This is a genomic window from Actinosynnema sp. NPDC049800, from assembly GCF_040656635.1.
Classification (GTDB): Bacteria; Actinomycetota; Actinomycetes; order Mycobacteriales; family Pseudonocardiaceae; genus Actinosynnema.
The window spans coordinates 283,195-513,880 of the sequence record NZ_JBFAMT010000001.1 but is presented as its reverse complement, the minus strand read 5'-3'; the positions used below and the strand labels follow the sequence as shown (position 1 = coordinate 513,880).

Here is a 230,686-nt window from a genome sequence, read left to right as displayed (position 1 = left end):
ACCGCGATGATGCACAACCCGTCGATGTACAAGATCTTCCGGCCGGACCTGGAGGAGCCCACCCCGGAGGAGGGCGTGCAGGGCTTCTTCGCGTTCCACGCCATGCCGATCCCGTTCGTGGAGCCGGAGGACGTCTCGCACGCGGTGCTGTACCTGGCCTCGGACGAGTCGCGCTACACCACCGGCACGCACCTGAAGATCGACGCCGGCGCCCTGGTCAAGCAAGGCAAGTGAAGTAAGTCCCGAGCCCGGTGGCGGATGGCCGTGAAGCCATCCGCCACCGGGTTTCGGCGCCTTGTCGGAATGCGATTCGCAGGGCGTGCTCCCGAGGTGCTCTCGAATTTGCGGAATGATGTCCGGTGAATTGCCGGGCTGATGGGCGATGAATTTTCGGCACCACCCCTACCCGGCTGATCCGTGCATTGTTCGGGGTGGTCGACGCGGTGTGTCACTGCTTCAGGGGTTCCATTCCCGATCAGGGTGTCGGCCGCGCGGGCGGCCGACTTGGCGTCGTCGATGCCCAGGGCCCGAAGGTCGAGGGCCGTTTGTTCCGTCCTCTTTGGACTGTGTGCGCGAACCCGGGCGGCTCGGCGTGGTCGATCTTCGAGGGCCGCGGCCGGCCGGCTTTGACACGAACCTGTCCGGTGCTCCGTGTTGACGCTGTGCGAAGGCCGGTCCTAGCCTCGGTGTGAGAGCGTTCTCACACCCTGTCGGCCACCCACTCCCGTTGGGGAGGTCCTGTGCTGAACACCGTGGTTCACGCATCCCTGCTCCTGTCCTTTGTGGTCTTGGCACCCGCATCGCCCGCCACCCCACCGGATCCGGTCACCGCGCCACCGCCGGCGACCGCCGCCTGCGACAGCTACTGCGACGACCGCGACCCCGCCCTGCCGCCCAGCGCGCACCGGTCGCCGTCCCGGCCGTCCGCCGGTTCCCGGTCGATCGCCCTCGGACCGGTCTGCAACCTCCACTGCGACGGCCGCGACCCCGCCCTCTCGGCGGGGGAGCGCGTCGCCCAGTCCGTGCCCGTCGGCACCCGCCGGGTCGCGCTGCACTTCGACAGCAGCGAGACCATGGGCTGGGCGGTGATCTCCGGTGGCGGCCAGGGCGACGCGGTCTGGCTCGACCGCTCCTACGACGCGGGGGTCACCTGGCAGCCCAAGCTCGGCTCGACCACGACACCGGCCGGCTACGGCGGCTGGCGCACGTCCATGCACAACGTGGACGACTGGGCGAACCTCGGCGTCGGGCTGCTGCGGGCCTGCGGCCAGCCGGCCGGGTCGTCGTCGATCGCCTGCACGAGCTGGTACCGCACGACGTGGAACGCCGGGAACCGCGGCACCGCGGCGGCCACCGCCCTGATGCAGCGCTACAACCTGAGCACCGGCCTGTTCGACACCACCGGCTGGTGGAACGCCGCCAACGCGCTCAACGCGATCATCGACAACGCGCGGGTCAGCGGCATGGGCAGCTACCGCTACGCCATCGCGCGGACCTACGACCTCAACCGGAACGCCTGGGCGGGCAACTTCATCAACGAGTACAACGACGACGTCGCGTGGTGGGGCCTGGCGTGGATCGCCGCCTACGACCTGACCGGCGACCGCCGCTACCTCGACACCGCCCGCGCCGGCGCCGACCACGTCCACCGGTACTGGGACCAGACCTGCGGCGGAGGCATCTGGTGGACGTCCAGTCGGACCTACAAGAACGCCATCGCCAACTCGCTGTACGTCCAGCTCAACGCCGCGCTGCACAACCGGTTGCCCGGTGAGACGACCTACGTGCAGCGCGCCCGGGACGGCTGGAGGTGGTTCGAGAACAGCGGGATGATCAACGGTTCGAACCTGGTCAACGACGGGCTCGTCACGTCGACGTGCCGCAACAACGGCCAGACCCCGTGGAGCTACAACCAGGGCGTGCCGCCGGCCGCGTTGACCGAGCTGCACCGCGCCACCGGCGACCAGGCGTACCTCGCCAGGGCACGCGCGCTGGCCGACGCCTCGACGACCAGCACCGCGCTCAACCCCGGCGGGATCGTGTTCGACAACGGCGGCGGCGGTGACGTCCCGTCGTTCAAGGGCGCCTTCGTGCGCGGGCTCGGTCAGCTGAACCGGGCGTTGCCGGACCGCCCGTACACCGCCTACCTCAAGAGGCAGGCGGACACCGCCCACGCGCGCGACCGGTCCAGCAGCGACTCCTACGACCAGCCGTGGGCCGGGCCGTTCCAGCGCAGCGACGCGGCACGCCAGCACAGCGCGGTGGACCTGATGAACGCCGCGAGCTGACCGTTCCCGCTCCCGCGGACCCGCCGGGAGGCGCGCCACCACGCGCCTGCCGGCGGCGTCCTGCGCCGTGCGCCAGGCCGGGGTCCGGGATCACCTGAGACGGCCTGGGCGTGCGCCGGGCGAAGGTAGCAACCCGCAGCACCGAACCGACGATCGGCCTGCGGCTGAATGCCGGTACTTTCGCCATCCTTCGACGTACTTTCGTAATTCTTGAACAGTCTTTCGTTGACTCTGTACAAAAGTCGCCTTACCGTCGCCTGGCCCGATGTGACCTGCCTAACACGCCGGCTCCCAGGGCTCCCTGCCCGAACCCCCTTGCCGAGTCGAGTCCCCTGCTCACCGGCTTAGTTCAAGGGAGAACCGCCGATGTCGTTCCCCGCCCGTCGCATCCGGTGGCTGCGCGCCGCCGGTTCCCTCACCTCGATCGCCCTCGTCACGGCCGCGTCCCTGTCGGTCTCCTCGCCCGCGCACGCCGCCGCGCCTCCACCCCAAGAGCCCGGGGTGACGCTCAGGGTCTTCGACCTGCAAACCGAGCTCGCCCGGCTGTGCACCCTCAAGACCGGCCAGACGCCGAACGTCGACAAGCTGATGCCGTCGGTCAACTGGACCACCACCGGGGACTTCGGCCTCGCCGACCGCTTCCTGACCGAGGTGACCGGCAACGTCTCCGTCACCACCGCGGGCACCTACGGCTTCCGCCTCACCAGCGACGACGGCTCCCGGCTGCGGATCGACAACGCGGTGGTGGTCGACCACGACGGGCTGCACGGCAGCGAGTCGAAGAGCGGCTCGGTCCAGCTCGGGGTCGGCTACCACTCCCTGCGCGTCGACCACTTCGACAACGGGGGCGGCCAGCAGCTCACCCTGGAGTGGCAGCCGCCGGGCGCGACCGGGTTCAGCGTCGTGCCGAACTCCGCGCTCAGCACCGACGCGGGCGTGGTCCGGGTGACCGCGCCGGGCCGCAAGGAGTGCGAGGGCAGCGGCGACGCACCGGGCGACGGCCTGCCGCTGACCGGCGTGCACCCCGCCTACTCCCTGACCAACCTGCGCCCGAGCGGGTTCGAGCCGCAGGTCAGCGGCATGGACTGGCTGCCGGACGGCCGGCTGGCCATCGCCACCTGGGGCGGCTCGAACACCAAGCTGGGCGAGGTGCACCTGATCAGCGGTGTCACCGGCACCACCGACCCGACGAAGGTGCGCACGCAGCGGATCGCCTCCGGGCTCCAGGAACCGATGGGGCTTAAGTACGTCGACGGCAAGCTGTACGTGTCGGAGAAGGCCGGGCTCACCGAGCTTAACGACACCAACGGCGACGGGGTCACCGACAACTACCGCCGCGTCGCGACCTGGCCGTTCGGCGGCAACTTCCACGAGTTCGCGTTCGGGATGCTGTACCGGGACGGCGCGTTCTACCTGAACCTGTCGGTCGCGATCAACTACGGCGGCGCCACGACCGACCCCCAGCCCGCGGCCAACCGCGGCACCACGATCAAGGTGGACAAGGCCACCGGCGCCATCTCCTACCTCGCCGGCGGCCTGCGCACGCCGCACGGCATCGGGTGGGGCCCCGACGGCGACGTCTTCGTCACCGACAACCAGGGCGGCTGGCTGCCGTCGTCGAAGCTGGTGCACGTCAAGCAGGACCGGTTCTTCAACCACTACACCAACCCGGTCGGCCCGTTCGACAACCGCGCGATCACCGCGCCGGTGCTGTGGCTGCCGCAGAACGAGATCGCGAACTCGCCGAGCAACCCGGTGCAGCTGACCACGGGACCGTTCGCCGGGCAGCTGGTCTTCGGCGACGTGACCTACGGCGGCCTGCAACGCGGCTTCCTGGAGAAGGTCGGCGGCGAGTACCAGGGCGCGGTGTTCCGCATGACGCAAGGGCTCGAATCCGGCGTGAACCGGATCAGCCTCGGCCCCGACGGCGCGATCTACACCGGCGGCATCGGCGCGGGCGGCAACTGGGGCCAGGCGGGCAAGCTGAACTTCGGCCTGCAGAAGCTGACGCCCAACGGCGCGGAGGCGTTCGACGTCGTGGCCATGCGGGCGGTCCAGGGCGGCTTCGAGCTGGAGTACACCCAACCGCTGTCCGCCCAGACGGTGCAGGACCTCGCGACCAAGTACAAGGCGACGCAGTGGCGCTACCTGCCGACGTCGACCTACGGCGGACCGAAGATCGGCCAGCAGGCGTTGACCGTGCAGTCGGCGACGCCCTCCGCGGACCGCAAGAAGGTCACCGTCATGCTCTCCGGCCTGCAGCACGGGCACGTGGTGCACCTGCGCTCGCCCCGACCGTTCTCCTCCGAGTCCGGCAAAGCGTTGTGGAGCACGGAAGCCTGGTACACCCTCAACGTCAAGCCGGGCACCACCGCCCGCACCGGGCCGGTCAAGGGCCTCGCCGCGAAGTGCGCGGACATCAGCAACGCGGGCACGGCCGACGGCACGAAGGTCCAGCTGTGGACGTGCAACGGCACGGTCGCGCAGCAGTGGACGGTGGGCCTTGACGGGACCCTCCGCGCGCTCGGCAAGTGCCTGGACGTGCAGCAGGGCGGCTCGGCGAACGGGACCGTCACCCAGCTCTGGACGTGCAACGGGACGGGCGCGCAGCAGTGGGTCGCGCAGCCCGACGGCTCGTTGCGCAACCCGAGGTCGGGGCGCTGCCTCGACGTGGCGGGCAACAACTCCGCCGATGGCACCGCGCTGCACATCTGGGACTGCCTCGACGTCGGCAACCAGAAGTGGGTCCTCCCCTGATCGCGGGATCCGCGGGTTCGCCGGTCGCCCCGCCGGCCGGCGAACCACCCCTCGTCGCACGTCCAGGCAGTGAAGTCCAGGAGGACGACGTCACCATGACCAGATCCCCGCGAACCCGCACCGGCCTCGCGGCCGCCGGCCTGCTCCTGGTGGCCGCTGCGGTCCAGACCGCCTTACCGACGAACGCCGTCGCCCAAGCGCCCGCGCTGCTCGACCACTCGGCGCCCCGACAGGCGCTCGCGCCCTCGTTCCAGCAGGTCACGCTCGCCAAGGGCGCGGCCGAGATGGGCGAGCCCATCTCGATGACCGTGCTGCCCGACCGGTCGGTCCTGCACACCTCCAGGGACGGCACGGTCCGGCTCACCGACGCCGCCGGCAGCACCAAGGTGGCCGGGAAGCTCACCGTCTACTCCCACGACGAGGAGGGCCTGCAGGGCATCGCCGCCGACCCGAACTTCGCCACCAACCGCCACCTGTTCCTCTACTACGCGCCACCGCTGTCGACACCGGCCGGCGACGCGCCCTCCGACGGGACCGACTTCTCCGCCTGGAACGGGGTCAACCGGCTGTCCCGCTTCGTGCTCAACGCCGACGGCACGCTGAACACCGGCAGCGAGAAGGTGATCCTCGACGTGCCCGCCAGCCGCGGCACGTGCTGCCACGTCGGCGGCGACCTCGACTTCGACGCCGCGGGCAACCTCTACCTGAGCACCGGCGACGACACCAACCCGTTCGCCTCCGACGGCTACAGCCCGCTCGACGAGCGCGCCAACCGCAACCCGGCCTTCGACGCCCAGCGCAGCGCGGGCAACACCAACGACCTGCGCGGCAAGCTGCTGCGGATCAAGGTCAACGCCGACGGCGGCTACACCGTGCCGGCGGGCAACATGTTCGCACCCGGCACTGCGGGCACCCGCCCCGAGATCTACGCCATGGGCTTCCGCAACCCGTTCCGGTTCAACGTGGACAAGGCGACCGGGGTCGTCTACCTCGGCGACTACGGACCGGACGCGGGGTCGACGTCGGCCACCCGCGGCCCGGCGGGCCAGGTCGAGTTCAACCGCATCACCGGCCCCGGCTTCTACGGCTGGCCGTACTGCACCGGCTCGAACACCACCGAGGAGACCTACAACGACCACAACTTCGCCACCGGCGCCTCCGGGGCCAAGTACAACTGCGCGGGCGGGCCGACGAACAACTCGCCCCGCAACACCGGCCTGACGACGCTGCCCGCGGCGAAAGCGGCCTGGATCTCCTACGACGGCTGCTCCGTGCCCGAGCTCGGCTGCGGCAGCGAGTCGCCCATGGGCGGCCCGGTCTACCGCTACAACCCGAACCTCGACTCCGCGGTGAAGTTCCCGCAGTCCTACGACGGGCACTTCTTCGGCGCCGAGTTCGGCCGCCGCTGGATCAAGGACATCGCGGTCAACGCCAACGGCACGCCGGGCGCGATCACCGCCTTCCCGTGGTCCGGCACGCAGGTGATGGACTCGGCGTTCGGCCCGGACGGCGCGCTGTACGTGCTGGACTACGGCACGGGCTGGTTCGCCGGCGACGCGAACTCCGCGCTGTACCGCATCGAGCACGTGACCGGCGGCCTCGCGCCGATCGCCAAGGCCGCCGCGGACAAGACCTCCGGCCAGGCGCCCCTGACCGTGACCTTCTCGTCCGCGGGCTCGTCCGACCCCGACGGCGACGCCATCACCTTCGCGTGGAAGTTCGGCGACGGCGGTACGTCGACGGCGGCCAACCCGCAGCACACCTACTCGGCCAACGGCGCCTACACCGCCACGCTCACCGTCACCGACAGCACCGGTCGGACGGCCACGGCGAGCGTGCAGGTGACCGTCGGCAACACGGCTCCGACCGTCACCCTGCACCTGCCGCAGCACGGCCAGCTGTTCGACTTCGGCGACGCGGTGCCGTTCCGGATCACCGTGACCGACCCCGAGGACGGCGCGGTCGACTGCACCAAGGTCAAGATCAGCTACATCCTCGGGCACGACTCGCACGGCCACAAGCTGACCGAGGCCACCGGGTGCTCGGGCACCGTCCAGACACCCCAGGACGGCGAGCACGACCCCAACGCCAACATCTTCGGCGTCTGGGACGCGGAGTACACCGACCGCGGCGGCGTCACCACCCACACCCAGCACGTCACCCAGCCGAAGAACCGGCAGGCCGAGCACCACGGTTCGGCCAACGGCGTCGCGGTCTACGACAAGGGCGCCGCGCACGGCGGCAAGGCGGTCGGCGACATCCACAACGGCGACTGGATCGCCTTCCAGCCCTACGTGCTGACCGACGCGACGACGATGACCGCGCGGGTGGCCTCGGCCGGTGCGGGCGGCACCATCGAGGTGCGGGCCGGGTCCGCGACCGGCGCGCTGCTCGGCTCCGCCACCGTGCCGGTGACCGGTGGCTGGGAGACGTTCACCGACGTCAGCGCGGGGCTGACCAACCGGCCCGCCGGCACCACCACCCTCTACCTGGTGTTCAAGGGTGGCGCGGGCGCGTTGTTCGACGTCGACGACTTCACCTTCGCCACCGGTCCCCGCACCGGCCGGATCACCGGCATCGGCGGCAAGTGCGTCGACGTGAGCGGCGCGGCCACCGCCGACGGCACGAAGATCCAGCTGTGGACGTGCAACGGCACCAACGCGCAGCAGTGGACCGCGGCCGTCGACCGGTCGCTGCGCGCGCTGGGCAAGTGCCTCGACGTGCGGTCCGGCGGCACGGCGAACGGCACGCCCACCCAGCTGTGGACGTGCAACGGCAGCGGCGCCCAGCAGTGGGTCGCGCGCGCCGACGGCGCCCTGGTGAACCCGCAGTCCGGGCGCTGCCTGGACGCGTCGGGCAACAGCTCCGCCGACGGCACCGCGCTGCACCTCTGGGACTGCAACGGCGCCGCCAACCAGAAGTGGATCGGGCCCTGACCACGACGACCGCTCGACCGAGGAGCAACTGATGTCCCGACTGCGATCCGTGCTGTCGACGATCACCGCGACGGCGGTGGTGATCCTCGCCGCGGCCCCCGTCCCGGCGACCGCGGCCGATCCCCCCTACAAGGTGCTGGTCTTCTCCAAGACCGCGGGCTTCCGGCACTCGTCCATCCCGAACGGCATCCAGGCGATCCGCGACCTCGGTGCGGCGAACAACTTCACCGTGGACGCCACCGAGGACGCCGGCGCCTTCACCGGCGCGAACCTGACCCAGTACAAGACCGTGATCTTCCTGTCCACGACCGGTGACGTGCTCAACACCACCCAGCAGGGCGCGTTCGAGTCCTACGTGCGCTCCGGCGGCGGCTTCGTCGGCGTGCACGCCGCGTCCGACACCGAGTACGACTGGCCGTTCTACGGCGGCGTGGTGGGCGGGTACTTCCACTCGCACCCCGCGATCCAGCAGGCGACGGTGCGGGTCGAGGACCGCGCCCACGCCTCGACCTCCCACCTCGGTCAGGACTGGGTCCGGACCGACGAGTGGTACAACTTCCGGTCCAACCCGCGGGCGAACGTGCACGTGCTCGCGCGCCTGGACGAGGGCACCTACTCCGGCGGCAACATGGGCGACCACCCGATCGCCTGGTGCCAGACCTACCAGGGCGGACGGTCCTGGTACACCGCCGGCGGGCACACCGAGCAGTCGTTCGCCGAGCCCGGGTTCCGCGCGCACCTGCTCGGCGGCATCCGCTACGCGGCCGGCATGACCGACGCCGACTGCCGGGCCGAGACCGGCTACACGTCGCTGTTCAACGGCTCCGACACCGGCGGGTGGAGCCAGGCCGGCCCGGGCAGCTTCGCCGTCGCCGACGCCACCCTCACCTCGCGTGGCGGGATGGGGTTGCTGTGGTACTCGGCCAAGGAGTTCCGGTCGTACTCGTTGAAGCTGGACTGGAAGCTCGCCGGCGACGACAACTCCGGCGTGTTCATCGGGTTCCCGGCGAGCAGCGACCCGTGGTCGGCGGTGAACAACGGCTACGAGATCCAGATCGACCCCACCGACGCGGTCGACCGGACCACCGGCGCGGTGTACGGCTTCAAGTCCGCCGACATCGCCGCCCGGGACGGCGCGCTCAACCCGCCCGGCGAGTGGAACACCTACGAGCTGCTCGTCGAAGGGGAGCGGCTGCAGCTGTTCCTCAACGGCGTGAAGATCAACGACTTCACCAACACCGATCCGGCGCGCAGCCTGCAACAGGGGCACTTCGGCCTGCAGAACCACGGCGACGGTGACGACGCGTCGTTCCGCAACATCCGGGTCAAGGAGCTGTCGGGCACGCGCACCGGTCGGATCACCGGCCTCGGTGGCAAGTGCGTCGACGTCAGCAACGCGGGTACCGCGGACGGCACGAAGATCCAGCTGTGGACGTGCAACGGCACGAGCGCGCAGCAGTGGACCCTGCCGGGCGACGGCACCATCCGGGCGCTGGGCAAGTGCCTCGACGTTCGGTCCGGCGGTACCGCGAACGGCACGCTCACCCAGCTGTGGACGTGCAACGGCACCGGTGCGCAGCAGTGGGCCGCGCAGTCCGGTGGCGCGCTGCGCAACCCGCAGTCCGGCCGTTGCCTGGACGCGTCGGGCAACAGCTCCGCCGACGGCACCGCGCTGCACCTCTGGGACTGCAACGGCGCCGCCAACCAGCGGTGGACCTTGCCCTGACCGGTCAACCCGCACCAACCGGACCGACCGCGTGCCCGACCGGACGTGCCCCGACTGACCGGAACCGGACCGACCGGCGTGCCCCGCCGCGCGTGCTGCCGCGGGACACCCGGTCGGTCCGGTCGATGCCGTGGCCAGCCGACCGAGGGCGGTGGACTCGTCGGCGACCCGTTCGACGTCACGGTGGCGATCGGGCAGAATGCACGTGACGCCAGGGCCTCAGGCCCGACCCGCCGGACCTCCGACCCAAGATCACCCGAAGGCGTGACGGCCTCCGGGTATGAATGGAAAGCCGGATAGCGTTGCCGGAAATGATAGGGAGGCGCGGCGGCCCCGGTCACATCACACTCCGGTAGCCACGGGCGGTCGCCCACCCAACCGGTGTACGTGACCATGGCGCCACCCGCTAGATCAGCGTGCCGTGCTCTTGGCCAGCGGGCTCCGGGCTGCGGGCTACCGACCGCTGGCGGTGCCTGCGGCAGCGGCTGGCGGGCTGCCGACGCCCGGTGGTTGGCGGGCAGGCTACCGAGCGGCGGTGGCCGGCGGGCTGGTGGGTTACCGACCCGCGGTGGCCGCTGGCCGGCGGTGGGTGGTCGGCGGTGGGTGGTCGGCGGCCGGTGGGCTACCGGCCCGCGGTGCCAGCGGCCAGCGGGCTGCCGAGCGGCGGTGGCCGGCAGGCCGGCGGCTGGCGGGCCGGCGGCTGGCGGGCTACCGAGTGGGGGTGGCCGGTGGTCGTTGGCGGCGGCCGGCGGGCTGCAGCCGTGCCGACCCGGTCGCACGAGCCGCGGTGGCCGGCGGGCCGGCGGCTGGTGGGCTACGGGCCGGCGGCCGGCTCCAGCTGGGCGAGGGCTGCGGCCACGGTGGCTCCCTGGGGCGACCCCAGTGCGCGGTACAGGTCCAGGGCGGCGGTCCACCAGCGTCGGGCTTCGGCGAAGTCGCCGGCCGACGCGGCGAGCACGCCGAGTTCCTGCAGCGCCCGTGCCTCCTCGTGCTTGCTGCCGCACGCCCTCGCGTAGCGGACGGCTTGGTGGAACGCGACCTCCGCCAGGACGTGGTCGCCCGCACGGTGCCGGATGCGGCCGAGCCGGCCGAACCCCTCGGCCGCGTCCAGGTCCAAGCCGAGCCCGATCGCGACGGCGATGGCCTCCTCGGCGTGCGCGACCGCGTCGGCGAACCGACCCAGCTCCATCTCCACGAGGGCCATGCTGCGCAACGTGATCCCGACGTTGCGGTGCGCGCCGCTGTCGCGGTACCAGCCGAGCGCGAGCTCCTGGTTGCGCAACGCCGCCGCGAACTCGCCACGCCTGCGGAGGACGGCCGCCTCGTTGGCGAGCGCGTTGCTCCTCCCGTGCCCGTCGCCGAGTTCCTCGAACAGCTCCCGCGCCCGTCGGTAGTGCTCGGCCGCTCCCTCCAGCTCGTTCAGCTCGACGAGCACCATGCCGAGGTTGTTGCGGGTGCGCGCCTCGGCGAGCGGGTCACCCGCGCGGACGCACGCCGACAGCGCCTGCTCGTGGGTGCTCAACCACCCGTCGAGCGCCTTGGTCAGGAAGTAGTAGTCCCGCAACGTGTAAGCGAGCTGCCAGCGCCGTACGTCGAGCGAGGGGTCGTCGAGCGCGCACATCGCTTCGAGGTTCCGACGCTCGAGGTCCAGCCACCGCAGTGCGGCGTCGCGCCCCTGGAGGTCGAGCATGGCCACCGCCCGTCCACCGAGGGGGAACCGCAGCCGGTGCGGCATGATGATCCGCCCGGCGCGGTCGGCCATGTGCAGGTAGTGGTCGACCAACCGCTCGACCGCGGCTCGTCGGTCCTCAGCGGTGTCGACCCGGTCGCACGTCTCCCGCGCGTACAGCCGCAGCAGGTCGTGCAGCCCGAAGCGACCGGACCCCAGGTCGAGCACGAGGTGCCGCCGCGCCAACGACCTCAGCAGCGTGGCGGCGGTGACGTGCGGGACGTCGAGCAGCGCGGCCACGGCGTGCGCGCCGAACTCCGCGCCGGGGTGCAACCCGAGTAGCCGGAAGGCCGTGGCCTCGCCGGCCGGCAGCGCCCGGACGGACCAGGAGAACACGGTCCGCACCGCGGAACGGGCGTCGTCGTCCTGGGTGTCGAGCACGTCGAGCCGCGCGTGCTCGTCGGCGAGGTCGGCCACGACACCGTCGAGCTCGGCGGACGGGGAGCGCGCGATCCGCTCGGACACGATGCGCAGCGCCAACGGCAACCCGGCGCACAACCGCACCACCCTGCCCGCGGCGGGGTGACGGGCCCGATCGCCGATCTCCGCGCGCAGGAGCGCCAGGCCGACGTCCTCGGCCAGCGGCTCGACCCGCAGCGCGGTGGCTGCGTGCTCGACCACGAGGCCGCTGAGCCGGTGGCGGCTGATCACGACGACCAGCCCACCGGCGGGACCCGGCAGCAGCGGCCGGACCTGGTCCGCGGATAACGCGTTGTCCAGCACCACGAGCGCCCGACGCCCGCTCATCAACGTCCGGAAATGCGCGGCGCGTTCCTCGACGGTGGTCAGCGCTTCCGGCCGAGCGTACCCGAGCGCTCGCAGGAAGCCCGCCAACGCGTCCTGCGCGCGCAGCGGCTCACCTCCCCCGAAACCGCGCAGGTCGACGTGGAGCTGCCCGTCGGGGAACTCGTCGACCACGCGGTTCGCCCAGCGCAGCACGAGCGCCGTCTTGCCGACACCGGCCATGCCGGACACGACGACGACCCCGCTGGACGGCAGCGCGTCCAGCCGGGCCAGCAGGTCCTCACGGCCGGTCAGCCTGCCGCCACCGGCGGGGAGCTGGCGGGGCACGGCCTTGGTGGCGGGTCCCGCCGTGATGTGCACGTCGCCGTGGATGGCACCGGCCTGCACCGCGACCGCCGCATCACCGGTCAGGCTGTTGTGCACGTCGCTTCGAGGGGTCATGACCTCGATTGTCGACTCGTCCGGCCGCGCGCACGAGCTCAGAACGCGGTCTCGACCGCGCCGCTGAGGTCACCTGCCTCCAGCCAGTCGCTCCCGCTGAGGTCCACCGCGCACCCGACGTCCGACAGGCGCTGGGCCAGGAGCTTGCGCGGTGCGGGGTCGTTGGTCAACCGCACCACGAAATGCCCGTCGAGGTCCGTGAACCGCCGCACCTTGCCGAGCTCGACCAGGATCGTGCGCTCCGGGACCAACATCATCGCCATGCCGGTCTCGTAGATGACGTTCGGGCGGGCCTGCCCCGCCGGCCGCGTCGCCGGGTCGTGCTCGTCGTCGGCGTGCTCGGCCTTGAGCCGCACGACGTCGTCCGGCGTGGCGAGCACGATCACGGCACGGCCCTTGCCCAGGACGGCGTGCAGGACGTCGCCGATCTTCGGGGAGCCCTGCCGGACCTCGGCCAGCACCTGGGACCACTCCAACGGCTGCAGGCCGATCGCCCGCAGGAAGTCGAACAACGCACGGCGCGCCCTCTTGTCGCGCCCGTGGATCACGAAGACCGTGCGATCCCGGTCCGGCTCGGGCGCCGACCCGTCGCGGTGAACGGACGGAGCCGGGGCGGCGAGCCTGGCCCGTGCCTCCAGCAGCAGCTGCTTCTGGGTCTTGATGGGACCTCTGAACCGGTCGGCGTACGGGTGCTGCCAGTAACCGAGCAGGCCTTGGTGCTCGCTCGGCCGCTTCTGCCTGCCACCGAAGAACTTCGGCCGGGGCTTCACGGGCTCGTGGAGGAAGTGCTTGATGCGGTACTGCAGCGTGCGGACGCTGCCCTCGTACTCGAAGCGGAACTTCTCCCGGAGGTCGGCGGGGAGCAGCAACAGGCACCTGGTGAACCACTCGTCGTAGTCGTCGCCCAGCTGCCTGGCCGCGCGCGCTCCCGCGGCGACGTCGTCGACCTGCACCTGCTGGGCCAGTCGGTCGAGCACGGCGACCTGGTCGATGAGCTCGTCCAACGTCATGACTGGAGGACCGCGATCAACCGGTCGACGGTGGGCGACCGCCAGTACTCCGCCCGTTGGTTGATCCGGATGCTCCCCGGCAGGTCGTTCTCGTCGAAGTCCTGGTCGATCACCAGGACCTGGACGGCCCGGTCGACCGGCTTCTTGACCTGGTGGTGCGCGAAGATCGCCGTCTCCAGCTTGGCCCAGCTCGACTTCGAGTACGACGGGCTGGCGAAGATGAGGATCCGCCTGCTGTGCTTCACGCCGTACTCGACCGTGCTCAGCGTGGTGTCGCCCGGCCACATGTCCTTGTCGTCGTACCAGCAGTTCAGCCCGACCGCCTCCAAGCGTCGCAGGACGTCGAGCACGACGGGCTTGTCCGCGCTGGAGTGGCACAGGAACACGTCGTACCGGTAGCCGTCCTCGGACCGCTGCCCGACGCGGGACAGCACCTTGAACAGGGCGTCGTGCTGGCGGCCGGTCAGCTCGTCGATGCCCTTGGCGTCGATGCGCAGCATCTTCGGCGACGTGAGGTTGGTGTAGGTGGGCGGCGGGACCTTCAGGTCGGGCAGGTCGATCCAGATGATCGGGAACTTCCGCCCGTCCAGCTCGCCGTGGGCCTCGGTGCGCAGCGTGCCGGCGACGAGGATGCACAGGCCCTTGGACTGCTCGTGCGGAGCGATGTCGTCGAGCGAGATCCGGAACGGGGTCAGCGGCACCAGTTCGCAGTACCGGCGCAGCGGCTGGAGCGGGTCGTCCGGGGAATCCGGCCCGACGGTGAGGGGGCCACTCGGTTTGCCCTTCGGGCCCGCCAGGTACGGGACGTTGTCGCTGACGTGCTCGAGGATGCGCTCGCTGATGTAGGCGTTGAACTGGGTCGCGGCGGCCTTGCCCACGGCGTCGTTCCCGAGCAGCTTCGACTGGACGTCGTTGTTGTTGAACGACAGCAGCGCCACGTCCGTCAACGCCACCAGGTCGGCGGTGCGGCGGCGGCCCAGCGCGAAGGCGAAGTCGCCGACGATCTCACCCACGCCGTAGGGGTACATCGGCGCGGCGTCGCCGTGGTAGCCCGTGCCCTCGGAGTTGTACACGCCGACTTGTCCGCGCAGGATGACGAACAGGGAATCACCCGGCTCGTCGAAGCGGCAGATGAACTCGCCCTCGGTCCGCTCCACGAGCTGGCCCAGCCGCAGCATGCTCGCCAGCTCGTCTTCCTTGAAGCGGTTCAACAACGGGTTCGACTTGAGCTCGTTGCTGTTCTGGTCGCGGTACTGGAGATTCAGCGCCGCTCTCTTGAGTTCGCTGGTGGCGATCGTGGACGTCGAGTTCACCTGCCAGATCCGCTTGGTGTGGTACAGCGCGTCCCAGTGCTTGCGGAAATCGTCGGCCGGCACCGACGGCTTCTTCAGCTTGTCCGAGTCGCTCAGGCTTTCCACCGGCCACTCCGGCACGGTTTCGTCCAAGGAGAGCAGGTACAGCAGCCGGGTCGGGAAATTGCGCGCGGGAAAGGGCAGCGGTTCGTGGAAGGTCACGGCCGGATCGGTTTCCGACGATCGCATCCCGCGCCGGAACTCCTCGGAGGCGACGACGTCGTCGGCCACCACGTGCCCCAGCAGCCACCCCGCGTAGTTGATCGGGCCGCCGACGAGTTGGACCCGCCCGTCGGCGCCGACGACGTCGCAGACCTCGCCGACGTGGCAGGTGATGCGCAGCGGCACGCGCTCGGCCCTCGCCCACGAGGTCAACTCGGCGAGCAGGTCGACCGCGGGCTGCTGCCAGCCGGGTTGCCGGAAGACCACGTGCCCGCCGTCGCCCCCGGACGACCAGACGACCTCGCCCGGGCCGCACGAATCGATCGTCGCCGCCACGATCCGGTTGATCTTCTCGATGCGGCGGACCTGATCGCGTTCATTCGCCTCCGAATGACCGCGGATGTCGCACGACACGATCGCAACCGGGTAGAAGTCCGTCTCGCGGGACGACTGCACAGGACGCCTCCATGGTGCCCGTCGACCACATCGTCCGCAATAATGCGGAAACGTTGCGCCCGGTGCCACTTGAACCGGTTCGCGATCATATCGCGGACGTCGGGCGAACACTTCGGAAGGCTTGCGGGGCGCCGCGGCGGTGAGGCGTCCGGCGCAGTCGATCCGGCGGTCGGACCGGTCCGGGATCAGTCCTGGATCAGCCCCAGGTCGTTGAACACCTGCCGGCCCCACGACAGCGCCGTCGGCAGGTCGTCCCACTGCCGGTCCTCTTCGGTGAGGTACGGGAACACGTACGGGTCGGTGATCTCGGCGGGCAGGTCGTCGGCCAGGCAGGTGTACGGGGGACGCCCGTAGTTGTCCGCGTACACCGCCTCGGCGACCTCCTTCGGCTGCGCGTCCCAGACGCCGAACCACAGCCGCCGCAGCATCCCCGGGTGGGCCATCGCGAAGATCAGCCTGCCCACGTCGAACGGCTCGCCGGCCGAGATCACCCGCGCCACGCCGCAGTAGCGCTGGGGCTGCCGCGGTGAGTGCAGTATCCCGGCGTCCCCGGACCAGATCTCCACGCTGTGGCCGGCGTCGATGATCGCGGCGCACAACGTGGCCAGCGCCAGGCCGCGGTTGATGATCACGTCGTGCGCGATCCGGTGCGAGTACCCGGACGGGACGAGGAACGTGATCACCTTGCCCCGCCGGGAGACCTGGCGGGGCACCGCGTCGACCATGCACTCCGGCACACCGGCCAGGTACGCGCCGACGTCCACCTCGCTGCCGGTCACGTCCCAGGTCGGCTCCAGCACGGTGACGGCGTGGGAGAGGCCGGCGCTCTCGCGCAGCTCGCTGATCGTCACGTCGGCCTCCTCCAGCGCCAGCGGCCAGCCGTCGACGGCCAGCTGGACCGCCTCCTCCCAGGAGGAGCCGTGCCACCCGGTGTCGGCTCTCCGGCTGGTCCCGTGGGCGATGGACGGCGGAGCCGTGGCGGCGTCGAGGAACTCGCGCCAGGACAGCAGCGGGGGCAGCGTTGTCCGCAGCACGGGTCAGTCCAGCCCGAGCGCTTTGCGGTGCGCGTCGGAGAGGCCGCGCACGACCCGCCACTGCATCACCTGCTCCACGGTGGCGCCCGCCTCCAGCAGCTTGGCGCCGTCGATGCTGGTCCGCGGCGAGAAGAGCACCGGCAGCTTCTTGTCCTCCGCCAGCTTGCGCAGGTCCCGGACCTCGTCGAGGAGCTCGTGCACCGCCTCGGGGTGCGATGGCGCGTGCCGCAGCGCGATCCGCTCCTCCAACCCCTCGTCGATCGGCACGTCGATCACCACGAAGCGGTCCAGCGTGGCGGCGTCCAGCGTCTGCCGGCCGACGTACTGCCGGTCGCCTCCCGTGCCGTAGGTGTTCCCGGTGGCCACCAACCGGAAGTTCTCGTGCGCGTCGACCATGCGGTCCGCGAACGCGCACGTCCCCAGCGCGAGCGCCTGGTTCAGCTCGGCGAGCAGCCCGGGGTGGCCGTGGTCCAGCTCGTCCAGCAGCATCACGCCGCCGTGCTCGAACGCCCGGCGGAACGGGGTGTCGCGGTACTGGCCGTGGGCGTCGTAGTAGCCGAACACCTTGCTCATCGGGGTGGTCGGGCCCAGCGACAGCGCCTGGAACTCCAGGCCCAACGCCCCCGCGGCGTGCTTGGCCAGCATGGACTTCCCGGTGCCCGCCGGGCCGACCAGCAGCACGTGGCAGCGCGCGTGCAGGGCCACCAGCAACTCCGGCAGCACGGTGTGCGTGTCCGCGCCCAGCTCCACCTCCCCGCCCTGCGGCAGCACCACCGTGACCACGTTCGGCGCGTACTGCGCGAACGTCTTCTCCGCCTCCTCGCGGACCGCGCCGCGGACCGAGTCCAGCGCGGCCGCGGACACCTGGCCGACCACGTCCGGCAGGGCCTCGCGGGTCGCCTCGCGCGCCAGCTCGGTCGCCGCGACCGCGGCCTTGCCGGCCAGCTCGTCGTGCAGCAGCCGCAGGTCCGGAGTCGCTCCGGCCACCGCGTCGCGGGCGAGCCCCGGCAGCACCTCCGCCGCCGCGCGCCGCACGGCCTCGGCCAGCGAGCCGCGGACCTTGTCCGCCTCGTCCCGCACCGCACCGGGCGCCGCCTCCTCGACCGCCGCGCGCACCACCTCGACCATCGCGGCGGACCCGGCGCGCACCAGCTCGTCACGCACCTCGTCGCGGTCCGGGGTGGCCTTGGCGACCGCGGCGCGGGCCAGTTCGGAGATCACCTCGTCGGACTGCCGCGCGAGGCCGCCGGCCACCGCGTCGCGCACCTGGTCGGTGGCCTGGCGCACCACGTCCGCGAGCACGTCCCCGGCCTCGCCGCGCACGATGTCGGTCGCTGCCGAGGCCACGGCGGCGACCAGTTCCTCGCGCAGCTTCTCCGCGTCCGGCGTCGCCTCCCGCACCGCGGCCCTGGCCAGCTCCGGCAGCAGGTCGTCCGCGGCGCGGGTGACCAGCTCGGGCAGGTCGGCCTCCAGCTCCTTGCGCGCCGCCCCCTCGACCGCGGCCCGCAGCTCGGCCGGGTCCGGGGTGACCGCGGCGACCGCGTGCTCGGCCAGGCCGGGCAGCGCCGCCTGGGCGTGCTGGCGGATGGTCTCCGGCAGGCGGGCCTGGATCTCGCTCTGCACCATCCACAGCAGATTGCTCTGCGTGAACACCGCACGCGCCACCGCCTCGGAGATCTGGGCGATCTCCGCCTTCGTGCTGGTCCGCACGCTTCCTCCCCGTTCCACGCGTTCTCGCCCCGAGTATGGGATCGGTTCGGGGGCTCACCCGGAGAGCGGCACGTTGCTGCCACGCACGGCGGGCGGACGGGTTCGACGCCGTCCCCAGTCGGTCGGGCCGACCGGGTCGCGGACCGCTGCGGCCGACCAGTCATGATTCGCGGGCGGCCGGTCCGGCACGACAGCCGCCGACGACCCGTGCCCGACGCCGTTCGCACCGGAGTGGAGTCCGATGGAGAAGTCCCGCCGCACCCGGGCGAGCCGGCTCGCGGTCGTCGCGACCGGGGTGCAGACGGCCCTGCTGCTGCTCGGTCCGCATGGTGAGATGAGCAGGTTCGACCAGGCCGCGCTGGGCGTGCTGATCGTGCTGGGCCTGCCGGTCAACGTCGCCGCGCTCGTGCCGATGGTGCGCCGGGTGCGGCGCGGGGCCGACGCGGGCACGGCCGTGCTGGTCTTCTGCGCGGTGTTCCTGCTGTGGCACGGCTTCGCGCTGGGCGTGGTGGCGGGCTGGTGGGCGTCCGGGTTCGTGGGGGCGGTCCGCCTCGGGGCCGGCGTCCCGATCTCCCTCGCCTACCAGGTGGTGATGTGCGTGGCCTTCGCCGCGGTCCTCGCCCTGGGCGCGCCGAGGCGCGCTCACGTGGAGTCCTGAGCCGGCCGACCCGACCGGCTCCGAGTGACGTGTCGCGCGTCACATCCGCAGGTGTCACGTCCGGTGGCGCCGGTCTGTCCTATGGCCGTTCAACGCCCTGGGGAACCGGTGGCACGGTCAGGAGGACAGGGGCAGGTCATGGAACTCGACCACCACGTCGTCGTGCTCGGCGCCGGGTACACCGGCATGTTCGCCGCCATCCGGCTGGCCCACCGCACCCGCCGGCGCGGTGTCCGGATCACGCTGGTCAACCCGTCGGCCCGGTTCACCGAGCGGCTGCGGATGCACCAGCTCGCGGCCGGGCAGGAGTTGGCCCACCTGCGCATCGCCGACCTGGTCGCCGGCACCGGCATCGTGTTCGTGCGGGGCAGGGCCACCGCCATCGACCCCGACGGCCGGACCGTCACGCTCGACGACGGCGCCCGGCTGGACTACGACACCCTGGTCTACGCGCCGGGCAGCGCCACCGACACCAGCCGGGTCCCGGGCGCGGACGTCCACGCCTTCACGCTCGACAGCCCCCAGGTCGCCGTCCGCTTCCACGACCGGCTGAACGAGCTCGCCGCCGGCGACACCGTCACCGTCTGCGGCGGCGGCCTGACCGGTGTGGAGGCGGCGACCGAGGTCGCCGAAGCCCGACCCGACCTGAACGTCACGCTGATCAGCGCGACCGAGCCCGGCGCGATGATGGGCGACCGGGCCCGCGCCCACCTCGACCGGTCGCTGCGACGCCTCGGCGTCACGGTCGTGGTCGGCGCACGGGTCACGCGGGTGCAGGCCGACGCCGTCGAACTGGAGACCGGCGAGCGGGTAGCCTCGGCCGCCTGCCTGTGGACGACGGGCGTGGCGGTGTCGCCGCTGGCCCGTGAGTCGGGCATCGCGGTGGACGACCGGGGTCTGGTCGTGGTCGACGCGACGCTGCGGTCGGTGTCGCACCCCGACGTCCACGCCATCGGCGACGCCGCCGCCGTCCGGCTCGGCTGGGGGAGCGTCCACGGCACGTGCCAGAGCGGCCTGCCCACCGCCCAGCACACCGCCGACACCATCGCCCGGCTGCTGCGCGGCAAGCAGGCCCGGCCGTTCCGGTTCGGCTACTTCCACCAGCCGGTCAGCCTCGGCCGCCGTGACGCGGTCATCCAGTTCACCCGCGCCGACGACACCCCGCGCCGGGCCTACCTCAAGGGCCGCGCCGCCGTGCTCTACAAGGAGTTCGTCAGCGGCAGCCCGGTCAAGATGTACCGGTTGGGCAAGCGCGTGAACGTCAGCACCATCGTCTCGAAGGGCGGCCGCGCCACCCGCGAGCCGGCCGCCGCGCGTTGAGAGCATGGCGGCCATGACCGATCGGGACCCGTACCTCGAACACCGGCGGCTGCTGTTCACCACCGCCTACCAAATGCTGGGCAGCGTCGCGGACGCCGAGGACGTCCTCCAGGACGCCTGGCTCACCTGGCACGCCGCCGACCGCTCGGACGTCCGGCACCCGAAGGCGTACCTGGTGCGCACGGTCACCAACCTGTCGTTGAACCGGCTCACCTCCGCCCGGGCCACCCGGGAGACCTACGTCGGCCCGTGGCTGCCCGAGCCGCTGCTGACCTCGCCCGACGCCGCCACGGAGACCGAAATGGCCGACACCGTCTCCACCGCGATGATGGTGGTGCTGGAAACCCTCAACCCCGTCGAACGCGCGGTGTTCCTGCTCCGCGAGGTCTTCGGCTACTCCCACGCGGAGATCGCCGACGCGCTGGACCGCCCGGAGCCCACCGTCCGCCAGATCGCGCACCGCGCCCGCGAGCACGTGCAGGCCCGCCGTCCCCGCTTCGACACCGACCCGGAGCGGCGCGCGGAGATCACGTCCCGGTTCATCGCGGCGTGCGCGGGCGGCGACCTCACCGCGGTGATGGAACTGCTGGCCCCCAGCGTGACCGCGTGGTCCGACGGCGGTGGCAAGATCACCGCGGCCCTGCGGCCCCTGCACGGTCCGGACCACGTCGCCCGCTGGTTCCTCGGCGTCCTGGCCAAACCCACCTCGGCGGGCGTCGTCCTCGAACCGGCCTCCATCAACGGCGAGCTGGGCGTGCTGGTCACCATCGGGACGACCCCCATCGGCGCCCTGACCTTCGACCTGGCCGACGGGCTCGTGCAGAACCTGCGCCTGCAGATCAACCCGGACAAGCTCACCGGCCTGCGGTAGCCGTGAGGGTCGCGTTCCTCGCCGGTGTGCTTGGCGCAAAAGCGATCGGCCGCCACCGGCACGTCGCGTAGGCTGCCCTCCGGGTCGGGGGACCTTTCTAGTGGAGATTCCGTGTTCCGATCCGTGCGCGGCCTCGGTGTCGCGTTCTCCGTGCTGGTCGCGTCGACCGCCTTGCTGGACCTGGTCCTGGCCGGGTGGGTGTGGCGCGTGCACGGTGTGCTGCAGGACTACGTCGACGGCCGCATCGGCGAGGCCGAGCTGGAGCGCACGCTCGCCGTGACCGACTTGCTCGACCTGGGCGCCGCCGCCGCGTACCTCGCCGCGGGCGTGGTGTTCGTGGTGTGGACGTGGAACGTCCGCTCCAACGCGGACCTGGTCGCGCCGGACGCGCACCACCTCGCCAAGCGTTGGGCCATCTGGGGCTGGCTGCCGATCATCAACTTCTGGTTCCCGCGCCGAGTCGTCGTGGACGTCTGGCAGGTCAGCCTGCCGCGGCACGAGCTCGGCCGGGGCCGCGCCGAGGTCAACTGGTGGTGGGGCCTGTTCATCGCCTACCAGGTGTTCGACCGGATCGCGGACCGGTCGCTGGCCCGCAGCACGACCGTGGACGGGTTCGCCAACGGCGGTGCGGTGCTCGTGGTGGTGGCCGTGCTGTCGGTGGCCGCCGCGGCGCTCGCGGTGAACGTCGTGCGGCGGATCAGCGCGTGGCAGTCCGTGCCCGGCTTCGTCACACCGCCGGAGGTCGTCTCGCCGTCGTCCGCCGGGTTGACCCCGGTCGACGTGCCCGAGCCGCCCGCGCCGCCGACCGCGCCGCCCGCCGACGACCCGCGGTGGCAGCGTCCGGAGTAGACACCCGGCTCAGCCGACTCCCTTGACGGCCACGGCACTCCCGGTGGGTGCCGTGGCCGTCCTCGTGGGAATCCCGGCTTTTGGCGGAGGACATGCAGAAGTAGGTGGACGGACCGTCCTTAGGCGACGAGTTTCACCTCGACATGCTCATATGACGGCGCTCACTTCGGCGCGCGCCCATGACGTCAGGGCGACCGTGCCGCTTCACCGCGTGGTCAGTGGTCGCGGTGGACGATCGCGTGCGCGAGGTCGGTCAGTTCCGCCGCCGCGCGCGGCGTGGGCTTGATCGAGTCGAGCCGGCGCAACGCCTGGTCGAGGAGCAGCTCCGCCTGGCGCTCGCTCCAGGCGCGACCGCCGGCCGCTTCGACCAGGTGCGCCGCGCGGGCCGGGTCGGCGGCGACCAGCCGCCCGTCGCCCTCGTACATCACGGCGAGCTCCCGGCCCGCCGGCGTGCCGGAGGTCAGGGCGGCGACGACCGGCAGGGACTTCTTGCGGGCGCGCAGGTCGCCGTGCACCGGCTTGCCGGTCACGGACTCGTCGCCCCAGATCCCCAGCAGGTCGTCGACGTGCTGGAACGCCACCCCCAGGCGCAGGCCGAAGTCGCGCAGGCCCGCGACTTCGGCGGGCCCGGCCCCCGCGAACGTGGCGCCGAGGGCGCAGGCGCACGCCAGGAGGCCGCCGGTCTTGCGCTCCGCCATGGCCACGCAGTCGGCCACGCCGACGTCGTGCCGCGCCTCGAACGCGAGATCGGCTTGTTCGCCGTCGACCAGGCCGAGCACGGCGGCGTTGAGCAGGCGCACGCCCGTCAGCGCGGCCGGGTGCCCGCCCGCGACGAGCACGTCGAAGGCGAGCGCCAGCAACGCGTCACCGGCCAGGACGGCGTCCGGCACGCCGAACACGCGCCACGCCGTCGGACGGTGCCGCCGGGTCGGGTCTTCGTCGAGCACGTCGTCGTGCAGCAGCGTGAAGTTGTGCACCAGCTCCACCGCGGCGGCGGCCGGCACGGCGGTGATCGCCTCGCCCCCGACCGCCTCGGCCGCCAGCTGGGCCAGCACCGGGCGGATCGCCTTGCCGCCGTCCGTGTCGGTCGGGTCGCCGTGCTCGTCCCACCACCCCAGGTGGTAGCCGGCGACGCGGCGCGCCGCGGCGGGCAACCCGTCGACGGCGGCGCGCAGGGCCGGCTGCACCAGGTCGCGGCTCCACGCCACGACTTCGCGCACGGGTCGGGCACCGGCGATGGCTTCGGGCGGCACGACGCACCTCCTGGTCGGTCGGGTCGGCGGAGCCGCCGGGACGCGATCGCGCCCGCGGCTCAGGCCAGCTGGCGGTCGACCACGTCCGGCGAGAGGACGTGCTGCACCACCATCGCCGCCGCGCCGAGCACGCCGGCGTCGTCACCCGCCTGCGACGGCACGATGCGCAGGTTCCCGGTGGCCAGCGGCAGGGAACGCCGGTAGATCGCCTCGCGCACGCCGGCCAGCAGCATCTCGCCGGCGAGCGCGACGGTGCCGCCGACGACGATCAGCGACGGGTTGAACATGCTCACGCAGGCGGCGAGGACCTCGCCGATGTCGCGGCCCGCCTGCCGCACGGCCTGACCGGCTTCGAGGTTGCCCGCGCGGACCAGCGCGACGACGTCCGCGCTCGTGTGCGCCTCGACGCCCTTGGCGCGCAACGCCGCCGCGATGGCGGACCCGCTGGCGACCGCCTCCAGGCAGCCGGTGTTGCCGCAGCGGCACGGCACGTCGCCGGCGTGCGGCGCGAGGATGTGGCCGAGGTCGCCCGCCGAGCCCACCGCGCCGCGGTGCAGCTTGCCGTTGCTGATGAAACCGGCGCCTATCCCGGTGGCCACCTTGATCACGATGAGGTGCTCGGCCTCCGGGAAGCACTTCGTGTGCTCGCCGAGGGCCATCAGGTTCACCTCGTTGTCGACCAGGACCGGGACCCCGAGTTCCGCGCCGATGTGGCTCGGCACGTCGTAGCCGTCCCAGCCGGGCATGATCGGCGGGTTGTTCGGCCGGCCGGTGGAGTGCTCGACGGGACCGGGCAGGCCGATGCCGACCCCCGCCACGCGCGTCGACTCGAGGTCGGTCTCCTCCAGCAGCGACCGCCAGGCCGCCACGAGCCTGGGCAGGACCACTTCCGGGCCCTCGGCGATGTCCTGCTCGAACCGGTGCACCGCGAGCGGCGAAGCGGTCAGGTCCGTCACCGCGATGGTCGCGTGGGTGGCGCCCACCTCGGCGGCGAGCACGACCCGCGCGCGGGCGTTGAACACGAACCGGCCGGCCGGGCGCCCGCCGGTCGACGCCTCACTGCCACCGTCGCTGACCAGGCCCGCGTCCAGCAGCGCGTCCAACCTGGCTCGCACGGTCGACCTGGCCAGGCCGGTCACCGTGGTGAGTTCGGACCGGGTGCGGGGCACGCCGTCGCGGAGCAGGCGCAGCAGCTCTCCCGGAGACGCGGCGCCGACGGTGGAAACGTCTTCTTTCACCCTTCAATTGAAGCAGAGGTTGCAGTCATACGGCGTCAGCCGTCGAAACATGTCCTACTTTTGGTTGACATCCGCCATTACCGATCTTACGGTTCGCCACATGACTGTGACCCACCTAACTCAGCCGGCCGCCGGCGGTCGTGCCGAGCCACGGACACCGCGGGTCGCCGTGGTGGGCGCCGGGTTCATGGGCCGCGTGCACGCGGAAGCGGCCCGACGGGCGGGGGCCGCCGTGGTCGCCGCGGTGGCGAGCACTCCGGACGGCGCGGACCACGCCGCGAAGGCGGTCGGCGCCGAGCGCGGCTACCCCGAGCTGGCCTCGCTGCTCGCCGAAGCGGGCGCCGACGTGGTGCACGTGTGCACGCCCAACGCCCGGCACGCGGAGGCGGTGGAGGCGGCGCTCGCCGCGGGTGCGCACGTCATCTGCGAGAAGCCGCTGGCGGTCGGCGTCGCCCAAGCCGCCGTCCTGGCCGACGCGGCGGTGGCCGCGGGCCGGGTGGCGACGGTGCCGTTCGTGTACCGGTTCCACCCGATGGTGCGCGAGCTGCGGGCCAGGCTGGCGACCGGTCAGGCGGGCGTGGTGTCCACCGTCAGCGGCGGCTACCTGCAGGACTGGCTGTCCCGGCCGAGCGACGACGACTGGCGGGTCGACCCGGCGGTCGGCGGCCCGTCCCGGGCGTTCGCCGACATCGGCTCGCACTGGTGCGACCTGGTCGAGTTCGTCACCGGCGACCGGATCCGGCGGCTGTCCGCGCAGACGGCGACCGTCCAGGCGCGACCGCGGCCGTCCGCCACGCCGACCGAGGACGTCGCGGTCGTCCAGTTCGCCACCGAGTCCGGTGTCCTCGGCACGCTGGTGGTCTCGCAGGTCGCGGCCGGCCGGAAGAACCGGCTGCACCTGGAGGTCTCGGGCACCGAGTCCAGCTTCGCGTTCGACCAGGAGGACCCGGAGCGGCTGTGGGTCGGCAAGCGCGACGGCAACCAGGTGCTCCTGCGCGACCCGGGGACGTTGTCGCCCTCGGCGGCCCGCTACGCGCGGCTGCCCGCCGGCCACGCGCAGGGCTACCAGGACTGCTTCGACGCCTTCGTCGCCGACACCTACCGCGCCGTGCTCGGCGAGGACCGGCCGGACGGCTTGCCGACCTTCGCCGACGGCCTGCGGGCGGTCCGGATCACCGACGCGGTCCTGACATCTGCCGCGTCGTCCGGGGCTTGGACGGAGGTGGCCCGATGACCGCAGAGGGCGATGTCGTCGTCCGCCTCACGGGGATCACCAAGAGCTTCCTGGGGGTGCCCGTGCTGCGCGGCGTCGACCTGGAACTGCGCGCGGGCGAGGTGCACGCGCTCATGGGCGAGAACGGGGCCGGCAAGTCGACCCTCCTCAAGGTCCTCGCGGGCGTGCACCGGCCGGACGCGGGCCAGGTGGAGGTCAACGGCGAGCCGGTCGCGTTCGCCACTCCCCGGGACGCCCAGCGGGCGGGCATCGCGATCATCCACCAGGAGTTCAACCTCTTGGAGCACCGCACCGTCGCGGAGAACGTCTACCTCGGCCGCGAGCCCGTCCGCCGGGGTCAGGTGGACCGCCGCAAGATGGAGGCGGACACCAAGGGGCTGCTGGACTGGCTCGGCGAGGACGGGGTCGACCCGGCCGAGACCGTCAACCGGCTGTCGGTCGCGCAGAAGCAGGTCGTCGAGATCGTGAAGGCGCTGTCCACCGACGCCAGGGTGCTGGCGATGGACGAGCCGACCGCCGCGTTGGCCGACCACGAGGTGGAGCTGCTGTACGGCCTGGTCGACCGGTTGCGCACCAGGGGCATCGCGATCCTCTACGTCTCGCACCGCATGCGCGAGGTGTTCGACCTGAGCAAGCGGATCACCGTGCTCAAGGACGGCGCGTTCGTCACCTCCGCCCTCACCGCCGAGCTGACCTCCGACCAGCTCGTGCGCCACATGGTCGGGCGGTCCCTCGACGCGCTCTACCCCGACCGCGCGACCCCGGACGACCTCGGCGACGTGCGGCTGGCGCTGCGCGGCGCGGGCAACGACCGGGTCCGCGGCGTGACGTTCGAGCTGCGGGCGGGCGAGATCGTGGGCATCGCCGGGCTCCAGGGCTCCGGGCGGTCCGCGATCGCGCGGGCGATCTGGGGCGTCGAGCCGTTCACCACCGGCACGCTCGAGGTCGACGGCGTCGTGCGGCGGATCACCGACCCGCGTGCCGCCGTGCGGCTGGGCATCGGCTACGTCACCGAGGACCGCAAGGGGGAGGGGCTGGCGCTGCGCCAGTCCATCCGGGACAACGCGCTGCTCGTCCGCCGGGCGGCGCTGGCGGGCGGCGCGGGGCGGCGCAAGTCCGACCTCGCCGAGCTGCTGAAGTCGGTCGCGGTCGTGGGACGGGGCGAGCACCAGGAGGTGCGCTACCTGTCCGGCGGCAACCAGCAGAAGGTCGTGCTGGCCAAGTGGCTCGCGGTCGGACCGCGCGTGCTCGTCGTGGACGAGCCCACGCGCGGCGTCGACGTCGGCGCGAAGCAGGCGGTGCACCGGCTGCTGCGCGACCTCGCCCGCAGCGGGGTCGCGATCCTGATGATCTCCTCCGAACTGCCCGAGCTGATCGGCATGAGCGATCGGGTGCTGGTCGTCCACGAGGGCGCGATCGCGGGCGAGCTGCCCGCGGGCGCCGGTGAGGAAGCCGTCATGGGCCTCGCCACGGGGCACGGTATGGGAGAAGTGGCGTGAGCGTCGTGCAGGAGAAGGTCAAGCTCGCGGGCGCCGCCCGCCGTGGCGGGGTCCGGCGGTTCGGCTTCACGCCGACCGTCACCGTCTACCTGGCCCTGGTCGTGCTGCTCGTGGTCGGCAGCATCCTCGTCGGCCTGAACGGCGGCGTGCTGCTCGACCAGGGCGGCATCCTCAACATCCTGACCCGCAGCACCGTGCTGGGGCTGGTCGCGGTCGGTCAGACCATCGTGATCATCACCGGTTCGCTCGACCTGTCCGTGGCCTACCTGGTCGGGCTGTGCTCGCTCGTGGCGGCGGAGACGATGGCGGGCAGCGACGGGATGATGGTGCCCGGCGTGCTGCTGGCGCTCGGCGTCGCCGCGGTCGTCGGCCTGGTCAACGGCCTGGTCGTCACGGTCCTCAAGGTCAACGCGTTCATCGCGACCCTCGGCGTGGCGCTCATCCTGCGCGGCTACCTGGAGGAGAACTACACCGGGCCGGCGGGCAGCGTGCCGCGCGCGTTCCAGCACCTCGGGTTCGACCGCATCGGCCCGGTCCCGGTCGGCGTGCTGCTCATGCTGCTCGTCGCCGCGGCGGCGTGGTGGTACCTCAAGCGCACCCGCGCCGGCTACCACACCTACGCGGTCGGCGGCGACGTGGACGTCGCCCGGCTGTCCGGTGTGCGCACCGGCCGCACGATCGTCATCGCCCACGTGCTGTGCGCGGTCGCGGCCGGTCTCGCCGGGGTGTTCCTGGCCAGCCGGCTCGGGTCCGGCGCGCCGTACGTCGGCACGGACGCCGGGTACGACCTGGAGTCCATCGCGGCCGTCGTGCTCGGCGGCGCGGCCCTCGCGGGCGGTCGCGGCGGCGTCGTCGGCACGATCGGCGGCGTCCTCATCCTGGCCACCCTCGACACCGTCTTCGACGACCTCGCGGTCGACCCGTTCTTCAAGGACGTGGTGCGCGGCATCGTCCTCATCGTCGCGGTGGCGCTCTACGCGCGCCGCAAGCTCTCCAGGAGGTCCGCGTGAGCGCGCCGACCACGTGGCGTCCCCGGCTGGCGGACGGCACCGCGCCCGTGCTGGTGGTGCTCGCCGTGCTGCTGGTGGCGCTGGCCTTCACCGGCCCCGCCTACGCGGAACCGGCCGGGTACCTGGCGCTGCTCAAGCGCGCCGCGCCGCTGGTGCTCCTGGCCATCGGCCAGTACTTCGTCATCGTCTCCGGCGGGTTCGACCTGTCGGTGGGCTCGCTGGTCACCGCCGAGGTGGTGATCGCGGCCCGGCTGATCGACGGCCAGGAGTCGGCGACCGGCTGGGTGATCGTGCTGCTGCTCGGCTTCGGCCTGCTGGTCGGCCTGGTCAACGGGCTGGTCACGACCAAGCTGCTGGTGCCGTCGTTCATCGTGACCCTGGGCATGCTGCTCATCCTCGACGGCGCGGTGTTCCTGTGGACCGGGGGCGCACCCCGCGGCGCGCTGTCACCGTCGTTCCGCGTGTTCGGCCGCGGTGGCGTCGACCTGCCGGTGCTCGGCCACCTGCCGTGGTCGGTGGTGATCCTGCTGGCCGTCCTGGTCGCCGCCGTGCTGTTCATGCGCAGCGGCACCGGCCGCACGCTGGTCGCGGTGGGGGACAACGAGAACGCGGTGCGGCTGGCCGGCGGTCGGGTCGATCACCTGAAGGTGCTGGCGTTCGGGCTGTCCGGTCTGCTCGCGGCGCTGGCCGCGATCCTGCTCGGCGGGTTCGCGGGCGTGTCGGCGCAGGTCGGCGAGGGGCTGGAGTTCCGCGCCATCACCGCCGTCGTGCTCGGCGGCGTCCTGCTCGGCGGCGGGCGGGGTTCCGTCGTCGCCGCGGCCGCCGGCGCGCTCACCCTCGAAGCCCTCTTCTCGCTGCTCAACCTGCTCGGCGTCTCCGGCGCGCTGGAGTCCGCCGTGCAGGGCGTGATCATCATCGCCGCCGTCGCCTACGCCGCCCTCGGCCTCACCCCGCGGCTCCGGTTCCGCCACCGCGCGGGCACGCCCGAGCCCGCCCGCCGCTAGTCACCGCCGCACAAGGAGATCCGATGAACAGGAAGTGGTCCGTCGTGGCCGTCGCGGGCCTGCTGGCCATGGCCGGCTGCAGCAGCGACCTGCCCGTCGACACCGGGACGTCCGGCACGACGGGTGCGACGAAGGACGCCGGCGCGAAGTCGGAGTTCTTCGACCAGGCGCGGTACGAGAGCCAGCTCAAGTTCCGGTCGACCACCCCCGAAGGGCCGGCCGAGAAGCCCTGGGAGCAGATGATCTCGCCCGCGATGGTCGACACGGCGAAGCTCGCCAAGCCGGGTGGCGACTACCACCTGTGCTTCTCCAACGCCTCGGTCGACAACCCGTGGCGGCAGGTCGGGTTCAAGACCATGAAGGAGGAGGTGAAGCTGCACCCGGAGATCACCAAGTTCACCGTGCTCGACGCGGAGGCCAAGGACGACAAGCAGATCAGCGACATCCAGTCGTTCGCCTCGCAGGGGTGCAGCGCGCTCATCGTGTCGCCGAACACGACCGCCACGTTGACGCCGGCCATCGAGGCGGCGTGCAAGACGAACGTCCCGGTGATCGTGTTCGACCGCGGCGTCAACACCGCCTGCCCGGTGACGTTCATCCACCCGATCGGCGGGTTCGCGTTCGGGGCGGACGGCGCGGAGTTCCTGAAGGAGAAGGTGAAGGCGGGCGGCAAGGTGCTGGCCCTGCGCATCCTGCCCGGCGTCGACGTGCTGGAGCAGCGGTGGGCCGCGGCGAACGAGATCTTCTCCGGCAGCGACCTGAAGATCGTCGGCGTCGAGTTCACCGACGGTGACGCGGCCAAGACCAAGACCATCGTCAACGACTACATCCAGCGCGAGGGCCAGATCGACGGCGTGTGGATGGACGCGGGCGCCACCGCCGTGGCCGCGGTCGAGGCGTTCCAGGACGCGGGCGTGCAGATCCCGGCGTTCGTCGGCGAGGACCAGCAGGACTTCCTGCGGATGTGGGCCGACGAGAAGATGACCGCCGTCGCGCCGACCTACCCGACCTACCAGTGGCGCACCCCGGTCATCGCCGCGCTGAAGATCCTCAACGGTCAGCAGGTGCCCAAGGAGTGGGTGCTGCCGCAGCCGAAGGTCACCCAGGACACGCTCCAGAGCTTCCTCAAGCAGGACATGCCGCCGCTGCACTACGCGATGTGCGGGTGCGAGTCGATGCCCGGCTACCCCGCGCCCTGGAAGTGACCACCCGACCCGGCCCGGACGGAGGAGCAGTGCACGCGATCGGTGTGAGCACGTGGGTCTGGACGTCGCCGCTGCGCGACGCGGCACTCGCCGAGCTGGCCGCGCGGGTGGCCGGCTGGGGGTTCGACGTGCTCGAACTGCCGGTGGAGGAGCTCGGCGACTGGGACCCGGCGCGCGCCGCGCGGGTGCTGGCCGACCACGGCCTCGCCGCGACCGTGTGCCTGGTGATGCCGCCGGGCCGGGAACTGGTGGCGGCCGAGCCCGCCACCGTCACGGCCACCCAGGACTACCTGCGGCGGGTCGTGGACGTCGCGGCGCAGGTCGGCTCGCCCGTCATCGCGGGCCCGGCCTACGCGTCGGTCGGCCGCACGTGGCGGATGTCGGCGGGGGAGCGGCGCGACCGGATCGCCGAGCTGCGCGACAACCTCGCGCCGGTGGTGGAGCACGCCCGGTCGGCGGGCGTGCGGGTCGCCGTCGAACCGCTCAACCGCTACGAGACCAGCCTGCTCAACACGATCGGGCAGACCTTGGAAGCGCTGGACGGGCTGCCGGTCGACGGGTGCGGCGTGGCGGTCGACGTCTACCACCAGAACATCGAGGAGAAGCACGTCGGCGCCGCGATCCGGTCGGCCGCCGGTCGGATCGCGCACGTCCAGGTGTGCGGGAACGACCGCGGCACGCCGGGCGAGGACCACCTCGACTGGCCCGACGTCGTCGCCGCGCTCGCCGAGGCCGGCTACTCCGGGCCGCTGTGCATCGAGTCGTTCACCGGCGAGAACGCGAGCATCGCGACCGCCGCGTCCATCTGGCGCCCGCTCGCCGCGAGCCAGGACGCGCTCGCCATTGACGGGCTGGCGTTCCTCAGGGAGGTGATCGGCACCAGCTGACCGGCGTCACCACCACTCACCGGCGCCGGCACGCCGGGCGGAACAGAAAGCGTGTGGAGGATCGTGAGAACCCCTGTGTCCCGCTTGCGCACCGTCTTCGCTCTCCTGCTGACCTTCCTCGTCGTGGCCGGTTTGCTGCCGGCGACCGCCGCGGCGCACCCCGGCCACGACGCGCCGGCCGAGTTCCGAGCCCTGCTGTTCACCAAGACCGCCGCGGGCGCCTACCGCCACGACTCGATCCCGGCCGGTGTGGCGATGGTCGAGAAGCTCGCCGCGGACCACCACTTCGAGGTGGTGCACAGCGAGGACGCCACCCAGTTCACCGACGCGAACCTGGCCGGCTTCGACGTCGTCATCATGCTCCAGAACGGCGGCATGGTCTGGGACACCGACGCCCAGCGCGCGGCCGTGAGGACGTTCGTCAACAACGGCGGCGGCATCGTCGCCATCCACAACGCGACGGACATGAACATCGAGTCGTCGTTCCCGTGGTGGGACGACTTCGTCAACGGCGGCGCGCACATGACCGCGCACTCCGCCAACGGCCTCACCGCCACCTCCTACCAGGTCGACGAGGTGCACGAGTCGACCAGGCACCTGCCGGACCGCTGGCAGAAGGCCGAGGAGTGGTACAACTTCAAGCCCAGCATGCGCGGCAAGGTGCACCCGCTGGTCGAGGTGGACGAGAAGACCTACGACCCGGGCTCCGAGGCCATGGGCCACGACCACCCGATCAGCTGGTGCCGTGACGCCGAGGGCGGCCGGGTCTGGGCGACCGGCATGGGCCACAACGCCGCCGACTACACCGAGCCGACCTTCGTCGCGCACGTGCTCGGCGGCATCCGCACCGCCGCCGGCGTCGTGCCCGCGGACTGCGGCGCCACGGTGGACGCCAACTTCGAGAAGGTGACGCTGGACGACGCCACCCACGCGCCGACCACGCTGGACATCGCGCCGGACGGCCGCGTGTTCTACACCGAGCTGCTCGGCCAGATCCGCGTGCACGACCCCGCCTCCGACGCCACCTCCACGGCGTTGACGCTGCCGGTCTACAGCGGCGGCGAGGACGGCCTGGTGTCGTTGGCCCTGGCGCCGGACTTCGCCACCAGCAACCACCTGTACGTGTACTACTCGCCGGCGGGCACGGCCGAGGTCAACCGGGTCTCGCGGTTCACCGCCGAGCGCAACGTGATCCGGCCGGACAGCGAGAAGGTCCTGCTGGAGATCCCGGCGTCGCGCCGCGAGGAGCCCGGCCACACCGGCGGGTACCTGGAGTTCGGGCCGAACGGGAACCTGTACATCGGCGTCGGCGACGACATCAACCCCTTCCAGTCCAGCGGGTACGCCCCGGTGGACGAGCGGCCCGGCCGCGACCTGTTCGACGCGCAGAAGACCTCGGCGAACACGAACGACCTGCGCGGCAAGATCCTGCGCGTGCACCCGGAGCCGGACGGCACCTACACCGTCCCGCCGGGCAACATGTTCGCGCCGGGCACGGCCAAGACGCGGCCCGAGATCTACGCCATGGGCTTCCGCAACCCGTTCCGCTTCAACGTCGCCTCCGACGGCACGGTGTTCATGGCCGACTACGGCCCGGACGCGGGCGGGGACAACCCGTCGCGCGGCCCCGGCGGGCTGGTCGAGTGGAACGTCATCAAGGAACCCGGCAACTACGGCTGGCCGTACTGCGTCGGCGACAACACCCCGTTCAACGACTTCGACTTCGCCACCAACACGTCCAAGGCGAAGTTCGACTGCGCCAACCCGGTGAACGACTCGCCGAACAACACCGGCCTGACCGCGCTGCCCGCGGCCAAGGCCGCCGACGTCTGGTACGGCAACGGCGCCGAGGGCGACGAGTTCCCCGAGATGGGCACCGGCGGCGAGGCCCCGATGGCCGGGCCGCGCTACGAGTTCGACCCCAACCTGGCCTCGGACGTCAAGTTCCCCGAGTACTACGACGGCAAGCCGTTCTTCTACGACTGGGCGCGCAACAAGTTCTGGACGTTCTCCCAGGACGACCAGGGCGGCCTACTCAAGATCAACGAGTGGTTCAAGAGCGCCGCGCCGTTGGCGCCTATGGACATGAAGTTCGGTCCGGACGGCGCGATGTACGTCGTGGAGTGGGGCGGTGGCTACGGCCGCGACAACCCGGACTCCGGCGTCTACCGGATCGACTACACGCAGGGCAACCGGCGGCCGACCGCGAAGGCGACGGCGACGCCGTCCTCGGGCCGAGCCCCGCTGCCCGTGAAGTTCTCCGCCACGCAGTCCTCCGACCCCGAGGGCGCCGCGCTGACCTACGCGTGGACCTTCGGCGACGGCGGCACGTCCACCGAGGCCGAGCCCACCCACACCTACACCGCCGACGGCGTCTACAACGCGCAGCTCACCGTGACCGACCCGTCGGGCAAGAGCGGCGTGACCAACGTCCAGGTGACGGTCGGCAACACCGCACCGTCGGTGACCATGACGTCCCCGGTCGACGGCGGGTTCTTCGACTTCGGCGACAAGGTCGCGTTCGACCTCGACATCACCGACCCGGAGGACGGCCAACCGGACTGCGCCAAGGCGGTCCTCCAGCCCGCCCTCGGCCACGAGGCGCACGCGCACCCGATCGACCAGATCAACGCGTGCGAGGGCGAGTTCACCACGCTGGTGGACGACGGCCACGCCGACGCGGACATCTTCTACTCCGTGGACGCGTCCTACACCGACCGCGGCGCGGGCGCGCTGCCGCCGCTGGTCGGCCGCGACCTCGCGGTGATCCAGCCCAAGCACAAGCAGGCCGAGTTCCACCAGGAGTCCTCGGGCGTCCTGGTCTCCGCCGACCCGGCCGCCGAGTCGGGCAAGCGGGTCGGGGACCTCGGTGACGGCGACTGGATCGCGTTCGACCCGGTGAACCTGCACCGCATCGACCGCGTCACCGCACGCGTGGCGTCCGCGAGCGCCGGCGGGTCGATCGAACTGCGCCGGGGTTCGCCCACCGGCGACCTCCTCGCCACCATCGCGGTGCCCGAGACGGGCGGCACCGGCCGGTACGCGACCGCACCCGACGTGGCGGTCACCGACCCGGGCGGCACGATGAAGCTGGTCGCGGTGTTCCGCGGCCCGGCCAACCAGTTCACGCTCGACTCGTTCACGTTCATCGGCAAGGGCGTGTCGGTCAACGCCGCGCCGCACGTGGTCGTCACGGCGGACCCGGCGACCGGCGCCGCGCCGTTCACCACCGAGCTCACCGCGACGGCGACCGACGCGGAGAACGACGCGCCGTTCACCTACGCGTGGGACCTCGGCGACGGCACGTCGGCGTCGGGCGCCGTGGTGCGGCACACCTACGCCGACGACGGCACGTACCACGCGTCCGTGACGGTCACCGACGCGGCCGGGCGGACCAAGAAGGTGTCCACGCCGGTGGTGGTGCGCGACCCGCCGATGCCGCCCATCACCTGCGCCACGCCGGACCCGGCCGTCGCGCCGAGCGACGAGTTCGACGGCGACCGGCTCGACGGGTGCCGCTGGAACGCCGTCGTGCGACCGGACCTGGAGTCCATGCGGATGGGTGACGGTGTGCTGAGCATCGACACGCTGCCCGGCGACATCAACGGCGGCAACAACGACGACCCGCGCAACTTCGTCCTCCAGAACGCGCCCACGGGCGACTGGACGGTGGAGACGAGGTTGGCCGCGCCCGTGGTCGAGCAGTGGCAGCTCGCCGGCTTCATGGTGTACGCCAACGACGACGACTACGTGAAGTTCGACGTCGTCGCGCGCAACGCGCCGGGCCAGGCCGTGACGCTGGGCGCGGAGCTCGTCTCCGAGAACAACGGCTCGTTCGGCGACGGCGGCAACCGCGGCCTCGCCATCGGCACGCCGGAGAGCGGGTGGTGGCACCTGCGGCTGAAGAAGGTGGGCAACACCTACAGCGGCGAGATCAGCGACGGCGGCACCACCTGGACGTCCATGGGCGCCCCGGTGACCAACGACGTGCCGAACGCGAAGTTCGGCCTGATGGCGATCGGCCCGTCGCAGACCATGGGCCCGGTGACGGTCGACTTCGACTGGTTCCGGGTGTCCGGTGTGGACACCACCGCGCCGGAGGTCACGGCGACCGTCGACCCGGCCGCGCCGAACGGCGGGGACGGCTGGTGGACCAGCGCGCCGACCGTGGCGGTCACCGCGGTGGACGCCGGTTCCGGCGTGGCCGGCGTCGAGTACCGGATCGACGGCGGCGACTGGAAGCCCTACACCGCGCCGTTCCCGGTGACCGGTGACGGCGCCCACGCGGTGCAGTACCGGGCGACCGACGTGCGGGGCAACCGGTCCGAACCCGGTTCGGTGGCGGTCAAGGTCGACGCGAGCGCGCCGACCGTGAAGCTCACCGGGCTGCACGACGGCGTGAGCTACGGCCACGCCGAGGACAAGGTGGTCACCTGGCAGGGCGAGGACGCCACGTCCGGGGTCGGCACGGTCACCGCCACGCTCGACGGCCGCCCGGTGACGTCCGGCACGACCGTCTCCATGCACGCGCTCGCGCTCGGCGCGCACACCTTGGCGCTGACCGCGACCGACAAGGCGGGCAACGAGCGGGACGTGGTGGTGACGTTCACCGTCACGACCTCGTTGCCCGACCTGCAGGCCATGGTCGACCGGTTCGCGGCGGAGCGGCGCATCACGTCGTCCGTCGCGCGCGGGCTGGACCGCGACCTGGACGAGGCGCGGCGGCTGCTGTTCGACGGCAAGCCCGCCAAGGCGATCGAGAAGCTGGAGGGCTTCCGCGACGCGGTGTCCCGCAAGGTGACCGATCGCGCCGTGCGCGACCTGCTCGTCGCCGACGCCGACGTGGTGATCGCGGCGCTGCGGGGGCAGGCGGGCGGTAGCTGATGGGCAATGGCCGGAGCCACCGTGCTCCGGCCACCAGCGCGTGGGGCGGTTGCCGGACCGCACCCACCCGACCGGTGCCGGGACGTCCGCGTCCCGGCACCGTTCGGTGACCGGATGTTGAGTGAGCGGGCGAAGGAGGGTGGCCAATGACGGACGAACCCACCGGGCTGTGGCTGATCGGGGCACGCGGATCGGTCGCGACGACGGCGATGAGCGGGCTGCTGGCGCTGCGCGCCGGCCTGGCGCCGCCGACCGGCTGCGTGACCGGACGACCAGAGCTGGCCGGTGTCCCCATGCCGGGCTGGCACGACCTGGTCGTCGGCGGGCACGACGTCGTCGACACACCCCTGGTCAAGCGCGCCGAGCAGCTGGTGGACAGCGGCGTGCTGCCGCACCGCCTGCTCGGCGCGATCGCGGACGGCCTGCACGCGGCCGACGCCGAGGTCCGGCCCGGCTACCACCCGGTGACGCACCGGGGCAGCCAGGCGGAGGCGGCCCGCCGGCTGGCCGCCGACATCACCGACTTCCGCGAGCGGCGCGGTCTCGCGCGGGTCGTGGTGGTGAACGTGTCCTCGACCGAACCGCCCGTGCCCGCCGCGCCCGAGCACGGCGACCTGGCGTTGTTGGAGGAAGCGCTGGCCGACCCGGCGCGCGCGGTGCTGCCGCCCAGTTCGGTGGCGGCGTACGCGGCGTTGCGCGCGGGTTGCCCGTTCGTGGACTTCACCCCGTCCACCGGGATCGCGCTGCCCGCGCTGGACGAGCTGGCCCACCGCGAACGGCTGCCGTACGCGGGGCGCGACGGCAAGACGGGGGAGACGTTGCTGCGCACGGTGCTCGCGCCGATGTTCACCGCGCGGGCGTTGCGGGTGCGGTCGTGGGCGGGCACGAACCTGCTCGGCGGCGGCGACGGCGCGACGCTGGAGGACCCGGCGCACGCCGACAGCAAGCTGGAGTCGAAGGGACGCGGGCTGGCGGCGTTGCTGGGTGAGGACGTCACCGCGCCGCTGCACATCGACAACGTGCCCGACCTGGGCGAGCAGAAGACGGCGTGGGACCACGTGTCGTTCGAGGGGTTCCTCGGCGTGCGGATGTCGCTGCAGCTGACCTGGACGGGGCTCGACTCCTCGCTGGCCGCGCCGCTCGTGCTGGACCTGACCCGGCTGGTGGCGGCGGCGCACGCGGCCGGCGAGGTGGGTGCGCTGGGCGCGCTCGGGTTCTTCTTCAAGGACCCGCTGGGCAGCGACGAGCACCGGTTCGCCGAGCAGACCCGTGAGCTGTACCGGTGGGCGGGTGAGCTGGCGTGAGGGCGTACGCGGAGCTGGTCCGCGCGCCGGCCGCGCTGACCGTGCTCGGTGACACCCTGGCGGGCGCGGCGGCGGCCGGTGTGCCGTTGCGGGGCAGGCGCTTGCTGCTGCCGCTGTCGTCGGTGGCGCTGTACTGGTCCGGGATGGCGCTCAACGACTGGGCCGACCGCGAGCTCGACGCCGTGGAACGCCCGGAGCGGCCCATCCCGTCCGGCCGCGTCAGCCCTCGTGCCGCATTGACCTTCGCGGTGGCCCTCAGCGCGACCGGGCTCGGCCTCGCCGCGCTGGCCGGTGGGCGTGACTCGGTGGCGGTCGCGGTGCCGTTGGCGGTGGCGGTGTGGTCCTACGACACGGTGCTGAAGGACACCGCGGCGGGACCGCTGGCGATGGCCGCGTGCCGAGGTCTGGACGTGGCGCTCGGCGCGGGCCGGGAACGGGCGGCGAGCGCCCTGCCGGCGGCCGCCGTCCTGGCCGGGCACACGCTCGGCGTGACGGCGCTGTCGCGCGGCGAGGTGCGGGGCGCGTCCGCCGGTGCGGCGAAGGCGGTGCTCGGCGGCACGGTGGCGACGGCGGTCGCGGCGATCGCCCGGCCGGGGCGGACGTGGCGGCACCGGCTCGGCGCCCTCGCCGGCGCGGCCACGTACGCGGTCACGGTGGGCCGTGCGCAGTTGGCGGCGGTGCGCGACCCCGGTGCGAGCACCGTCCGGTCGGCCACGAAGAACGGCATCCACGGCATGGTGCCGCTGCAGTGCGCCCTCGTGGCGCGCAGCGGGTCGCCGGCCGTCGCCGCCGGTCTCGCCCTGGTGCTGCCGCTGGCCCGCAAGCTGGGTCGGAAGGTGGGGCCGACATGACCTACCACCTGGGCTACGGCACCAACGGGTTCGCCAACCACCGGCTGGACGACGCGCTCGCGGTGATCGCCGACCTCGGCTACACCGGGGTGGCGCTCACGCTCGACCACCACCACCTCGACCCGTTCGCACCCGACCTCGCGCAGCAGGTCAAGAAGGTGGCCGCGCGGCTGGACCGGCTCGGTCTCGGTGTCGTGGTGGAGACCGGCGCGCGGTTCCTGCTCGATCGGCGGCGCAAGCACCACCCGACGCTGGTGAGCGACGAGCAGGAGGTCCGGGTGGACTTCCTGCTGCGCGCGGTGGAGATCGCGGCCGACCTCGGGGCCGACTGCGTGTCGTTCTGGTCCGGCATCGTGCCACCGGACGTGGACGACGAGGAGGCGTGGCGGCGGATGAGGTCGGGCGTCTCGGCGGTGCTCGACGGCGCGGCCCGGCACGGCGTGCCGCTCGCGCTGGAACCCGAACCCGGGATGCTGGTCGAACGGCTCGACCAGGCGCTGCGGCTGCGCGCCGACCTCGGTTCGCCCGCCCTGCTCGGGATCACCCTCGACGTGGGGCACTGCGTCGCGGTCGAACCCGAGGACGCCGCCGCGTGCGTCCGGCGCGCGGGCGACCTGCTGCTCAACGTGCAGCTGGACGACATGCTGCCGGGCGTGCACGAGCACCTGGAGTTCGGGGAGGGCGACCTGGACCTGGCCGCCACCCTCGCCGCGCTGGACGAGATCGGTTACACCGGGCTGGCCGGTGTCGAGCTGCCCCGCCACAGCCACGCCGCGCCGGACGTGGCGCGCCGCGCGATGAGCGCGCTGCGCGAGGCGTCGTCCGGGCTGGGGGCGGTGGCTGGGAGTGCGCTGCGCGAGGCGTCGGCCGGGAGGTCGATGGCCGGGAGCGGGCTACACGAGGCGTCGCCTGGACCTGGGGCGGCGGCCGGGAGTGCGCTGCGCGAGGCGTCGGCCGGTCCGGAGCACCCGTGGCTGGCCGAGGCCGAGCGCGCGGTGCGGGCCGATCCCACGGCGATCCGGTCGATCTTCCCCGCGGTCGGCCGGGCCGTCGGCAGGCAGGCGTTGCGCGGCGAGGCCGACCCGCTCGGCGTCGTGCACGGGACCGTCGACGACGCGGCCCGCACCCGACTGCTGACCGCGCTCGCGTCGGCGACCGGCCCGCAGGAGCTGGCGGCCGAGCTGCTCTCGCTCTACCGCTTCGGTGACGACGCGGAGCGCCGTGGCGTGCTGCGCGGGCTCGCCGCCGTCGGGGACGAGGCGCCCGCGGCCGGTGTCGAGCTCGTCAAGGACGCGTTGCGCACCAACGACACCAGGCTCGTCGCCGCGGCGCTCGGTCCGTTCGCCGCCGATCACCTCGACGCGCACTCGTGGCGGCACGGCGTGCTCAAGTGCCTGTTCCTGGACATACCCCTCGCCGCCGTGGCCGGGTTGGACCGGCGCGCGGACGCCGAGCTGCGGCGGATGGTCGCCGCGTTCGCCGACGAACGCCGGGCCGCGGGCCGCACCGTGCCCGGCGACGCGCTCGAACTGCTGAGGAGCCAGACCTGATGCGCATCTTCGACCCGCACATCCACATGACCTCACGGACGACGGACGACTACGAGGCGATGCACGCCGCCGGCGTGCGGGCGGTGGTCGAGCCCGCGTTCTGGCTGGGTCAGCCGCGCACGAACGTCGGCTCGTTCACCGACTACTTCGACGCCCTGATCGGCTGGGAGAGGTTCCGGGCGGCGCAGTTCGGCATCCGGCACCACTGCGCCATCGCGCTGAACCCCAAGGAAGCCAACGATCCCCGCTGCACCCCCGTGCTCGACGTGCTGCCGCGCTACCTCGCCAAGGACGGCGTGGTCGCGGTCGGCGAGATCGGCTACGACTCGATGACCCCGGAGGAGGACGAGGCGTTCGCCCGGCAGCTGGAACTGGCCCGGCAGCACGACCTGCCCGCGCTGGTGCACACACCCCACCGGGACAAGGCCGCCGGCACGGCGCGCACCCTCGACCTCGTCCGGGAATCGGGCCTGCCCCCGGAACGGGTGCTCGTGGACCACCTGAACGAGATGACCGTGCGCGCGGTGGCCGACTCCGGGTGCTGGATGGGCTTCTCGATCTACCCGGACACGAAGATGGACGAGACCAGGATGGTGGCGCTGCTGGTCGAGCACGGCACGGACCGGGTGCTGGTGAACTCCGCCGCCGACTGGGGCCGGTCCGACCCGCTCAAGACGCACAAGACCGGGTTGGCGATGCTGGCGGCCGGGTTCGACGAGTCCGACGTGGACAAGGTGCTGTGGCGCAACCCGGTCGAGTTCTACGGCCAGAGCGGGCGGCTGGCGCTCGACGAGCCGGACGAGCCGGCCGCGTCGCCGACGTTCGCGGGCAACTCGATCCTGCGGGGTGGCTCGTGATCCCGGCGTACTGCACCAACGTCCACCCGGCCGAGGACCTGGCCGGCGTCGTCGCCCAGCTGGACCGCTACGCCGTCCCGGTGCGCGAAGCGCTCGGCGCCGACGCCCTCGCGCTGGGGCTGTGGCTGGCCGAACCGGTCGCGCGCGGCCTCGCGGAGGACGGCGCGGCCCGCCGGCGCCTGGCGGCGGACCTGCGGGCCAGGGGACTGGAGGTGAGCACCCTCAACGCGTTCCCGTACGGCGGGTTCCACCACGAGGTCGTCAAGCACTCCGTCTACCACCCGACGTGGACCGACCCGCGACGCGCCTCGTACACCCTCGCGTGCGCGACCGTGCTCGCGGACCTGCTGCCCGATTCCGCCTCCTACGGCAGCATCTCCACGTTGCCGCTGGCCTGGCGCGAGCCGTGGACCGGCGACGACGACGTGCGCGCCCAGGCCGCGCTCGACACCGTCGCGCGTGGCCTGCGCGCCGAGGCGGCCCGGCACGGCAGGCCGATCAGGCTGGCCGTCGAACCGGAGCCGGGCTGCGTGCTCGACACCGTCGCCGACGCCGTCGCGTGGCTGGCCGACCGCGTCGACCACGACCACGTCGGGATCTGCCTGGACACCTGCCACCTGGCCGTGTCCTTCGCCGACCCGGCCGAAGCGGTCAAGGCCATCCGCGGGACGGGCCTGTCGGTGGTCAAGGTGCAGGCGTCGGCGGCGCTGGAGGTCGCCGAGCCCGGCACGGAGGAGGGCAGGCGGGCCATCGCGGCGTTCGTCGAGCCGCGCTACCTGCACCAGGTCCGGGAGAACGCGCCCACCGGCGTGCTCGCGGCCGACGACCTGCCCGAGGCGCTGACCGACCTGCCCGCCGCGCACCCGTGGCGGGTGCACTTCCACGTGCCCCTGCACGACCAACCGACCGCACCGCTCACCTCCACCACGGACGTGCTGCTGACGGCGGTGGAGGCGGTCCGGTCGACCGCGGACACCATGCCGCACGTCGAGGTCGAGACCTACACGTGGACCGTCCTGCCCGGCGCGGGCGACGACCTGGCCGCCGGTATCGCCGCCGAACTGCGCTGGGCGGCGGACCACCTCGGAGACGGAGGCGCCCCATGAAACCGCTGGTGGTCATCGACGTCGTCGGCCTGACGCCGGCGTTGCTGCCGCACATGCCCAACCTCGCCCGGCTCGGCCGGCGTGGCTGGCAGGCCGAGCTGGGCACCGTGCTGCCCGCTGTGACGTGCAGCGCCCAGTCGACGCTGCTGACCGGGCTCACCCCGGCCCAGCACGGCATCGTCGGCAACGGCTGGTACTTCCGCGACCTCGGCGAGGTCCACCTGTGGCGCCAGCACAACCGGCTCGTCCAGGGCGAGAAGCTCTGGGAGACCGCCCGCCGCGCCCATCCCGGCTACACCGCCGCGAACGTCTGCTGGTGGTACGCCATGGGCGCGTCGACCGACGTCACCATCACCCCGCGGCCGATCTACCACGCCGACGGCCGCAAGTCGCCCGACGCCTACGTCCGCCCGCCGGCGCTGCACGACGAGCTGGTCGGCGAGCTGGGCGAGTTCCCGCTGTTCCAGTACTGGGGACCGACCGCGACCTTGAAGTCCAGCGAGTGGATCGTCGGCGCGGCCCGCCGCGTGCTGGCGTCGCGGCGCCCGGACCTGCTGCTCGTCTACGTGCCCCACCTGGACTACGACCTCCAGCGGTTCGGACCCGAGGGCCCCGAGGCCGCGCGTGCGGCGGCCGAGGTGGACGCCGCGCTCGCACCGCTGCTCGCCGACGCCGAGGCAGCCGGCGCGACCGTCGTGGCGCTGTCGGAGTACGGCCTCACGGCCGCGCGCCGGCCCGTCGACGTCAACCGGGCGTTGCGCCGGGCCGGGCTGCTGGAGGTCTACACCCAGGCCGGCATGGAGCTGCTGGACCCGTGGGCGTCACGGGCGTTCGCGGTGGCCGACCACCAGATCGCCCACGTCTACGTCGCCGACCCGGCCGACGTGCCCCGCGCCCGAGCCGTGCTGGCGGAGCTGCCCGGCGTGGACACCGTGCTCGACCGCGCGGCGCAGGCCGGCGTCCACCTCGACCACGAGCGGTCGGGCGAGCTGGTCGCGGTGGCCGAGCCGGACGCCTGGTTCACCTACTACTACTGGACCGACGACGACCGCGCGCCGGACTTCGCGCGTGGCGTGGAGATCCACCGCAAACCGGGCTACGACCCGGCCGAGCTGTTCTTCGACCCGCACGACCCGCTCGTCAAGGCCAAGGCCGGGCTCAACCTCGCGCGCAAGAAGCTCGGCCTGCGCTACGCGATGAACGTGGTGCCGCTCGACCCGTCGTGCGTGCGGGGCACGCACGGCAGGCTCCCCGACCGCGCCGAGGACGGCCCGGTGCTGCTGTGCTCCGACCCCGCCGCGCCGGACTCGGTCGAGCGGAACGGCCGGATCGCCGCCACCGACGTCCGGGACCTCCTGCTCGACCTGCAAGGCCTGTCCGCACCCGTGAGGGGAACCGACCGCTGAACCGACCGGCGGGCTCGCCCGCGCGGCGAGCCCGCCGGCGTCCACTCGCGGGGCAGCTCCGTCCGGAGCCGACCCGCGACGGGGGATCACTTGCCGCGCGGGTAGGTCTTCTGCACCTCGCCCTTCAGGTTCGCCTGGAGGAACGCGCCGCCGTACTCGTCGATCAGGTACACCTTGATCGACGGCGTCTCGTCGATGATGTCGCTGTCGACGATCAGGTACCGCAGGGTCGGCTGCGGGACGCCGAGCTCCTTGTTCGCCTGCTCGAACAGCGCGGGCACGGCGTCCCAGTTCACCTGGTTCAGGTCGATCACCGGCCGGTCGGCGTCCACCCCGTCCGCGCCCTTCCTGGTCGCCTTGCCGCCCCGGTACTCGAAGTCGTCGAAGCCGTTCGCGACCGCCGCGGTCGGTGCGACGGCCGTGGCGTGGTCCGGCCACAGCGTCAGCTCGGACACCATCGTGCCGCCCATCACCCCGCCGAGGGCGGCGACCGCTTCCCGCGCGCCGGCCGGCGTGAGCAGGTCGACCTTCGCCGCGGTGCCCGCGGTGGTCGGCTGGTCGCCGGGCAGGCCGACATCCCGCTGTGTGGCCGCGGTCGTCGTCGTGCCCGTGGGGGATTTCGCCGAGTTGTCCGCGTCCCGGAGGTGGTTCACCAGCACCACGGTCGCGACGACCAGCGCCACCCCGACCAGGGAGAGCACCACGGCGCCCGTCCGCTTGCGGGCCTTGGGCAGCGGGGTGGGGTAGGACTGCGGGTAGCCGTGGGGCTGGGGCCCGCTGACGGGCATCGGCGTCGGCGTCGGCGTCGGCCAGTGGGGGTACTGGGCCTGGGGACCGCTCGGCGGCCCCGGGACGGCGAACCCCACCGGCGTCGGGGGGCCCAGCGGCGGAGGCGAGTCGCGCTCGGCCGCGGCGAACATCTGGTCCAGCACCTCGCCGGTCGGCCGTTCGGCCGGGTCGTTGCGCAGGGCCGCGTTGAGCGCGGGTGCGAGGGCGCCCGCCCGGCGCGGCGGCGGCACCGGCTCGGTCATCACGGCGGCGAGGGTCGCCATCGTGGACGCGCGGCGCATCGGGTGGTAGCCCTCGACGGCCACGTACAGCAGCATCGCGAGCGACCAGAAGTCCGACGCGGTGTGCGTCTCGTCGCCGCGCAGCCGCTCCGGCGCGATGTACTCCGGCGACCCGATCACGTCGCCGGTCGCGGTGAGCTGGGTCGAGCCCTGGAGGGCGGCGATGCCGAAGTCGGTGAGCACGGCGCTGCCGTCCGTCCGCAGCAGCACGTTGCCCGGCTTGACGTCGCGGTGCATCACGCCCGCGGAGTGGGCCGAGCGCAGCGCCGCGAGCACGTCCCGCCCGATCCTCGCCGCGTCGCTCGGGCTGAGCACGCCGTCGCTCAGGCGCGCGTCGAGCGACGTGCCGCGGACCAGCTCCATGACGATCCACGGGTACGGCGAGTCGGCCGACTCGATGATCTGGTAGATCGACACGACGTTCGGGTGCTGCAAACGGGCGAGCGCGCGGGACTCGCGCAGCACGCGCTCCCGCAGCTGGGCGGCCGTCGCGGGATCGCTGTCGACCTGGTCGGCGTCGGCCGGGCGGACCTCCTTGATGGCCACCTCGCGGTGCAGCCCCAGGTCGAGGGCGCGCCAGACCGTGCCCATCCCACCGCTGCCCAGCCTCTCCAGCAGCTCGAACCGGCCGTCGAGGATCCGCCCGGTGTGCTCTCGCTCAGACACCGCGTCACGCTAGCAACCGGCGACCGGAGGACGGAGAACCGGCACTCCCGAGTTCAGAGGTCGGACAGGTCGAGGACGAACCGGTAGCGGACGTCGTTGCGGCCCAGGCGGTCGAGGGCCTCCGCGACGCGGGCCGACGGGAGCGGTTCGACGTCGGCGGCGATGTCGTTGGCGGCGCAGAAGTCGAGCATGGCCGCGGTCGCCGGACGGCCCCCGCTGCCGGCGGAGCCGAGCTTCTTGCGGCCGATGAGCAGGTCGAGCGCCTGGACGGTGACGGGCCCGAGGTGGCCGACCTGGCTGAGCGTGCCGTCCAGGGCGAGAAGTCCCAGGTACGGGCCGAGGTCGTGGGGCACGGGAATGGTGTCGATCAAGACGTCGAACCGGTCGCGGGCCGCGGCCATCCGGTCGGGGTCGGTGGAGACGACGAGGTCGTGCGCGCCGAGCCGGGCCGCCTCGGCCGCGCGGTCCGCCGACCGGCTGACGACCGCGACCTCGGCGCCGAGCGCCACCGCGAACTTGACCGCGAGGTGGCCCAGCCCGCCCAATCCGCTCACCGCGACGCGGGCGCCCGGTCCGACACCGAGGGCCCGCAGCGGTTCCCACACGGTGATCCCGGCGCACATCAGTGGCGCCGCCGCGGCCGGGTCCAGTCCGGCGGGCAGCGGGTAGGCGAACCGGTCGCGCAGGACGTACTCGCGGGAGAAGCCGCCCAGCGTGGTGGACCCGTCGTGGCGGTCGACGCCGCCGTAGGTCAGGGTCGGGAACTCGCGGCAGAAGTTCTCCTGGCCCGCCGCGCACATGGCGCACGCTCCGCAGGAGTCGACGATGTTGCCCACGGCGACGGGGTCGCCGACGCGGAAGCGGGTCACGTCCGGACCGGTCTCGGTCACCACGCCGGTGAACTCGTGGCCCGGCACGAGCGCCGGCACGTCCCCGTCGCGGTGCGCGCGGACGGCGTGCAGGTCGGTGTGGCAGACGCCGCAGTAGTCCACGCGCACCGCCACGTCGTCGCGGCGGAGGTCCCGCCGGGGGATCGTGACCCGGCGCAACGTGCCCGTCGAGCCGTGCGCCTGCCAGCCGGTGGTGCTCCTCATGACGCTCCTTTAAACAGACTGTTCGGTCTGTTTCACGGTAGGCAGGCATCGGGCGAAAAGCAAACCAACTGGTCTGTCTGTAGAGTTCGGCCATGTCCGACCAGCAGCTGACCGCCCGCGGCGCGGCCACGCGGCAGCGCATCCTCGACGTCGCCACCCGCGAGTTCGCCGAACACGGCATCGCCGGCGCCCGCATCGAGCGGATCATCGCCGCGGCACGCACCAACAAGGCCCAGCTCTACGCCTACTTCGGCAGCAAGGAAGGGCTGTTCGACGCGATCTTCTCCGGTTCGCTGGAGCGGATCGTCAACGTCGTGCCCATCGACGCCGCCGACCTGGCGGACTGGGCCGTGCGGCTCTACGACGAGTACCTGCGGCGGCCCGACCTCATCCGGCTCGCCACGTGGGCCCGCCTGGAACGCCGGCCCACCGGCCACCTCGTCGACGACGCCGACCGCCTCGACGACGGCAAGCTCCGGGCCATCGCCGAGGCGCAGGAGGCGGGGCTGGTCCGGGCCGGCGACCCGTTCGACCTGATGGCCCTGGTCATCGCCCTGTCGATGGCCTGGTCGCCGGTCAGCAACGTCTACGCGGCCACCGCCGACGAACCGGCCGCCACCCACGACCGCCGCCGGGCCCTGCTGCGCGACAGCGTCCGCCGCGCGGTCTCGCCCGGCTGACCGGTCACGTGACCGCTCGTCAGGCCCGGCGAGGCGCGCGTTCGAACTCGGTCCCTTCCAGGGCGACCGCCGTGCCGGCCCCGGTATCGCGAGTGCGCGGGGCCGGCACGGTGGCGTGGCGGTTCCTACTTCAGCGCGTACGCCCTGGTGATCGTCTGGCGCTGGCCGTTGCCGTCGGGATCGGTGATGCTCGACCGCAGCGACACGAACCGCGCACCCGCCGGGTGGTCGACGGTCGCCTTCCAGCCACCGTGATCACGCCACACCGCCGCCGGCCGCCACGTCGCGCCGTCGTCGTAGGACACCTCGACGACCGGTGTCGAGACCGTGCCGATCGCGCTGCTCCCGTTGCGCTGGACGTACACCGGGATGGTGAACCGCTTCCCGGCCGGCGCCGCGTTGTGGTGGTCGAGGTTCGGCGCGAACCTCACCCCCACCAGCGGTAGCGCGACCGCCTCCGCGCCGCTGTGCTCGGACGTGAACGTCCACTCCGCGCTGATCGCGGTGGACAACCGGTCCGACGGCCGGGTCGTGGTGGTGCGCAGGGTGTAGGACGCCCGCTCCGGCACGGCGTCGAACCAGCCCATGCCGTCGTACGGGTGCTCGGCGATCACCCGGCCGTCACGCAGGAGCGTCGTCGTGCCGGCCACGTCGAAGCTGAAGTTCATCCGGCCCCGGCCCTGGTCGGTGGCCGTCGGCACGGCGAAGCTGAAGCGGTCGCCGATCCGGGCGGCGAAGTCGGCCGGGCCGTGCAGCCCTCGTGGCAGCGACGGCCCGAACACGCCGACGTTCCAGCGCTCCGCGGTCGTGCGGTCGAGCGGGAAGCTCCTCGGCTCGACCTGGTACGTGCCCGACACCGCTTGACCCGACTCGTCGATCTCGGTGAAGTCGCCGTCCCACGGCACGTCCGGCGTGTAGTACTCGGTCAGCGCGCCGGGCAGCGGCAGGGGGAGGAACGACTCCCGCAGACCGGTCCGGCCGGACGTGGCGACCGCGTGCTCCGAACGCACCTTCGCGAACTGCCGGTCCCGGTAGCGCCATCGCAGCGTCTCCGGCACGGTGCCCTTCTCCGCGTGCCGGACGTGGTAGAGCGACGAGCCCGTGAACGACTCGCCGTCACGCTCGGCCAGGCGCTGCTCCACGGTGAACGTGAACGCGTCGCTCCTGGTGGTGGCCGGCTTCACCGCGCCCATCTCACGGCCGCCGACGCGCATCAGGTACTGCGTCGCCTTGATGCCGCCCCACGCGGTCTCGCGCTGGAACACCACCTTGCCGTTGCCGGGCTTCGCCTTCGGGTTGTCCAGGTCGAAGCCGACCGGCTCGGCCTCGCGCGCGTCGAGGACGAGCTCGACGTCCCGGGTCAGATCCAGCGCCGGCTCGACGAACTCGGCGGTGCGGAAGTCGCGCAGCTCCGGGATCGGCAACGCGATCGTGGCGTCGAAGTAGTACTCGCCCTTCGGCAGCCGCATCCTGGCGGTGCCGGACGAGTCGTACAGCGGGAACTCCCGCGGGCGGTCGACGTCGATGAGCCGCGCCGTGTGGAAGTCGGTCGGCGCGCCGTCGAACCCGACGAACTTCACGGTCACGTCGTAGCTCTCCGGTTCGCGGTTCACCGAGATCGGCGTGCGCACCGACCGCCCGTTGCCGGTGGCGATGACCAGTCCACTGTGGACCTTCTCCTCCGAGCCGTCCCTGGTGTCGGTGGTGACGGTCGCGCCGGCCCGACCGCCGGCCGGCACGGTCAGCCGAGCGGGTTCGACCGCGAACGGCGCTCCGGTGGTCGTGAGGTCGAGCGTGACCGGCTCGGCGCCGGTGTTGGTGTAGGTCAGGGTCGTCCTGACCGGCTGGTCGTCGTCGTGCGGCCACTGGGCGATGCCGTTGGTGATGCTCGCCGGCGTCGCGGACACCGCGGCCGTGGTGGCGGCGGCGACGTCGACCCGGCCCGCGCCCTGCTCCGCGACGGTCGACGTGTCGTTCGGCCTGGCGCTGCCGACGAGCCCGGCCTTGAGCTGCTCCGCTCGCCAGTCGGGGTGCCGGCCCGCGAGGACGGCGGCGGCGCCCGCGACGTGCGGCGTGGCCATCGACGTGCCGGACAGGGCGACGTAGCCGTCACCGGCGGGGACGCCGATGCGGCCGTTCTTGGCCTTGGCCGCGACGATGCCCACACCGGGGGCGGTGATCTCGGGTTTGACCGCGCCGTCCCGCAGTCGGGGACCGCGACCGGAGAAGTCGGCGAGCCGGTCGTCCCGGTCGACCGCGCCCACGGTCAGCGCGGCGTCGGCCGCGCCGGGGCTGCCGATCGTCCCGGCGGCGGGGCCGTCGTTGCCGGCGGCGACCACGAACAGCACGCCCGTCTCGGCCGAGATCCGGTCGAGCGCCCGGGACATCGGGTCGGTGCCGTCGCTCGGCGAGCTGCTGCCCAGGCTCAGGTTCACCACGTCGGCGCCGCTGCTCGCGGCCCACTCCATGCCCGCGATGATCCAGGACTCCAGGCCGCTGCCGTAGTCGTCGAGGACCTTCCCGTTGAGCAGATTGGCGTCCGGCGCCACGCCCCGGTGCCTCGCGCCGTTGCCGGTGATGGTCGAGGCGACGTGCGTGCCGTGGCCCTGCCGGTCGTCGGCGGTGTCGCTGTCGGTGAAGTTCCGCTCGCCCACGACCGCGTCCGACAGGTCCGGGTGGGTGGCGTCGATCCCGGTGTCGAGCACGGCGACCGTCGTGCCCTGCCCGGTGTGGCCGGCGGCCCACGCGTCCGGCGCGCCGATCTGCGGCGCCGAGTGCTCGACGCTCGCGCGGACCGGCCCGTCGAGCCAGACCCGCTCGGCCTGGCGCGCGGTGGCCCAGTAGGCGGGCGACCGCTCGACCGAGACGGCGGCGGCGCCCATGGCCGGCAGCTCGCGGCTGACCCGGGCGCCCGCCGCGCGCGGGGTGGCGCCCGGGTAGTCCACGATCAGCGGCAGCCGGTCGCGGGAGGCGTCGTCGTAGCCGGTGCGGGCCAGCTCGGTGACGTCGAACAACCGCGGGTCGAGCGTCCCGCGCGCCAGCGCGAGCGCGGCGTCCTCGGGGATCACGTGGATGTCGCCTTGCACGTCCGTGCGGAGGTGGAAGGTGAGGTGCTCGCGGCCCTCGGCGGGACGCACCTTCGCCCCGTCCGGGCCGCCGAGCGCGACCTCGTCACCGGTCAGCAGCGTCACGGTCGGCCCCACCGGCGTGAACGCGCCAGGCGCCGCGACCGCACCCGGCGCGTTCACGGTGGCCGGCGCCACCACACCGGCGGCGACCGCCGCGGCGAGCAGAGCCCGTCTGTAGATCATCAGCCCTCCAGCTTGGACCCGACGACACGTCGCCGGTCGACACTTCCGGTCCATGCCCAAACGCGGCAGACCCCCGTTCCGCTGCACGCCGGCCGGAACCGGTTCGGCGGCGAGTCGCCCATCGCATCCGGGATGCCGGCCGGCACGCCGAGGTCGTCGACGGGCACCACCGCCCTCGACCCCGCCGCGTGACGGCTGCGCGCCTCGGTCCCTCGTGCTGTGGCTGCGCGCCGACGCCGCAGCGTGACGGCCGGTGGGCCGAACCGTTCGCCGGGGCGGCCGGTGATATTCCCGGCGGAGGCGGCCACCCGGTTGCTACAGTTCGCCGGCCGGCCGCGGGACTTCGGTGCGACTTCCGGAACCCGCCTCTGAAGCGATGATTCGCTGCTCGTGCCCCCATTCCCCGGCCGGCCCCGACACCACTCCCGGAGCAGACGCATGGACGCCCTCACCGCCGACGACATGATGATGTTCATCAACGCGGCGACGACGTCCACGTCCCAACGCGAGTTCCACGGCGGCGCCGACGACCAGCGGCTGTCGCTGGACTTCCTGCACGACTACGTGATCGGCAACTACCGCGACCTGTACGCGGCGGCCCTCGCGCTGGACATCAACGACCACAACGCCGCGCTGATCGTCCGCAAGCTGCTGGAGACCACCGGCGACGCCACCGCCGGCCAGCGGCGGGTCGAGGGCGGGCTGATCGCCCGACGGCTGCGCACCCTGCCGCCCCAGCGCGTGTACGACCTGTTCCGCGCGTTGCGCCGGGCACGGGTGAACAACCGGCGCACCCGCGCGATCATCCGCGAGTGGGTCGCGGCCCGCCCGGACCCGACGTTCGACGCTGTCAAGTACCGCACCGCCCTGAAGGGCGCGCTGCGGCACGCGCACGTCGCGCCGGACGGCGAACTGGGCCCGTTCCTGTTCACGTCCGGCCACCACCCCCGGTACCGCACCCCGCTGCTGGAGACGTGGCGGCGCGCGCACTACGAGCAGGCGTCGGTGTACGAGCTGCCGTACACGGTGGCCGAGGGCTTCGCCGCGAAGCACGGGATCGACCGGGCGACGTTCCTCAAGCGCATCGAGCCCCGGATGACCAGGCTCGAACGGTTCCGGTTGCAGGAGTCCGCACGGCGGGACAAGGCCGCCGTGGCGGTCGACCTCGCGTCGATGCCGCTGACCCGCCTGGCCTCCTACGTCCTGTCCCTGCCGGTGCCCGTGCGGGTCGAACGGCGGGGCGAGCTGACCGGGGCGCTGCGCGCGGCGGCGGTCCGGGCCGCCGGGCCGGCCGCGGGCGGGTGGGGTCGGGTCGCGGCCGTGCTGGACGACAGCTTCTCCGCGTCCGGCTCCACGCAGAAGCGCCGCCGGCCGTTGGCGGTCGCGCTGGCGTGCCACTACCTGCTGGCGGAGTTGGCGGCGGAGTACGTCCCGTTGTGGACGTCGGGGCGCGCCGACGCCCTGCTGGCCCGCCCGCACGGCATGACGCCGCTGGGCGAGCGGGTGCTCGACGCGCTGGAGCACGCGCCGGACCGGCTGCTGATCGTGTCCGACGGCTGGGACAACGCGCCGTACGGGCTCGCGTCGGAGGTGTTGCGGGTGTGGCGGGCGAAGCTCGACCCGGAGCGCCGGGTGGTCGCGGTGCACCTCAACCCCGTGTACGACGCGGGCGACTTCGACGTGAAGCGGCTCTCCCGGTCGGTGCCGACCGTCGGCCTGCGCGATGCGGAGGACGTGCCCGCCCTGGTCGAGTTCGCCCGGTTCACCGAGGGCCGGACCGGGTTCGCCGACCTGCGGGCGCACTTCGACGCCCGGGTGGCCAAGTTCCTGCAGGAGGGGTGACGTGCAGCTCGACCTGACGGGGCTGACCACGCGTGCGGCTCAGGTGTGGGGCGGCGTCCGGCTCGTGCCGTTGACGCGGGACGAGCCGATCACCGGCCTGCGGCTGCACGACCGCGTCTACGGGGACGACCCGGCGATCGTCGAAGTGGGCCCGCGCACGCACTACGCGTCCTACATCCCGCACGGTTTCGTGGCGACGTGGACCGACGACGACACCCCGGTCGCGACGTACGGCACGCAGCTGAAGCGGGGCGCCGCCGCCACGGGGCCGCCGCCGCACGGGATGCGGCTGCGCATCCACCGCCGGATGGCACGCCGGGTCGAGCGCAACCGCTTGCGGTTCCTGCCCCTGCACGTGGCCGTCGAGGGGTACCTGGCGCTGCACTTCGGCGGCCCGGAGGTGGTGTGGGAGGAGTGGTCGCAGCGCGCGATCCGCCGCGGCCTCTCGCCGCGCGTGGAGGAGGCCTACTCGGGCGCCGAGGTCGAGGGCCTGGCGGACGCGCTGAAGCACTTCGAGATCCACCCGGGCCAGTGCGGCGTGCTGGTGTACGTGGCCGACGCGCTGGCGGCGGCGTTCGTCGTCCCGCACCCGGACGACTACCGGGCGCTGCACGCCACCCTCGTGCAGGACATGTACGGCGAGCTGATCCACTACTACGCGACCCTGGCCACGCCCGCGCCCCGGTTCGACGTGCGGCTGCCGGACGACGTGGCGTCGTTGGCCGACCTGCGCGCGGCGGCGGCCCGGGAGCAGGCCGAGTGGGCCCGCTTCCACGACCTGACGATGGCCGCCGGGCTGCTGGGCGAGAGCTACGCGACGAACCGCGTGTACCGGATGGGCGACTACACGCTGTCCCGCTTCCTGCCGACCTTCCGCCTCAAGGAGGAAAACCACATCGGCGAGCTGATCACCGCTCGCGACGGTCGGACGGCGTACCTGAAGACCTTCCGCCTCTCGGAGGCCCAGATCCGCCGCGGCCACCTGCTGACCACCCTGGCGGCCCACGACTGGCACCTCCCGACCGCCGCGAACGCGCTGCGCGTCACCGAGCCGCAGTTGGGCCTGCGCCTGCAGGCGGCCGGGTTCGGCGCGCTGCTCCGCGAGGACGTCCTGGCCCGCTACCGCGCGGGCTGACCGCCGGGGTCAGCGCCAGCCCAGCGCCGGGGCGACGTGGGTGAGGACGTCGTCGAGCAGGTGGGTGTTGTAGTCGACGCCGAGCTGGTTGGGCACGGTCAGCAGCAGCGTGTCCGCCTCGGCGATGGCCTCGTCCCCGACCAGCTGCTCGACGAGGGCGTCGGGTTCGGCGGCGTACGTGCGACCGAAGACCGCCCGGGTGTCGGCGTCGAGGTAGCCGATCTTGTCGGTGCTGCCGCCGTCGTCGCCGAAGTAGGCGCGGTCGAGGTCGGTGGTGATCGCGAAGATGCTGCGCGAGACCGAGACGCGCGGCTCGCGCGACCACCCGGCCTCCGACCAGGCCTTGCGGAACGCCCGGATCTGCTCGGCCTGCTGGACGTGGAACGGCGCGCCGCCCTCGTCGTTCTTCAGGGTCGAGCTCATCAGGTTCATGCCCTGCTCCGCCGCCCAGACCGCGGTGCCGTTGGAGCCCGCGCCCCACCAGATCCGCTCGCGCAGGCCCGGCGAGTGCGGTTCGACGCGCAGCAGGCCCGGCGGGTTGGGGAACATCGGGCGCGGGTTGGGCTGGGCGAAGCCGTCGCCCTCCAGCACGGTCAGCAGCACCTCGGCGTGCTTGCGGGCCATGTCGGCCTCCGTGTCGCCCTCGGCGGGGCGGTAGCCGAAGTAGCGCCACCCGTCGATCACCTGCTCCGGCGATCCCCGGGAGATGCCGAGCTGGAGCCTGCCGCCGGCGAGGAGGTCCGCCGACCCGGCGTCCTCGGCCATGTACATCGGGTTCTCGTAGCGCATGTCGATCACGCCGGTGCCGATCTCGATGCGCTCGGTCCTGGCGCCGATCGCGGCCAGCAGCGGGAACGGCGAGGCGAGCTGCCGGGCGAAGTGGTGCACCCGGAAGTAGGCGCCGTCCACGCCGAGCTCCTCCGCGGCCACGGCGAGGTCGACGGCCTGCAGGAGCGCGTCCGACGCCGACCTGGTGCGCGAGTGCGGCCCGTCGGACCAGTGCCCGAAGGACAGGAATCCGATTTTCTTCACGCCCCGTGGAACGCCTCGGCGAGCTGATTGATTCCTCAACTACTCGTGGCGACCGACCCGGCACGAAGTGCGGCAACCGCCGTGGCGCGGGTCTCAAGCAGGTTGGGCGGTGGCCAGGTCGGGCGCGAGGAAGTCGAGGACGTAACAGCCGAGCGAGCCGTCTTCGGCGCGGCCGAGCCACACCGGGTTCGCGCCGTCGCTCCAGCCCTTCACGATGATCAGGTCGGTGCCCTCGGCGGACAGGGTGCGGTACGGGCCGTCGCCGCTCATGGCCGTCTCGATCTCGGCCTCCTGGTACGCCGCCACGCCGGTGTGGTCCACCAGCGCGAGGGTGGCCGTGTCGACCGGGTTGCCGAAGAACTCGCCGTCGCCCAGCGCCAGTTCGTGGTCACCTTCGAGCAGGGCCAGGTGCCACGAGGTGACGGGCGCGTCCGTGATCGTCACCCGGCACGCGGCGGTCGTGGTCGTGCCCGTGCCGTCCTCCACCACCTGGAACACGTCCACCGGGTACTCGCCGGGCGGCGCCGTCGTGGCCAGCGGGGTGGAGCCGTCGTCGAGCCAGGCGGGGTCCGCGACGACCACCCTGCCGCTGGGCAACCTGATCGTGCCGACCGGGAGCCGCCGGACGGTCAGGGCACGGCCGTCCTCCGTGCGGAACCGCGCGCCCTCGGTGACGGTCTCGGCGATGTGGCGCGGTCGCAGCGGTCGCGGTGGGCGCCACGGGAAGTGGGTGGGCACGACCGCGGGCCCGGGGCGGGCGGTCGCGGGGCCGGTCATCCCGGCGAGGCCCGGCCAGCCGTCGACCGCGGGCACGGCGACGTCCTCCGGCGGCGGCGCCGACTCCGGCCAGTTCGACCCGTCCGACCAGTCGCGCGAGGTCTGCAGCGTGCTGCCGTCCGACTGCACGGCGGTGATCCCGATGGTTTTGATCGCCGCGGTCGCGTCACGGCGGACCCGGGCCCGGAACGTCGGCTGGTCGCCGTCGAACTCCGGCGCGTGCGACCCGGCGTAGTTCCAGGTGCGGACCTCGAACAGCCGCAACCGCCCGTCCGGCCAGCGCCGGTACGCGACGCCCCGGTACCTGCGGCCGTCGGCGTCGACGTGCCACAGCTCGGCGTGGTGCTCCGCCCAGCACACCTCCACCACCGCCCGCGCCGTCCCGTCGACGAGCAGGACCACGGCGTACTGGCCGCCCGAGGCGTCCTGGGCGCGTGCGACCGACTCGGACATCGGCGACACCGGGGCACGCGCGCCGGCGTCCCACCCCGCGCAGTACACGACCTCCACCGGCCGGTCCGTCGGCGCGGGCACCTCCGCCACCGGCAGGTCGTCCAGGTCGGGCCCGACGCCCAGCGGTCGGTCGCCCGGCTCGCGGACGTTCGCCAGCGCCAGGAACCCGCCCGCCGTCATGACCACGAGGCCGCCGGCCAGGAGCACCGTTCGTCGGGAGAGGCGCGTGCCCGTCCCGTCCCCTTGCGTCGGCGGGTTCACGGATCGCGACCTTACTGGACGGCCCCGGTAACGATGACCCAGCCGGCGCCGATGCGGATGCGCGCATTTCGTGGACGTCCCGTGTCCATTCCGCGCCCGTGCCGGCGGCGGTGCCCCGCAATGCCGAAGTTCGTTGCCCAGCGCCGGCTCGGCTGCTTGTCCTGCGCGGGACACGGGGATTCCTGCTGTCGCTCCACTTTGACCTGGGGGATGGTTTGCGGACTTTCCGTGGCGCTGGAGCCTGCGCCGCCGCGCTGCTCGTCGCGACGACACTGGTGGCCGGTGCGCCCGCCGCCGCGGCCGCGGAGCCGCCCGCCGCGCCGTACACGGCCTTCACGACGCACTTCGAGGGCTTCGGCTACATCGACGGGAGCTTCTCCTACGAGGCGTCCCGCAGCACGATCCGGGCCTTCCAGCAGAACGCCAACGGCTACGCGTTGACGATGATGGCGTCCACCACCGGCCACCACCACAGCTTCGACCTGTCGCCGCCGAACGGGACGCGGTTCGAGGCGGGCCGGTCGTACCCGGCGAAGACCGGCTTCTACACGTCCGACTCGATCACGGTGTTCAACGTCGGCGGCGACGGGCAGGGGTGCGAGGGAGCGGCGGCGACCTCCGGCACGGTCAACGTGCACGAGGCCGCCTACGACGAGGCCACGGGCCGGTTCACCGCGTTCGCGGCCGACTACCTGATGCACTGCGACGGCACGACCCGCACCGCCAGGGGCGAGATCCGGTTCCAGTCCGGCGTCGGCTACCGGGCCACGGACAGCCCGGACTACCGCTCGCAGTTCGGGCGGCAGCCCTGGGGTGAGCAGGGCACGTCGACGCAGGTGCCGGTCGAGGTGAACGGCACCGTGCCCACGACCTTCGGCGCGGCGTCGCTGACGGGCCCGAACCCCACCGCCTTCCGGATCACGGCGAACACCTGCTCGGGGAACACCCTCTCCCACGGTCGGACGTGCGCGTTGACCATCACGCCGACGGCCACCGCGGTCGGCGCGCAGACGGCGTCGCTGACCCTCCTGGAGGACTCCGTCGCGGGCAAGGTCAGGCGCCTGCTGTCGTTGGAGGGCTTCGACGCGCGCGGCGACCGGGGCACGTTCTACCCGCTCACGCCCTACCGCGTGCTGGACACCCGCTCCGGCCAGGGCGCGCCGCGCGCCACGGTCGACTCGGGCCAGACGGTGCGCCTGCAGCTGACCGGCCAGGGCGGGGTGCCGGTCGAGGCGTCGACCGTCGTGCTGAACGTGACCGTCACCGAGCCCTCCGGCCCGGGCTACGTCTCCCTGTACCCGACGGGTGTCACCCGTCCGACCGCCTCCTCGCTGAACTACGGGTCCGACAGCACCGTGACGAACTTCGCGGTCGTGACCGCCATCCCGTGCTCCGACTGCGGCAGTGGCACGGGTGCGCCGTCGATCGGGGTGTACACCAGCCAGGACAGCCACGTCATCGTGGACATCGTCGGCTTCTACGACGACAGCTCGCTGGAGGGCGGGCTGCGCTTCGAGCCCGTCGTGCCCAACCGGATCGCCGACACCCGCGCGGGTCAGGGCCGGCCGTCCGCGCTCGGCCCGGCCACCACCGCGACCGTCGTCGCGCCGGAGCCGCTCACGGGTCCGGACGTCTGGGCGTTGGCCACCAACGTCACCGCCGTCCAGCCGACCGCGCCCACGTTCCTGACGGTGTGGCCGGCGGGCTACAGCGGCGTCGGCCGTCCCAACACGTCCAACCTCAACCCGTCCGCCGGTGCGATCGTGCCCAACGCCGTGCAGACGATGATCGGCCCCCAGTGCGGGTTCCACGTCTACAACAACCAGGGCTCGAGCCACGTCCTGGTCGACGTCGTGGGCACCTTCTACCACGACCCGCCGCCGTCGACCGCTTCCGCTTCCACCCGCGGGCACGTCGCCCAGGGGCAGGTGGCGGCCCCGAAGGCGGAACCCCTGAACGGGCCCCAGCGCGCGTAGGCAAGGCACCTCCGCCGGAAGCCGACTGTCCGGTGTGGATAATCACGTCCACATCGGACAGTCGGCTCTCGGCGGTGTGCGCGGCACCTGGCGTGAAGGCCCGCGCTGTCCCGCCGGCGGGATCCGGGGCCCGGATCAGGCCACGGCGACCGTGATCGCGGCGGTGTGCACGGTCCCGCCGTGGGCGAACTCCAGGAACAGCCGGTACTCGCCGCGGTCGGCGAACGTGGCCTGGAACGTCAGCTCGCCGTCGACCAGCGGCACGCCCAGGGGCTGGACCGGGTGCAGGTGGGTGGCCGACAGCAGCATCGTGTGGAAGCCGGTCATGTGCCCGTAGGAGCCCAGGTGGGGTTCGAGCGCGCGGACGAGCGAGCCGTCGGGTGCGCGGATGGCGAAGCGCAGCTCCTGCGGCCGCATCGGGGCGGGTCGGGCCGGCTCGTCCACCCGCGTCACGGTGAACCCGGTCGCGGTCACCGCTTCCGCGGCGGGCGCGGGCACCGGGACCAGGGTGGTGTCACCCGGCACGCTGAACGGGACGCCGAGCACCACCGGGTGCCGGGGGTCTTGGGTGTCGAGCGGGACGAACTCGGCGAACATGCGGTATGCGCCGCCGTCGTCCAGCCGGACGTCGACGTGCCACGTGTCGCCGACCAGGGTCGGGTGCACGTGCTGGAAGACGTGCATGTCGTCGCGGATCACGAAGAAGTGCAGCTGCTTGGTCTGGTTGTCCAGGAAGCGCGTGCGCGGCAGCCCGTCCGGGCCGAGGATCCGGAACGCGACCGGCACGGCCGGGCCGCGCGTCGACGGCACGGTGACCCGCTCGAACCGGTAGCCGCTCTCGGCTTCCGACAGGCCGTCGCTGTGCGCGGCGGGCACCAGGTCGGCCGCCCGTTGGTGCGTCGAGTGCGCGGGGCTTGCCGGGGTCCGGAACAGCGCCAGCGCGCCGGCCAGCACGATCGCGACGGCCAGGACGGCGAACACCCAGTCGGTGAGGCGCAGGTTGCGCATCATCACTCCTCACGTCCGGCAGGACGGCGGCCCCGTGCGCGGCGGGTGGCCGCGCACGGGGAAGGGCACGTCAGAGCTGGAGGCGCCGGGCGTCGAGCGGGCCGACGCCGTCCTCCGCCGTCACCTGACGACGCCGAGGTTGGGCTTGACCACGACCAAGCCCTGCTCGATGCCGTTGACCAGGACGATGCCGCTGGCGAAGTAGGGGTAGTTGCTCCACGCCCCGTTGAACCGCGCCGCGTCGCCGGCCGGGTAGATGTCGAAGTAGCCGACCTCGGTCAGCCGGGCCGAGGCGACCTGGCTGACGTCCAGGATGCGCAGACCCGCCTGGTAGTTGGCCTGGTAGGAGTACCGGCCCTTGACGTACTGGTTGTGGTCGATCGCGGTGGCCGGCGAGCTGTAGGTGCCCGTGTGCACGGGCGAGGAGAGCTTCGCCAGGTCCCAGATGTAGGTCTTGGTGCGCTTGTCGGTGCTGCGGGACTCGTCCAGCTCGTCGTCCAGCAAGAAGTACCGCTGGTCCTCGGTCAGCCAGCCCTGGTGCGAGTACTGCGCGCCGGAGTAGGCGGTGCGGGCGAGCTGCACCGGCGAGGACTTGGTGGTCACGTCGACGATGGTCAGCGTGTCCTCGTTGGAGTTGAAGCAGATCTCCCGGCCGCGGTGGGCCTGGTCCGGGCCGCGGTAGACGACGCACTGGGTGTCGTGGGTGTAGCCGTCCTGCGACACGCACCCGGCCTGGGTCGGCGACTTCGGCGTCCGGATGTCGACGATGTGCGGCCCGCCGCGGCACGTGTTGGAACCGATCGCGTAGGCGTAGCCGGTCTCCTCGTTGATGGCGATGTTGTGCGCCGGGCCGAAGCCCCTGTACAGCGCGTCCGCGGTGAACGTCTGCGGCGTGGTGACGGTCCGGAGCCTGGTCAGGTCGAAGACCTGCATCCCGTGGCCGCTGATGGCGTCGGCCACGATGAACGCGTGGTCGCGGTACACCTTCATGTCGCGCCAACTGCTGCTGCCGCCGTTGGACGGCAGGTTGCCCAGGTACCGGGGCGAGGTGGGCGTGCTCACGTCGACGAACGCGGTGCCGTTGGTGCGGCCGACGATCGCGTACTCCTTGCCGGAGGACGGGTCGGTCCAGCCCCAGATGTCGTTGCCGTTGCCGCCACCGATGGAGGCGAGCGGCAGCACGCTGAGCAGGTCCACGTTCTTGCAGGGGTAGATGTCGGCCTTGCCGTTCGCGCACGGCACGCCGGCCGCGGTGCCGACGACGGCGTGCCGGTCGGCAGGCAGGTGGTCGGTGAGGAAGGCGCGGACCGCCGCCTGTCCTTCAGGGGTGTCGGGGTCGTGCGCGGAAGCCGCCGTCATGGACAACGCGACCATGGACGTGATCAGCACCGCCAGACCCGTCATGCGCAGGATCTTCATCGGAGTAGCACTCCTCCCGGAAATCCCGGACCGCTGGCACGCGGCCGGGAGCAGGGTTTTCCGATCACCTCCGACGTTAGGAGGTTCGGCGCACCGGGAAAACCTCCGATCGTCTGTACTCCGGCACGGCGTCAGCGCGTCGTCTGACGACGTTCTGCCCGGCCGCACGCGGGTTTCGCGGCCGTGCCCGGTGTGACGCTCGTCTTAGCCGTGCGAAGTGCGAATGCTTGCCGAGCACGGGGTTCCGCACAGACACTTCACCTGCTTCAGCGCCCCTGCTGCTTGCTTCGACAAGGGCGGCGACCCCCTGATCGGGTGGGAGGAGGTCGTCGCGGTCACGGCGACCAAGTACCGGTGCGGTAAGCACGACCAGACCTCGGGTTCGTCCCGCAGGGCGGGCCGAACGCCGGTGAGGCGTTCGCGGAACTGGGCAAACTGATCTTCGACCCGACCGGGTGCGTGGGGTCCGGCGCCAGCGCCGGCGGTTGCGCCATCGGGCTCGCCGGCATCCTGCCCGTGGGCAAGATCCTCAAGGGCGTCAAGATCGCCGGCGAGGCCCTGCAGTCGGCGGTGAAGGCGTGCCACAGCTTCGTCGGCGAGACGTCGGTGCTGATGGCGGACGGCTCCACCAAGCCGATCTCCGAGGTGCGGATCGGCGACCGGGTGAAGGCCACGGACCCGGAAACGGGCGAAACCACCGAGCGCGAGGTCACCGCGACGTTCGCGCACGGCGACGAGGGCAACGCCCTGGTCAAGCTGACCGTCACCGCGCAGGACGGCTCACAGGGCACCGTGGAGGGCACGTCCTGGCACCCGGTGTGGCTTGTCGAGGAACAGACGTTCGTCAACCTGGGCGACCTGAAGCCCTGCCAACACCTGACCGCCGCCGACGGCTCCTCACCGATCATCACCGCCGTTGAGGTCCACGCCTGCCAGGAAAACCGTCTACGACCTCACCGTCGCACCGTCCACACGTACTATGTACTCGCAGGTCAGACGCCGATGCTTGTCAACAATATGGGACGCTCGTCTGACGACGACATAGTGACGGTTGGCCGCTGGAGGTCACCGGGAGAGCACCGGGCGATGGTGGATACGGGAATGGTTCAACGCGGCGGCGGGTTCACCTACATCGTACAACCGGCGAGTAGGGGCGCATACATTTCCGCATGGCCGGGCTCGGTGTACGTCGAATTCGACGTACGGAGGTCATCGCTTATTTCGGGTGGTCGGCCGGGCGACTTCAAGATGGCGGATTCCGACACAATGTATGGTCGGTTGGCGGCGAAGAAGGGCAACCCGGTGCCGCAATTGCCGGAGGCGAAGAAAATCAAGCTCGGAGGATGGGGATGTCTTTAGGAAGCGGGCTGGGTGGAGGGCGCCCGGACATGGATTTCCTTGGAAGCTCCCAAACTTGAGAGCTTGCCGGCCACTTCGAATGTCGAAGTATCCCGTGACGGGCACGACCCCATATCCGTCAGCTGGATCCTGGACGGTGGTGGTTTCATGGCGCAGGTGGTGCTCTGGGAGAGTGGTGAGTTCGAGTCGGACCTTGCCGATGTGGAGACCGGTCAAGTGCAGGTGAGGAGTGGTCGGATAACCTCCACGGGCGAGCTCGAATCCCTGCTCGGTTCTGCTCGCGATTGGGTCGTGCGCAGTTCCTGAACGGCACCGCTGCGCCTTGGCAAGCCTGTCTGCCGAGGTAGCCGCGTGGTTTCGGTCGGCACTCGATCAAGCGGAGGGGTGCGAGCCGGGGGGTGAAGGTGACGCCGAAGGTGAACGGGAATGAGATTCACTACGTGATGAATCGCCTGACCGGTCAAATCGGTGACTTCAAGTTCAAGGGTTGACGGATGCGAGTCGTTTGCACCTTCGATAAAGGATCGGACCTTGCGCGGTCACGGTTCGATGCAGGTTACTCCCCGGCGACGGAGTTTCACCTCACGGTCGGTGTGGAGTACGATGTGCACGCCATGGTGTTGTGGGAGTCCGGCCTGGTCATCTTGGTCGTCGACGACACGGATCTGCCCCGATGGCAACCGATCGAGTTGTTTACAATCGTCGACCGACGAGTCTCGGCTCAATGGGAGTTTGGCCTCGGAGACCCCGCAGACATGGTCAAGGCACTCTGGGGGCATCCGAGTCTCATTGGAGATCCGGACCACCATGATTCGCTTTCCGGGTTGGTTCCAGGCGCGCTGGAAGTATTTCGATCGGAGACTGGTCGACGAATGGACGATTGATCTTGGGGTGGCGGACCGACGGGGGTTGTGTGCCTTATCTTCACCGGGCCTCTGATCGAGTACGAGCCGTACATCGTCTTCCAGCCCCGAGGTGGTCGATGAACGAACAAGCGACGAGCGCCGCGATCCTGGCGATCGCCGGCAACTTCGCGGTGGTGTAGGTGCCGAGCAGGAACTTCCCCGCGGTGGCGGTTCAGGGGGACTCGTTGAAGGTCCTGCAGGACACGCTGAAGGAGTTGGCCGAGAACCTGGATTCCGGTGACCTCGACGACGCCCGGTTCGCCTTGGACGAGGTCGCAAACATCATCTCGGAGATGGTCTCGACGTACGAGGACGCTTCACGCGACGTCGGGTTCACGCTTCCCTATCGCGTGTAGGGACGGGGTGGGGTCGGTCGAAACGATCGGTCCCGCCCCGCGTCCGCAACCGCGGACTGGACTGAGGCGTGGTCGGACGGCCGGACGGTCAGGTCTGTCGGTGGCGCTGGGAACCTGGCCGAGGTGATCGCGCATTTTCGCGCTTTCGTCGAGGCCGGACTGTTGCGTTCGAGACGGTGTTCGCCCGAAGGAGGGGAAGGATTGCTGTGATTAGGAGCTCAAGTGATCCCGGTGATGTGCCCGAACGTGGTCCGCGCCAGGCTATTCGGATGACCGTCGAAGAGTTCGAGGTGGTGTACCAGGTCACCAAGGATCTCCATAGCGTGCCCGAAGAGCGTCTGGTCCGGATCGGGTTGGGGTTGGACGATGCTCTCCGGCTGCGGCAGGCGGCCCGGTCGATCAGAGTGCGCCTGGATGAAGCTCCAGCGGTCTGCATATGGTTGGGGGAGGGCGTTTCGCCGGAGGTAGCGGCCAAAACGGTCACGGTCACCGAAGGTGCAACGTCGGTGCGGGAGATTCAGGGGATGGTGCCTGCTTCTCTGGCGGGGAGGTGGCACGCCCTTGTCGAGGCGGTTATCGCCTCACTGGGGCCCCGGGAGCTCTACCTTCGTACGGGTTACGACGAAAAAGAAGTCCGGGAAGCTGCTCAACGACTTGTGATCGACCCGTAGGGCGTCGCGGGGCCGGCCTTCCTGGTGGTCGATGAGCAGTGGTTGGCGACCTCGCTGCTCTCGGTGGTCGTGTGAACCTCGTTGAAGGGATTGTGTTGGAAATTCGGATTGAGGAAGTGCTCGACGCGGAATCCGGCTGGGTCCGCTTCCGGTCCGGTGGCACGTCCGCGAGGGGGTGTTGGGTCGAACCTGGAGAGGTTCCGGTCGGGCGGGATCTGCACGTCGAGTTGGAAGTCCCCGAGGAGGGGATCATCTCGGTCCGTCCGGTCTCGGGTCCGGTGCGGCACGCGGTGGCGGAGGACGGTGATGTGGTGGTCATCGTCGGGTGCGTTGAGAGAGTCGATGTGGACGGTGTCATCTCAGCTCGAGTAGGTGATGACATCGTCCTGCTCGAAGGGGTCGGGCCGCTCGCCGGCGCTGTGGAGGGCACGTATGTCGAGTTGAGGGTTCGGGAACTGAAGCTTTATCCGGTTAACCTGTAGGAGGCGGTGCCGGGGTGCCGGCGGTGATCGTTGGAGGTGCGGTGCAGGTCGGGGAGTACGTCGTAGAGATCACGAAGCTGCTCGAGGAGTCGCCTGTCAGTACGCCTTCGGTCATCGTCGACGTGCGCGATTTCCTGAAGGTCGGCGAGTACGGCCTGGCGTTCCACGTGATGTGCTCGTGGATTTACGAGGACGAACTGCCGATCAGCGCGGAATTCCATCGGAGGCTGGTTCGGCTGTCGGAAGAACTGGACTCCCGTGATCTTGTCTTGAACATGGCCGAGCTCATTTCCCACTAGTGTGGGTGCATAACTGCGACCGGAAGCTGCGAGGGCTCGTATGGCTGAAGGGCTGAGCAAGGAGCTGATCATCAGCCCTCGCGGCGAGCGTTTGCGCGAGGAGTTGGCCGACGCGGCCGGTTGGAGCTCGTATGCGGCGGAACTGCGCCAGGTGCTCGGGGTGGTGGTCGAGCGGAGCGGCGCCGACGTGCTGGAGGTCGGCGAGTTGCTGGTGGCTGAACCGCTTCCCGTCGAGTACCTCGGCCTTCGCAACGGTGCGAAGGTCGAGACCTCGCCAGCGGTTCACCTGGTCGAGGAAATGGTTGCCGGGTGCGGGCCGTATTGTCAGCTCGTTGCCCCGGGGCGGCTTCAGATCGAGTCGGGGTGGGATGGGGCCGTCCACCTCTACACGACACGAGCGGTAGCCGCGGATCTGGCCGGGCTGCACGGCCAGGCCGCGGTTCTCCAGTGGCGCGACGCGGCTCCTGAGCCCGTGGAGATCTCGAAGCCCGTCGACGCGGTCGCGGATGAGGGTTTCTGGGCGTCAGTGGCGGAGGCCGGTGATCGCTTCACCTTGTTGTGCGAACGTTGGGCGTACGGCGCTTACGGGTGCAGGTGGTTCCGCGTGACTCGGGAGAACGCGGCCGAACTGGCCCGCCTCGTACGACCACGTTCTCTGGTCTGCGTGGCAGTCGAGCCGGAGTTGCAACCCAGGCCCGAAATCCTGGAGGACGACTTCACCGCCTTCACGGCTCCGCTACCGGCCGGCGAGTTGACCTACCGAGCCTATCCCGGTGGGGCCGATACGCTCTCCGAGGTCACGGGCGAGGGTTTCTCGCTCATGGTGGCGGGCCGGGTGATGGGGGACTGGTGCGCCGTGGTCCCGGACTCGGACGGCGTGAACAGGGCGCGGTGGGAGAGCCCGGCGGGACCGTAGTCCGACAGCGGAGCCGCTGAACTGAAGCCCCGCCAGGTGTGTTGTGCGCCTGTGGGCCAGGCTTCAGGTTGCCGCCTTGGCGTAGCGGCGGGCCAGGTGGGCGAAGGCGTCCTTCAGCTCGGGCGGCCCCACGACCTCGATGTCGGCGTCGAACCGGCCGATGGCGGCGGCCAGGGCGGGCCACGACCACGAGCCCAGGGTGACGCGGCAGCGGTTCGGGGTGAGGTCTTCGACCACGCCGTCGTGGACGAACGGTGACACCTCGGTGGCGGGCAGGTCGAGGATCACCTCGCCGTGGCACGGCCAGCCGCCCGAGCCGTCGGAGCCCGAGAACCTGGTGGCGACGAACGCGGCCACGTTCTCGGCGGGCAGGTCACGCGGGGCGAAGCGGGGGCCGGTGGGGGTGCGCGGGGTGATCCGGTCGGCGCGGAACGTGCGCCAGTCGTCGCGGTCGAGGTCCCAGGCGACCAGGTACCAGCGGCCGCCACGCGTGACGAGGTGGTGCGGCTCGACGCGGCGTGGTGGAGGTGCGGTGAGGTCGGGGGCGGTGCCGGGTGGGGTGGCGTAGTCGAAGCGCAGCACCTCGCGGGCGTGGATGGCGCCGCTGATCGCCATCAGCACGTCGCTGTCGACCTGCGGCGCCGCGACCCGCTCCACCGCCGTGACCTGGAGGGTGTCGATGCGGTGGCGCAGCCGTGCGGGCATGACCTGCCGGACGGTGTTCAGCGCCCGTGCCGCCGCCTCCTCGATGCCGACGCCTGTGGTCGTGGCGATCCGCAGTGCCACCGACAGCGCGACGGCCTGCTCGTCGTCGAACAGCAACGGCGGCAGCTGCGAGCCGACGCCGAGCCGGTAACCACCGTCCGGACCCTTGGCGGTCACGATGGGGTAGCCGAGCTCGCGCAGCCGGTCGACGTCCCGCCGCACGGTGCGCGGGCTGACCCGCAACCGCTCCGCCAACAGCGCCCCCGGCCAGTCCCGACGCGCCTGCAACAGCGACAGCAGCGACAGCAGTCGGGCTGAGGTCTTCGGCATGCCTGCCATTCTGCCCGACAGTAGAGGACACAACCTGGCCTCTACCCCTGCGACTGTTGCCCCACATCCGGCTTCAAGTCGAAATGAGGAACGACCTTGTCCGTCACCACCACCGCCCACCTGAACTTCCGCGGTGACGCCCGCGCCGCCCTGGAGTTCTACCGATCCGTCTTCGGCGGCCAACTCGCCGTCGTCACCTACAAGGACGCCGGCAACGTCCAGGACGAGGCCGAGGCCGACCACGTGATGTGGGGCCAGGTGCTCGGCGAGAACGGCTTCCACGTGATGGCCTACGACGTGCCCTCGCGGCTGGCCTACGAGCAGGGCGAGAACTCGTTCTTCGTCTCCGTGCGCGGCGAGTCCGTCGAAGAGGTCACCGGTTACTGGGACCAGCTCTCCGACGGGTCGACCGTCGTGATCCCGATGGGCCCGGCGGGCTGGGCTCCCGCCTACGGCATGCTGCGGGACCGCTTCGGCGTCGTCTGGGTCGTCGACGTCGTCACCGAGCACAACGCGTAACCCGAACACGGGGTGGGCACGCGACCGCCCACCCCGTGACCGAACCCGACAGGACACCACCACGATGACGGTGCTGGAGACCAAGGCGCTCAACCGCGCGACGCTCGCCCGGCAACTGCTGCTGGCCCGCGCCGACCTACCGGTGTCCGACGCCGTGGCGCACCTGTGCGGCATGCAGGCGCAGGAACCGCAGGAGCCCTTCGTCGGCCTGTGGTCACGGCTGCGCGCCTTCGACCCGACCGCGCTCGACGACCTGGTGACCGGACGCCGCGTGGTCCGGACCCACCTCATGCGCCGCACCGTCCACCTCGTCACCGCCGACGACGCGCTGGCGTGGCGCGCCCGGCACGGCCCCATGCTGCGCCAACGGGTGCTCGGGGTCTACCGCCGCGAGTTCGAGGGCGTGGACCTGGCAGAACTCACCACCGCGGCACGGGCCGCGCTGGCCGACGGCGAGCCGCGCACGATGCCCGAACTCGGCCGGACGCTCGCCGCACGGTGGCCGGCTGTCGGACCGCGGGCGCTGGGCGAGATGGGGATCGCCGCCCTCCTCCCGACGGTCCAGCTGCCACCGCGCGGCTTGTGGCGCAGGAAGGCCGGTGCACGCACGGTTCTGCTCGAATCGTGGCTGGGACGCGACGTCGACCCACCCGCACCGGACGGCTCCGACCCGGTGGGGGAGGCGTTGGCGCTGCGCTACCTGGCCGCGTTCGGGCCCGCCACGGTGGCCGACCTGCGCGCCTGGTCCGGCCTCTCCGGGCTCCCGCGCGCGGTGGCCGCGATCCGCGAGAGGCTGATCGCCTTCCGCGACGAGCACGGCCGCGAACTGCTGGACCTGCCGGACGCCCCGCGCCCCGACCCCGACACCCCCGCCCCGGTGCGGTTCCTGCCCGCGTTCGACAACGCGATCCTCGGCTACCACGACCGCCGCCGGATCATCGACGACGTCCACCGCGGCTTGTCGGTCACCGGCGCGCGCGTCGTCCTGGTCGACGGTCGGGTCGCCGCCACGTGGACGGTCGAGGCGGGCACGGTGGCCGTGACCCCGCTGCGCCACCTCTCGCCGGCCGAGCACGACGCCGTCACCGAGGAAGGACGGGAACTGGCGTCATTCCTCTCCGACGACGACGGCGGCAAGGGCAACGGCGACTGCCGAATCGGCCGCTGACGCGGGGGCGCGTCGTCACCGGATCCTGCCCTTCGGCTTGAACACCGACAGCGCGGTCGCCACGAGCAGCACGACGACGGCGGCGGCCGCGTCGACCGTGACCTGCCACCGCATCCCGGCCAGGTCGTCGGTGAGCGCGACCGCCTCGGCCAGGTGACCGATCGGCCGCATGTGCACCAGGAGCGCCGCGGTGGCCAGCACGTTGATGAGCAGCTTCGCCACCACCCAGTAGTGCCGGAACAGGCCCCACGGCGTGCCCCACGCCTGGATCAGGCCGGTGACCAGCGAGGCGAAGCTCAGCGGGACGATGACCGCCCAGCCGATCGGCTCCAGGACGACGTACGCGGCACGGGCGAGCCGGTCATCGGCGGTGGTCATCCCGGTGGTGGCGAGCACGAGGAAGCACGCGACGGCCCCGAGCCAGCCCACCGACGACGTGACGTGCGCGGTGAGCGCCGACTTCCGCAGGGTCGGGTTCACGGCGTGTGGCCGCCGAAGCCGTTGCCCGTCAGGTGCACGACCACGAGCGCCAGCACGAGGGCGATGACGACCACCCCCGAGATCCGCACCCACAGCGGTGCGGCCACGTCGTCCTCGCCGGGTGACTCGGTCATGTCTCCTCCGAAGTGCCGTCCGGGCTTTTGCGAGACACTATGTCCGGCAAACGACGATCTGTCCACAGGTCGGTATGCTCCCGGCGTGCCCAGGCTGTGGAGCGAGACGATCGACACGCACCGCCGCGAGGTGCACGCCGCGATCCTGGACGCGACGGCGGCGCTGGTGGCCGAGCACGGGCTGCTGGGCGTGACCATGTCGCGCATCGCCGAGCACGCCGGCATCGGGCGCGCGACGCTCTACAAGTACTTCTCGGACGTGAAAGCGATCCTGGGCGCCTGGCACGAGCGGCAGATCGCCGCGCACCTCGGTCGGCTCACTAGTGCCCGGGACGGTGCGCCGAGCGCTGACGAGCGGCTCGAAGCGGTGTTGGAGGCGTTCGCCCGGATCTCCCACGAGGCACGCCCGCACGACGACCCGGAGCTCGTGTCGTTCCTGCACCAGGACGAGCACGTCCTGCGGGCCCAACGGCACTTGCACGAACTGGTCGCGGAGCTGGTGGCCGAGGGCGCGCGTGCGGGCCGGATCCGGGACGACGTGTCGCCGGACGAGCTCGCCGACTACTGCCTGCACGCCCTCACGGCCGCGAGCCGCCTGCCGTCCGAGGACGCGGTCCGCCGGCTGGTCGTGGTCACGCTCTCCGGCCTGCGGCCCGCTCCTCGGACGACGTCGACCACGTCACCGGACGAGTAGGCGAACACGAGCGCCACAGTGATCGACCGGGCACCTCGCGATGTCGGGTTCGCGATCAGTCCTCCTCCATCAGCATCACGATCCAGTCGCCGTGCGCTCCTTCCGGCACGACGCTGATCTCGACCGGCTGTCCCAGGACGAGGCCGGCCCCGTCGTGACCGGCGCCGCCGGTGACACCGCTGAACCCGTACCCGTAGTTGCTGGCATCGGCGATGGTGTCGTCGCCGACCAGCACGCGGAGGCGGCCGGGTGAGCCGTTCCACAGGTGCATCGAGGACAGGCCGCGCCACGGGACGACGACTTTCTGCGGCTCGTTCGGGTCGGCCGGGTCGGCACGCAGGACGATGTCGGCGTCGTCGCGCACGAGCTGGTCCACCCGCACCGGCTTCTCCGGCGGTGGCGGCAGCGGGTACTCGGTGACCGGCACGTGCTGCCCGACGGCCAGGCGGACCGCGACCCCGTCCGGGGCCTGGCCCACCGCGGGTGTCGTCGTCCCGCCCGGCAGCTCCGACATGTGCCCGAGCACGGTCATCCGCACGACGGACTCCCGCCCCGTGCTCAGGTTCCTCGCTACTTCCTCGTCATCGATCGAGGTCGCACCGTCCTGGCACACGGTCTGCTCCACCTCCTTCCCGTCGATCGTGAGCGACACGCTCAGGGCGGCCTCCTCTTCCCCGTTGGCGTGCTTGTCACCGATGGCGCAACTGAAGATCAGCGTGATCTCGTCGGGAGCGACGGTGGGCGTGAACCTGATCACGACCGGCTCGGGTGTGCGGCTCCAGGACTGCGCGAGGACGCGCGAGGTCAACAGGTACTCGGGGAACGGCTCCGGGCCCGCGGGTCGGAAGTCGGGCATCGACGGCCTCGCCACCAGCGCTCCGCCCACCAGGGCCAGCACGGCGCACGTGACCGCGACGAACGCCCGACGTCGCCGTGCCTTGCGGACCCTGGTGCGCAAGGGTGTAGACGGGGTCGACCCGGACCATGCCGGCGACCATCGACGTCGAGCCCGCCATGGCCGCGGGAGTACCGTCCGGGGTCTCCCGGAACGTGTAGCGCTTCTCGGCGTACCGCGAGGCCGCCCAGGTGTCGGCGTCCATCGAGGGTGCCTCGCCGACGGCGGCGACGAACTCGCTGCACCAGCGGATGACCTGCGCACGATCGGCCGCGCCCGCGACGCGCCCCCGGCCCGCCGGGACCGGCTCCGGCGGGGTGAGCGTGCCCAGGCGGTAGAGGCGGACCGGTTGGCCGGGTGCCGGCGCCGCGCCCGCGTGCCGCCGCCACGCCTCGGCGAAAGCGGCGGCGGTATCGTCCACCGCGGTGACGCCGGTGAGGGGGAGACCGAGGCCCGCGAGGTGGGCGGCGAGGCCGTCGGCCTGCTCGGGGGAGAGGACGGTGAGGCTCAGGCGGTGGGTCGGCCGGCGGTAGAAGACGGCGCGGACCTCGCCACCGTGCTCCAGCCGGCCGAGCACGGTGCCGTCCGCCCCGCCGGCGCGCAGCTTCTCGGTCACCGTCAACGACGTGGTGTGCAGGGCGGGGCGCGAGCGGAGGAAGTCCCCGGCCCGGCCGAGGAAGTCGTCGACGTCCTCGGTGAGGTGCCAGCAGTCCGAGCGCATGCTTCTGATCCCCGATGTGCCCGGCGAGCACCGGAACGGGTCGCCCCGGGTCAGAACAACGTCGACCCCTGGCACGGCGAGGTCGTCTGCGGGATGTGCTTGTCCTTGTCGGCCACGCCCTTGAGGTGCTTGTCGAACTCGACCGCCCAGTGGTCGTTGATGAACTCGGTGATCGTCCGGTTCAACTCCTCGCACAGGCGGGGCCGGTCGTTCGGGATGCCGACGCCGTAGCTCTCCTGGCCGATCACGACGGTGCTCACGTCCTGCCACGGAGCCTGGGAGTCCTGCTTCCGGTCCTCGGCGAACGCCTGGAGGATCGACACGTCGGTCGACACCGCGCGCCCGCTGTCCCGGTTCTCCAGGAACTGCCGCATGCACGCCACCAGCGACCGCTCCGAAGTGGGCCGCCAACCCAGCTCGGTCAGCCGGGCGTTGCCGGTGGTGCCGCTGGAGGTGCAGACCTCGCCGGGCGGGATCTCCTCCAGGTTGGAGACCTTCTGCCAGGTGAAGAAACCTTGCTGGTCGTAGTAGTAGGGCCCGGCGAAGTCGATCTGCTTCTCACGCTCGGGCGTGATGGAGAAGTTGGCGATCACCAGGTGGACCGGCCCGCCCGGGAAGTCGTCGGTCAGCGCGCGGATCCGGTCGTCGCGCTCGGTCAGCTCGACGTACTCGATCCGCTCGACCGCCCGGTACCGCTTGGCGATGAACTCCGTGAGCGCCACGTCGAACCCCTCGCGGGAACCGTCGGCCCGCACGTTGTTCCAGCCGGGGTAGCTCTCCTTCAGCACGCCCACCCGCAGCACCCCGGCCAGGTAGTCGTGCGGGTCCTCCTCGCGGCTGAACCAGTAGACGAGGCTCACCACCAGCAGCGCGGCGGAGGTGAACGCGAGCGCGATCTTCAGCCGCCGCATCCTGGTCCGGCTGTCCGGGTCGTGCCTGGTGTCACGGGCGCCGTAGGTCATCATCAGCGGCACCAGCACGGCCGCGACGTTGATCGGGATCACCACGATCGCCGCCACGTCGCCGCCCCACTGCGGGTTCGCCAGCAGCCACACGGTCAGCGACATCGTGGCCAGGGTGATCGGCAGGATCCAGTACAGCTGCCCCCGCAGCGAGAACGGGGCTAAGTGGGCCGTGCGCCCGCGGTCGTCGTCTTCACTCATGTCAGGCACCCCTCGCGTTCATCACCGCGCCACCCCTGTGCTCACCCCATGTTGTCAAATCGCCGCGACGGGTGAGAGCGGTCGACCGGACCGTGACGTGACGACCGCTCCGCGTAGGGCGGGTCCGTGTCAGCGGCGGTGTCAGGGTCGTGTCAGACGTGTGACAGGCGGCCTGCCGATAGTTGCCGACATGAGTTCAGCGATCGAAGTTTCAGGACTGCGGAAGTCGTACGGGGACCACGTCGTCCTCGACGGCGTCGATTTCGACGTCCGGGCCGGGACGATCTTCTCCCTGCTCGGTCCCAACGGTGCGGGCAAGACGACGACCGTGAACCTGCTGACCACGTTGGCGAAGGCCGACGGCGGGACGGCGCGGGTGGCCGGCCACGACCTCGCGACCGAGGCCAAGGCGGTCCGCGCGGCCATCGGCGTCACCGGCCAGTTCGCGGCCGTGGACGAGGTGCTGACCGGGTACGAGAACCTGGAGCTGGTGGTCGACCTGAAGCGCGGGGGCGCGGACCGGCGGGTCGTCGAGGACCTGCTGGAGCGGTTCGACCTGGTCGAGTCGGCGCGCAAGCCCGCCTCGACCTACTCCGGCGGCATGCGCCGCAAGCTCGACCTGGCGATGACGCTCGTCGGCGACCCCCGGATCATCTTCCTGGACGAGCCGACGACGGGCCTGGACCCGCGCAGCCGCCGCACGATGTGGTCGATCATCCGCGACCTGGTGGCCGACGGCGTGACCATCTTCCTCACCACCCAGTACCTCGAGGAAGCCGATCAGCTCGCCGACCGGGTCGCCGTGCTCGACCAGGGCCGCCTGGTCGCCCAGGGCACTCCCGACGAGCTCAAGCGCCGCCTCCCCGGCACGCACGTCCGGCTCCGGTTCGCCACCGCCGCCGACCTCGACGCGGGCGCCCGGCTCTTCACCGGCGCCACGCGGGACGACGAGGCGCTGGCCCTGCGCGTGCCGAGCGACGCGGGGACCCGGTCCCTGCGGGCGCTGCTCGACCGGCTCGACGAGAACTCGCTCAGCGCCGAGGAGCTCTCCGTCCACACCCCTGACCTCGACGACGTTTTCCTCGCCCTGACGGGCCACACCGCGGAGGCCGCCAAGTGAGCGCCAAGTCCCCTTCCACCGTCATGCTGCGCCGCAACTTCAAGCACATCGCCCGGAACCCGACCTCGGCGTTCAACGCGATCCTGATGCCCGTCGTGATGATGTTGATGTTCGTCTACGTGTTCGGGGACGCCTTCGACGTCGGTGTCGACTACATCGACTACGCGACACCGGGCCTGATGCTGCTGGCCGTCTGCTACGGGCTCGGCGCCACCGCCACGGCGGTGAACTCGGACATGACCAAGGGCATCATCAACCGGTTCAAGGTCATGGACGTCCCCCGCGGCGCGGTGCTGACCGGTCACGTCGTCGCCGGCGTGCTCACCAACCTGGTCGCCATCGCGGCGCTCGTCGGGGTCGCCTTCCTGCTCGGTTTCGACCCCGCGGCGGGGTTCGCCCACTGGCTGGGCGTGGTCGGCATCGTCGTGCTGCTCGCGTTCGCGGCCGGCTGGTTCACCGTCGCCCTCGGCCTGGCGGCGAAGTCGCCGGAGACGGCGGGGCTCGCCGCCGTGCCGCTGATCATGCTGCCGTTCTTCAGCAGCGCGATCGTGCCCGCCGAGATGATGGGTCCGGGCATCCGGCAGTTCGCGCAGTACCAGCCCTTCACGCCGATCATCGAAGCCCTGCGGGGGTTCGTCAACGGATCGCCGGCCACCGGCGACGTGATCGCCGCCCTCGCCTGGTGCGCCGGGATCGCCCTGGTCGGGTACCTGTGGGCGTCCTCCACGTTCAAGAAGCGGGCATGACCCGGGCCGAACGCCTCGCCCACCACCGGACCGAGCACGAGAACCAGAGGAGAACCGCCATGCCTTCCTTCACCACCCCCGGACCCATCGCCGCCACCGTCGTCGTCGCCGGCGCCCGGGTGCGGGTCACCGCGAGCGACCGGACCGACACCGTGGTGCTGGTCGAACCCGTCGACCGGGCGAGCAGGTCGGACGTCGAGGTGGCGGACAAGACCAAGGTCGACTTCGCCGGCGGCCGGCTCTCGGTCAAGACGACCGTCTCCGGGCGCGCGAGCGGCTCGGTCGCCATCACGATCGACCTGCCCACCGGCTCCGACCTGGTCACGTACCTGGCGAATTCGAGCGTCCGCGCGGACGGCTCGTTCGGCGAGTGCGAGCTGCACACGGCGTCGAGCCGGGTCGAGCTGGACCGCGTGGACGCGCTGCGGGCGAACATCGCGGCGGGCGCGATCACGATCGGCCACGTCGCCGGGCGCGTCGACATCGACGGCAGCGTGGTCGCGGCGCGGATCGAGGAGGTCGTGGGCGTGGTCAGACTGTCCAGTTCGGGCGGTCAGACGTGGATCGGGCACGCCGCGTCCGACGTGGACCTGAGCAGCGGCAGCGGCGGGTTCGACGTCGACCGCGCCGACGGCGGCGTCACCGCCAAGACCGGCAGCGGCGTCATCCGGATCGGCCGGCTGACCCGCGGTCAGGCGGAGCTGTCGAACCGCTCGGGCGACATCGAGGTCGGCATCGGCGAGGGCACCGCGGCCCGGGTGGACGCCGAGAGCAAGCGCGGGTCGGTGCGCAACTCCGTTGCGCCGCGGGAAGACCTGGGCGCGTTCGACGACAAGGTCACCGTCCGCGCCCGCACGCGGCACGGCGACATCATCGTCCAGCGTGCGGCGGGCTGACCCCCGACGCGATCGCCGCCGGCGTCGCGTCCGTCGGGTAGCCGCTGGTGACGGCCACGCTCACGAGTCGAGCGCGGCCGTCACCAGCTCGGACCAGCTCGTCTCCGCGCCCTCCCGAGCCACTTCGGCGAACCGCTCGTCGCCGAGGTGGCTCCGCGCGCCCTGCTCGATCCGGTCCGCGTCCGGGTGGGCCCGGTCCGGGAGCCCGCGCACGGCGGCGCTCGCCGCGAGCAGCCGGGCGGCCTGCTCGGGCCGTCCCCGGCGCAGGGCCAGGTCCGCGACCCCGACGAGCACCAGCGCGACCATGGTCGGGTGGCCGGCCTCGGACACCGCCTGGCAGGCCGCCGCGCGGTGTTCGCGCGACTCGTCCAGGTCATCGGCGAGGTAGCCGAGCAGGTCGTGGGTGATCGCGCGGATGTACGGCCGTTCCGCGTTGTCGCCCAACGAGGTCGTCGCGATGTCGAGCTGCCGGCGTGCCTCCTCGACGTCACCGGTCCACCGCGCGAGCTCCGCCTTCGCGAGCGCCAGCTCGGCCAGCGCGTCCGGCCAGGTGACCCGGGCCGCGGACCGCGCGGCCTCGGCGATGGCGGCCTCGCTGGAGTCCTTGTCCCCCATCAGCCAGTACAGCTGGGCCTGTCGCGACCGCATCCGGATGACGTCCTCGGTCGCGCCGATCTCGGTGACGACGGCGGCGGCCTGTTCGTAGTGCTCGCACGCGGCGGCGAACTCGCCCCGGGTGGCGATGCGGTCCGCCAGCGAGGTCAGGGCGAACGAGATCCCGAACCGCTCGCCGAGGGACCGGAACTCAGTGAGAGCCGTTTCGAGGTACGCGTCCGCCTCCCGCCCGCCGTGGCCGAGGATGACCCGCATCTTGCCCAGGTGCAGCCGCGCCAGCGCGCGCACCCACGGGTCCTCGTTGTCCAGCAACGGTTCCCACGCGGGCAGGAACCCGCCCGGCGTCCGCAACATCCGTTCCAGCGGGACGACCAGCGCCAGGATCGGGTTGCCCCGCTCCAGCCGCCCGCTCACCTCGTACGCCTTGTGGATCCACTCGGCGGCCTGGTGCTCGTCGCCGAGACCGGAGTTCAGGAACATCGTCATGAGGCTGTACACCATGGCCCGGACGTCGTCGGGCACCTCGCCGGGCGTGCCGGTGGCCGCGAGGATCAGCTCCATGCCCTCGGACTTGTGCCCGGCGAGCCACCAGTACCAGCCGGCGCCCGCCGCGAGCCGCATCGCACCGCGCGCGTCGCCGGCCGCGAGCGCGCCACGCATCGCGGCGCCGATGTTGTCGTGCTCGGCCTTGAGCACGGCCAGCCACGTCAGCTGGTCGGCACGCCGGAGCTGCGGTTCCGCGGTCTCGGCGAGCTCGGTGAAGTACGCGAGGTGCGCTCGGCGCGCCAGGTCCGCTTCCCCCGCCTCCGCGAGGCGTTGGGCGGCGTACTCCTTGATCGTGCCGAGCATCCGGTAGCGCGGCGTGCCGTCGCCCGCGGCGACCAGCAACGACTTCTCGGCCAGCGTGGTGAGCAGTTCGAGCACCTCGTCCGGCTCGACCGCGTCGTCGACGCAGACGCGCTCGGCCGCCTCCAGGCTCGCGCCGCCCGAGAACACCGAGAGCCTGCGCAGCACGATCCGCTCCGCGTCGGTGAGCAGCTCCCAGCTCCAGTCGACCATCGCGCGCAACGTCCGGTGCCGCGGCAACGCGGTGCGGCTGCCGCCGGTCAGCAGGCGGAACCGGTCGTCGAGCCGGTTGGCGAACTGGTCCAGCGACATCGTGCGCAACCGGGCCGCGGCCAGCTCGATCGCCAGCGGCATGCCGTCCAGCGCCCGGCAGACGCGCGCCATCGTCGCCGACGCACCTGCGTCGGCCGCGAGGTCCTTGCGCACCGCGCCCGCCCGGTCGCGCAGCAGCCGGACGGCCGGTGAAGCCTCGATCTCGTCCGGGCCGGCGCCCTCCTCGGGCAGGCCGAGGGGCTCGACCAGCCACAACGCCTCGCCGGTGATGCCGAGCGGTTCCCGGCTCGTGGCCAGGATGCGCAGCCGCCGGCACTCGCCGAGCACCCGGTGGGCGAACGCCGCCGCCGCCTCGATCACGTGCTCGCAGTTGTCCAGGACCAGCAGCGCCTCCCGGTCGCGCAGCGCGGCGACGAGCCGGTCCGTCGGCTCCGCGTTCGAGGTGTCGCCGAGCAGGGCGTCCCGGAGGCCGAGCCCGGCGAGCGCCGCCTGGGCCACGTCGCCGTCGGCGCCGATCGCCGCGAGCTCCACCAGCCAGGCGCCGTCCGGCAGGTCGTCGAGCAGCGTGCGCGCGGTCTCCGCGGCCAGCCGCGTCTTGCCCGAGCCGCCCGGCCCGATCAGGGTGGTGAGCCGCTGGTCGGCGACGAACCCGCGGACCACGGCGACGTCGTCGTCCTTGCCGACGAAGCTGGTCAGCTCGGCGCGCAGGTTGGTCTTCCGGTTCTCCTCCTCGCGCCGGCCCACCTCGCCGCGCAGCAGCGCGACGTGCAGCGCGGACAGCTCCGGCGAGGGGTCGACGCCGAGCGCGTCGGCCAGGGCCTCGCGCGTGCGCTCGTAGACCAGCAGGGCCTCGGTTTCGCGGCCGGCCGCGACGAGCGCGCGCATCAGCGCGACGGCGAACCGTTCCCGCATCGGGTGCGCGGCGGCCACGTCGGTCAGCTCCGGGACGAGGTCCGCGCCGTGGCCGAGGTCGACCTCCGCGGCGAACCGGTCCTCCATGGCCGTCAGGCGCAGCCCTTCGAGCCGGGTGACGGCCGCGTCGAACGCCTCGCTGTCGGGCAGCCCGACGTCCTGCATGGCCGCGCCGCGCCACAGCGCGAGGGCCTCGCGCAGCAGCCGCACCCGCTGGGGGCCGTCCTCGTTGCGGGCGCGCGTGACGAGGCGCTCGAACCGGACGGCGTCCACGGCGTCGGGCGCCACGACCAACCGGTAGCCGTTCGGCTGCCCCTCCACCGACCCGTCCGGCAGCGCCTTGCGCAGCCGGGAAACCAGGCGCTGCAACGCGTTCGCCGCGTCGGAAGGCGGGTTCTCGCCCCAGATCCAGTCGACGAGCGCGGACTTCGGGACCACGTGACCCGGTTCGAGCGCGAGGGCGACCACCAACCCGCGCAACCGCGCGCCCGGCACGTCGGCCAAGACGCCGTCGTCCGTGCGAACCTCGAATGGCCCCAGCGTCCCGATCTGCACGCGGCCGATTGTGTCACGGAGCGTCGGCAGGCCTCTGACGAGCACGAACCCGCCCGATCAGCAGAAGCCCGCGTCCACCGCGCCGCCGCACGAGGACCGGCCGTCGCCGACCGGGCCGGGCGCGCCACCGCTCGTGACGCGCCCCGGCCCGCCGCGCTACTTCAGCCGCACGGGCAAGGAGCGGTGACCGTTGGAGATGAACGACTGGCCCGGCTCCAGCTCGTGCGGCGCCACCGCCAGCTCCATCCCCGGGAACCTGGCGAACAGGGCCGGCAGGGCGATCTCCGCCTCCATCCGCGCCAGGGGAGAGCCCAGGCAGTAGTGGACGCCGTGGCCGAACGCCAGGTGGGTCTTGTCGGCCCTGGTGACGTCGAACCGGTCGGCGGTCTCGCCGTGCACCGATCTGTCCCGGCCCGCCGCCGCGTAGGCCGCCAGGATCGCCTCGCCCTGGCGGATGACGACACCGTCACCGAGCTCGATGTCCTCCACGGCGTACCGCAGGGGCAGGTTCGCGATCGGCGCCTGCCAGCGCAGGGTCTCCTCGATCACGTCCGCCCAGCCGCTCGTGCCCGCGCGGACCGCGGCCAGCTGCTCCGGGTGGGTCAGCAGGGCGGTGATCGCCTGGTCGAGCAGGTTCACGGTGGTCTCGTAGCCCGCCGAGATCACCAGGATCAGGGTGTCGACGAGCTCGGCTTCCTCCAGCTTCGAGCCGTCGTCCTCGCGCACCGCGATCAGGCCGCTGGCCAGGTCGTCACCGGGGTTCTCCCGCTTCGCCGCGACCAGCTCGTGCATGATCCCGTACAGCTGCACGGCGTTCGCCTGCGCCGCCGCGGCGGTGATCGTGGTGTCGAAGACGCCGTCGACCACCGTCCGCAGCTCCGACCGCGCCTCGGCGGGCACGCCGAACAGCTGGCAGATGACCTCGATCGGGATCGGGTAGGCGTACCGCTCCCGCAGGTCGACCGGCTGCTCCGCCGCGTCGAGCTCGTCCAGCAGCCGGTCGGTGATCCGCTCGATCCACGGCCGCATCGCCGCCACGCGCCGCGCCGTGAACGCCTTGGACACCAGCGAGCGCAGGCGACGGTGCTCGCCCCCGTACGCGGTGAACATGTTCTGCACCGAGACCCACAGGTGCAGCGGCCAGTCCTCGGAGATCTCACCGGTGCCGAACGCGGGCCAGTGCTGCCGGGCGTCCTTCGAGACGCGGGGGTCGCCGAGCAGGTCGCGCAGGGTCTGCTGGCTGGTCACCGACCACGCAGGAACCTGGCCAGGGAGCTCCACCAGGGTCGCCGGCCCTCGCGCGGCGATGGCTGCGGACTCGGCGTGGAGGTCACGGCCGGTGGGGTCGAGGACGATGGGTTCGGCTGCACGTTCCAACGGGGCTCTCCAGGTGACTCGTCGGGCTGGACGGGCACGGCTACCGGGGTGAAACGCACGGGGAGCGCGCTGAGCGCGCGGTGGAACGGGCCCGGCCGCCAGACCAGCTCGTCGACGGGGACCGCCAGGCGCATGTCGGGCAGGGCGTCGAGGATCTTCTCCATCGCCACCGACGCGATCAGCCGGGCCGGTTGCTGCGCCGGGCAGGCGTGCACGCCCGCGCTCCAGGCGAGGTGCGCCCGGTTGCCCGAGCGCTGCTGGCCGACCAGCGCGGGGTCGTTGTTGGCCGCCGCGAAGCTGATCACCACCGGCTCGGCGGCGGGCAGCCGGACACCGGCGAAGTCGGTGTCCTCCAGCGGGTAGCTCGCCGAGTAGTTCGCCATCGGCGGGTCGGTCCACAGCACCTCGTCGAGCGCCTCCTCGACCGGCAGGCTGCCGCCGGAGAGGTCGCCCGCGAACCGGTCGTCGGCCAGCAGCAGCCGGATGCCGTTGGCGATCAGGTTCTGCTCGGGCTCGGTGCCCGCGCCCATGAGCAGGACGAGCTGGTGGATCAGCTCCTCGTCGGTCAGCCGGGCCGGGTGGGCCATCATCCACGAGGGCATGTCGTGGCCGGGCCGCTGCCGCTTGAGCGCGACCAGCTCCACCATGCACTGCGTCAGCTCGGCGTTGGCCTGCTCCGGGTCGACCATGTCGAAGATGGAGCTCATGGCCTTGAGCAGCCGGTCACCGAGCTCCGGCGGGCAGCCGTAGAGGTGGTTGAACATCATCAGCGGCAGCAGCTTCGCGTACTCGCCGCGCAGGTCGGCCTCGCCCTTGCCGGCGAACCTCGCGATCAGCAGGTCCGCGGTCTGCTCGACCTGGCCGCGCAGCGCGTTCGGGTCGACCCGGCTCAGGCTGTCGGTGACCGCGGCGCGCAGCCGCGCGTGCTGGGCGCCGTCGGTGAACAGGGCGTTCGGGCGGTACATCATCATCGGCAGCACGGGGGAGTCCGGCGGCATCTTCGCCTGCCAGCGGCGGGGGTCGCGCGGGAACGCGCTGGGGTTGCGCAGGACGTCCAGGGCCGCGGCGTAACCGACGACGAGGTGGGCGGGCACACCGGGCGCCAGCTCGACGGGCGCGACCGGCCCGTGCTCGCGCAGGGCCCGGTAGGTGGCGGCCGGGTCGGCGGCGAAGTCGGGGCCGTGCAGGGGCGTCCGGCCGTGGTGTGCGGGACATGCCTGCCCGGGGGCGGCTTGCGAGGTCACGCGTTCTCCTGGTTGCGGGTTAACAGGTACTCGACGAGGGAGACGAGCGCCTGCGTGGACGAGGTGGCGTCGCGGGCGTCGCAGAACATCAGCGGTGTCCCGGGCAGCAGGTCCAAGGCGTCCCGGAGCTCCTCGCCGGGGAACGCGGGCGCGCCGTCGAAGGCGTTGACGGCCACCGCGTACGGGATGCCGAGCTCCTCCAGCAGGCTCATCACCTCGAACGACTGCTCCAGGCGGCGGGTGTCGGTGAGCACGAGCGCACCGAGCGCGCCGTGGGCGATGTCCTTCCAGATCCGGGTGAACCGCTGCTGGCCCGGCGCGCCGAACAGGTAGAGCACCAGCTCGTCGGTGAGCGTCAGCCGGCCGAAGTCCAGCGCGACCGTGGTGGTGTTCTTCTCGTCCACCCCGGCGAGGTCGTCGACCAGGGCGCCGGCCTGCGTCATCGTCTCCTCGGTGCGCAGCGGGCGGATCTCCGAGAGGGTGCCCACGAAGGTGGTCTTCCCGACCGCGAACGGGCCGACGACCAGCAGTTTCACCGCCGTGCGCACGGTGTCGCGCAGGTAGACGCCGTCAGAGGCGAGCGCGGAGGCCATCGAGCACCTCCTTCAGCAGCTCCATGTTCGGGCGGGCGGCGTGCGAGACCGCGGCGTGCGTCGCGATGTGCCCGCTGTCGACCAGGTCGGACAGCAGCACCTTGGTCACGCTCATCGGCAGCGAGAGGTGGGCGGCGATCTCGGCGACCGACAGCGCGCCGCCGCGGCAGAGCTCCATCAGCCGCTTCTTCTCCGGCGACAGCCCGGAGACCTGCTCGCGGGTGGCGATCACGACCGTGACCGCGTCGAAGGTGTTGCGGCTGGCGTGCGCCCGTCCGCCGGTCACGACGTACGGCCGCACCAGCCCTCGCAGGCGCTTCTCGCCGCTCACGCCGGGCTGCCCGCGTCCTGCCGCGGCGGGCTGGTGAGTTCCTTGCCCAGCCGCTGCACGAGCTCCTGGATCCGGAACGAGACCGCCTCCATGTCCACCCGCTCGGTCGCCGACACGGCCAGGTACGCGCCCGGACCGGCGGCGGCCAGGAAGACGTAGCCGCCGACGAACTCGCTGACCGTCTGCTGCCACTGCTCGCTGGTCTGCCCGCAGAACTCGGCGGTGGCGCGGGCCAGCGCCTGCAGCGCCGACATCGCGGCGGCGTGCCGCTCCGCGTCGTCCCGGTCGATGCCGGCGGAGTGCGCCATCAGCAGCCCGTCGGCCGAGAGCAGGACGGCGTGCCGCGTCTCCGGCATCTTCAGGGCGTCGTCGAGCATCCAACCCAATGCGTTGTTCATCCCTGGGTGTTCCCTTCAGCGACAGGCGGCGGCGTGGTGGCCCGGCCCGAGTCGGTGCCGCGTTTCCAGGCGGCCAGCCCGGTCGCGATCCGCTGCTCGGCCGGCGCCGGGACGACCGGCGTCGATGACGGCGCGCCCTGCTCGGCGGTCTGCGTCCGCCGACGTCGGGGCAGGCCACCGGGGGTGCGCTCGGGCTCGGCGCGGTCGACGGGCGGGACGGGTCGCCGCTCGGGCGGCAGCGCCACGGCGTTGTCGGGCATGGTCGGCTTGCTGACCCGGGTGAGCAGCTCGGTCGGCAGGAACACGACCGCGCGCACACCGCCGTACGGGGAGCGCGTGTCCACCGAGACGCGGAAGCCGTAGCGCTTGGCCAGCACGCCGACGACCGCGAAGCCGACCTGCGGCGGGTCGCCGAGCCGGTTGACGTCGTTGCCGCCGTCGCCGGCCAGCAGCCGGGCCGCGCGCTGCAGCTCCTCGACGGTCATGCCGACGCCGCCGTCGTCGATCATCACGGCCATGCCGTTGTGCGCCTGCTGGAAGTTGACCTCGACGCTGGTGTTGGGCGGCGAGTGCCGGGCGGCGTTGTCGAGCAGCTCGGCCACGGCCAGCACGACCGGCTCGACCGCGCGGCTGACCACCGCGACGTCGGACTCGGCGGGCACGTTGATCCGGAGGTAGTCGCGGATCCGGGAGGTGGCGCCGCGCGCCACGTCGGTCAACGAGGACGCCGACCGCTGCTGCCCGGGCCAGGAGCCGCAGAGCACGGCGGTGGCCTGCGCCCGGCGGTTGAGCTGGGAGTTCATGTGGTCGATCCGCATCAGGCCGGCCAGCACGTCCGGGTCGTCGTGCCGGTCCTGCATCGCGGAGATCGCGACCTGCTGCTCGTTGGACAGGCTCTGCACCGCGCGCATCATGGACTTGAGCGTGGCGCGGGCCGACTGCTCGCCACGGGCGCTCGCCTGCCGGACCGAGTCGGTGAACAGGGCGAACACCGGCTCGTGCGCCTCGGCCACCCGCGGGTGCCTCGGGCCGGGCACCTCGACGGGCCGGTGGTTCAGCGACTCCGCCAGGGCGGGCAGCCGGGCGTCGACCAGGTGTCGCTCCTCCTCGGCCCGGATCCGCTCCCGGGCCTCCGCCTCCTCGGCCCGCAGGCGTAACGCCCGGGTCGTCCGCTGTTGGCGTACCAGCAGGAACACGACGATCAGCACGATGGCGAGCAGGAACCAGAACGCCACCGCGAGTGTTTGTTGGTCCATCAATTCCTCTGGTGCGGGCGAGCTGCCGGATACCAGTGCGTCAGCAGGGTCTGGAATCTTTATCACGGGACTTCATCGGACGCCAAGTGGTTGCCGCGGTATCCCTCCGATGGGAGCAACTGGTGCGGAATACCGATAGCATATGTCCACTGTGGACAGTTAATGAGGTCGGCTATCGGGCGAGGCGCGCGGGCCGCCTACCATTGCCCGGTGACCGAGGTCGCGATCTTGATCGGACTTCAGGCGGCGGGGAAGACGACTTTCTACCGCACCGTCCTGGCGGGCACGCACGCGCACGTCAGCAAGGACGCGTTCCCTAATGCGCGGCGACGCCAGGCGAGGCAGTTGCGGCTGATCGGCGAGGCGCTCGACGCCGGGCTCGACGTCGCGGTCGACAACACCAATCCGTCGGCCGAGGAATGGGCGCCGCTCATCGCGGCCGGTCGGGCGCGCGGCGCGCGGATCGTCGGATACTGGTTCCCGCCGGATCTCACCGCGTCGATGGCCCGCAACGCCGCCAGGGACGACAAAACCAGGGTGCCCGACGTGGGGCTTTATGCGACCGTAAAGCGCCTGCGGCGGCCGCGGCGCGCCGACGGGTTCGACGAGTTGTCGATCGTGCGGTTCGACGGCTGCGGCGGGTTCGACGTTCAACCCCTGGAGGAGTGACGATGCGGTGGGCCGACCTCGAATCCGGGCAGCGCGCCAGGGAGTGGTTCCACGGGTTGACGGCGCCGGCCGGGATGTGGGTGGTCGTGCGGGTCGACGGGCGCGGGTTCTCCCGGTTCACCGAGGAGCGGTTCGACAAGCCGTTCGACGCGCGCTTCTCCCGGCTCATGGTGGAGACCGCGCAGGCGCTGCTGACCGAGTTCGGCGCGCGCTACGCCTACACCGAGAGCGACGAGATCTCGATCGTGCTCGACCCGCGCCACGACATGTTCGGGCGCGGTGTGGAGAAGGTCGTGTCGATCTCCGCCGGGGTGGCCTCGGCCGCGTTCACCCACGCCGCCGGCGAGCCCGCGCACTTCGACAGCCGGATCTGGCTCGGCGCGGGCGTGGGTGACGTGGTCGACTACGTGTCCTGGCGGCAGGCCGACGCCACCCGCTGCGCGCTCAACGGCTGGTGCTACTGGACCCTGCGCAAGGCCGGCGCGTCCCGCCGGGAGGCCACCCGGCGCCTGGAAGGGACGACCACCTCGGCGAAGAACGAGCTGCTGTACCAGCACGGGATCAACTTCGACGACCTGCCCGCCTGGCAACGCCGCGGCATCGGCCTGTGGTGGGAGGACCACACCCGCTCCGGCCGCGATCCGGTGCGCGGGGTCGAGGTCACCACCACCCGCCGCCGCGTCCACATCGAACACGAGCTGCCGATGAAGGACTCCTACCGCGCCCTCGTCACCCGGCTGATCGCCGGATCGCCCGAGGCCGCCCCTCAGGACGGCGCTCGCGAGGCCGTCGCCTCTCAGGACAGTGCTCGCGAGGTCGCCCCGCAGGAGGGCGCTCGCCAGGACGACGTCCCTCAGGACGGCGCTCCGTAGCGGGTCGCGATCGCGACGGCGCGGTCGTGCAGGGTAATGCGCAGCCACTGCGGCGCCAGGGCTTCCGCGTTCGTGGCGAGCCGCCACAGCGCCCACTCGGCGTGCCAGGCGTCCTGGAAGGTCACCTCCATCCGCAGCCGGCCGTCCGCGTCGACGTCCTCGGCGAGGACGGCCAGCGCGGTGCCCACCAGCTCCTCCCGCCGCGCCGGGTTCAGCAGCACCAGCACGGTCACCTGGTCGCCGCCCGCCCGGAACCGCGTGCCGCGCTCCTGCCAGGCCCGGTCGAGGTCGACCCGGTCCGGTCGCTGCGCGGGTTCGGCGAGCTCCTCGGCGGCCTCGATCCGGGACAGCCGGTAGGTGCGGTCCTCGCCGGACCTCGTGGCCAGCAGGTAACCCTGCTCGCGGACCGTGACCAGGCCGATCGGGTCGACCGTCCGCCACTTCGCCTCCTGGTCCACGGCCGCGTAGCGGATGCGCAGCTTGTGCCCGGCGAACACCGCGCGCCGGACCTCGGCGACCACCGCGTCCGGCACCTCCTCGGCGACCACCCGGCGTGACAGCAGGTCGGTCCCCGGGTCGATGAGCAGTCGCTCGGCCGCGCCGGCCGCGGTGGCCCGGTAGCTCTCGGGCAGCGCGTCGACGACCTTGCGCATGGCCGAGGCGAGCGCGGCGCCGAGGCCGAACGCCTGCGCGCCGCGCCGCGACCCGGCGACCAGCAGGGCGAGCGCCTCGTCGTGGTTGAGCCCGGTGAGCTCGGTCTGGAAACCGGGCAGCAGCGTGAAACCGCCGTGCCGGCCGCGTTCGGCGTAGACCGGGACGCCGGCCGCCGACAGCGCCTCGATGTCCCGCAGCACGGTCCGGGTGGACACCTCCAGCTCACGGGCCAGCGCCGTCGCGGACAGCCGACCGTGCCGGCGCAGCAGCAGCACCAGCGAGACCAACCGGTCGGCGCGCATAAGAGAACTTTACCGGAATACATGACACAGGTTGTCGTGTATTGGTTGGAGGCTTAGCCGCATGACAAGCAAGAACGCGGCCGCCGAGCCGAACGACCTGGGCAAGTACTTCATCGAGCGGGGCAACGCGGGCGACGTCGACGGACTGGTGGCGCTGTACGAGCCGGACGCCGTGCTGGCGTTCCCGCCGGGGAACCTCGCGACCGGGCACGCGGAGATCCGCAAGGTGTACGAGCAGTTCGTCGCCGCCGCGCCCGTGCTCGCGCCGGGGCGGCAGCACGAGGCGCTGGTCAGCGGTGACCTTGCGCTCACGATGTCCACGCTGACCAGCGGTGAGATGACCGTCGAGGTCGCCCGTCGCCAGCCGGACGGGTCCTGGTTGTGGGTCCTGGACCAGCCGATGGTGATGCCGTAGCGGGAGCGGCGGTGGGCCGGCGCGGCCGAGCCCACCGCCGTGCGACGGCCTCCGGACCCGCAACTATGGTGGGCCCATGGTGTCGGTCAAGCAGTTCCAGGTCACCTTCGACTGCGCGGAGCCCGAGCGCGTGGCCCGCTTCTGGTGCGAGGTGCTGGGGTACGTCGTGCCGCCGGCGCCCGAGGGTTTCGCCACCTGGGCCGATTACGACCGCTCGCTTCCTCCCGAGAGCCAGGGCGCGGCGTTCGCCTGCGTCGACCCCACGGGTGTCGGCCCGCGGCTGTTCTTCCAGCGCGTTCCCGAGGGCAAGGTCGTGAAGAACCGGGTGCACCTCTGCGTGCGGGCCGGTACCGGGCTCGTCGGTGCGGAGCGCCTCGCCACGCTCGAGGCCGAGTGCGCCCGGCTGACCGGACTCGGCGCGGCGCACGTGCGGACGATGCTCGCCGACGGTGTCGAGGAGTCGTGCATCGTGATGCAGGACATCGAGGGCAACGAGTTCTGCCTCGACTGAGGGCCGCGAACGCGGCGGGAGCGGACGGCCCGCGTCGAACGGGGTGGCCACGTCCGGGGACCGCTCGACAACGACTCGCTGACGTGACCACGCACCCGTGGCGCCGGGAGTAGTTCTCCGGCACTAGCGGAGTCGCTACCCGCGCCTTATGTGCCGCCGTTGCCCGGTTCCTAACGTCGATGTCGTGTTCATCCGTTGGTTCCTGGGCATCTCGGTCGCACTGCTGGTCACCGCCACGCCCGCGGCGGCGCACGTGGTCGGCGCCGACTCCGACGTCCGGTTGGCGCAGACGATCGGTGGCGTCGAGCTCACGGTCGTGATCAGGCGGACGCCGCGGGTGCCGGGTCCGCTGCACGTCGACCTCGTCGCGCACCACCCGGTCCGCGACCTCGCGATCGACATCGCGGTGGGGGACAGCGCGGGCGAGGTCCTGCTGCGACCCGATCGCGCCGGCACTTACCCGGTCGTGCTGGACGTCCGGGAGACCGGGGCGCACGAACTCCGGTTGACCGCGGCCGCCGAGTCGTCGGCCCTGCCGTTCCTCGTCCGGGTGCCGAAGCCCGCCACCTGGGAACTGGTGGTGTACGGCGGTTTCGGGGCCACCGGATTGTCGCTGACCGCGGCACTGGTCGCGGGCGCCAGGTCCCGGCGGACGGCGGCGCTCGCGCTCGGCGGGGTCGGCGTGGTGGCGGCGGTCGTCGCGGCGACGGTCGGGGTCATGTCGCCGGGACTCGGCGCGGAGCAGCGGGACGCGGGACGTCCCAACGCGCAGGCGTTCCTGTCCACCACGCCGGCCCGACCGGCCGTGGGCGAGGAGTTCACCCTGCGGTTCGACCTGGTCGACGGTTCGACCGGACTGCCGGTGGACGACCTCGCGGTGCACCACGACGCCCTCGCGCACCTGGTCGTCACCAGCAGGGACGGCGGCTTCTTCCGCCACCTCCACCCGCTGCGGACGGCTCCGGGGCGGGTCGAGGTCCGGTTGGCCGCCGACCGGCCCGGCGGGTACCTCGCGCACACCGAGTTCGAGCGCACGGACGCGGGCGGCCAGTTGGTCTCCGGCACGTTCGGGGTCGGCGCGGACGGGACCGGCGCGGGCGGGATCGGCGCGGGCGGGATCGGCGCGGACGAGGTCGGCACGGACGAGGTCGGCACGGTCGGGGTCGGAGCGGAGGAGATCGGCGCGGTCGCGGCGGACGAGCCGCCCGGACCGGCCACGTGGACGTTCCCGCCCGGCCGTCCCGCCACCATCGAGGTCGACACCGGCAGCACCGGCCTGCAGTCGTGGCTGGGCATGGCGGGACACCTGATCGTCCGCGACGAGGCGGGCGGCTTCCTGGGCCACGTGCACGAGCGGGGCTCCACGTCGACCTCCTCGGACGGCACGGTGGCCGGGCACGGCCCGCTGCTGCGCTTCACGGTGAGCTTCCCCCGCCCGGGCCGGTACTTCGCGTGGCTCCAGTACGCCGAGGACTTCCGGGTCGTGACGGTCCCGTACGTGGTCGAGGTCGGTGACACGCGATGAGGCGGCCGGTCCTCCTCGTGGCCGCCGTGGCCGTGGCCGTCGTCGCGGTCGCCGCGTTGGCCTTCACGTCCTCGCCCGACGCGGCCCCGGTCCGGCTCGGCCACGACGACGTGACCGTGCTGCTGGACCGGGCGGGCACCGGAACCGTTGCAGCGCAAGTGGAAGTCCCCGCGGACGTGGCCTCGGTGTCGCTCTACGCGACGATGCCCCGGATGGGGCACATGACCCCGGAAGTCGTCGCGGAACGAGAACGGCCTGGCCTCTTCCGGGCCACCGGCGAGCTCTTCGCCATGACCGGCCCGTGGGTGCTGACCGTGCGGGCCGACGACGAGATCGTGACCTTCGACATCACCGTGGGATGAGGAGTCGTGGTGCTACCGAAGCGACAGGTGATCGGCTCTTGGCTGTTGCTGACCGGGTTCTGCTCGTTGTGGCTCGGGGTGGGGTGGGACGGGCAGTGGCACGTCGACGTCGGCCCGGACACCTTCTTCACCGCGCCGCACCTGATGTTCTACTTCGGCTCCGCGCTGATCGGCCTGACCAGCCTCGCGGTGGTGCTGCCGAGCCGCGGGGCGACGGCGGGACCGGGCGTGCCGGTGCTGGGCTTCCGCGCGCCGGCGGCGTTCCTGGTCGCCGGGCTCGGCGCGGCGGGGCACCTGCTGTACGGGGCGACCGACCTGTGGTGGCACACCGTCTACGGGTTCGACCTGCTGGACAGCACGCCGTCGCACCTGAGCCTGCAACTGGCGATGCAGGTGCAGGCGGTCGCGGTGGTCATGGCCTTCGCCGCGTTGCGCGACACGAGGTCCGGTCGGTGGGGCCTGGCGGCGGCCGGCGCGTTCGGCGTCGCGGCCGGCTCGATCATGCTCGACGGCGACGCGTTCGGCGTCAGCCTGACCGTGCTCGGCGGCAGCGCGGTGGCCGCGTGGACCTTGTGCGCCGTCGCGGGGATCACCCGCAGCGGGTGGTGGGTGGCGGCGCTCGGGCTGCTGTTCGTGGCCGTGCACGCGGCGACGTTCTTCTTCCCGCCGTTCGCCACCCGGTGGTACTCCGAGAGCATCGGTCAGCCGCTGCGGGACAACGCGCTGGGCGTGCCGCTGCTCGCCCTGGCGATGCCGCTGGTGTTCCCGCTCACGGCGGTGGTCGGCGCGGCCGCGGTGGCGTTCGCCCGCCGTCGTGGCATCGCGCCGAACGTCGCGATGGCGGTGCTGGGCGCGGTGATCGGGCTGACCGTGGTGATCTCCCAGCTCCTCCTCGACGAGGTCGGCACGAACCCGCTGCTCGCGGCGCTGCTCGTCACGGCGCTCGGCGCGGTCGCCGGCAGGTTCGGCTGGCAGTCGGCCGCGCTGATGCGCCGGCTCGCTCCGAGGGAGGCGTGATGGGGTTCCGATCCCTGCTCGGTGCGGCGGCCGCCGCGGTGGTGCTGGTGGCCGCGCCCGGTGCGACCGCGGGGGCGTCGACGCTCACCCTCGTGCACAGCGAGCAGGTCTCGCTGGGCGCCGGCACGCTGACCGCCTCGTTCACGGACTGGCCGGTGCGCGCCGGGCGGTCGCTAGACTTCACGTTCGAGCCCGCCGGGGGGATCGAGGGGCGCTCCGGCACCCTGCGGGCGATCACGCCGTCCGGGGAACCGACGGCCCTGGGCATCGTGGGCCTCGACGGTGAGGCCGACATGACGCTGCAGCGGCACCCGCTGGCACGGCACGCGTGGGGTCTGGACGTCGTCGCACTACCCGAGGAGGGCTGGTGGCGCTTCGAGTTCACCGTGCACGGACCGGACGGGACCTCGACCGCGACGCTGCCGGTCGCGGCGGGGCCGAAGCCGGGGCCGCCGGCGGCGCTGAGCTGGGCGGTCGGCATGACCCCGTGGGCGGTGGCGCTGGTGTTCCTGGCGCGGCGGTGGCTGAAGGTCCGGCGGTCGGCCGTGCAGGCCTGGAACGACTGAGCGACGGCCTGCTGGTCCTGCTGCCGTTGATGGTGGCGTGGTTGCTGGTCCTGGACGGTCCGGACGAGGGATCGGTGTGGACCGTCCTGGGCGTGGCCTCGGCGCAGTCCGTGGCATTGGCGTGGCGCCGCCGGTTCCCGCTGACCGTGCTGCTGGTCGTGATGGGCCTGGAGGGCGTGCTCGTCGCCGTCGACGCGGAGATCTTCGTCGCGTTCCTGGTGGCGGCGTCGGCGCTCGGCACGTGGGGCAGGCCGGTGCAGCAACGCGTCGGGCTCGCGATCGCCCTGACGACGTTGGCGGTCGGGATGGTCCTCAGCATCAGCGGCGGCGCGCCGGCGGGGTTCGCCGTGATCGGGATCGCGTCGGTGGCGGTGATGTACGTCGGTTTCCTGCTGAGCGGGTGGCTCGGCGGCCGGCAGCGGACGCGGATCCGCGAGCTGGAGGCCGAGCGCGCCGAGATCGAGTGGCGCGCGGCGGCACGCGAACGCGCCCTGCTGGCAAGGGAGTTGCACGACATCCTGAACCACGCGGTCACGGCGATGGTGCTCGACGCGACCGCGGCGGCGGAGACCGGAACGCCCGAGGAGTCGCGGGAGACCCTGCACCGCATCGCGCGGACCGGGCGCAACTCCCTCGGGGAGCTGCGCCGGCTGCTCGGCATCCTGCGCCGGAGCCTGTCCGACGCCGATCACGACCCGCTGGCCGTGCCGCCCGGCCTCGACCGGCTCGACGAGCTGGTCGACGGCATGCCCGGCAGCGGTCCGCGGGTCGCGGTGGTCCGCGAGGGCAACCCGGGCCCGCTGGACGCCAGCATCGAGCACGCCGCCTACCGGGTGGTCCAGGAGGCCCTGACCAACGTGATCAAGCACGCCGGGCCGGTCGCCACGACCGTGTCCCTGACCTACGCGTCCGACCACCTGTCGGTCGTGGTGTCGAACGGGAGGCCGGCGGTGACCCGACGTGCCGGGACGGGACTGGGGCTGATCGGCATGCGGGAACGCGTCGAGCTGGTCGGCGGCACGTTGACCGCCGGTCCGGGCGTGGACGGCGGGTTCGAGGTGCGGGCGCGCTTCCCGGCTCGGAGCGCGACGTGCTCCGCGTAGTCGTCTGCGATGACGAGCAGCTGCTCCGCGAGGCGTTGACCAAGCTCATCGACGCGGTGCCCGACCTGGAGGTGGTCGGTGTCGCGGCGGACGGCAGCCAGGCGGTGTCGGCGGTCGACCGGCACGCGCCCGACGTCGTGCTGATGGACATCCGGATGCCGGTCCTCGACGGGATCGAGGCGACCCGCCGGATCGCGGGCCGGACCAAGGTCCTCATCCTCACGACCTACGACCTGGACAGCTACGTCTACGCGGCGCTCCAGGCCGGCGCCAGCGGCTTCCTGCTCAAGGACGCGCCCAGCGAACGCCTGCGCGACGGGATCCGCGTCGTCGCCTCCGGGCAGGCGGTGCTGGCTCCCGAGGCCACCGCCCGGATGATCTCGGCGTTCCGGCCCGCCATGCCGACCGCCGAGGACCGGGCGCTGCTCCAGGCCGTTCGAGGGCTGTCACCCCGGGAACGGCAGGTGTGCGAGCTGATCGCGGAGGGCCTGGCCAACGACGACATCGCGCGGCGCCTGGCCATCAGCCGCTACACGGTGAAGGTGCACGTCTCCAACGTCCTCGGCAAGCTCGGCGTGCCCGACCGGGTCCACGTCGTGCTGGCCTGGTCCCGGTTGCGGGGCCACGTCTGAACCCGGTGGCCGGCCGGGGGGAGGTTCGGGCACGCTGGCGTCATGGGGATCAAGCGCGCAGGTGTCGTGGTCGGGGTGGTGGCGGCGCTCGTCGCCGGGTCGGTGTCCGGTGCTCGCGCGAGCGCGGACTCGCCGGTGCGGGAGGCGTTGGCGCAGGTGGTGGCGGCGGGCGTGCCCGGTTCGTACGCGGCCGTCGTGGACGGCGCGGTGGCCTGGCGCGGTTCGGCCGGCGTCGGCGACCTGCGCACGGGGCGGGCGCCCGACCCGCGCGGCCGGTTCCGGGTCGCGAGCGTGACCAAGTCGTTCGTGGCCACGGTGGTGCTGCAGCTCGTCGGCGAGGGGCGGCTCGGGCTGGACGACCCGATCGCCGACCACCTGCCCGGCCTGCTGCCGTACCCCGAGCCGATCACCGTCCGCCAGCTGCTCGGGCACACCAGCGGCGTGCCGCGCGACATCGCGCACTGGCAGACGATCGAAGAGGTGGACACGAAGCGGTGGGAGAGCTTCGAGCCGACCGAGCTGGTGCGGCTCGCGACCGACGGCGTGCCGCTGCTGTTCGCGCCCGGCACCGGCTTCTCCTACTCCAACACCGGCTACACGGTGCTCGGTCTGCTGGTCGAGCGGATCACGGGCCGTTCGCTGGCCGGTGAGCTGGAGCGGCGCGTCTTCCGGCCGCTGGGCCTGCGGGACACGTCGTTCCCGAGCTACCAGCCCTTCCTGCCGTTCCCGGCGGCGCACGGCTACGAGCAGATCTACGGCGAGCAGGCGCCGTTGACCGACGTGACGACCTACGTGTGGTCGCGGCTGTGGGCGTCCGGGAACGTGGTCAGCTCCGCGGACGACCTGAACCGGTTCTTCGGCGCGCTGCTGGGCGGGCGCCTGCTGCCGGCCGACCTGCTGGCGCAGATGCGCGACGCGCGGCCGGGCGCGCTCGAACCGTTCGGGTACGGCCTCGGCCTGATGCACCTGTCCAGCCCGTGCGGCGGGGAGGACTGGTGGGGCCACGGCGGTGACGTGCCCGGCTACAACACGTGGAGCCTGCACACGGCCGACCTGGGCCGCCAGGCGTCGGTCGGGATGAACCAGGACATCACCGCCCCGGTCGCGGCGCGGCAGAACGTGCTGCTGACCGTGGCGACGGCGCTGTGCGACGAGGTGCCGGTGACCGTGGCGGCGGGCACGGAGCTCCCGTACCTGGGTCCGGCGTTGCCGTAGCGGCGGCGTCCGTGGGCGGCACGAACGGCTGAAGGTCCGGGTCGGCGATTGCCGCTGCCGGTGGGCCGGCCGAAGAATGCGGCATGGATCGCGCTCAGTCCTGGGTCGCCCGACTGGAGACGGCCGCCTTGCTGGTCACGATCGGGTCGGTGCTGCTCGCGGCGTTCAGCCTGTTCGCCTGGGTCAGGTACGACGTGCACGTGCTGCCCGCGGTGCTCAGGGGCGTGGACTTCGCGACCGTCGCGTTCAGCGTGTTCATGTCCGTCTCGGTGCTCGCGCCGTGGGTGGTGGTGAGCTGGACGACCCCGCGCTTCGCCGAACGCCCGGACGCCGGCCGCACCCGGCTGGTGTGGCCGGCGCTCGGCGCCCTGGCGGTCGTCGTCCTCGCCTTCCCGCTGTACGTCGGCGTCGGTGTGGTGGTCTTGTGGACCGTCTACGTCGTGGGCCGGGTGGCCGGGGCCGTGCTGCCGCTGCCCTCGCCCGTCCGCCAGGCGTGCCGCCGCCTCTACCGCGGTTCGGGTGCGGCGGTGGTGGTGCTGGCGGTGCTGGCCGCGCCGAACTACGGCACCCCGTCGTGGGTGCCGCTGGAGCGGGTCGAAACCCGGGACGGGCGGCACGTGGGCTGGGTGCTCGAATCCGGTGATCACGACCTGTCCCTGTTGGAGGAGGGCAGCCGGAACGCGGTGGTGCTGCGACAGGACGTCATCACCAAGCGGACGTTCTGCGACAAGGGCGGAGACGGCCGCACACGGCCGGCCGACGCGCTGTCCCTCCTCGGTTGGCAGCTGGTCGACGACGTGCCCGACATCCGGCACGGACGGCCCGACTGCTACGCGGGAACGGCGTCGGCCACGCCCGTCTCGCCATCGGTCGCTCCCGCCTCACGCGGTCTGCCGGTCGGCGGGCTCGTGCTCCCGGCGGGGCGCTGACGCGCCGGTGGGGCCGGACTCACACCCGACCCCACCGGCACACCCGGTCCCGCCGGCGCGCACCCCAGTCGCGCCGGTGCAACGGGACCCGCCCGTGCGCCTCAGTTCCCCCGGTGCGGCCCGGCGCCGCTGACACCCTGGCCCCACCCGCATCCCCGGGCTGTGCCCGCGTACCCGTGCCCCCGCCCGGCGGCGCGCACACTCCGCCCGCCCGAGGGCGGCCCGCCCCACCGAGCGCGGAGTCGTTTGCTAGACCCGGTCCCGCTTCCACTCCTGCGCCTGCCAGGCCGGGTCGAGCGGGGTGTGCGCGATGTGGTTGGTGTAGTTGGACAACGTCTTCATCCCGACGCCGAGGATCACGTCCAGCACCTGACGCCGGGTGTGGCCCGCGGCCAGGAACTCCTCGACGTCCTGGTCGCCCACCCAACCCCGGTCGGTGACGATCCGCTCCGTGAGCCTGCGGACGGCCTCCAAGGCGTTGTCCGACACCGGCTTGCCGGCGCGCAGGGCCTGCACGGTCCCCTCGTCCACACCGGACTTGAGCGCGATCGTGGAGTGCGCGGCCACGCAGTACTCGCAGCCGTTCAGGACGCTGGTGGTGATCCACACGACGTGCTTCGCCGGCCCGGACAGCGAGGACTTGCCGAACTGCTCGGCCAGGGCGTTGTAGCCGGCCAGCAGCTCCGGCGACTCCGCCATCACGCCGTTGAGCGTGCTGACGAAACCCAGGCGGCGCTTGCCCGCCTCCAGGTGGGCGCGGGCTTCCTCGGGCGCGGTGGTCTCGTCGTGAACGGTGAACTGCACCATGTCAGCGGATCTCCTCGGATCGGTTCGCCAGTGAGTCGAGCACGGCCGTGACGGTGTCGCCCAGCGCTTCCGGGGTCGCGCCCGCGCGCGAGCGCACGTTCACCCCGTAGGCCAGCAGCGCGAGGACGTCGGCCGACGTTTCGGGCACCACGCCGGGCCGCAGCGCGCCGGCGGCCCGCGCGCGTTCCAGCGCCGCGCACATCGCCGCCCGCAACCGGTCGTGGTGTTCGTGCAGGACCGCCTGGACGTCCGGGTCGTCGTGCTCCGCGCCGGCGTGCGCGTTGGTGACCATGCAGCCCCACCGGGCGTGCTCGCCGGCGCAGCGGGCCCCGATCAGCCCGCGGAAGAAGTCCGCGATCGCCGGCAGCCCCCGCTCGTCCTCGGCGAGCCGCTGGAAGACCGGCCCCGAACGGCGCTCGGCGTAGCGGCGCAACGCGGCGACGTAGAGCTCCCGCTTGCCGCCGAACGTCGCGTACAGGCTGGACCGGTTGACGCCGGTCGCCGACACGATGTCCTGCACGCCGGTCGTCGAGACGCCCCGTCGCCAGAAGAGCTCCTCCGCCGAGTCGAGCACCGCCTCGGGGTCGAAGTGCTTCACGTCCGGCATGTCCGCCTCGCCATCTTGGAATGATCGTTCCAAGTTAACCCGCGCCGGACCCGGCCGCAACGGCTCGCTTCGGCATCACGACGACGTCCGGCCCTTGTGGCGCTGGTAGTAGCGGGCGACGCGGGCGCGGTTGCCGCAACGCGCCGGCGAGCACCAGCGCCGACGCGGGTGCGCGGGCAGGAAGACCATCACGCAGTCGTCGGCCTCGCACTTCCTGAGGGTGCCGATCGCCGGGTCGGTGAGCAGGTCGGCGGCGGCCTCGGCCAGGCGGGCGGCCAGTCGGACGCCGAGCCGGCCCGCGCGCCGGGGTGTCGCGGTGACGGCGGCGCCGTCCCAGTCCAGTTCGCGCACGGCCGGCGCCGCGCGTGCCGCCTCGGTCAGGCCGCGCAGGGCGGCCTTCGGCGGCCGGTTCCCGTGCCGCAGCGCGTGGACGGCGGCATCGACGTGCTCCCGCACCGCGCGCACCGCGGCCAGGTCGGCCGCCGTGGGCGTGGCGCCACCCGCTTCCGCCTGGAGCGCGGGTTCCAGGGCCAGCCACGCGGCCAGCCGCTCGGGGGTGTCGAGCAGGTCGGCGCGACCGTCCTCGGTCGCCGGGCGGGTGTTGACGAGGTCGATGGCCAGGTGCTCGCCGGTGAGCGGGCCGGTGTCACTCATGGTGCTAATGCTATCAAGCCCGCTTGACCCATTAGGTCACTCCCGGCTATACCTAACGCATCATCACGCCAAGGAGGCATGTGACATGCTCGCTCGGGTCGCCCACCGCCACGTCGACGTGGACGGGGTCGAGGTCTTCTACCGGGAGTCGCTGCCGGACCGCGCCGACGCGCCGGTCCTCCTGCTGCTGCACGGTTTCCCGTCCGCTTCGCACCAGTTCCGCCGGCTCATCGACGCGCTCGGCACGCGTTACCGGCTCATCGCGCCCGACTACCCCGGCTTCGGCCACACCCGAGCGCCCGACGGGTTCACCTACTCGTTCGACCGGCTCGCCGAGGTCGTCGAGGGCTTCGTCGACCGCCTGGGACTGACCCGCTTCGCGCTGTACCTGTTCGACTTCGGCGCGCCGGTCGGCTTCCGGCTCGCGCTGCGCCACCCGGACCGGATCGCCGGGCTGGTCGTGCAGAACGGCAACGCCTACGCCGAGGGGTTGTCGGGGCCGGCGCGCGACTTCATCGCCGTCACGCCGGACTCGCCCGACGACGAGCGGACGATCATGGACCTGCTCACGCTCGACGCGACCCGCGGCCAGTACGAGGGCGGCACGGCCGATCCCGCCCTGGTCGCGCCGGAGGGGTGGCTGCTCGACCAGTTGTTCCTGGACCAGCCCGGCCGCAAGCAGGCGCAGCTCGCGCTGGCCTACGACTACCACCGCAACGTCGCGGCCTACCCGGACTGGCAGGCGTGGCTGCGCGAGCGCCGCCCGCCGACGCTGATCGTGTGGGGCGTGAACGACCCGTTCTTCACCGAGGCGGGCGCGCGGGCGTACCTGCGCGACGTGCCGGACGCCGCGCTCCACCTGCTCGACACGGGCCACTTCGCCTTGGAGGACCGGCTGCCCGAGATCGCCCCGCTGATCACCGACTTCCTCGATCGCACGATGGTGTGAAACCCGCCGGATTCTTCCGGCTCGGGTGTCGAGACGGGGGCTGCCCGTTCGTCGCTCGGGTATGACGAACACCATGACCGAGCCGACCACGACCCACAACCTCGACCGCTACGGGCACGCGGAGCTGCCGTGGAGCCGTCCGCGCGACGTCCTGGCCGCCGACACGCCGACGGCCGACCTCACGTTCTTCGTCGCCACCGTGCGGCCCGACGGACGGCCGCACACCGCGGGTGTCGGAGCCATCTGGGTGGACGACGCCCTGTACTTCGTCAGCGGACCGGGCACGCGCAAGTCGCGCAACCTGGCCGTGAACCCGGCGTGCAGCATCTCCGTGCGGCTGCGCGGCATCGACCTCGTGATGGAGGGCGAGGCACACCGCGTCACCGACACCGGAGTGCTGGAACGGATCGCGGCCGTCTACCGCGAGGGCGGCTGGCCGGCCACCGCGGAGGGCGACGCGTTCACCGCTCCGTACAACGCGCCGAGCGCCGGCCCCGCGCCCTGGCACCTGTACCGCCTCACCCTGCACAGCGCCGTCGGCGTGGCCGTCGTGGAACCGCACGGCGCCACCCGCTGGACCTTCGCGCACTGAGCTTTCACGGCGGCCTCGCCCGTTCGGGCGCGACCACGCCGAACGGGCGCAGCCGCGGTGCGCGCGGGAACCCGACGAGCAAGGTGGTCCAGCGAGCCGACAGGTTGCGTTCCGTCGCGGAATTGCGGCGTTACCTGTGTCACTTTGACCTTCGTGCGGTCGGACCGGCATCCTGGTGGCAGAGGGGAGTACCCACTCTGCCCGTGATCGTCATTACGGCCGCTCCGCAGCGGTCCGGTCACGGCGCCGCCGCGGTTGGCGGTCGGGGAGACCTCTGGTTCGGGAACTGAGCCGGAGGAGCACGCCATGCGCGCCACTGCCCGTCTAGCCGCCGCCGTCACCACGATCGCCGCCGTCACCGCGCTGACCGCCTGCGGCACGCTCCAGGAAGCCTCGCAGGCAGCCGGGGCCGTCGCCGACACCGCGGCCACGGTCCAGGTGTGCACGGAGGCGTTGGCGCAGGCCACCACCGCCTTCGACACCACCAGCCCGGAGCAGGCCGTCGAGCAGGCGCACTCCGCGGCGGACAGCCTCAGCGCGTTGGCCGCGAACGCCGCCGACACGACGGTCAACGAGGCCATCACCGCCATGGCCACGACGCTGCGCGCGGTGACGCTGGAAGACCTCGTCCTCCAGCCGGCCGCGTGGCTCGAGGACAAGGCCACCAAGGTCGCCAACCTCACCGCCGCGTGCACGTGACCGCGCGCGAGCACCCGGTCCGGACGTCGGCGGCGGTGAGATGACCGGACGACTGCGGTTCCGCGTCCTGGGTGACTCGCTGGCCGCCGGCGTGGGGTGCGGTCGGCCCGAGGAGACGTTGGGCGAGCGGTTGGCGGCGGTGCTCCGCTCGGCGGGGCACCGCGTCGACCTCGGCGTGCACGCGGTGTCCGGCGCGCGGTCTTCGGGGCTGGACGCGCAGGTGCGCGCGGCGGTGCGGACGGGCGTCGACGTCGCGCTGGTCGTGATCGGGGCGAACGACCTCACGTCGTTCACGCCGCCGGCGGTGGGCGCGGGACTGCTGCACGACGCCGTGCTCGGCCTGCGCCGCGCGGGCGCGCAGGTCGTGGTGGCGACGGCTCCGGACCTCGGTGTCGTCTCGCACGTCCCGCCCGCGTACCGAGCTTTCGTGTCACAGGCCAGCGGCCTCTACGCGCGTGCGCAGGCCGACGCGGTGGTCCGCGCCGGCGGCGTGGTGGCGGCGGCCGGGCCCGACCTGTCCGACCGGTTCGCCACCGACCCGACCCTGTTCTCCGCGGACCGCTTCCACCCCTCGCCCGCCGGTTACGCGCTCATCGCCGACGCGCTCGCGCCGTCCGTGGTGGCGGCGGCGGGCCTGCGGGTGAAGGAGATGTGAAAGCGCGAACGTGGTCGTTGACGCTTCTTCCGGGCCTGGTTAGCTTCGTTCTCGCTGCCGAGGGGGCGGTGCGACGGGGCCGGTGACGTGAGGTCGATTCGCTGCTCCTCCTGATTTCCGAAGTGTTCGGCGCGGTGCTGCACGGCATTTGGCGGCCACCGTTTCCGAATGCTTTCCGGGAATTGCGCGAAGGGGAGTGGGGTCGACCGGGACGTCGGTGTCCGTTGTCCCACCTGCGGGAGCGATGCGTGCCCGGACAGCGGGTGGCGGACCCTTCGAACGATCCCGGGGGACACGGACGATGGCGGACCCGAAGGTGCTCGAAGCGCAGCGCTGGGTGAACTCGACCTACGGCTCGGTGCCCGGCTACGAGCGATGTGCGGAAACCGGGGTGACCGGCTGGGCGGTCATGTTCTCCCTGACCCGCGCGCTCCAGCACGAACTCGGCATCACGGCGCTTTCCGACTCGTTCGGCCCGACCACGTTGGCGAAACTCGCCGAGCGGGGCGACGTCAGCCCCGGCTACACCAAGCCGAACATCGTGCGAATCGCGAAGTACGGCCTGTTCTGCAAGGGCTATTCGGCGGGCGACACGTCGAACGGCGGCTACGACAACGGCCTGTACGAGGCGGTGCGCGACCTCAAGAGCAACATCGGGTTCACCTCCGACGGCTACATCCAGCCCAAGATCTTCAAGGCGATCCTCAACATGGACGCCTACGTGCTGCTGTCCGGCGGGCGGGTCGAGGTGCGGGACGTCCAGCGCTGGCTCAACGCCACCTACATCACCAAGTCGACGTTCTTCGTCATCCCGTGCGACGGCCACTTCACGCGGGACGTGCAGATCGCCCTGATGCGGGCCATCCAGTACCAGATCGGCATCCCGGAGGACCAGGCCACCGGCCACTTCGGACCGGGCACCCAGAACGGCCTGCGCAACAACACCGTGCGGCCCGGTTCCCCGGTGGCCTGGGTGCGGCTGTTCAGCGCCGCGTGCGTGTTCAACGGCGGCGTCGGCGGCGTGTTCGCCGCGTTCACCTCCGGCTGGGACGCGGCGCTGGGCGACTTCGTGAACAGGTTCCAGGACTTCTCCGCCCTCACCCGCACCGGCATCGGCGACTACGCCACGTGGGCGCAGCTGCTGGTGTCGACCGGCGACCCGGACCGGCCCGCGAGCGCGAGCGACACCCGGTTCCACATCAGCGTCCCCCGGGCGCGGGCGCTGAAGGCGGCGGGCTACGAGGTGGTCGGCCGCTACCTGGACGAAGACCCGTGGAGCACGCTCGACAAGGAGATCCAGCCCGGCGAGCTGGACGCCATCTTCGCCGGTGGCTTGCGCGTGTTCCCCATCTCGCAGTACGCCGCCGACACCGTCGACGACTTCACCTGGTCCAACGGCTACGACCACGCGCTGCGCGCGCACGACCGGGCCGTCGGCTACGGCTTCAACCGGGGCACGGTGATCTACTTCGCGGTCGACTACGACGCCACCGGCGAGCAGATCGCGAGCCACGTCATCCCGTACTTCCAGGGCATCCAGGCCGGTCTGGGCACGCGCGGCAAGCGGTACGTCGCCGGTGTCTACGGTTCGCGCAACGTGTGCGCGCAGGTCAGCGACCAGGCGTTCGCGCGGTACTCGTTCGTGTCCGGCATGTCGTGGGGCTTCTCCGGCAACCTGGGCTTCCCGCTGCCCGCGAACTGGTCGTACAACCAGATCAAGGAGTTCGACTTCGACGCGGGCGGCGACGTCTTCGCGCTCGACCGCGACGTCCGCCGGGGCAACGACCCGGGCGTCGGCCCGGAGAACATCGGCGGGAGCGGCTCACCCGTGGACGACTACCTGCGGTACGTCGACGACCTGTACGCGACCGCGCTGGCCTACGGCGGCGACGCGAACCGGCGGGTCATGGAGTACCTGCGCTACCCGACCTACAACGGCGCCTGGTCCGGGTGGGAGACCTTGATCGGCGACGTCGACCAGGCGTGGATCGACTACGCGTCGACGCACGGCCCGGCGCGCGTCGAGTCCTATGTGGACCCTTCGCTCGGCATCACCGTCAACGTCGACCACTTCGGCGCCACCGCCAACGCGGTGTACCTCAAGGGGAACGGCGGACGCGGCGACTTCGGCGGCTGGGCGGGCGACCTGGCCACGTTCTACGGCGAGTGGCGGTCGCACGGCGAGGAGTACGCCTCGGGGTACGCGTTCTGCGCCGACCGCCTCGCCAAGATCAACGTGCTGTCGTCGTTCCCGCTCAACGACCTCGTGGAGGACGTCGACGGCTACCTGATCGGCAGCGCGGTGCGCGCCGGCGCCCGGATCGACCAGGCGATCCGGGCCCACCTCGTCGACGGGCACCGGACCAGGTTCCGGCAGTTCTACGCCGGCCGCTACGGGGGCACGGTGACCGGCGTGCGCGACGCCGCCTGGAACGCGCTGGGCGGCAGCACGGCGGACGCGCAGCTCGCCACCCTCACCGAAGCCGCGATCCGCCGGACCGGCGGCGTCTGCCTGCTGCCCTCGCAGCTGCCCTCGGCCAGGCTGGAGCCGTTCCTGCAAGGCTATGCGGAGACGATCGAGAGGATCGTCACACGGCTGAGGGCACGCCCGGGCGGCGTGCGGGGAGGGACCCGTGGGCGTACCGGGAACGGCTCGGCGCTGGGCGGTCGCCGCGTCGTGCGCGCCGCTCGCGGCGTTCCTGGTGTACGCCTGGGGTGCGATCCACCTGTACACGCCGGACATCAGGGAGACGTGCGAACTCGAGCACGGCGGGTGGGACCGTGCCCACGGGCAGGTGACCTACTTCCCGCTGTCCCGCCGGTGCAACGCCTACCAGGACCTGGTGCCCGCCTACGTCAACCCGACGGTGGTCGTGCTGCTCGTCGCGGCCGCGCTGTTCGCGGGCCTGGCCGTCGCCGCCCGCCGAAACCCCCGATCCCCCAAGGAGCAGTCGTGAACCAACCCTCCGAGGGCGTGAGCCTGCTCGGGCGTCGCCGGTTCCTCACGATCACCGGCGGCCTCGCGGTCGTCGCGTCGGTCGGCCTGACCGCGTCCGTGGCCTCCGCCGCGCCGCCCGTCGCCTCCGCCCCGCCCGCGCGCCCCGGCGACCTGGCCACTTACCCGGTCGAGGGCTCCAACGCGTCCGTGACGCTGCTGTCCGGGCCGTGCGCCGTGGTGCTGCTGCACGTCGCCCGGCGGTTCCACTACGAGGTCGGCACCCTGGGTGCGGACGACATCACCGGCTACGCCGAGCCGCCGGCCGGCACGCCGTACGCGGCGGACTACCGCTCCGGGACCGCCATCGCCATCCGGCCCGCCCGGTACCCGGCCGGCGCGACAGGCGGCCTGTTCCCGCACGAGGTGGCGGTCATCCGCGACATTCTGGCCGAGTGCGAGGGCGTCGTCCGGTGGGGCGGTGACTCCCGGAAGACGCCGAAGGAGGGCCACTTCCGGGTGGATGTGGGGCCGGGCGACCCGGCGCTCGCCCGGGTCGCGAAGAAGATCGGCGGCTGGGCGGAGGGGCCTGACCGCGGCGCCCCCGCCGACCCGTTCACGCCGGGACGACGCCAGGCGGCGGAGCGGTTGGCGGAACGGCAGATCGCCACCGGCTGACGGGCAGGTCGCCCACGGGAGCCGCCTCGACGCGGTCGGCCAGGACGGGAACGCGGTCCGCGCGGTGGGCGGGCCGGCGGTGGGCAGGCCGGCGGTGGGCGGGGCGCGGTGCTGGGGCGGGGCGCGGGGTTGGGGTAGGGCGGTTGGGGTGCTGGGCGCGGCTGGTTGGTCAGGCGGACGGGGGTCACCGGGTGGCCCGGGACCCCCGGCCGCGTCGGCTCAGAGCCGCGGGTAGGCGTTGGCGATCAGCTGGCGGAACTGGGCGGAGAACCAGTGGCCCGACAGCGGGGCGTTGGCCAGGGCGCCGGACATGTTGTTGCCGTTGCGCGCGTTGCCCGTGTACGTCGGGTCGCACATCCGGTCGAAGCCCTTGCCCTCGTTGTTCGGGATCTCCCGGCTCGCGCCGTCGGACTCGCCCGGCGGCTTGGCCCACACGTAGGCGTCGATGCCCGAGGCCGGGCTCGCCTTCGGCCGTTCGCCGATGCCGGCGCCGGACTGGTTGCACCAGTTGCCGAGGTGGATGCGCCGGTCGTACCGGCCACCGTCGACGTAGGCGTCCACGCTCGTCGTCGGGCCCTTCGCGGTCGGGCGCTGGGAACCGCCCCAGCCGTTGCGCGAGGTGTCGATCAGCATGCCGATGTTCGACGGGAACCCGGCGCTGATCAATTGCGTGCGGAACGCCTGGGCGAACGACAGCTCATCCACGTAGCGGTTCCAGTCCACCCACTTCGACTGGCGCACGGACGTGCCGTTCACGGTGTCGTTGATCGTGAAGTGGTCCTCTTTCAGCACCCCGTAGTTCGCCGTGTTCGCGATGAAACCGGTGACGTTGTTCACCGTGCTGCCCGACGCGCGGGCGGCCTGGGCGAACAGCGTCGCGGAGGCGCTGAAGTTGTCGTCCCACCCGATCCAGCCGTGGTGGGCGGCGTCGATGTAGTTGTAGACGTTGCCGATCGCGCCGAGCTTCGCCAGCGCGTACCCGACGCCGTTGACGTAGTTGCCGTTCTGCAGCATCCGGTCGCACATGGCGGTCGCGGTCGGGCGGCTGCCGACGTTCGTCACGAGGTTGGGCAGCGAGTCGATCTCGATGATCGTCACGATGCGCAGGTTCGCGTACTTCGACTCGCCCATGATCGCGGCGATCGGGTCGATGTACTCGGACTTGTAGCGCGGCAGGTCGTCCGGGCCCAGCTCGCCGTTGGACGCGAGCGCGGCGCAGTCGCGGCCGGGCAGGTTGTAGATGACGAACTGCACGACCATCGTGCGCCCGGCCGCCTGGCTCAGGGCGTTGTCCAGGTGCGCGCGCAGGCCGCGGGCGCCGGTCGTGCCGTTGATCGCGGCGATCCGGTCCATCCAGACGAACGTCGGCTGGTTGGCGATGGCCGACCCGCCGTCGGCCCGCGCCTTCGCGGACCAGTCCGGGTTCACGTACACCGACGCGCCGGCGTACGGGTTGTCCACGCGCGCCGCGGCGGTCACGTCCGCGGCGGCCGGGCCCGTTCCGAGCGCCATGGCCGCGGCGAACGCGAACGCCGCGGTCGCCGCGAACCCGCGACGTGCCCGCCGCCTGCCGGTCAGGCCTGGTGATGACTTCAGTGGCATCTTCGGCTCCCTGGTCGGATGATCGCAAACAGGTGGCGGCGAGATTTCCGGGAACGCTTCCAGAAATCGGACGTTAGCAGGGAACCCACTTGTCGTGAAGACCTTTTACGTTCAATGGATTATTGTTTCGGATATTCCAGATCACCCGGAAGCCCACGCCGGACGCACCCCTTCCCGTTATTCGACCGCATTCGACTTCGAATGCTTTCGAATGACCGGGGTCGTTGTGCGTCGGCGCTTTGACGCGACCCGCCGCGCCCGCGCCCGGCCACGCGCGGGACGCGTGAGGCGGTGTGAGGTTGCCTCGACTTCCGGTCAACGTTTCGCGGCGTCACCGGCATTTCAGGGGTGTGGACAGAGCGCGGAGCGGGTTGGCGGCGTTGTGCGTCGGCGCGGTGACGGCGATGGTCGTCACCGGTCTGGCCCAGGGCGAGGACGTCTCGCCGAGGGCCGGGGCCGAGGTGTTGTCGGTGGCGGTCACGGTCAGCGCGCCGGGCCCGACGACCGCGGCACCACCCGAGGTGGCGGTGTCGGTCGAGCCGACGCCAGAGCCCGCACCGACACCGGAGCCCGAACCGGAGCCGGTGAGCCTGGCCGGGTTCGCGCCGTCGGTGCGTCGCGGCGTCCTGGTGCACGACCTGCGCTCGGGCGCGGAGCTGTTCGCCGAACGCCCTGACGAGCCGTTCCCGACGGCGTCCGTGGTGAAGCTGCTGATCGCGCTCGACGCGCTGGACCGCGGCGCCGCGCCGGCCCGCGACGTGGCCCGGATGATCGCCACCAGCGACGACGACATCGCCAACCGCCTGTGGCGCCCGTCGATCCCGCGCCGCTGGGCGGAGGAGATCGGGCTGCCGGGCCTGTCGCCGCCGGCCGACCCGAACCAGTGGGGCGACACCCGGATGACCGCACGCGACGTCGTCGCCGTCTACCGGCACGTGCTGCACTCGCCGCACGCCGGGGTGATCGTGCCCGCGCTGGAGGGCGCGACGCCGACCGGCGCCGACGGCTTCGACCAGACCTTCGGCATCCCCGACGCCGTGGGCGCGCACCAGTGGGGCGTGAAGCAGGGCTGGGCGTGCTGCTACGACGGCCTGCGGGTGCTCAACACCACCGGCGTGGTCGACGGCCGCTACGTGGTCGCCGTGCTGACCGGGCACGACAGCGCCACCGGTTACCCGAGGGCCGCCGCGCTGGTCACCGACCTGGTCGCCGCCCTCACCCCGCTGTTCGCCGGGCCCTGACCGCGTCCGCTGCCGAGCCGGACCCGGGGCCGACCGTCGACAGGGCCACCGCGGTGACCCAGGGCAGGGCCAGCAGGAGGCTGCCGAGCAGGTCGGTGGGGTAGTGGACGCCCGTGTAGAGGCGTTGCGCGGCCACCGCCACCGGTATCGCCAGGGCGATCGCCACCACCGCCCACCGCCACCACTTCCGCGTGCCGCGCACGACCAGCACGGCCACCGACGTGCCGAGGACCACCGACGCGGCGACGTGACCGGACGGGAAGCTCGACGTGGGCGGCAGGTCGTCGGGCAGCTTGGCCGCCGGGCGGGCGCGGTCGACGATCGCGGTGGTGATCAGGAACAGCGTGACCTCACCCAGCATCCCCAACGCGACCAGCAGCACGGGCCGCCAGGAGCGCGTCGTGGCCAGCGCCAGCACGCAGGCGACCACCGCGGCCCCGATCACCGGCCACGTGCCGCTGAACGCCCCGACCCGGTCCATCGCCGCGTCCCAGCCGGGGACGCGGCGTTGCGCGATCCACTCGACGACGGCCCGGTCCCAGGCGGTCGGCACGTCCGGTCCGGCGGCGGTCAGCCACGAGCCGAGGGCGAACAACGCGCCGAGCAGCAGGCCCCAGACGACCAGCAGCCGCGCCGCGACCAGCCGGAAGTCGGACGGCACCCGCACCCGGCGCCCGGACACGGGCCGGAGGTCGTCCGCCGCTTCCGGCGCCAAACCCCGCGACAGCGGCACTTCCGGCAGTCCCTCCTCACGCCGCCACCGGCGGAACACCTCGGTGGTCAGGGCCAGCCACACCAGGCCGAGCAGCCAGCCGCCGAGCACGTCCGTGGCGTAGTGCACGCCGAGCGCGACCCTCGTGAAGCCGACCACCACCACGACCCCGACCACCAGCGGCGCCAACACCCGACGTGCCCGCCGAACGGAGGCGAACACCAGCAGCAGCACGCCGTACGTCACGGTGGCCCCGAGCGTGTGCCCGCTGGGGAAGCTCCAGCCCGCGGCGGTGGCCACCTCGACGTCCACCAGCGGGCGCAGCCGCTCGACCAGCTCCTTCACCACCACGCCGAGCAACCCGCCACCGAGCGCCGTGACGACCACGTGCGCCGCCACCCAGGGCCGCCGGCGCAGGAGCAGCCAAGCCACCGCCAACGCGGTCACCCCGGTGAGCGTCGCCGTGTCACCGAGCCGCGTCATCCCGCTCATCGCCGCGACGAGGCCTCCCGACCCGCCGACCCACCGCGTGAGCCCGTCCGAGATCGCCTGGTCGACCTCGCGCACGGGCGCCCACTCCGCCCACACGGACACCACGACCACCGCGAACGCGACACCGGCGGCGGCCGCGGCCACCCACGACACCGCGCTCCGCACCGCGAACCGCTCGACGACCACCACCTGCCGCGCCTCACGTGTCGTCATCACCAAGGTGGTGTGCCCAAATGGATCAACGGGCAATCCTCGGCGCGCGGTGGCGTCGTGCCGGCCGGACCGTTCACGCATTGCGGTGACGTCCGTTGCGGTGGCCCCGGGGCATTCGATAGGGCTGAGGGGTTGCCCACCACCGAAGGAGCCGCCGAGTGAACCCGGACCTGCTGCGCAACTACCTCGCCGAGCACCGCTTCGGACGCCGTGACGTGCTCAAGCTGGCCGGTGCCGCCGGCGCCGCCGGACTGGTCGGAGCTCCCGCCGGCGCCGCGCCCGCCGAGGCCGGCCGGCCGGACGACACGCCGTTCGACTACGCCGACCCGGCGAACCTGGCCGACTGGGCGCCGAGCCGGTACGGGCCCGACGACCAGCGCGGCGCGTTCAACGAGGTCACGCCGGCCAAGACCGCCGCCGCGCTCGGCCTGCTGCGCGCGCACCGCGAGGTCACCACCTACAACCTCGGCGAGCTGATGTGGAACGGCTTCCCGGCCTTCAGCACCGACCCGCGCCGCACCTACGAGCAGCGGCTCACGATCTGGGGATACCCGCCGCCACCGGGCTTCGCCGAGCAGGGCGGCGTCCTGGTCAAGCTGGAACCGCTGGGCGACAACAGGTTGAGCCTGCACGAGGAGCGGTTCGAGGCGGAGTTCTCGCCCAGGCACCCGAAACCGCTCGCCGCGACGCACCAGATCGGCAGCCAGCTCGACAACCTCAACCACATCGGCGCGTCCGACCTGTTCTACAACGGCCTGCGCGGGCCCGACATCGCCCGCGGCCACGGCACCGTCCGGCTCGGCGCCGAGCACATGGGCCCGGTGGTCACCAGGGGCGTGCTGCTGGACGTGCTCGGGGTGAAGCTCGCCCGCGACCGCGTCGAGGACCTGGCCGAACCCGCGAGCAACGGCCGGCCGCTGCTGCGCGAGAACTACCGCATCACCTTGGACGACATCCGGGACGCCATGGAGTTCGGCGGCGTCCGCCACCTGGAGCCCGGTGACGTGGTGCTGTTCCGCACCGGCTGGAACCAGTTGCTGGCCCGCCGCGACCCGGCCGACATCGCCCGCTGGGAGGGTTCGCGCGGGCTGCCCGGCATCTACCTGCGCGAGGCGCGCTGGCTGGCCCGTTCCCGCCCGGCGATCGTCGGCGGCGACACGTGGGCCCTGGAGGTGCTGGGCAACCCGGTCAACGACGACGGCACGGCGTTCCCCGTGCACCAGGAACTGATCATGCGCCACGGCATCCGCATCGGCGAGTCCTACGTCCTGGACCGGCTCGCCGCCGACCGCGTGCACGAGTTCGTCTTCATCGTGACACCGCAGTACGCCGAGGGCGCCACGGCGGGCAACACGCCACCCGCCGCGCTCGGGCACCCCCGGCGTCGCTGACCGGCTCGGCTAGCTGGGCACGGCGAACATGTGCGTCATCGCCGAGTTGTGCTGCGGCACGCCCGGACCCGCGGAGCCGGACTCGTCGGTCAGGCCGTTCGCCTGCCCCTGGATCGCGCCCGTGGGCCCGTCGACGTACTCCGCCCGCACGTAGGCGTAGATCCGGTCGCACCCCGGCTGGAGGGTGATCGTGGTGTACAGCGGCACCGCCTTGTGGTGGGTCTGCCGGGACACGCTCACGCTCGTCTGGGCGGCCGGTGCGGAAGCGCAGATGGCTTCGCCGTTCATCTGGTGGGCGTACAACGTGAAGCGCGCGCCGGACGTCGTGCTGGAGTGCTCGCACGCGGTGGGGTAGCAGGACATGTACTCCACGTCCGCGATCACCGCGACCTCCTCGTGGCCCGACCCGATGGTCCGGTCGAGGATCGGCGTGTAGACGGGTTTGGCCCCGACCACGGTGTTGCCGTTGGGCAGCGACGTCTGCATCGCCGACCCGTTCACGTCCTCCGCGACCTGCAGGGAGGCGAAGCGCAACGTGCCGCTGACCGTGAACGAGGACGTGGCCTCGGCCAGCGAGCTGGTCCGCACGTAGAGGGTGCACGTCAGCGTGCCGGTCGAGGTGGCGGAGACCAGGAACCGGTTGATGATCGTGATGTCGCCGCGGCCCGGGTTGGCGTTGGCGGCCGGGTCGAGGTTCTCGCCGAGGACGACGTTGCCGCCGCCCGCGCCGGCGCAGCGCACCTCGTTGTCGACCAGGTTGACGTGCGCGGAGTTGTAGGCGCGCAGGGTCGAGTAGACGTAGGCGGTCTGCCCGGCCGTCATGGACGCCTCGATCCGGCCCATCGCCTGCACCTTGTGCATCTTCTTGCTCGCGGCCGGCACGTCGGTGATCGCCACCGGCCCGAAGGTGGTGGACGTGGCCGCGCCGGCCGGTGTCGTGACCCCCACGAGCGCGGCGGCGGTGACCGCGCCGATCGCCGCGAGGCGTTTCCACGTGCGTGCGGAACTCATCAGGCTCCCCTCATCACGGCCGAAGCCGTCCCCAGTGCTGCCGTCGGGCCAGGCTAGCCCGCCGCACCGCGCCCGGAGGCGGCGTTGAGGAGCATCGTCCGGCCGGCGCGGACCGGGGTCCCGGTCGAGGCGGCGTTGGCGCCCGGTTCGTCGGGCTGACCATCCGTGACGGCGTGCTGACTTACCGTGAGTCGATAGGTACCGATTGACATTCGATAGGTAGCGCGCGAAACTCCATGCATGCTTACGACGCATCGAGCGGTAGTCGCGCTCCGGGTGTTCCTCGTGTTGATGTTCGGCGTCCTGGTCCTGTTCCAGGTCATGTCGCTGCCCGGCCAGTTCCGGAGCATGGCCGAGGAGTCGCCGGACCTCGCGTACCTGAGGTGGCCGCTGACCGCGGTGTCGGTGTTCTGGGTGCTGTGCGTCCAGGTGGTCATCGTGTCCATCTGGAAGCTGCTCACCCTGGTGCAGAAGGACCGCATCTTCAGCGAGGCGTCGTTGAGGTGGGTGGACGCGATCGTGTGGGCGATCGCCGCCGCGTGGGTCGTGTTCCAGTGCTTCTTCCTCTACGTCGGCTTCAACGCCGACGACCCCGGCGGCCCGCTCGTGCTGTTCCTGATGTCGATCGGCATCACCGTGGTGGGGCTGCTGGTGGTGGTGATGCGCGCGCTGCTGCGGCAGGCCACCACGCTGCGGTCCGACATGGAGCAGGTCATCTGATGGCGATCATCGTGCGCATCGACGTCGAGCTGGCCAAGCGCAAGATGAGCGTCGGTGAGTTCGCCGAGCGGATCGGGCTCACGCCGTCGAACGTGGCCGTGCTGAAGAACGGCCGGGCGAAGGCGGTGCGGTTCAGCACACTGGAGGCCATGTGCCGGGTGCTGGAGTGCCAGCCGGGCGACCTGCTCGAGTGGGTCGACGACGACGAGGACGGCGTCCTCGTCGCGCCGGCTGGGGACGAGGACGACCGGTGATCGAGGTGCGCGGGCTGACCCGGCGTTACGGCGACGTGCTCGCCGTCGACGACCTGAGCTTCACCGTCGAGCCCGGCAAGGTGACCGGGTTCCTCGGCTCGAACGGCGCGGGCAAGTCCACCACGATGCGGGTCGTGCTCGGCCTCGACCGGGCGACCACGGGCACGGTGCTGGTGAACGGGCGGCCGTACGCGTCGTTCGCCGAACCGCTCCGGGAGGTCGGCGCGCTGCTCGACCCCGGCGCGGCGCACCCCGGCCGCACCGGGCGCGGTCACCTGCGCGTGGCCGCCCGGTCGAACGGGATCCCGCGACGCCGGGTGGAGGAGGTGATCGAGCGGGTGGGGCTCGGCCGCGCGGCACGTCGGCGGATCAAGGGCTACTCGCTCGGGATGCGGCAACGACTGGGCATCGCGACCGCGCTCATCGGCGACCCCGGCGTGCTGGTGTTCGACGAGCCGATCAACGGGCTCGACCTCGACGGCGTCCGGTGGATCCGCGGCCTGCTGCGCCAACTCGCCGACGAGGGCCGCACCGTGCTGATCTCCAGCCACCTGCTCGGCGAGATGGAGCAGATCGCCGACCGGCTGGTCGTCATCGGCCGCGGCCGGCTCATCGCCGACGCCACGACCGAGCAGATCCTCCAGCGGGCTCGGGCACGTCCAGGTGCGCGTGCGCAGCCCCGAACCGGACCACCTGCTCGCCGGGCTCCGCGAGCACGGGTTCGACGTGGAGCGGGTCGACGGACGCGAGCTGCGCGTCGACGGCGGCACGGCCGAGGAGGTGGGCGCGCTCGCCCACTCGCTGAACGTCCCGCTGCACCACCTGTCCGAGGTGCGCCAGTCGCTCGAGGACGCGTACCTGGAACTGACCGACAGCAGCGTCGAGCACCACGGCCGCGAGCCCGTGCTCACGACGGAGGAGGCACGGTGACGGCCCTGGCTCACGACGTCCGCATCGGACGCGTGTTCGCCCGCGCGTGCGCCGCGGAGTGGACGCGGTTGTGGACGGTGAGGGCGACGTGGTGGTTCCTGGCCGCGGCGGCCGTGACGATGGTGGGCATCGCGACCATCGCGGGCCTGGAGGCGGCCTCGAACCCGATCCGCCGCAGGGCGGGTCGGCGTGGGCGGCGGCGGCCGTCACCGGTCTGCCGGGTCAGTTCGCGCTGCTCGCGCTCGCCCTCACCGCGGTGACGTCCGACTACGCGACGGGCGGGATCGTGCCGAGCCTGCAGTGGACGCCGCGTCGTGCGGTCCTGTTCCTGTCGCGGGCGACCGTGGCGGTGGGTGCGGCCACCGGCGTCGGCGTGCTGCTGGCGTCCGCCGCGACCCTCGCGTCCTTCCTCGCCGTACGGCCGCTGCTCACCCTCGGCGGCGGCTGGGACGTGCTGCCCGACGTCGCTTTCGTGTTCGCGGCCGGGTCGGCGTTCGCGCTGGGTCTCGGTTTCCTGCTCCGCCACACGGCGGGCGTGCTCGTCACCGTGTTCCTGCTGATGCTCGTGCTGCCGCTGATGCTGCCGAACTTCGGCTACGAGTGGATGTCCGCGCTCGCCGACCTCCTGCCCGGTTCGGGCGCGGCGTTCCTGCTGATCGGCGAGGTGCCGGGGATGACGCGCACGTCCTCATTCGTCACGATGCTCTGTTGGGCCGCGGGCGCCCTGCTGCTCGGCTGGCTGCGCCTGTCCCGCGACGACGCCAACCGCTGATCGACGCAACCGCTCATCGACGCGGGCGGGACCCGTTGGGGGGTTGGAAAACGCGGTGACGTCGTCTGGTGAAAGCGGGGGAACCTGCGGCGCGATTCGATTAGCATCCGCGAGTGCAGATCTCCGTCCACGTCCCGTACGACGAGCAGCGCCTGCGTCGCGCGCTCAAGTTCGTGGTGCGCCCGCAGACCAAGAAGTTGCGCGTCCTGGGCATGATCATGGTGCCGGCCGGCGGACTGATGTGGCTCACCGGCAGCGACTGGCCGTTCCCGGTGCTGTTGATCGTCCTTGGCCTGGCGTACGCCTTCTTGTTGGAGCCGTTCATGGTGCGGCAGAGCCTGCGCGCCCTGAACCCCTCCGCCCGGCAGGACTACGAGCTGACCCTGGACGAAGCCGGCTTCGCCATGAAGGCGGAGTCGTACGAGCAGCGGCTGGCGTGGTCGACGATCCAGCGCGTCGACGAACAGCCCGACGCGTGGTTCCTCGTGATCGCCAAGAACCAGGCCCTGCCGGTCTACAAGGACCTGATGACCGAGGAGCAGCGCGTGCTGTTCGCCGACATCCTCGCCCGACGCGCGGCCGCCTGAGCCGGGCCGGACCCGCCGGGATGGACCCGCCGGGATGGCCCGCCGCCGGCTGCGGCGGGCCACCCGGACCGGTGTCACGACGTGGCGTTCTCCGACGGCAGGTAGTCGGCGTCCGTGCGGGCGCCCGTCAGCAGGGCGTACGCGTGGGCCACCGACACCATCGTCATGTGGTGGTGCCAGCCCTGGTAGCTGCGGCCCTCGAAGTCGTGCAGGCCGTAGGGGTCGCGCGCCGCGTTCGCGTCCGCCCGGTCCTTCCGGGCGATCAGGTCGAACAGCTCCGGCACCGCCCGGTCCACCAGGTTGGTGATCCAGTACCGCGTCGGCGCGGTGCTGCCGATCGGGCGCTCGGCGACCAGCCGCACCGGCGACCCCTGACGCCTCTCGGTGTCGACCAGCCGCGCCGACGCCGCGCGGACCTGGACGCGGCCCGCGCCGTGCCCGGTCAACTGCGGCCAGACCCGGTGGGCCGACGGGTGCTCCCGCCAGCCGCGCAGGACCTCCGACGGGCTCAGCGCCCGCCGGCCGACCCGCTGGTCCGCCTGCCTGGTCCCCGGCACCGCGCGCAGGTGCGGCTCCGCCAGCAGGCGCTCGTCGCCCTTGACGCCGATCACGTACCCCAGTCCGCGATCGGTCAGGTCGTCGAGCAGACGTGATGCCGTGGGCATGTCCGTGGCGTCGAACACCACCGGCGCGGCCGGCACGCGCAGGGCGATCAGCTCGTCGAGCATCCCCAGCATGTGCCCGCGCGCGCAGATACCTCCCTCGTGGTCCGGGATCCTCGTGCGACGACGCCGCTCCGCGTCCTCGGTCCACCGCCTCGACAGCAGCAGCCGCCAGTTGACCGGCACGGCGGTCTCCTCGACGTCCAGTTGCAGGCTCATCCCCAGTTGACAGTTGACCAGGCGACCCGCGTGACGCACGAACCGGCGCTCGACCCCCACCGAGTGGTCGCCGCGTTTGTGGATCACCGCGTGCCCGACCAACCAAGCCCGCACCGGCAACCGCTCCACGAGGTACAGCGCCAGCGCGTCGCGCACCGGCTGCCAGTCCCACGGGCTCTGGTTGACGAACTGCTGCAGCGACTGGACGGCCGATCCGCCGCCCGCCAGCTCGGCGATCTTGCTGATGGACTTGCGCCCGACCGCGTTGACGAGGCCCGACAGGTAGATCTCAGCCCAACGCCGCTGGTCCGCACGCGGCATGGACTGGAACATCCGGTGCGCGAACGCACGCGCACCGCCAGCTAAATGCGTCTGCAACTCCACCAGAAACTCCCCCAAGTGGTTCTGTCTTGACCCGTTGTCGCACCGGCACCGCGTCGCCGCGGTGTGCTCCGGGCGATGACTAGCTCGCCAGAGTCGCGGTGCCTCCCAACCCGCCCAGCGCCAACGCCGCCATCACCGACGGCCGCGCGCCGACGACGATGACCTCGGCGCCCGCCGGCAGCCGCTGCTGGGCGTAGACCAGGGCGCGGACGGCGCCCGGCGTCAGGCCGGTCACCTCGCGCATCTCGATCACGAGGCGGCGCACCTGCCCGCCGCCGAGTTCGTCGAGCAGGTCCCGCAGACGGGGCAGCGCCTCGTCGTCCACTTCGCCTGCCAGGTGGATCGTGGTCGACCGGCCGTTCGACCCCGAGTAGACCGACGTGCTCATCCCGAACCCTCCTCGTTGGACGATGTGTGCGCCCACAGCACGGCCGCGGACCGCGCGGGCAGGCGCAGGACGTGGCCGTCGCGCAGCGTCGTCGCGGCGTCGAGCGGCCGGGCGAATCCGGTGTTGGCGAAGACGCGCCACGTGCTGTCGGCGGGTGGCTGGGGGAGAGCCACTTCCTTGTCCTCTGACCCGGCGTTCGCGGCCACGACCACAGTATCCAAACGATCCGACAATCCAGCGCCCCCCGGATTCGGATCGTGGATCATGGCGATCACCAGGTGCGAGTCGGCCGACCAATCCGGTTGCCAAGCGCGCTCGCCGTGCCAACTGACCGGCGGGTAGCCGCCGTCCGGTGTGGATTCGCCGTGCGGGTGCTCGGCGCGCCGCAGCACCGGGTGCGCCCGCCGGAACTCCAGGCAGGCCCTGGTGAACTCGACCAGGTCCCGGTTGCGGTCGACCAGCGACCAGTCGACCCAGGTCGACGGACCGTCGTGCGGGTAGGCGTTGTTGTTGCCGCCCTGCGTGCGGCCGAACTCGTCGCCGGCCAGCAGCATCGGCACGCCCCGGCTGGTGAGCAGCAGCAACAGCGCGTTGCGCACCTGCCGCGCCCTCGTGCCGAGCACCTCCGGGTCGTCGGTGGGCCCCTCCACGCCGCCGTTCCAGCTGGCGTTGTGGTCCTCGCCGTCGCGGCCGTCCTCGCCGTTGAGGTGGTTGTGCTTGTGGTCGTAGGACGCCCAGTCGGCGAGGGTGAACCCGTCGTGGCAGGTCACGAAGTTGACCGACGCGGTGGCGCCGCGCCCGCTGTAGAGGTCGGGCGATCCGACGAGTCGGGTGGCGACGTCACCGGTGGTTCCCCCGCGTCCCACCAGGAACGCCCGCAGCGCGTCGCGGTACCGCCCGTTCCACTCCATCCATCGGCCGTAGTGCGGGAAGGCACCGACCTGGTAGAGGCCGCCCGCGTCCCACGCCTCCGCGATCAGCCGCGTGCCCGCCAGCACGGGGTCCGCGGCCAGCGCCGCCACGAGCGGCGGGTCGGCCAGCGGCGCGCCGTCACGGCCGCGCGTGAGCACCGAGGCGAGGTCGAAGCGGAACCCGTCCACGTGGTACTCGTGCACCCAGTGGCGCAGGCTGCGCACGACCCACTCCCGCACCAGCGGGTGGTTGGCGTTGAGCGTGTTGCCCGCGCCGCTGAAGTTGCGGTGCCTGCCGGACTCGTCGAGCAGGTAGTAGGACGACTCGTCCAAGCCGCGCAGCGACAGCGTGGGCCCGCGGTGGTCGCCCTCGGACGTGTGGTTGAAGACCACGTCCAGGACCACCTCGATGCCCGCCGCGTGCAGCTGCTTCACCAGTTCCTTCAGCTCCACGTCGGGCCGTTCGCCGCGGGCGTAGTTCGCCTTCGGTGCGAACACGCCGACCGGGCTGTAGCCCCACGTGTTGAGCAGCGGCACGCCCGTCTCCGGGTGCACGTGGACGTTGTCGGTCTCGTCGAACTCGAAGACCGGCATCAGCTCCACGCAGTTGACCCCGAGCCGGCGCAGGTACGGGATCTTCTCGGCCAACCCGGCGAACGTGCCGGGAGCGGCCACACCGGACGTTTCGGACCGGGTGAAGCCCCGCACGTGCAGCTCGTAGACCACCAGGTCCTCGGTGGGCACGCGCGGCGGCCGGTCGTCGCCCCAGTCGAAGTCCGGGGTGGCGATCCGCGACCGGTAGGCGGGCCGCCGCCCCCACTCGCCGGCGCCGGCCAGCAGCCGCGCGTCCGGGTCGAGCAGCACGGGACCGCGCTCGCCGGCGCGCTCGACCCGGAACCCGTAGTCCGCGTCCGCGGGCGCCAGGCCGAGCACGTGCGCGGTGAACACCTCGCCGACCCGGTGCTCCGGCGGGAACTCCAGTTCGGTGAGGACCGAACCGTCGTCGCGGTCCATCAGCACCAGCCACATGCGGTCCGCCCGCGCCGCGGCGACCGCGAAGTTCACGCCGTCCGCCGTCGGGGTAGCCCCGAACGGGGTGGGGCTGCCCGGTGCGAGCCGCAGCCCGGCCAGGCGGCCCGTCGCCGTCGTGGTCACCGTTCGTCCTCCCCCAGGGGCCGCAGGCGCACCTGGACCGTCCGCCTGGCCGTGCCCTCCGGCAGCTTCACCGTCATCTTCTCCGCGTCGAAGTCCTGGTACGGACTGCCGTCCACGAGCACCCGGTCCAGCACCACCCGACCGCGCGGCAACGCGTCCGGGGCCACCCGCAGCAGGCCGCCCGGGAACGTCGCGTCCGCGTCCGGCGAGAACCACAGGTCGAGCGGCTCGCCGTGCCACAGCAGTCTGTTGTAGACGGTCGCGAGGTAGCACAGCTCCGCGGAGTGGTACATGCTCATGGAGTGGTTGCCCTTGAGGCGCTCCAGGCCCGCGAGGTAGGGCGATCCGGCGGCCTGCACGGCGAAGTACACCGCGCCGTCGTCGTGGTCGAGGAAGAACGCGTTGTAGAACGCCTCGGCCTCGGCCGCGTGCTTGAGGTACTCGGCGTCGCCCGTGGAGCCCGCCAGGACCAGGTAGGCCAGGATCGCCTGCTCCTGCTGCCACCACGCCTTGCGGTCGTGCCAGACGAACGCGTGCCGCCCGTCGCGGGCCTGCCGCTCCAGCACGTCGTACCAGCCGCCGCGCCGGGGGTCGCGCCCGACGCCCGGCATGGTGGCGGCCAGCCGCGCGGCCGTGCGCGTGTACTCGTTCTTGGGGCGCAACGCGTTCATCCGGGTGAGGTTCCACGCGATCTTGAGGTTGTGCCCCACCACCGCGCGGTCCTGCTGCCAGCCCCACGTCTTGTCCGGCGTCCAGTCCGCGTGGAACCGCTCGCGCACGAACGGGCTCGCGTCCGGGCCCCGGTCGGGGAAGTGGGTCACGATCATGTCGAACGTGTGCTCCAGCATCCGCAGGTAGCGCTGCTCGCCGGTGGCCAGGTACAGGTTGAACAGGTAGGCCGGTGCGTGGTCGCCGACGGAGTTCCAGTTCTTGCGCGACCTGTTGCGCCCCAACGACTCCGCGTGCGGGCTCAGGGTCAGCGGGTCGACGTGCGAGAAGTAGCCGCCCAGGCGCGGGTCGGCGAAGTGCCGCTCGAACAGCCGGATCGTCGCCTCGATGTCGTCGCGCAGCCACGGCGTGCCGGTGAGCCGGTAGGTCTGCACCAGGCCGGCGAGCGCGTAGATCTGCTCGTAGGCCGGGATGGTCAGCTCGTCGTCGCTGAACTCGGAGGCGAACAGCTTGCGCTGCCTGCCGCCGTCGACCTCCAGGCCGTGGTACCAGTACACCAGGCGGCCGACGTCGGTCTCGTCGACGAAGCGCAGGTTGTCCCGCAGGTACTCGGAGCCGCGCTCGGCGACCTCCAGGTGCGCCTCGTCGCCGGTCAGCATGTACGCGGTGGCCATGCCGTAGACCAGGCGGGAGATCGTGTCGGTCTCCTGCACGTGCGAGTCGGTCTTGTCGCCGCCCAGCCGCAGCACCGTGCGGTAGTCGGCGAAGTCCACCGGGCCCGTGCCGAACTGCGCGCGGCGGTAGAACTTCGCCAGCGACCGGACCTGGTCGACCCACCAGTCGGGCCGGTCGAACACCGGGCGGCCCGCGTCGTCCGCGACCAGCCAGATCCGCTCCGCCTGCTGGCGGCGCGGGCCGGGGTAGACGGGGCCGAAGCTGAACACCATCGCGCCCGGCTTGAGCATCTCGTCCAGCCGGCCGTTGACGTCCCGGTAGGGCTCGCCGAGGTTGCGCACCAGCTGGGCCGCGGTCTCCGACGTGCGGTGCACGACCTCGCGGTCGCCGCCGAACGTGTCCAGCACCAGCCGGTCGCCGGAGGACTCGACGACGTAGCCGCCGTAGAGGTCGGAGTAGGTGCGTTCGGGCGCCGCGGTCACGCCGCCACCAGCCTGGCGGACAGCTGCTCGATGACGGTGCGGGCCAGCAGGTGGCAGTGCTCGACGGTGCGGGTGCTGATCAGGTCGCGGTCGACGGCCACGTCGGTGTCGGAGTAGACCGCGCCCATGTTGCGCACGTCGCTGACCAGGTTGTTGTGGCAGGTGACCGTGCGGCCTGCCATGACCTCCGGCGCGGCGGACATCAGCCACAGGCCGTGGCAGGAGAACACCTTCAGCAGCCGGGGGATGCGGAACGCGCGGCGCATCACCTGCACCGCGGGTGCCACGCCGCCGGGCCGTTCGCTGTAGCGGAGCCGGTCCGACACCATGCCGGACGGGACGATCAGCGCGTGCAGGGCGTTGAGCTCGTGGTAGTCCAGGGCTTCGAGGTCGCCGTCCACCGCGACCTCGCCGCCGAGCTCGCGGCCGGTGAAGGTCAGCGACTCGTTGCCCCAGAGGCGGGTGTAGAGCTTCACCTCGGCGCCCGCCTCGGCGAACCGCAGGCGGTAGTAGTCGATCTCCGTCTCGACGAAGTCGCTCTCCATGAGGATGCCGATGCGCAGCCCGGTGAGCGGCCCGGGTAGGACGGGAGCGTTCAGGTCCATGGGATTCTCCATCTGGGTGGTCCGAAGTGGACTGCCGCCTCGTCGCGGCACGGGAGGTGGCGGGCGGCTGGGCGCCGCCCGCCACCGCGTGACACCGGGCGCGCGGAAGTGCCGCGCCGCCGCCGGTGGTGGGGAGGTGGATCAGCTCGCGATCAGCTCGCGACGAGCTCGCCGCGGGCCTGGGGCGCGGCCGGTGAGCCCGCGGCGTCCGGCTGCGCGGTGTCGGCGGTGGGTGATTCGCCCGCCACCGGCCGCGCGGGGTCCGAGGCCGGCCGTGGTCGCCCGGTGTGGTCGGCCGAGGAGGTGCCTGCCGTTCGCGCCTCGTCGGTGACCAGGGCCCCGCCCGGCAGTCCCGGCGCGGAGAGCGCCGCGCTCTGCCCGGCCGCGCCGGATCGTGCCGGCGCCCCTGCTGCCGGGGTCGGTGCGGGCTGTCCGGCGACCAGGGACAGGGCCGACGCCGTCCGGTCGTCGTCCCCGATCGGGGGAGGTGAGCCCGGTAGCGGTTGGGTGGTTCGCGTCACCAGGGTGCGGATGCGCGGCTCGCCGTCCTGGAGCACGACCAGCCACTGCTCGGTCAGCAGGCAGCCCGTCCACCGGCTCCGCGGCGCGGGCCGCTGCCAGCGCCGCGACTCCCACCGCAGCGTCACGGTCACCTCGGCGTGCAGCGGCGACACCAGGTCGACCTCCACCGACAGCACGTCCCGCCGCTGGTCGAAGCACGAGTCGCTCACCTCGCGGTACCAGGACGCGAACTGCTCGCCGTCCCGCACCGTCGCGCCGGGCAACCGCAGCAACAACCCCGACCGCACGAGCCGCCCCCGCAGCTCCGCCACGTCGACGTGCCGCTCCAACGCCCCGTGCCACTCGCGCACCAGCGCCACGACCTCGGCCCGCTCCAACCGACCGCGGCCGGCCGCCCCGCTCACTCGATCACCAGGTCGATCAGGAACGGCCCGCGGTGGCTCAGCATCTCGGCCACCGCGCCGTCCACCTCGCGCAGCCGGCTCACCCGGCGCCCGGGCACGCCGAGCGACGCGGCCAGCTGCGTGAACCCGATGGCGGGCTTGGTCAGGTCGAACGCGCTCGGCCGCTCGTGCGGCTCGATGCCCTGCTCCCGCCAGTACTGGTCGATGTTGTGGTCCAGCAACCGGTAGCGGCCGTTGTTGCAGATCACGAACTTGGCGTCGATGTCGTGCCGGGCGGCCGTCCACAGCGCCTGGATCGTGTACATGCTGCCGCCGTCGCCGGTGAACGCGATCACCGGCTGGTCCGGCCGCGCCAGCTTCGCGCCGAGCGCGCCGGGGATGCCGATCCCGAGCGAACCACCGCGGGTCTGGAAGAAGCGGCCCGGCTCACGCGCCGGCAGGTGCCGCCCCAGCGGCTCGCCCGCGGTGAGCGCCTCGTCGAACAGGATGAGGTCGTTCGGCGCCTGCTGCGCCAACCGCTCGGTGAACAGCTCCAGCACGCTCGGCGGACCCGACGGCGCGACGGTGCGGTTGACCGGACGCGCGGGCGGCGCGGCGACCTCCCCGCCCTGGTGCCCCAGCTCCACGGCCAGCGCCGCGAGCGTGAGCTTCGGGTCGGCCACCACACCGATCTCCACCGGGTGGTTCTTCGCGATCTCGTAGGCGTCCAGGTCGATGTGGACGATCCGGGCGTCCCGCGAGAACGGGTTGCTCAACGCGGGGAACACCTCGGGGAACACGTACGTGCCCACGATCAGCACGCGGTCCGCGTCACCGACGATGCGTGCGCTGTCCGCGCCGAACATGTGGCCGACGTTGCCCGCGTAGGACGGGTCGGCCGCGTCGATGTTGACCTCCGACGAGTTCACCCCGTACACCCGCGCGCCCAGCAGCTGCGCCACGGTGGCCAGCTCGCGCTGCGCGCCGCTCGTCGCGACACCGTCGCCCATCAGCACCAGCGGACGCCTGCCGCCCGACAGCACCGACGCCATCCGCGCCACCAGCGCGGGCTCCGGCAGCACGCGCGTCGACGGCACCACGGTCGGCAGCGCCGGTTCCTCGGTGACGGCGTCGAGCACGTCCGCGGGCAGCGCCACGAACACCGGACCGCGCGGTGGCGTCATGGCGATCTTCACCGCCCGGCGCAGCACCCGCAGCACCGAGTCCGGATCGGTGACCCGGGTGGCGTACTTCGTCACCGGCTCGGCCATGGCCACCAGGTCGACGGCCATCTGCGCGTCCATCGCGTCGTAACGCACACCGGCGTCGCCCGCGATCACGACCAGTGGCGAGCCTCCCCGCTTCGCCTGGTACAGCATGCCGACGGCGTTGCCGAGGCCGACGCCCGTGTGCAGCTGCACCAGGCCCGGCCGCTGCGAGGCGCGGGCGTACCCGTCGGCCATCGCCACGGCCACGCTCTCCTGCAACGCCAGCACGTAGGACATCTCGGTCTGCCCCATGGCGTCGAGCAGACCCTGCTCGACGGTGCCCGGGTTGCCGAACATGTGCGTGATGCCGTCGGCCGCGAACTGCTCGAAGATCGCGACCCGTCCCGGTCGTTTGGTCATGTGCTTCGATCCACCTTCCCCAGTGTGGTGGCGGACGCGGCGCGGACCGGCGCCGCGTCCGCCCGTGACGCCTTACCAGCCGTAGCGGCGCAGGCCGTTCTCCAGCGTGCGCACCAGCAGCTCGCCGGACAGCGCGGAGTCCGGAGTGGACCGCGCGGTGACGAACGGGTAGTCCACGATCACCGACAGCTCCTTGCCGACGTTGCCGTGGAAGCCGCCGAACGCACCCGTCGCGTCGCGCAGGATGTACTCCAGCGGGAACGGGGGCGGGCCCATGTTGAAGTCGACGCCGAGGAAGCCGGTGCCGTCCTTGTAGTCGTACTCCTTGGGGTGGCCCGTGACGTGCTTGCCGTAGATGATGCTCTGGCGGGACTCCCAGTCGCGGGCGAAGGCCAGCACGGTGACGCCGTAGCACTCGGCCAGGATCGGCTTGTCCGCGGCGAAGAAGCCGAGGGTGACCTCGTGCAGGCGCTCGTTGTTGACCATGTCGACCAGCGGGCCGGAGCCGCCGACGAGCACCAGCGCGTCGTAGGCCGCGACCAGGTCGTCCACCGCGGGCTGCAGGTTGCGGTGGTAGGCCTCCAGCTCGCGCAGGAAGTTGATCGAGCTGTGGTAGGGCCGCTCGGGGATGAGGTCGGCCAGGCTGAGCGGGTTGTCCAGCCGGTCGGACTCGTCCAGCGCGCGGACCGCGCGGGCCATCTCCGGCGTGGTCACCGTGCGGCCGAGCGGCGGGTCGATGTAGTCGGGGTCCATGCTCGGCGGCAGCGCGTGGGCGCGCTTGCCGGTGGGGGTGACGAAGGTGACCTGGTAGCCGCGGGCGTCGAACGCCTCCAGCGGACCGACCAGCTCCTCCCCCCAGTAGCCGTACTCGGACAGCACCACGAGAACTCGTCGGGTCACTTCTCTACTCCCTGGGTGTGAGGGTTGCTCAGAGCTCGGCGGAGCCGGGCATCGGGTGCAGGGCGTCCACGACGTACGAGCGGATGCGCAGGCGCCCCGCGTCGTCGCGCACGACCTGCCACGTCTGGTCGGCGTCGAAACCCAGCCACTGGCTGGTCGCCGCCGGCGGGTTCCAGATTCGTGCCTGCCAATTCACGCGCACCTTCACGTCGGCCACGTCGCCGCGAATGGACGACGTCACCTCGGTGACTTCGTGCACTTCGTCGAAAAAGCGGTTGACGACCGTCCGGTACCAACCCAGGAATTCCTCGGTGGTCCTGAGCGTGCCTTCCGGGAAGGTCATCGCGAGGTTGGTGTCGACGAGATATCCGAGCACCTCGTCCTCGGTGCCGTGCTCGTCGAGAGCGCGGTACCAATCGCCGACGAACCGGCTGATCAGATCATTGTCGAGGGTTGCTGGCACTGATTTCTCCCGTGTGGCCGTGTCGGTGGCGAACGGACCGTGGCGACCGTCACCCGCTGTGACATCTTTGGTGTCGTGATTGACGACATGAGTCAATCCGCGCAAGTGGTCCGGGGCAAGGCAGCCGGTGCAACTGGGTGTACTTGACGGAATTGCGGAAGGGGCTTGTTTGCGCCCGTGTTACGGGGGCTTTTGCGCTCGACGTGATAGCCCTGGTGATGAGCCCCACAGCGGCGGCCGGTGCGCGTTGCCTGGTAGTCCTGCTACTAGGAAAGACCCTGGTCTGGTTACCCGGTTGCGGAATGAGGAGGGTGGGCGCATCGGCGTAACGCCGGCGATATCAAGGAGCCGACTTTGTCTCAAACTGCCGACCAGACGGCTGCAGGGCCGCCCACGGGCACCGCCGCGTCGGATGCGGCGACCACTACCAGCACGACCGGGGCCACCGCGTCGGGCCGGCGTCCGAATGCCGGTCTCGTCCTGCTGTTGTTGTGCCTGGCCGAGTTCATGATCGCCCTGGACTTCTCCATCACCAACGTGGCGCTGCCGGTCATCCAGACCGAGCTGGGCTTCACGACTTCCGGCCTGCAATGGGTCATCAGCGCCTACGCCATCACCTTCGGCGGATTCCTGATGCTCGGCGGCCGGATCTCCGACCTCTACGGTCGCCGCCGCCTGTTCATCATCGGCCTCGTCGCCTTCGCGCTGGTGTCGCTGGTCGCGGGCATCGCGCAGGACGACGTGCAGTTGGTGTTGTTGCGCGGTGCGCAAGGTTTGGCGGCGGCGGTGGTCGCGCCGGCGGCGCTGTCACTGCTCACCACGTCGTTCCCGGAAGGGCCGGAGCGCAACCGCGCGCTGGGCGTCTACGGCGCGGTGCTGTCGTTCGGCTTCGTGTCGGGCGTGGTGCTGGGCGGCATCCTCACCGACGTGCTGAACTGGCGGTGGGTGTTCTTCGTCAACGTGCCCATCGGCCTGGGCGCGGCGCTGCTGGCGCCCAAGCTCATCCGCGAGAGCCACGGCCAGGAGAGCAACCGCAAGCTCGACGTGCCGGGCGCGGTCACCATCACCGGCTCGGTGATCAGCATGGTGTACGCGCTGTCCACGATCACCCAGGGCGGCCTCGGCTGGCTGATCTCGCTCGTGCTGTCGATCGTGCTGTTCGCCGCGTTCCTGGCGATCGAGCAGCGCAGCCCGCACCCGCTGATCCCGCTCAAGGTCGTCGCGCAGCGCGTGCTGCTGATCGCGAACCTGATCAACGTGCTGCTGATCGGCTCGTTCGTGGGCATCGCCTACATCCTCACCCTCTACCTGCAGGGCGTGGAGGGCTTCACGCCGTTGCAGACGGGGTTGACGTTCGCCGTGCTCGGCGCGACCGCGGTGGTCGCGGGCATGGCGGCGGGCAAGGTGTCCGGGAAGCTGGGCGGCACGGCCACGCTCGTCGGCGGCCTGCTGATGCAGGCGGTCGGCACCGTGGCCCTGGCGATCCTGCCCGCCACCGGCGCGATCTGGTGGATCCTCGTCGGCATGGCGGTCATCGGTTTCGGCCACGTGTCCGCGGTCGTGATCGTCAGCATCTCGGCGACGTCCGGTGTGCCGGACCACCAGCAGGGCCTCGCGGGCGGCCTGCTGAACACCTCGCAGCAGCTGGGCGCGGCGCTCGGCGCGGCGGCGTTCGCCGCGATCGCGGTCGGCGTCACGGGCGGGATGCTCGCCGAGGGCACACCGCTGGAGCAGGCTGACCCGGCGTCGCTGGTGGCGGGCTTCCGCTACGCGCTCGTCGTGGCCGTGGTGGTGTCCGTGGTCGCGTCGGTGATCGGCGTGACGCTGACCCGCAAGCGCGCGGCCGCCTGACCGGACCGCGATGACGTCCTGGCCGCGCCGCATTCCCCCGGGGCAGACCAGGACGAGTGGTGGGCGCCCGTCCCCCACGGGCGCCCACCACCCCGTGTCAGTCGAAGCGGTCGAGCAGCGTCGCGATGCGGGCCGAGTCGACCGGGCCGACCGGGGTCTGGAGCACTACCGTCAGGGTCGGGTGCTCGACCAGGCGCAGGTGCAGCAGGTCGAGGTCGATGCGGCCGACCTTCGGGTGGTCGAGCCGGTTGACCTCGACGTCGAACTCCGCCACGGGGTAGGAGTCCCAGCGCTTGCCGAACTCCGGACTCGCCTCGCGCAACCGGTCCGCGATCTCGGCGTACCGCCGGTCGCCGCTGTTGCGCCCGGCCGCCGCGCGGAACTGGCCGAGCACGCTGCCCGCCGCGGACTCCCAGTCCACCAGCAGCGACCGCACGAGCGGGTCGGTGAAGATCAGCCACAGCAGGTTCCGCTCGGGCGGCTCGACCGTCGCCGGGTCGACCCACAGCACCGCCTGCGCCGCGTTCCACGCCAGGATGTCCAGCCGCTGGTCGAACACGTACGCGGGGTTGGGCATCAGGTTGTCCAGCACCCGCTGCACGAGCGCGGGCAGCTCGCCGTCCGGCGAACGCGGCTCGGCGGCGCGCAGCCCGGCCAGCTCGAAGATGTGGTCGCGGTCGTCGTCGTCCAGCCGCAACGCCGTCGCCAGCGCCTCGATCACCTGCCGGGACGACGGGATGTCGCGGCCCTGCTCGAGCCACGTGTACCAGGTCAGGCCGACGCCGGAGAGCTGCGCGACCTCTTCGCGGCGCAAGCCGGGCGTGCGCCGACGGCCGGCGGACGCCAGGCCGACGTCCTGCGGCTTGAGCCGTTCCCGGCGAGCGCGCAGGAACGCGCCCAGCTCACGCTTGCGGTGGTCGGTCATCGGGGTGTCTCCGCGGTCGGGCCGAGCTGGGTGGAACCCGGACATCGTATTCGCGCGCGGCGGTCGCACGGCCTGCTCAGCGCTCCCTTCCCACCATGGGGGATCGTCGTGACGCGGCTCCGCGCCGTCGACCCGCCGCCCGCGGTGGCCCTGTCCGCGTCGACCGCGGCGCCGACCGCGGGCCTCGCCGAACTCGCCGGGATCGCGTCGTCGGCCGGGGGAGCGGGCCACGAATCGCTGTGGGCGGGCGAACACCCGCCGTCGCGCGACCTGGCCGGCTCCGCTGACGCGTGCCTGCCGGACGCGCGACCCGTCGACCCGATCGTGCGCCTCTCCCGCCTCGTCGGGGTGGCCGGCCGGATCGGACGGGACTCCGGCGTTGTGATCCTGCCCCTACGTGATCCCGTAGCCCGAGCCGGGCAGCTCGCCCCACCGGGCCGGTTCTCCACGGGCGGGAGGGTGCCCGGGCACGGCGTGGGCCGCGTCGAGCCCACGTTCCGCGCGACCGACGTGCCGTCGGCCACCACGTCTGAGCGCAGTTGCCACAGTGGACCCGGGCTGATTGTCCGGCCCGGCGCCGCTCGGCAGGCTGGGTGGCGCACAGTCCACTCGGACCGGAGGAAAACCCAGTGACCACAACGGATCCGCTGCGGGTCGAGGAGCAGCACGTCCTCGCCATCCGCACGCTCAACGACGTCGTCAACGAGCGCCGCTACGACGACATGGACGAGCTGTTCGCGCCCGGCTTCATCGACAACAACCCGGCGTGGAGCGTCCGCGACGTCGCCGAGCTCAAGGTGCTGCTGGCCGAGGCGCACGAGGCGATGGCGTTCACCTCGCACCACGACCTGATCTACCCGGCCGGCGACGACAAGGTCGTCATCCACATCACCTTCACCGGGCGGTTCGTCAAGGACTTCCTCGGTCAGCGCGCCACCGGTGAGCCGATCACCTGGACCAGCATCGAGGTCTTCCGGTTCGAGCACGGCCGGATCGCCGAGCGCTGGGTCCAGGCCGACACCGCGGGCCTGCTGCGCCAGCTCGGGGTGCCGCTGCCGTGACCACGTCCGTGAAGGGGATCACCATGCCCACGTTCCTGCTGCACATCACCGTCAAGCCCCAGCACCAGGGCGAGGCCCTGCGCACGCTCGCCGAGATCCAGCGGCTGTCCCTGCGGGACGAGGGCTGCGTGGACTTCACCTGGCTGCGCCACGAGGATGACGTGAACAAGTTCACGCTCTTCGAGCGCTGGGAGAGTCAGCAGCACCTGGACGACCACCTCGCCAAGATCATCCCGGTGTGGGAGCAGTTCGCGCCGTGCCTGGAGGGCGACCCCGTCTCCCAGAGCGTGCGCGCGGTCACCGAGCTGGCCTGACCGGCGGCCGGTCGCGAGTCGAACCGAAGGAGAAACACCGTTGAAGGACCGCACTTTCCTGGTCACCGGAGCCACGGACGGCCTCGGGCTCGACCTGGCCCGCAGGCTCGTCAAGACCGGGGCGACCGTGCTGATCCACGGCCGTGACGAGCAACGCCTCGCGAACGCGGCGCGTGACCTCGGTGGTGACGTGCGGACCTACCTGGCGGACTTCGCCGACTTCGACCAGGTCCGCGCCTTCGCCGCACGCCTCGCCGACGACGGCGCGCGGCCGGACGTGCTGATCAACAACGCCGGGATGGGCGCGGGACGCCGCGACGACCAGCGCCTGGAGGGCGCGGCGGGCCACGAGCTGAGGTTCACCGTGAACCACCTCGCCCCGTTCCTCCTCACCAGGCTGCTGCTGCCGCTGCTGGCACCCGCCGCGCGGATCGTCACCGTCGCGTCGGCCGGGCAGTCCCCGATCGACTTCGACGACGTGATGCTGCGCCGGGGTTACGAGCCGTTGCGCGCCTACCGGCAGAGCAAACTGGCCCAGATCGCGACCTGCTTCGAGCTGGCCGAGCGGCTCGACCCGGCGCAGGCCACCGTGAACAGCCTGCACCCGGCGTCCTTGATGGGCACCAAGATGGTCCACGAGACCTTCGGCTACACCATGAGCACCGTGGCGGAGGGCTCCGAGGCGACGTTGCGCCTCGCGCTCTCCGCCGACCTCGCCGGGATCACCGGGCGCTACTACGACGGCGTCCGCGAAGCCCGTGCCCACGCGCAGTGCTACGACCCGTCCGCGCGGCGGCGGCTGTGGCGGCTCAGCAGCGAGCTGGTCGGCCTGCCCCCGACCTGACGCCACCCGGACTGACGCCGCGCCGACCGACGTCACGCGGAACGGGTCGCCGACTGCCATCACCGAAAGGCGATCCCCATGAAGTGGTCCCACGTCGCGCTCAACTGCCGCGACCTGGCAGCGACCGAGGAGTTCTACACGCGCTGGTTCGGCTTCAAGCGCGCCCGTTACTTCGACCTCGGGGAGACGTCCATCGTCTTCCTGAAATCGGGTGAGGCGTACCTGGAGCTGTTCGGCGGCGCCGCGGTGGACGCGGCCGGCGCGCCCACGCTGGTGGAGCGCGACGGCCCGGACCACGTCGGCACGGTGCGCCACCTGGCGTTCCAGGTGGACGACGTGGACGCCCTGCTCGCGCAGATGGGCGAAGACGCGCAGGTCAACCTGGGGCCGATCGACTTCGACGGCTTCATCCCGGGCTGGCGAAGCGCGTGGCTGACCGACCCCGACGGCGTCGTGGTCGAGGTCAGCCAGGGCTACCGCGACGACCTGTAGGGCACCACCCACGAGACCCGGCCTCGACCTCGTCGAGCGCCGGGTCCCGTGCTTTCCGGGCTACTACGTCGAATTTTCCGAGTGGTCTCGCGTTGATGGTTCCGCGCGTAATCCCCAGTCATTCTCGAAAGACGTGGGCGAAGAGTTCCGAAAGCCCGCGGAAATCCGAGAGGTGGACCTGATGAAGGATGACGCGACGGTGGGGAGACTCGTCGTTGACGACGTCTACCCGGCGGTGTCGTCGGGTGCGCGGCCGGCCAAGGCCGTGGTCGGGCAGCACGTGCCGGTGCGGGCCGCGGTGTGGCGCGAGGGCCACGACGCGGTCGCCGCGACGGTGCGCTGGCGCGGCCCGGACGGCGCCTGGCAGAGCACCCGGATGCGGGTGGACGACGCGGGCGCGGACCGCTGGGCCGCGGTGATCGTGCCGGACGCCGTGGGGGAGTGGGAGTTCCGGGTCGACGCGTGGTCGGACCCGTGGTCGACCTGGCTGCACGCGATCCGCGCCAAGACCGGCGCCGGGCAGGGCGCGACCGACCTGGCCAACGACCTGGAGCTCGGCGCACGGCTGCTGGAGCGCGCGGCGCTCGACGAGGACGCGAACGGCGTGCTGCTGCGCTCCGCCGCGGCCCGGCTGCGCTCCGGCGCGCTGCCGCTGGCGGACCGGTTGGCCGCCGCGCTCGACGAGGCCGTGCTCGCCGAGCTGCACGAGCACCCGGTGCGCGACCTGGTCACCGAGGGCGTGCCGCACCGGCTGTGGGTGGACCGGCCGAAGGCCGCGTTCGGCTCCTGGTACGAGTTCTTCCCCCGCTCCACCGGCGGCGTGGACGCGCAGGGACGGCCGGTGCACGGCACGTTCCGCACCGCGGCCGAGGAGCTGGACCGGGTCGCCGCGATGGGCTTCGACGTGGTGTACCTGCCCCCGATCCACCCGATCGGCGAGGTCAACCGCAAGGGCAAGGACAACGCGCTCGTCGCGCTGGAGGGCGACGTCGGCTCGCCGTGGGCGATCGGCTCCGTCCACGGTGGACATGACGCCATCCACCCGGAGCTGGGCACGTTCGCCGACTTCGACGCGTTCGTGGCGCGGGCCGCCGAACTGGGCATCGAGGTGGCGCTCGACCTGGCGCTGCAGTGCGCGCCGGACCACCCGTGGGTCGGGCAGCACCCCGACTGGTTCACCCGCCTGCCCGACGGCAGCGTGGCGTTCGCGGAGAACCCGCCCAAGAAGTACCAGGACATCTACCCGCTGAACTTCGACGACGACCCCAAGGGCCTGTACGCGGAGGTCCTGCGCGTGGTCCACCTCTGGATCGACCACGGGGTGCGGATCTTCCGGGTCGACAACCCGCACACCAAGCCGCCGGACTTCTGGGCGTGGCTGATCGAGGAGGTGCACCGGGACCGGCCGGACGTGCTGTTCCTGGCCGAGGCGTTCACCCGGCCCGCGCGCCTGTACGGCCTGGCCCGCCTCGGTTTCACGCAGTCCTACACGTACTTCACCTGGCGCGAGGACAAGGTGGAGCTGGAGGGCTTCGGCAAGGAGCTGGCCGCGCACGCGCACGAGGCCAGGCCGAACCTGTTCGTGAACACGCCCGACATCCTGCCCAGGCACCTGCAGGAGGGCGGACCGGCGATGTTCGCCATCCGCGCCGCCCTGGCCGCGCTGCTCTCGCCGACGTGGGGCGTGTACTCCGGTTTCGAGCTCTACGAGAACGAGGCGGCCACGCCCGGCGGCGAGGAGTACCGGCACTCCGAGAAGTACGAGCTGCGCCCGCGCGACTACGCCGCCGCACGGGCCAGTGGCGCGTCCCTGGAGCCGTGGCTGACGCTGCTCAACCGCGTCCGCCGCGCGCACCCCGCGCTGTGGTCGCTGGACGGCCTGGCATTCCACGCCGTCGACAACCCCGCGCTGCTGGCGTTCTCCAAGCGCGACCCCGCGACCGGCGACACCGTGCTGGCCGTGGTGACCCTCGACCCCGACCGACCGCAGGAGGGCACGTTGACCCCCGACCTCGCCGCCCTCGGCGTGCCGCCCGCGTTCACCGCGCACGACGAGGTGACCGGCCGGACGTGGGAGTGGGGCCCGAGCAACTACGTGCGCCTCGACCCCGCCCGCGCCGTCGCGCACATCGTGGCGGTGAGGGCCTGATGCCGCGCCGCCTGCTGCCCAGCGGCGAGGCGCCGCCCGCCGCCACGCCCATCGGGGTCGAGCCCGAGTGGTACAAGTCCGCGGTCTTCTACGAGGTGCTCGTCCGCGCGTTCCACGACGCCGACGGCAACGGCTCGGGCGACCTGCGCGGGCTGGCCGACCACCTGGACTACCTCGCGTGGCTCGGCGTGGACTGCCTGTGGCTGCCGCCGTTCTACGACTCGCCGCTGCGCGACGGCGGGTACGACATCCGCGACTTCCGCGCGCTGCTGGCGGAGTTCGGCACGATCGAGGACTTCGTGCGCCTGCTGGACGAGGCGCACAAGCGGGGCATCCGGGTCATCACCGACCTGGTGCTCAACCACACGTCCGACTCGCACCACTGGTTCCAGGAGTCGCGCCGCGACCCCGACGGGCCGTACGGCGACTTCTACGTTTGGAGCGACGACGACTCCAAGTACGCCGACGCGCGCATCATCTTCGTGGACACCGAGACGTCGAACTGGACCTACGACCCGGTGCGCGGCCAGTTCTACTGGCACCGGTTCTTCAGCCACCAGCCCGACCTCAACTACGACAACCCGGCCGTGCAGGAGGCGATGCTCGACGTCCTGCGGTTCTGGCTGGACCTCGGCATCGACGGGTTCCGGCTGGACGCGGTGCCGTACCTGTTCGAGCGCGAGGGCACCAACTGCGAGAACCTGCCCGAGACGCACGAGTTCCTGCGGTTGTGCCGCAAGGTCGTCGACGACGAGTACCCGGGGCGCGTGCTGCTGGCCGAGGCCAACCAGTGGCCGTCGGACGTCGTGCACTACTTCGGCGACCAGAGCGTCGGCGGCGACGAGTGCCACATGGCGTTCCACTTCCCGTTGATGCCGCGCATCTTCATGGCCGTGCGGCAGGAGTCGCGGGTGCCGATCTCCGAGGTCCTGGCGGCCACGCCGGAGATCCCGGCCGGCGCCCAGTGGGGCATCTTCCTGCGCAACCACGACGAGCTGACGCTGGAGATGGTCACGGACGAGGAACGTGACTACATGTACGCCGAGTACGCCAAGGACCCCCGGATGAAGGCCAACATCGGCATCCGGCGGCGCCTGGCACCGTTGCTGGACAACGACCGCAACCAGCTGGAGCTGTTCACCGCCATGCTGCTGTCGCTGCCCGGGTCGCCGGTGCTGTACTACGGCGACGAGATCGGGATGGGCGACAACATCTGGCTCGGCGACCGGGACGGCGTGCGCACGCCGATGCAGTGGACGCCCGACCGCAACGGCGGGTTCAGCGCCGGCGACCCGGGCCGGCTCTACCTGCCGGTCATCTCCGACCCGGTCTACGGCTACCAGAGCCTGAACGTGGAAGCGCAGATCGACAGCCCCGGCTCGCTGCTGCGCTGGACCAAGCGGATGATCGACGTCCGCCGCGGGCACCGCGCGTTCGGCCTCGGCGGGTTCCGCGAGCTGCCCTCGGGCAACGCCGCCGTGATGACCTACCTGCGCGAGCACGTCGCCGAGGACGGCCGCCTGGACATCGTGCTGTGCGTGAACAACCTGTCCCGCCACCCGCAGGCCGTCGAGCTGGACCTGCGGGAGTTCCAGGGGCACGAGCTGACCGAGCTGACCGGTGGCGTGGAGTTCCCGGTGATCGGCGCGGCCCCGTACCAGATCACCCTGCCCGGTCACGGTTTCTACTGGTTCGCCGTCCACCTGGAGGTGCCTTCGCGATGACCACCGCCATCACGGGTCTGCCCGGCTTGGCCGACTGGCTGCCGCGACAGCGGTGGTTCCCCGCCGAGGACGCGGGAGAGGTGACCGTCGAGCGGGTCGAGCCCTTCGCGGACGGGCCGGTGCGCGGGGTGATCGCCGTCGTCGGCACCGCGCACGGCCGCTTCCACGTGCCCGTCGGCATCCGCGCCGACCTGCCCGCGGGCCTGGCCGACGCGGTGATCGGAGCCGTCGACGGCGAGGTGCACTACGACGCGCTCGCCGACCCGGAGCTGGTGACGCGGCTGTACGAGCTGGTGGCCCAGGCCGGGACGACCGGCGCGGTGGCGTTCCGGCCCGAGCTGGGCGTGGACCTGCCGGAACGCGCGGGCGACGTGCGGCCGATGGGCGTGGAGCAGTCCAACACCTCGCTGGTGATCGGCCGGCACAGCGTGCTCAAGGCGTTCCGGCGGGTGTGGCCGGGGGAGAACCCCGACCTCACGCTGCACCGGGTGCTGCGCGACAGCCTGTACGTGCCGCGCCTGCTCGGCTCGATCACGTTGGACGGCACGGACACGCTGGGGCTGGTCGAGTCCTTCGTGGACGGCGCCGTCGAGGGGTGGGAGGCCGCGCGCGCCGACCTGGGGCACACGCTCACCGGCACGCCCCGCGAGCTGGACCTGGTCGGCGAGCTGGGACGGCTGGGCGTCGCCGTCGCCGCCGTGCACGCCGACCTGGGTCGCGCGCTCGGCGCCGCGCCCGCCGACCACGAGGCGCTGGCCGACCGGTTCCTGACCCGGCTGGCCGAGACGCTGGAGGTCGCGCCGACGTTGCGGCCCTACGCGGCGGCGTTGCGGGTGGCGTTGGGCGACCGCGTCCGCGCGGCGGAGCCCGGTGAGGTGCAGCGCGTGCACGGCGACCTGCACCTGGGCCAGGTGCTGCGCGGCAACGGCCGCTGGGTGCTGCTGGACTTCGAGGGCGAGCCGTCCGCGCCACCCGCCGAACGGGCCCGTCCCGACTCGCCGTTGCGCGACGTGGCCGGGATGTTGCGGTCGCTGGACTACGTGGCCGGGCACCACCGGCTCACCGCGACCTACTGGTCGGTGGAGGACGAGCGCCGCAGCCGGCACTGGGTGCGCGACGCCCAGCGCGCGTTCCTCGCCGGGTACGCCAGCGAGTCGGGCCTCGACCTGCGGGCCGCGTCCACCGTGCTGCGGGCCTATCAGCTGGACAAGGCGCTGTACGAGGTGCGGTACGAGGCGGCGAACCGGCCGGGCTGGCTGCCGGTGCCGTTGCGGGCCGTGCGCGAGCTGGTCGGCGGGTCGTCGTGACCGCCGTCGTCACGCCGGCGCTCGCCGACCTGGACCGCCACCTGATCGCCGAGGGGCGGCACGAGCGGCTGTGGGAGGTGCTGGGCGCGCACGTCGTGGACGACGGCGTGCGCTTCGCCCTCTGGGCGCCCGGCGCGCGTGCGGTGCGGGTGACCGGCGAGTGGGGCTCGTCGGAGCTGGCGTGCGACCCGCTGATCCCCGTCTGGCAGGCCGTGGTGCCGCGGGCGCGGGAGGGGCACCGCTACCGGTTCCGCATCCTGGGCGAGGACGGCGTGTGGCGGGACAAGGCCGACCCGCTGGCGTTCCGCACCGCGCCGCCGCCCGCGACCGAGTCGGTGGTGGCGCGGTCGCGGCACGTGTGGTCGGACGGCGGGTGGCGGCACCGGCCGGACCGGATCAGCGTGTACGAGGTGCACCTGGGGTCGTGGCGGGCCGGCCTGGGTTACCGGGAGGCGGCCGAACGGCTCGCCGACCACGTGGTCCGGCTCGGGTTCACGCACGTGGAGCTGCTGCCGTTGGCCGAGCACCCGTACGGCGGCTCGTGGGGCTACCAGGTGACGTCGTACTACGCGCCCACGGCGCGCCACGGCAGCCCGGACGACCTGCGGCACTTGGTGGACGTGCTGCACCGCCGCGGCATCGGGGTGATCCTGGACTGGGTGCCCGCCCACTTCCCCAAGGACGACTGGGCGTTGGGGCGCTTGACCGGCGTGCCGGTGTACGAGCACCCCGACCCGCGCCGGGGCGAGCACCCCGACTGGGGCACGTACGTGTTCGACTTCGGTCGGCCCGAGGTGCGCAACTTCCTGGTGGCCAACGCGTTGTACTGGCTCGAGGAGTTCCACGTGGACGGCCTGCGGGTGGACGCGGTGTCGTCGATGCTCTACCGCGACTACTCGCGCGGGCCGGGTGAGTGGGAGCCGAACGAGCTGGGTGGCAACGAGAACCTGGAGGCGGTGGCGTTCCTGCGGGAGCTGACCGCGACCGTGGGTCGGCTGCACCCGGACGCGCTGCTGATCGCCGAGGAGTCCACCACCTGGCCGGGTGTCACCTCGCCGTCCGGCCTGGGGTTCGACCGCAAGTGGAACCTCGGCTGGATGCACGACACGCTGCGGTACTTCCGCGACGGCGACTACGAGCGGCTGAAGCTGCCCGTGTCCTACGCCTGGGGCGAGCGCTACCTGCTGCCCCTGTCGCACGACGAGGTCGTGCACGGCAAGGGCTCGCTGATCGCCAAGACCGGTGGCGCGGCGGGGTTGCGGGTGCTGCTCGCGCACCTGTGGGCGCACCCCGGAGGCCAGGTGCTGTTCATGGGTGGTGAGCTGGGTCAGCCGCAGGAGTGGGCGGATCACCTCGAGCTGCCGTGGGACCTGCTGGACGATCCCGTGCACGCGGGCGTGGCGCGGCTGGTCGCGGCGCTGAACCGGGTGCAGGCGCTGCACCCCGCGCTGTACCGGGGTGACGACCGGCCGGACGGCTTCGAGTGGCTGGTCGACGACGACCCGGCACGCGCCGTGGTGGCGTTCGGGCGGCGTGCGCCCGGTGCGCCCGACGTGGTGTGCGTGGCGAACTTCGGCGTGGCCAGGGAGGGCTTCCGGCTGCCGTTGCCGTCGTCCGGGGTGTGGCGGGTGCTGCTGCACACCGAGGCCGTCGAGTTCGGCGGCGCCGGTGCGCCCGAGGCGGTCGTGGCCGTGCCGGAGGACGGGCGCGCGGTGGCGGAACTGGCGTTGCCCGCCCGTGCCGCGGTCTGGCTCACCCGCTTCTGAGCACGCGAGAAGGCTCGTAGGACCGGCATGTCCTACGAGCCTTTTCGCGTGCTCGGGGTCAGTTCGCCCGGCGGCGGTCGGCGAGCGCGGCGAACAGCCCGGCCGCGACGGCGAGCAGACCGCACAGCAGCAACGAGAACCGGTAGCCCGACAGCAGGGCCGCCGCCGGCGCTTCGGCCACGGACGCGCCCGCCGGCAGCTCACCGGCCGTGCGGCTGACCGCGATGGCGGCGAACAGCGCGACACCGAGCGCGGAACCGAGCTGCTGGGAGGTGTTGAACAGACCGCCGGCCAGCCCCTGCCGGTCGTCGGGCACGCCCGCCGTCGCGGAGATGATGATCATCACGACCGCGGTGATGTTGCCGAACCCGACCAGGGCCGTGCCGACGAGCACCGCGACCAGCCCCGCCGCGCCGGAGGGCAGCGCGGCCATCACCAGCGACCCGACCGCCTGCGCGGCGACGCCGAGGACCATCGCGGCCCGTGAGCCGATCTTCGCCGCGATCCGGCCCGCGGTGAACCCGGCGAGCATGGCGGTGAGGCCGAGCACGGAGAACGTCAACCCCGTGCGCAACGGCGTGTACCGCTCGATCACCTGGAGGTACAGCGTGACGATGTAGGTCGAGCCGACGAACGCCCCGATCAGCACCAGGTTCGTCACGTTGGCCACCACCAGGGCGCGCAGCCGGAAGATGCTCATCGGGACCAGCGGGTGCGGCGCCTTGTTCTCGATGAGCACGAACGCCACCAGCAGCACGGCGGACAGGCCGAACGCGGTCAACGTCGTCGCGCCGAGCCAGCCGTGGGTGTGCGCCACCGACAGCCCGTAGACGAGGCTGATCAACGCCACCGTGACCGTGACCGCGCCGGGCAGGTCGAGCTTCGTGCGGGTGGCGGGCCGGGCGACCTCGGTGAGGAACACGACCGCCGCGACGCCGGTGACGACGCCGATGGGCACGTTGATGAAGAACACCCACCGCCAGTTCAGCAGGTCGGTCAGCACACCGCCCGCGATGACACCGCACACGAACCCCAACGACAGCACCGCGCCCCACACGCCCAGCGCGCGGTTGCGGGCCGGGCCTTCGGGGAACGAGGTCGTCAACAACGCCAGGGCCGCCGGCGCCACGAACGCCGCCGCCAAGCCCTGGACGCCGCGCAACACGACCAGTTGCGCGGCGTCCTGCGCGAGCCCGGCGAACAGCGAGGCGAGGCCGAACACCAACAACCCGACGATGAACAGCCGCCGCTGCCCGTGCAGGTCGGCGACCCGCCCGCCGAGCAACAGGCACCCGCCGAAGGTCAGGGCGTAGGCGCTGACCACCCACTGCAGGTCGTTGACGGAGAAGCCGAGGTCGGTCTGGATGGTCGGCAGCGCCACGTTGGTGATGGAGAAGTCGAGGACGATCATGAACTGCGCGGCGCACAACAACAGCAGGACGAGCCCACCGCGCGCCCCACCGCCGACCGGTCGCCCGGCCCGCGTTTCAGCTGTACTGGACAACGTCGAACTCCCTAGGACGAGGGGAAAAGCGGATTGCGCCTCCACTGTCCTCAAGGGAGGGGAACCGATCCAGGGCAAGGCCCTTTCGAGCGGGAAATGCGCGCGGCTATGGGTAGTTAACGTACTGGGGCGCAACGCGGTCGAGCTGACGTAAGGTGGCCGGCATGCAGACGCCCTGGACCGTGAAGGCCGTGCCGGCGGTCCTGCTCCTGCTCGCCACCGGGTTCGCGCTCGACGCCGTGACGATCGTCCACGAGTTCGCGGACGCGCAGGAGGTCTTCACGCTCGCGGGCACGAAGGACGAGTCCATGAGCGGCTCGCTCGCGGTGATGATCACCTGGATGATCGGTGCGTGCTCGCTCGTCGTGATGGTCGGGACCGCGGTCCTGCTCAGCTTCGCCGTGCTGGGTCTGCTGGAGGGGCGGCGGTCGGGCTGGGTGATGGCGCTCGTCGGTGTCGTGCCGCACGTGCTCTACACGGCGGCCTCGCTGTCGCGGGTGGGGTGGCGCGACCGTGCCGCCCTCGACCCGAACGACCTGAGCGCCTACTTCGACCCGGCCACGACGCCCGCGTTCGTCCGGTTCGCGGACGTGGCCGCGGTGCCGTTCGGGTTCGCGGGTGCGGTGGCCGCGCTCGTGCTGCTCCTGCTGCCCGCCACCCGGCAGTGGGTCGACCGGCGGTCAGCCGGACCGGAGGAGGTCGTCGGCGGCCTCGCGGACGGCCTCGTCCTCGGCGAAGGTGTGCCAGCCGCCGAAGTACGCGAGCCGGCGGGGGTTGTCGGCGACGGCCCGGGCGAGGGCGACGACCGGCGCGGTGGGTGAGCCGATGTCGGCCAGGTAGCGCAGCGCGGAGGCCTGGACGGGTTCGCACCGGCCGTCCGCCAGTGGTCGGGCCAGGTCGGTCAGGGCGGCCACCGCCTCGGTCGGGTCACCGGTCACGCGCCAGAGCGCGTGTGCCGCCTCGACGCGGGTCCAGTGGTCGTCGGAGCGGCTCAGCTCGCGCAACCGGTCGGTGAAGGGCGCGGCGAGCGGTCCGAGGTCCGCCACGAGGCGGACGGTCGTGTGGCGGACGTCCGGGCGTTCGGTGACGTGGCGGAGCAACGCCTCGGGGTCCAGGCCGGTGCGCCACAACGCCCAGGCGACCTCCGGGCGGTCGGCCTCGCCGCGCAGCGGGTCGGCGAACCCGGCCGCGGCCGGGCCGAGCGCGCCCAGCGCCTTCGCGGCCGCGGGCAGGACGTCCGGACGGCCGAGCAGCGGCACGAGCGCGGGTGCGGCCGCCTCGGCTGCCGCACCCCAGCCCTCGACCACCCCGCAGAGGTTCATCAGCAGCGCGGGGTCGGCGTCCGGATCGGACAGCCGCGCCACGACCGCGTCGACGAGCCGGACCGCGTGCTCGCGCAGCGGGACCAGCACTTCGTGGGCGGCGGGCAGGGTGACCAGGGGCAGGCCGCGCCGGAAGTACGCGCCGGCGGTGCCGAAGCCGAGGCGTGGGCCGGTCAGCCGCTCCACCAGGGTGGGCACGCAGCGCGGATCGCGTTGGCGGGCCAGGGCGAACACGGCCGCGTCGCCGACCGTGACCTGCCGGCGGGAGTCGTGCCACGTCGGGTCGGCCGCGAGGGCGGCCAAGCGGTCGGCGTGGTCGGTCGCCTCCGCGCCGACGCAGCCGAGCAGGAACGCGGAGCGGAAGCGCAGCTCGGCCTCGTCGTGGTCCAGCTGGGCGGCCAGGAACGGCACGATCGCGCCGGTGACGGTGCGCCACTCGCCGAGCACGCGCCCGGCCTCCTTCACGGCGGCGACGCGCTGCTCGGTGTCACCTCCGCGGTGGACGGCGAGGGCGTAGGCCGTCGCGGCGACCGGGTCCACCCGGAGCAGGTCGCCGGTGTTGGGCACGATGTCACCGATCCACGCGGAGCCCTGCCACAGCGCGGCGTCCGGGTGCACGACGGCACGCGCGAGCGCCTCCAAGTGCGGCACCGCGACGGCGGGCTCCGACTCGGCCAGCGCGTGCACGGCGGCCAACCGGACCTGGAGGTCGTCGTCGGTGAGCAGCCTGGTCAGCTCCGCCCGCAGCGGCGCGTCCGACTCCTCCCGGGCGCACACCACGCCGAACGCCTGCACGAGGTCCCAGCGGGTCACCCGGTCCGCCTCGACCTGCCACCGCCGCCGCAACGCGGCCACCGCGTCGGGGTGCCTGATGCCGTCGGCGACCAGGACCGTCGCCTCGCGCCGCACCAGCGGGTCGGGATCGGCCAGCAGGTCCAGCAACCGCGGCCGGGCCTCGTCCAGCGCGGACGACCACCCCGCGTCCAGGAACCGGGGGAGCACCTCGAACGCCTCCCGCGCCAACCGGCCGATCAGCTCGACCACCTCGGGCCGGTGGTGCGTGGCGGCACGGCCGGCCAACCGGGTCAGGAACGGCAGCGCCGCGGTCGCGGCCGAGCAGATCCAGCCACCCTGGTGGTAGAGGTTGTCGTAGAGCCGGGCGAGCGCACGCCCCGCGGTGCCCGCGTCGGGGTCCGCGCAACCGCGCAGCAGCTGCGGGACGTCCGCCGCGTCACCGTAGTTGTGCTCCAACTCCGCCCAACCGACCCGCTCCAGCTCCGCCCACACGAAGATCACTGTACGGCCGCCGCGAACACACCGGCCCCGGGCGGGATCCGCCGTCACCGGCGACCAACGTCACCGGCGACCGGCGGCACGGCGGTCGGGGACCGTCGTGCCGCCGGTCGCCGCCGGGATCAGCCGGCCGCGCAGGAGACGGACGGCCAGGTCCAGTTGCCGTTCGCCTGTATGGTCACGCCCCAGTTGTTGCCGCTGCCGTTGGGCCTCGCGGTCAGCGTCTGGGCGTTCGGGTAGCTCGCGCTGATGTTCCACGTCGCCAGGACCTTCGCGGGCGACGGGACGTTCATCGTCACGGTCCAGTTGGTCGAGCCGCTGACCGAGACGTTGAGGTTGTAGCGGTCGCTCCACTTGTCACCCGCGGACAGGGTGGCGGTGCAGCCGCCGGTGCCCGGGTTGCCCGTGCCGGGGTTGCCGCCGGACACGCCGTCGACCGTGATGTTGGAGTTGCCGCTGCTCTGGTAGCCCTCGGTCGCCATGATCATGTAGTAGTGGCTGCCGAGGTTCATCCCGTTGCGCGCCCACGCGTCGAAGTGGTTGCCGGACGTGATGCTGCCACCGGTCTTCTTCGACTGCCGGACGCTCCAGTACTGGTCGAAGGTCCGGGTGCCGTCGATGGACGGCGCATTCGTCCGCGTCGTCTTGTAGATGTCGTAGGTGCCACCATCGGTGGTGACCGTGCCCTTGTACTGGCCGGTGGGCCGGTACGTGCCCCAGTTGTCGACGATGTAGTACTCGACGAGCGGGTTCCGGGTCCAACCGTAAAGGGTCAGGTAGGCGTTCCCGGACGGGTTGAAGCTGCCCGAGTAGTTGACCGTCCGGCGCCCGCCGGTGGCCCAGCCCTTGCCCGCCACGAAGTTGCCGGTGTTGCGCCACGACGTGCTGTAGTTGCCGCCGGACCCCAGCTCCATCGAGACGGTGCCCTGGCTGTCGGTCCAGAACGAGTAGAAGTAGCCGTTGTTGGTGCCCTCTTGGTTGGTGGTCACCGCCGCCTGGGCGTTCGACGTCACAATTGCCATGAGCAGGAAAGTGATCGCCGTCAGCGGGAGCAACCTCCCGCCTCTGATCTTGACGGACATCGGGGGAATTCCTTTCAGCAGCATTGCTGATCGACGTCGAATAGCATCGAGTCGGCCTCGGGCGCGGTCAACAGTTTGCGAAACTTTCCGGTCGGGTACGCCGAACGGATTCACGTGATCAGGCCGAAAAGGCATTCGCACGACCGAGTGCCCGGCGTCGGGGTGGCGCCGGGCACGGTCCTCGGGGGAACGGGTCAGCTACCGGTGCACGTGAGCACCGGCGTGCCGGGCGACCCGGTGGACGTGCCGAGGAACCCGAACGAAGTGCTGGCCCCAGCGCCGACCGAGCCGTTGTGCGCCGCGTTGCGGGCGGTGACGGTCGATCCCTGGCTGGTCACGGTGGCGTTCCACGACTGGCTGACCGTCTCACCGCCGGTGTAGGTCCACGACACGGTCCAGTTGCTGATCGCCGACGTGCCCGCGGTGACGCGGACCTCGCCCTGGAACCCGCCCTGCCACTGGTTGACCACCGCATACGTCGCCGAGCACCGCGCACCGCCGGGTTGCGTGGTCGTGGTGGTCGTCGACGTGGTCGTGGTCGTGGTGGTGGAGGTCGTCGTGGACGTCGGGGTGGTCGAACCGCCCCAGCCCGACGTGGAGTCCAGCCACTGGATGCGGCGCTGCATCCAGTCCCGCATCGCCTGCACCTGACCCTGCCACGTGGGCGCGGTCGGGGTGCGGAAGAAGCCGACGGTCGGCGAGCTGAGGTTCGGCCAGCGCTGGAAGTTGCGCTGCGCGCCGTTGGTCAGCGGCCGGGCGAGGGCGTCGACCCGGGTCGCGAGCGAGGAGTCGGAGAGCAGGCCGCGCCGCAGCGACTGCCAGCGCGACTTGACCTGGTTCACGAACGCCGGGTCGCGCAACAGCTGCGTGTGCCAGTCGTTGGCGATCGGTTGCCGGGTCTGCAGGTGCTGCCAGCCGGAGACCTGGTCGTTCTGGAAGAACCCGCCGACGCCGAACGTGAGGTCGAAGTCCCACAGCGGCCCGGCGAAGATCTTGCTGTCCCGGTCCTTGTAGAAGTGGGCGCTGCGGAGGTAGGCGTCCATGCCGCGGCTGAGCTCGTTGATGATCATGTGGTCGATGAACGACGGCACGTCGATGTACTTCTGGTACCCGGTGGTCGGGTCCGCGAAGTTCGGCGCCCGGAGCAGGTCGTGGAACTGCTGGATGTGACCGCGCAGCCAGTCCCGCTGCTGCGTGTTCAGCGGGTCGGGGTCGGCGACCTCCAGGTAGTTCCAGCAGGTGTTCGTCGGCCCGGTGCAGGCCAGCGTCGGCTCCTCGGTCGCCATCCACTCGAACTTGAAGATGTACCCGCCCTGGATCGTGGGCAGCGTCGTGTCGTCCTCGTCCAGGCCCTTGAGGTCCAATCGGTTCTTCGAGTTCTTGATCGTCTCGACCAACATGTAGACGCCCATGTAGTCGCTCGCGCCGACGGGGGTGGTGTCGGTGTTGAGGTAGAACTCGACGAACTTGTACCGCGGGGCCTTGAGCCCCATCTCGCGACCGAGGTCGTAGACGAACGCCTCGCGGATCAGGGACTTGTCGGTGAACGGTCCGCGCAGCACCCAGTCGGAGTCGGCGGGCATGCCGAGCACCGGGTAGTCGGCGTCGTCACCCTCGTTGTCCCAGAACTCCAGCCGGTACGGCGTCTTCTCGAACGAGGCCGACGACTGCCCGCGCAGCTTGAACCCGCCGCGCGTGGCGACGGTCGGGGTCGCGGCCAACGACGTCGTGCCGCCCGCCTGCGGTTCGAAGATCATGGTGGCGCCGTCGAAGTACTCGCGCTGCGGCTTGCCCGCGCCGTAGGAGTCGATCGCGACCACGGGCAGGTCGTGCGCCGTGGCGGTGGCCTCGCGGGCGACGTACATCGCCGTGCCGGGACGCCCGGAGGCGGCGTTGTCGACGAACGCCTGCGCGCGCAGCTGCGTGGTCCGGGTGAGCTGCACCGCCGCGCCCTGGTAGAGCGTCGACTGCGCGTTGGGCAGCTGGCCGTTGGTGGTGTAGCGGATCTGGGCGCCGGCGATCGCGGTGCTCAGCGCGACCGACACCTGTCCCTGGAACGTGCCGCTGGGCACGGAGAACGTGATGTCGCCGACCAGGTCGTCGGCCGCCGCGGCGGCGGCGATGGCGTCGGCGGCGGCCGTGCCGCCGGTGGATCCGGTGGGGGAGCTCGGTTCTGCGCCTGCGGACAACGGGATGAGCAGACCGGTGAGGAGCACGGCGGCGACCGCCAGCCCCTTGGCCTTGTGGGTCGTCGCCGCGGCGCCGTTGCTGCGGAGGGTCAAACGCACGATGCCTCCTGTTCGGTTCGGTGGGACAGGGCGGTCGGCGCCGGGCCCAGCGACGACGTGGCGCCCCGGAAGTGGCGGCGCAGCGTGCGTCGCCACGGCGCGTCGGGCAGGTCGAGGCGGAGCGCGGCCAGGCCGGTGGCGTACTTGGAGATCCGGGCCGGCCGCACCCCTCGCTGCCACAGCATGCGGTCGACCGGCGAGGCGGCCGACGCGGTCTTGGTCTCGATCACGGCCCAGCCGGACAACCGCAGCGTGGCGTCGTCGTGCCGCCAGGACAGCGCGGTGTCGATGGTGACCCGGCTCGCGGACTCCGGCAGCAGCAACGTGGTGCGGTCGTAGTCCGTGACCAGGACCGGGTCGAGCGAGCCGTCGGCGTCGGGCGCGATCGACTCGCGGGCGAGCGCCTCGTCGACGAAGTCGCGTCCCGGGCGGACGGTGTCGCAGTCGTCCGGGTGGTAGGGCAGCCGGTGCTTGGTGATGCTGCCCCGCGCGCCGCTGATCTTGACCTCCAGCCAGCACTCGCCGGAGTCGACGTAGGTGCGGGTGCGCACCTTGAACCGGCGGCGCCTGCGGTAGGCCGCGGAGTGGTAGCTCTCCAGCCGCGGCGTGTCGAAGTAGACCGACTCGTAGCGGAACGTCCGCTCGCCGCCGATGTCGAGCACCCGCGCGTGCGGCGCGAGCTGCTCCAGCAGGTGCGGCAGGGCGTCGGACGGCACGACGTACTTGCGGTCGACCCTGGTCTGCAACGCGGCCCGCTCGATCAGCTCGGCCAGCCCCACCGGGGTCATCCGCGCGAGGGCGGGCATGGTGGTCGTCATGGTCATCGGCGCGCTCCCGAGGCTGCGGGCGCGGTGGGCGCCGTGGTCAGGGCGTGCGGGGTCAGCGCGTAGCGGACGTCGACGATCGTGGTCTCGTTCACCAGGTCCAGCCGCTGCACGGTGACGGCGTGCACCCTGGCGTTGAGCAGCTGCTCCAGGTGCGCGACGAGCGTGACGTGGTCGGTGATGGCCGAGTCCAGGACCAGGATCTGGTGCCGGTAGTGGCGGAACAGCTTCCGGTTGTCGCCCAGGAACATCACCACGACGATGAGCCCCATGAGGCCGCCGTTGAGCCACAACGAGCTCGTGCTCAACGCGCCGAGCAGGCCGAGGGCGAGGGCGGAGAAGTAGTACGCCACCTCGTGCTGGTCGAGCTCCGTCGAGCGCAGGCGGATGATCGACAGCACGCCGAACAGCGCCATGCCGAGCCCGATGCCCGCACCGGTGTTGGTGGTGCTCAGCGCGCTCGCGACGGCGAGGACGCCGATGTTGACCCCCAGGTAGGCGACGACGAGGTCGCGTCGGCGGTGCCGCGGGAAGTAGAGCCCGAAGACGAGCAGCACCACCGCACAGATGTCGATCGCGAACAGGACGAGCTGTGACATCTCGTTCGTTCCTCCTACAGCCGCGTGCCGAGATCGGCTGGGCACCGCCCGCTTCTTGGCGGGGGTCTGCAGGACGGTCGCCGAAACTTTCGAATATTCAGGTAAACTTTCGGGAACTCGTTCGAAACGATAGGGGCCACCCTGGTGTCGCGTCAATGAACTGCCGGTGTACTGGCGCGTATCAAAAGGTGGATACTTCGCTGGTAGGCGCCATTCGGACGCTGTGGTGGCCGCCTTTTGGTGGGCCCGCCGAGCGGTACGCGCGGTAATCGACCCATGTCAAGTGGTGTCGAAAGTTTCGGATCAAGTGGAGCCAACTTGCCCGAGCTAGATCACGCCACGAGCGCCGGTCTTCCGAAGGGCGACGACCGGGACGGTTCGAACCGGCGAAGGTCCTCGTGGTCGACCCGGGTCGTCGTGCGGGCCGGATCGCCCTCGCCGACTGGCAGGTGCGTGCCGGTCGGTGGCGGAAGGCGGAGCCGGCGGGCCACGAGTTGAGCGGCAAGGACTTCTGGCCGCGCTGAGCACGAGCATCGCCGACCTGGTGCCCGCACCCGAGGGCGACCTGGCCGACGGGGTCCGGCTCCAGTTGCCCGAGGAGGGCTCCAGCGTCGTCGGCAGGCGCGGCGGCCTGGACTACTACGTCGACCGCTCCCTGGTGCGGAGCCCGTCGGTGCGGGGCCGCCGACACCGTTCGGCGGCCTGCCGGCGTCGCGCCACACCGGTTCCGGCCCGCACGACGAGGAGCGCCGAGCGATCCGAGGGTTGCATCCGTCCTTCCGTGACGTCCTGGCACGCGGCGGACTCGTGAAGGTCGCCGGCGCGCACAACGCGCTCGGCGCGGAGTCCTGGCGGGAGCCGGCGCCCTGACACCCGGTCCGTCCACGTGCGACGGACCGGCGGCGGCGCGGCGCGGCGGGCTAGTGCGACTCGTCCTCGGACCTGCGCGCCTTGCGGCGCTGCTCCTCGGCCCGTTCGCGGCAGCGGCGGAGGAACTCGGCGTCGGACTCGGAGTCGGCGGCGGCGAAGCGGCCCGGGCGGTCGTACTCGGGGAACGCGGGCGCGGTGCGCTCGTAGGCGCGCGGCCTGCCGGCGGGACGGACCGGGCGGCCCGCCACGAGCCAGCTGATCGAGCCCACCAGCGGGAAGAACAGCACGATCAGCAGCCAGCCCGCCTTGGGCAGGTTCCGGGCGTCGCCGTCGTCGGTGGTGATGACGTCGACCAGGCAGAACAACCACAGGCCCAGCGTGAGCACGCCGAAGAGGCCCCCGAAGTACAGCACGGTCCCAACCCCCAAGAAAGTCGTCGGCGCACGGTAGCGCAGGGGTCCGACAAAGACGGGGGAGTTCGGACGGCGCGTCAGGACGGCCAGTTCCCGAGGACGGCGTGGAGCGCGTCGAGCGCCTTCGCCCACGACGCCTCGGTGTCGCGCGGGTGGTGGCTGAAGCCGCCCGTCGCTTCGAGAGCCGTGTAGCCGTGCAGCGTGCTGTGCAGCAGGCGCACGGCGTCGGTCTCGTCCGGCTCGGGCAGGTGGTAGCCGCGCAGGATGGCGCGGGTCAGCTCCGAGTGCCGGTCGGCCCGGCTCGTGGCCGCGATCTCCGGGGTCAGGTCGACCCGCAGGGCGGCGTACCGGCCGGGGTGCTCCCTCGCGTAGTCGCGGTAGGCGTTGGCGAAGGCGACCAGGGCGTCCTTGCCCGCGCGCCCGGCCAGGGCGGAGGCGGCGCGGTCGGCGAGCTCCGCCAGCGCCAGCACCGCCACCCGCTCCCGCAGGTCCTGGGCGTTCCTGAGGTGGGAGTAGAGGCTCGCGTCCTTGACGCCGAACCGGCGGGCGAGCGCCGACACGGTCAGGTTGTCGAACCCGACCTCGTCCGCCAGCTCCGCCGCCGCTCGGACCAGGCGTTCGACGGTCAGCCCCACGCGTGCCATGTCGCCCTCCCGCAACCTAGGAGTCCTAGGCTAGCACTTATACGTTTGTCCCTGGTGACTAGCTGACGTAGCTTGGGGTGCATGGAACCCGTAACCGAGCGCGAGATCCGCGCGTCGTTCGTCAACTGCACCAAGGGCGAGGCGAAGCGCCTGTCCGTGCCGGGTGACCTGTCCGAGCGGCCGTGGGACGACCTGGACTTCCTCGGCTGGCGCGATCCCGCGTCACCGCAACGCGCCTACCTGGTCGCCACGTCCGGTGAGGCCGTGGTCGGCGTGGCGCTGCGCCTGGCGTCGCCGCACGCCGGTCAGCCGCGGCGCACCATGTGCTCGCTGTGCCTGACCACGCACCAAGGTGGCGGCGTCTCCTTGATGACGGCGCGCAAGGCGGGACGCGAGGGCCAGCAGGGCAATTCCGTCGGCGTCTACCTCTGCGCCGACCTGGCCTGCTCGCTCTACCTGCGCGGCAAGAAGGACGCCGGCCCCGGCTCGCGGCTGCACGAGTCGCTCACCCTGGCGGAACTGGTCGACCGGACCACCGTCAAGCTCCACGCCTTCCTCACGCGGGTGACCGGCTGAACAGGGTCGGTCGCGCAGCGCCGCGGCGGCGTCGCGGTTGGACACCCGGTCCGGGCCGGCACGCCGGTCCGTCGGCGTTCGCCCACGGAAAAGCGAGTTGTCGTCGGCATCTTCGGAGGTAGGGTTGGTGTGTTCGGGGCGCCGTTGCCTCTTTGTCGCGCCCGTCTTTTCCTCTGGGGGATCCACGCATGACTTCCGCAGGTGTGTCCGACGCCGTGACGTCGCCGCCCGCGCTCACCCGCGCCGACCGCGCCGTGATCGGCGTGCTGCTCGTGGCCACGTTCGTGGTCATCCTGAACGAGACCATCATGGGCGTCGCACTGCCCGTGCTGCTCACCGAACTCAACGTGACCGCCGCCGTGGGCCAGTGGCTCACCGCCGGCTTCCTGCTGACCATGTCGGTGGTCATCCCGATCACCGGCTACCTCATCCAACGCGTGACCACGCGCGTGCTCTACGGCGTGGCGATGGGCCTGTTCAGCGCGGGCACGTTGCTCGCCGCGCTGGCTCCCGGCTTCGAGGTGCTCCTCGCGGCACGCGTCGTGCAGGCCTGCGGCACGGCGATCATGCTGCCGCTGCTCATGACGACCGTCATGACGCTCGTGCCGCCGGCCCGCCGCGGCGCGGTGATGGGCAACATCTCCATCGTCATCTCCGTCGCGCCCGCCATCGGGCCGACGGTGTCCGGCGTGGTGCTGGACATGTTCAGCTGGCGCGCCATGTTCTGGGTCGTGCTGCCGATCTCGGTGACCACGCTGGTGCTCGGCCTGCGCTGGGTCACGCGCATCGGCGAGTCGAGCAGCGCGCCGCTCGACGTGCTGTCGGTCGTGCTGTCGGTGTTCGGGTTCGGCGGGCTGGTCTACGGCCTGTCGAGCATCGGGCACAGCGGCGGCGGGTCGTCCGCCACGCTGTGGGTGTCGCTCGCGGTCGGCGTGGTGGGCATCACCGCGTTCGTGCTGCGGCAGGTCCAGTTGCAACGGCACGAACGGGCCCTGCTGGACCTGCGCACGTTCGGCTTCCGCACGTTCACCCTGGCCAGTGCGCTGATGATGGTGATGATGGGCCTGCTGCTGGGCGTCGTCACGATCCTGCCGATCTACACCCAGAACGTGCTGGCGCTCGACCCGCTCGCCACCGGCCTGCTCCTGCTGCCGGGCGGTCTGCTGATGGGGCTGCTGTCGCCGTTCGTCGGCCGGCTCTACGACCGGGTGGGGCCGCGCGTCCTGCTCATCGTCGGCACGGTCGCCACCAGCGGCTCGCTGTGGTTCGCCACCACGTTCGACGAGGGCACGCCGACGCCGCTCGTGCTGGTGTTCCACCTCGTGCTGAGCCTGGGCCTGGCGTTCTCGTTCACGCCGCTGTTCTCCTCCGGCCTCGGCGCCCTGCCCGCGCGGCTCTACTCGCACGGCAGCGCGATCTTCAGCACGACCCAGCAGCTCGCCGCCGCGGCGGGCGTGGCGTTGCTGGTCAGCGTGATGAGCGCGCGGGCCGCCGAGCTGGCCACGGCCGGTGAGGCGAAGGTCGGCGCGGAGATGGGCGGCATGCACGCCGCGATCCTGCTGGCGGCGATCCTGTCGCTGGTCGCGGTCGCCGGTTCGTTCATGATCAAGGCCGGCAAGGCCGAGGACGCCCCGCACTAGCGAACGGCGGGCGCGGGGGCGGCATTCGCCCCCGCGCCCGACCTTCGTCGCGGTTGTCGCAATTGTTCATAATTGTGAAACCGCAGTTTGCCTCCCTCGGCGCATTGCGTGCTTCCAAAGATGTGCGTTAGCGTGCCCGGGCCGCTACCGGAACGGGTTTGCGCTGTTCAGAAGCGTGAACCGACCCCGCTTCGCGTCACATCGAGGGAGAAACAATGTCGTTGAAACCCTTTGTCGTCGCCACCGCGGTGGTCGCGGCCCTCGTATTACCGGGCACCGCGGCGAGTGCGGCGACCACGCACCACGAGGCCGAATCCGCGCCCGCGGTGTGCACCGGCGCCATCGAGGCCAACTGGGGCGGCTACTCGGGTTCCGGGTTCTGCAACGCGGACAACGCCGTCGGCGCCCACGCGCAGTTCACCGTCAGCGCCCCGGCCGCCGGCGCCGCGACGGTCCTGGTCCGGTTCGCCAACGGCGGCACGACCGCCCGCACCGCGGACCTCGTGGTCAACGGCTCCACCGCGGGGTCGGTCTCGTTCGAGGCGACGGGCGCGTGGTCGACCTGGGCGTCGAAGACCCTCGCCGTCACGGTGCCGTCGGTGGCCGTCGCCATCCGGCTCAGCCCGACCACCTCCGCCGGCCTGCCGAACGTCGACTACCTGGACTTCACCCAGGACGGCACGCCGCCACCCGTCGACGCGCTCTACGTGGCGCCCGACGGCGACGACGGCAACCCCGGCACCCTGGCCGCACCCCTGCGCACCATCCAGCGCGGCGTCGACCTGGCCCAGCCCGGCTCCACGATCCACGTCCGCGGCGGCACGTACGCGCCGAGCACGAACATCCAGCTGCTCAAGGACGGCACCGCGAGCCGGCCGATCACCTTGCGCAACTACAACGGCGAGCACGTGGTCATCGACGGCGAGAACATGCCGCACACGCCGGGTGCCGTCGGGTCCAGCATCCCCCGCGCGGAACGCGGCGCCGTGCACATCGAGGGCGACCACTGGCGGCTGATCGGCCTGGAGATCGTCCACGGCCCGTACGGCGTGTTCGGCCTGGACGTGAACAACTCCGTCTTCGACCGGCTCGTCACGCGCGACAACTACGAGTCCGGGCTGCACCTCCAGGGCGCGTCGAGCAACAACCAGATCGTCAACCTGGACGCCTACGGCAACCGCGACCCGCGCAAGAACGGCGAGAGCGCCGACGGCCTGGCCATCAAGGAGGGCTCCGGCAGCGGGAACGTCGTGCGCGGCGCGCGGCTGTGGAACAACTCCGACGACGGCCTCGACTACTGGATGTTCTCCTCGCCGATCCTGCTGGAGAACAGCCTGGCCTGGGGCAACGGCTTCAACCGCTGGAACCTGCCCGGCTTCACCGGTGACGGCAACGGGTTCAAGCTCGGCGGCAACGGCGTCGCCGCCGACCACACCGTGCGCAACACGATGACGTGGGACAACGCGGCGGGTGGCTTCGTGGACAACAACAACCCCGGCTGGCACCGGATCGAGCGCAGCACGGCCTGGGACAACCCGAAGACCGGGTTCCAGTTCGACCGGTCGAGCAGCACGCTGACCAAGAACCTGGCGGCGGCCAACGGCACGAACGCCTCGCTCGGCTCGAACTCCGCCGGCACCGGCAACTCGTGGGACCTCGGCGGCTCGTGGTCGTTCGCGAGCACGAACCCGGGCACGATCACCGGTCCGCGCACCGCCGACGGCTCGATCCCGTCCTCCACCTTCCTGCGCCCGAGCAACGGCGCGGACGTGGGCGCGCGCTTCTGACCTCCGATCCGACGGGCGGGGCCGGGCACCATGCCCGGCCCCGCCCGTCGTTTGTCCACCCTGACCCGAGGACCGGCCCGTCGCGCCGTCGCCCGCTCGACGCGGCACCTCCTTATGCCTATAGTGCTAGGTAGCTAGATAAATGGAGGTAGTCGTGATCGAGTTCCACCTGGACGGCAAGTCGGGACTGTCGCCGTACCAGCAACTGGTCCGACAGGTGCGGCACGCGCTGCGGCTCGGCCTGCTGCGCGAAGGCGATCAGCTGCCCAAGGTGAAGGACGTGGTGGCGGACCTCGCGATCAACCCGAACACGGTGCTCAAGGCCTACCGCGAGCTCGAGCACGACGGCCTGGTCGCCGCCCGTCCCGGGGTGGGCACGTTCGTGACGGGCACGCTGTCCGGCACGTCGCCCGCCGCGCTCGCGCCGCTGCGCCAGGACCTGCGGCGCTGGCTCGCCAAGGCCCGCCGCGCCGGGCTGGACGAGGAGAGCATCGAGGCGTTGTTCCTCACCACGTTCCGCACCGGGGCCAAGGAGGACATAGCGTGAGCGTGCTGCGCGCCCGGGGGTTGGGCAAGAAGTACAAGCGGCGCTGGGCGTTGACCGGCTGCACGCTGGACGTGCCCGCCGGGCGCGTGACCGGGCTGGTCGGCCCGAACGGCGCGGGCAAGTCCACGTTGCTCGGCCTCGCCGCGGGCATGCTCGCACCGTCGAGCGGCACGATCGAGGTGTGCGGCGGCGTGCCGGGCAGCGGTCCGGCCCAGCTGGCGAAGGTCGGCTTCGTCGCGCAGAACACCCCGGTCTACCCGAACCTGACCGTGGAGGAGCACCTGCGCCTGGGCGCCCGCCTCAACCCCGGCTGGGACGACGAGCTGGCCCGCGGCCGGGTGGCGCGGCTCGGGCTCGACCCGGCGCTGGCCGCGGGCAAGCTGTCCGGCGGGCAACGCGCCCAGCTCGCGCTCACCCTCGGCATCGCGAAGCGGCCCGAACTGCTGCTGCTGGACGAACCGGTCGCCTCGCTGGACCCGTTGGCGCGGCGGGAGTTCCTGGGCGACCTCATGGCGGCCGTGGCCGAGCACGGGCTGAGCGTGGTGATGTCCTCGCACCTGGTCGCCGACCTGGAACGGGTCTGCGACCACCTCGTCGTGCTGGTGGACTCCCGGGTCCGGATCGCGGGCGACGTCGACGAGCTGCTCGCCACGCACCGCAGGCTGACCGGGCCGCGCCGGGACCTCGACACCCTGCCCGCGGACCAGCGGGTGGTCGCGGCGAGCCACACCGAGCGCCAGACCACCGCGCTGGTGCGCACCGAGGCGCCGATCCTCGACCCCGCGTGGGACGTCGGCGAACCCGGCCTGGAGGACCTGATCCTGGCCTACCTGATCGCGTCCGGCGTCGAACGCCCCGCTCTGGGGGTCGTCCGATGACGTGGTTGGCGTGGCGGCAGCTGCGCTTCCCGGTGATGTCGGTGTACGCGGTGCTCGCGCCGGCGGTGCTCGTGCTGGCGATCAGCCGCCCGGTGGGCGGCGACTTCGGCGACCTGGGGTTCGCCTACCTCGCCGGCACGCTGGCGGTGCAGCTGCTGCCGGCCGTCCTCGGCGTGTTCTGGGGCGTGCCGATGATCACCCGCGAGCTGGAGACCGGCACGCACAACCTGGTGTGGAACCAGAGCGTCACCCGCACCCGGTGGCTCGCGGTGAAGCTCGGCATCGGCGCGCCGGCCGCCATGGTCGCGGCGGGCGTGCTCAGCCTGGTCGTCGGCTGGTGGGCCGACCCGATCGACACGGCGGCCGACCTCGACGCCGAGCGGGGCTTCCAGGCGCGCGTCACGCCGCTGGTGTTCGCCGCACGGGGGATCGCGCCCATCGGCTACGCCGCGTTCGCGTTCGTGCTCGGTGTCGCGATCGCGATCCTGTTGCGCCGCACCGTGCCCGCGATGGCGGTGACCCTCGTGGTGTACGTCGCCGTGCAGCTGGCGGTCCCGTACGGCGTGCGCCCGCACGTGCTGCCGCCGGTCGAGGAGTCCGTCACGCTCACCGCGCGCAGCATCGAGGGCATCCAGGCGGACGAGGGCGTGAGCGGTGACGTGCCCGTGTCCGTGCGGGTGGCCGAACCGGCGGGCGCGTGGGTGCTGGCGAACGAGACCGTGGACGCGAACGGCGTCGTGACGCACCCGCTGCCCGCCGCGGTGGGCGACTGCCTGCCGCCCGCGTCGGCCGACCCGCCGACCCTGGCGGACCTCGACCGGATCCGCGCGTGCTTCGCGCGGCTGGACGGCCTCGGCTACCGGCAGCACCTCGCCTACCAGCCGGTGACCCGGTTCTGGCCCTTGCAGTGGGCCGAACTGGCGTTGTTCCTCGTGCTGTCGGCACTGCTGACGTGGTTCTGCTTCCGCCGGCTGCGCCACCTGTCCTGACCCCTCGTCGGAAGGAAGGCCCATGCGTGGCCTCACGTTCCTGATCGCCCTGACCCTCGTCCTGTCCGCCACGCCCGCGTCGGCGTCGGAGCCCGAGCCCGCCGACCCGACGCCGTACCTGCCCGCGCCGACCGGTCGGCACCCGGTGGGCACGACCTCGTTGCACCTGACGGACCCCTCGCGCCCCGATCCCTGGGTGCCGGCGGTGAACCGGGAGCTGATGGTCTCCCTCTTCTACCCGACGGCGTCCGCGCGCGGCCCGAAGAAGCAGTACATGACGCCGGCCGAGTCCCAGGCGGCGCTCGAAGAAGGCGGCATCACCACCGTGCCGCCCGACGCGTTGAGCCACGTGCGGACCAACGCGGTGGCGGACGCCCGACCGGTCGGGCGGCGGCACGGCCTGCCGCTGGTCGTGCTCTCACCGGGCTACAAGCGGTCCCGCGCCACGCTCACCACGTTGGCGGAGGACCTGGCGAGCCACGGCTACGTCGTCGCGGTGGTCGACCACACCTACGAGAACGTCGCCACCACGTTCCCCGACGGGCGGGTCGCGCCCTGCGCCTCCTGCGAGCTCTTCCACGACCACGAGTTCTGGTTGAAGCTGGGCGAGGGCCGCGCGGCGGACGTGTCGTTCGTGCTGGACCAGCTGACCGGGCCGCTGCGCCACCACCGGGGCGCGAACCTGGTCGACGCCTCGCGGATCGCCATGGGCGGCCACTCCGTGGGCGGGGCGAGCAGCCTCGTCGCCGCACGTGCCGACGCCCGCATCCGCGCCGCGATCGACGTGGACGGCGTGATCAGCACGCCGGTCCCGGCGCCGGGGATCTCGCAGCCGGTCATGCTCCTGGGGCGGGAGGACAACTACGCGCCCGGCCGGGACGGCGCCAAGAGCTGGCAGGACACCTGGCCGATGCTGACCGGGTGGAAGCGCTGGCTGGTGGTGGCGGGCATGTCGCACCCGTCGTTCACCGACATCGGCGTGGTGCTGCCGCAGTTGGGCATCGGTCCCGGCGGCGGCGTCCCGGGCGAGCGCGGCGCGGCGATCACCCGCGCCTACGTGCGGGCGTTCTTCGACCTGCACCTGCGCGGTGAGCCGCAGCCGCTGCTGGACCGGGCGTCGGCGAGCTACCCGGAGGTCTCGCTCGTCGAGCCGTCGAGCTGACCGACGAGCACCCGCTTCGCCGAGTGGACGTGCTCCTCGGCGAAGCGGGTGACCTCGTCGGCGTCGCCGGCGTCGAGCAGCCGCACGATCTCCCGGTGCTCGTCGACGACGACCGCGCGGTAGTCGTGGTGGCCGAGGCGGATGCGGGTGAGCTGGAACAGGTGCACCTGCGACCGCACCGCGCGCCACGCCTCGAGCAGGCGCCGGTTGTCGGCGGACCGGTAGATCGTGTCGTGGAACTCCATGTCCAGCGCGAGCAGCTCGTCGCTCGGCGCGCCCGCGGCCAGCCGCCGGGCCATGGCGTCGACCAGGTCGCCGAGCGCGTCCAGGTCGACCCGGCCGATCGCGCGGCGGCCGGCCAGCCCTTCCAGCGCGGCGCGGACCGAGTAGACCTCCTCGGCGTCCCGCGCGGTGAGGTCGATGACCCTGGTGCCGCGGTGCCAGGCGCTGCGCACGAGCCCTTCGCGCTCCAGCACGGCGAGGCCCTCGCGCACCGAGCCGCGGCTGACGTCCAGTGACTCGGCCAGCTCCACCTCGCGCACCGGCGAGCCGGGCGGGAAGAGGCCCGCGAAGATCGCCTCCCGGATCCGGTCGGCGGCCTCGTCCGCCAGGCCCCGCCGGTCGGCCTTGCGCAGCTGCATAATGTCGAATGTTGACATTGGCCCGGCCGTTGGTCAAGGTGGAGGCATGAGACCTGGGTTCCACCTCGCTGTTCCCGTCGACGACCTGGCCAGGGCCCGCGAGTTCTACGGCGGCGTGCTCGGGCTCGAAGAGGGGCGCTCGGCCGAGAAGTGGGTGGACTGGAACTTCTACGGCCACCAGTTCGTGACGCACGTCGTGCCCGGACCGCGCGGCGACTCCGGCCGCAACCCGGTCGACGGCCACGACGTGCCCGTGCCGCACTTCGGCCTGATCCTGCCCGTCGACGAGTTCCACGCGCTGGCCGAGCGGCTGCGCGCGGCGGGCACGGACTTCGTGATCGAGCCGTACCTGCGGTTCGCGGGCGAGCCGGGCGAGCAGTGGACGATGTTCTTCCGCGACCCGGCCGGCAACGCGCTGGAGTTCAAGGCCTTCAAGGACGAGTCGCAGGTGTTCGCCAAGTGAGCCGGGGCGTGCTGGTCACCGGTGGCAGCCGCGGCATCGGCGCGGCGATCGTCCAGGCGTTCCGGGACCTCGGTGACGAGGTCGTCGCGCTGTCCTCTTCGGACGTCGACCTGGCGGACCCGGAGGCGATCGAGCGGGTGGTCGACTCCGCCGCGGACACCCTCGGCGGCATCGACGTCCTGGTCAACAACGCGGGTCTGGTGGAGCTCGGTTCGGTGGGGCTCCCGTACGCGCAGTGGCAGGCGTTGTGGCGTCGCACGTTCGCGGTGAACGTGTTCGGCGCGGCCGACATGTCCTACTGCGTCGCCCGGCACATGATCGCGCGCGGCACCCGCGGGCGGATCGTCAACGTCGGATCGCGCGGCGCGTTCCGCGGTGAGCCGGCCATGCCCGCGTACGGCGCGAGCAAGGCGGCGCTGCACTCGATGGGGCAGTCCCTGGCGGTGGCCCTCGCGCCGCACGGCATCGCGGTGGCGTCGGTGGCGCCCGGGTTCGTCGGCACCGACCGGGTGGCCGACCTGGTGACCGACGAGGTGCTGGCGCAGAGCCCGTTCGGCCGGGTGGCGGAACCGGAGGAGGTGGCCGCCGCGGTGGTCTACCTCGCCTCGCCGGCGGCGGAGTGGGCCTCCGGCGCGGTGCTCGACCTCAACGGCGCTTCGTACTTGCGGACCTAGGAGCTTGTGGTGAGTCGTTCCGGATCGGTCGGGCTGATCCTGCCCCGTGACCTCGCGCCGTCGCAGGTGCTGCCGTTCGCGCGGCGTGCCGACGAGCTCGGGTTCGACGAGCTGTGGGTGGTGGAGGACCTGGGTTTCCGCGGCGGGATCGGCCAGGCCGCGGCGGTGCTGGCGGTGACGGGGCGGATCCGGGTCGGCATCGGGCTGCTGCCGGTCGGCGCGCGCAACGCCGCGTTCGCCGCGATGGAGGCGGCGACGCTGGCCCAGCTGTTCCCCGGTCGGATCGACATCGGCATCGGGCACGGCATGCCGGGGTGGATGCGGTCGGTCGGGGAGTGGCCCGCCAGCCCGTTGACGTCGATCGAGGAGTACCTGGGCGCGGTGATGGCCCTGGTGCGCGGCGAGTCGGTCGAGCGGGGTACGTACGTCCGGCTGGACGGTGTCCGCCTGGAACCCGCGTGCGTGCCGGACATCCCGCCGCGCGTGCTGGCCGGGGTGCGCGGTCCGCGTTCGCTGGCGGTGTCGGGGCGGGTGGCGGACGGGACGGTCCTGGCCGAGCCGACGACGCCGGAGTACGCGCGGGCGGCGCTGGCGCACGTGGACGCGGGCCGGCCCCACCGGCTGGTCGGCTACAACGTGGCCGCGGTGCACGCCGACGCGACGGTCGCGATCGACGCCGTCCGGGCCGGGCTGGAGTGGATCGGCGAGCCGGACTGGGCGCCGCACCTGGCCCCGCTGCCGTTCGCGGCGGAGTTCGCGGCGCTGCGGCGGGAGTGCGGCACGCGGGAGGAGTTCGTGCGCCGGCTGCCGGAGGAGTGGGTGCGGCAACTCGCGGTGACCGGCACGCCGGCGGACGCGCGGGCCCGCTTGGCCGAGCTGTTCGCGGCCGGTGTGGACAGCGCCGTGCTCTTCCCGATCGGTCCGGATCCGTTGGCGGCGCTGGAAGAGCTCGCCGCGGTGCTGTAGCGGCACGGTCCCGGGCCTGTCGGGCGGCAGCGGTGCTGCCGCGGTCCGCCGGGCAGCCCACTCGGCCGGCGCGGTGTCCCGATGCCTACGACGTGGCGGCGTAGGCGTGGGCGTCGAGCGCCTGCGCGGTCGCGGGGTCGGCGGGCAGGTAGGCGACCAGGCGGTGGTCCTCGTCGCCCGGCACGGTCAGGGTTTCGTAGGCCAGGCGCAGCACGCCCGCCTCCGGGTGGCGCCACCGCTCGACGCCCGTGCCGCCGGGCACCGTCCCGGCGGTGAAGCGGCGGCCGAAGTCCGCGCCCACCGTGATCGACAGCTCCTCCGCCAGCACGGCCGCCGAGCCGTCACCCAGGTCCGCCGCCGTGCGGAGGGCGGCCGCGCGGTCGTCGGCCACGCGGTCCCAGTCCGGGAACGCCGTGCGCGCCCTGGCATCGCCGAACACGAACCGCGCGAGGTTCGGCCGGTCGACGTCGAGCAGGCCGGACGGCGCGGCCAGCAGGCGGAACCCGGCGGTCCACGCGAGCAGGTCGCCCTGCCCGTCGCAGACGTACGCGGGCGTCGGCTCCAGCCGGTCGAGCAGCGCGAGCACGGTCGGCCGCACCGGACGCGGCTCCGGCGCCGCCGGGCACACCGCGCCGCCGCCCTTCACCAGCCGGTGCAGGTGCACGCGCTCGTGCGACGACAGGCGCAACGCGTCCGCCAACGCCCCGACGACCTGCGCCGACGGGTGGCGGTCACGCCCGCGTTCCAGCCGGGTCAGGTACTCGACGCTCACCCCGGCCAACGCGGCCAGCTCCGCCCGGCGCAGACCGGGCGTGCGGCGGCGCGGTCCGGTCGGCAGGCCGACCTCGGCCGGGGTGATCGCCTCCCGCCGGGCACGCAGGAACCCGCCCAACGCGTTCATGGTCGCCGAGTCTAGGCCGACGGTGGCCCTGCGGGGGCCTCCCTCCGGCCGGCCCGCCACCCCAGGCTGGGCGGCATGACCATGAAGTACCGCCTCTTCGGCCAGACCGGTTTGCGCGTGTCGGAACTCCTGCTCGGCACGATGACCCTGAGCGACCCCGTCGAGTCGCGCCGCATCGTGGACGCCTACGCCGACGCGGGCGGCAACGTGCTCGACACCGCGTCGGCCTACGGCGCCGGCGAGGAGCTGCTCGGCTCGATCGTGGACCGGCGGGACCGGTTCGTCATCGGCACGAAGTACACGTTGTCGCGCGACGCCGCCGACCCCAACGCCTCGGGCAACCACCGCAAGAACCTGACGGCCTCGCTGGACCGGAGCCTGCGCCGGCTGCGCACCGACTACGTCGACATCTACTGGGTGCACATCTGGGACCGGCACACCCCGGTCGAGGAGACGATGCGCGCCCTGGACGACGCCGTCCGCGCCGGCAAGATCCTCTACACCGGCATCTCCGACGCGCCGGCGTGGGTCGTCTCCCGCGCCAACACGCTCGCGCAGTGGCGCGACTGGACGCCGTTCGCCGGGCTCCAGGTGCCCTACAACCTGCTCAACCGCGACGTCGAGCGCGAGCTGCTGCCGATGGCCGAGGCGCTCGGCCTGAGCGTCACCGCCTGGGCCCCGCTCGCGGCGGGCAAGCTGTCAGGGTCGTCGAACCCCAGGCGCGCCGACCCCGCCACGCTGACCGAACGCGACCGCGCGGCGGCCCGTGCCGTCCGGGAGGTCGCCGACGAGCTGGGCGCACGCCCGGCGCAGGTGGCGTTGGCGTGGACGCGCGCCAAGCACCGCGCGGTGCTGCCGCTGGTCGGCGTGAGCAGCGTCGAGCAGCTCGCCGAGAACCTCGGCGCGCTCGACCTGACCCTGCCCGAGGACGCGGTCCGGCGGCTGGAGGCGGCGGTGGAGTTCCGGCTCGGGTTCCCCGGCGACTTCATCGCCGAGTGCGAGCCGTCCGCGTTCGTCTTCGGCGACACGGCCACCAGGGTCGAGCCGCGCTGAAGCGCTCAGAGCACGCCGGCGACGACCGCGGTCACGGCCTGGCGCACGGCGTCGCGCTCCGGCCGCGCGCCGCGGTCGGCGAACAGCAGGTGCGCGGTGCCGATGAGGGTGGGTGCGAGGGCGTCGACCTGAGCGGTCGGCGCGATGCGGCCGAGGTCGCGCTCGGCGGTGAGGTAGGCCGCGATCATGGTCACCGCCTCCGTCAGCACCGGCACGCCCGCGGGCCACGCCCGCCGCAGCCGGGCGCGCAGCTCGTCCCGGAAGGTCACCAGGGCGACGATCGCCACCGCGACCGACCCGAACAGCGAGATGAGCGCGTCGGTGAGGTTGTCGACGACCGCGCCGGAGCCCGCGGCCCCGCGCAGCGCGGCGGCCTGGGCGTCCATCCGGTCGACGCGGTCGAGCACGAACTCGGCCAGGAAGGCGTCGAAGTCCTCGAAGTGCCGGTGCAGCACGCCCTTGGCGCAACCCGCCTCGGTGGTGACGGCACGGCTGGTCAGCGCGCTGGGCCCGTCCCGCAGCAGGATGCGGTCGGCGGCGTCGAACAGCTGCTCGCGCACGTCGCGGATGGCCACACCGGTCGGCACGGTGCTCCTCTCGGTTGACGAGTGGGCGATTGCCCACTCATAGTGGGCGCATGCCCACAGTACCCCCGGACCCGCACCGCGCCCGTGACATGGCCGAGTCGTTCGGCACGGACCCCGAGCGCTACGACCGCTCCCGACCGTCCTATCCCGACGCCATGGTGCGGGCGATCGTCGCCGCGAGCCCCGGGCCCCACGTGGTGGACGTGGGCACGGGCACCGGCATCGCGGCCCGCCGGTTCCAGGCGGCCGGGTGCCGGGTGCTCGGCGTCGAGGTCGACCCCCGGATGGCCGACGTGGCACGGCGGCGCGGTCTCGACGTGGAGGTGGGCAGGTTCGAGGACTGGGAGCCCGCCGGCCGCGTGTTCGACGCCGTGGTGTCCGGCCAGACCTGGCACTGGGTCAACCCGGTCGCGGGCGCGGCGAAGGCGGCCCGCGTGCTGCGGCCGGGCGGCCGGCTGGCCGTGTTCTGGAACGTCGCCCAACCGCCGCCCGACCTGGCCGAGGCCTTCAACGCCGGCTATCGCCGCGTCCTGCCGGACTCCCCACCCGCCCCCGCGGCCGGGTACTCGCCCTTCACCGCCAAGGCGGTCGACGGCATCCGGCGGTCGGGCGCGTTCGGCGAGGACGAGGAGTGGCGGTTCGACTGGGAGCGGACCTACACCCGGGACGAGTGGCTGGACCAGTTGCCGACCTCCGGCGTGGCCGCCCGGCTCCCACCCGCCGAGCTGGACGAGGTGCTGGCCGCGACCGGCGCCGCCATCGACTCGGTGGGCGGCGCCTTCGTCATGCGCTACACCGCCGTCGTCGTCACCGCCGCCCGGTCGGGCGCGGACTAGGAAGCCCGCGGGTCGCCGGACGGCGGGATGGGCAACCGGTCCCGGTCGTCGAGCAGGCCGGTGTGGCGGAACCCGTCCACCCCGCCGGTCTGGCGCAGCACCCCCGCTGCCGCACCTGCCCGGTGAACCGCAGTGGTCCGGCGCTCCGGCCGAACGCCGCTCGGGCTACGTTCACGGGCATGGCGGACGACTGGACGCGCGACGGCGGTCCCGAGCCGGTGTGGGCGCGGTGGCGGCGTCCCGGTCCCACCGGGGCCGAGTGGCGCGAGGACGTCTGGCTGGCGCTCGCGGCCCTGGCCGGCGCGGTGGCGGTGACCGTGCTGATCAACAGCATGGGCGCGAGCCCGTGGGACGGCGGACCGCCGCTGGCCGAGCAGCTCGCCTGGGGCGCGGCGATGACCCTGCCGCTGGCGGCGCGCCGGCGCTACCCGCTGACGGTGATGTTCGTGGTGGGCGCGCTGCTCGTCGCGGCGCAGGCCCGGCAGGTGGGCGACAACCTCGTGCCGTCCGTCGCGCTGTTCCTGGCCATCTTCAGCGCGGGCGCGTGGGGGCGGGACCGGACGCGGGCGCGGTGGGCGCGGATCGCGGTGATCGTGGCCATGTTCGGCTGGCTCGGGTTCGGGCTGGTGCGGTTCCTGGTCAGGCCGATGCCGCCGTTCGAGGGCGCGGCCGGGCCGCTCGACCCGGTGCTCGCGACCGTGCTCTACGGCATCGGGTTCAACGTGCTGTTCTTCCTGTCCGCGTACTTCTTCGGCGAGATGGCGTGGGTCTCGGCCCGTCGGCAGGCCGAGCTGGAGCACCGCGCCGAGCAGCTGCGCCGCTCGCAGGAGCAGAACACGCGTGGCGCGATCGTCGCCGAACGCGTCCGCATCGCCCGCGACCTGCACGACGTCGTGGCGCACCACGTGTCGGTGATGGGCGTGCAGGCGGGCGCGGCGCGGCGGGTGCTCGACCGCGACCCCGACCTGGCCAGGGAGGCGTTGCGGACCGTCGAGGACACCGCCCGCACCGCCATCGGCGAGCTGCGCGGGCTGCTCGGCGTGCTGCGCGCCGATCAGGACGAGGCGCCACCCAAGGCGGGCGAGACGTCCTCGCCGGGGCTGGACCAGCTGCCCGAGCTGGCCGAACTGGCGCGGTCGGCCGGGCTCGACGTGGAGCACGGCGTGTACGGCGAGCCCCGGCCGGTGCCGGAGGGCGTGGCGCTGTCGGTGTACCGGATCGTGCAGGAGTCGTTGACGAACGTGGTGAAGCACGCGGACGCGCGCAAGGCCGACGTGCGGGTGCGGTTCCTGGCGAACTCGCTGGAGGTCGAGGTGGCCGACGACGGCCGGGGTCGGTCGGGCACGTCGGGTCGGGCCGGGTTCGGCCTGGTCGGGATGCGGGAGCGGGTCGCGGTGCACGGCGGCGAGCTGGAAGCCGGACCCCGCCGTGATGCCGGGTACCGGGTCCGTGCGAGGTTCCCGGCATGACGATCCCGTTGCGCGTGGTGCTCGCCGACGACCAGGACCTGGTGCGGGCGGGCTTCCGGGTGATCCTCGGCACCGAGGACGACATCGAGGTGGTCGGCGAGGCCCGTGACGGCGTCGAGGCCGTGGAGGTGGTCGGCAGGCTCCGGCCGGACGTCGTGCTGATGGACGTGCAGATGCCGGGCGTCGACGGCCTGGAGGCCACCCGGCGCATCCTCGGCCCGGCCGGCGCGGGCAACCCGATCAAGGTCGTCATCCTCACCACGTTCGACCGCGAGGACTACCTGTTCGAGGCGCTGCGCGCGGGCGCGAGCGGTTTCCTGCTCAAGAACGCCTCGCCGGAGGACCTGGTCGACTCGGTCCGGATCGTGGCCCGCGGCGACGCCCTGCTCTCGCCCGAGGTCACGCGGCGCGTCATCGCCCGGTTCACCGAACGGGGGCCCGCCACGCCCGCGCGGCGGCCGGCGGAGCTGACCGACCGCGAGTTCGAGGTGCTGGAACACCTCGCGCGCGGCGCGAGCAACTCGGAGATCGCCGGCGCGCTGTACCTGGGCGAGACGACGGTGAAGACGCACGTGTCGCGCATCCTGGCCAAGCTGGGCCTGCGCGACCGCACGCACGCCGTCGTGTTCGCCTACGAGCACGGGATCGTGGAGCCGGGCCAAGGGGGTCCTCCGCGAGGATGACCCCGGGAGTCGATCTCGCGCCGGACGCGCCGCCGGGGTGCGGGACCTAGCGTTGCGGTCATGTTGACAGTGACGTCGGTCAGCCGGAGTTTCGGCGACCACCAGGTCCTCGACGGGGTGTCCTTCGAGGTCCGACCCGGCCGCATGACCGGGTTCCTGGGCGCGAACGGGTCCGGCAAGACCACCACCATGCGCATCGTCCTCGGCGTCCTGGCGGCGCAGGGCGGCACGGTCGCCTGGCACGGCTCGCCGGTGACCGGCGCGGTGCGGCAGCGGTTCGGGTACATGCCCGAGGAGCGCGGCCTCTACCCGAAGATGGCCGTCGGCGAGCAGATCGCCTGGCTCGGGCAGCTGCACGGCCTCGACAAGGACACCGCGCGGCGCAACACCGAGCGGCTGCTCGACCAGCTCGAACTGGGGCACCGGGCCAAGGACAAGCTCGAGGAGCTGTCGCTGGGCAACCAGCAGCGCGCGCAGGTCGCCGCCGCGCTCGTGCACGACCCCGTCATGCTGATCCTGGACGAGCCGTTCTCCGGGCTGGACCCGATCGCGGTCGAGACGGTGCTCGGCGTGCTGCGCGAGCGGGCCGCGAACGGCGTGCCCGTGCTGTTCTCCAGCCACCAGCTGTCGGTGGTGGAACGGCTCTGCGACGACGTGGTGATCATCTCTGGCGGCCGGATCGCGGTCGCCGGCGCGCGGGACGAGCTGCGGACCCGGTACGGCACCACGAGGTTCGAGCTGGTCGTGGCGTCCGACGCGGGGTGGGTGCGCGACGTGCCGGGCGTCCGCGTGGTCGACGTGGACGGTCCCCGCGTGGTGTTCGAACCGGACGGTGACGCCGAAGTGGACCAGGTGGTCCTGGCAGCGGCCCTGCGCCGCGGTCCCGTGCGCAGCTTCACCCCCGTCGTGCCGACGCTCGGCGAGATCTTCATGGAGGCGATCTGATGACCGGCGTGGCGGAGCGGGAGCGGGACGGCGGGTCGCGCGGGTTCGTCGCGGCCACCAGGCTGGTCGCCGAGCGGGAGATGAAGACCTTCCTGCGCGCCAAGGCCTTCTGGATCGGCCTCGGCGTGATCGTGGTGGGGTTGTTCGCGATGTCGATCCTGCCGACCGTGTTCGGCGGCGGCGAGACCAAGGTGGCCACGGTCGGCGCGCGGGCCGCGGACGTGCTGACGGACACCGGTGTCGAGGTCCGCGCCGTCGCCGACGTGGCCGAGGCCGAGGCGCTGATCCGGTCGGAGGAGGTGGAGGCGGCGGTCGTGCCGGACCCGACGGGCGAGTCGGCCACGGGTGTCCGGGTGGTCGCGCTGGCCGACCCGCCGACCGACGTCCTGGCCGCGCTGCGCACCGCGCCGCCGGTCGACCTGCTCGACCCGGCCGAGGTCGGCCAGGGTCAGCGGCAGCTCGTGATCATGGTGTTCGCCCTGCTGTTCCTCATGTTCGGGATGAGCGGCACGGCGATCGCGCAGAGCACGGTCACCGAGAAGCAGACGCGGATCGTGGAGATCCTGGTGTCGACGGTGCCGGTGCGCGCGCTGCTGGCGGGCAAGATCGTGGGCCACTCGCTGCTGACGATCGGCCAGGTGCTGGTGATCGCGGTGGCCGGGCCGGTGGCGATGCGGCTCGGCGGGCACTCGGAGCTGCTGGCGCTGGTCGCGCCCGCGCTGGGCTGGTTCGTGCCGTTCCTGCTGCTCGGCTTCGTGCTGCTGGCCGCGATGTGGGCGGTGGCCGGGTCGTTGGTCAGCAGGCAGGAGGACCTGGGTTCGAGCATGGGCCTGGTGATGCTCCTGGTGATGGGGCCCTACTTCGGCGTGATGTTCTTCTCCGACAACGTCGCCGTGCTCACCGTGCTGTCGTTCCTGCCGTTCTCGTCGGCGATCGCCATGCCGGTGCGGCTGTTCGCCGGTGACGCGGCGCTGTGGGAACCGCTGCTGGCCATGGGGTTGCTGGCCGGGACGGTGGTGCTGACCGTGCTGCTGGCGAGCCGGGTGTACTCCGGGTCGCTGCTGCACACCGGCGGCAAGCTCGCGCTGGCCAAGGCCTGGGCCAGGGAGGCGTAGCTCACCCGGTCCGGGCGAGCTTCGCCAGCAGTTCCAGCAGGATGCCCCGCTCTCCGGGGGTGAGCGGGGCATCCGGGGTCCGCGCGACGAGCGCGACCAGCTTCTCGGCCTCGGCGGGCAGGCCGGTGCGGTCGGCGTCGGGCCGGGTGATCAGCACCGCGTCGAGCACGGCTTCGAGGTTGCGCTCGGACAGCCCTGCGGCGCCCGGTGCGTCGGGGTCGCCGATCAGCAGGATCGTGGTGCCGACGGTGGCGGCGTGGACGGTCTGCACGGCCTCGTCCACCGTGACGCGCACCAGGCCGGCCTCGGCGATCCGCTCGACGATCCGGCGGAGGATCCGCTCGCCCTCCAGCGCCGCCGGGTGCCGACCGGCCCGCACGCCGCCGTACATCAGCCCGTAGAACGCGGGGTTGCGCAGCCCGAACTCCACGTGCCCGTGCCAGCCGCGGCGCAGGTCCTCGACCGGGTCGGCGGACGGGCGACGCCTGCGCTTCTCCGCGAGGTAGCGCTCGAACCCGTCGGCGACCACGGCGTCGAGCAGACCGCGCTTGTCGCCGAAGTAGTGGTAGACGGTCGGCGGCGTGACGCCCGCGCGCGTGCACACGTCGCGGATCGACGTGCCCTCGATGCCGACCTCGCCGACCAGGGCCGCCGCCGCGGCCAGGATGCGCTCCCGCGCCTGCTGCCCCTCGCTCATGTAACCGGACTATACCCACACTTGTCATCGTTATAGAACTCGCCTAACGTCGATATAGAGACGGTGTAACGACGTGCAAGTGGAGGTCGCGATGCGACGATGGACCGCCCTGGCCGCGGGCGTGGCGCTGCTGGTCGCCCCTGCGGCCCACGCCCATCCCGGACCCGGGACATCCTCCCGAACGCCGACGACCGGGTACGGCCACGGCTGGCAGCCGTTGGCGCCGATCGCGAGCGGGCCGCGGCAGGAGCACAGCGTCGCCGCGCTCGACGGCCGGGTCTACGTCATCGGCGGCATCCTCCCGAACGCCGGCGGCGGGGTCGTGACCACGGACAAGGTCGAGGTCTACGACCCGCGCACCGACCGCTGGTCGACGGCCGCGCCCCTGCCGGTGGCGATGAACCACCCGAACGTGGCGGCGGTGGGCGGTCGGCTCTACGTCGTGGGCGGGCTGACCGGCGGCGCGTCGTGGCAGGCGTTGCCCGACAGCTACGTCTACGACCCGCGCGCGGACCGGTGGACCGAACTGCCGCCGATGCCCGCCGGCGCCGAACGCGGCAGCGCCGCCGTGGGCGTGCGGGGGACGAAGATCTACCTCGCCGGCGGCATGCGGACGTTGACGCCCGGACCCGGCGGGTTGCAGGACACGGTGGACACCGTGTCGTCCTACGACGTCGTCACCGGTCGCTGGGAGTCGTTGCCGAGCCTGCCCGAGGCCCGTGACCACGTCGGCGGCGCGATCCTCGGTGCGACGTTCTACGTGCTCGGCGGACGTGACCGGGGCCAGGTGAACGTCCGGGACAGCGTGTACGCGCTCGACCTGCGCACCCGGCGCTGGACCGAGCGCGCGCCCATGCCGACCGCCCGGGGCGGCATCGCGACCGCCGTCGTCGGCGGCCGGATCCACGCGTTCGGCGGCGAGGGCAACCACGCGCCGGGCGCGCACGGCGTCTTCCCCGACCACGAGGTGTACGACGTGGCCTGCGACCGCTGGCAGCGCTTGGCGCCGATGCCGGTACCTCGCCACGGCACCGCCGCCGTCGCGGTGGACGGCACGATCTACGTCCCGGGTGGTGGCACCACGAGCGGCGCCGGCCCGGTGGCCGTGAACGACGCCTACCGCCCCGGCGCCCGCTGAGCCGGAGGCGACGGCCGTCGCGCGCGGTTCCCGGTCGTCGGTGTCGGAACGGGGTGGTGGCCGGTCCGGGCGGGGAGACGGACTGGCTCACCTCCCCGTGGACCGAGGACCTCACCCCCACGTCGGCGCGCTGACCGGACCGGTCGACCGCATCGTGCTCGGCCGCGAGCTCGCCGAGGACCTGCTGGACGAACTGCACCTGTTCGTCGACCCGACCGCGATCGGCACGGGCCTGCCGGTGTTCGGCGACACCGCCGCCCGACGGCGGTGCCGGCTGGTGGAGGCCCGCGCGTTCGACTGCGGCATCACCGCGCTGCACTGCGGACGCCCCTGATCGCGCCCCGGAGACGTCCCCGGACGCCGTACCGTGCGGCGTGACCGACCGGCACGGCGTGAACGTGGCGGCGCGCTGCGGGCAACACCTGGTGTGAGGATCATGACCGAGCACGCGGGCGGCGGGGCCGCGGCCGCCGACGACCGGCCGGACCTGGCCGGACCGCACCCGTCGCGGCTCTTCGGGCAGCTGTTCGACCGGCACGCCCGGCCGCTGCACCGGTACCTGGCCCGCCGCGTCGGCGACCTGGCCGACGACCTGGTCGGCGAGACGTTCCTGATCGCGTTCCAGACCCGCACCGGGTACGACCCGGGCCGCGGCACGGCGCGTTCCTGGCTCTACGGCATCGCCACGAACCTGCTGCGCAGGCACGTGCGGCAGGAGGTGCGCGGGCTGCGCGCGGCGGCGCGGGCGGCCGGGTCGGCCTCGGGCGCCGAGGACCACGGGAACCGGGTGGCCGACCGGGTGGACGCCTCGTCGCGGGCCAGGCTGCTGGCCGGCGCGCTGGTCGGGCTGGACGAGGGCGACCGGGACGTGCTGCTGCTGACCAGCTGGGCGGGCCTCGACTCGAACGAGGTCGCCGAGGCGCTCGGCATCCCCGTCGGCACGGTCCGCTCCCGGCTGCACCGCGTGCGGCAGCGGCTGCGGGCCCACGCGTCGAACACCGAGCACACGAGGAGCGGCGATGAGTGACGACGACGTCCGCCGCCTGTGGACCGAGGACGAACTGGACTCCGCGCTGGACGCCTTGAACGCCCACGTCCGCGCGGACGAGCCGGTGCTCGTCCGGACCAGGGCGGCGTTGCTCGCGGACATCGAGCAGGAGGAGGAGGGCGTGACCACGACACCGGAGCGCCGACCACGGAGGAGCACCGGGCGCTGGTTGGCCGCCGCGGCGGTGGTCGTGGTGCTGGTGGCCGGGGCCCTGGTCGCGCAGACCGTGTCGTTCGGCGGTCCCGCGCCGGCGACCGCCGAGGCCGTGCGGACGCTCGACCAGGCGGCCTCCACGACGATCGGCGCCGTGGACGAGCCCGTCGGGCCCGGTCAGTACCGCTACGTCGCGACGCACGCCTGGTGGATGGGCACGACCTCGGTCGAGGGCAAGGGCTTCGCCTGGCTCACGGAGCACCTGATGGAGACGTGGGTGCCCGCGAACCCGAGCGACGAGTGGATGCTGCGCCGGGACGCGACCGGCAACGAGCAGTGGGTCATCGGCACGCGGGCGGAGGCGGAGGCGGCCGGCGTGGCCGGCCGGCGCGGCTTGCCCGACCGGCGCGGCTGGCCCGAGGGGGAGTGGCGCGCGCCGTGCGGCGACTTCTTCGGCGAGTCGAAGTGCCAGGACGGCGGTTCCTGGCAGAACCCGACCGCCGAGTGGCAGGCGGGCCTGCCGACCGATCCGGACGCGCTGTTCGAGCGGCTGCGGGCCGACGTGCCGGACGGCCGGGGTGACGCCGCGCTGTTCGCCTACGCCGCCGACGCGTTGCGCAGCGGGCTGGTCGACAAGGACGTGCGTGCCGCGATCTACCGGGCGTTGACCAGGATCGACGGCCTGGAGGTGACCGAGGAGCAGGCCAACCTGGGGGGTCGGGTCGGCATCGCGTTGGGCGTCGAGGACGACGACCGGCGCCGGGACATCATCATCGACCCGGAGACCGGCCGGTTCATCGGCGAGCGGCAGGTCGCGACCGACGACGTGGACGACTTCGAGGCCGGGACCGTGCTGGAGTTCACCGCGGTGACGACGGCGGTGGTGGACGCCATCGGGGTCGAGCCCGCCGGCTGATCGGGGAGCCCGGCGGTTCGGGGGGCCCGTGCGCTCGACGGCGCGCGGGCCCTTCGGCGTGCTCACGCAAAGTTACGGGCAACGGGCCGCGTGCGGACGCCGTATAGGGGGTGACCGAGTGGAGGAGGTGTCACGTGCACGATCGGGACCGCGAGTTCCGGGCGTACTTCGAGGCACGGGCGGCTGTCGTGCGGCGGACCGCCTTCTTGTTGTGCGGCGATTGGCACCGGGCCGAGGACCTGGCGCAGACGGCGCTGGCCAAGGTCTACGTGCACTGGGGGCGGTTGGACCGGGAGGGACGGGTCGACGCGTACGTGCGCAAGGTGCTCGTGCGGGCCGTGATCGACGAGTCGCGGTGGCGGGGACGGCGGCCGGAGACGGTGGTCGAGGCCGTGCCGGAGGTGGCCGAGGCGTCGACGGGGCTCGAGGAGGCCCTGGACGTGCGGCGGGCGTTGGCCGCGCTGCCGCCCAGGCAGCGGGCCGCGGTCGTGCTGCGGTACTGGGAGGACCTGCCGGTCGCGGAGACCGCGGCGGCGCTGGGCTGCAGCGAGGGAACGGTGAAGAGCCAGGTCGCCAAGGGGCTGGGCGCCCTGCGCCGGGCGTTGGCGACCAAGCGGACCGTGCTGTGGGAGGGCTCGTGAGCGACGAGGTGCGGGACATGATCAGGTCGGCGTTGGCGGACGAGCCCGCGTTGGGCCTGGCGTTCGAGCAGGTGGTCGAGGACGGGCGCAGGCGGCGGGCACGTCGGCGGTACGGCGCGCTGACCGCCGCGGCGGCGGGTGTCGTGGCGGTGGTCGCGGTCGCGGTGAGCGGGACGTTCGGGCAGGCCTCGGCCCCGCCCGCCGGCGTGCTGTCGACGTCGCCGACGACGAGCGCGACGTCGGCGGTCGTGACGACTCCGGGATGCGCGGCGGAGCGGATGACGGGCGGCTTCCCCGACCAGCCGCGCGGTTCGGCGACGCCGGCGGAACTGGCCGAGTCCGGTCGCCTCACCGAGGCGTTCGCGCGGTTCGCGCTGCCGTTGCCGGCGGGGGTCGAGGCGACACCGCTGCGGCTCTGCGCCATCGCGGACAGCTGGGGCGGCAACTTCGTGCTGACCGGCGACCGGACGGTCATCGTCTACGTCAGGCCGCTCGGCGGCCAGCCGCCGGGGGAGTGCACGCTGTCGGGGGCGCCCACGTCGGAGGTCCGGTGCGCGATCGAGCAGCTGCCGGACGGGGCGACGGCGAAGGTCGACGTGTTGTCGACGGCCGAGGTGACGATGGCCACCGTCGAGGTGTGGCGCACCGACGGCACGTACGTGCGCGTCATGGAGACCGGCGGACAGGGCTCCAAGACGAGGGTGCTCGACGACGACCGCCTGACCGCCATCGCCACCGCGCCGCAGCTCAAGGTGCAGTGGGTGGGCCGTCCGGTGCCCCCCGCGCCGTCGGACCGCCGCGCGGCCGAGCTCGACCCGGTGCTGGCGGGCGCCCTCCCACCCGGTTTGAGGCCCGAGCGGACTCCCGCCGAGGAGGCGTTGAAGTTCGGCATCAGGCAGGGCGCCTACCGCGCGATCGCCAACCTGACCGACGCCGCCGGCAGCGGCTGGCTGATGGTGAACCTGGAGAAGCCCGGCGGCGGCGAGGTGGGCTGCGCCGGTCGTGCCGCGTGCCGCCTGGTCGACCTCTCGGATGGCCGCAAGGCGGCGTTGGAGACCGTGGTGGAAGGGGGCGTGACCAGGCTGTCGCTGACCGCGCAGGCGGCGGACGGCACGTGGGTCAGCGTCCAGACCTCCAACGCCGCGCAGACCGGCGGGGCGTCCGACGCACCGACGCGCCCGACCCCGCCGCTGGGGGAGGCGGACCTGGTCCGGATCGCGGAACTGCCGGACCTGCACTGGTGACCGGTGGTGCGGGCGCGTCGTCGAGGGGTGGCCGCGCCCGCACCGCCGGTGCCGCTACCGCTGGGTGATGTCGGACGGCGAGTAGAAGCAGTTCTTGCCGTCCGCGCCCTCACCGATCTTCTTCGGCTCGGAGCCCTTCGGCACGCCCTGGTACTTCTCGCAGATCACCGTGCTGCCGTAGACGGTGATGCGGGAGAAGCGGGCGGTGTCGCCCCAGTTGGTGTTGATGCCCGCGAGGACCTTCGTCGACCGCGCCGTGACGCCGTCCATGACCACGTGGCGCTGGTAGGACGTCGAGCAGTTGCCGCAGGCGCGGTAGAGCTTGCCGCTGCTGTGCACCTGGAAGTTGCGGATGGTCACGGTGCCCGCGCCGTTGTGCTGGAACACCTTGTCCGCGCCCGACTTCGCGCCGCCGCCGTCGACCAGGTACTGCGCCGAGGAGCTGGAGGACTTGAACGTCGCGGCGTCCTCGCCCACGTCGTTCCACCAGACGTTGCGGATGGTGCAGGAACCCTCGCAGTGGATGCCGTCGCCCGCCGGGGCGTCGATGATCACGTTCTGGATGGTGCCGCCGTTGGCCACCACGAACATCGGGTCCTGGCTCTCGCCCTGGCCGCCGTCACCGATGCCGTAGTACCGCTTCATGCCGCCGTCGAAGAACGTGCCGGCGTTGCGGGTGGTCGGGGTGTGCACGCTGCCCGTGTCGGTGGGCCAGGGGCCGCTGCCGTCACCGCCGCCACCGGGGTTGGTCGTGGTGGTGGTGGTGGTGGTCCGGCTGGTGGTCGAGGGCGAGGTGGAGGGGGAGACGGACGTGCTGGTCGGCGAGCCGGTGCACGTCACCCCGTTGAGCTTGAACGAGGTCGGCGCGGGGTTCGAGCCGGACCACGAGCCGTTGAAGCCGGGCGTCGTGCTCGCGCCGGTGGCCAGGGAGCCGTTGTAGCTCGCGTTGCGGACGGTCACCGTGCTGCCCGACTGGCTGAACTCGCCGCCCCACAGCTGGTCGACGCGCTGGCCGGCGGTGAAGGTCCACTCCAGGCTCCAGCTCGACAGGGCGTCACCCAGGTTGGTGATCGTGACGTTCGCGCCGAACCCGCCGCCCCACTGGTTCGTGACGGTGTAGTCGACGCGGCACCCGACGGCCGCGTAGGCGCTCTGGCCGCCGGCCACCACCATCGCCGCGGCCATCGCCGTCACCGAAGCCGCGGCCGTGATCGCCGCGAACCGACCGGTCAGCTTTCTTCTGCGCGTGCCAGTAACCGTGTTCATGCGTCGCCTCCTTGCGAGCAGGGCCATTCTGGGAGCGCTCCCAGGAAGGGTAACCCTGCGCGGTCACATTTGTGTAGGAAGTTCATGCACGTGAATTAAAGGTCCGCGTACAGGCGCTGTTTCGACGAATTCGCGAATTGTCGTCGAATGGCGATCGCGTTCATGGGACGCACGGGCGCATCGCCGGTGCGCGAGCCGGGCAACGTCGAGCAGGTCCGGCGCGCCCGTCCGTGGGAGCCTGGGGTGCGCCGACCGCCGAGAGGAGACCCATGGCCCAGCCCCCGATCGCCGTCACGGGCGCCACCGGGCACGTCGGTGGCCGCGTCGCCCGCCGCCTCGCGGAAGCAGGGCACGCCCAGCTGCTGCTCGTCCGTGACCCCGCCCGCGCGCCCAAGGTGCCCGCGGCGACCGTGGCGAAAGCCGGGTTCGCCGACCACGACGCCGTTCGCCGGGCCCTCGACGGCATCCCGACCGTCCTCATGGTCTCGGCTTCGGAATCACCCGACCGGGTGGACCAGCACCGCGCCTTCGTCGACGCCGCGGCGGCGGCCGGGGTCGCCCACCTCGTCTACCTCTCGTTCGTGGGCGCCGCGCCGAACGCCACCTTCACCCTCGCCCGCGACCACTGGGCCACCGAACGGCACGTCGAAGCCAGTGGGCTGGAGTTCACGTTCCTGCGGGACAACCTCTACGCCGACTACCTGCCCGCCATGGTCGGGGACGACGACGTGCTGCGCGGTCCCGCCGGGAACGGTCGCCTGGCCGCCGTCGCGCGGGACGACGTCGCCGACGCCGCGACCGCCGTGCTCACCGACCCCGACGCCCACGCGGGCCGCACTTACGACCTCACGGGTCCGGCGGCGCTCACCTTCCACGAGATCGCCGACGTGCTGTCGGCAGCCACCGGCCGGACGATCACCTACCACCCGGAGACGGTCGACGAGGCCTATCGCTCGCGTGCCGGGTACGGAGCGCCCGACTGGCAGCTCGACGCCTGGGTCTCCACCTACACCGCCGTCGCCAGCGGCGAGCTGTCCGAGGTCGGCGACGCCGTGCCCACCCTCACCGGCCACCCCGCCACGTCGTTGGCGGACCTGCTCCACCGACGACGTGACGGGTGAGCGGGCTCAGCGGGCCAGCGGGATCTCGAAGTGGACGGTCTGGAAGCTAATCGGGTCGCCGTCACGCGCGTCGTGCACCTCCTCGGCCACCGAGCGCCAGAACGGCTCGGCACCCGCGATCCGGGTGTCGGTGTGCAGGTACAGCCGCTCGTAGCCCGGCGTCCCCGCGACGAACGCGGTGGCCATGTCGACCAACGCGCGCGCCAGCCCGCACCGGCGGTGCTCCGGCCGCACGTACACGCGGAACAACTGCGCCGTGCTGCCGTCCGGGTAGCGGGCGGCCAGCCAGGCGGGGTGCGGCGGGCTGGCCGGCGCCGTGGCGCGCACGCCGGTCGTACCCACCACCTCGTCGCCCTTGACCGCGACGAACAACGCGTGCCGGTCGGGCCGCAGGTACGCGCCGTCGAGGTCGACCACGTCACCGTGCCACTCGGGCCGGTAGCCGTAGCCGAACTCCTGGTAGAACGTGTCCAGCATGACGCTGCGCGCGCCGTCCACGTCGGTCGGCGAAGCCAGGCGGACCTCGTAAGGCCCTACTTCGCGGTGGTACAAGGTCATGTCTTCCTCTCCTCTGTTCCTTCCATCGAGCGGCCCAGCAGGCCGATGGTCACCGGGTGGGTGGGGGAGCCCAGGACGTCGCCCGCCGGCCCGTGCTCGACGACGTGCCCGCGGTGCAGCACGGCGACGCGGTCGGCCAGCCGCGCGACGACGGCCAGGTCGTGGCTGATCAGCACGACGGTGCAGGTCAGCGCGGCGAGCTGGTCGAGCAGGCTCGCCTGGGTCAGGGTGTCGAGGCCGGAGGTGATCTCGTCGCACACCAGCACGTCAGGCCGGGCCAGCAGCGCCCGCACCAGCGCCGCGCGTTGCAGCTCGCCGCCGGACAGCCCGGACGGCCGGCGGGTCACGGTCGCCTCGTCCAGCCCCACGGCCGCCAGTTCCGCCAACGCCGCCGCACGCGGGTCGGCGACGCCACCGAGCCGCACCGCGGTCCGGCTGACCTGGTCCAGCACGGTCCGGTAGGCGTCGAACGACGCACGGGCGTCCTGGAACACGTACTGCACCGCGGCCAACTGCGCCCGTGACCGGCGGCGCAACGACCGGGGCAGCGGACGCCCGTCCAGCAGCACGTCACCGGTGAACCCGGCGTGCAGCCCGGCGACGCACCGGGCCAGCGTGGTCTTGCCGCTCCCGGAGCGCCCCACGACGGCGAGGCACTCGCCCGCGCCCACCCGCACGTCCACGTCGTGCAGCACGGTCGTGGCACGGTGCCGCGCCGTCAGCGCCCGCGCCTCCAGCCGAACCGGCTCGACCGGCCGTTCGGCGGGCACGGTGACCCGGGGCTGCGCCGCGACCAGCTCGGCGGTGTAGGCCGTCCGCGGCCGGTCGAGCACGTCGGCCACCGGCCCCGCCTCCACGACCTGGCCCGCCCGCAGCACCACGACCTCGTCCGCCAACGCCCGCACCACGTCCAGGTCGTGCGTGAGCAGCACCAGCGCCACGCCCTGCGCCACGACCGACGACAGCTCGTCGACCACCTCGGCCCGGGTGATCGGGTCCTGCCCGGTGGTCGGCTCGTCCGCGACCAGCACCACCGGGTCGCCGACCAGCGCCTGCGCCAGCACCACCCGTTGCTGCTGGCCGCCCGACAGCTCGTGCGGGTACCGGCGCAGCAGCTCCACCGGCACGCGGGCGCGGCGCAGCGCGTCGGCGATCAACGTGTCGCGATCACCGGGGTGCAGGGCGGCGATCTCCCGGAACACGCCACCGAGCCGCCGCACCGGGTTCAGCGCCGCGGACGGCTGCTGCGGCACGAACCCGATCCGCCCGGTCACCGTGATCCGCCCGCTCACCGACACCCCCGGCGCGTGCTCGCCGAGCAGCGCCAACCCCGTGGTGGTCTTGCCGCTGCCGGACGCGCCGACCAGCGCCACCACCTGCCCCGCCGACAGCGCGAAACTGACACCGTCGACCAACGCGCGCGACCCGGCCACCGCGCGCAGGCCCTCCACGTGCACCACCGCCGTCACGTCCGCGCCTCCGCCCGCAACGCCCGGTCGAACACCAGGTTCAACCCCACCGACAACGCCACGATCAGCAACGCGGGCACGACCACCGCCCACGGCTGCAGGAACAGCCCCACCCGGTTGCGGTCGACCATGACGGCCCAGTCGGCGGCGTCCGGCGCGACGCCGACGCCCAGGAAGCTGGCCGACGCGACCAGGTACAGCGCGCCGGTCAGCCGCACGCCCAGGTCGGCGGCCAGGGTCCGCAGCATCGATCGTCCCGTGTAGACGATGGACGTCCGCCACCACGTCTCGCCCTGCAACCGCATCGCCTCCAGCGCGGGCCGGCCGGCGATCTCCAGAGCGGCGGCCCGCGAGATCCGCGCCACGTCCGGGAAGTTGACCAGCGCCACCACGCCGACGAGCACCACCAGCCCCGGCCCGGCGATCGCCGCCACCAGGATCAGCACCAGCAACGACGGCACCGCGAGCAGCAGGTCCAAGGGCCGCATCAGCACCTCGTCCACGATCCGCAGGCGGGTCATCGCGGCGAGGACGCCCCACGGCACGCCGAGCACGTACGAGAACACCGTCGCCAGCAACGCCACCAGCACCACCGTCTGCCCGCCCGCGAGCACCTGGTGCCACACGTCCCGGCCGACGAAGTCGGTGCCCAGCGACGAGTTCTCCGCGAACGGCGCGCCCCGCGTCAGTTCGGCCGGCACGAACAACGGGCCCACCAGCGCCAGGGCCAGCGGCACCAGCACGAGCAACCAGCCGACGCCCCTCACGCGATCGCCACCGATCGCGGCGCGAGCCGGAACACGAGCAGGTCCGCGACCAGGTTCACCACCACCGTGGTCACCGCGAACACCACCGCCAGCCCCTGCACCACCGGCAGGTCGCGGCCCGCGACCGCGTCCACCAGGATCGTGCCGAGACCGGGGACGACGAACACCGCCTCGACCACGATCACGCCGCCGAGCAGCCAGTCGGTGGTCCGCGCCACCTGCTGCACGGCGGGTGCCAGCGCGGTCGGCAGCGCGTGCGCGAACCGGACCCGCGTCACCCCGATGCCGAGCCGCCGCGCGTGCCGGACGTAGTCGGACGCCAGCGCGTCGATCATGCCGGCGCGCACGAGCCGGCTGATCGAGCACAACGGCCGCGCGACGAGCACCACCAGCGGCAGCACCAGCACGGCGGGCTGCCCGAGCAGGTCCGCGCCCACCGCCGTGGGCGGCAGCCACCGCAACTGCACCCCGAACAACGCGATCAGCACGACGGCCAGCGCGAACTCCGGGATCGAGTGCAGGCCCACGGTCGCCGTCGTGACCACCCGGTCCACCGGCCCGCCCTCGCGCAACGCCGCCAGCACGCCCAGCAGCACGGCCAGCGGGACCAGCAGCACCAGGGCGAGCACGGCCAGCACGAGCGTCGGACCCAGCCCGTCGTGCAGGAACTCCGCCACCGGCCGACCGGAGATCAGCGACACGCCGAAGTCGCCCCGCGCCAACCCCCGGAGCCAGTCGCCGAACCGCTCCAGCGGCGGCCGGTCCAACCCCATCGCGGCGCGGATCTGCGCGATCCGCTGGGGATCCGGGTTGTCGCCCGCCAACGCCACCGCCGCGTCCCCCGGCAACGCCTGCACCAGCAGGAACACCGCGGTGACGACGGCGAGCACCTGGACCAGGCCGATGGCCAGCCGCCGGGCCGCGTACCGGCGCAGGCTCATCCCAGCCACACCTTGTCGAACCGCGCCCAGTCGAGCGTGTTCGCGGGCGCGGTGGAGATGCCGCCCACCTTCGGCGCGGCGCCGACGATCCAGTCCGCGAAGCCCCACATCAGGTAGCCGCCCTCGGCGTGCAGGGAGCGCTGCATCTCCCGGTACACCTCGCCGCGCCGCCCGGCGTCCACAGTGGACACCGCCTGGTCGTAGAGCGCGTCGAACTCGGGCCGGGCCCACTTGGTCACGTTCGTGCCCGAACCGCTCAGCAGGCGTTGCGCGACGTGGGTCTCGATCGGCATCGCGCCGGAGCGGAAGCTCGACAGCGAGCCGTTCTTGAGCGTGTCGGACCAGTAGCTGTCCTTGTTGCCGGTGACCACCTCGATGGTCAGCCCCGAACCCTTGACCTGGTCGGCGAACACCGTGGCGGCCTCGACCATCCCGGCCGCGGCGGTGGACGTGTCCAGCTTGACCGTGAGGCCCTCGGCGCCCGCGCGGCGGATCAGGAACTTCGCCTTGTCCAGGTCGCGCGTGCGCTGCGGGATGTCGTCGGCGTAGTGCTGGTAGCCCTTGCCGAACAGGTCGTTGCCCACCTGCCCGGAGCCCGCGAGCACCGACTCGACCAGCTGCGCCCGGTCGGCCAGCAGGAACATCGCCTCGCGCAGGTCCCGGTTGTCGAACGGCGGCCGGTCCAGCTTCATCGCGAAGGCCTGCACGGCGCTGTTGGGCGCGCGGTGGATCGCCATCCGGTCCCCGGCCGCGTGGCTGCGCGCGGTGGTCGGGGTGAGGTCGTGCGCGTACTCGACCTGGCCGCCGAGCAGCGCGTTCGTCCGCGCGGACTCCTCGTTGGCGATCACGAACTCCAGCTCGTCCAGGTGGGGCGCGCCCTCCCAGTACTCGGCGTGCCGCTTGAGCAGCACCGACTTGCCCGGCTCGAACGACACGAAGCGGAACGGCCCCGAGCCGACGGGCGTGGTGAAGTCCTCCGTGCCGGCGGGCACGATGTACGCGCCGAACGCCGCCAGCACGTTCGGGAACTCCACGAACGGCCGCTTCAGCGCGAACTCCACCGTCCGCTCGTCCACCGCGCGGCTGTTGAGCAGGTCGATCAACGCGAGGCTGGACTTGGCCCGGAACGCGCGGGCGGGGTCGAGGATGCGGGCGTAGCTGGCCAGCACGTCCTCCGCGCGCACCGGCTGCCCGTTGTGGAAGGCGGCCTGCCGCAACGTGATCCGCCAGCGGGTCAGGCCGGCGTCCGGCTCCCACTTCTCGGCGAGTCTGGGCTGCGCGGAGACGTCCGGGCCGAGGTCGGCGAGCTTGTCGTACAGCGCCTTGGACCGGGCGGCCTCCACGAACAGGTTCGCCAGGTGCGGGTCCAGCACCTCCTTGGCGCCGGCGCCCGCGAACGCTGCGCGCAGCCGGCCGCCGTCGCGCGGGGTGGACGCGGAGGAGGTCGGTTCGGCGGCGCCGCACCCGGTGAGGGCGGCGACCGAGAGGCCGGCGGTGAGGCCGAGGAAACCGCGGCGGTTGAGGGGGTGCATGTCGTTCCTTTCAGTGGCGCAGGCGCGCGACGAGGTGCAGGCGGTCTCCGGACAGGGCTTCGCTCAACTCGACGTCGGCCGTCCCCGGTTCGTCGGGCGCCCACGGTGGCTCGGTGCGCGGCCCCGGCGCGTCGAACAGGGCGAGCACGTCGAAACCGGCGTGGTCGAGGAAGTGCCGCAGCTCCTGCGGGAACAGCAGCCGCCACGCCGAGCGCTGCACGAGCGGCTGCGCGCCGGGCCACCACCACTCGCGGCGGCGGCGCAGCAGCTGGGCGGCGTGGTCGATCCAGAGCCTCGTGTGGGAGGTGTAGGAGACGCCTTCCCAGACGACCGTGCGGGTGCGGACGCCGTCGAGCAGTTCGGTGTTGCCCAGGAAGAACGCGCCGTTGCGCATCTCCGCCACCAGCAGGCCGCCCGGTTCGAGGTGGTCGCGGCAGCGGCGCAGGAACTCGTCCAGGTCGGCGTTCGTGTGGCAGTACAGCAGCGCGCTGTCCAGGCACGTGATCACGTCGAAGCGCCGGCCGAGCGCGAACGACCGCATGTCGCCGAGCACGAACCCGACCGCCGGGTGGTGCGCGCGGGCGTGCTGGACCATGCGCTCGGAGCTGTCCAGCCCGACCACCTCGTAGCCGAGCCCGGCCAGGTAGCCCGCGTCGCGGCCGGTGCCGCAGCCGACGTCCAGCAGGGTGCGCCCCCCGCCGAACCTGGTCACCACGTCGTGCGCGAAGCGGGCGGCGACGTGGTCCGGATCGGGGAACTGCCGTTCGTAGAGGCCGGGGTTGTCGGTCAGCAGGTTCTCGCTCATCGGGCCACCTCTCGTTTCACGGTGAGCGCGCCACGGCGGTGCAGCCAGGCCACGGCCGCCGCGCACCCGAGCCCGACGCCGACGCAGAGCAGCGACGCCACCGGGGCCGACCGGCCGAACACCCAGCCGATCGCCGCGTTGCCCAGGGCCGCGGCCAGGCCGGAGACCAGGTAGAACACGCCGAAGTACGTGCCGGCCAGACCGGTGCGGCCGAACGCGGGGATCAGCTCGTAGACGAACGGGTGCGCGATCATCACGCCCACCGACAGCAGCAGCGCGGCGACCAGCACGGGCGTGATGCCGCCGAGCGGGCCGACGTGGCTCACCGCCGTGGCGACGAAACCCAGCCCCATCACGGCGAGCCCGAGCGCGATGGCCCGACCGCGCGCGAGCCGGTCCAGCGCACGCGTGATGCGCACCTGGAACAGCAGCGTGGCCAGGGTGGACACCAGGAACAGCGCCGCGACGGCGAACGACGAGCCGGACAGCCGCCGCGCCTCCAGCGGCAGCACCAGGTACAGCTGGTTCTGCAGCACGAACATGCCGGTGAGCGCGCCGGTGAACGCCAGGAACCGCCGGTCCGACAGGCACTCGCGCCAGTCGTCGAGCACCGTGCCCCGGTGCGGTGCCGCCGGCCGGTCGGGCAGCACGACGGCCTGCGCGACCGTCAGCGCGGCGAAGATCCCGGCCGCCACCAGTGCCGCGACGCGGAAGTCCCACAGCATCAGCAGGCCGCCCAGCAGCGGCCCGGTCAGCGCGCCCGCCTGCCCGTAGACGTTGAACAGGGCGAACGCGCCCGCCCGGTCGGACGACTCGTCGGCGATGTACGCGCGCACGGCCGGGTTGAACAACGCGCCGGCCAGTCCGCTGAGGACGGAGGCGGCCAGCAGCACCGCCACCGACTCGCCCGCCGCGAACAGCCCGAACCCGACGGCCCGGACCGCGCAGCCCGCGATGATGACCCGGCGGGGCCCGAGCCGGTCGGCCGCCGAGCCGCCGAACAGGAACAGCCCCTGCTGGCTCAACGTCCGCACGCCGAGCACGGCGCCGATGGCCGCGACCGACAGGCCGAGGTCGCCGAGGTGCGTGGCGAGGTAGGGGATCAGCAGGTAGAAGCCGGTGTTCACGCCGAACTGGTTGACCAGCAGCAGGCGCACGGACAGCGGGAACCGCCTCATCGGCGCACGACCCCGCCCGATGCGGTGGTGGCGGGCGCCACGCCGAGACCGGGCACGCCCGCCAGGCGCAGGGTGCCGTCCTCGCCGCCGATGCCGGTCCACGGGTCGTCGGCCAGCAGCAGGTGGCCGTCCAGGTCGACCCACCGCGCGTAGCCGGTCAGGTGCACGGCGGGCGCGATGCCCAGCGAGCTGGCGACCAGGCAGCCGAGCATCACGTCCAGGCCGCACCCGCGCGCGACGTCGACGACCTCCCGGGCCGCGGTGATCCCGCCGCACTTGGCCAGCTTGACGTTCACCCCGTCGACCAGACCCGTCAGCGCCCGCACGTCGGCGACGGTGGCGGCGTCCTCGTCCGCGATCAACGGCACCGCGCACCGCTCGCGCAGCCACGCCAGCTCGTCCCACCGGCCGGGCGCGAGCGGCTGCTCCACCGCGTCGACACCGGTGAGCTGGTCGACCACCCGCACGGTCTCCTCGGCCGTCCAGCCGCCGTTCGGGTCGAGGATGAGGCGGACCTCGGGCGCGGCGGACCGGACGGCCGAGACCCTGGCGACGTCGTCCGCCGAGCCGACCTTGACCTTCAGCACGGTGAACCCCCGCGCGGCCAGCGCGGCGGCTTCGGCGGCGGCGTCGTCCGGCGCGACGATGCCGATCGTGCGGGCCGTCGGCACGTCCGTCCACTGTGGAACGCCGACCGAGGCGTGCACCGGCACCCCGGCGCGCAACGCCGTCAGGTCCCACAGCGCGGCGTCCACGGCGGCGAGCACGCCCGGCGGCAGCTCGGGCAAGCGCCCACGCAGCTCGTCGGGGTCGGCGCACGAGTCGACCACCGGCGCCAAGGCGCGCAGCAGACCGGTGATCCGCTCCACGTCCAGCCCGTAGTACTGGCTGGTGACGACCTCTCCGTGGCCGCGGACCCCGTCCCACTCGACGACCACGCGCACGGCGTCACGACGCGCCATCACCGACCGCGAGATGCGCAACGGCGACCGCAGCTCCAGCCCGTAGACCGTCCAGTCGAGCTTCACGCCGGCACCCCGACGGCCTTGGGCGCGTAGACCGACCGGCACCGGGCCCAGCTCGTGACCTCGACCTCGGCGGTGTCCGCGATCTCGACCGGCCGGTCCTCCGGCGTGCCCAGCAGGCCCCGCGACCGGCAGAAGTCGTCGTCGAAGATGGTGCCGAGGTAGCGGTGCGGGCCGTCCGGGAAGATCGTCGCCACGGTCGCGCCCGGCTCGACGCGCGCCACCCACGCCGACACCAGGGCGACCGCGCCCGTGCTCCAGCCGCCGGTGACGAAGCAGTCCCGCGCCAGTCGGCGGCACGCGTCGACCACCTCGACCGGACCGAGCCAGTGCACCTCGTCGAACTCCTCGTAGGCGACGTTGCGGGGGTGGATGCTGCTGCCGAGCCCGCGCATGACCCGTTGCCGGGCGGGTTGGCCGAAGATGGTCGAGCCGACCGTGTCCACGCCGATCAGCCGCACGTCCGGCCAGTGCCGGCGCAGGGCCGTGACGACGCCGGCGCTGTGCCCGCCCGTGCCGACGCTGCACACCAGCACGTCCGCGTGGTCGAGCTGGGCCGCGAGCTCCCGCGCCAGGCCCGCGTACCCGGCGGGGTTGTCGGGGTTGTTGTACTGGTCGGGCCAGTACGCGCCGGGCAGCCCGCGCAGCACGGCGTGCAGCCGGTCCAGCCTGGCCTGCTGCCAGCCGCCGGTGGGGTGCGGCCGGTCCACGACCTCCAGCCGCGCGCCGTGCGCGCGCAGCAGGGCGCGCATCGACGGCTCCAGCTCGTGGTCGACCACCAGCACGACCGGGTGGCCCAGCGCCTGGCCGGCGAACACCAACCCGAGGCCGAGCGTGCCGCTGGTCGACTCCACGACCACCGCGCCGGGGCGCAGCTCGCCGCGCTCCCGTGCGGCTAACAGCATCGCGACCGCCGACCGGGCCTTCATCCCGCCCGCGCTCAGGCACTCCAGCTTCGCCCAGAACCCGCCGTGCCGGTGGGGCAGCGGCGTGTCGATGCGGGCGACCGGGGTGTTGCCGAGCAGGTCGAACAGGTGGGGGTTGCGTCGCACGGTCACCGGGCCCGTCCCGGGGCGGTGTAGTGGTGCACCGTGGTCGGGCCGCCGTGCAGCCAGAAGAACGGGAACGGCTCCGCCGACACCGCCGTGACGCCCGAGCCGAGGAACCACGGCACGATCGCGCTCGCCGTCTGGGCGAACACCACCAGCGGCCGGTCGGTGGCGGCGGTCGCGCGCAGCAGCGGTTCGAAGCTGCCGTTGCCGACCGTCATGCCGGAGGCCAGCACCAGGTCGCAGTCGGCGACGGCGGCGAGCGCGTCGGTCACGATCGGCTCGTCCCACTCGGTGCGACCGCCTTTGAGGTCGCACGGCACGTACTCGACGCCGCGGGCGCGCAGGTGGTGCAGCAGCGAGTTCACCACGCCGACGACCAGCACGCGTTGTCCCGGCGCGGCGTCCAGCAGGTCGACCACCGCCGAGGCGCGGGCCATGGACTTGGTGAGCGAGTCGCCGGCGCCGATCACGACGTGCCGCGCGGCGGAGAGGTGGTGCGGGTGCGCGTGCATGAGGTACGCGTCCAGCACCGCCGTGCGGATCGCGGTGTCGGGGTGGGCGAGCAGGTCGGCGACGGTCTCGCCGACGCAGTCCGTCACCGCGGCGTCGTCCGCGCCCTCGGGCTCGACCGCGCACGAGCCGACCGCGTCACCGACCCGGACGCTGACCACGGTGTTGCGGTACACCTGGCCACGCGACACGTGCCGCGCGCCCTGCCTCGTGGTGAACGCGACGCTGACCCGGCAGTCGGCCGGGTCGGGCCCCACCGCGCCCGCTCGCGCCAGCGCGACCAGTTCGGTGACGCCTGACAGGGGACGCCGGTCTGCCTGCGCCGTCACGCCACTCCTCCCGGCGTCCGGTCGGGTCGGGCGGTTGCGCGGTGTCCGGCGGGGTGTCGGAGGTCGGGACTGCTGGTGACCCGGCCTGCTCGCGCGGCTGCCCGGTGTCCGGTCGTGTGGCGGCGGCCGGGGACTCGGTCTGCCTGCCCGGTCACGCGATGTCCTCCGCGTAGCGGACGTCCAGCGTGCCGACGACGCGTTCGGCGCGAGCCCGGGCGTCGGTGTCGGGGGAGGTGACCATGACGTGCCCCAGGTAGCTGTTGTTGCTGGTCGGCTCGCCGGCGCGGTGGCCGGCGGGCTTCGCGGCCCAGTCGACCACCTCCGGGTTCGCGGCCAGGGCCTCCGCACCGTCGATCCCCGCCACCACGCCCGCCCGCGGCGGCAGCAGGAACGAGACGGCCGCGCTGCGCACGCCGGTCTCCCGGGCCCGCAGGTCGGGCTGGCGGCCGACGGCGAGTTCGGCGAACACCGACGGCAGGTCGACCCCGGTCACGCGGCGCACCAGCTCCGTGATCCGGTTGCCGGCCGGGCGCGGGTTGACCTCGATCAGCCGGGGGCCGTCGGCGGTCAGCTTGACCTCGGTGTGCGCGACCGCGTGGTCCAGGCCCAGCGCGTCGATCGCGCTCACGGCGGTGTCCACGGCGGCGTCCCGGTCGACCTCGCTCAGCGCGGCCGGGAACATGTGGCCGCTCTCCACGAACCACGGCCGCCCGGCTAGGCTCTTGTCGGTCACCCCGATCACGTAGGTCGTGCCGGCCGCGGTCACCGTCTCCACGCTCACCTCGGGGCCGACCAGCAACTCCTCCAGCAGCACGGTCGGCACCCGCTCCTGACCCCGCGCGTTGACCGGGAACGCTTCCAGCGCCAGGTACGCCTCGCGGAGCGCGGTCTCGTCGCCCACCTCGCGCACGTGCATCCCCGCGCACAGGTCGACCGGCTTGACCACCAGCGGGTAGCCCAGCTCGGCGGCGGCCTTCGCGGTCGCGGGCCAGTCCCGCGTCAGCGCGAACCGGGGACCGGGCACGCCCGCCGCGGAGGTGGTCGCCCGGGTGAGGTCCTTGCGGTAGGCGCGTTCCACGGCCTTCGGGTCCGCGCCGGGCAGGCCGAGGTGCGCGGCCACGGTGGCGACGGTGGAGAGGTAGTAGTCGCAGGAGGAGATCACGCCGTCGAACGCCAGCACCCCGTGCAGTCGCTCCACATAGGACAGCAGCGACGGCACGTCGTTGGTCTCGGCGGTGAGCACGTTGTCCGCCGCCAGCAACGGGTGCGGGTGCGCGGGCGCGGCGCGCAGGTAGTGCTGGAGGTCGCGGGTGAGGAAGGTGAACCGGTGGCCGGACTCGTGGATCGCCCGTGGCAGCAACGAACTCATCGCGCCGACCCAGCTCTCGATCATCAACAAGTGCGCCACGCGTGCTCCTCCGAAGGGGGCGTCGGACCGGGACTGAGGGAATGGTAATCATTATCAGTCCGGTGGTGAGGCCGCCAATCGAGTGATGTGGCTCACTGGATTCGCCTAGTGCTCTCCTTCGAGGTCGAAGTGCGAAAAGGTCTCAGTTCCGGCGGGCGCGATAAGCCGCGACGGCGATCCGGTTCCCGCACGTCGTGCTGCAATAGCGGCGCGAGCGGTTGCGCGACAGGTCGAGCACGAGCCCGCCGCACGTCTCGTCCGCGCAGACGGAGAGGCGGCTCAGCTCGTCGGCGCGGATCACGTCGACCATCGCCATGGCCGTCTCGACGGCGATCCGGTCGGCCAGCGGCGTCGCGGGGTCGGTGGCGTGCAGGTGGTAGTCGAAACCGTCGTGCCGCACGAGCCGCGGCACGGCCCGGTGCGTGGCCAGGATGTCGTTCACGATCCCGGCGGCGGTGTCGCGGTCGCTGGTCAGGAGTCGCTGCAACGAGCCGCGCAGCGCTCTCACCGCCTCCAGTTCCGCCGCGTCGTGCGCGCGCGAGCCGGTGTAGCCGTGCTCGGCGAAGAACGCGTCCAGCTGCGCCTGGTCGGTCATCGTGTCCGGCTCCTCGGCCGAGTTCACCAAGGCGACCGCGGCGACGAGCGACGCGGTCGTGTCATGGGTGAAAAGCATGTTGACAGATTACTCCCGAGGTCCATAGCGTCATGGGTCATGGCGACGATGACACATGACGTGCAGGTGGGCGGCCTGCGGGCCGGGTTGGGGTTCGCGCTGCTGTCCGCGTCGTCCTTCGGGTTGTCCGGGCCGCTGGCGCGCGGGTTGATGGACGCGGGCTGGTCCTCCGCCGCCGCGGTCGCGGTGCGCGTCCTGCTGGCCGCGGCGGTGCTCGCGCCGATCGCGGTCGTGCAGCTGCGCGGCCGGTGGCGCCTGCTGCGGCGCATCGCCCCGTTGATCACGGCGTACGGGTTGGTCGCGGTGGCGGGCTGCCAACTGGCGTTCTTCAACGCCGTCGCGCACATGGAGGTCGGTGTCGCGCTGCTGGTCGAGTACACCGCGCCGGTGGCCGTGGTCGGCTGGTTGTGGCTGCGGCACGGTCAGCGGCCGACCCGGCTGACGGTGCTCGGCGGCGTGCTTGGCCTGCTCGGGCTGTTGCTGGTGCTCGACGTCGTGTCCGGCGCGCACGTCAGCGTCGTCGGCGTGCTGTGGGCGTTGGCCGCGATGGTGGGCGCGGCGGTGTACTTCGTGCTCAACGCGCGTGACGCGGAAGGGCTGCCCGGGACCGTGCTGGCCGCGGGCGGGTTGCTGCTGGGCGGTGTGGTGCTGCTGCTGGCGGGCGCGGTCGGGGTCGTGCCGTTCGCGGTGTCGGTCGCGCCGGTCGCGTTCGACGGGTTCACCGTGGCGTGGTGGCTGCCGGTGCTCGCGCTCGGCGTGATGACGGCGGCCCTCGCGTACGTCGCCGGCATCGCCGCGACCAGGCGGCTCGGCTCCCGGCTGGCGTCGTTCGTGGCGTTGACCGAGGTCGTGATGGCGTTGCTCTTCGCGTGGCTGCTGCTCGGCGAGGCGCCGGGCCCGGTCCAGCTGGCCGGCGGCGCGCTGATCCTCGGCGGCGTGGTGGCCGTGAAGCTGGGCGAGCCGCGCTAGTGCCGGACTCCTCCGGGACGGGCGGAACGTCCCGGAGGAGCCCGGCGCCAGTGCGACCCCGGCACTAGTGCGACGTCGCGACCGCGGGTTGCCCGATCGGGAGGAACGCCTGCTCGCCCGCCACGAGGGTCATCCGCTCCAGCCCCGCGCTGCTCGCGCGCAGCTTGTCGGACAGCCGGGCGGACCACTGGTCCCGGTAGGTGCCCAGGGCCACCTCGGCCAGCCGCAGTCGCTGGATGTCCGACGTGCCGGCGGGGGAGTAGATGTGGTTGGCGTCGCGCAGCAGGCGTTCGACGGTGCGGCCGGGGTCGAGCCCGTACGCCGCGTGCACCTCCATCGCCGTGCGCGCGGAGTCCAAAGAGGACTCGACGTTGAGCAGCTTGGCGCTGATCAGGTCCGCGTCGCACGGGACGCCCTGGTCGAGCAGGTGCGCGGCGTAGTACGCGGCCAGCCGCGCGGTCATCAGCTGGGACTGCATCTGGCCCAGCTTCTGCTTCACGGTGGGCAGCTCGGACAGCGGCTCGCCGTAGCGCCGGTGGCTGCTCGCGAACTCGACCGTCTGCTCCACGATCGCGCGGTGGATGCCGAGCGACACGGCGGTCAGGTTGGGCCGCCCGTACAGGACGCTGGAGGAGTAGGCCACGGCGAGGCCGTCACCCTCGGCGCCCAGCAGGTTCCCCGCCGGCACGCGGCAGTCGTCGAAGACCAGCTCGCCGAAGCTGAAGCCGTGCAGGCCGAGGGCGGGCTGGTGCGGCGCCAGCGAGAAGCCCGGCGCGGTCGCCTCCACCAGGAACGCGGACAGGCCGCGCGAGCCGGGCCCGGTGCGGACCACCACGCCGTGCAGGTCGCCGACGTGGCTGTTGCCGACGAACACCTTGCGCCCGTTGAGGACGTACTCGTCGCCCACGCGCTCGGCGGTGGCGGCCATGCCGAGCACGTGCCCGCCCGCCTCCGGCTCGGTCACCGCGATGGTCGGCAGGCACCGGCCGTCGCTCACCCGCGGCAGCCAGTGCCGCTTCTGCTCCTCGTCGCCGAAGTGCACGATCTTCGCGACGCCCAGCTGCGACGCCTGCACCATGGCGCCCATCGCGCCGCTGACGCGGGAGAGCTCCTCGATGATGATGGTCTTGGCCAGGTGGCCCAGACCCATGCCGCCGTACCTCGGTTCGACGGTGACGCCGAGCCAGCCCTGCCGCGCGATCAGCCGGGACAACTCGACGTGGACGGCTCTGGACTCCTCCATGCCGGCCACCGCCGGCGCGACCTCCGCCTCGGCGAACGCGCGCACCTCGGCGCGCAGCCGCTCGTGCTGCGGGGTGGTGAAGTAGCTGGTCGTCCGGGCGGCGAAGCTCACTGGTGTTCCCCCATGTTTGTATTTCGCCGGTTTTTCCGGCAGCACGGATTCCCGGTGCGTTGTGCGGCCTGCCACGATTTCGCGCCCATCACACACTCGGTGGAGTGGGTCGGCAATACCGTTGTACCAGGTCGCTTCGGGCTTCCGCCGCTGCGTGTCGGCGGTCGTGTGAAATGCGCGTGTGAGGCATGGGTCCCGATCGCCACGGCCGGTGATCGAGACAGTGTTACCGTTGCATCACTCCTGGTCACAACCTTGACCATGAACGGCCCCGAGGCTGCGGAAATCGCGGATCCGGGCCAGGCGCGGATCGCGGTGCGCGATGGGCAAAAGCGGTGACAGTGGGTAACGGCGTATGTCCCCGCTGCCTTTGTGGGCACGTTTCGATTGGTGGTCCGGAAGTATTACGACATTCGGACACATCATGAGGGTCACTCACGTGGAACTGGGGGAAGTGCGGTTCGACAATGCGGAACGATTATGGGTCGCGTGGAATTATTTCGGGTCCTTGTCACATCACTGCGGCCTTCCTATGCTCGGAAAGCGCTTACCTCATCCCTCGACGACGGGTGGACGATGGACATCGCTCACGGGCTCCGGATCGCCGCCCTCGGCGCGGCCGTGGCGCTGCTGGTCTCCGGGTGCTTCGGCGGCCGACCGGCCGAGGGCGGAGCGGGCGCCCAGGGTCCGATCCGCGTCGGCGTCTCCTTGCCGCTCACCGGCGACTTCTCCGAGCCGGGCAAGGGCGTGCAGCGCGGCTACGAGGCGTGGGCCGAGCACGTCAACGCCAACGGCGGGCTCCTCGGCCGCCAGGTCGAGCTGATCGTCCTGGACGACCAGTCCAACGCCGACCGCGTGGCCGCCGACTACGAGAAGCTGATCAACTCCGACGGCGTCGACCTCGTCTTCGGCCCGTTCTCCACCCGCCTGGTCATCCCGGCCGCGCAGGTGGCCCGCGACTACGGCTTCCTGTTCGTCGAACCGGCCGGCGCCGCGCGCGAGGTCTTCGAGCAGGGCTTCGACAACCTGTTCTACGCCGCGCCCGCCGTCGCGCAGGACCACTACGACCACCTGGCCGAGGCGATCATCGCGATGCCCGAGGCCACCCGGCCGAGGACGGCGGCGTACGCGGCGATGGACGACCCGTTCGCCCAGGGCACGGCCAACGGGCTGAAGGAGAAGCTCGCCGCGGCGGGCATCCGGACCGTGGTGGACGAGGTGTACCCGCCCAACACCACCGACTTCGGCTCGATCGCGGCCAAGATCGCCGACTCGCGCGCGGACGTCGTGGTCGGCGGCACGCAGTACCAGGACGCGGTGAACCTGATCGTCGCCCTGCGGCAGCTGGACTACCAGCCGAAGCTGGCCGCGTTCTCCACCGCGCCCACCAACCCCGAGTTCCCGAGAGCGATCGGCGCGCAGACCGAGGGCATCCTCTCGCCGACCGGCTACACGCCCGAGGCGGACTACCCGTCCAACAAGGAGTTCGTGGACTTCTACACCCGCGAGCACGGCGCCGCGCCCACCGAGGACGAGGCCAACGCCTGGACCACCGGCCAGGTCGTCGCCGCCGCCGTCACGGCCGCCGGCTGCGCCGACCCGTCCGAGTCGTGCCAGCGCAAGATGATCGACTGGCTGCACGGCAACGAGGTGCGCACCGTCGTCGGTCCGCTGCGGTGGGACTCGGCCGGTCGGCCCCAGGGCGCGCACCTGATCCAGCAGTACGTGGACGGCGAGATCCGCATCGTGCTGCCCGCCGAGGCCCGGGAAGCCGAGCTGGTCTACCCGAAGCCCGCGTGGTGAGGCCGGGTGTCCCTCGTCTTCCAGAGCCTCGTGCTCGGCGTGCTGATGGGCGGGCTCTACGCCCTGCTGGCCGCCGGCCTGACGCTCTACTTCGGCGTGATGCGCGTGGTGATGATCGCGCACTCCGCGTTCCTGGTGCTGGCGGCGTACCTGGCGTGGGCGTTCACCGTGGGCACGGGGCTCGACCCGATGCTGTCGCTGGTGGCCACGGTGCCGTTGTTCTTCGTGGTCGGCGTGGCGGTGCAGCGGCTGCTGGTGGCCCGGCTGCGGCCGGCCACGCTGACGATGATGTCGGTGCTGCTCACGTTCGCGGTGGCGTTGGTGGTGGAGGGCGCGCTGGGGCTGGTGTTCAGCGGCACGCACCGGCGGGTGCCGCTGTCCTACTCGGGCGCCCGGCTGGAGCTGTTCGGCGCGAGCGTGGCGGTGGTGAAGCTGATCGCGTTCGGGCTGGCGGTGGTGACGTTGGCCGGCCTGCACGTGCTGCTCAAGGTCACCCGGTTCGGCCAGGCGTTGCGGGCCACGATGCAGCACCGCGAGGCGGCGCGCCTGCTCGGCGTGGACACCGACCGGGTGGCCGGGTACGGCTTCGGGCTGGGCCTGGCCACGGCCGCCGTCGGCGGGACCGCGCTGGCGCTGGACGCCACGATCTACCCGTCGCTGCACTGGCACTGGATCGGGCCGCTGATGGCGATCATCGTGGTCGGCGGGCTCGGCAGCGTCGGCGGGGCGGCCGTCGCGGCGCTGCTGCTGGGCGTCGGGCAGAACCTGCTGCAACTGCCGCTGGGCACGACGTGGGCGCAGACGTTCTTCTACGCCGCCCTGTTCGTGACGCTGATCCTGCGCCCTCAGGGGTTCTTTGGAGGCCGCCTTGCGCAGCGGTTCTGAGGTGGTGCTGAAGGCCGTCGGGCTGGTGGTGCTCGCGGCGTTCCTGGTGGCGTTCCCGAGCCTGGCGTCGGACCCGTTCGTGCTCTCGGTCGGCGTGGTGATCATCAGCTACGCGGTGCTCGCCACGGCGTGGAACTTCGTCGGCGGGTTCACCGGCTACATCTCGCTGGGCCACGCCGCGTACTCCGGCCTCGGCGGTTACGCCACCGGTCTGCTGGTCCTGCGCGCGGACGTGGACCCGTGGCTCGCCTTCCTGCTCGGCGGGGTGGTCGTGGCGGCGCTCGCGGTGCCGATCGGCATCGCCGCGCTGAGGGTGCGCGGCGCGTCGTTCGTCATCGTGTCGATCGCGGTGGTGCTGGTCCTGCTGCTGGTGTTCCAGAGCTGGGAGTCGGTGACGGGCGGCTCGGACGGGCTGCGCGTGCCGCGGCCGTTCGGCGCGGAGGTGCTCCGGCCCGAGCAGCACCAGCGGTTCTTCCACCTGCACGCCGTGCTGCTCGCGGTGATGCTGCTGTGCTGGTGGCTGGTCGACCGGTCGCGCTTCGGCATGGGGCTCAAGGCGATCCGCGAGGACGAGGACAAGGCGCGGTCGCTCGGCGTGCCGACGGTCCGGTACAAGCTGGCGGCGTTCGTGGTGTCGGCGTTCTTCACCGCGCTGGGCGGCGGCCTGTACGCGCTGTGGTTCGGCTTCCTCGACCCGATCTTCCAGTTCTCCATCCTGGTCGGCTCGAACATGGTGCTGATGAGCCTGCTCGGCGGCGTGCGGAGCCTGTTCGGGCCGTTGGTCGGCGCGGTCGTCGTCGGCTATGCGACGGAGTTCTTCAAGGCGCAGTACGGCGACACGCAGCTGCACCTGGTCGCGATGGGCGTGCTGCTGGCGGTGGTGGTGCTGTTCCTGCCGGACGGGATCATCCCGGCGTTGCGCGGGCTGGTGGCGCGGCTGCGGCCGGGGCAGGCGTCGATCCGCGAGGTCACGCAGGAGGAGCTGGCCGAGGAGGTGCGCCGGTGAAGGGGCTGCGCGTCGAGGGGCTGACCAAGTCCTACGGCGGGGTGCGGGCGGTGGACGGTGCTTCGGTGCGGTTCCGGCACGGCCGGGTCAACGCGTTGATCGGGCCGAACGGCTCGGGCAAGACGACGTTCTTCAACTGCGTCACCGGGATGGTCAGGCCGGACGCGGGCACGGTGACCTACCACGGCCGCGACCTCACCGGACGGCCCGCGCACAAGATCGCGCACGCGGGCATCGGCCGCAGCTTCCAGCTGTGCCGGGTCTTCCCGCGCCTGACCGCCGTGGAGAACCTGCTGGCGGCGGTGCGGCCCGGCTCCGTGCTGCGCGCGCTGGCGCCGGCCCGCCGCAAGTCCGATGTGGACCGCGCGATGGGGTGGTTGACCCGGGTCGGCATCGAGCACCTGGCCGACGTCGAGGCGCGTGACCTGTCCTACGGGCAGCAGAAGCTGCTGGAGCTGGCGGGGGTGCTGATGGCGGAGCCGGAGACGATCCTGCTGGACGAGCCCGCCGGCGGCGTGAACCCGGCGTTGATCGAGCGGATCGGCGAGCTGGTGCGCTCGCTCAACGGCGAAGGCCGGACGTTCCTGATCGTGGAGCACAACATGGACGTGGTGATGAGCTTGTCCGATCACGTGGTCGTGTTCGACCGGGGCAGGCCGATCGCCTCGGGGCCGCCGGACGTGGTGCGTGCCGACCCTCTCGTGCTGGCGGCCTACCTTGGCGGCTGACCTGCTCGAGCTCGTGGACGTCGAGGCCGGTTACGGCCGGGCGGCGCTGGTGCTGCGCGGGCTGACGGTGCGCGTGCCGCCGGCGTCCGTGGTGTGCCTGGTCGGTCCGAACGGCGCCGGCAAGTCCACCGTGCTGAAGGTGGCCAGCGGGCTGCTCGCGCCGCGTGCCGGCCGGGTCGTGCTGGACGGTCGCGACGTCACCGGGCGCGGGCCGCGGTCGTTGCTGGCGGACGGCCTGTCGCACGTCGTGCAGGGGCACAGCGTGTTCCGCGAGATGACCGTGGGGGAGAACGTCGTGCTCGGCGCGTACACCGTGCGGGACAAGGCGGTGGTGGCCGAGCGGGTCGACTTCGTGCGGTCGCTGTTCCCGGTGGTCGGCGAGCGGTGGGACGCGTTGGCGGGCGCGTTGTCGGGTGGTCAGCAGAAGCAGGTGGAATTCGCCCGCTCGCTCATGGTCCGGCCGCGGGTCGTGCTGCTGGACGAGCCGTCGATGGGCCTGGACCCGAAGTCCACCGCGACCGTGTTCGAGCAGATCGTGCGGATGCGTGACGCGGGCACGGCCGTGCTGCTGGTCGAGCAGAACGCCAGGCGTGCGCTGGAGATCGCCGACCTGGGCTGCGTCCTGGACCTGGGCCGCGTCCACCTCGCGGGCCCCGCCCCCACCCTGCTGGCCGACCACCGCCTGGGCGACCTCTACCTCGGCCGCGCGAGGACCGAGCCGTGAACGCCCCCTCCCGCTCCGCCCCGACCACCCCACGAGCACCCGCCGCACTCCCGCCGACCGCGAGCCGACCCGGTCCGCTTCCGACCCGGACCGGAGCAAGTCGCTCGTCAGCTTGGACGAGGCCGCCGCTTCCACCCTCGGCGGGCAGGCGGACGTGGCGCGAGCGGCGGAAGTGGGCGCGCCGGCGACCTCCGCTGCCAACCCGATCGCGTCGGTTCAGCCGCCGTGCGCGCGAACCGGAGGCGAAGCTCCGCCTCGGCGGTCCGGGCGAGGAGTTCGGCGCCGCGCCGCACGAGTGGCGCGAGGAGGCCAAGGAATGCCGACGTGACAGCCTTTCCTCCGCAGCCGCCGGCCGAGCTCGATGACTGCTGTCAGGACCGGCTCGCGTCCTCCGCCTTCGACCCTCGTGCCGCTCGACGCGTCGCACGTCACCGTCGGCGGGATCGGCTCCGCCGGGCGACCGCGGCGCTTCGCCACGGTCGCGCCCTTGACCCGGCAACCGCAGTGCTTCGCAGGGGTCGCCGCCCAGGGGAACCCTGGATTCGATTCTATCCAAGGGATCCGACAGTTCCGGGCCCTGTCGGGAGGTCAGCGATGGGCAAGAGCAGGTGGTGGGCTGTGGTGCTCGCGGTGGCCGTGGTGGTCTCCGTGGCGGTCCCGGCGGGAGGCTCGCCGGACGACCCGATAGCCGACCCGATCCCGCAGGACCCCATCCGGTCGCGGCTCGGGCTCGTGCTCGACGAGGTGGCGCGGCTGCCCGCCTCGACACCGACCCCGCCCACCACCGACACCCGCCTCAACCGGCACAACCGGATCAACTTCGTCGGTGAGGTGCCGGACGGGTCGGGGCGGCGGTACGTGCCCGACCTCAACGGGCCGCTGCACCTGCTCGACGGCGACACCCGGCACGTCTACCTCGACTTCGCCGCGCGCTTCCCGAACTTCTTCTCCGGCCGCGGCATGGGCAGCGGGTTCGGGTTCGTCGCCTTCCACCCCGACTTCGCCCGCAACGGCAAGCTCTACACCGTCCACACCGAGGGCGAGGGCGCGATCGACACCGAGACGCCGACCTATCCCAACCAGCCCAACGCGGTCGTCCAGAGCGTGGTGTCGGAGTGGACGGCCACCGACCCCTCCGCCGACGTCTTCACCGGCACGCGCCGCGAGCTCTTCCGCTACGGCTTCGCCACCTACGTCCACGCCGTGCAGCAGATCGACTTCAACCCCACCGCCCGCCCCGGCGACCCCGACCACGGCCTGCTGTACCTGGCCGTCGGCGACGGCGGCATCGGCGTGACCTCCGACGTGCCCCAGGACCTCGGCAACCCGGCGGGCAAGATCCTGCGCATCGACCCGGCCGGCACGAACGGCCCCGGCGGGCGGTACGGCATCCCGGCCGCCAACCCGTTCGTCGGCCGCCCCGGCGCGCTCGGCGAGATCTTCGCCTACGGCATGCGCGATCCGCACCGGTTCACGTGGGACCGCGGCGGCGACCACGCGCTGTACGTCGGGCACATCGGCCAGCACTCGATCGAGGCCGTGTACGAGGTCCGCGCGGGCGACAACCTGGGCTGGAGCAGGCGGGAGGGCGCGTTCGCCTACCGCCACGAGGACCAGTGCCACGTCTACCCGCTCCCGGCCGACGACCCCGGCCACGGCTACGCCTACCCGGTGGCCGCCTACGACCACGACCGGCCCGCCGGCTGGCCGTGCACCACCGACAGCGGCCACGCCATCTCCGGCGGCCAGGTCTACCGGGGCAGCGCCGTGCCGGGCCTGCGGGGCAAGTACGTCTTCGGCGACCTGGTCGACGGCCGCGTCTTCGCCACCGACGTGGCGCGGATGAGGCGCGGCGAGCCACCGGCGCCGCTGCACGAGCTCAAGGTGTTCGACACCGACGGCACCGAGCGGCGGATGGCCGACCTCGTCGGCGACGGACGCGTCGACCTGCGCTTCGGCACGGACGCCGCCGGCGAGCTGTACCTGCTGGCCAAGGCGGACGGCCGGATCTGGCGGGTCGTCGGCACGCGCGAGGGCCCGAGGTCCGAGGTCACGCCCGACGTGGCGCGCAACCTGGTGGCGCACTACGACTTCGAGCACCCGTTCCCCGTCGACGACGGCCGCGAGATCGACCTCGGCCGGTCGCGGACCCTGTTCCGGCTCGTCAACGGCGGCGATCGGATGCGCACCCGCGACGCCGCGTTCCCCGGCGGTGGCCACGCCCTGGAGCTGCGACCGCAACCCGGCGCGAACGACGACTGGAAAGCGGGCGTGTGGGACGAGGACGGCGCCGAGTCGTTGCGGGCGTTCAACGGTGTCGAGGGGATCACCATCATGGGCTGGTTCAAGCAGACGGGCGCCAACCCCAGCCCGGGTCACGGCGCGGTCGGGCTCGCGGGCCTGCTCAGCGGTGACTCCGAAGGGCACGCCGTCCGCGCGCTGATCGAGGCGTTCGAGGTCGACGGCAGGCTCCGGCTGGTCGCCCTCGGCCGCCGGACCGACGGCGGCGCGTCCCAGACCTACGCCGCCGACGCGGACTGGCAGCAGGTGCTGCCGCCGAACCGCTGGGTGCACCTGGCGGCCACGTTCGACTTCACCACGGGCCGGATGGCGCTCTACCGCGACGGACACCCGTTGCCCGGCTCCTACACCGTGCCCGGCGACCCCTGGCAGGTCGACGGCACCGGCACGTCGGCCACCGACCCGAGGGGCATCAAGGTGGGCGGCAGCTTCCCGCAGGACACCGCCGAGCGGAACCCGTGCACCTGCCGGGTGGACTCGCTGATGTTCCTGGACGTCGCCGCGTCGGCGGAGGTGGTGGCCGCGCAGCACCGCCGGTTCACGCGGCGCTAGAACGTCGGGCGTTCGACGGACTCCGGGCGCTGGTGCCACGACAGCAGGGCCGTCCGCTTGGCCTCGGCGCGGGCGGCCCGCTCGGCCTGGTCCGGCCGGCCGGACAGGACGCGCTCGGCGGTCTCGAACTCGCGCAGCGCCTCGGTGTCGGCCTCGTCGGAACCGAGCGAGGCCAGGCCGATGCCGCGCCACAGCCGCAGCACGCCGACCACGGGCGCGCCGGTCGCCCGCGGCTCGATCACGGCGAGGTGCCGGTCGATGCCGGGCAGCGCGTCGTGCGGGCCCTCCCGCGCCAGCACGACCTCGCACCACCGGTCGACGGCGTCGGCGGTCACGGACGCGTCGGGCGCGTGCCGCAGCAGGAGGTCGATGCTGCGGGTGAGGTGCGCCTCGGCCTCGTCCACCCGCCCGAGGTCGTCCAACGCCTGCCGCAGGGTGTGGTGGGCGACCGCCGCCGCGAGGCCGCCGGGCTCGATCCGCTCGGCCAGCGCGACGGCTTCCCGGGCGGCCTGCTCGGCGGCACGCCCCTCGCCCTGGAGCCGGAACGCGTGGGACAGCTCGGCGAGCGTGCACACCACCGTCTCGCCGGTCCGGTCCACGTTCCGCTGGATCGCCAACGCCCCGGCGAACGCCGTGACCGCCTCGTCCAGCGCTCCCGTGTCACGCAGGGCGCACCCGCGGCAGGCGAGCACCTTCGCGTGCAGCACGCCGTTCGGCTCGGCCTGCTCGACCAGGTCGAGGGCGTTGGCCAACGTCTCCAGCGCGCGCCGCGGGTTGCCGAGCTCCACGTCCATCCGCCCGTGCCCGGCCAGCGCCTGGGCCAGCAGCACGGCGACCTCGCGGTCGCGGCGGTCGAGGCCGGCCAGCTCGTAGCCCGCGACGGCGTACAGGTCGGCGGCCTCCGGGAACCGGCCCGCGATCACCGCCGAGTCGCCCTCCCGCAGCCGCCACCGCGCCAGCCCCACCCGTGCGTTCCGCTCGTCCCGCCGCTTCCGGTCCACCGCACCTCCCACCGCGGCGGTGCGGGCCGCCCCACGCGAGCACGCCGTCCTTTCCTTGATCGCTTCGACTGGGTAGCCCGTTAGACGGATGTCGTCTGATTCACCCGAACAGTCCAGGCCCGCTGAACGCCATCCGGCCGACGCACGGGTCCGCCACCCGGTGGCGGACCCGTGGCCTCATCACTGGCCGGTGCGGAACTTGTCCAGGACCCGGCGTTCGCGCTTGGTCGGCCGGCCCGCGCCGCGGTCACGACGGGCGACCTGCGCGGGCGCTTCCGTCGGCGGCGGTGGCGGCGGGGTCCGGTCGATGAAGCAGCCGACCGCGTCGGCCGCGCCGACGCGTTTCTGGATCACCCGGACGACCTCCACGATCCGGGTCGTGTCACCCACTCGTGCACGCACCTCGTCACCGGGTGACACCGCCGTGGCGGGCTTGGCCGGCCGGTCGTTCACGCGCACGTGCCCGCCCTTGCACGCCGCCGCGGCGTCGGATCGGGTCTTGGTCAGCCGGACCGCCCACAGCCAGCGGTCCACACGGGTGGACTCCACGCCGTACATCATGGCCTGTCCGCGGCCCGGTCGGTGGGCGCGGTCAGGGACAGGTCGCGTTCGCGGGCGGCAGGCGGCGGTCGGTGACGTAGGCGCTCACGTGCTCGACGACGCACGGGTTCATCATCGCCGCGAACAAGTTGTGACCCGGCCCGTCGTGGAAGATCGTGCGGCTGCCCGCGACCTGGTCCGTGACCCGCTTCGTCGGCGCGTGGTCCATCCAGGTGCCCGCGCCGAGGAACGGCGGCAGCCCCGCCGGCAGCGGCGCGGGCGGGTTGGCCGTCGGCGTCGGCCAGCCCGTGCACGTCAGCGGCAGGTGCCAGGCCAGGGGGAACGACGCGCCGGTGTTCGGCGCGATCCGCCGCAGCCGCTCGACGGTCCGCGTGACCTGCCGGAAGTCGGAGTGCGGGAAGTCCAGGCACTCCTTCACCCCGCCGCCGGGCAGCCCGGGGTACGGGTCACGGCCCGGCGGCGGGGCGAAACCGGACGCGTCACCGGCCTCGGCCGCCGCGATGGCCCGGGACACCTCGGCCCACCGGTCGGGACCGCCCCGCAGCTTGCCGAACGCGAGCGCCTGCAACTGCGTGCCGTCGTAGGCGACGCCGACCGTGAGGGCGGGGACCGGCTCGGCGTCGGCCTTGGCGACCAGCGCCTGCCACCGCTGCTCGACCCCCGGCCCGGCCCAGTCCAGGAACCGCCTCGCGAACGCCTCGTTGTCCCGGGCGATGGCGTCGAGCTCGCGGTCCCAGTCACGCGCGCTGTGGTTGCCGGTGCCGTCGACGTACACGGTGCGCACGCGGTGCGGGTACCGCCGGGCGTAGGCCTGCGCGATCACGCCGCCGTACGAGGTGCCGATGAAGTTCACCCGCCGCTCGCCGAGCGCGACCCGGATGGCCTCCACGTCACGGGCGTCGCTGCCCGAGTCCATGTGGTCGAACAGGTCGGGGTCGGTGTCGCGGCACCGGTCGCCCCGCGCGCGGTTGTCGGCGACGAGCCGGTCGAACGCGGCCGGGTCGGTGGGGAAGCGCGGCGTGCGCAGCAGTCGCCAGTCGCAGTTCAGGACCGGACCGCTCAGGCCGGGGTAGCCGCGCGGGTCCCAGGTCACCACGTCCATCGACTCGCGGATCCGGTCGAAGATCCCCGGCCTGGACCGCATGATGGCGATCTGGTCGCCCTGCGGTCCGCCGAAGTTGACCATGACCGTGCCCTTGCGGACCCCGGTGGCGGTCAGGCGGGCGAGCTTCAACGTGACGGTCCGGGTCGAGGTCACGGGCACGGGCAGGTCGGCGCACTCGGCGGCGACCGCGCTGTCGCCGGGACAGGGTTGCCAGTCGAGGTTCTCCGGCGGCCGGTCGGCGTGCGGCGGCACGAGGAGCAGCAGCGGTAGCAGGAGTTTGATCACGCCGCCGACGCTAGGGAGACCGGGCCGCCGGCCGCTGTTCGCGATCGTCGTCGGCGGTGTCCACGAAAGTGGACGGCGGGTCGCGGCCGGCTAGGGTGGCGGCCATGGCGAGGACTGCGCTGCTGCTCGCAGTGGTGGTGGCCGACACCGCGTTGGGGTGGCTGGAGGGGATGTCGGCCGGTGGCCTGGCCGCCCACGCCGCGCTGACCGCGCTGGTGATGCTCCTCGCCGCCCGGCGACCGCTGGTGGCGTTCCCGATCGCGGTGACGTCGGCGCTGGTCACGGGCGGTGGGTTGGCCCTGCTGGCGTGCACGAGCCACGAGGCCGGGCGGCACGTCGCCTCGCGCCGGGACCTGACCCTGACCGTCGTCGCCGCGTTCGCCTACCCCGCCGTGCTGCTGGTGCCGACGCAGCGGCTGGAGCCCGAGCCGTGGCCCGCGCTGGCCCGCGTCGTGCTGCTGGTGGCGTTGCCGCTGGTCGCCGGCGTGCACCTGACCAGGCAGGCCGAGCGGCTGCGCCGGGAACGGCGGCTGCACGCCGAGCGGGAGCGGTTGCGGGAACGGCTGCGCATCGCGGTGGACATGCACGACTCGCTCGGCCGGTGGCTCAGCCTGGTCTCGGTGCAGGCGGCGGCGCTGGAGGTGGCCCCGCTCCCGGCCGAGCAGCGCCCGGTGGCGCGCAACCTCGCGCACGCCGCCCGCACCGCCGTGGACGAGCTGCACGCCGTCGTGGCCACCCTGCGCGACTCGCCGGGGCTGGCGGGCGTCGACGAGGTGGTGGCGGAGTTCCGCCGTGCGGGCGTCGCGGTGACCGTCGAGCGCTCGGGCGCCGCCCGACCGCTCGCGACCGGCGACGCGGGCCACGCCGCCTACCGGGTCGTGCAGGAAGGGCTGACCAACGCCGCCCGGCACGCGCCCGGCGAGCCGGTGGTGGTGTCGCTGGACTGGCAGCCCGACGCGTTGCTGCTCGCCGTGGCCAACCCGACGCGCGGCCACGTCCGGGACGCGCGGGGCACGGGGTTGGCGACCCTGGCCGACCGCGTCCGGGCCGCCGGCGGCCTGCTGCGCGTGCACGAGGAGCCGGGCGGGTTCCGGGTGACCGCGATGCTGCCCGTCGTGCCGGACCGCGTGGAGGCGGTGTCGTGATCAAGGTGCTGATCGCCGACGACGAACCGCTGATCACCGCGGGCATCCGGGCGGTGCTGGAGTCGGCGGGAGATCTCGACGTGGTCGCGGTGGCGGCCGACGGCCGCGAAGCCGTGGACGCCGCCCGCCGGCACCGCGTGGACGTGGCGCTCCTCGACCTCGCCATGCCGGTGATGGGCGGCCTGGCCGCGGCCGCCGCGTTGCGCGGACCGCGGGTGGTGGTGCTGACCGCGTTCGGCGACGAGGCCAACGTCCGGCTGGCGCTGCGGCAGGGGGTCGACGGGTTCGTGCTGAAGAACTGCGCGCCGGACGAGCTGATCCGCGCCGTGCGGGCCGTGCACGCCGGTGAGGCGTACCTGTCGCCCGCCGTGACGCGGCACGTGCTCGGGATGGTCGCGGTGGACGGGCGCGACGAGGACGCGGCACGCCGGCTCGCCGCGCTCACGCCGCGCGAGTCGGACGTCGTCGCGCTGGTGGCGGAGGGCCTGTCGAACGCCGAGGTGGGCCGCCGCGTGCACATGAGCGAGGCCACGATCAAGACGTACGTGAGCCGCATCCTGGCCAAGCTGGGCTGTCAGAACCGGGTGCAGGCGGCCCTGCTGGTCCGGGACGCCTCGCGGACGTGAGGCGGCGGCGGGGCAACCACGCGGGCGCCCCACCGCCGCCCTGGGTCTACTTGAGACCGCAGAGCGCGTGGTCGACGAGGTTCTTGGTGACGTCCTGGTCCAGCTCGGGCGCGCCGAGCTCGGCCACCATCGAGTCGGTGTTGATCGACACCATCACGCTGCGCCTGCCGTCGGCCGTCACGCCGTTGCGGGTCTTGAAGCCGGGGATGTCGCCGCCGTGCGACCAGTAGCCGCCGCACGCGTTCGGGATCCACATGAGACCGAGCCCGTACGCGGCGCCCGCCCACCCCTCGTCCAGGTCCGGCGCGCGCACGGTCCTCGTCATCTCGGCGAGCTGCGCGGGCCGCAGCACCTTGCCGCCGACCAGCGCCTTGAGGAACTCGTTGCCGTCCTCGGTGGTGCTGATCATGTCGCCGGCCGCCCCGCCCCAGGACGGGTTGTAGTGGGTCACGTCGAGGGCGCGGCCGTACCGCGGGTCCTCAGGGTCGGCTTCCAGGCCCTTCTCCGGGAACCGCTCGTACGCCGTGGCGTGCGGCCGGGGCAGGAACGGCGACGTGCCCGGCAGGTGGGTGTCGCGCAGGCCGAGCGGCTCGACGAGGCGGGTGCGCACCTCGTGCTGCCAGGTGTTGCCGGTGACCCGTTCGATGATCATCCCGGCCAGGACGTAACCGGTGTTGGAGTACTTCCACCGCTCGCCGGGCTGGAAGTCCGGCCGCTGCCGCACGGCGAGCGCGACGAGCTGCTCCGGCCGGTAGGTCCGGAACCGGACGTCCTCGAACTCGTCCTCCAGGAACAGCTCCGGCAGTTGGCCGACGTAGTCGACCAGGCCGCTGGTGTGCTGCAACAGGTGCCGCACGGTGATCTTCGCGCCGTCGTTGCCGTGGCCGGCGACGACACCGGGCAGCCACCGCTCGACGGTGTCGTCCAGGGACACCCGGCCCTCGCCGACCAGTTGCAGCACGGTCGCGGCCACGAACGGCTTGGTGTAGCTGCCGATGCGGAACTTCGCCCGCCACGGCACGGGCGTGCGCCGGTCGACGTCGCCGTGGCCGCTGCGCACCCGCACGTCACCGCGCGGAGTGTCCACTTCGACCAGCACGCCGGGCGCGCCCTGCGCCAGCAACGCGTCGGCGTGCCGCTGGAGGGTGGTGGTGTCGGTGCGGGCGTGGGCCGTGCCCGCGGTGGCGAGGACCAGCGCCCCGACCACCGCTGTCGCGCAGAGTCGTTTCATGTCACCGAACGTTAGGGCTCGCGGCGGTCGGCGTCGTCGCCCCACGACGGCATCTCGACCTACCCCCGTGGGGGTAGTGGGGAATCCGCCCACGGGGTGGCGACGGGCGCCCCGGCGCGCGACTACTTTGGGCTGGTGCTGGCCACGATCAAGCCGATCCGGCTCGACCTGCTGCTCGCGGTGGTGCTGACGACGTTGACCGTGGCGACCGCCGTGAGCCAGACCGGCGGCGGGTCCGACTGGCCGGCGTACCCGGTGGCCGCGCTGACCGTCGCGCCGATCGCGCTGCGCCAGCTCGCGCCGGTGGCCACGATGGTGGTGATGCTGGGCGCGCTGGCCTGCTACGGCCTGGTCGGGTTCGGCGGCCTGCCCAGTGGCGGCGTCGGCGCGCTGGTCGGCATGTTCACCGTGGCGACGTTGCGGTCCCGGCTCGCGGCCGCGGTGACGTTCGCGGCGACGGCGGCGGTCGTGGTGCTGGCGTTCCTGGGCGTCGCCGCGGGCTCGTGGTCCGAGGTGGCGCAGTCGGTGCTGGTCGTGGCGGGCGCGTGGATGCTCGGCGAGGGCACGAAGCGCTGGGCGCAGCGGGCCGAGCGGCTGGCGGAGGAGGCGGCGCGGGCGGTGGCCGACGAGCGGGTGCGCATCGCGCGCGAGCTGCACGACATCGTCGCGCACCACATGTCGGTGATCTCCTTGCAGGCCGGTGTCGCGGGGTACGTGCTGGACACCGACCTGGCGACCGCGCGCAAGGCGATCACGACGGTCGGCGACACGAGCCGTGAGGCGTTGACCGAGATGCGCCGCCTGCTCGACGTGCTGCGCGTGGACCACGACGACGACTACCGGCCGCAGCCCGGGTTGGCGGCTCTCGAGGAGCTGGTGGACCGGGCCCGGGGCGCGGGGTTGCCGGTCGACGTGGTGATCAGCGGCGAGGTGCGCGAGCTGCGGCCGGGCCCGGACCTGTGCGCTTACCGGGTGGTGCAGGAGTCGCTGACCAACGTGCTCAAGCACGCGGGGCGGGCGCGTGCGCGGATCGAGGTCGAGTACGGCGAGCAGACGCTGGTGCTGAAGGTGACCGACGACGGCCGGGCGGCGCCGGGCGCGTCGGGCCCGGACCACGAGCCGCACGGCATCCGCGGGATGCGGGAACGCGCCGAGCTGTACGGGGGCGTGCTCACCGCCGGCCCGATCGCCGAGGGCGGGTTCGGCGTGGTCCTGCGGCTGCCGATGGGCGAGGTGGCGGCCCGGTGACGATCCGCGTGCTCATCGCCGACGACCAGGCGCTCATCCGGGCCGGCCTGGTCGCCCTGTTCACCGCCGCGCCGGGCTTCGAGGTCGTGGGCGAGGCCGCCGACGGCGGTCAGGCGGTGGCGATGGCCGCCCAAACCTCGCCCGACGTGATCCTGATGGACATCCGGATGCCCGTCCTGGACGGCATCGCCGCCACGCGCCAGATCCTGGCCGCCCACCACGACCGCGACCGCGACCACGACCGCGACCGGGAGCCCGACAGCCGGCAGCCGGACCGCGATCGCGAGGACCCGCCCCGGATCGTCGTGCTGACCACGTTCGACCTGCCCGAGTACGTCTACACCGCGTTGGGCGAGGGCGCGTCCGGGTTCCTGGTCAAGGACACCCCGCCGGAGCGGATCATCTCCGCCGTTTGCACCATCGCCGCCGGCGACATCCTCATCGCGCCGCACATCACCCACCGGCTGATCGAGACCTACGCCCAGCACCACCGCGCCACCGCCGTCGGCGCGCCGCAGCTGGCCGCCCTGACCGCGCGGGAGACCGAGGTGCTCCGCCTGGTCGGCAACGGCCTGACCAACGCCCAGATCGCCCAACGCCTCGTGCTCAGCGAAGCGACGGTGAAGACGCACGTCAAGCGGATGATGGGCAAGCTGGCCCTGGCCAGCCGCGCGCAGGCCGTCGTGGTCGCCTACGAGAGCGGACTCATCGTGCCGACCGGCAACCGCGACCGGATCGGGTAGTCAGCCGGCCAGCCGCTCCAGCAACGGCACCGCCCGCGCGGGCTCGGGCAGGTCGAGCATCTCCGCCCGCACGCGCTCCGCTGCCTGCCGGTAACCCGGATCGGCCAACACCTCCGCGACCGCGGCCCGCACGTCCTGCGGCGTGGCGGCGACGGGGTCCAGCACCCGGCCCACGCCCAGCCGCGCGCACTGGTCGGCGTTCTGCGGCTGGTCGGCGCCCAACGGCAGCAGCACGGTCGGCAAGCCGTGCGCCAACGCGCCGATCACGCTGCCCGAACCGCCGTGCGAGATCACCAGGTCGCAGTGCGGCAGCACCGTCTCCTGCGGCACGTAGCGCTCGATGCGCACGCCGGGCCGTTGCGGGCCGAACGCGGCCGGGTCGAGGTGCCTGCCCACCGTGGCGATCACGTTCACCGGCAGGTCGCGCAGCCCGGCCAGCACCCGCGAGAAGAGGTCGCCGGACTCGGCGTTGAACGCCGTGCCCAGGGTGAAGTACGCGGTCGGCGGGTCGGACCGGCCGATCGGACCGACCGGCGGGCGGATCGGGAAAGCCGTGCCCGGCAAGGGGAACGCCGGATCGCGGAAGCTCGGCGGGAACGGCGACAGCAGCAGCCGCCGGTGCAGCATCTCCAGGTCCGGGTCGGGCGGCAGGCCGAGGCCGGCGCGCAGCTCGCCGATCGGCTCGCCGACCACCGCCGGCCGCACGAACGCGCCCGACGCGATGACCTGCACGTTCGCGTAGGGCAGGCCGAGCTTCTCGGCGGCGAGCACACTGCCGAAGTCCACTTCCTCGCACACCACCACGTCCGGCCGCCACCGCTCGAACAGCTCCAGGTACAACGGCACCCGCTCGGCCGCACCCCGTCGCACGAACCCGTCCCGCAGCTCCTGGTCGTCCCGCTCCCGGTCGGGCGCGAGCAGCGGCCCGACCTCCGAGGGCTCGGGCCGTCCTCCCTCACCCACCGGGAGCGCGGTGAACCCGGCGGCCTCGACCGCCTCGCACCGGTTCGGCCCGGCCGCGACCGCGACGGTGTGCCCGGCCGCGACCACGGCCGAGGCGAACGGCACCAACGGCTGGAAGTGGCCCAACCCGCCGATGAAGGTGAACAACACGCGCATCCGACCAGCCTATCGATCACCCGACGACGGCCCGGACACGGCGGCTCAGGCGACTGCGACCCGGGCGCCGGCCCGGACGACGGCGAGCAAAGCCCGGGCAGCCGGCCCCACCCGCGTCAGGGGGCCGAGCTGATCGGGACCACGTCACCTCGTCCGGGTCCGGGCCGGTGCCCTAGCATCCGCGCCGTGGACAAGACCCGGGTCGGATGCTGGTCGATGATCGCGCTCGTCGTCGCTCAGACGCTGTCGACGCTGCTGTCCGGCGACCTGGCCGAGCTCACGGTCGTCGGCGTGCTCTTCAACGCCGGCGCCGCGCTCTCCACCTACCTGGTCCTGCGCCGCCCCGACCGCAACCGCTGGCCGCTGGTCGCCTGGGCGGCGGGCTTCTTCGGCTGGCACGTGACCGGCCTGCTCACCCTCGCCGGCGTGGCGACCACCGGGCTGGACGCGGTGTTCACCGTCGGCAGCGACCCGCGGCTCTCGATCCTCTACCAGGTGGTCCTGACGACGCTGGCGGGCTTCGCCGTGCACCTGCTGCTGCCCCGGCCGACGAAGCCCTAGGCGTCACGCAGCCGGAGTGCCAGACCGCCGACCAGGAGCGCGCCGGCCGCCCACAGCCCGAGCACGCCCAGACCCGCCCACGGGCTGATCGGCAGGCCCTCGACGTTCGCGGTGGCCTGCACCGCCAGCCCCGCCGTCATCGGGCTGATCCGCTGCAAGCGCTTGAACCAGTCCGGGTCGGACACCACCGCGGCCACGACCGGGAACAGGTACAGCAGCCCGAGCACCACCCCGATGGCCGCCGCCGCGTCACGCACCAGGACGGCCACGCCCAGGCTCAGCAGCCCGACCAGCACCAGGTAGAGCACGGAGCCGACGGCCGCGCGCAGCACCGGCCCGTCGCCCAGCGACAGCACCGCGACCCCCGACAGGACGCCCCGCCCCGCCAGCACCGACACGAGCACCGCCGCCCCGCCCGCCACCAGCACCAGCGCGCCGACCACGGCCGCCTTCGCCGCCAGCACGGTCGACCGGCGCGGCAGCGCGGCGAACGTCACCCGGATCATCCCCGTGCCGTACTCGCCGCCCACCGCGAGCACGGCCAGCACGGCGACCACGGCCTGGCCGAACGCGATCCCGGTCAGGCTGGTCTTCGCCGGGTCCCCGCACCCCGTGTCGGCGCAGGCGACCGACGCCGCCACCCCCAGCGCCACGGTCAGCAGCACCACCCCGGCCAGCAGCCACGCCGTGCCCGCCACCGTGCGCAGCTTCGTCCACTCCACGTGCAGCGCTTCCCTCACGCGTCCCTCCTCCGCAGCACGGAGAACGCCACACCGAGCGCGACCGCCGTGTAGCCGCACAGCACCGCGAACCCACCCAGCGGGCTCAACGGGAAGTAGCCGTCGGCGGGGGCGTAGTTCGCCGTGACCTGCTGGTACTCCGGCAAGCTCTGCTGGACGGCGAACGCGGCGGCCGGCGTGACCCGCAGCAGCCAGTCCGACGGCCCGGTCGGCAGCACGGACGCGATCGCCAGCACGTACGGCAGCACGATCGCCACGATCACCACCGCCACCGCGCCCGCGCTGCGCCGCAGCACCGTGCCGACGGCCAGGCTGAGCACCGCCGCCACCGCGAGCAACGCCGCCGTGCCGACGATCACCCGCACCTCGGTCGCGGTCGGCACGGTGAACAGGAAGAAACCCTTGTCCACCTCCACCGCCCGGACCAACGGCACCGTGATCAGGGCCGCGGCCAGCGCGGTGACGAACGTGACCGCCGCGATCACCGCGGCCTTCGCCGCCAGCACCCGACCGCGCCGCGGGCTGGCGCTGAGGCTCGTGCGGATCAGGCCGCGCCGGTACTCCGAGGTCATGAACGTCGCCGCGACCACGATGACCGCGATCAGCCCGGCGAACGCGCCGACCAGCCGACCCTCGACCGTCTTGCCGAGCCCACCGCGCCCGGCCACGACCGGCGCGATGTTGCCCGACCCGCTCACCGCGACCCCGTCGGCGGTCTCCTCGAACCCGGTGCCCGCCCCGGCGCCCGCGCGCGGCCCGCCCAGGTCGCCGACGTCCTCACCGACCCACTTCCGGTCCGGCCACGAGCCCTCCAGCCCGATCCGGTCGAACTCGGCGGTCGCCCGCGTCGGGTAGCTCTCGCCGCTGGCGCCGGCGAACGACTCGGTGATCACCTCGTGGTGCGGCGAGGCCGCGAACAGCCCGGCCCGCACGGTCGACGGCAGCCCGGGGAGGGTGACCGAGCCGACGAGGTGCCAGGTCGCGCCGTCGGGCGACTCGTGGCCGGTGATCGTGTCGCCCGACCGGGTCAGGCGCAGCCAGCTCGGCGTCGCGTGCAGCGTGCCCGCGACGTCGCCGGTGAAGTTGTGCTGCAACCGCACGCCGTGGCCGCCCGTCAGCATCAACGCGGCGTACGGCGATCCCGGCGTGGTGCTCGCCTTGACGATGATCCCGCCCTTGGTCCACGGCTGCGTGTCCTCGACCGGCGCCTGACCGTCCGAAGAGGACACCGCGGTCAGCGACGTCACGCGGGCGGTGATGCTGCCGTCGCCGGTGAGCGCCTGGTGCGCGAACGAGAAGTTGTCGACGACCGGCTCGCCGCCCGGACCCGTCGGCGGCGTGCTGCCCGCGCACGGCGCGCCGTTCGGGCCGCTGCACGAGAAGTTGCTCGCCGCCGCGGCGAACAGCCCCATCAGCAGGATCACCAGCGCCGCCGCGACCAGGCCGAGCACCCAGCCGCGCACGGTGCGCAGCTTCGTCCACTCGGCGCGCAGCACGTGCCCGAACCCGTCCGGCCCGCTCATCGCGCGCCCTCGGCCGCGTGGAACTCGACCGCGTCCCTGGTCAGCTCCATGTAGGCCTCTTCGAGGGACGCGCGGTGCGCCGACACCTCGGAGAACGGCACCGCGTGCTCGCCCAGCAGCGCCACCACCCGTTCACCGGACAGCCCGGTGACGGTGAGCGTGTCGGCGCCGGTCACGGCGACCGTCGCGCCCGCCCGTGCCAGCACCGTCGTCGCCGGCGTGCGGGCGCTGGTGCGCAACGTGACCCGTTCGCCGGACGCGGCCTCGATCAGCTCCGCCACGCCGACGTCGGCGATGACCTTGCCCCGGCCGACGATCACCACGTGGTCGGCGGTGTCCTGCAACTCGCTCATCAGGTGGCTGGACACCAGCACCGCCCGGCCCTCGGCCGCCAGCGACGGCAGGAAACCGCGCACCCACCGGATGCCCTCGGGGTCCATGCCGTTCACCGGCTCGTCCAGCACGAGCACCGGCGGGTCGCCGAGCAGCGCCGCCGCGATGCCGAGCCGCTGCCGCATGCCCAACGAGTAGCCGCCGGCCTTGCGCCGGATCGCCGAGGTCAGGCCGACCCGTTCGGCGACCTCGTCCACCCGCCGCGCGCCGAGGCCCTGCGAGTGGGCCAGCCACAGCAGGTGGTTGCGGCCGGTGCGACCGGGCTGCAGCGCCGACGCGTCCAACAGGGACCCGACCTGTCGCAACGGGTGCCGCAGGGTCCGGTACGGCCGGCCGCCGACCAGCGCACGGCCCTCGTCGACCGAGTCGAGGCCGAGGATCACCCGCATCGTGGTGGACTTGCCCGCGCCGTTGGGCCCGACGAAGCCGGTGACCTTGCCCGGTGCGACGGTGAACGTCATCCCGTCCAGCGCCACGGTCGGCCCGTACCGCTTGCGCAGCCCGGAGACTTCGATGGTTGCTTCCATGCCGGGAAGGCTAGGAGCGCGGCCCGGGTCGGGTCGTCACGCGGGAGAGCCGTCTCCGCCTCGCCGGCGCGGGGGAGGCGCATCCCTCCTGAGAGGGATGCCGGTGTCACCACCTGCGGTGACGCGTCGGCGCGGGTCGGCGACGACAATGACCCGGTGAGCGATGAGGGGTGGGCCCGGCGGTTGGCCGACGGCCCGCGCGTGCCGGGGGGCGTCGTGGCGCTGCTGGGCGCGGGCGCGGTGGGCGAGGCGGTGGCGCGGGCGGTGACCGGCGGCGCCGACCCGCAGCTCGTCCTGGTGCTCGGGGTGCTGGCCCTGGCGACCACCGCGCCGGCGGCGTTCCTGCGCCCGGCGCCCGCCGCGGTCGCGGTGACGGCGGCGGCCGTGCTGTCGCTCGGGTTGTTCCACGGCCTCACGGCGGCGGGCCTCGGCGCGCAGCTGATCGTGCTGTACCGGCTGGGACGGGTCGGCGGCCAGGTCCTGGCAACCTGCCTGGCCGTGCCGTACCCGGTGCTGGCCCTGGTGCGCGACGCGGACGCGATCACCGTGCTGGCGGCGTCGTCGGCGTTGGCGGCGGGGTGGGTCGGGGTCGCCCGGTGGGCGCGCGGCGAGGCGCTGGTGCACCGGGCCGCCCGGCAGGCCGTGGCCGGGAGCCTGCTGGAGCACACCGCGCGCGGCGAGCGGGCCCGGATCGCGCGCGAGCTGCACGACGTCGTGGCGCACCACATCTCGATGATCGCGGTGCAGGCGGAGACGGCCCGGCTGACCACGCCCGGCATGCCCGCCGCCGGCGCGCAGCGGCTGGCGGAGATCGGCGACACCGCGCGGGCCGGGCTGACCGAGATGCGGCGGTTGCTGGGCGTGCTGCGGTCCGACGCGCCGGAGGAGGTCGCGGACCGCCGCCCGCAGCCGGGGTTGCCGCAGCTCAACGAACTGCTCGACGACGTGCGCGACACGTCCGGCGCGGGCGCGCGGCTCATCGTCTCCGGCACGCCCGGCCCGCTGGACCCCGGTGTGGAGCTGGCCGCGTACCGGATCGTCCAGGAAGCCCTCACCAACGCGCGGCGGCACGCGCCCGGCGCGGCGGTCGACGTGGAGCTGCACTACACCGAGGAGGCGTTGCGGTTGCGCATCAGGGACAACGGGCCCGGCCCACGCGGCGCGGCGCCGTCCGGTGGGCACGGGCTGACCGGCATGCGCGAACGGGCGGCGGCCGTCGGCGGCCGGTTGCACACGGGCACGACGGCCGTGGGCGGATTCCTGGTCGAGGCGAGCCTGCCGACGGGGGCGGCCGGGTGAGCGCCGTCCGGATCGTGGTCGCCGACGACCACCAGGTGATCCGCACCGGGTACGCCGCGCTGCTCGACACGCAACCCGACTTCACCGTCGTCGGCACGGCGTCCGACGGCGGGGAGGCGGTGCGCGTCTGCCGCGAGCTGTCACCCGACGTGGTGCTGATGGACGTGCGGATGCCGGGCGTGGACGGCATCGAGGCCACGCGCCGGCTCGCCGACGGGCCGCGGGTGCTGATCCTGACCACGTTCGACCTGGACGAGTACGTCTACGACGCGTTGCGCGCGGGCGCCAGCGGCTTCCTGCTCAAGGACGTGACGGCGGAGCAGCTGTTCGACGCGGTGCGGGTGGTCGCGGCCGGCGAGGCGTTGCTGGCGCCGACCGTGACCCGCCGCCTGATCAGCGAGTTCGCCCGGCTGCGCCCCGAGCCGGCCACGTCCGGGACCGCCCTGTCCACCCTCACGCCACGGGAGACGCAGGTGCTGCGCCTGATCGCGGAGGGCCTGTCGAACACCGAGGTCGCGGCCCGGCTGGTGGTCACGGAGGAGACGGTGAAGACGCACGTGAGCCGGGTGCTGAACAAGCTCGGCCTGCGCGACCGCACCCAGGCGGTGGTCGCGGCCTACGAATCGGGCCTGGTCGTGCCACGCGCCCGGGGCTAGGTGTCGCCGGACGCCCGCGGTCCGGTGTCGTCGGGCACCCGAGGTCAGCGTCGTCGGGCGCCCGCCGTCAGGCGTCGGCGGCGGGCAGCACGAGCGACGCGGCGGTCAGGCGGGTGCCGCGGCCGGCCGTGCTCCGGGTGTGTTCCCAGCGCACCCCGGGGCACGGTGGCCGAGCGGTCAGCGGTCCACCCGTTGAGGTGGCAGCGCGTCGCCCACCAGGGCGAGGTTCTGGATCGCGGCCAGTCCGTACTGGGCGGAGGCGTTGGTCGACACGAACACCGCCTCGTCGACCGGGCGCAGCGCGTTCGGGCCCTCGACCCTGGTCGACCGCCACGGCAGCCCCGGGCCGTACCCGTCCTGGCCGGCGAAGAACTCGTCCCACGCCCGCCGCGCCAACGCCTCGTCACCGGTCCGCGCCGCCGCGTACGCGGTGAGGCGGGAGTGCATCTGGCGGAAGCCGACGTTCCACGAGCCGCCGACCTCGGCCTGCTGCTCCTCCCTGGTCGCGCCGTACAACCGGCAGTACTGCACCCACGCCTTCTCGAACGCGGGCCGGTCCAGGAGGTCGATCAGCTCGCCGCAGATCTCCGCCAACCCGAACACCGCCGACAGGTGCGACACGCTCACCTGCACCCGATCGGTGGCGAACCGGCCAGTCTCCAGGTTGTAGAGCGCCTCACCGGTGACGAAGCCGTTCTTCAGCGCCCCGATGTCCTCGACCGTGCCCAGCAGCTTCTGCCGCGCGACCGGGTCGCCGCCGCGTTCCCACTCCGTCAGCCACGCCGCCGCCAAGGCGCCCCAGTCCGTGCCGAGTCCGACCGCGAGCGCCTTCGGATCGGGCGTGTACGGCTCGGTGCGGATCTTGCGCAACGGGTCGAGCGCGACGAACGTGCGGTCCGCGTCCACCAGCTCGCGCAGCAGGTCGCCGACCCGCTCATCGGCGGTCAGGAAGTAGTAGAACCTCCGGTTCGCGGCCGTGCTGATGCGCAGCTGCTTGGCGCTGCACCCCCAGTGCAGCACGTTGTGCCTGGTGCCGAGGTCCTTCCACTGGCCAAGGTGGTAGACGTCGACCTCGCCGGTGTGCCGGGTCATCGCCTCGGCCATCCGGAACACGTCCGCCCGCCCGCTGCGCAGGTAGGCGTACCAGAGCCACAGGTCCGTGGACAGCTCCGAGTTGTCCCACGCGTACCCGCCGACGTCGTAGCGCCACTGGTGCCGGTCGGAGTCGTAGGTGTGCATCACGTCGCCGTAGTTCCAGAACCCGTACCAGCGGCGCTGCTCGACCTGGTCGCGGTGGTAGTCGAAGAGGAAGTCCAGCCGGTCCTCGATCGCCGCGCGCGCCGGCGTCGAGCGGTCGACCAACGACCAGTCGCCGAACACGCCCGCCGCCAGCAGGTGCTGCGGCGGCGCGACCAGCAACGGCGGCGTCTGCACGGCCTGCGCCATGGCGACCAGGCTCGCGTCGTCCGGCGTCGAGCCGACCGCCCACAACGTCAGCTCGCTGGTGCGCGCCACGCCGTACGCGGTGCCGAATCCCGGTTCGTAGTCCTCGTAGGTGATCTGGAGGCCCTCCAACTGCTCCGGGAACGTGTCCATGCCCAGGCCGTCGTGGTAGAACCGCAGGTCCATCGGCCGCGCGTCCGGCGACCACAGCCACACCGTCACCTCGGCCTCCTCACCCGCCGCGCCGCGCACGTCGAGCTGCGTCGGGTGCAGCTGCCAGAAGTTGCGCAGCCCGAACGCCAGGCCGCCGCTCGCGCCGCCGACGTACCCGAAACCGGGCGACCGCCGTCCCGCGTCCACGTCCACCCACGTGTGGCCGGGCTTGGTGCGCTTGCGGATCGCGTAACCGTCCGCGGTGAGCTGGCTGAGGCTGTAGTCGCCCCACGTCGGGATCAGGTTCAGCCTGCCGCTGACGCGGGTGTCCCAAGTGGACACCGGCGGCAGCTTCCGCCCCGCCACCTGGGCGCTGCGCACCGCCGCGCCCGGATCGCGTCGCAGGCCGGTGATGCCGCGCACGGCCTCGCGCAGCAACCCGCCCTCCTCGCCGCCGAACCGGACGTGCCGGTCGTGCGGCTCGTCCCGCATCGGCACCGCGAACCGGATGCCCAGGCCGCGCAGGTAGTCGTCCTCCGTGCCGTCCCACACGAACGTGTGCGTCATCTTGATGCTGTCCGTGCCCGCGAAGAAGTAGAACCGCACGGTGAACGGCAGCCACTCGCGCCGCTTCGCCCGGTGCACGCCGTCGACCCGCAGCACGGCCCGCACCGGACCGCTCTGCTCCACGATGACGTTCTTGACGGCGCTGACGAACTTCTCCCGCTTCGCGCCGCCGGTGTCCTCGTCCTCGTCGTGGTCCTGGCGCAGGCACACCAGGTGCCCGCGCCGCACGACCGGCTCTCCGCCGCGCGTGATCCGCTCGATCAGGTCCGCGCCGCTCTTGCGCACGGTCACCTCGATCACGCCGGTGCGGACGATGACGTGCTCCGCCCTGTCCTCCACCGTGACGGCCTGCGCCGGCGCCCGGGCCGGACCCGGTTCCAGCCGGTACCCGTCGGCGGCGGTGGGTCCGCTGATCGCGTGCGCGCTCCACTTCAGCGAGCCGTCCGGCCACACGCCGGTCGCCCAGGACTGCACCGGCACCTGCTCGCCCGTGGCCGTGACCAGCGAGAACGCCTGGTCCTTGGCGAACGCGCCGCGTGGCCACGGCACACCCCAGGTGGTGCCCGCGTGGGTGGCGGGCGCACCGCCTTCCAGCCACGTCAGCGCGGCCTGGCGCGGTGGCTCCGGCGCCGCCTGCGCCTGGCCCGCGCCGAACGGGAGCGCGTAGGCCGCGGCCACCCCGCCCAGGAAGGTCCGACGGTTCACCTGTGCCATCACGGGCCTCCGATCACCTGGAGCTCGTCGATGCCGAGGAAGCCGGTCGACGTGCCCGGCGCACGGCTGGTCATGGTGATCCGGACCCGCGTCGTGGTCACCGGATCGAACGTGATGCGGCTCGGCCCGCCGGCGCCCCAGTCGACGCGGACGTTCGACGCGGGCGCCCACGCGCGGCCGTCCCAGTGCGCCACCCGGACCGAGGCGGGCAGCTGGTGAGCGGCGTCCACGGCGAAGTGCGACGTCAGCCCGCCGACCTGCCGCTGTTGCGGCCACGCCACCGAAACCCAGTCGCTCGCGTGCGCCGACGACACCGCGGGCAGCACCTGGGTCGCCTGCTTGGCGTAGGAGTTCGACCACCGCGTGGTCAGGTCGCCGTCCACCATCGCCGCCGGCAGCGTGGTCGCCCGGCCGCTGTAGCTCGCGTCGACCACCGGGCCGTCGGCGATCGGCGGGGCCGCCCCGACCGCCGTCAACCCGCCGGGTCCCTTGGGACCGCGAGGGATGGCGAGCACGGACGTGCGGCCGGACCGCAGGCCCGGCGCCGTCGCCCGGATCGTGATGGGGCCGCCGCGCGCGTCCGACTGCACGATCGCCAACACCTTGCCGTGGAACGCGGTCATGCCGTCCGCCTTGTACGGCTCCACGCTCTCCGGCCGCCCGTTGTCCACGCCGACGAGCCGGCCGCCGGTGACGGAGAACGTGACCCTGTCCGCCGCGCTCGGCACGACCACGCCGTCGCGGTCGACCACGTCGGCGGTGACGTAGGTCAGCGACCGGCCGTCCGCCGTCACGACCTCGCGGTCGGGCGTCAGCCTCACCGCAGCCGCCGCACCGGCCGTGCGGACCACGTCCCGTGCGACCTCCTTGCCGTCCTCGCGCGCCACCGCGACCAGCTCACCCGGCTGGAACGGCACGGTCCACGTGAGGTGCAGCTTGCCCGCGCTGCCGTTCGGGCTGGTGTAGCTGCCCGGGAACGGCCCGGTGGTGACGTTCTTGTCGTCGTTGGACGGCTCGGTCGTCTCCAGGTACTCCTTGCCGTACGTGGTCTTCTTGCGGTCGAACTTCCGCACGCCGAGCGACGTGCCGTTCAGGAACAGCTCGACGGTGTCCACGTTCGCGTAGGCCCAGACCTGCACCGGCTCGCCCACCTCGTGGCCGGTCCAGTCCATCGGCGCGACGTGCACCATCGGGTCGGTCGTCCACTGGCTCTTGAACAGGTAGTACAGGTCCTTGGGGAACCCGGCCGTGTCCATCGCGCCGAAGTGCGAGGTGCGCACCGGGAACACCCCGTCGAACGGCGTGGGCTCGCCGATGTAGTCCATGCCCGCCCACAGGAACTGGCCGAGGAAGAACTTGCGGTCCCGGTCCTTCTTCAACCCGTACTCGCCGCTCAACGTCCAGGACGCCATGTTGTTGTCGTACGACGAGACCTCGCGCTTGCCGGGCGTGTGGTTCTCGCCGGTGTTGACCAGCAACGGGTCCTGGTACGAGCCACGCGTGGAGGTCGAGGACGACGACTCGGACTCGAAGATGAACTTGTCCGGGTACTTGGCGTGCAACGCGTCCACCGCGCCCGCCGTGTTGTAGTTCAGGCCCAGGCCGTCGAGCGCGCCGAGGATCAGGTCCGGACCGGAGCCCGTGGCCGGCACGCGGCGGTAGGCGTCCGAGCCGAACACCACCGGGCGGCTGGTGTCGATCGAGCGGATGTCGGCGGCCAGGCGCTGGGCGGTGTCCGGGCCGAACGGGACGTTCCAGAAGTCCGGGATCTCGTTGCCCACCGACCACAGCACCACGGCGGGGGAGTTCTTCGCCGCGTGCACCATCTCCTTGATGTCGGCGGAGCTGTTGGCGTCGAAGAACCGGCCGTAGTCGTAGGCGATCTTGGGCCGCCGCCAGGTGTCGAACGCCTCCACCATCATCACGATGCCCAGCTCCTCGCACAGCTCGACCTGTTCGCGCGACGGCGGGTTGTGCGAGGTGCGGAAGGCGTTGACGCCCATGCCCTTCATCAGCCGCAGCTGCCGCTCCAGCGCGTCGCGGTTCACCGCGGACCCGAGCGCGCCCTGGTCGTGGTGCAGGTCGACGCCCTGGATCTTGTGGTACTCGCCGTTGACGAAGAAGCCCTCGTCCGCGTCGAACCGGACCCAGCGGAAGCCGAACCGGGTGCTGGTGGCGTCCACGCGCCGGCCGGCCACCGTCACCTCGGTCTCCAGCGTGTAGAGGTGCGGGTCCGCCATGGACCACAGGGTCGGCTCCGGCACGCGGATGTCGGACTCGACGGTCGTGCCGGTGACCGCCGTGTGGTGACGTGCCACGACGCGTCCGTCGGAGTCCTTGACGCGGTACCGCACGGCGACGTCCTCGGCGGCGCGGCCGTTGACCACGTCGGTGCGGACGTGCGCGGTGGCGTGGCCCGAGGCCACTTCGCGCTCGACGTCCGGGGTGGTCACGAACGTGCCGTGCCGGGCGACGTGCACCCGGTCGGTGACGACGAGGTCGACGTGCCGGTAGATGCCGCTGCCGGAGTACCAGCGGCTGCTCGGCAGCTTGTTGCGCACCTTCACCGCGACGACGTTCGGGGTCCGGCCGTCCTTGTGCGCCGCGGCCAGGTCGACCGCGAAACCCGTGTAGCCGTACGGGTGCGCGGTGACCAGCGCGCCGTTGAGGTAGACCTCGGAGTCCATGTAGACGCCGCCGAACTCCAGCGAGACCTGCTTGTCGGCGGTCGAGCGCGGCAGCGTGAACGTCTTGCGGTACCAGCCGAGGCCGCCGGGGAAGTAGCCCGTGCCGCTGCCGGCCCCGGGCGTCATCGGCTGCTCGATCGACCAGTCGTGCGGCAGGTTCAGCACCCGCCACGCCGAGTCGTCGAAGCCGGGCTCGTCCGCGTCGGCGTACGCCGGTTCGTCGTCACCGGTGGTGTTGGCCAGGGCGAACTTCCACGACCCGTCGAAGCTCTCGTCGCGCGTCGGGTGGGCGGCCGGCTCACCCGCCGCCGCCGGGCCCGGCGCCAGGCCCGACCCGAGCAGGAGCGCGACGACCGCCGCCGCGAGCACACGCCTGTGTCTGTCCACCTGGACCCCGGTTCCACGCGTCGTGAATCGACAACACCGATCAGAGAAGTGCGCAGAGCAACAGAACGACACAGGATGCTGCCGCCCCGTGACGGCGGGTGTCAACCCTTCGGGAAAGCGCTTTCTTCCGCCGCGCCCATCAACCCGGGCGTTGAACTCGGGGCAGCCGAACGCAGGACCCGCGCGACCTGGACTCGGGGACCGCGTGTCGAACGCTCAGGTCCCCCCCGGGTCCGCCGTTCGGGTCAGGGGTGGGGAGTGCGGCCCAGGGTGCTCTGCCGGGCGATCAGCTTGTGCGCGGCGCGCACCTCGATGCCCGGCAACGGCCCGCTGCTGTCGATGCGCGCGAGCAGCCGTTCCACCGCCGTGGTCGCTATGGTCACCTTGTCCGGCGAGATGGTGCTGATCGTCGGGTTGGAGTAGCGGCCTTCCTCGATGTCGTCGTACCCGATGAGGGCGATGTCCTCGGGCACGCGCAGCCCGCGTTCCAGCACCTCGTGCAGCGCGCCGAGCGCGACCAGGTCGCTGTAGCAGAACACGGCGTCCGGCGGGTCGTCCCGGTCGAGCAGCACGCGCATCGCGCCGGAACCGTCGGCCCGGTTGAACCTCGGGGTGTGGATTATCAACGACTCGTCCACCGGCAACCCGGCCTCGGCGTGCGCCTGCCGGTAGCCGAGCGTGCGCAGCTGCGCCGCCTCGCCGGTCGGGTACGGCTGGTCGCCGATGGCCGCGATCCGACGCCTGCCCAGGCCGATCAGGTGCGCGGTGGCCTCGCGGGACGCCGCCACGTCGTCGATCCCCACGTGGTCGAACGTGCCGTTGGACGACCGCTCACCCAGGACGACCAGCGGCAACGTCGGGTCGCCCTCGTCGAGGTCCTCCTGGGCCAGCCCGAGCGGGCTGAAGATCATGCCGTCGAACAGCAGCGCCCGCGCGCCGCGCCGGATCAGCTCGCGCTCGTGCGCCGGGTCGCCGTCGGTCTGGTCGATCAGCACGTTGTAGCCGCGCTCGCGCGCCCTGGGGATGATGGCCTGCAACAGCTCCGCGAAGTACGGCGTGTCCAGGTAGGGCACGACCACGGCGATCTGCCCGGACCGGCCGTTGGCCAGGTTGCGGGCCAGCACGTTGGGCCGGTAGCCCAGCTCCGCGATCGCCCGCTCCACCTTCTCGCGGGTCCGCTCGGTGACCCTGGCGTAGCCGTTGACCACGTTCGAGACCGTCCGCGCGGACACGCCCGCGAGCTCTGCTACGTCACGCAGCGTGGCATCGCGCATCGTTCTCCTCCGTCGGACCGGCGCGGCGGCCCCACCGCTACAGCGCTGCAAAGGAGTGTGCACGCCGACCAACGCCGCGACAAGCCCCGACCGCCCGATGATCCACAACCGTCTCAAATCTCGTTTGGATTAAGTTCACGTGAGGTCTTGCAGCGCGGCAAAACGCCGTCCATAGTGCTTTGCAGCGCAGCAATACCGGTGCCACGGTGGCAACACGGTCGGTTCCCCCGAACCCGCCGGCCGTGGCGCGACACCCGGACCACGACCCCGAGGGCGTCGGATCGCACCTCGCGGGGTCGACGCACACCTTGTACGTCTCGCTCACGCACCGTGATCGCGGTCGCGCATGCACTGGCGCATGCCGCGACGGAAAGGCGCACTCATGCTCGGCACCACCTGGTTGGCGAAACTCCGAGGAGGGCTCGCCGCCTGCGGCCTGCTCGCCGTGGCCGCGTGCGGCGGGGCCGGCGGCGACGACGGCGGACCCGTGACGGTGTCCGTCTGGGCCTGGTACCCGGAGTTCAAGGGGGTGGTCGAGGCGTTCAACGCCAGCCACCCCGACATCAAGGTCGAGTGGACCAACGCCGGCACCGGGGCGGACCACTACGCCAAGCTGAAGACCGCGATCACCGCGGGCAAGGGCGCGCCGGACGTGGCGATGGTGGAGTTCCAGCAGATCCCCACGTTCATCATCCTCGACGCCCTGGCGGACATGGGTGAGCACGGCGCCAACGAGGACAAGGGCCTGTACGCCGACTGGGCGTGGGAGCAGGCCACCGACGGCGAGAAGGTCTACGCGATCCCGGTCGACGGCGGCCCGATGGCGCTGATGTACCGCAAGGACCTGTTCGACCAGCACGGCATCGGCGTGCCGACCACGTGGGCCGAGTACGCCGAGGCGGCCGTGAAGATCAAGGCGATCGACCCGGCCGCGCACATCGCGAGCTTCGGCAGCGACGGCGGCTGGCTCAACGGCCTGATGTGGCAGTCCGGCTGCCGCCCGTACGGCTACTCGCACACCACCGCCAAGGACCAGGTGAAGATCAACCTGACCGCGCCGGAGTGCGAGCGGGTGGTCGACCTGGTCGGCGACCTGGTCGACAAGGGCCTCATGGCCAAGGACCCGTTCTTCACCGCCGACGCCACCGCCGCGCTGGACTCCGGCAAGTACTGGACGTGGGCCGCGGCCGGCTGGACGCCCGGCTACCTGGCGGGCTCGTTGAAGAACACCGCGGGCAAGTGGGCGGTCGCGCCGATGCCGCAGTGGACCGCGGGCGCCGACGAGCAGGGCGACTGGGGCGGCTCCACGTTCACCGTGACCAAGCAGGCCAAGAACCCGAAGGCCGCCACCACCGTGGCGCGCGAGCTGTTCGGCAAGTCCGACGCGGCCTGGCAGATCGGCCTGGACAAGGCGTTCCTCTACCCGCTGGTCAAGGACGTCGCGGCGGACCCGGCGTTCACCGGCAAGGCCTACGACTTCTTCAACGGCCAGAAGGTGAACGAGATCTTCGTGCCGGTGTCGGAGAAGCTGGGCGACTTCCAGTTCACGCCGTTCCAGGACTTCGTGTACGGCGAGCTGAACGACCGCAGCGCCGAGGCCATGTCGGGCAGCAGGCCGTGGGGCACGGTGTTGGAGGAGACGCAGAAGAACGTCGTCGCGTACGCCGAGCAGCAGGGCTTCAAGGTCAGCAAGTAACGCTCCGGCGGCCCGTCGCGGCGAGCTCGACGCCGCGGCGGGCCCAGGCCAAGTCAGGAGGTTCACCGTGACGCGGTCCACGCCGATCGCGGCGCCCGAGGCCGACCACCCGCCGGCCGCCGCACCGGTCGAATCCCGGGCGCGTCAGCGGTCACGCCGGGTCACCGCGCACCCGGTGGCCGGGGCGCTGTTCGTGCTGCCGTTCTTCCTCGTCGTCGTCGCGTTCCTCGTCGTGCCGCTGGGCTACGCGTTCTGGCTCAGCCTGTCCAGCAAGAGCCTCGCCCTCGGCACCCGGTTCAGCGGCCTCGACAACTACGTGCGCGCGTTCACCGACCCGTTGCTGCTCGACGGCCTGCTGCGGGTCGTCCTGTTCGGACTCGTGCAGATCCCGATCATGCTCGGCATCGCGCTGGCGGGCGCGCTCGTGCTGGACGCCGTGACCACGAAGTTCGCCGTGGCGTTCCGGCTCATCGCGTTCATGCCCTACGCGGTGCCCGCCGTCGTCGGCGCGCTCATGTGGGGCTTCCTCTACAGCCGCACGTTCGGCCCGTTCGCCGACCTGCCGACGCTGGTGGGCGGCGACCCGATCGACTTCTTCAGCGTCTCGTTGCTGCTGGTGTCGCTGGGCAACATCGTGACCTGGGCGTGGACCGGCTACAACATGATCATCCTGTACTCGGCGCTGCAGGGCGTGCCGCGCGAGATGTACGAGGCCGCGGTGATCGACGGCGCCACGCCGGTGCAGATCGCGTTGCGGGTCAAGGTCCCCGCGATCAAGCAGGCCATCTCGCTGGCCGCGATCTTCACCGTCATCGGCACCATGCAGTTCTTCACCGAACCGCAGATCATGGCCCGGTTCGCGCCGCAGATCTCGGCCGGGTACACGCCGAACCTCTACGCCTACAACCAGGCGTTCGCCTACTCGGACTTCCACTACTCCGCCGCGCTGTCCTTCGCGCTCGGCTTCCTGGTGTTCGTGGTGGCCTACGCGTTCGTGTTCGTCAACAACCGCCGGCGGGGGAAGCGCGCATGAAGGTGAAGACCCGGCTCCCGCACCTGCTGATGGGCGTGGGCATCCTGTACTTCCTCGTCCCGCTGCTGTGGGTGCTCGTCGCGGCCACCAAGAGCCAGCCGGACCTGCTCGACAGCCCCGCGCTGTGGTTCGCCGAGTTCAACCTGTTCGAGAACATCGGGCTGCTGTTCCGCGAGGACGACGGCGCGTACGGCAAGTGGCTGGTCAACACGGCGCTGTACTCGGGCCTGAGCGCGCTGGGCGCGACGGCCCTGGCGGCGGCCGCGGGCTACGGCCTGGCGCGGTTCCGGTTCCCGGGCAAGCGGCTGTTCGAGACGGCGCTGCTGGGCATGATCATGGTGCCCGCCACCGCGCTGGTGCTGCCGACCTACCTTATCCTGTCCGAAGTGGAACTCGTCGACACGATGTGGGCGGTCATCCTGCCGTCGCTGCTCAGCCCGTTCGGCGCGTACCTGATCCGCGTCTACGTGGACGAGAGCGTGCCGGTCGAGCTGATCGACTCCGCCCGCATCGACCGGGCGGGCGAGCTGCGCATCTTCTGGCAGATCGCGGTGCCGATGATGCGGCCGGCCATCGTCACCGTCTTCCTGTTCACCCTGGTCGCCACCTGGAACAACTACTTCCTGCCGCTGGTGATGCTCAGCGACGCCGACCTCTACCCGCTGACCGTCGGCCTGACCACCTGGTTCAACACCGCGCAGCAGGAGGCAGGCACCCGCATGCTGTTCAACCTCGTGGTGACCGGCTCACTGCTGGCCATCGTCCCGCTCATCGTCGCCTTCGTCCTGCTGCAGCGCTTCTGGCGCAGCGGTGCGACGGCAGGCGCCCTGAAGTAGGAGCATCGTGCTCAACGCCTCCCTTTCCCTCAACCCCGACTACGTCATCGCGCCCGTGCGACGCCGGCTCTTCGGGTCGTTCGTCGAGCACATGGGCCGCTGCGTCTACACCGGCATCTACGAACCCGGCCACCCGACCGCCGACGAGGACGGTTTCCGGGGCGACGTGCTGGAGCTGACCCGTGAGATGGGGGTGGAGCTGGTCCGCTACCCCGGCGGCAACTTCGTCTCCGGCTACCGCTGGGAGGACGGCGTCGGCCCCGCCTCGCAGCGACCCGTGCGCCGTGAGCTGGCCTGGCACAGCCTCGAGACCAACGAGGTCGGCGTCGACGAGTTCGTCCGCTGGGCGCGCAAGGCCGACGTCGAGGTCATGTACGCGGTGAACCTCGGCACGCGCGGTGTCGCCGAGGCGCTCGACGTGCACGAGTACATGAACCACGACGGCGGAACGCACCTCTCCGACCTGCGCCGCCAGAACGGCTCCGAGAAGCCCCACGGCGTGAAGCTGTGGTGCCTCGGCAACGAGCTCGACGGCCCGTGGCAGCTCGGCCACAAGACCGCGCACGAGTACGGCAGGCTGGCCGCCGAGACGGCCCGCGCGCTGCGGCAGGCCGAGCCGGACCTGGAGCTGGTGGCGTGCGGCAGCTCCAGCTCGTCCATGCCGACGTTCGGCGAGTGGGAGTCCACCGTGCTGGAGCTGGCGTACGACGAGGTGGACCACATCTCGCTGCACGCCTACTACGAGGTCATCGACGGCGACGTGGACAGCTTCCTCGCCTCCGCCGCGGACATGGACCACTTCATCGACAGCGTGGTGGCCACCGCGGACGCGGTCGGCGCCCGGCTCAAGAGCAAGAAGAAGATCACGCTCTCGTTCGACGAGTGGAACGTCTGGTACATGAAGCGGTTCCAGGCCGAGCCGCGCACGGAGTGGGAGGTCGCGCCGCGGGTCATCGAGGACCAGTACGACGTCACCGACGCCGTGGTCGTCGGCAACCTGCTGATCTCGCTGCTGCGGCACAGCGACCGGGTGGCCGTGGCGTGCCAGGCGCAGCTGGTGAACGTGATCGCGCCGATCCGCAGCGAGCCGGGCGGCCCGGCGTGGCGGCAGACGACCTTCCACCCGTTCGCGCTGACCTCGCGGTTGGCGCGGGGTCAGGTGCTGCGGGTGGAGACGTCCTCGCCGACGTACCAGACCAAGCGCTTCGGCGACGTCCCGGTGGTCGACTCGGTCGCCACGCACGACGAGGAGACCGGCGACACGGTGGTGTTCGTGGTCAACCGGCACCGGACGGAGCCGGTCGAGCTGAAGGTCGCGCTGGCCGCGTTCGGCGACGTCGAGGTGGCCGAGGCGTGGACCGTGCACGACCCGGACGGCTCGGCCACCAACACCGAGACCGACCCGGACCGCGTGGTGCCGAAGCCGCAGACCGCCGACATCGCCGACGGCGAGCTGCGGGTCGTCCTGCCGCCCGTCTCGTGGACCGCGGTGCGGCTGGCGAAGGCGTAGCACGGGCGACACCGGTCAGGCCCACCGGGAACGGGGGCCTGACCGGTGCGGCGCCTCAGGCGCCGACGTAGTCCGCGAGGTGCTCGCCGGTCAGCGTGGCGCGCTTGGCCACGAGGTCGGCGGGCGTGCCCTCGAAGACGATCCGGCCGCCGTCGTGGCCCGCGCCGGGACCGAGGTCGATGATCCAGTCCGCGTGCGCCATGACCGCCTGGTGGTGCTCGATGACGATGACCGACCTGCCCGAGTCGACCAGCCGGTCGAGCAGGCCGAGCAGCTGCTCGACGTCGGCCAGGTGCAGGCCCGTGGTCGGCTCGTCGAGGATGTAGACCTCGCCCTTCTCGGCCATCTGGGTGGCCAGCTTCAGCCGCTGCCGCTCACCGCCGGACAGCGTGGTCAGCGGCTGGCCCAGCGACAGGTAGCCGAGGCCGACGTCCACGAGCCGGTCGAGGATCTTGTGCGCGGCCGGCACCCGCCCGTCGCCCGTCTCGAAGAACGACTCCGCCTCGATCGCGGACATCGCGAGCACCTCGGCGATGTCCTTGCCGCCCAACGTGTACTCCAGCACCGACGCCTGGAACCGCTTGCCCTCGCAGTCCTCGCAGGTGGACTCGACGGTCGCCATCACGCCCAGCTCGGTGTAGATGACGCCGGCGCCGTTGCACGTGGGGCAGGCGCCCTCGGAGTTCGAGCTGAACAACGCGGGCTTCACGCCGTTGGCCTTGGCGAACGCCTTGCGGATCGGTTCGAGCAGGCCGGTGTACGTCGCCGGGTTGCTGCGCCGCGAGCCGCGGATCGCGCCCTGGTCGATCACCACCACGCCCTCGCGGCCGGCCACGGAGCCGTGCACCAGGGAGCTCTTGCCCGACCCGGCGACGCCGGTGAGCACGCACAGCACGCCGAGCGGGATGTCCACGTCCACGTCGCGCAGGTTGTGGGTGTCGGCGCCGCGCACCTCCAGCGCACCCGACGGCGTCCGCACCGAGTCCTTCAACGACGCCCGGTCGTCCAGGTGCCGCCCGGTGAGGGTGTCGGAGCCGCGCAGCCCTTCGACCGTGCCCTCGAACACCACCTCGCCGCCGCCCGTGCCCGCCTTGGGCCCGAGGTCGACCACGTGGTCGGCGATCGCGATCACCTCGGGCTTGTGCTCGACCACGAGCACCGTGTTGCCCTTGTCCCGCAGCCGGAGCAGCAGGGCGTTCATCCGCTCGATGTCGTGGGGGTGCAGGCCGATGGTGGGCTCGTCGAAGACGTAGGTGACGTCGGTGAGCGACGAGCCGAGGTGGCGGATCATCTTGGTGCGCTGCGCCTCGCCGCCGGACAGCGTGCCCGACGGCCGGTCGAGCGAGAGGTAGCCCAGCCCGATGTCCACGAACGAGTCCAGGGCCCGCCGCAGGTTCACCAGCAGCGGCGCCACCGACGGCTCGTCGAGCTCGCGCACCCAGTCGGCCAGGTCGCTGATCTGCATCCGGCACAGGTCGGCGATGTTGCGGCCCTTGATCTTCGACGCGAGGGCTTCCTTGGCCAGGCGCGTGCCGTCGCACTCGGGGCACGTCGTGAACGTCACCGCCCGCTCCACGAACGCCCGGATGTGCGGCTGCATCGCGTCGACGTCCTTGGACAGGTACGACTTCTGGATCTGCGGGATCAGCCCGGAGTAGGTCAGGTTGATCCCGTCGACCTTGATCTTGGTCGGCTCCTTGTAGAGCAGGTCGTGCAGTTCCCGCTTGGTGTACTTGCGGATCGGCTTGTCCGGGTCGAAGAAGCCGCAGCCGCGGTAGATGCGGCCGTACCAGCCGTCCATGCTGTAGCCGGGGATGGTGAGCGCGCCGTCGTTGAGCGACTTGCTGTCGTCGTACAGCGCGGTCAGGTCGAAGTCGTTGACCGCGCCCATGCCCTCGCAGCGCGGGCACATGCCGCCGAGGCGGTTGAACGTCGCCTTCTCGGCCTTGGTCTTGCCGCCCCGCTCGACCGTGATCGCGCCGCTGGCCTTCACCGACGGCACGTTGAACGCGTACGCGTTGGGCGGGCCGATGTGCGGCGTGCCGAGCCTGCTGAACAGGATGCGCAGCATGGCGTTGGCGTCGGTGACCGTGCCGACCGTCGAGCGCGGGTTGGCGCCGAGCCGCTCCTGGTCCACGATGATCGCCGTGGTCAGCCCTTCGAGCACGTCGACCTCGGGCCGTGCCAGCGTGGGCATGAAGCCCTGCACGAACGCGCTGTAGGTCTCGTTGATCATCCGCTGCGACTCGGCGGCGATCGTGCCGAACACCAGCGAGCTCTTGCCCGAGCCGGACACCCCGGTGAACACCGTCAGCCGGCGTTTCGGGATCTCGACGCTGATGTCCTTGAGGTTGTTCACGCGCGCGCCCTGCACGCGGATCAGGTCGTGGCGGTCGGCGAGGAACGGCTCGGGCGACTGCGCTTGCGTCCTGGTGGCCTTGCTCATCGTGTCTCCATCCGGTGGTGCCGGGCGCGTAGGCGGTTGGGTGCGTAGGCGGGTGGGTGCGGTCGCCCCGCTCCTGCGGGCGTCGGAGCGGGGGCGGCACTCGCTGGGACGTGCGGGTCAGCGCAGCTGCTGGATGCGGATCAGGTTGCCCGCCGGGTCGCGGAACGCGCAGTCGCGCACGCCGTAGGGGTGCTCGGTCGGCTCCTGGACGACCTCGGCGCCGTCGGCCTGGAGCTTGTCGAACGTGCCGTCGAGGTCCTTGGTGGCCAGGTTGATCCCGGCGTAGGTGCCCTTGGCCATCATCTCGACGATGGTGCGGCGCTCCTCGTCGGTGACGCCGGGGTCGGCGGCCGGCGGGTGCAGCACGATCGACGTGTCGGGTTGGCCGACGGGACCGACCGTGATCCAGCGCATGCCCTCGTAGCCGACGTCGTTGCGGACCTCGAAGCCGAGGGTGTCGCGGTAGAAGGCGAGCGCGGCGTCCGGGTCGTCCTGCGGGAGGAAGGTCTGGTGGATGCTGATGTCCATGGCGGTCACGCTAGGTGGGGTCCGAAGCGGACGCTTCTCGATTCCTGACCGGTCTGGTGACCTGCTTGGCCACGCACGCGGGCATGCCCACCGTCTCGCCGGTCGCCTCGCGCCGGTACTCGCTCGGCGGCACGCCGACCAGCTCGGTGAACCGCGTGCTGAACGTGCCCAGCGACGAGCAGCCGACCGCGAAGCAGACCTCCGTGACGCTGAGGTCGCCCCGCCGCAGCAACGCCATCGCGCGCTCGATGCGCCGCGTCATCAGGTAGGAGTACGGTGACTCGCCGTAGGCGCGCCGGAACTGGCGGCTGAGGTGCCCGGCCGACATGTTCACGCCGCGCGCGAGCGCCTCCACGTCCAGCGGTTGCGCGAACTCGCGGTCCATCCGGTCGCGGACGCGACGCAACCGGGCCAGGTCGCGCAGGTGCTGCGTCGCGGCGGAGGTGCTGGTCACGTGCGCGATCGTGCCACATGACGGTGCGTGGAGCAGGCGGAAACCCGGTGTCACGCGGGCCCTTGATCGTGGCAGTCTGGCCGACGTGACCACGCGTGAGCTGATGTTGATCGGCGGCGGCGCCGGTGTGGGGAAGTCGAGCGTCGGGTGGGAGGTCTCCCAGGTGCTCCGGCAGCGGGGGACGGCGCACTGCCTGGTGGAGGGCGACTTCCTCGACCAGGTCCACCCCGCACCCGCCGACGACCCGCACCGCACCGGGATCACCGAGCGCAACCTGGCCGCCGTGTGGGCCAACTACGCCGCGCTCGGTCAGCACCGGCTCGTCTACACGAACACGGTGAGCGTGCTGGAGGAGCCGATGATCCGGCGTGCCCTGGGGGAGGGAGACGTCCGCTCCACCCTCGTGCTGCTCACCGCGTCGGAGGCGACGATCCGGGAACGCCTCGCGCGCCGTGAGATCGGCTCACAGCTCGCGCCGCACATCGAGCGGAGCCTGGCGATGGCACGCCTGCTGGACGCCGACGCGCCGCCCGGCACCGTCCGCGTCCCGACGGACGGCCGGTCCGTCGAGGAGATCGCGCACGAGGTGGTGCGCGCCGCCGCCTGGTGACGTCACGGCAGTGAGGCGGGCAGGCCGAACGCCGGGAAGTGCTCCGCGCCGACGAACGACGTGACCTCCCGGATCAGGTCGCCTCGCAGCGTCAGCACGTTGATCGCCCACGCCGCGTACGCGCCCGCGCCGTCGTCCCACAGGTAGCAGGCGACGGCGGGTTGGCCGTTGGCGCCGGTCGGCAGGTGCCGCCACGGCGGGCAGTCGCCCATCGGCACCCGCATGACGAAGTCGCGGACCGCGTCGATGCCGCGGTACCAGTGCGGGAACGGCGGCATCGACCAGGTGACGTCCTCGGTCAGCAGCGCGACCATGGTGTCGGCGTCACCGCGTTCCAGCGCGCCGGCGTAGTCGGCCACGACCTGCCGCAGGCGCGCGTCGTCGATGAGCCGCAAGCTCTGCTGCTGGGTGCGCTCGGGCACCTTCTCGGCGACCACCCGGCGGGCTCGGGCCAGCGCGGAGTTCACCGACGTGGCCGAGGTGTTCATCATGGCGGCGATCTCGGCCGCGGAGAACCCGAGCACCTCGAACAGCAGCAACGCCGCCCGCTGGTTGCCCGGCAGGTGTTGCAGGGCGGCGACGAAGGCCAGCTCGACGGCTTCGCGCCGCGCGTACCGCCCGGCCGGCCCGCCGTCGCCCAGGCCCTCGTCGGGGTACGGCCCGAGCCAGGCGACGTCGGTCACGGGCGCCTGGTCGACCACCGCGTGCTCGCTGGCCGGCCCGAGGTCCACCGGCAGCGCGCGCCGGCCACGGCTCGCCGCGGTGTCCAGGCACGTGCGGGTGGCCACTGTGTACAGCCACGAGCGCAGTGAGCTGCGCCCCTCGAAGCGGCCGAGCCCGCGCCACGCCCGGAGCAGGGCGTCCTGGAGGGCGTCGTCGGCGTCGTGGGTGGAGCCGAGCATGCGGTAGCAGTGGGCGTGCAGCTCCCGGCGCAGCGGTTCGACCAGGCGGGTGAACGCCTCACCGTCGCCTTCCCGGGCCCGGGCCAGGTCGGGCTCCTCGACACCGGTCGCGGAACTCGTCGCAAGAACTTCGCTCACGAGCGACGATTCTGCCCCACGTGGACGGTCACTACCGACGAACGAGCACTTCAGAGGAGTTCCAGGAGGATCCGCGATGACCAAGACCGCCACCACCGACACCCTGCGGGTGCCCGACGCGCTGCTGCACTACGAGGTGCGTGGCCGCGGACCGCTGGTCGTGCTCGTCGGCGCGCCGATGGACGCCAGGGCGTTCGAGCCGCTGGCCGACCTGCTCGCCGCCGACCACACCGTGCTGACCACCGACCCGCGCGGCATCAACCGCAGCAAGGTGGACGACCCGGACCGCGACGCGACGCCGGAGCTGCGCGCCGACGACCTGGCCAGGCTCATCCGGCACGTGGACGCGGGCCCGGCGACCGTGCTCGGTTCCAGCGGCGGCGCGGTCAGCGTGCTGGCGCTGGCGCAGGCGAACCCCGGGCTGGCGCACACCGTGATCGCCCACGAGCCGCCGCTCGACCAGCTCGTGCCGGACCGGGAGGACCTGCTCCGGCGGACCGACGAGATGGTCGCCACCTACCTGGCCGGCGACGCGCTGGGGGCGTGGCGGCAGTTCCTGGCCATCGCGAACATCCAGATGCCCGACGAGGTGGTCGAGCACATGTTCGGCGGCGAGCGCGACCCGCAGGACCTCGCCGACGAACGGTTCCAGTACGAGCACATGCTGCGGCCGACCGTCCGGTGGGAACCCGACTTCGACGTGCTGCGCTCGGCGTCGAGCCGGATCGTGGTCGGCATCGGCGAGGACTCGGGCGGCGAGCTGTGCGAGCGCACCTCGGAGGCGCTGGCCGCCGGCCTGGGCATCGAGCCGACCAGGTTCCCGGGCGGTCACATCGGCTTCGCCGACGACCCGGACCGGTTCGCCGTCCGGCTGCGCGAGGTGCTGGGGGAGGGCTGAGCGTCCCGGCACTCGGTTCCGGCGTCCGGAGCCGAGTGCCGGTGATCAGGTCAGGCCAGGTCGTCGAACTCCCCGGCCTTCACCCCGAGCAGGAAGGCCTTCAGCTCGGCCTTGGTGTAGGTCACGACCGGGCCGGCGTCGCCGAGCGTGGAGTTGCGCATCGCCACGCCGCCGTCAGGCAGCGCCGCCAGCTCGACACAGTCGTTGCCGCCGCCCTCACCGTTGCTGAAGCTGCTCTTGCGCCACGTCAGGTGCTCGGTCATCGCTCATCTCGCCTGAGTAGTCGGTTACCTGGCCGGATCCGGGCCGAAGGAGGCCGCTGCGTCCAGTATCAGGGCACGAGACGCCTGCAAGTCCAGCGCTGCGACCCGGCGGCGGTCCCATGCGACCCTATAGGCCTCGGTGGCAGTCCGGCGGTCGCGATAGAACGCCTCCACGTGACTGTCGATCTGGACCACGTCGCCCGTCGCCCCGACCGGGAACCGGAGCAGCGTGAAGGTGGAATCCAGGCCCGGGTAAGCCCCGGAAGCGATCGGTTGGATCTGGATCTCGACGTTGGGCAGCTCGCAGGCAGCCGCCAGGGCCAGGAGTTGTTCGCGCATGATCGCCGGTCCGCCGACCGGGAGGCGCAACGCGAACTCGTGGATGACCGCGCGGATCATGGGGGCGTCGCGCTTGGTGACGACTTGTTGGCGGGCTTTGCGCAGTTTGACCAACTCCTCGATCCGCCCGTCCGAGAGCAGTTCACCGTTGCGCAGCCACAGCTGCCGCATGTACGCCTCGGTCTGGAAGTACAGCGGGACGTAGCTGAGGGTGACCGCCATGATCTCGATGGCGTCGTTGCGCTCCAACTCCAGGAACGCGCGAGCCCTCACCGGCACGAACATCGGGAACTCGCCGCGCTTGGTGCTCGCACGGGCCTCGCGGGCCAGTTCGAGCAGCATGGCCAACTCGTCGTCCGCCACGCCGTACGCCTTGGCCAGGGTCTCGACCTCTTGGCGCTTGAACTTGAACTGGCCGGACTCCTTGCGGGTCAGCGTCGGACCGGTGACCTCGATCAACCCGGCGGCGCGGTCGCGGTGGACGTCGGCTTCCTTGCGGAAGCTGCGCATCGCGGCGCCGAGCTGCCGTCGTTGGCTGATCGCGCTGTCATCGTTCTTAGTCGCCAAGGCGCACTCTCCATCGTGATCACCACACGGCCGTCGTGCCACACGTGTTTATCGCACGTGCACCCATTTGAACACCGACTTCACCCGTTTGAACCGGCGGTGAAAACGTACGTACGTGCTTAATTCTGCCGGGAAGTGGTGGGTGAGCCACAGGTTCTCACGCCTGTGGTCGACACGATCGAGGAACCTGGTGGTGATGTGGTGAGCTGGGCGAGGGGCCGGATCGCGACGAGCGTCCGCATGGACGTGGGCGACGGTGTGCCGGTCGACCTGCGGGGCGGTCTGGACGACCAGGCGTTCCTGGCGATCGGTGACGGCATCGAGATCACCTTGCGCGAGTCCCACGTGCGCGCGCTGCGGGACCAGGCGACGGCGGCGCTGGGCGACATGGCGCTGGTCGAGGCCGCTGACCGGGTGGTGGACGCCGTCTACAACGCGGGTGCGCAAGCGCGTACCGCCGCCGTGCTGGCACGGGAGAAGGCCGAGACCGCCCAACGGGCAGGTGCCGGCGATCAGGCGACCGTGGCGTTCGAGGCCGCCCGGCACGCGGCCGAAGCGGCCGAGCAGGCCCAGGTCGCGGTGCAGGCGGCGGCCGAGGCGATGAGGTTCGCCGACGAGGCGGCGGAAACGGCCATGGCGGCGGCAGGGGCGGCGACCCAGGAGCCACCGGGACAGGACGCCGGACAGCCGGCGCGCCTGGTGTGACGTCCGGCTTCGGCGCTAGGCGGGCACGCGGGTGCGGCCGACCGTGACCGACAGGGCGGCCACCGCCAGCCCGGCCAGGCTCAACGCCACCCCGACCCACGCGGTGGAGGTGTAGCCCCAGCCCGCGCCGATAGCCAGCCCGCCCAGCCACGCGCCCGCGCCGTTGGCGATGTTCAACGCCGAGTGGTTGGACGACGACGCCAGCGACGGCGCGTCCGGCGAGGCGTCCATCAGCCGCACCTGCAACGCCGAGGCCAGCACCTGCGACACGAGCCCGATCAGGAACACGGTCGCGAACGCCATCACCGGCGAGGTCGCGGTCAGCGCGAACACCACGAGCACGCCCGTCACCGCGATCAGCGAGCCGAAGACGGTGCCCATGACCGAGCGGTCGACGAACCGGCCGCCGACCGTGGCGCCGATCGTCATGCCGAGCCCGAACACCGCGAGCACCCACGGCACGGCGGACGAGGACAGCGCGGTCACCTCGGTGGTGATCGGCGAGATGTAGGAGTAGACGGCGAACATGCCGCCGAACCCGATCATGCCGGTGAGCAGCGCGAACCACACCTGCGGCCGGCGGAACGCGCTCAGCTCGGCGGCCACGCTCGCGTCCCTCGGCGCGGGCACCCGCGGCAGCCACCTGGCCACCGCCAACGCCGTCGCGACCGCGATCGCGGCCACCGCGAGGTACGCGACCCGCCACCCGATCTGCTGACCGGCGGCGGTGGCGACCGGCACGCCGACCAGGTTCGCCACGGTCAGGCCGACCATGATCCGGGCGACCGCCGTGCCACGTCGTTCCGGTGGCACGAGGGTGGTCGCGACCACGGCCGCGATGCCGAAGTACGCGCCGTGCGGCAGCCCGGCCACGAACCGCGCGGTCATCAGCAGGGCGGTGTTCGGCGCGAGGGCGGACAGGCCGTTGCCGAGCGCCAGGGCCAGCGTCAGGGCGATCAGGAGGCCCTTGCGCGGCAGCTTCGCGGCCAGCCCGGCGATGAGCGGCGCGCCGACCACCACGCCGAGCGCGTACAGGCTGATCGCGTGGCCGGCGGTGGGGATGGAGATGTCGAACGTGGCGGCCATCTGCGGCAGCAGGCCCATGGTGGCGAACTCGGTCGTCCCGATGCCGAACCCGCCCAGCGCGAGCGCGAACATCGCCGCCCCGCCGCCCTTGCCACGACGAGTCACCGCGGACTCGACGGTCGCCGTCATGCGTCGCTCCTGTCAGCTGTCCCGAGTCGACAGTGACCGCGCGACGTGGATTCCTTAGCTACCGAAACGACTTTAGCGGTCCGCTCCGCCCAGCCCACCCCCGCCACCGCGTGCCACTGCTCACACGGCGGCGTCCGCGAGCCCGGGAATTCGCTGGTGAGCGCCGCGATCGGCGAGGCAGACTCCTCGACCGTGACCGCCGAGATCACCCGCCTGATCGGGCTCCTGAACGACGACTCGATCGAGGT

209 protein-coding genes and 1 pseudogene (2 of these 210 running past the window's edge) are annotated in these 230,686 nt (G+C 72.4%); 122 read left to right on the top strand and 88 right to left on the bottom strand.

Annotated features, from left to right (window positions below):
- The 5 genes from AB0I91_RS02375 to AB0I91_RS02355 all read left to right on the top strand — a co-directional run.
- A protein-coding gene (locus AB0I91_RS02375) for a mycofactocin-coupled SDR family oxidoreductase (protein ID WP_498776834.1) crosses the window boundary here: on the top strand, positions 1-234 show its final stretch. It extends 615 nt beyond the left edge of the window; only the last 234 of its 849 coding nucleotides appear in the window; its start codon lies off the left edge, out of view; its stop codon occupies positions 232-234.
- 554 nt (positions 235-788) lie between these two features.
- On the top strand, positions 789-2,288 hold the full coding sequence (locus AB0I91_RS02370; RefSeq protein ID WP_499634851.1) for a glycoside hydrolase family 76 protein: 1,500 nt from the start codon (positions 789-791) through the stop codon (positions 2,286-2,288).
- 366 nt (positions 2,289-2,654) lie between these two features.
- Entirely contained in the window at positions 2,655-5,045 is a 2,391-nt protein-coding gene (locus AB0I91_RS02365; protein ID WP_499634848.1) for a ricin-type beta-trefoil lectin domain protein, read from the top strand.
- A gap of 95 nt (positions 5,046-5,140) precedes the next feature.
- Positions 5,141-7,981, top strand: a complete 2,841-nt coding sequence (locus tag AB0I91_RS02360) for a PQQ-dependent sugar dehydrogenase (RefSeq protein ID WP_499634845.1) — start codon at positions 5,141-5,143, stop codon at positions 7,979-7,981.
- A 31-nt stretch (positions 7,982-8,012) separates the two neighbouring features.
- The gene (locus AB0I91_RS02355) at positions 8,013-9,707 is read left to right on the top strand and encodes a ThuA domain-containing protein (protein ID WP_499634841.1); all 1,695 of its coding nucleotides are present in this window, start codon (positions 8,013-8,015) and stop codon (positions 9,705-9,707) included.
- Positions 9,708-10,521: 814 nt separating this feature from the next.
- On the opposite strand, the gene AB0I91_RS02350 is transcribed toward AB0I91_RS02355, so the two are convergent.
- The 5 genes from AB0I91_RS02350 to AB0I91_RS02330 form a co-directional block, all read right to left on the bottom strand.
- Complete coding sequence (locus tag AB0I91_RS02350; protein ID WP_499634838.1) at positions 10,522-12,621, bottom strand: ATP-binding protein; 2,100 nt, start codon at positions 12,619-12,621, stop codon at positions 10,522-10,524.
- Between the two features lie 38 nt (positions 12,622-12,659).
- Positions 12,660-13,631 carry a TIR domain-containing protein gene (locus AB0I91_RS02345; protein ID WP_499634835.1) on the bottom strand — a complete coding sequence of 324 codons (972 nt, stop codon included), beginning with the start codon at positions 13,629-13,631 and terminating at the stop codon, positions 12,660-12,662.
- Positions 13,628-15,601: a TIR domain-containing protein gene (locus AB0I91_RS02340; RefSeq protein ID WP_499634832.1), complete on the bottom strand. Its 1,974-nt coding sequence runs from the start codon at positions 15,599-15,601 to the stop codon at positions 13,628-13,630. The genes AB0I91_RS02345 and AB0I91_RS02340 overlap by 4 nt, the downstream gene beginning before the upstream one ends.
- A gap of 185 nt (positions 15,602-15,786) precedes the next feature.
- The gene (locus AB0I91_RS02335) at positions 15,787-16,635 is read right to left on the bottom strand and encodes a DUF7192 family protein (RefSeq protein ID WP_499634829.1); all 849 of its coding nucleotides are present in this window, start codon (positions 16,633-16,635) and stop codon (positions 15,787-15,789) included.
- A 3-nt stretch (positions 16,636-16,638) separates the two neighbouring features.
- Entirely contained in the window at positions 16,639-18,345 is a 1,707-nt protein-coding gene (locus AB0I91_RS02330) for an AAA family ATPase (protein WP_499634826.1), read from the bottom strand.
- 241 nt (positions 18,346-18,586) lie between these two features.
- On the opposite strand from AB0I91_RS02330, the gene AB0I91_RS02325 reads away from it, so the two are divergent.
- The 4 genes from AB0I91_RS02325 to AB0I91_RS02310 all read left to right on the top strand — a co-directional run bounded on the left by AB0I91_RS02325 (position 18,587) and on the right by AB0I91_RS02310 (position 22,043).
- Positions 18,587-19,003 carry a hypothetical protein gene (locus tag AB0I91_RS02325; protein ID WP_499634823.1) on the top strand — a complete coding sequence of 139 codons (417 nt, stop codon included), beginning with the start codon at positions 18,587-18,589 and terminating at the stop codon, positions 19,001-19,003.
- 138 nt (positions 19,004-19,141) lie between these two features.
- Positions 19,142-20,323 carry an NAD(P)/FAD-dependent oxidoreductase gene (locus AB0I91_RS02320; RefSeq protein ID WP_499612260.1) on the top strand — a complete coding sequence of 394 codons (1,182 nt, stop codon included), beginning with the start codon at positions 19,142-19,144 and terminating at the stop codon, positions 20,321-20,323.
- A 13-nt stretch (positions 20,324-20,336) separates the two neighbouring features.
- Positions 20,337-21,194: an RNA polymerase sigma-70 factor gene (locus tag AB0I91_RS02315; RefSeq protein WP_498782841.1), complete on the top strand. Its 858-nt coding sequence runs from the start codon at positions 20,337-20,339 to the stop codon at positions 21,192-21,194.
- A gap of 111 nt (positions 21,195-21,305) precedes the next feature.
- Positions 21,306-22,043 carry a DUF4328 domain-containing protein gene (locus tag AB0I91_RS02310; RefSeq protein WP_498782843.1) on the top strand — a complete coding sequence of 246 codons (738 nt, stop codon included), beginning with the start codon at positions 21,306-21,308 and terminating at the stop codon, positions 22,041-22,043.
- A gap of 215 nt (positions 22,044-22,258) precedes the next feature.
- Here AB0I91_RS02310 and AB0I91_RS02305 read toward each other — a convergent pair whose 3' ends face one another.
- Complete coding sequence (locus AB0I91_RS02305; RefSeq protein ID WP_499634820.1) at positions 22,259-23,296, bottom strand: family 2 encapsulin nanocompartment cargo protein polyprenyl transferase; 1,038 nt, start codon at positions 23,294-23,296, stop codon at positions 22,259-22,261.
- 59 nt (positions 23,297-23,355) lie between these two features.
- Positions 23,356-24,534: an ROK family transcriptional regulator gene (locus tag AB0I91_RS02300; RefSeq protein ID WP_498782847.1), complete on the bottom strand. Its 1,179-nt coding sequence runs from the start codon at positions 24,532-24,534 to the stop codon at positions 23,356-23,358.
- Positions 24,535-24,634: 100 nt separating this feature from the next.
- Between AB0I91_RS02300 and AB0I91_RS02295 the strand changes: the two genes are divergently transcribed.
- The 13 genes from AB0I91_RS02295 to AB0I91_RS02235 all read left to right on the top strand — a co-directional run bounded on the left by AB0I91_RS02295 (position 24,635) and on the right by AB0I91_RS02235 (position 43,331).
- Positions 24,635-25,768 carry a Gfo/Idh/MocA family protein gene (locus tag AB0I91_RS02295; RefSeq protein WP_498782849.1) on the top strand — a complete coding sequence of 378 codons (1,134 nt, stop codon included), beginning with the start codon at positions 24,635-24,637 and terminating at the stop codon, positions 25,766-25,768.
- Positions 25,765-27,267 (top strand): sugar ABC transporter ATP-binding protein, encoded by a 1,503-nt coding sequence (locus AB0I91_RS02290; protein ID WP_499634817.1) that lies wholly within the window; start codon positions 25,765-25,767, stop codon positions 27,265-27,267. The genes AB0I91_RS02295 and AB0I91_RS02290 overlap by 4 nt, the downstream gene beginning before the upstream one ends.
- 122 nt (positions 27,268-27,389) lie before the next feature.
- Entirely contained in the window at positions 27,390-28,277 is an 888-nt protein-coding gene (locus AB0I91_RS02285) for an ABC transporter permease (RefSeq protein WP_498782930.1), read from the top strand.
- Positions 28,274-29,281: an ABC transporter permease gene (locus AB0I91_RS02280; protein WP_498782853.1), complete on the top strand. Its 1,008-nt coding sequence runs from the start codon at positions 28,274-28,276 to the stop codon at positions 29,279-29,281. Before AB0I91_RS02285 ends, AB0I91_RS02280 begins: the two co-directional genes overlap by 4 nt.
- Positions 29,282-29,304: 23 nt before the next feature.
- Positions 29,305-30,486: a substrate-binding domain-containing protein gene (locus tag AB0I91_RS02275; RefSeq protein WP_499612267.1), complete on the top strand. Its 1,182-nt coding sequence runs from the start codon at positions 29,305-29,307 to the stop codon at positions 30,484-30,486.
- 29 nt (positions 30,487-30,515) lie between these two features.
- On the top strand, positions 30,516-31,373 hold the full coding sequence (locus tag AB0I91_RS02270) for a sugar phosphate isomerase/epimerase family protein (protein ID WP_499612269.1): 858 nt from the start codon (positions 30,516-30,518) through the stop codon (positions 31,371-31,373).
- A gap of 63 nt (positions 31,374-31,436) precedes the next feature.
- Positions 31,437-36,257, top strand: coding sequence for a ThuA domain-containing protein (locus AB0I91_RS02265; protein ID WP_499634814.1), 4,821 nt, complete (start codon positions 31,437-31,439; stop codon positions 36,255-36,257).
- Between the two features lie 146 nt (positions 36,258-36,403).
- Positions 36,404-37,561 (top strand): inositol-3-phosphate synthase, encoded by a 1,158-nt coding sequence (locus tag AB0I91_RS02260; protein ID WP_498782861.1) that lies wholly within the window; start codon positions 36,404-36,406, stop codon positions 37,559-37,561.
- Positions 37,558-38,412, top strand: a complete 855-nt coding sequence (locus AB0I91_RS02255; RefSeq protein ID WP_498782863.1) for an SCO3242 family prenyltransferase — start codon at positions 37,558-37,560, stop codon at positions 38,410-38,412. The genes AB0I91_RS02260 and AB0I91_RS02255 overlap by 4 nt, the downstream gene beginning before the upstream one ends.
- Entirely contained in the window at positions 38,409-39,962 is a 1,554-nt protein-coding gene (locus AB0I91_RS02250; protein WP_499634811.1) for an EboA domain-containing protein, read from the top strand. The genes AB0I91_RS02255 and AB0I91_RS02250 overlap by 4 nt, the downstream gene beginning before the upstream one ends.
- Positions 39,962-40,819, top strand: a complete 858-nt coding sequence (locus tag AB0I91_RS02245; RefSeq protein ID WP_498782867.1) for a TatD family hydrolase — start codon at positions 39,962-39,964, stop codon at positions 40,817-40,819. Before AB0I91_RS02250 ends, AB0I91_RS02245 begins: the two co-directional genes overlap by 1 nt.
- On the top strand, positions 40,819-41,925 hold the full coding sequence (gene eboE / locus AB0I91_RS02240; protein WP_498782932.1) for a metabolite traffic protein EboE: 1,107 nt from the start codon (positions 40,819-40,821) through the stop codon (positions 41,923-41,925). The genes AB0I91_RS02245 and eboE overlap by 1 nt, the downstream gene beginning before the upstream one ends.
- Positions 41,922-43,331, top strand: a complete 1,410-nt coding sequence (locus AB0I91_RS02235; RefSeq protein WP_498782869.1) for an alkaline phosphatase family protein — start codon at positions 41,922-41,924, stop codon at positions 43,329-43,331. Before eboE ends, AB0I91_RS02235 begins: the two co-directional genes overlap by 4 nt.
- An 86-nt stretch (positions 43,332-43,417) precedes the next feature.
- Here the strand turns inward: AB0I91_RS02235 and AB0I91_RS02230 are convergent, their stop codons facing one another.
- Together AB0I91_RS02230 and AB0I91_RS02225 are read right to left on the bottom strand one after the other, a co-directional pair.
- Complete coding sequence (locus AB0I91_RS02230; protein ID WP_499612277.1) at positions 43,418-45,067, bottom strand: serine/threonine-protein kinase; 1,650 nt, start codon at positions 45,065-45,067, stop codon at positions 43,418-43,420.
- A gap of 53 nt (positions 45,068-45,120) precedes the next feature.
- Positions 45,121-46,161, bottom strand: a complete 1,041-nt coding sequence (locus AB0I91_RS02225) for an NAD(P)-dependent alcohol dehydrogenase (RefSeq protein ID WP_498782872.1) — start codon at positions 46,159-46,161, stop codon at positions 45,121-45,123.
- A 92-nt stretch (positions 46,162-46,253) separates the two neighbouring features.
- On the opposite strand from AB0I91_RS02225, the gene AB0I91_RS02220 reads away from it, so the two are divergent.
- Positions 46,254-46,841, top strand: a complete 588-nt coding sequence (locus AB0I91_RS02220) for a TetR/AcrR family transcriptional regulator (RefSeq protein WP_499634808.1) — start codon at positions 46,254-46,256, stop codon at positions 46,839-46,841.
- Positions 46,842-46,966: 125 nt separating this feature from the next.
- On the opposite strand, the gene AB0I91_RS02215 is transcribed toward AB0I91_RS02220, so the two are convergent.
- Complete coding sequence (locus AB0I91_RS02215) at positions 46,967-50,152, bottom strand: S8 family peptidase (RefSeq protein WP_499634805.1); 3,186 nt, start codon at positions 50,150-50,152, stop codon at positions 46,967-46,969.
- A gap of 438 nt (positions 50,153-50,590) precedes the next feature.
- On the opposite strand from AB0I91_RS02215, the gene AB0I91_RS02210 reads away from it, so the two are divergent.
- Both AB0I91_RS02210 and AB0I91_RS02205 read left to right on the top strand, forming a co-directional pair.
- Positions 50,591-51,994 (top strand): hypothetical protein, encoded by a 1,404-nt coding sequence (locus AB0I91_RS02210; protein WP_498782878.1) that lies wholly within the window; start codon positions 50,591-50,593, stop codon positions 51,992-51,994.
- A gap of 1 nt (position 51,995) precedes the next feature.
- A complete protein-coding gene (locus tag AB0I91_RS02205) occupies positions 51,996-53,129 on the top strand; it encodes an ARPP-2 domain-containing protein (RefSeq protein ID WP_498782880.1) in 1,134 nt (377 codons plus the stop codon).
- A gap of 9 nt (positions 53,130-53,138) precedes the next feature.
- Here the strand turns inward: AB0I91_RS02205 and AB0I91_RS02200 are convergent, their stop codons facing one another.
- Positions 53,139-54,161, bottom strand: coding sequence for an LLM class flavin-dependent oxidoreductase (locus AB0I91_RS02200; protein WP_498782882.1), 1,023 nt, complete (start codon positions 54,159-54,161; stop codon positions 53,139-53,141).
- A gap of 93 nt (positions 54,162-54,254) precedes the next feature.
- The gene (locus AB0I91_RS02195) at positions 54,255-54,758 is read right to left on the bottom strand and encodes a DUF4241 domain-containing protein (protein WP_499634892.1); all 504 of its coding nucleotides are present in this window, start codon (positions 54,756-54,758) and stop codon (positions 54,255-54,257) included.
- A gap of 1,109 nt (positions 54,759-55,867) precedes the next feature.
- On the opposite strand from AB0I91_RS02195, the gene AB0I91_RS02190 reads away from it, so the two are divergent.
- Positions 55,868-57,628, top strand: a complete 1,761-nt coding sequence (locus AB0I91_RS02190) for a hypothetical protein (RefSeq protein WP_499634801.1) — start codon at positions 55,868-55,870, stop codon at positions 57,626-57,628.
- Between the two features lie 135 nt (positions 57,629-57,763).
- On the opposite strand, the gene AB0I91_RS02185 is transcribed toward AB0I91_RS02190, so the two are convergent.
- Positions 57,764-58,636 carry a DUF8832 domain-containing protein gene (locus AB0I91_RS02185; protein ID WP_498782892.1) on the bottom strand — a complete coding sequence of 291 codons (873 nt, stop codon included), beginning with the start codon at positions 58,634-58,636 and terminating at the stop codon, positions 57,764-57,766.
- Positions 58,637-58,756: 120 nt separating this feature from the next.
- Positions 58,757-60,055: a choice-of-anchor B family protein gene (locus AB0I91_RS02180; protein ID WP_498782894.1), complete on the bottom strand. Its 1,299-nt coding sequence runs from the start codon at positions 60,053-60,055 to the stop codon at positions 58,757-58,759.
- Positions 60,056-60,571: 516 nt separating this feature from the next.
- On the opposite strand from AB0I91_RS02180, the gene AB0I91_RS02175 reads away from it, so the two are divergent.
- The 7 genes from AB0I91_RS02175 to AB0I91_RS02145 all read left to right on the top strand — a co-directional run bounded on the left by AB0I91_RS02175 (position 60,572) and on the right by AB0I91_RS02145 (position 65,043).
- Positions 60,572-61,414, top strand: coding sequence for a Hint domain-containing protein (locus tag AB0I91_RS02175; protein WP_499634798.1), 843 nt, complete (start codon positions 60,572-60,574; stop codon positions 61,412-61,414).
- A 12-nt stretch (positions 61,415-61,426) separates the two neighbouring features.
- Positions 61,427-61,720, top strand: coding sequence for an immunity protein TriTu family protein (locus AB0I91_RS02170; protein ID WP_499634795.1), 294 nt, complete (start codon positions 61,427-61,429; stop codon positions 61,718-61,720).
- Between the two features lie 739 nt (positions 61,721-62,459).
- Positions 62,460-62,675: a DUF6959 family protein gene (locus AB0I91_RS02165; RefSeq protein WP_499634792.1), complete on the top strand. Its 216-nt coding sequence runs from the start codon at positions 62,460-62,462 to the stop codon at positions 62,673-62,675.
- Positions 62,676-62,944: 269 nt separating this feature from the next.
- Positions 62,945-63,346, top strand: a complete 402-nt coding sequence (locus AB0I91_RS02160; RefSeq protein ID WP_499634789.1) for a hypothetical protein — start codon at positions 62,945-62,947, stop codon at positions 63,344-63,346.
- A gap of 71 nt (positions 63,347-63,417) precedes the next feature.
- Entirely contained in the window at positions 63,418-63,828 is a 411-nt protein-coding gene (locus AB0I91_RS02155; protein ID WP_499634786.1) for a hypothetical protein, read from the top strand.
- Positions 63,829-63,842: 14 nt separating this feature from the next.
- A complete protein-coding gene (locus AB0I91_RS02150) occupies positions 63,843-64,127 on the top strand; it encodes a MafI family immunity protein (protein WP_498782905.1) in 285 nt (94 codons plus the stop codon).
- A 40-nt stretch (positions 64,128-64,167) separates the two neighbouring features.
- The gene (locus tag AB0I91_RS02145; protein WP_499634783.1) at positions 64,168-65,043 is read left to right on the top strand and encodes a hypothetical protein; all 876 of its coding nucleotides are present in this window, start codon (positions 64,168-64,170) and stop codon (positions 65,041-65,043) included.
- Positions 65,044-65,106: 63 nt separating this feature from the next.
- On the opposite strand, the gene AB0I91_RS02140 is transcribed toward AB0I91_RS02145, so the two are convergent.
- Positions 65,107-66,078, bottom strand: a complete 972-nt coding sequence (locus AB0I91_RS02140) for a helix-turn-helix transcriptional regulator (protein WP_499634780.1) — start codon at positions 66,076-66,078, stop codon at positions 65,107-65,109.
- A 96-nt stretch (positions 66,079-66,174) separates the two neighbouring features.
- Between AB0I91_RS02140 and AB0I91_RS02135 the strand changes: the two genes are divergently transcribed.
- Both AB0I91_RS02135 and AB0I91_RS02130 read left to right on the top strand, forming a co-directional pair.
- A complete protein-coding gene (locus tag AB0I91_RS02135) occupies positions 66,175-66,597 on the top strand; it encodes a VOC family protein (RefSeq protein WP_498782911.1) in 423 nt (140 codons plus the stop codon).
- Positions 66,598-66,661: 64 nt separating this feature from the next.
- A complete protein-coding gene (locus tag AB0I91_RS02130) occupies positions 66,662-67,765 on the top strand; it encodes a winged helix DNA-binding domain-containing protein (RefSeq protein ID WP_499634777.1) in 1,104 nt (367 codons plus the stop codon).
- A 15-nt stretch (positions 67,766-67,780) separates the two neighbouring features.
- On the opposite strand, the gene AB0I91_RS02125 is transcribed toward AB0I91_RS02130, so the two are convergent.
- Both AB0I91_RS02125 and AB0I91_RS02120 read right to left on the bottom strand, forming a co-directional pair.
- On the bottom strand, positions 67,781-68,245 hold the full coding sequence (locus tag AB0I91_RS02125; protein ID WP_499634775.1) for a DUF2269 domain-containing protein: 465 nt from the start codon (positions 68,243-68,245) through the stop codon (positions 67,781-67,783).
- Complete coding sequence (locus AB0I91_RS02120) at positions 68,242-68,379, bottom strand: hypothetical protein (protein WP_498782917.1); 138 nt, start codon at positions 68,377-68,379, stop codon at positions 68,242-68,244. Before AB0I91_RS02120 ends, AB0I91_RS02125 begins: the two co-directional genes overlap by 4 nt.
- Before the next feature lie 85 nt (positions 68,380-68,464).
- Between AB0I91_RS02120 and AB0I91_RS02115 the strand changes: the two genes are divergently transcribed.
- Positions 68,465-69,073 (top strand): TetR/AcrR family transcriptional regulator, encoded by a 609-nt coding sequence (locus tag AB0I91_RS02115; RefSeq protein ID WP_498782919.1) that lies wholly within the window; start codon positions 68,465-68,467, stop codon positions 69,071-69,073.
- Positions 69,074-69,128: 55 nt separating this feature from the next.
- Here AB0I91_RS02115 and AB0I91_RS02110 read toward each other — a convergent pair whose 3' ends face one another.
- The 3 genes from AB0I91_RS02110 to AB0I91_RS02100 are packed head-to-tail and all read right to left on the bottom strand — an operon-like array spanning position 69,129 to position 71,852.
- Complete coding sequence (locus AB0I91_RS02110) at positions 69,129-69,725, bottom strand: hypothetical protein (RefSeq protein WP_499634772.1); 597 nt, start codon at positions 69,723-69,725, stop codon at positions 69,129-69,131.
- 37 nt (positions 69,726-69,762) lie between these two features.
- Positions 69,763-70,689: a GNAT family N-acetyltransferase gene (locus AB0I91_RS02105; protein WP_499634769.1), complete on the bottom strand. Its 927-nt coding sequence runs from the start codon at positions 70,687-70,689 to the stop codon at positions 69,763-69,765.
- 50 nt (positions 70,690-70,739) lie between these two features.
- The gene (locus AB0I91_RS02100) at positions 70,740-71,852 is read right to left on the bottom strand and encodes a transporter substrate-binding domain-containing protein (RefSeq protein WP_498782923.1); all 1,113 of its coding nucleotides are present in this window, start codon (positions 71,850-71,852) and stop codon (positions 70,740-70,742) included.
- 190 nt (positions 71,853-72,042) lie between these two features.
- Here AB0I91_RS02100 and AB0I91_RS02095 point away from each other — a divergent pair, with 190 nt between their 5' ends.
- Genes AB0I91_RS02095 through AB0I91_RS02085 form a run of 3 tightly spaced genes read left to right on the top strand, consistent with a single transcriptional unit; the run spans position 72,043 to position 74,614 of the window.
- On the top strand, positions 72,043-72,972 hold the full coding sequence (locus AB0I91_RS02095) for an ATP-binding cassette domain-containing protein (RefSeq protein WP_499612314.1): 930 nt from the start codon (positions 72,043-72,045) through the stop codon (positions 72,970-72,972).
- Positions 72,973-72,995: 23 nt separating this feature from the next.
- Complete coding sequence (locus tag AB0I91_RS02090) at positions 72,996-73,718, top strand: ABC transporter permease (RefSeq protein WP_499634889.1); 723 nt, start codon at positions 72,996-72,998, stop codon at positions 73,716-73,718.
- Positions 73,715-74,614 carry a DUF4097 family beta strand repeat-containing protein gene (locus AB0I91_RS02085; RefSeq protein ID WP_499634766.1) on the top strand — a complete coding sequence of 300 codons (900 nt, stop codon included), beginning with the start codon at positions 73,715-73,717 and terminating at the stop codon, positions 74,612-74,614. The genes AB0I91_RS02090 and AB0I91_RS02085 overlap by 4 nt, the downstream gene beginning before the upstream one ends.
- A 60-nt stretch (positions 74,615-74,674) precedes the next feature.
- On the opposite strand, the gene AB0I91_RS02080 is transcribed toward AB0I91_RS02085, so the two are convergent.
- The gene (locus tag AB0I91_RS02080; protein ID WP_499634763.1) at positions 74,675-77,815 is read right to left on the bottom strand and encodes an ATP-binding protein; all 3,141 of its coding nucleotides are present in this window, start codon (positions 77,813-77,815) and stop codon (positions 74,675-74,677) included.
- A 10-nt stretch (positions 77,816-77,825) separates the two neighbouring features.
- Between AB0I91_RS02080 and AB0I91_RS02075 the strand changes: the two genes are divergently transcribed.
- A complete protein-coding gene (locus AB0I91_RS02075) occupies positions 77,826-78,002 on the top strand; it encodes a hypothetical protein (RefSeq protein ID WP_499634761.1) in 177 nt (58 codons plus the stop codon).
- Here the strand turns inward: AB0I91_RS02075 and AB0I91_RS02070 are convergent.
- From AB0I91_RS02070 to AB0I91_RS02045, 6 genes are read right to left on the bottom strand one after another with little or no spacing between them, the layout of a single operon-like run.
- Positions 77,972-79,123 (bottom strand): cytochrome P450 family protein, encoded by a 1,152-nt coding sequence (locus tag AB0I91_RS02070; RefSeq protein WP_498785135.1) that lies wholly within the window; start codon positions 79,121-79,123, stop codon positions 77,972-77,974. The two genes, AB0I91_RS02075 and AB0I91_RS02070, sit on opposite strands and share 31 nt — an antisense overlap.
- Entirely contained in the window at positions 79,060-80,436 is a 1,377-nt protein-coding gene (locus tag AB0I91_RS02065) for a cytochrome P450 (protein ID WP_498785051.1), read from the bottom strand. The genes AB0I91_RS02070 and AB0I91_RS02065 overlap by 64 nt, the downstream gene beginning before the upstream one ends.
- Positions 80,433-81,029: a GTP-binding protein gene (locus tag AB0I91_RS02060; protein ID WP_498785053.1), complete on the bottom strand. Its 597-nt coding sequence runs from the start codon at positions 81,027-81,029 to the stop codon at positions 80,433-80,435. The genes AB0I91_RS02065 and AB0I91_RS02060 overlap by 4 nt, the downstream gene beginning before the upstream one ends.
- Positions 81,007-81,360 (bottom strand): DUF742 domain-containing protein, encoded by a 354-nt coding sequence (locus AB0I91_RS02055; protein WP_498785055.1) that lies wholly within the window; start codon positions 81,358-81,360, stop codon positions 81,007-81,009. The genes AB0I91_RS02060 and AB0I91_RS02055 overlap by 23 nt, the downstream gene beginning before the upstream one ends.
- Positions 81,357-81,758, bottom strand: a complete 402-nt coding sequence (locus AB0I91_RS02050; RefSeq protein WP_498785057.1) for a roadblock/LC7 domain-containing protein — start codon at positions 81,756-81,758, stop codon at positions 81,357-81,359. The genes AB0I91_RS02055 and AB0I91_RS02050 overlap by 4 nt, the downstream gene beginning before the upstream one ends.
- Positions 81,755-83,014: an ATP-binding protein gene (locus tag AB0I91_RS02045; RefSeq protein ID WP_499617941.1), complete on the bottom strand. Its 1,260-nt coding sequence runs from the start codon at positions 83,012-83,014 to the stop codon at positions 81,755-81,757. Before AB0I91_RS02045 ends, AB0I91_RS02050 begins: the two co-directional genes overlap by 4 nt.
- 210 nt (positions 83,015-83,224) lie before the next feature.
- Between AB0I91_RS02045 and AB0I91_RS02040 the strand changes: the two genes are divergently transcribed.
- Positions 83,225-83,683, top strand: coding sequence for an AAA family ATPase (locus tag AB0I91_RS02040; RefSeq protein WP_499634758.1), 459 nt, complete (start codon positions 83,225-83,227; stop codon positions 83,681-83,683).
- 2 nt (positions 83,684-83,685) lie between these two features.
- Entirely contained in the window at positions 83,686-84,555 is an 870-nt protein-coding gene (locus AB0I91_RS02035; protein ID WP_499634755.1) for a tRNA(His) guanylyltransferase Thg1 family protein, read from the top strand.
- On the opposite strand, the gene AB0I91_RS02030 is transcribed toward AB0I91_RS02035, so the two are convergent.
- Positions 84,537-85,511, bottom strand: coding sequence for a helix-turn-helix transcriptional regulator (locus AB0I91_RS02030; protein WP_498785065.1), 975 nt, complete (start codon positions 85,509-85,511; stop codon positions 84,537-84,539). The genes AB0I91_RS02035 and AB0I91_RS02030 overlap by 19 nt on opposite strands.
- Before the next feature lie 61 nt (positions 85,512-85,572).
- On the opposite strand from AB0I91_RS02030, the gene AB0I91_RS02025 reads away from it, so the two are divergent.
- The 10 genes from AB0I91_RS02025 to AB0I91_RS01980 all read left to right on the top strand — a co-directional run bounded on the left by AB0I91_RS02025 (position 85,573) and on the right by AB0I91_RS01980 (position 93,786).
- Entirely contained in the window at positions 85,573-85,926 is a 354-nt protein-coding gene (locus AB0I91_RS02025) for a YybH family protein (RefSeq protein ID WP_499617939.1), read from the top strand.
- Between the two features lie 76 nt (positions 85,927-86,002).
- Positions 86,003-86,437: a VOC family protein gene (locus AB0I91_RS02020; protein WP_498785069.1), complete on the top strand. Its 435-nt coding sequence runs from the start codon at positions 86,003-86,005 to the stop codon at positions 86,435-86,437.
- A gap of 184 nt (positions 86,438-86,621) precedes the next feature.
- On the top strand, positions 86,622-87,962 hold the full coding sequence (locus AB0I91_RS02015) for a DUF8832 domain-containing protein (RefSeq protein WP_499634752.1): 1,341 nt from the start codon (positions 86,622-86,624) through the stop codon (positions 87,960-87,962).
- Positions 87,959-88,324 carry a hypothetical protein gene (locus AB0I91_RS02010; protein ID WP_499634749.1) on the top strand — a complete coding sequence of 122 codons (366 nt, stop codon included), beginning with the start codon at positions 87,959-87,961 and terminating at the stop codon, positions 88,322-88,324. The genes AB0I91_RS02015 and AB0I91_RS02010 overlap by 4 nt, the downstream gene beginning before the upstream one ends.
- Positions 88,325-88,333: 9 nt before the next feature.
- The gene (locus AB0I91_RS02005) at positions 88,334-89,341 is read left to right on the top strand and encodes a hypothetical protein (RefSeq protein ID WP_499634746.1); all 1,008 of its coding nucleotides are present in this window, start codon (positions 88,334-88,336) and stop codon (positions 89,339-89,341) included.
- The gene (locus tag AB0I91_RS02000; protein ID WP_499634743.1) at positions 89,341-89,907 is read left to right on the top strand and encodes a hypothetical protein; all 567 of its coding nucleotides are present in this window, start codon (positions 89,341-89,343) and stop codon (positions 89,905-89,907) included. The genes AB0I91_RS02005 and AB0I91_RS02000 overlap by 1 nt, the downstream gene beginning before the upstream one ends.
- The gene (locus tag AB0I91_RS01995; RefSeq protein ID WP_499634740.1) at positions 89,862-91,010 is read left to right on the top strand and encodes a sensor histidine kinase; all 1,149 of its coding nucleotides are present in this window, start codon (positions 89,862-89,864) and stop codon (positions 91,008-91,010) included. Before AB0I91_RS02000 ends, AB0I91_RS01995 begins: the two co-directional genes overlap by 46 nt.
- The gene (locus AB0I91_RS01990) at positions 90,998-91,642 is read left to right on the top strand and encodes a response regulator (protein WP_499634737.1); all 645 of its coding nucleotides are present in this window, start codon (positions 90,998-91,000) and stop codon (positions 91,640-91,642) included. Before AB0I91_RS01995 ends, AB0I91_RS01990 begins: the two co-directional genes overlap by 13 nt.
- Before the next feature lie 42 nt (positions 91,643-91,684).
- Positions 91,685-92,857 carry a serine hydrolase domain-containing protein gene (locus AB0I91_RS01985; protein WP_499617933.1) on the top strand — a complete coding sequence of 391 codons (1,173 nt, stop codon included), beginning with the start codon at positions 91,685-91,687 and terminating at the stop codon, positions 92,855-92,857.
- A gap of 83 nt (positions 92,858-92,940) precedes the next feature.
- Positions 92,941-93,786: a hypothetical protein gene (locus AB0I91_RS01980; RefSeq protein WP_499634734.1), complete on the top strand. Its 846-nt coding sequence runs from the start codon at positions 92,941-92,943 to the stop codon at positions 93,784-93,786.
- A gap of 249 nt (positions 93,787-94,035) precedes the next feature.
- Here the strand turns inward: AB0I91_RS01980 and AB0I91_RS01975 are convergent, their stop codons facing one another.
- The 3 genes from AB0I91_RS01975 to AB0I91_RS01965 form a co-directional block, all read right to left on the bottom strand.
- Positions 94,036-94,593, bottom strand: a complete 558-nt coding sequence (locus AB0I91_RS01975; protein WP_498785087.1) for a carboxymuconolactone decarboxylase family protein — start codon at positions 94,591-94,593, stop codon at positions 94,036-94,038.
- Between the two features lies 1 nt (position 94,594).
- Positions 94,595-95,200: a TetR/AcrR family transcriptional regulator gene (locus AB0I91_RS01970; RefSeq protein ID WP_499617932.1), complete on the bottom strand. Its 606-nt coding sequence runs from the start codon at positions 95,198-95,200 to the stop codon at positions 94,595-94,597.
- A gap of 75 nt (positions 95,201-95,275) precedes the next feature.
- Positions 95,276-95,854 (bottom strand): CGNR zinc finger domain-containing protein, encoded by a 579-nt coding sequence (locus AB0I91_RS01965; protein ID WP_498785092.1) that lies wholly within the window; start codon positions 95,852-95,854, stop codon positions 95,276-95,278.
- Between the two features lie 85 nt (positions 95,855-95,939).
- Here AB0I91_RS01965 and AB0I91_RS01960 point away from each other — a divergent pair, with 85 nt between their 5' ends.
- From AB0I91_RS01960 to AB0I91_RS01940, 5 genes are all read left to right on the top strand, one after another.
- Positions 95,940-96,803, top strand: a complete 864-nt coding sequence (locus AB0I91_RS01960) for an alpha/beta fold hydrolase (RefSeq protein ID WP_499634731.1) — start codon at positions 95,940-95,942, stop codon at positions 96,801-96,803.
- 73 nt (positions 96,804-96,876) lie between these two features.
- Complete coding sequence (locus AB0I91_RS01955; RefSeq protein ID WP_498785096.1) at positions 96,877-97,395, top strand: pyridoxamine 5'-phosphate oxidase family protein; 519 nt, start codon at positions 96,877-96,879, stop codon at positions 97,393-97,395.
- A 306-nt stretch (positions 97,396-97,701) separates the two neighbouring features.
- On the top strand, positions 97,702-98,094 hold the full coding sequence (locus AB0I91_RS01950; protein WP_498785098.1) for a bacteriophage spanin2 family protein: 393 nt from the start codon (positions 97,702-97,704) through the stop codon (positions 98,092-98,094).
- Between the two features lie 40 nt (positions 98,095-98,134).
- On the top strand, positions 98,135-98,749 hold the full coding sequence (locus tag AB0I91_RS01945; protein ID WP_498785100.1) for an SGNH/GDSL hydrolase family protein: 615 nt from the start codon (positions 98,135-98,137) through the stop codon (positions 98,747-98,749).
- Positions 98,750-99,050: 301 nt separating this feature from the next.
- Positions 99,051-102,362 (top strand): glycoside hydrolase domain-containing protein, encoded by a 3,312-nt coding sequence (locus AB0I91_RS01940; RefSeq protein ID WP_499634725.1) that lies wholly within the window; start codon positions 99,051-99,053, stop codon positions 102,360-102,362.
- A 219-nt stretch (positions 102,363-102,581) separates the two neighbouring features.
- Here AB0I91_RS01940 and AB0I91_RS01935 read toward each other — a convergent pair whose 3' ends face one another.
- On the bottom strand, positions 102,582-103,964 hold the full coding sequence (locus AB0I91_RS01935) for a glycoside hydrolase family 6 protein (RefSeq protein ID WP_498785105.1): 1,383 nt from the start codon (positions 103,962-103,964) through the stop codon (positions 102,582-102,584).
- 350 nt (positions 103,965-104,314) lie between these two features.
- On the opposite strand from AB0I91_RS01935, the gene AB0I91_RS01930 reads away from it, so the two are divergent.
- Positions 104,315-105,205 (top strand): serine hydrolase, encoded by an 891-nt coding sequence (locus AB0I91_RS01930; protein ID WP_498785107.1) that lies wholly within the window; start codon positions 104,315-104,317, stop codon positions 105,203-105,205.
- On the opposite strand, the gene AB0I91_RS01925 is transcribed toward AB0I91_RS01930, so the two are convergent.
- A complete protein-coding gene (locus AB0I91_RS01925) occupies positions 105,180-106,622 on the bottom strand; it encodes a phosphatase PAP2 family protein (protein WP_499634723.1) in 1,443 nt (480 codons plus the stop codon). The two genes, AB0I91_RS01930 and AB0I91_RS01925, sit on opposite strands and share 26 nt — an antisense overlap.
- A 158-nt stretch (positions 106,623-106,780) precedes the next feature.
- On the opposite strand from AB0I91_RS01925, the gene AB0I91_RS01920 reads away from it, so the two are divergent.
- On the top strand, positions 106,781-108,013 hold the full coding sequence (locus AB0I91_RS01920) for a cyclase family protein (RefSeq protein ID WP_499634720.1): 1,233 nt from the start codon (positions 106,781-106,783) through the stop codon (positions 108,011-108,013).
- A 9-nt stretch (positions 108,014-108,022) separates the two neighbouring features.
- Here the strand turns inward: AB0I91_RS01920 and AB0I91_RS01915 are convergent, their stop codons facing one another.
- Positions 108,023-109,024 carry a hypothetical protein gene (locus tag AB0I91_RS01915; RefSeq protein ID WP_498785113.1) on the bottom strand — a complete coding sequence of 334 codons (1,002 nt, stop codon included), beginning with the start codon at positions 109,022-109,024 and terminating at the stop codon, positions 108,023-108,025.
- 240 nt (positions 109,025-109,264) lie between these two features.
- Between AB0I91_RS01915 and AB0I91_RS01910 the strand changes: the two genes are divergently transcribed.
- The 6 genes and pseudogenes from AB0I91_RS01910 (at position 109,265) to AB0I91_RS01885 (ending at position 112,287) form a co-directional block, all read left to right on the top strand.
- Positions 109,265-109,744 carry a DUF2975 domain-containing protein gene (locus AB0I91_RS01910; protein ID WP_498785115.1) on the top strand — a complete coding sequence of 160 codons (480 nt, stop codon included), beginning with the start codon at positions 109,265-109,267 and terminating at the stop codon, positions 109,742-109,744.
- Positions 109,744-109,998, top strand: coding sequence for a helix-turn-helix domain-containing protein (locus tag AB0I91_RS01905; protein ID WP_498785117.1), 255 nt, complete (start codon positions 109,744-109,746; stop codon positions 109,996-109,998). Before AB0I91_RS01910 ends, AB0I91_RS01905 begins: the two co-directional genes overlap by 1 nt.
- A pseudogene (locus tag AB0I91_RS01900) lies at positions 109,995-110,928 on the top strand (ABC transporter ATP-binding protein). The gene AB0I91_RS01905 and the pseudogene AB0I91_RS01900 overlap by 4 nt, the downstream one beginning before the upstream one ends.
- Positions 110,925-111,188 carry a hypothetical protein gene (locus AB0I91_RS01895; protein WP_499634717.1) on the top strand — a complete coding sequence of 88 codons (264 nt, stop codon included), beginning with the start codon at positions 110,925-110,927 and terminating at the stop codon, positions 111,186-111,188. Before AB0I91_RS01900 ends, AB0I91_RS01895 begins: the two are co-directional and overlap by 4 nt.
- Positions 111,185-111,700 carry a hypothetical protein gene (locus tag AB0I91_RS01890; protein WP_499634714.1) on the top strand — a complete coding sequence of 172 codons (516 nt, stop codon included), beginning with the start codon at positions 111,185-111,187 and terminating at the stop codon, positions 111,698-111,700. Before AB0I91_RS01895 ends, AB0I91_RS01890 begins: the two co-directional genes overlap by 4 nt.
- Before the next feature lie 113 nt (positions 111,701-111,813).
- The gene (locus AB0I91_RS01885; protein WP_498785123.1) at positions 111,814-112,287 is read left to right on the top strand and encodes a YcxB family protein; all 474 of its coding nucleotides are present in this window, start codon (positions 111,814-111,816) and stop codon (positions 112,285-112,287) included.
- Positions 112,288-112,361: 74 nt separating this feature from the next.
- Here AB0I91_RS01885 and AB0I91_RS01880 read toward each other — a convergent pair whose 3' ends face one another.
- The 9 genes from AB0I91_RS01880 to AB0I91_RS01840 form a co-directional block, all read right to left on the bottom strand.
- Positions 112,362-113,552, bottom strand: coding sequence for an IS701 family transposase (locus AB0I91_RS01880; protein ID WP_498785125.1), 1,191 nt, complete (start codon positions 113,550-113,552; stop codon positions 112,362-112,364).
- A gap of 79 nt (positions 113,553-113,631) precedes the next feature.
- A complete protein-coding gene (locus AB0I91_RS01875) occupies positions 113,632-113,940 on the bottom strand; it encodes an STAS domain-containing protein (protein WP_498785127.1) in 309 nt (102 codons plus the stop codon).
- Positions 113,937-116,006, bottom strand: coding sequence for a glycogen debranching protein (locus AB0I91_RS01870; RefSeq protein ID WP_498785128.1), 2,070 nt, complete (start codon positions 116,004-116,006; stop codon positions 113,937-113,939). The genes AB0I91_RS01875 and AB0I91_RS01870 overlap by 4 nt, the downstream gene beginning before the upstream one ends.
- Positions 116,003-117,832 carry an AGE family epimerase/isomerase gene (locus AB0I91_RS01865; RefSeq protein WP_498785130.1) on the bottom strand — a complete coding sequence of 610 codons (1,830 nt, stop codon included), beginning with the start codon at positions 117,830-117,832 and terminating at the stop codon, positions 116,003-116,005. Before AB0I91_RS01865 ends, AB0I91_RS01870 begins: the two co-directional genes overlap by 4 nt.
- The gene (locus AB0I91_RS01860; RefSeq protein WP_498785132.1) at positions 117,829-118,437 is read right to left on the bottom strand and encodes a DJ-1/PfpI family protein; all 609 of its coding nucleotides are present in this window, start codon (positions 118,435-118,437) and stop codon (positions 117,829-117,831) included. Before AB0I91_RS01860 ends, AB0I91_RS01865 begins: the two co-directional genes overlap by 4 nt.
- A gap of 152 nt (positions 118,438-118,589) precedes the next feature.
- The gene (locus tag AB0I91_RS01855; protein WP_499618960.1) at positions 118,590-119,363 is read right to left on the bottom strand and encodes a hypothetical protein; all 774 of its coding nucleotides are present in this window, start codon (positions 119,361-119,363) and stop codon (positions 118,590-118,592) included.
- Positions 119,360-120,970, bottom strand: coding sequence for a thiamine pyrophosphate-binding protein (locus AB0I91_RS01850; RefSeq protein ID WP_498771999.1), 1,611 nt, complete (start codon positions 120,968-120,970; stop codon positions 119,360-119,362). The genes AB0I91_RS01855 and AB0I91_RS01850 overlap by 4 nt, the downstream gene beginning before the upstream one ends.
- 72 nt (positions 120,971-121,042) lie before the next feature.
- Positions 121,043-121,870, bottom strand: coding sequence for a type 1 glutamine amidotransferase domain-containing protein (locus AB0I91_RS01845; protein ID WP_230571697.1), 828 nt, complete (start codon positions 121,868-121,870; stop codon positions 121,043-121,045).
- A 28-nt stretch (positions 121,871-121,898) separates the two neighbouring features.
- Positions 121,899-122,438 (bottom strand): hypothetical protein, encoded by a 540-nt coding sequence (locus AB0I91_RS01840; RefSeq protein ID WP_498772001.1) that lies wholly within the window; start codon positions 122,436-122,438, stop codon positions 121,899-121,901.
- Between the two features lie 249 nt (positions 122,439-122,687).
- Here AB0I91_RS01840 and AB0I91_RS01835 point away from each other — a divergent pair, with 249 nt between their 5' ends.
- Positions 122,688-124,184, top strand: coding sequence for an MFS transporter (locus tag AB0I91_RS01835; RefSeq protein ID WP_498772003.1), 1,497 nt, complete (start codon positions 122,688-122,690; stop codon positions 124,182-124,184).
- 97 nt (positions 124,185-124,281) lie between these two features.
- On the opposite strand, the gene AB0I91_RS01830 is transcribed toward AB0I91_RS01835, so the two are convergent.
- Positions 124,282-125,109, bottom strand: coding sequence for a helix-turn-helix transcriptional regulator (locus AB0I91_RS01830; protein ID WP_498772005.1), 828 nt, complete (start codon positions 125,107-125,109; stop codon positions 124,282-124,284).
- Positions 125,110-125,217: 108 nt separating this feature from the next.
- Here AB0I91_RS01830 and AB0I91_RS01825 point away from each other — a divergent pair, with 108 nt between their 5' ends.
- The 9 genes from AB0I91_RS01825 (at position 125,218) to glgB (ending at position 134,766) form a co-directional block, all read left to right on the top strand.
- Entirely contained in the window at positions 125,218-125,742 is a 525-nt protein-coding gene (locus AB0I91_RS01825; protein WP_499634710.1) for an LLM class oxidoreductase, read from the top strand.
- Entirely contained in the window at positions 125,739-126,170 is a 432-nt protein-coding gene (locus AB0I91_RS01820) for an ester cyclase (protein ID WP_498772007.1), read from the top strand. The genes AB0I91_RS01825 and AB0I91_RS01820 overlap by 4 nt, the downstream gene beginning before the upstream one ends.
- Positions 126,167-126,484: a putative quinol monooxygenase gene (locus AB0I91_RS01815; RefSeq protein WP_499611701.1), complete on the top strand. Its 318-nt coding sequence runs from the start codon at positions 126,167-126,169 to the stop codon at positions 126,482-126,484. Before AB0I91_RS01820 ends, AB0I91_RS01815 begins: the two co-directional genes overlap by 4 nt.
- A 40-nt stretch (positions 126,485-126,524) precedes the next feature.
- Positions 126,525-127,328 (top strand): SDR family NAD(P)-dependent oxidoreductase, encoded by an 804-nt coding sequence (locus tag AB0I91_RS01810; RefSeq protein WP_499611704.1) that lies wholly within the window; start codon positions 126,525-126,527, stop codon positions 127,326-127,328.
- Between the two features lie 78 nt (positions 127,329-127,406).
- A complete protein-coding gene (locus AB0I91_RS01805; RefSeq protein WP_230571704.1) occupies positions 127,407-127,820 on the top strand; it encodes a VOC family protein in 414 nt (137 codons plus the stop codon).
- 181 nt (positions 127,821-128,001) lie between these two features.
- A complete protein-coding gene (locus tag AB0I91_RS01800; protein ID WP_499634707.1) occupies positions 128,002-129,969 on the top strand; it encodes a maltotransferase domain-containing protein in 1,968 nt (655 codons plus the stop codon).
- Complete coding sequence (gene treS, locus AB0I91_RS01795) at positions 129,969-131,693, top strand: maltose alpha-D-glucosyltransferase (RefSeq protein WP_499634704.1); 1,725 nt, start codon at positions 129,969-129,971, stop codon at positions 131,691-131,693. Before AB0I91_RS01800 ends, treS begins: the two co-directional genes overlap by 1 nt.
- Positions 131,690-133,000 carry a maltokinase N-terminal cap-like domain-containing protein gene (locus AB0I91_RS01790; protein ID WP_498772018.1) on the top strand — a complete coding sequence of 437 codons (1,311 nt, stop codon included), beginning with the start codon at positions 131,690-131,692 and terminating at the stop codon, positions 132,998-133,000. The genes treS and AB0I91_RS01790 overlap by 4 nt, the downstream gene beginning before the upstream one ends.
- The gene (gene glgB, locus AB0I91_RS01785) at positions 132,997-134,766 is read left to right on the top strand and encodes a 1,4-alpha-glucan branching protein GlgB (protein WP_499634702.1); all 1,770 of its coding nucleotides are present in this window, start codon (positions 132,997-132,999) and stop codon (positions 134,764-134,766) included. Before AB0I91_RS01790 ends, glgB begins: the two co-directional genes overlap by 4 nt.
- Before the next feature lie 58 nt (positions 134,767-134,824).
- Here glgB and AB0I91_RS01780 read toward each other — a convergent pair whose 3' ends face one another.
- The 6 genes from AB0I91_RS01780 to AB0I91_RS01755 form a co-directional block, all read right to left on the bottom strand.
- Positions 134,825-136,270 carry an MFS transporter gene (locus tag AB0I91_RS01780; protein ID WP_498772022.1) on the bottom strand — a complete coding sequence of 482 codons (1,446 nt, stop codon included), beginning with the start codon at positions 136,268-136,270 and terminating at the stop codon, positions 134,825-134,827.
- Positions 136,271-136,950: 680 nt separating this feature from the next.
- On the bottom strand, positions 136,951-138,879 hold the full coding sequence (locus tag AB0I91_RS01775; RefSeq protein ID WP_499634700.1) for a HEAT repeat domain-containing protein: 1,929 nt from the start codon (positions 138,877-138,879) through the stop codon (positions 136,951-136,953).
- Positions 138,880-139,007: 128 nt separating this feature from the next.
- A complete protein-coding gene (gene xynA, locus AB0I91_RS01770) occupies positions 139,008-139,907 on the bottom strand; it encodes an endo-1,4-beta-xylanase XynA (protein WP_498772031.1) in 900 nt (299 codons plus the stop codon).
- A gap of 254 nt (positions 139,908-140,161) precedes the next feature.
- Positions 140,162-142,255, bottom strand: coding sequence for a CotH kinase family protein (locus tag AB0I91_RS01765; RefSeq protein ID WP_499634698.1), 2,094 nt, complete (start codon positions 142,253-142,255; stop codon positions 140,162-140,164).
- Complete coding sequence (locus AB0I91_RS01760) at positions 142,246-143,079, bottom strand: polyphosphate polymerase domain-containing protein (RefSeq protein ID WP_498772035.1); 834 nt, start codon at positions 143,077-143,079, stop codon at positions 142,246-142,248. The genes AB0I91_RS01765 and AB0I91_RS01760 overlap by 10 nt, the downstream gene beginning before the upstream one ends.
- Positions 143,076-143,678 carry a DUF4956 domain-containing protein gene (locus tag AB0I91_RS01755; protein ID WP_498772037.1) on the bottom strand — a complete coding sequence of 201 codons (603 nt, stop codon included), beginning with the start codon at positions 143,676-143,678 and terminating at the stop codon, positions 143,076-143,078. Before AB0I91_RS01755 ends, AB0I91_RS01760 begins: the two co-directional genes overlap by 4 nt.
- A gap of 398 nt (positions 143,679-144,076) precedes the next feature.
- On the opposite strand from AB0I91_RS01755, the gene AB0I91_RS01750 reads away from it, so the two are divergent.
- Positions 144,077-144,202, top strand: a complete 126-nt coding sequence (locus AB0I91_RS01750; protein ID WP_499634696.1) for a hypothetical protein — start codon at positions 144,077-144,079, stop codon at positions 144,200-144,202.
- A 20-nt stretch (positions 144,203-144,222) separates the two neighbouring features.
- Positions 144,223-144,489, top strand: coding sequence for a hypothetical protein (locus tag AB0I91_RS01745; protein WP_499634693.1), 267 nt, complete (start codon positions 144,223-144,225; stop codon positions 144,487-144,489).
- Between the two features lie 109 nt (positions 144,490-144,598).
- On the opposite strand, the gene AB0I91_RS01740 is transcribed toward AB0I91_RS01745, so the two are convergent.
- On the bottom strand, positions 144,599-144,961 hold the full coding sequence (locus tag AB0I91_RS01740) for a PLD nuclease N-terminal domain-containing protein (protein ID WP_499611720.1): 363 nt from the start codon (positions 144,959-144,961) through the stop codon (positions 144,599-144,601).
- A gap of 77 nt (positions 144,962-145,038) precedes the next feature.
- Positions 145,039-145,605, bottom strand: a complete 567-nt coding sequence (locus tag AB0I91_RS01735) for a TetR/AcrR family transcriptional regulator (protein ID WP_498772043.1) — start codon at positions 145,603-145,605, stop codon at positions 145,039-145,041.
- Positions 145,606-145,686: 81 nt separating this feature from the next.
- On the opposite strand from AB0I91_RS01735, the gene AB0I91_RS01730 reads away from it, so the two are divergent.
- The 7 genes from AB0I91_RS01730 (at position 145,687) to AB0I91_RS01700 (ending at position 153,184) form a co-directional block, all read left to right on the top strand.
- Positions 145,687-146,181 carry an FBP domain-containing protein gene (locus AB0I91_RS01730; RefSeq protein WP_499634690.1) on the top strand — a complete coding sequence of 165 codons (495 nt, stop codon included), beginning with the start codon at positions 145,687-145,689 and terminating at the stop codon, positions 146,179-146,181.
- 188 nt (positions 146,182-146,369) lie between these two features.
- Complete coding sequence (locus AB0I91_RS01725; RefSeq protein WP_498772047.1) at positions 146,370-147,821, top strand: DHA2 family efflux MFS transporter permease subunit; 1,452 nt, start codon at positions 146,370-146,372, stop codon at positions 147,819-147,821.
- Positions 147,822-148,036: 215 nt separating this feature from the next.
- Positions 148,037-149,608: a right-handed parallel beta-helix repeat-containing protein gene (locus tag AB0I91_RS01720; RefSeq protein ID WP_499634687.1), complete on the top strand. Its 1,572-nt coding sequence runs from the start codon at positions 148,037-148,039 to the stop codon at positions 149,606-149,608.
- Between the two features lie 154 nt (positions 149,609-149,762).
- Positions 149,763-150,155, top strand: coding sequence for a GntR family transcriptional regulator (locus AB0I91_RS01715; protein ID WP_498772051.1), 393 nt, complete (start codon positions 149,763-149,765; stop codon positions 150,153-150,155).
- On the top strand, positions 150,152-151,033 hold the full coding sequence (locus AB0I91_RS01710; RefSeq protein ID WP_499634684.1) for an ABC transporter ATP-binding protein: 882 nt from the start codon (positions 150,152-150,154) through the stop codon (positions 151,031-151,033). The genes AB0I91_RS01715 and AB0I91_RS01710 overlap by 4 nt, the downstream gene beginning before the upstream one ends.
- Complete coding sequence (locus tag AB0I91_RS01705) at positions 151,030-152,022, top strand: ABC-2 membrane transporter-related protein (RefSeq protein WP_498772055.1); 993 nt, start codon at positions 151,030-151,032, stop codon at positions 152,020-152,022. The genes AB0I91_RS01710 and AB0I91_RS01705 overlap by 4 nt, the downstream gene beginning before the upstream one ends.
- 22 nt (positions 152,023-152,044) lie before the next feature.
- A complete protein-coding gene (locus AB0I91_RS01700; RefSeq protein ID WP_499634680.1) occupies positions 152,045-153,184 on the top strand; it encodes an alpha/beta hydrolase family protein in 1,140 nt (379 codons plus the stop codon).
- Here AB0I91_RS01700 and AB0I91_RS01695 read toward each other — a convergent pair.
- Entirely contained in the window at positions 153,148-153,825 is a 678-nt protein-coding gene (locus tag AB0I91_RS01695; RefSeq protein ID WP_498772059.1) for a GntR family transcriptional regulator, read from the bottom strand. The two genes, AB0I91_RS01700 and AB0I91_RS01695, sit on opposite strands and share 37 nt — an antisense overlap.
- Positions 153,826-153,871: 46 nt before the next feature.
- Between AB0I91_RS01695 and AB0I91_RS01690 the strand changes: the two genes are divergently transcribed.
- Genes AB0I91_RS01690 through AB0I91_RS01680 form a run of 3 tightly spaced genes read left to right on the top strand, consistent with a single transcriptional unit; the run spans position 153,872 to position 155,928 of the window.
- The gene (locus tag AB0I91_RS01690; protein ID WP_498772062.1) at positions 153,872-154,288 is read left to right on the top strand and encodes a VOC family protein; all 417 of its coding nucleotides are present in this window, start codon (positions 153,872-153,874) and stop codon (positions 154,286-154,288) included.
- Positions 154,285-154,962 carry an SDR family NAD(P)-dependent oxidoreductase gene (locus AB0I91_RS01685; protein WP_499611741.1) on the top strand — a complete coding sequence of 226 codons (678 nt, stop codon included), beginning with the start codon at positions 154,285-154,287 and terminating at the stop codon, positions 154,960-154,962. Before AB0I91_RS01690 ends, AB0I91_RS01685 begins: the two co-directional genes overlap by 4 nt.
- Positions 154,963-154,971: 9 nt before the next feature.
- Entirely contained in the window at positions 154,972-155,928 is a 957-nt protein-coding gene (locus tag AB0I91_RS01680; RefSeq protein ID WP_498772068.1) for an LLM class flavin-dependent oxidoreductase, read from the top strand.
- An 85-nt stretch (positions 155,929-156,013) separates the two neighbouring features.
- On the opposite strand, the gene AB0I91_RS01675 is transcribed toward AB0I91_RS01680, so the two are convergent.
- Positions 156,014-156,829, bottom strand: coding sequence for a helix-turn-helix domain-containing protein (locus tag AB0I91_RS01675; RefSeq protein ID WP_499634678.1), 816 nt, complete (start codon positions 156,827-156,829; stop codon positions 156,014-156,016).
- Positions 156,830-156,904: 75 nt separating this feature from the next.
- On the opposite strand from AB0I91_RS01675, the gene AB0I91_RS01670 reads away from it, so the two are divergent.
- On the top strand, positions 156,905-157,882 hold the full coding sequence (locus tag AB0I91_RS01670; RefSeq protein WP_498772072.1) for an aldo/keto reductase: 978 nt from the start codon (positions 156,905-156,907) through the stop codon (positions 157,880-157,882).
- Between the two features lie 5 nt (positions 157,883-157,887).
- Here AB0I91_RS01670 and AB0I91_RS01665 read toward each other — a convergent pair whose 3' ends face one another.
- On the bottom strand, positions 157,888-158,469 hold the full coding sequence (locus AB0I91_RS01665) for a TetR/AcrR family transcriptional regulator (protein ID WP_498772074.1): 582 nt from the start codon (positions 158,467-158,469) through the stop codon (positions 157,888-157,890).
- A 50-nt stretch (positions 158,470-158,519) separates the two neighbouring features.
- Between AB0I91_RS01665 and AB0I91_RS01660 the strand changes: the two genes are divergently transcribed.
- From AB0I91_RS01660 to AB0I91_RS01640, 5 genes are all read left to right on the top strand, one after another.
- Positions 158,520-159,305, top strand: coding sequence for a class I SAM-dependent methyltransferase (locus tag AB0I91_RS01660; RefSeq protein WP_499634675.1), 786 nt, complete (start codon positions 158,520-158,522; stop codon positions 159,303-159,305).
- A gap of 179 nt (positions 159,306-159,484) precedes the next feature.
- On the top strand, positions 159,485-160,774 hold the full coding sequence (locus AB0I91_RS01655; protein ID WP_498772078.1) for a sensor histidine kinase: 1,290 nt from the start codon (positions 159,485-159,487) through the stop codon (positions 160,772-160,774).
- Positions 160,771-161,457, top strand: coding sequence for a response regulator (locus AB0I91_RS01650; protein ID WP_498772080.1), 687 nt, complete (start codon positions 160,771-160,773; stop codon positions 161,455-161,457). The genes AB0I91_RS01655 and AB0I91_RS01650 overlap by 4 nt, the downstream gene beginning before the upstream one ends.
- A 60-nt stretch (positions 161,458-161,517) precedes the next feature.
- Entirely contained in the window at positions 161,518-162,402 is an 885-nt protein-coding gene (locus AB0I91_RS01645) for an ABC transporter ATP-binding protein (RefSeq protein WP_499611759.1), read from the top strand.
- Complete coding sequence (locus AB0I91_RS01640; RefSeq protein WP_499634672.1) at positions 162,402-163,517, top strand: ABC transporter permease; 1,116 nt, start codon at positions 162,402-162,404, stop codon at positions 163,515-163,517. Before AB0I91_RS01645 ends, AB0I91_RS01640 begins: the two co-directional genes overlap by 1 nt.
- Before the next feature lies 1 nt (position 163,518).
- Here the strand turns inward: AB0I91_RS01640 and AB0I91_RS01635 are convergent, their stop codons facing one another.
- Positions 163,519-164,214 carry a TetR/AcrR family transcriptional regulator gene (locus tag AB0I91_RS01635; RefSeq protein ID WP_499634670.1) on the bottom strand — a complete coding sequence of 232 codons (696 nt, stop codon included), beginning with the start codon at positions 164,212-164,214 and terminating at the stop codon, positions 163,519-163,521.
- A gap of 91 nt (positions 164,215-164,305) precedes the next feature.
- Here AB0I91_RS01635 and AB0I91_RS01630 point away from each other — a divergent pair, with 91 nt between their 5' ends.
- The 6 genes from AB0I91_RS01630 to AB0I91_RS01605 all read left to right on the top strand — a co-directional run bounded on the left by AB0I91_RS01630 (position 164,306) and on the right by AB0I91_RS01605 (position 169,354).
- Positions 164,306-165,352 (top strand): Kelch repeat-containing protein, encoded by a 1,047-nt coding sequence (locus AB0I91_RS01630; RefSeq protein ID WP_499634667.1) that lies wholly within the window; start codon positions 164,306-164,308, stop codon positions 165,350-165,352.
- 97 nt (positions 165,353-165,449) lie between these two features.
- Positions 165,450-165,686 (top strand): hypothetical protein, encoded by a 237-nt coding sequence (locus AB0I91_RS01625; protein ID WP_499634664.1) that lies wholly within the window; start codon positions 165,450-165,452, stop codon positions 165,684-165,686.
- A 102-nt stretch (positions 165,687-165,788) separates the two neighbouring features.
- Positions 165,789-166,379 carry an RNA polymerase sigma factor gene (locus tag AB0I91_RS01620; RefSeq protein ID WP_498772092.1) on the top strand — a complete coding sequence of 197 codons (591 nt, stop codon included), beginning with the start codon at positions 165,789-165,791 and terminating at the stop codon, positions 166,377-166,379.
- Positions 166,372-167,469: a CU044_5270 family protein gene (locus AB0I91_RS01615; protein ID WP_498772094.1), complete on the top strand. Its 1,098-nt coding sequence runs from the start codon at positions 166,372-166,374 to the stop codon at positions 167,467-167,469. The genes AB0I91_RS01620 and AB0I91_RS01615 overlap by 8 nt, the downstream gene beginning before the upstream one ends.
- Before the next feature lie 134 nt (positions 167,470-167,603).
- Positions 167,604-168,110: a SigE family RNA polymerase sigma factor gene (locus tag AB0I91_RS01610; RefSeq protein WP_498772096.1), complete on the top strand. Its 507-nt coding sequence runs from the start codon at positions 167,604-167,606 to the stop codon at positions 168,108-168,110.
- A complete protein-coding gene (locus tag AB0I91_RS01605; RefSeq protein WP_498772098.1) occupies positions 168,107-169,354 on the top strand; it encodes a hypothetical protein in 1,248 nt (415 codons plus the stop codon). The genes AB0I91_RS01610 and AB0I91_RS01605 overlap by 4 nt, the downstream gene beginning before the upstream one ends.
- A 54-nt stretch (positions 169,355-169,408) precedes the next feature.
- On the opposite strand, the gene AB0I91_RS01600 is transcribed toward AB0I91_RS01605, so the two are convergent.
- Complete coding sequence (locus AB0I91_RS01600; protein ID WP_499634661.1) at positions 169,409-170,620, bottom strand: pectate lyase; 1,212 nt, start codon at positions 170,618-170,620, stop codon at positions 169,409-169,411.
- A gap of 269 nt (positions 170,621-170,889) precedes the next feature.
- On the opposite strand from AB0I91_RS01600, the gene AB0I91_RS01595 reads away from it, so the two are divergent.
- A complete protein-coding gene (locus AB0I91_RS01595; RefSeq protein WP_499611781.1) occupies positions 170,890-171,741 on the top strand; it encodes an SDR family oxidoreductase in 852 nt (283 codons plus the stop codon).
- Positions 171,742-171,747: 6 nt separating this feature from the next.
- Here AB0I91_RS01595 and AB0I91_RS01590 read toward each other — a convergent pair whose 3' ends face one another.
- The 12 genes from AB0I91_RS01590 to AB0I91_RS01535 all read right to left on the bottom strand — a co-directional run bounded on the left by AB0I91_RS01590 (position 171,748) and on the right by AB0I91_RS01535 (position 183,988).
- Entirely contained in the window at positions 171,748-172,299 is a 552-nt protein-coding gene (locus AB0I91_RS01590; protein WP_498772104.1) for a GNAT family N-acetyltransferase, read from the bottom strand.
- The gene (locus AB0I91_RS01585; protein WP_499634658.1) at positions 172,296-173,768 is read right to left on the bottom strand and encodes an ABC transporter ATP-binding protein; all 1,473 of its coding nucleotides are present in this window, start codon (positions 173,766-173,768) and stop codon (positions 172,296-172,298) included. Before AB0I91_RS01585 ends, AB0I91_RS01590 begins: the two co-directional genes overlap by 4 nt.
- The gene (locus AB0I91_RS01580) at positions 173,765-174,535 is read right to left on the bottom strand and encodes an ABC transporter permease (protein WP_499611784.1); all 771 of its coding nucleotides are present in this window, start codon (positions 174,533-174,535) and stop codon (positions 173,765-173,767) included. The genes AB0I91_RS01585 and AB0I91_RS01580 overlap by 4 nt, the downstream gene beginning before the upstream one ends.
- Positions 174,532-175,476: an ABC transporter permease gene (locus AB0I91_RS01575; RefSeq protein WP_499634656.1), complete on the bottom strand. Its 945-nt coding sequence runs from the start codon at positions 175,474-175,476 to the stop codon at positions 174,532-174,534. Before AB0I91_RS01575 ends, AB0I91_RS01580 begins: the two co-directional genes overlap by 4 nt.
- Complete coding sequence (locus tag AB0I91_RS01570; protein ID WP_499634653.1) at positions 175,473-177,008, bottom strand: ABC transporter substrate-binding protein; 1,536 nt, start codon at positions 177,006-177,008, stop codon at positions 175,473-175,475. The genes AB0I91_RS01575 and AB0I91_RS01570 overlap by 4 nt, the downstream gene beginning before the upstream one ends.
- A gap of 10 nt (positions 177,009-177,018) precedes the next feature.
- Positions 177,019-177,813, bottom strand: a complete 795-nt coding sequence (locus tag AB0I91_RS01565; protein ID WP_499634650.1) for a class I SAM-dependent methyltransferase — start codon at positions 177,811-177,813, stop codon at positions 177,019-177,021.
- Positions 177,810-178,991: an MFS transporter gene (locus AB0I91_RS01560; RefSeq protein ID WP_499634647.1), complete on the bottom strand. Its 1,182-nt coding sequence runs from the start codon at positions 178,989-178,991 to the stop codon at positions 177,810-177,812. Before AB0I91_RS01560 ends, AB0I91_RS01565 begins: the two co-directional genes overlap by 4 nt.
- Complete coding sequence (locus AB0I91_RS01555; RefSeq protein ID WP_499634645.1) at positions 178,988-180,019, bottom strand: dipeptide epimerase; 1,032 nt, start codon at positions 180,017-180,019, stop codon at positions 178,988-178,990. The genes AB0I91_RS01560 and AB0I91_RS01555 overlap by 4 nt, the downstream gene beginning before the upstream one ends.
- Positions 180,016-181,074, bottom strand: coding sequence for a PLP-dependent cysteine synthase family protein (locus AB0I91_RS01550; RefSeq protein ID WP_499634642.1), 1,059 nt, complete (start codon positions 181,072-181,074; stop codon positions 180,016-180,018). The genes AB0I91_RS01555 and AB0I91_RS01550 overlap by 4 nt, the downstream gene beginning before the upstream one ends.
- Positions 181,071-181,907: a Rossmann-like domain-containing protein gene (locus AB0I91_RS01545; protein WP_498772124.1), complete on the bottom strand. Its 837-nt coding sequence runs from the start codon at positions 181,905-181,907 to the stop codon at positions 181,071-181,073. The genes AB0I91_RS01550 and AB0I91_RS01545 overlap by 4 nt, the downstream gene beginning before the upstream one ends.
- A 151-nt stretch (positions 181,908-182,058) precedes the next feature.
- On the bottom strand, positions 182,059-183,315 hold the full coding sequence (locus tag AB0I91_RS01540) for an ATP-grasp domain-containing protein (RefSeq protein WP_498772126.1): 1,257 nt from the start codon (positions 183,313-183,315) through the stop codon (positions 182,059-182,061).
- A 142-nt stretch (positions 183,316-183,457) separates the two neighbouring features.
- Positions 183,458-183,988, bottom strand: coding sequence for a CGNR zinc finger domain-containing protein (locus tag AB0I91_RS01535; RefSeq protein WP_499634639.1), 531 nt, complete (start codon positions 183,986-183,988; stop codon positions 183,458-183,460).
- A 39-nt stretch (positions 183,989-184,027) separates the two neighbouring features.
- Between AB0I91_RS01535 and AB0I91_RS01530 the strand changes: the two genes are divergently transcribed.
- Complete coding sequence (locus AB0I91_RS01530; protein WP_499634636.1) at positions 184,028-184,957, top strand: EamA family transporter; 930 nt, start codon at positions 184,028-184,030, stop codon at positions 184,955-184,957.
- Between the two features lie 64 nt (positions 184,958-185,021).
- Here AB0I91_RS01530 and AB0I91_RS01525 read toward each other — a convergent pair whose 3' ends face one another.
- On the bottom strand, positions 185,022-186,311 hold the full coding sequence (locus AB0I91_RS01525; protein ID WP_499634634.1) for an acyl-CoA dehydrogenase family protein: 1,290 nt from the start codon (positions 186,309-186,311) through the stop codon (positions 185,022-185,024).
- A 576-nt stretch (positions 186,312-186,887) separates the two neighbouring features.
- Between AB0I91_RS01525 and AB0I91_RS01520 the strand changes: the two genes are divergently transcribed.
- The 6 genes from AB0I91_RS01520 (at position 186,888) to AB0I91_RS01495 (ending at position 194,310) form a co-directional block, all read left to right on the top strand.
- Positions 186,888-188,114, top strand: coding sequence for an amino acid ABC transporter substrate-binding protein (locus tag AB0I91_RS01520; protein ID WP_499634631.1), 1,227 nt, complete (start codon positions 186,888-186,890; stop codon positions 188,112-188,114).
- A gap of 6 nt (positions 188,115-188,120) precedes the next feature.
- Positions 188,121-188,999, top strand: coding sequence for a branched-chain amino acid ABC transporter permease (locus tag AB0I91_RS01515; protein WP_498772136.1), 879 nt, complete (start codon positions 188,121-188,123; stop codon positions 188,997-188,999).
- Positions 188,983-190,005: a branched-chain amino acid ABC transporter permease gene (locus tag AB0I91_RS01510; RefSeq protein ID WP_498772137.1), complete on the top strand. Its 1,023-nt coding sequence runs from the start codon at positions 188,983-188,985 to the stop codon at positions 190,003-190,005. Before AB0I91_RS01515 ends, AB0I91_RS01510 begins: the two co-directional genes overlap by 17 nt.
- The gene (locus tag AB0I91_RS01505) at positions 190,002-190,733 is read left to right on the top strand and encodes an ABC transporter ATP-binding protein (protein ID WP_499611813.1); all 732 of its coding nucleotides are present in this window, start codon (positions 190,002-190,004) and stop codon (positions 190,731-190,733) included. Before AB0I91_RS01510 ends, AB0I91_RS01505 begins: the two co-directional genes overlap by 4 nt.
- Positions 190,723-191,457 (top strand): ABC transporter ATP-binding protein, encoded by a 735-nt coding sequence (locus tag AB0I91_RS01500; protein ID WP_498772141.1) that lies wholly within the window; start codon positions 190,723-190,725, stop codon positions 191,455-191,457. The genes AB0I91_RS01505 and AB0I91_RS01500 overlap by 11 nt, the downstream gene beginning before the upstream one ends.
- A gap of 594 nt (positions 191,458-192,051) precedes the next feature.
- A complete protein-coding gene (locus AB0I91_RS01495) occupies positions 192,052-194,310 on the top strand; it encodes a PQQ-dependent sugar dehydrogenase (protein WP_499634628.1) in 2,259 nt (752 codons plus the stop codon).
- Here AB0I91_RS01495 and AB0I91_RS01490 read toward each other — a convergent pair.
- The 3 genes from AB0I91_RS01490 to AB0I91_RS01480 all read right to left on the bottom strand — a co-directional run bounded on the left by AB0I91_RS01490 (position 194,307) and on the right by AB0I91_RS01480 (position 197,262).
- Positions 194,307-195,311, bottom strand: coding sequence for a hypothetical protein (locus tag AB0I91_RS01490; RefSeq protein ID WP_499611820.1), 1,005 nt, complete (start codon positions 195,309-195,311; stop codon positions 194,307-194,309). The two genes, AB0I91_RS01495 and AB0I91_RS01490, sit on opposite strands and share 4 nt — an antisense overlap.
- 180 nt (positions 195,312-195,491) lie before the next feature.
- Entirely contained in the window at positions 195,492-195,860 is a 369-nt protein-coding gene (locus tag AB0I91_RS01485) for an RNA-binding S4 domain-containing protein (protein WP_499611823.1), read from the bottom strand.
- Between the two features lie 43 nt (positions 195,861-195,903).
- Positions 195,904-197,262 (bottom strand): alpha/beta fold hydrolase, encoded by a 1,359-nt coding sequence (locus AB0I91_RS01480; protein ID WP_499634625.1) that lies wholly within the window; start codon positions 197,260-197,262, stop codon positions 195,904-195,906.
- A gap of 104 nt (positions 197,263-197,366) precedes the next feature.
- On the opposite strand from AB0I91_RS01480, the gene AB0I91_RS01475 reads away from it, so the two are divergent.
- Positions 197,367-198,407, top strand: coding sequence for a sensor histidine kinase (locus AB0I91_RS01475; RefSeq protein ID WP_498772150.1), 1,041 nt, complete (start codon positions 197,367-197,369; stop codon positions 198,405-198,407).
- Positions 198,404-199,033, top strand: a complete 630-nt coding sequence (locus tag AB0I91_RS01470) for a response regulator (RefSeq protein ID WP_498772152.1) — start codon at positions 198,404-198,406, stop codon at positions 199,031-199,033. The genes AB0I91_RS01475 and AB0I91_RS01470 overlap by 4 nt, the downstream gene beginning before the upstream one ends.
- Positions 199,034-199,079: 46 nt before the next feature.
- Here AB0I91_RS01470 and AB0I91_RS01465 read toward each other — a convergent pair whose 3' ends face one another.
- Entirely contained in the window at positions 199,080-200,264 is a 1,185-nt protein-coding gene (locus tag AB0I91_RS01465; RefSeq protein WP_499634621.1) for a serine hydrolase domain-containing protein, read from the bottom strand.
- Between the two features lie 135 nt (positions 200,265-200,399).
- On the opposite strand from AB0I91_RS01465, the gene AB0I91_RS01460 reads away from it, so the two are divergent.
- Positions 200,400-201,512 carry a sensor histidine kinase gene (locus tag AB0I91_RS01460; RefSeq protein WP_499634618.1) on the top strand — a complete coding sequence of 371 codons (1,113 nt, stop codon included), beginning with the start codon at positions 200,400-200,402 and terminating at the stop codon, positions 201,510-201,512.
- Positions 201,509-202,255 carry a response regulator gene (locus tag AB0I91_RS01455; RefSeq protein ID WP_499634615.1) on the top strand — a complete coding sequence of 249 codons (747 nt, stop codon included), beginning with the start codon at positions 201,509-201,511 and terminating at the stop codon, positions 202,253-202,255. Before AB0I91_RS01460 ends, AB0I91_RS01455 begins: the two co-directional genes overlap by 4 nt.
- Here the strand turns inward: AB0I91_RS01455 and AB0I91_RS01450 are convergent, their stop codons facing one another.
- Entirely contained in the window at positions 202,256-203,374 is a 1,119-nt protein-coding gene (locus AB0I91_RS01450) for a glycosyltransferase (protein ID WP_498772160.1), read from the bottom strand.
- Between the two features lie 186 nt (positions 203,375-203,560).
- Between AB0I91_RS01450 and AB0I91_RS01445 the strand changes: the two genes are divergently transcribed.
- Positions 203,561-203,935: a hypothetical protein gene (locus tag AB0I91_RS01445; protein WP_498772162.1), complete on the top strand. Its 375-nt coding sequence runs from the start codon at positions 203,561-203,563 to the stop codon at positions 203,933-203,935.
- On the opposite strand, the gene AB0I91_RS01440 is transcribed toward AB0I91_RS01445, so the two are convergent.
- From AB0I91_RS01440 to AB0I91_RS01430, 3 genes are read right to left on the bottom strand one after another with little or no spacing between them, the layout of a single operon-like run.
- Positions 203,932-204,675 carry an ABC transporter permease gene (locus tag AB0I91_RS01440; protein WP_499634612.1) on the bottom strand — a complete coding sequence of 248 codons (744 nt, stop codon included), beginning with the start codon at positions 204,673-204,675 and terminating at the stop codon, positions 203,932-203,934. The genes AB0I91_RS01445 and AB0I91_RS01440 overlap by 4 nt on opposite strands.
- Entirely contained in the window at positions 204,672-206,198 is a 1,527-nt protein-coding gene (locus AB0I91_RS01435; protein ID WP_499634609.1) for an ABC transporter permease subunit, read from the bottom strand. The genes AB0I91_RS01440 and AB0I91_RS01435 overlap by 4 nt, the downstream gene beginning before the upstream one ends.
- On the bottom strand, positions 206,195-207,118 hold the full coding sequence (locus AB0I91_RS01430; RefSeq protein WP_499634607.1) for an ABC transporter ATP-binding protein: 924 nt from the start codon (positions 207,116-207,118) through the stop codon (positions 206,195-206,197). The genes AB0I91_RS01435 and AB0I91_RS01430 overlap by 4 nt, the downstream gene beginning before the upstream one ends.
- Before the next feature lie 156 nt (positions 207,119-207,274).
- Here AB0I91_RS01430 and AB0I91_RS01425 point away from each other — a divergent pair, with 156 nt between their 5' ends.
- Positions 207,275-208,417, top strand: coding sequence for a sensor histidine kinase (locus AB0I91_RS01425; RefSeq protein WP_499634604.1), 1,143 nt, complete (start codon positions 207,275-207,277; stop codon positions 208,415-208,417).
- Positions 208,414-209,073 (top strand): response regulator, encoded by a 660-nt coding sequence (locus AB0I91_RS01420; protein WP_498772175.1) that lies wholly within the window; start codon positions 208,414-208,416, stop codon positions 209,071-209,073. Before AB0I91_RS01425 ends, AB0I91_RS01420 begins: the two co-directional genes overlap by 4 nt.
- Before the next feature lie 177 nt (positions 209,074-209,250).
- On the opposite strand, the gene AB0I91_RS01415 is transcribed toward AB0I91_RS01420, so the two are convergent.
- From AB0I91_RS01415 to AB0I91_RS01405, 3 genes are all read right to left on the bottom strand, one after another.
- Complete coding sequence (locus AB0I91_RS01415; RefSeq protein WP_498772177.1) at positions 209,251-211,950, bottom strand: exo-rhamnogalacturonan lyase family protein; 2,700 nt, start codon at positions 211,948-211,950, stop codon at positions 209,251-209,253.
- Positions 211,950-215,024, bottom strand: a complete 3,075-nt coding sequence (locus AB0I91_RS01410; protein WP_499634600.1) for a glycoside hydrolase family 2 TIM barrel-domain containing protein — start codon at positions 215,022-215,024, stop codon at positions 211,950-211,952. Before AB0I91_RS01410 ends, AB0I91_RS01415 begins: the two co-directional genes overlap by 1 nt.
- A gap of 245 nt (positions 215,025-215,269) precedes the next feature.
- Positions 215,270-216,298 (bottom strand): LacI family DNA-binding transcriptional regulator, encoded by a 1,029-nt coding sequence (locus tag AB0I91_RS01405; protein ID WP_499634598.1) that lies wholly within the window; start codon positions 216,296-216,298, stop codon positions 215,270-215,272.
- A gap of 382 nt (positions 216,299-216,680) precedes the next feature.
- Here AB0I91_RS01405 and AB0I91_RS01400 point away from each other — a divergent pair, with 382 nt between their 5' ends.
- The 4 genes from AB0I91_RS01400 (at position 216,681) to arfA (ending at position 221,373) form a co-directional block, all read left to right on the top strand.
- Positions 216,681-217,994: an ABC transporter substrate-binding protein gene (locus AB0I91_RS01400; RefSeq protein WP_499611862.1), complete on the top strand. Its 1,314-nt coding sequence runs from the start codon at positions 216,681-216,683 to the stop codon at positions 217,992-217,994.
- Between the two features lie 67 nt (positions 217,995-218,061).
- On the top strand, positions 218,062-219,027 hold the full coding sequence (locus AB0I91_RS01395; protein WP_498772185.1) for a carbohydrate ABC transporter permease: 966 nt from the start codon (positions 218,062-218,064) through the stop codon (positions 219,025-219,027).
- Positions 219,024-219,863, top strand: coding sequence for a carbohydrate ABC transporter permease (locus tag AB0I91_RS01390; protein ID WP_498772187.1), 840 nt, complete (start codon positions 219,024-219,026; stop codon positions 219,861-219,863). Before AB0I91_RS01395 ends, AB0I91_RS01390 begins: the two co-directional genes overlap by 4 nt.
- Positions 219,864-219,870: 7 nt before the next feature.
- Positions 219,871-221,373 (top strand): arabinosylfuranosidase ArfA, encoded by a 1,503-nt coding sequence (gene arfA / locus AB0I91_RS01385; RefSeq protein WP_498772189.1) that lies wholly within the window; start codon positions 219,871-219,873, stop codon positions 221,371-221,373.
- A gap of 55 nt (positions 221,374-221,428) precedes the next feature.
- Here arfA and AB0I91_RS01380 read toward each other — a convergent pair whose 3' ends face one another.
- From AB0I91_RS01380 to AB0I91_RS01370, 3 genes are all read right to left on the bottom strand, one after another.
- Positions 221,429-223,819, bottom strand: coding sequence for an ATP-binding cassette domain-containing protein (locus AB0I91_RS01380; RefSeq protein WP_499634595.1), 2,391 nt, complete (start codon positions 223,817-223,819; stop codon positions 221,429-221,431).
- A gap of 117 nt (positions 223,820-223,936) precedes the next feature.
- Positions 223,937-224,347, bottom strand: a complete 411-nt coding sequence (locus tag AB0I91_RS01375; RefSeq protein WP_498772193.1) for a VOC family protein — start codon at positions 224,345-224,347, stop codon at positions 223,937-223,939.
- A gap of 10 nt (positions 224,348-224,357) precedes the next feature.
- Positions 224,358-224,801 carry a helix-turn-helix transcriptional regulator gene (locus AB0I91_RS01370; protein WP_498772195.1) on the bottom strand — a complete coding sequence of 148 codons (444 nt, stop codon included), beginning with the start codon at positions 224,799-224,801 and terminating at the stop codon, positions 224,358-224,360.
- An 85-nt stretch (positions 224,802-224,886) separates the two neighbouring features.
- Here AB0I91_RS01370 and AB0I91_RS01365 point away from each other — a divergent pair, with 85 nt between their 5' ends.
- Positions 224,887-225,411: a hypothetical protein gene (locus AB0I91_RS01365; protein ID WP_498772197.1), complete on the top strand. Its 525-nt coding sequence runs from the start codon at positions 224,887-224,889 to the stop codon at positions 225,409-225,411.
- Positions 225,412-225,413: 2 nt separating this feature from the next.
- Here AB0I91_RS01365 and AB0I91_RS01360 read toward each other — a convergent pair whose 3' ends face one another.
- Positions 225,414-226,451 carry a sigma-70 family RNA polymerase sigma factor gene (locus AB0I91_RS01360; RefSeq protein ID WP_499634592.1) on the bottom strand — a complete coding sequence of 346 codons (1,038 nt, stop codon included), beginning with the start codon at positions 226,449-226,451 and terminating at the stop codon, positions 225,414-225,416.
- A gap of 76 nt (positions 226,452-226,527) precedes the next feature.
- Here AB0I91_RS01360 and AB0I91_RS01355 point away from each other — a divergent pair, with 76 nt between their 5' ends.
- Entirely contained in the window at positions 226,528-227,349 is an 822-nt protein-coding gene (locus AB0I91_RS01355) for an alpha/beta fold hydrolase (protein ID WP_498772201.1), read from the top strand.
- Between the two features lie 50 nt (positions 227,350-227,399).
- Here the strand turns inward: AB0I91_RS01355 and AB0I91_RS01350 are convergent, their stop codons facing one another.
- Together AB0I91_RS01350 and AB0I91_RS01345 are read right to left on the bottom strand one after the other, a co-directional pair.
- A complete protein-coding gene (locus AB0I91_RS01350; RefSeq protein WP_498772203.1) occupies positions 227,400-227,612 on the bottom strand; it encodes a DUF397 domain-containing protein in 213 nt (70 codons plus the stop codon).
- A 24-nt stretch (positions 227,613-227,636) separates the two neighbouring features.
- Positions 227,637-228,518 carry a helix-turn-helix domain-containing protein gene (locus AB0I91_RS01345; protein WP_499634589.1) on the bottom strand — a complete coding sequence of 294 codons (882 nt, stop codon included), beginning with the start codon at positions 228,516-228,518 and terminating at the stop codon, positions 227,637-227,639.
- A 201-nt stretch (positions 228,519-228,719) separates the two neighbouring features.
- On the opposite strand from AB0I91_RS01345, the gene AB0I91_RS01340 reads away from it, so the two are divergent.
- Entirely contained in the window at positions 228,720-229,223 is a 504-nt protein-coding gene (locus AB0I91_RS01340; protein WP_499634586.1) for a hypothetical protein, read from the top strand.
- 15 nt (positions 229,224-229,238) lie between these two features.
- On the opposite strand, the gene AB0I91_RS01335 is transcribed toward AB0I91_RS01340, so the two are convergent.
- Complete coding sequence (locus AB0I91_RS01335) at positions 229,239-230,438, bottom strand: MFS transporter (protein WP_499611869.1); 1,200 nt, start codon at positions 230,436-230,438, stop codon at positions 229,239-229,241.
- Between the two features lie 156 nt (positions 230,439-230,594).
- On the opposite strand from AB0I91_RS01335, the gene AB0I91_RS01330 reads away from it, so the two are divergent.
- Positions 230,595-230,686: the beginning of a HEAT repeat domain-containing protein gene (locus AB0I91_RS01330; RefSeq protein ID WP_499634584.1), read on the top strand. The gene runs 667 nt beyond the window's last position; only the first 92 of its 759 coding nucleotides appear in the window; it begins with the start codon at positions 230,595-230,597; its stop codon lies beyond the right edge, outside the window.

Bases quoted from the DNA above. Each gene is read 5' to 3' on its own strand.
- AB0I91_RS02365 (WP_499634848.1), top strand. From the start codon at position 2,655: ATGTCGTTCCCCGCCCGTCGCATCCGGTGGCTGCGCGCCGCCGGTTCC.
- AB0I91_RS02360 (WP_499634845.1), top strand. From the start codon at position 5,141: ATGACCAGATCCCCGCGAACCCGCACCGGCCTCGCGGCCGCCGGCCTG.
- AB0I91_RS02355 (WP_499634841.1), top strand. From the start codon at position 8,013: ATGTCCCGACTGCGATCCGTGCTGTCGACGATCACCGCGACGGCGGTG.
- AB0I91_RS02350 (WP_499634838.1), bottom strand. From the start codon at position 12,621: ATGACCCCTCGAAGCGACGTGCACAACAGCCTGACCGGTGATGCGGCG.
- AB0I91_RS02345 (WP_499634835.1), bottom strand. From the start codon at position 13,631: ATGACGTTGGACGAGCTCATCGACCAGGTCGCCGTGCTCGACCGACTG.
- AB0I91_RS02325 (WP_499634823.1), top strand. From the start codon at position 18,587: ATGGAGAAGTCCCGCCGCACCCGGGCGAGCCGGCTCGCGGTCGTCGCG.
- AB0I91_RS02320 (WP_499612260.1), top strand. From the start codon at position 19,142: ATGGAACTCGACCACCACGTCGTCGTGCTCGGCGCCGGGTACACCGGC.
- AB0I91_RS02315 (WP_498782841.1), top strand. From the start codon at position 20,337: ATGACCGATCGGGACCCGTACCTCGAACACCGGCGGCTGCTGTTCACC.
- AB0I91_RS02295 (WP_498782849.1), top strand. From the start codon at position 24,635: ATGACTGTGACCCACCTAACTCAGCCGGCCGCCGGCGGTCGTGCCGAG.
- AB0I91_RS02290 (WP_499634817.1), top strand. From the start codon at position 25,765: ATGACCGCAGAGGGCGATGTCGTCGTCCGCCTCACGGGGATCACCAAG.
- AB0I91_RS02275 (WP_499612267.1), top strand. From the start codon at position 29,305: ATGAACAGGAAGTGGTCCGTCGTGGCCGTCGCGGGCCTGCTGGCCATG.
- AB0I91_RS02260 (WP_498782861.1), top strand. From the start codon at position 36,404: ATGACGGACGAACCCACCGGGCTGTGGCTGATCGGGGCACGCGGATCG.
- AB0I91_RS02250 (WP_499634811.1), top strand. From the start codon at position 38,409: ATGACCTACCACCTGGGCTACGGCACCAACGGGTTCGCCAACCACCGG.
- AB0I91_RS02245 (WP_498782867.1), top strand. From the start codon at position 39,962: ATGCGCATCTTCGACCCGCACATCCACATGACCTCACGGACGACGGAC.
- AB0I91_RS02235 (WP_498782869.1), top strand. From the start codon at position 41,922: ATGAAACCGCTGGTGGTCATCGACGTCGTCGGCCTGACGCCGGCGTTG.
- AB0I91_RS02225 (WP_498782872.1), bottom strand. From the start codon at position 46,161: ATGAGGAGCACCACCGGCTGGCAGGCGCACGGCTCGACGGGCACGTTG.
- AB0I91_RS02220 (WP_499634808.1), top strand. From the start codon at position 46,254: ATGTCCGACCAGCAGCTGACCGCCCGCGGCGCGGCCACGCGGCAGCGC.
- AB0I91_RS02215 (WP_499634805.1), bottom strand. From the start codon at position 50,152: ATGATCTACAGACGGGCTCTGCTCGCCGCGGCGGTCGCCGCCGGTGTG.
- AB0I91_RS02210 (WP_498782878.1), top strand. From the start codon at position 50,591: ATGGACGCCCTCACCGCCGACGACATGATGATGTTCATCAACGCGGCG.
- AB0I91_RS02185 (WP_498782892.1), bottom strand. From the start codon at position 58,636: ATGCGCAACCTGCGCCTCACCGACTGGGTGTTCGCCGTCCTGGCCGTC.
- AB0I91_RS02180 (WP_498782894.1), bottom strand. From the start codon at position 60,055: ATGAAGATCCTGCGCATGACGGGTCTGGCGGTGCTGATCACGTCCATG.
- AB0I91_RS02160 (WP_499634789.1), top strand. From the start codon at position 62,945: ATGACCGTCGAAGAGTTCGAGGTGGTGTACCAGGTCACCAAGGATCTC.
- AB0I91_RS02145 (WP_499634783.1), top strand. From the start codon at position 64,168: ATGGCTGAAGGGCTGAGCAAGGAGCTGATCATCAGCCCTCGCGGCGAG.
- AB0I91_RS02140 (WP_499634780.1), bottom strand. From the start codon at position 66,078: ATGCCGAAGACCTCAGCCCGACTGCTGTCGCTGCTGTCGCTGTTGCAG.
- AB0I91_RS02130 (WP_499634777.1), top strand. From the start codon at position 66,662: ATGACGGTGCTGGAGACCAAGGCGCTCAACCGCGCGACGCTCGCCCGG.
- AB0I91_RS02120 (WP_498782917.1), bottom strand. From the start codon at position 68,379: ATGACCGAGTCACCCGGCGAGGACGACGTGGCCGCACCGCTGTGGGTG.
- AB0I91_RS02105 (WP_499634769.1), bottom strand. From the start codon at position 70,689: ATGCGCTCGGACTGCTGGCACCTCACCGAGGACGTCGACGACTTCCTC.
- AB0I91_RS02100 (WP_498782923.1), bottom strand. From the start codon at position 71,852: ATGAGTGAAGACGACGACCGCGGGCGCACGGCCCACTTAGCCCCGTTC.
- AB0I91_RS02095 (WP_499612314.1), top strand. From the start codon at position 72,043: ATGAGTTCAGCGATCGAAGTTTCAGGACTGCGGAAGTCGTACGGGGAC.
- AB0I91_RS02090 (WP_499634889.1), top strand. From the start codon at position 72,996: ATGCTGCGCCGCAACTTCAAGCACATCGCCCGGAACCCGACCTCGGCG.
- AB0I91_RS02085 (WP_499634766.1), top strand. From the start codon at position 73,715: ATGACCCGGGCCGAACGCCTCGCCCACCACCGGACCGAGCACGAGAAC.
- AB0I91_RS02060 (WP_498785053.1), bottom strand. From the start codon at position 81,029: ATGGCCTCCGCGCTCGCCTCTGACGGCGTCTACCTGCGCGACACCGTG.
- AB0I91_RS02050 (WP_498785057.1), bottom strand. From the start codon at position 81,758: ATGAACAACGCATTGGGTTGGATGCTCGACGACGCCCTGAAGATGCCG.
- AB0I91_RS02045 (WP_499617941.1), bottom strand. From the start codon at position 83,014: ATGGACCAACAAACACTCGCGGTGGCGTTCTGGTTCCTGCTCGCCATC.
- AB0I91_RS02035 (WP_499634755.1), top strand. From the start codon at position 83,686: ATGCGGTGGGCCGACCTCGAATCCGGGCAGCGCGCCAGGGAGTGGTTC.
- AB0I91_RS02030 (WP_498785065.1), bottom strand. From the start codon at position 85,511: ATGCGCGCCGACCGGTTGGTCTCGCTGGTGCTGCTGCTGCGCCGGCAC.
- AB0I91_RS02025 (WP_499617939.1), top strand. From the start codon at position 85,573: ATGACAAGCAAGAACGCGGCCGCCGAGCCGAACGACCTGGGCAAGTAC.
- AB0I91_RS02020 (WP_498785069.1), top strand. From the start codon at position 86,003: ATGGTGTCGGTCAAGCAGTTCCAGGTCACCTTCGACTGCGCGGAGCCC.
- AB0I91_RS02010 (WP_499634749.1), top strand. From the start codon at position 87,959: ATGAGGCGGCCGGTCCTCCTCGTGGCCGCCGTGGCCGTGGCCGTCGTC.
- AB0I91_RS02000 (WP_499634743.1), top strand. From the start codon at position 89,341: ATGGGGTTCCGATCCCTGCTCGGTGCGGCGGCCGCCGCGGTGGTGCTG.
- AB0I91_RS01985 (WP_499617933.1), top strand. From the start codon at position 91,685: ATGGGGATCAAGCGCGCAGGTGTCGTGGTCGGGGTGGTGGCGGCGCTC.
- AB0I91_RS01980 (WP_499634734.1), top strand. From the start codon at position 92,941: ATGGATCGCGCTCAGTCCTGGGTCGCCCGACTGGAGACGGCCGCCTTG.
- AB0I91_RS01975 (WP_498785087.1), bottom strand. From the start codon at position 94,593: ATGGTGCAGTTCACCGTTCACGACGAGACCACCGCGCCCGAGGAAGCC.
- AB0I91_RS01970 (WP_499617932.1), bottom strand. From the start codon at position 95,200: ATGCCGGACGTGAAGCACTTCGACCCCGAGGCGGTGCTCGACTCGGCG.
- AB0I91_RS01965 (WP_498785092.1), bottom strand. From the start codon at position 95,854: ATGAGTGACACCGGCCCGCTCACCGGCGAGCACCTGGCCATCGACCTC.
- AB0I91_RS01960 (WP_499634731.1), top strand. From the start codon at position 95,940: ATGCTCGCTCGGGTCGCCCACCGCCACGTCGACGTGGACGGGGTCGAG.
- AB0I91_RS01955 (WP_498785096.1), top strand. From the start codon at position 96,877: ATGACCGAGCCGACCACGACCCACAACCTCGACCGCTACGGGCACGCG.
- AB0I91_RS01950 (WP_498785098.1), top strand. From the start codon at position 97,702: ATGCGCGCCACTGCCCGTCTAGCCGCCGCCGTCACCACGATCGCCGCC.
- AB0I91_RS01945 (WP_498785100.1), top strand. From the start codon at position 98,135: ATGACCGGACGACTGCGGTTCCGCGTCCTGGGTGACTCGCTGGCCGCC.
- AB0I91_RS01940 (WP_499634725.1), top strand. From the start codon at position 99,051: ATGGCGGACCCGAAGGTGCTCGAAGCGCAGCGCTGGGTGAACTCGACC.
- AB0I91_RS01935 (WP_498785105.1), bottom strand. From the start codon at position 103,964: ATGCCACTGAAGTCATCACCAGGCCTGACCGGCAGGCGGCGGGCACGT.
- AB0I91_RS01925 (WP_499634723.1), bottom strand. From the start codon at position 106,622: ATGACGACACGTGAGGCGCGGCAGGTGGTGGTCGTCGAGCGGTTCGCG.
- AB0I91_RS01915 (WP_498785113.1), bottom strand. From the start codon at position 109,024: ATGAGTTCCGCACGCACGTGGAAACGCCTCGCGGCGATCGGCGCGGTC.
- AB0I91_RS01910 (WP_498785115.1), top strand. From the start codon at position 109,265: ATGCTTACGACGCATCGAGCGGTAGTCGCGCTCCGGGTGTTCCTCGTG.
- AB0I91_RS01905 (WP_498785117.1), top strand. From the start codon at position 109,744: ATGGCGATCATCGTGCGCATCGACGTCGAGCTGGCCAAGCGCAAGATG.
- AB0I91_RS01875 (WP_498785127.1), bottom strand. From the start codon at position 113,940: ATGAGCACGTCGGTCTACTCGGGGTCGAACGGCCGGTCGACCACGATC.
- AB0I91_RS01860 (WP_498785132.1), bottom strand. From the start codon at position 118,437: ATGGACCTGAACGCTCCCGTCCTACCCGGGCCGCTCACCGGGCTGCGC.
- AB0I91_RS01850 (WP_498771999.1), bottom strand. From the start codon at position 120,970: ATGACCAAACGACCGGGACGGGTCGCGATCTTCGAGCAGTTCGCGGCC.
- AB0I91_RS01830 (WP_498772005.1), bottom strand. From the start codon at position 125,109: ATGACCGACCACCGCAAGCGTGAGCTGGGCGCGTTCCTGCGCGCTCGC.
- AB0I91_RS01805 (WP_230571704.1), top strand. From the start codon at position 127,407: ATGAAGTGGTCCCACGTCGCGCTCAACTGCCGCGACCTGGCAGCGACC.
- AB0I91_RS01800 (WP_499634707.1), top strand. From the start codon at position 128,002: ATGAAGGATGACGCGACGGTGGGGAGACTCGTCGTTGACGACGTCTAC.
- treS (WP_499634704.1), top strand. From the start codon at position 129,969: ATGCCGCGCCGCCTGCTGCCCAGCGGCGAGGCGCCGCCCGCCGCCACG.
- AB0I91_RS01790 (WP_498772018.1), top strand. From the start codon at position 131,690: ATGACCACCGCCATCACGGGTCTGCCCGGCTTGGCCGACTGGCTGCCG.
- xynA (WP_498772031.1), bottom strand. From the start codon at position 139,907: ATGGCAATTGTGACGTCGAACGCCCAGGCGGCGGTGACCACCAACCAA.
- AB0I91_RS01760 (WP_498772035.1), bottom strand. From the start codon at position 143,079: ATGACCATGACGACCACCATGCCCGCCCTCGCGCGGATGACCCCGGTG.
- AB0I91_RS01755 (WP_498772037.1), bottom strand. From the start codon at position 143,678: ATGTCACAGCTCGTCCTGTTCGCGATCGACATCTGTGCGGTGGTGCTG.
- AB0I91_RS01735 (WP_498772043.1), bottom strand. From the start codon at position 145,605: ATGGCACGCGTGGGGCTGACCGTCGAACGCCTGGTCCGAGCGGCGGCG.
- AB0I91_RS01730 (WP_499634690.1), top strand. From the start codon at position 145,687: ATGGAACCCGTAACCGAGCGCGAGATCCGCGCGTCGTTCGTCAACTGC.
- AB0I91_RS01725 (WP_498772047.1), top strand. From the start codon at position 146,370: ATGACTTCCGCAGGTGTGTCCGACGCCGTGACGTCGCCGCCCGCGCTC.
- AB0I91_RS01720 (WP_499634687.1), top strand. From the start codon at position 148,037: ATGTCGTTGAAACCCTTTGTCGTCGCCACCGCGGTGGTCGCGGCCCTC.
- AB0I91_RS01705 (WP_498772055.1), top strand. From the start codon at position 151,030: ATGACGTGGTTGGCGTGGCGGCAGCTGCGCTTCCCGGTGATGTCGGTG.
- AB0I91_RS01700 (WP_499634680.1), top strand. From the start codon at position 152,045: ATGCGTGGCCTCACGTTCCTGATCGCCCTGACCCTCGTCCTGTCCGCC.
- AB0I91_RS01695 (WP_498772059.1), bottom strand. From the start codon at position 153,825: ATGCAGCTGCGCAAGGCCGACCGGCGGGGCCTGGCGGACGAGGCCGCC.
- AB0I91_RS01690 (WP_498772062.1), top strand. From the start codon at position 153,872: ATGAGACCTGGGTTCCACCTCGCTGTTCCCGTCGACGACCTGGCCAGG.
- AB0I91_RS01675 (WP_499634678.1), bottom strand. From the start codon at position 156,829: ATGAACGCGTTGGGCGGGTTCCTGCGTGCCCGGCGGGAGGCGATCACC.
- AB0I91_RS01670 (WP_498772072.1), top strand. From the start codon at position 156,905: ATGACCATGAAGTACCGCCTCTTCGGCCAGACCGGTTTGCGCGTGTCG.
- AB0I91_RS01660 (WP_499634675.1), top strand. From the start codon at position 158,520: ATGCCCACAGTACCCCCGGACCCGCACCGCGCCCGTGACATGGCCGAG.
- AB0I91_RS01655 (WP_498772078.1), top strand. From the start codon at position 159,485: ATGGCGGACGACTGGACGCGCGACGGCGGTCCCGAGCCGGTGTGGGCG.
- AB0I91_RS01650 (WP_498772080.1), top strand. From the start codon at position 160,771: ATGACGATCCCGTTGCGCGTGGTGCTCGCCGACGACCAGGACCTGGTG.
- AB0I91_RS01645 (WP_499611759.1), top strand. From the start codon at position 161,518: ATGTTGACAGTGACGTCGGTCAGCCGGAGTTTCGGCGACCACCAGGTC.
- AB0I91_RS01640 (WP_499634672.1), top strand. From the start codon at position 162,402: ATGACCGGCGTGGCGGAGCGGGAGCGGGACGGCGGGTCGCGCGGGTTC.
- AB0I91_RS01635 (WP_499634670.1), bottom strand. From the start codon at position 164,214: ATGAGCGAGGGGCAGCAGGCGCGGGAGCGCATCCTGGCCGCGGCGGCG.
- AB0I91_RS01630 (WP_499634667.1), top strand. From the start codon at position 164,306: ATGCGACGATGGACCGCCCTGGCCGCGGGCGTGGCGCTGCTGGTCGCC.
- AB0I91_RS01620 (WP_498772092.1), top strand. From the start codon at position 165,789: ATGACCGAGCACGCGGGCGGCGGGGCCGCGGCCGCCGACGACCGGCCG.
- AB0I91_RS01615 (WP_498772094.1), top strand. From the start codon at position 166,372: ATGAGTGACGACGACGTCCGCCGCCTGTGGACCGAGGACGAACTGGAC.
- AB0I91_RS01600 (WP_499634661.1), bottom strand. From the start codon at position 170,620: ATGAACACGGTTACTGGCACGCGCAGAAGAAAGCTGACCGGTCGGTTC.
- AB0I91_RS01595 (WP_499611781.1), top strand. From the start codon at position 170,890: ATGGCCCAGCCCCCGATCGCCGTCACGGGCGCCACCGGGCACGTCGGT.
- AB0I91_RS01590 (WP_498772104.1), bottom strand. From the start codon at position 172,299: ATGACCTTGTACCACCGCGAAGTAGGGCCTTACGAGGTCCGCCTGGCT.
- AB0I91_RS01575 (WP_499634656.1), bottom strand. From the start codon at position 175,476: ATGAGCCTGCGCCGGTACGCGGCCCGGCGGCTGGCCATCGGCCTGGTC.
- AB0I91_RS01570 (WP_499634653.1), bottom strand. From the start codon at position 177,008: ATGCACCCCCTCAACCGCCGCGGTTTCCTCGGCCTCACCGCCGGCCTC.
- AB0I91_RS01565 (WP_499634650.1), bottom strand. From the start codon at position 177,813: ATGAGCGAGAACCTGCTGACCGACAACCCCGGCCTCTACGAACGGCAG.
- AB0I91_RS01560 (WP_499634647.1), bottom strand. From the start codon at position 178,991: ATGAGGCGGTTCCCGCTGTCCGTGCGCCTGCTGCTGGTCAACCAGTTC.
- AB0I91_RS01535 (WP_499634639.1), bottom strand. From the start codon at position 183,988: ATGCTTTTCACCCATGACACGACCGCGTCGCTCGTCGCCGCGGTCGCC.
- AB0I91_RS01530 (WP_499634636.1), top strand. From the start codon at position 184,028: ATGGCGACGATGACACATGACGTGCAGGTGGGCGGCCTGCGGGCCGGG.
- AB0I91_RS01520 (WP_499634631.1), top strand. From the start codon at position 186,888: ATGGACATCGCTCACGGGCTCCGGATCGCCGCCCTCGGCGCGGCCGTG.
- AB0I91_RS01495 (WP_499634628.1), top strand. From the start codon at position 192,052: ATGGGCAAGAGCAGGTGGTGGGCTGTGGTGCTCGCGGTGGCCGTGGTG.
- AB0I91_RS01475 (WP_498772150.1), top strand. From the start codon at position 197,367: ATGGCGAGGACTGCGCTGCTGCTCGCAGTGGTGGTGGCCGACACCGCG.
- AB0I91_RS01465 (WP_499634621.1), bottom strand. From the start codon at position 200,264: ATGAAACGACTCTGCGCGACAGCGGTGGTCGGGGCGCTGGTCCTCGCC.
- AB0I91_RS01450 (WP_498772160.1), bottom strand. From the start codon at position 203,374: ATGCGCGTGTTGTTCACCTTCATCGGCGGGTTGGGCCACTTCCAGCCG.
- AB0I91_RS01435 (WP_499634609.1), bottom strand. From the start codon at position 206,198: ATGAGCGGGCCGGACGGGTTCGGGCACGTGCTGCGCGCCGAGTGGACG.
- AB0I91_RS01430 (WP_499634607.1), bottom strand. From the start codon at position 207,118: ATGGAAGCAACCATCGAAGTCTCCGGGCTGCGCAAGCGGTACGGGCCG.
- AB0I91_RS01415 (WP_498772177.1), bottom strand. From the start codon at position 211,950: ATGGCACAGGTGAACCGTCGGACCTTCCTGGGCGGGGTGGCCGCGGCC.
- AB0I91_RS01405 (WP_499634598.1), bottom strand. From the start codon at position 216,298: ATGCGCGATGCCACGCTGCGTGACGTAGCAGAGCTCGCGGGCGTGTCC.
- AB0I91_RS01400 (WP_499611862.1), top strand. From the start codon at position 216,681: ATGCTCGGCACCACCTGGTTGGCGAAACTCCGAGGAGGGCTCGCCGCC.
- AB0I91_RS01390 (WP_498772187.1), top strand. From the start codon at position 219,024: ATGAAGGTGAAGACCCGGCTCCCGCACCTGCTGATGGGCGTGGGCATC.
- AB0I91_RS01380 (WP_499634595.1), bottom strand. From the start codon at position 223,819: ATGAGCAAGGCCACCAGGACGCAAGCGCAGTCGCCCGAGCCGTTCCTC.
- AB0I91_RS01375 (WP_498772193.1), bottom strand. From the start codon at position 224,347: ATGGACATCAGCATCCACCAGACCTTCCTCCCGCAGGACGACCCGGAC.
- AB0I91_RS01355 (WP_498772201.1), top strand. From the start codon at position 226,528: ATGACCAAGACCGCCACCACCGACACCCTGCGGGTGCCCGACGCGCTG.
- AB0I91_RS01350 (WP_498772203.1), bottom strand. From the start codon at position 227,612: ATGACCGAGCACCTGACGTGGCGCAAGAGCAGCTTCAGCAACGGTGAG.
- AB0I91_RS01335 (WP_499611869.1), bottom strand. From the start codon at position 230,438: ATGACGGCGACCGTCGAGTCCGCGGTGACTCGTCGTGGCAAGGGCGGC.